Raw genomic sequence first — 230,686 nt, forward strand, 5'->3', positions numbered from 1 at the left:
CAGGGGCCGGTTACGATCAGCCTCGATGGTGAGATCGTTGCCACTGATGTCGCGCTTCCCTTTGTTCTGCCCGAGAGGTGGATGAAGGCGTCGTTGTTGAGCGCGGAGTGCGGCGGCAAGCTGCTTTATGGCGCTCCGATCGATTTGACGGCCATACGCCATATGCAGGGTTTTGTGTCAGTGCGTCGCCATGCGCTGGACGGTTGGATCTGGTATCCGGCAGATCCCGATTTCACGCCCCATGTCATCGTCGAGGCCGGCGACAGCCATTTCGATCTCACGGCGTCGCAGCTCGAGCAGGCGACATTGCTTGAAAAACCGCTCGCACGGCCACGCCATTTCGCACTTGCGCTCGACACCTTGCCTAAGGGGGTGGTTCACCTGCGCGATCGTTACGGTCAATCCCTGACGGGTAGTCCGCTCGCGCCTGCGGTGATGGCGCTTCTCGATCATGCTGGTACGACGCTAGCCTTTCAGGCGCCTGAGGATGAAGTCGTCGTTGCCAACCGGCCGCGCCATCCTCCAATGGGACGCCGTGTGCCGGGATGCCTCGCGGTCATACCCGCCTATCGCGATCATGATCTGACCCGACGCTGTATAGAGGCTGTGCTGACCGACAAGAGCGACGATCTGGAATGCCTGGTCGTCGATGATTGCTCTCCTGAGCCAGCTTTGCGCAGCATGCTCGCAGAATTTGCTGCAAAGGGCGCGATAACACTTATCATTCAGGAAGAGAATCGTGGCTTCACGGCCAGCGCCAATGCCGGGCTGGCCTGCGCACAAGGGCGCGACGTGATCCTGCTCAATAGTGACGCCCTGCTGCCCAAGGGGGGAGCTGCCCGTCTGCGGGCATGGCTTGATCGCGCAGATCGTGTTGGCACGGTTACCCCTTTCTCCAACGATGCGAGCATCCTGTCCTATCCCTGTGTAGCGCGGCCGAACCCTGTGCCGGATCGGCGTACAGCCCTGTCGCTGGACAAGGTGTTTGCCTCTCTTCCAAAAACTGCGCTTATCGATCTGCCGACCGGTAACGGATTCTGCATGGCAATACGCGGGGATTGTCTCGAGGAAACCGGGCTGCTGAATGTCGATATCTTCGCGCAGGGCTACGGTGAGGAGAATGATTTCTGTTGCCGTGCTTCAGCCCTCGGGTGGCGTCATGTGGCAGCAACGGATCTTTTTGTCAGGCATGTGGGCTCGGTCTCGTTCGGTCGGACACGCAGCCTGCTTCTGGAACGCAATCTGCGCATGCTCAACATGCTGCATCCTGGTTATGATGAGCAGGTCGCTGTGTTCATCGCTGAAGACCCCCTGCGTCTGATACGACGCAATGCCGGGCTTGTGCGGATGATCGCAAGGCGCAAATCGGCGACGTCCTGTCTGATCATGGTAACGCATGATTCCGGCGGAGGGGTTGAGCGGGTGATCAGTCACCGGCGTCAGCAGGCAGAGGCGAGGAAGGAGCAGGTTCTGATCCTGCGTCCCCACGAACGGGGGTGTCGCATTGAGGATTGCGGCGGGGATACGGTCAATCTCGTTTTTGATTTACCGCAGGAATGGCTGGATTTCGTCTCGATCCTGCGCCGCATGAAGGCTGATCGTATCGAATGGCACCATCTGCTCGGTCACGCGCCGGTCATGCATGATCTTGCGGGTGCGCTGGGCATGAAATGGGATGTCGTCCTGCACGATTATATCTGGTTCTGCCCGCGTATCTGCCTGGTTGGTCCGAATGACCATTATTGTGGAGAGCCTGCTCTGGCCGGATGCGAAGCGTGCGTAGCGCAGCAGGGCTCGCTGATTGACGAGCGCCTCTCAGTGGCGGAACTCGTGGCGCAATCCGAGCAGAGTCTGCGGCAGGCCAACAAGGTTGTGGCCGGATCGCTCGATCTGCAGAGACGCTTCAGGCGGCATTTTGCCGGGCTGGACGTTACGCTCGAACCACTGGAGGCCGGTAAATATCCGCCTTTAAAGCCCGCTCGCGCGCTGGATGGCGGGAGGCGGCGTATCTGCGTGCCTGGCGCGATCGGCCGGGAGAAGGGCTATGATATTGTGCTGCAACTGGCCGAGGATGCGGCAAAGCGTAATCTGCCTCTCGATTATATTATCGCGGGTTATACCATCGACGATGACCGTCTCATGGCAACGGGTCATGTCCAGATATCCGGTGAGTATCGCGAAGACGAGGCTGTCAGCGTTATCGAGTCGTTTGACTGCGATCTGGGCCTCATTCCCTCCATATGGCCGGAAACCTGGTGTTTCGCGCTCTCCAATCTTTGGAATGCCCGGCTACGCGCCGTAAGTTTCGACCTTGGCGCGCAATCGGAGCGAATACAGCGTGAGGGCAGGGGGTCTGTGGTGCCGCTCGGTATGCCTGTGTCCCTATTGAGTAATGTGTTGCTACACTTTTCACATCAAATGATATAGCTTTTACTGAGTAGTATGTAGTGCTATACATCCGATTATTCCTTTGGAGAGTTCTGTAGCCACATTGTGCAAAATTCCCAAATGCACACCTAAATCAAAGATGGGTCGATATAGATGTCTAATTCCGCGAGTTCTTCAGGGACGGAGCAGGTTGTTCAGCTCAAGGTTCACGCTTCTCTGATGACCTTTGACGCCGGTCTTTTTTGTGTGTTCCTGCCGCCGGAATACGCGGTCCAGAGCGTTAATGGCTATCCCGCGGTGACCGTCACGCAGGCGCCGAACATGCCCAACGGCATTGTGACGATCAAAACCTTCGAAGATGATGGTGTGATCAGCAGCAGCCACGGCGCAGGTGCCGGTGCGGCGCTTGTTCGTGTCGCGCGTGGTCCTGCTCAGGTTATGGTGACGACATACCAGGCGCCTGACAGCTCGCTGCCTGCCCCTGGCATCCAGGTGGCGCGTCTCTCGGGCGATCCGGCGGCCGCCGCGCCCGCTGCCCAGCCTGCACCTGCTGCTGCGAGCACCCCTGATTTCAAGCCTGAGCTTGCCGCCCATGTGCAGCGTCGTGGCGACGTACTGGCCCAGATCGGGGATTGGATGGGTGAGCCGGGCAGCCAGAACTGGATTGAGGGTTTCGGCATTGCGCCGCAATCTCTCGTTGCACCTGAAGATATCGAGTATCAGGCTGTTCTTGGTAAGGGTTGGCTCTCCCCCTGGGCCGAGGCCGGTCAATATTGCGGATCGCGTGGCATGGCCCTGCCGATTCTGGGTCTATGCGTACGTCTCAAGAACGGTGCCGAGGAAAAATTCGATATCGCGATCAGCGCGACCTTCACGGATGGCACGCGCATCGGGCCGGTCGCGGGTGGCGTAACGCTGGAAGCCGAGTCTCTTGCACCGCTCGAGGCATTCCATCTTGAAATCCTGCCCCGTAACGGTGCGGTGGCCCCTGCTGCCAAGGAAGAGCGAGCCGCCAAACCTGCTAAAAAGCCCGCCTCGCGTCGCAAGACGAGCGACGCCTGAGTTTGGGCCAGCCCCGGTACCGGTCGGTATCGGGGCTGTTTTTTTGCTGTGATTTCCTGTCACTCTCAGATCTGACGAATGGCTGAAACGGCGTCCCGCATCGATGCGCGCGAATGCTGCCCTGCTGTTCCCTGTGTCCCTGCCAGCCAGAAGGCTCTGTCGTCTTGCGTTTCCTGTTCGTGCACCAGAATTTCCCGGGTCAGTTTCTTCATCTGGTCAGGCATCTTCATGAGCGGGGAGGCCACGAGATCGTTTTCATCTCCGAGGCCAATGAAGGATATCTGCCGGGGGTCAGGCGCGTTCTCTATCGTCAGGAACGTGTGGTATCGCCTCATACCCATCCTTCGCTACGCGAACTTGAGATGGGGCTGAGCCGAGCGGAAGCCGTTGCAAGGGCAGCGCAGACACTCAAGGGTCTTGGATACACCCCTGATATCATTATCGGGCATCATGGCTGGGGCGAACTGCTCAACCTGGTCGATGTTTATCCCTCGACGCCCATTCTCGGCTATTTCGAGTTCTTCTATCATACTGACAAGAATGACGTTGATTTTGATCCGGAATTTCCACCCCGGCCCGATCTGGCGCCCAATGTCCGGGTCAAGAACGCCATCAATCTCCTTGCCCTGAACCTGAACCAGCATGGTCAGACCCCCACGCTGTTTCAGAAAGGAACGTATCCCGACTGGGCGCATAGCCGCATCAACCTGTTGCGCGAAGGGGTCAATCTCGATCTCTGTGCGCCAGATCAAGCGGTGTTCAAAAGCGATGTCGTTATCGGCGACCAGGTGATCCGCCCCGGGGACAAGTTTGTGACTTTTGTGGCGCGCAACCTTGAGCCCTATCGCGGGATCCATAGCTTCATGCGGGCTCTGCCGCGTATTCTCGATGAACGCCCCGACACACGGATCGTCCTGATCGGTGGCGACGGGACAAGCTATGGTGCGCCGCCTCCTTCAGATGCGGGAAGCTGGCGCGATATCTTCCTGAAGGAAGTGGCGGGACGCATCGACACCGATCGGGTGCATTTTCTGGGCAAGGTCGATTACGACACGTTCAGGCTTACGCTGCGACGCTCTGATGCGCATGTCTATCTGACCTATCCCTTCGTCGCCTCATGGTCCTTGCGTGAGGCCATGGCAACGGGGTGCGCCATCGTGGGAAGCCAGACGGCTCCGGTGGAAGAGTTCATTACGGATAGACGGACAGGGCTGCTGACCCCGTTTCTCGAACCCGATCGCATTGCGGAGTCTATCCTCGAAATTCTTGAGGACCGAAAGCTGGCGGCCCGCTTGCGCCGGGCAGCCCGTCGACATGCGGAAGCCGAGCTGTCGCTTCAGGGCTATCTCGAAAACTACGACGCCCTTATCGCCTCCATCGTGGGATGAAAAGGCAATAAGGGCGTGTATAGCGCAGGTTGATCGAGGCCCCTGCGAGGCAGGGGCGTGTGAGGATCAGAAGATTTCGATGTGCGACTTGAAGCCGAGTGTTGCTGCATCCTTCAGGCCCTGCTGGGCACCCGGACGGATGAAGTACTGGAAATCAGGAGCGAAGGTGATGCCGCGCCAGACGCGGATCTGATACATCGCTTCGATGACCATCCCGTTGGTCTGCGGGAAGAACGAGCCGTTAAGCAGGGTCTGATAACCCAGGCTCTGCTGGATTTCCTGAGCGGTTTTGACCTTCTTGGAGACCTGGATGTAGCTGAAGTTCACACCCCAGGCGTCCAGCGGACGGGACTTCCAGAAACCACGATCGAGCACGCCGATCGAGTATTGACGTTCACGCGTCTGGGTTACAGGCGAGTTGTTGTAGAACACGCCGAGCAGGGTGATGCCGGCATCGGGACCATTGCCCTTGTGACGCATGATCATCTGATCGGCCAGAGCATAGGCAGACCACGAGTTGTTGTGAACCTTGCGGGCCTGGCCCGTCACAGCCCAGTAATTGTCGTTGATATCGTACAATACGTCCGGGTGGGGTGCCGTATCGACAATACCACCAAGCTTGTAGTGACCAGGCAGCTTGTCCTTGCCGAAGATCGGCTCCCAGCCGAACTCGACCGGTGCGGCCTCGCCGTTGATATCCGCGCCGTTCCACTTGAAGCCCGTGCGCATCTGCTGCACGCCGTAGATGCCCATCGTGTTGAAGTAAACGCCGGCCTGCAGATAGGTGTACTGCGACGGACGAACACGGACACGCGCTGCCCAGTTCGAATCCGGGTAGGATGAATGGCTGGTATTGTCAGAAGAGGCCTTCGGGTTACCGCAGAAGGCATTATTCATGAAGTTGCAGTACAGCGGGTTCGACGAGAAGTCGGTCAGCAGCGGAATACGACCGGCGGCAATGTCGAGGTGACCATTGAACAGCGTTTCTTCACCGTAGATATAGACAAGGTGAACGACCACGTTGCCGCCACCACCATAGATTTCCTGGCTGGGGTTCAGGTTGTCACCAAACATGCGGCTGGCAGGAATACCGTAACGTCCGACGAACACGGCGTGGGTCGAGAAGCCGCGAATACCGGCAAGCTTTTCCCAGTCGATATCGTTTTCAAAGCCATACTGACCGGCATTGCTGCTGCCCTGTCTCAGGCCCAGGCCTTTGGTCGGGCTCGTGATGGCACCCGCGAATTCGTTGGTCGTATCCAGAAGGATCGCGACGCCATGCTGGCGCAGCCAGGTGTTCCATCCCCATGGATCATCGAAAATGGCTTCCGGATGGGGCAGGGGCGGGACGGATGAATTCTGGAAATTGACTGTGCCGATCGGGCTCGAGACACGCACCGAAGGTGCAAGGCCTGTGCCGTTGGGCGCACCCCCAGCCAGAGGCGACTGCGCCTGGGCCGACGGCATGGCAGCAAGGGTAGCGAGAGCTGTGGTGACGACACCCAGCGCCTTAGGGGAGATACGGGGAAGAGACATGAGGGCAATCCGCCAGTCGGATGAAAAACGCGAGGTTCCGTGACTTTCCGGGATGAGGTATTTCATTCCTTATCCCAACATGACCCTTTTATTACATCTAATTTAGATTTGGCAATGGGGCAGAAAGCCGGATTAGGCTCACAGCGCTGTGATATAAAAAACCGGAAAGACGCTGTGTCTTTCCGGTCACTGTCTATTGCAGCGTGGTGGTGTTACTTGACGGCTTCAAGAGCAGCGATAATCGCTTTCTTGGCCTCTTCTGGTCCTGCCCAGCCCGAGACTTTGACCCACTTGTTAGGCTCGAGGTCCTTATAACGCTCGAAGAAGTGACCGATTGCCTTCAGAGTGATTTCAGGCAGATCGTCAATCGTTTTTACATCGGTATACTGCGTGTGGATCTTGTCGTGAGGCACGCAGATGATCTTTTCATCCTGTCCGCTCTCATCTTCCATCTTCAGCATGCCAATGGGGCGCGCACGAATGACCGCACCCGGAACGATCGGCCCCGGTGCCAGAACCAGCGCATCGGCCGGGTCGCCATCAGCAGCCAGCGTATTCGGAATGAAACCATACGCGGCCGGATAGTACATCGGGGTGAAAAGGAAGCGATCGACGAAAACGGCGCCGCTTTCCTTGTCCACTTCATATTTGACCGAAGAGCCCTGCGGGATCTCGATCACGACATTGATGTCATCGGGAACGGATTTGCCGGGGGAGATCTTGCTGACGTCCATCACTACATGTCCTGGTGGGGGTGAATTGATCGCCTTATCTTAACCGCTCGTTTCCTCCCTGCACAGACGCCGTAACGTTATGTACCGTCCATGTTGTTCTATTGGTCACGGTTATGGGCAGATGTGATGTGGATCATGCTCTTTGCCCGTGATTTACCGATCAACATGGCCCAGATCACGCTCCGGGGCGATCACGTCGCGAACGCGCTGCTTGATGTCCTTGGGGCCGGGGAAACCCCCGTCGCGCTTGCGCTCCCAGATCAGATGATCACCCGCCATGATACTGAAGTGCCCCCCGGTATCGGGAATGAGGGCGACTTCTGCCAACTCAGTGCCGAAGGTCTGCAGCAATTCCTGGGCGATCCAGGCGGAGCGCAACATCCAGTTGCATTGGGTGCAGTAGCGTATCGCAATACGCATCCCGGCCGAGGGGAGCGGCATGGGGCTTTGTGCTGTCGTATTGTCTGGCATCGTTATTGTCCCTGTCATGACCGTCCGATCAGGTCGTCTTCTGATGTGTGGGCAGATTTAGGGATGGGTCAGGGTGGAAACCAGTCATATCTTGGTGCTCGTGCGATACCCTTGTCCTGAAGCACGACGATCGTGCGAGGTTGAGGAGATGCCTGTGATGCGGCGGGAGAGCTCTCGCAGGCAATGACAGACAAAATGACGAACAGACCTATTTCTTTGTCATGTCGTCTTGCAAATGGGGCCGAATTGCGCGATTTCCTGCACAACCTGTGCGCCTGTAGCTCAATTGGTTAGAGCAGGCCGCTCATAACGGCTTGGTTGCGGGTTCGAGTCCTGCCGGGCGCAGGGGTTTTTACGCTCCTATGCGGAGCGCACTCGAGCCGCGTTCTCGTCCTATTCCGTCCGACCATTCCATCAGGAGATCCGTCATGGCCGCCTATCAGTATGTCTATGTCATGAAGGACCTGACGAAGGCCTATCCCGGGGGCCGTGAGGTCTTCAAGGGTATCACCCTGTCCTTCCTTCCCGGCGTCAAGATCGGTGTGCTCGGTGTCAACGGCGCCGGTAAATCGACGCTGCTCAAGATCATGGCCGGTATCGAAAAGGAATATGGCGGTGAGGCCTGGGGCGCTGAAGGCGCGCGCATCGGTTATCTGGAGCAGGAGCCCAAGCTCGACGAGTCTCTGACCGTCGGTGAGAACGTGGCACTCGGCTTCGGTGACCTGAAGCACGCGGTGGATCGCTTCAACGAGATCTCGATGGCTTTTGCCGAGCCGATGACCGACGATGAAATGACTGCCCTTCTGGCCGAACAGGCAGAGTTGCAGGAAAAGATCGACGCTGGCGACGGCTGGGAGCTGGACCGCAAGCTCGAGATCGCTCTTGAAGCCCTGCGCTGCCCACCTGCTGATAGCCCTGTCACCATGCTTTCCGGTGGTGAGCGCCGTCGCGTGGCGCTGTGCCGCCTGCTGCTCGAAAAGCCCGACCTGCTGCTGCTTGACGAACCGACCAACCATCTCGATGCCGAGAGCGTGGCCTGGCTCGAAAAGACCCTGCGCGATTATCAGGGCACCGTCATGGTCATCACCCATGACCGCTACTTCCTCGACAATGTCACGAACTGGATTCTCGAAATCGAGCGCGGTCGTGGTTATCCGTTCGAAGGCAATTACTCCTCCTGGCTGACCCAGAAACGCAAGCGTCTTGCCCAGGAAGAGAAGGAAGAGAGCTCGCGCCAGCGCGCCCTTGCCGCCGAGCAGGAATGGATCAGCGCCTCGCCCAAGGCCCGTCAGGCCAAGAGCAAGGCCCGTATCACCAAGTACGAGGAAATGCTGGCCGCCAGTCAGGAGCGTGCCGGTGGCACGGCCGATATCGTCATCACCCCCGGCCCCCGTCTGGGTGGCACGGTCATCGAGGCCGAGAACCTTTCCAAGGGCTTTGGCGATCGCCTGCTGATCGACGGCTTGAACTTCAAGCTGCCGCCGGGCGGTATCGTGGGTGTGATCGGGCCGAACGGCGCGGGTAAATCCACGCTGTTCAAGATGATCACGGGTCAGGACCAGCCGGATGGCGGTGCACTCAAGATCGGTGACACGGTCAAGCTTGGCTATGTCGATCAGTCACGCGACTCGCTCGATGACAGCAAGACGGTGTGGGAAGAAATCTCGGGCGGTACGGATGTCATCCAGCTGGGCAAGCGCACGGTACCGTCGCGTGCCTATGTCGGAGCCTTCAACTTCAAGGGCTCCGATCAGCAAAAGCGCGTCGGCGTGCTGTCGGGTGGTGAGCGCAACCGCGTGCATCTGGCCAAGATGCTCAAGAAGGACAGCAATGTCATTCTGCTCGACGAACCGACCAACGATCTCGATGTCGACACGCTGCGTGCACTCGAAGACGCTCTTGCCGAATTCGCCGGTTGCGCCGTGGTCATCTCGCATGATCGCTGGTTTCTCGACCGTCTGGCCACGCATATCCTCGCCTTCGAGGGTGATAGCCATGTCGAATGGTTCGAGGGTAACTTTCAGGATTATGAAGAAGACAAGCGTCGTCGCCTTGGCCCGGATTCGACCGAACCGAGCCGTATCAAGTATCGCCCCATCGCACGCTAAGGGATGAAGATGTCGGAGCGGTTCATCTCTGACATCTCTCTTGCCGATGTCATGACCGGGTACGCATCGTGACGCTTGGCCGTCAGATACGGACCCAGCGGCTCGTGCTGCAGCCCGTAAGCTGGCACGATATGCAGGACATGATTCGCCTCAAGACCAATGGCGCCTCATTCGGGCGTATGCTGGGTGGTGTCCGCTCGCTCCGGCAGGTTGAGGACGAAATGGCCGATGACCTCGCTTTCTGGGCAAAGCGCGGCATCGGTATTTTTACCATTCGCGAAAATAATCGCTTCGTGGGTATCACGGGGTTGCATGAGCGTCCGGACGGGCGCGGCCTGGGCCTGCGCTTCGCCCTGGTACCCGAGGCCGCCGGACGTGGTATCGCGCGCGAGGCAGCGGGCGCTGCGCTGCGCTTTGCGCTGGATGCCGGCGTCGAACGCTTGGTGGGCGTCACCCGCGAGGACAATATGCCTTCCCGCATCGTGCTGGGCAGCATTGGTATGCACCATATGGAAAGCTTCGAGCGCGATGGCTATCTGATGCTCGTTTATGAAATCAGGCAGGACAAGCGAGCTGCTCTGGCCTAAAGGCGTCCCGTACGCAGTGCCTTGGCCCAGTCTGGCCGGTCATTTCTTTCCGCAGTTTGTGCCGCCTGCTCCCAGTCACAGGCAACTATATGGAAGCTGGCAGCCCAGTTGCCGTTTGCGTCGTCGAGCAGCGCGTAACGCGCGTGCGGAGAGGCATTGCTGATCTGCTGGGGGAACGGTTCGTTATTCTCATAGCCAGGCAGGCCCACGCTACCGGGATTGAGTACCAGTCTCCCTTTTCCGAAGGCCACCTCGCGCTGGATATGGATATGATCGCACAGGATGAGGCGAGCGTCCGTGTCCTCGGCGCGGGCGACGATTTCTGCCTGAGTAGCGGGACGCAGGCTCCTAGCCGAGACAGTTTCAAGGAAATAGGCGGTGTCGCAGGTGGGGGGGCATGATCGAGAAGAATATCGCTTTCCAGCCGAAGCGTTGCCGGAAGCCTTGTCATCCCGTCGCAATGATGGGGGCGAGGGCCCGGCAGGTAAAGCAGTCGGACGCCCCCATCTCATGAAATGATTGCGTGAGAAGCCGCCGCTCGTGATGGCCAGCTATGGCAGTCAGGGCGAGGGAGATCGGTCTTTAGGTTGTTTCGAAGGGCAGGAGCGGTCCAGGGAAATGATCGCCCAGAATGAGCAGCTGGTCGGTGCTCTGCGAGACGCAGTCAGTCAGGACAGCATCAAGTGCCGTGTATGTCCGCGAGGACGGCTATTTTCATGAAGCAGGTCTTTTCGTCGGGAGCGTCACAATTCCCGACGAAAAGGTTGTGTTGTCAGTGACGATGCGAGAGCTGACGCTCCAGCGCGCTGATCAGTGTAGCGACATTGCCGCCATTGCGGGCGAGATAGGAGCTGTAATCCTGACGCTGGGTCAGACGCAGGCTCGTTCCCTCACCGATCATGTCGACAATCTTCATGCCGCCATCATGGGCGATCAGAAGGCCCATATCGGCAACCGGCTGACCGGGGCGCATGATCTGGGCGCTGACGAGTTCACCGTTAGGGGTATTGGTCTCGCCGGTCACCTTGAAGCTTACGCCGCGATAGTCACCGATCTTGTCCGTAACGGCATTGACCAGAACCTGATGGAACAGCTTCAGATACTGGGCCTGCTGATCGGGGGTGGCCGTGCGCCAGTAACGTCCCAGGCAGAACTTGCCGATGGTGGCGATGTCCACATTGCTTTGCAGCAGGGGCAGAACTTCGGCCTTCTTCTCAGCCAGGCCCTTGTCGCTGTTGATGATCCCGACGAGCTTGCTACCGAAAGCCGTCACGAAGCCCTGTGCATCTTCAGCATGGGCCGGGGTGGACAGGGCTGCGACGGAAACGAGCGCTGTGGTCAGAGCGCCAAGAGCTGCGCGACGAGAGAAAGAGATGCAGGTTTTGAACATGTCGGGAGGTCCTTAATTGTACCAGTCCGGCACGGTCGCCCGGTGGTCGTTGCGGAGCGAGTCAACCTGGCTGGCGCGGTTCTGCTGCCAGGCGCTACGGATAAACGCGTACGGATCGAGTGAATCCTGCTCGACCTGATCGATCTCGTCAATATGAGACGAGAATCCACCCAGCACGCCAGCGACGTTATAGGCCCAGTTGAAGGTCAGCAGACCATAGCCGCGTGGCACGTAGTTGATGGGCGACAGGCCCTGAGCGATGGCGTAACCGCCAGCATCGCGCAGCGTGTTGGGGCCGAGGCCCGGCAGGAAGAGATAGGGGCCGCTCGGTACACCCCATGTCGCCAGTGTCAAACCCGGATCGCTGTCATGATGCGGATAGCCCAGCGATGTTGCAACGTCGATGAACCCGGCAGCGCCAAGCGTCATGTTGATGACATAACGCATGAAGTCATCACCCGCGCGGCGTGGCTTGCCGGCGCCGACATCACTGAAAAAGACCGTTGGCATGTACCATGTCTGGTTCAGATTATCGATCGAGTTGCGGATCGGCTTGGGCACGGCCCAGGCCCAGGCCTTGCCCACCGGACGCAGCGCGTGGTGATAGGCCCACATCTGGATGCCATACATCTTGCGGTTGACCGGCTCGTAGGGGTCGTTGGCTTCCTTGTAGTCCGCCAGCGCCTCGGGATCTTTCGGCGGCGGGTTGCGCCAGCTTGCGCAGGCACTCAGGGAGAGAAGGGCGCTCAGCCCGATGAGAACACGGCCGCCCTTGCGCTGCTCGCGCCGTCTCTTACGGCTTGAATCGGCAGTTCCGGCTGTTGGCCGGTTATCGGAATCACCTAGCGGTGCGGTCATCGCAATCCCCAAGTCGTGTCAGCGCGCTCGGTCGCGCCACATACTGCGCACCTGCTCACGATCGTTTATCCGGAGCCGTCACTCAACTCCGGTCCTGTTACCTCATCGCGTCACCCACAATTCAGCAGAAAACGTTCTCTCCGGCGGGGAGAGAATGTCCGTGCTGTCTCGCGAGAGACGCAGCATCGTGGTTTTCTAGCACGATGTCTGTCAGACGCCAGACCGTAGATGCCAACTCATGCCGTATGCGTAGCGTTTGAGGTGGGCTGCGGTTGAGGAAAATGAACTTTATATACTTTGACACAGATCATTTCTCCGACCAGTGTGGCGGCGAATCAACAGATGGAAGCACCTTGTCCATGAAAGCATTAGTGAAGAGCGCCGTATGTTTGATGGCGCTTGCGGGGATAATGGACGGTGCGGCGCAGGCTGCGCCAGCTGTTACGGTCCAGCCCTGGGGCAAGACTCCTGCCGGTGAGGATGTCAAAATCATCACGCTGACCAACGATCATGCGATGACGGTCCGTGTCATCACCTATGGCGGCATCATCCAGTCTGTGGAAGCACCGGATCGCGCAGGTCATGTGCAGGATCTGGTCCTGGGCTTCGGCACGCTTGAGGGCTACACGAAGGACTCGGCTGAGGGCGGCCTGTTTTTCGGGGCCATGATCGGCCGTTACGCCAATCGTCTGGCTCATGGCACCTTCACCATTGATGGCAAGAGCTATCATACGGATCTGACCGACCCGCCAAACGCCCTGCATGGTGGAAAAATCGGTTTCGACAAGCATGTCTGGACGCTGGTGGACACGAAAAAGAACGCCAAGGGTGCTTCGGTCACGCTGCGTCTTGTCAGCCCCAATGGCGATCAGGGTTTCCCCGGCACGCTCACGACCAGCGTGACGTACACGCTGGATGAAAACAACGCGCTCAGCCTGCACTATCAGGCGACAACCGATGCGCCGACCGTGCTGAACCTGACCAATCATTCCTACTGGAACCTGAATGGCGAGGGTTCGGGCTCGATCGAGAACGAGGTCATGCAGATCAACGCCGAGCGTTACACCCCGACCGACGGCACCTCGATCCCGACGGGCGAGCTGGCCACAGTGGCGGGAACGCCGCTTGATTTCCGCAAGCCCATGCGGATCGGTGATCATCTGCGCCGCGACTTTGCTCAGATGCTGATTGCTCGTGGCTATGACCATAACTGGATTGTCGATGGTGCCTACGGCAAAGCCCCGCGGCCTGCTGCGGTGATTTTCGATCCGGCCTCGGGTCGCACGCTCGAGGTCTCGACCAACCAGCCGGGATTGCAGGTCTACACCTCCAATTCGCTAACCGGAAAATATGCCGGGATCTCCCATCGGGCCTATCGTCAGACCGACGCGCTGGCCCTTGAAGCCGAGCATTATCCCGACAGCCCGAACCATCCGTCCTTCCCGACCACGGAACTCCGTCCGGGGCAGAAGTTCGACTACACGACCATCTTCAAGCTCGGTACGCGCTAGGCTTCCTGCGGCCCGACCCGAAAGAACCCTGCACGTCTCCGGGCGTGCGGGGTTTTTTTACGCCTGGTGCTACGGCCACAGGGCTTGGGAGGCACGGCGTTCACGGTCTCAGGAGCCCTGATTGGGTCCCGTCATGTCGTGGGTACGTCGCTATGCGTCCTGCCGGTGGCGCCCGTGGTGGAAGCCGTACTCATGATCACCGTGCAGGCCGCGCCGTGTGATGAACAGGCCACGATTGGCTGCGAGATGCAGCACCGTCAGACGCGCGCCTGAACGGCCTGTCTGCGGGTCGATCACGCTGGCCACCCGATGTTTGACCTCGAGTTCCAGGGGCCGCTCGAATTCCAGCGCCAGACGGTGGCTGCGCCATGTCATGGCCAGCTCCGTCTCGCCATGGGCGCGCCCGTAGCTGAGCGACATCGCATCCTTCTGAACAATCTGGCGGGCGGCACCGCTCAGCATGAGAACTCCTGCCACCGCAGCCGCGGCATGGCCGATCCGGCAGAATTGGGCGTGGGTCAGCAGAGGCAGGACCCACTGTGTCACCTTGATAGCGGCCAGCGCTGCTGCACCCACGCAAACCCCAGCCAGAAAGACCCCGCGATCAAACAGGCCAAACTGCGCGTAGAGCACCAGCTTGATGGCATGCAGCAGCACCTCATTGGCTGCGCGCGTGGCAATCAGTGCCTGCTTCTGAAGGCCCAGCTTCTGGTAGAACCGGTTGAAAAGGAGGCCTGTCGCACCGGTGAACCCGGAAACGAACCCTGCTGCGAACCCTATGGCAGGCAGGTAGCGCCACTGGCGCTGATCGGTCTCTGCGGGCGGGCTGCGGCGAAGGAGCAGAAAGACATTGCCGCTCAGAAACAGGCCAAGAATGAGCTCGAGATAAACCGGTGGCATGAGCCGCAGGCAGAACACGCCCAGCGCGGCAGCCGGCAGGGCGGCCGGGGTAAAAAACAGAACAACCCGCCAGTTGATGACTTGCCAGAAGGTGACGATGCGCCCGACCGTGCTGCACATGGTGCCGATGGAGAGCGCTGCCGGAATTTTGGGTGTGGCCAGCACAAGGCCCAGCACGGGCATGATCACGAGGCCAGCGCCCCCGCCTGCGACGGAGGAGATCGTAAAGGCAGCACAGGAGAGGCAGAAAAGGAGCAGAAAAACCATCATGGCCGGGAAACCGCTTCCGCAAGGCGCACCGGCAAGCAGCATATGCCGGGCTCATGAGGGTCTTTTATATATGAGAATTACTCTCAACAAATTATCAAATCATGTCGGGGAGGTCCGCTTGTGCCGTACCGCTCGCAACTCGACGTGACAGGAGCTGGGTACAGTGCAGGCAGGGGCTACAATTTGCGGTCGCGCTTGATCCGGTCCCACGCCGCGTTGATGCGGGCGACGCGATCGCCAGCCTTGGCCAGGGCATCGGGACTGAGGTTTTTCTGACCCAGAACATCGGGGTGATGTTCCCTGATCAGCACACGCCAGCGCGTCCTGACTTCCTGATCGGTGGCGCTACGGGTGAGGCCCAACTCCACATAGGCATCATTTTCGTTGCTGGCTGACCCGGAGCGACCCGTCTCGGCCCTGTCCCATGCCCCGGGCGGCAGGCCAAAAGCCGCATGGACCTTTTTCAGGAAAGCCGTTTCAGCAGGATGCAGATCGGCGCCGGGAGGAAGATCCGCCCGTGCGATGACGAAGAGCGCCATTAGCAGTTGCTCGAGCGGAGCGCGGTCCTTGGTAAAGCCCTTGCCCAGTTCGCGGGCATACATCTCGAAATCGTCCGTGCGGTCACGGGCCCGATCGAACAACATGCCCACTTCACGCAGGTTATCGGCCGGAAACTGGAAGAGCGAGCGAAAGGCCCTGATCTCGGCCTTGTTCACCGGACCATCGATTTTGGCCATCTTGGCGCAGAGGGCGACCAGACCGATGGCATAAAGCTGATCGGTCTTGCCAAGCAGGGTGGACATCTTGGCGGCGGCCATGAAAGCGGCCCCATTGGGATCAGGCTGTCCCTTGGTGCGCCAGTGCTCGTGCCATCCCCCGGTTGGTGTTTCAAGCAGCGAGCCGCGATCGGCCGCATGGCCCAGCGCCGCACCCATGAGCGCGCCCATCGGTCCGCCAACAGCGAAACCGGCCACGCCACCGAACATCTTTCCCCAGAATGCCATTCCCTACCGGTAGCATGAGCACAGGGGAGAGTTCAAACAGTGGCGGGGCGATCTTTGGCCGGAGCCGTGTCGTCAGCCGGTTGCGCCTGCGGCGGAAGGCGAGGAAGGCTGCGCGAGAGGGACGCAGTGAGCGTTGTGAGGTCATAGGGTTTGGACAGCACGACGACAGACGGATCGCCCTCGACGGCATGGACATCACCTGTGGCGAAAACGACCCCGATATCCGGCCTGAGGAGGCGCGCCTGCGCAGCCAGATCCTTCCCGGAGAGGCCCGGGAGGTTCACATCTGTCAGCAACACATCAACCGGCATGGTTTGCAGCACGATCAGGGCTTCGTCGTAATCGGCGGCCTCAACGGTCAGGAAGCCCGATTCCTTGAGCATTTCCGAGGTAGCCTGACGGATCAGACGGTCATCCTCAACCAGCAGTACCGTCACGCAAAGCGTGCGGGCCGGGGCGTTGCCCATTCCGACGGACTCTGCCCCGGAAATGAGGGCCGCCTGTCCGGCGCTGGCAGACGAGGCTTCCGATGGGTCCGGCTGGCGCGGCGCTGTTGCCTGCACGCGCTGCTGGCGATTGGCCAGAACATGGCGGAATTTGCGCGCCAGCGCGTCGCGCGTATAGGGCTTGGAAAGCAGCTCTACCCCGGCATCCAGACGGCCGCCATGCACGATTGAGTTCTCGGTATAGCCGGAAGTGAAAAGCACAGCGATGTCCGGCAGGCGCTCCTTGGCGCGACGGGCCAGTTCCGGGCTCTTGAGGGTTCCGGGCATGACCACATCGGTGAACAGGATATCAATGCGCATACCGCTTTCGATCACCACCAGCGCATTGGCGGCATCGGTGGCCTTGAGAACCTGATAGCCGAGGTCGGAAAGCATCTCGACCACAGTGGCCCGCACTTCATCGTCATCCTCCACTACCAGCACGGTCTCGCTGCCGCCGGTGACAGGGGCCATGTGATGTTCGATCTCGACATCCTCGGCGTCCATCGCACGGGGCAGATAGAGCTTGATGGTCGTGCCTTCGCCCGGTTCGGAGTAGATGTTGATGTGACCGCCGGACTGCTTGACGAAGCCATAGACCATCGAGAGGCCAAGCCCGGAGCCCTTGCCTTCTGCCTTCGTCGAGAAGAATGGCTCAAACACCTTGGCAAGAATGTCGGGTGTCATACCCGTGCCGGTATCGCTGACGGCCAGAAGCACATATTGCCCGGCCTTGACCTCGTCATGCTGACGCACATAGGCGTCATCGAGATGGGTGTTGCCGAGTTCGATCGTCAGCTTGCCCTGTCCATCCATCGCATCGCGGGCATTGATGGCAAGATTCAGAAGGGCATTTTCGATTTGTGCCGGATCGATGAACGTGTTCCACAGACCAGCCGAGACGATGGTCTCGATCTCGATCCCTTCACCAATTGCACGGCGCAGCATTTCATCCATGCCACGCACGAAGCGGGTCACATTCACGATCTTGGGTTCGAGTGCCTGACGGCGGCCGAAGGCAAGCAGCTGGCTGGCCAGACGTGAACCACGCTGCACGCCGCCCATTGCGCTGCTGACGTGACGTTCGGCCCGGCTGTTGCCCATCACATATTTGCCGAGCAGTTGCAGATTGCCGCTGATCACCTGAAGCAGGTTGTTGAAATCATGCGCCACGCCGCCAGTCAATTTACCGATGGATTCCATTTTCTGCGCCTGAGCCAACCGGGTCTCGGCCTGACGTCGCTCCGTGATTTCCTCGATCACGCGGTTTTCGAGCGTCTCGTTCAGCTTGCGCAGCTGTTCTTCGGCCCGCTGGCGATGGCGTACCTGACGGGACAGGTCTTCCGCGTGATCGCGCAATGCAGCTTCTGCGGCGCGTTGATGGGTGATGTCGGTATGAACCCCCACCCATTCGGTGATTTCGCCTGAGTCATCGAGGATGGGCAGGGCGCGTATGGCAAAATTGCGCCACTGCCCGTCGCGGTTGCGCACGCGATGCTCATGCACGAACATGCTGCGTGACGACACGGAGGCGTTCCATGCGACAACCGAGGCGGCGGTGTCGTCCGGATGAACGGCGTTGGCCCAGCCAAAACCCTGATATTCCTCGCTTGTCTGGCCTGTCAGTGCAGCCCAGCCCGGCTGCTCGCCCGTCATGCGGCCATCGGCGCTGTTGGTCCACAGCACACCATGAACGGCTTCCATCGCGGTGCGGAAACGTCTGTCGCTCGCGGCGACCTCGGCGATACGCCGTGCCCGGTCCTCGATATCGATGCCGAGGATATGCACGCCGTGTACGACCCCATCATCGTCGATATGCGGCACGTATCGGAACTCTGTATGACGCTCTGTGCCGTCCTGATGAGGCAGGAGAGTCTCTGCGGTGAGAGACCGGCAAGAGAGCGCAGCTTCCAGGTCGGGGCGCCTGTCTTCATAGACGCGCGCCCCCAAGACCTCGATGACGGGGCAGTTGACGATGCGCTCAAGCGGCAGGCCAAGCCAGGATTCATAAGCGGCATTGGCAAAGCGATAGACATGCGCCTGATCGACATAGGAAACGAGCATGGGCGTCGCATCGGTAACGCGCCGTAATTCCGCTTCGCTTGAGGCCAGACGCTTCTCGGCTTGAACGCGCTCGGTGTTGTTGACGATGGTGCACAAGACGCCGCCAGGCGCTTCGCCCATTTCGTAAACGGGGGTGAAATAGAAGTCTAGAATCAGCGTTTCGACCTGATCCTGTCGGTTGAGCCTGATCTTGCGATTCTGAAAACTTGCGGCTTCCCCGCGCAGTCCGGCTTCGAGAACGGGTCTTGTCCACTCATCGAGTTCGGGGAAGGCTTTTGTGAGCGGCGTTCCAAGTGCGCAGGGGTGGCGGTCGCCTGCGATGAGACTGAAGGCGTCGTTGTAGAACAGGATCTGCTCGGGCCCCCAAAGCAGCATCTTGGCCACGGGGGAATTGACGATATTGGTAATCGTTGCCCGTAGCGGATCAGACCATCGGCATGTTGGGCCAACGGCATGCTGTTTCCAGTCCAGCCCACGGATCAGCGCACCGCATTGACCACCAGCAGGCGGAAAGGCGACTCCCTCCCGCTTGGCGGAAGTGGCCATTTTCTCACGCAGCAGGGTCAGGCCAGCTTCGATCATGGCGCGCTCACTCGCGAAGCTGCCACGCGTGATCTCGGCTTCGATAAAGGCTTCGAGGCTGTCAGGAGAAATGGCAGTGCCAGATGGGCAAGACGTCATGGATCGATGAAGCCCCAGCATCACGAAGGTGAGCATTATGTTGTTGTCGTTAGATATCGACAACGATCATCATTGGCTAGAGGTTTGCTCACGGTCAGGTGAGAGGTGTTGCAATGATGGTGGGGGCGCCTGAAACCTCACTGGCAGCCGCCTATGCAGAGACCTGCAGCGATGGTCCTGCGTCCCGAAAAGTGTAAAAGAAATAATTACTCGAGCAGATCGCTCTGTGCCTGATATCGGAGACAAATCACTTGGCCGCGCATTGCGTATTCTACCTCAACGAGAGAGACGTTTCGGTACTTACCTGCGTGGGGTTCGGCTCTTTTCCTGCCTATTCCGGGTCCGGCGATTTCACCAACCGTCCGCGGCGGCCAGCAACCGGAATAATGGTCCTCTCCCACCGGGGCTTTACCATATCCTCGATCGGCAGTGCGGAGGTCGAGTGGGTGTCGTCAGGAATCATGTCGGTGATTTCTTCGCAGGTACCCATCGTCAGGACTGGTTCGCCCTCTACCGTGATGACGGCATCATAGACGATCAGACATCGATAGACGGCATCAGGCGCGGGGCTTTCCGGCTGCATCCCGTTGGGTTCTGGGGGATCAGCAAGGGATGCATTACATTGCCTGAAACCCATGATTTCTATCGCCTGCGTGAATTCCTGCTCGCTCAATCGCCGGCCTATATGAACGGGATGCGGTCTTACGGGACGCTGGACGTCAGATGAAAGCGCTTGTCACCCTGCCGGTCGCCGTTCTGGTCTATCTCGCTTTGGGTAATGCGACCTATCACTACTTTGCCTGGTCGGGTCGAAGCTGGAAGATCCTGTCGCCCGTCTTTTACGTCAATGACGCTCTCGCGCTGGGTCTGAGTCAGGCAAGCATCATCATGACTACCATGATGCTCGTCAGCCTTATCCTGGCCTATGTCATCGTGACAGGGCTGGGTGCGTTGATGAGCCGCCGCAAGGCCTGAATTCCGCAGGGTACAGCAGGCAGTGTTCGCAGCCGTGACAATTCGGGACGCCTTGAGCGTTACCGGATTGCGCTCAGGAACTGCGTAGAAAGGCCAGACAGGCGACGCGCAGTGCCGAGGCGAGCGGGCGTTCCGGCGGGCGGGATGCGTCGATACTGGCGATCAGGGAAGCCAGCGAATTGCCGGCACTCATTTCCTCCAGCACGGCCCAGAATTCCGGCTCCAGCGCGATGCTGGTGCGGTGGCGTGACAGCGTAAAGCTGCGTTTGACGAGATCACTCATTGTCTTCTTGACCTAGCAACTCGGCTCGTGCCCATTCTGCCGCTTCAGCCACCATCGGGTTCTCGTCCCCGGTCAGGGTTTCGATCAGGGCCAGATGGTCAGTGTTGTGCGAATTCCCGAGCGCGATCAGAACATTGCGCACAAAGCGGTTGCGGCCGATGCGCTTGATGGGCGAGCCGGAGAAAAAGCTGCGAAATCCGGCATCGTCCAGACGGGCCAGATCTTCCAGCCGGGGCGCCATCAGATCGGCACGGGGCTGGAGCTTCATATGGCGCGAGGTCGCGGCAAAACGGTTCCACGGGCAGGCATTGAGGCAATCGTCACAGCCATAGATGCGATTGCCCATGGCCTTGCGGAATTCGACTGGAATTGGCCCGTCATGCTCGATGGTGAGATAGGCAATGCAGCGTCGCGCATCGAGCGCATAAGGGCGCGGAAAAGCGTCGGTGGGGCAGGCGGTCAGGCAGCGCGTGCAGCTGCCGCATGACCCGGCGCGTGGTGGTGACGGGGTGAGGTCGAGCGTGGTGTAGATTTCACCCAGAAGCAGCCACGACCCATGATCGCGGGAGACGACATTGGTATGCTTGCCCTGCCAGCCAAGCTGAGCCTGCTCGGCCAGCGGCTTTTCCATGACCGGCGCCGTATCGACAAACACCTTCACCTGTGTGCCATCGCCACCGACCTCCTGACGCACCACGAATTGCGCCAGATGCTTGAGCATGCCCTTGAGCACATCATGATAATCGCGATGGCGGGCATAGACTGAAATCGTGCCTTTATCGGGTTGGTCGAGCGTTTCGGCGGGATCGGCTTCAGGTGCATAAGACAGGCCGAGTGAGATCACGCTGCGAACCTCGGGCCAAAGGGCCTTGGGGTCGCCGCGCTGGTCGATGCGCTGTTCCATCCAGCTCATGGTGCCGTGGCGCCCGTCTTCCACGAACTGCTTCAGGCGCGTGCGGGCTTCTTCGGGCAGGGTGGCGTCACAGAACCCGATCGCATCGAAGCCGAGATGCCGCGCATGGTCGGCGATGCGGTCTTCGATGCTCTTGCTCATGGGACAGAGGGCGTCATGGGACGGGTGGCCAGTCCGGCTGGGGGAATTCGTCCTGCGTCCAGTCTCCGGCAGCCCAGCCGGCACGCAGGGCGAGGGCTTTCTGCGGCAGAGTGCCGTCGACAATGGCAACCCGTATCTGGCGCATCAGCCGCTGGTAATAGGCCAGATTATGCCAGGTCAGCAGCATCGGGCCGAGAATTTCGTTGGCGCGGAAGAGATGATGCAGATAGGCGCGGCTATGACGCGAACAGGCCAGACAATCGCAGTTCGGGCTGATCGGGCGGTTGTCTTCCGCATGGCGGGCATTGCGCAGATTGAGCGTGCCGCGCTCGGTATAGGCGCGCGCCGTGCGGCCTGCACGTGTGGGCATGACGCAATCGAACATGTCGACACCGCGTTCCACACCGCCCAGCAGATCATCGGGGGTGCCCACGCCCATCAGATAGCGTGCATGGTCCTGCGGCAGGAGCGGGGTGGTGAAATCGAGCGTCGAGAACATGAGTTCCTGACCTTCACCCACCGCCAGACCGCCAATGGCATAACCCTCAAAACCAATATCGGTCAGCGCCTTGGCCGAGCGCGCGCGCAGATCGCGCTCCGTGCCGCCCTGCACGATGCCGAACTGTCCGTAGCCGGGGCGTTGCACGAAGGCCTCGCGCGAGCGCGCTGCCCAGCGCATGGACAATTCCATGGAGGATTCGAGGCGCTCCGGCGTGGCGGGCAGGGCGGGGCATTCATCGAAACACATGGTGATGGTGGCATCCAGCGCGTGCTGGATGTCGGTGCTGCTTTCCGGCGTCAGGCGATGCTTCGAGCCATCGATATGGGAATTGAACGTCACCCCGTCCCGATCGAGCTTGCGCAGCGCACCAAGCGACATGACCTGAAACCCGCCTGAATCGGTCAGGATCGGGCCGGACCAGTCCATCATGCGATGCAGCCCGCCCATCTTGCGCACGCGCTCGGCGCCGGGGCGCAGCATGAGGTGATAGGTATTGCCCAGAATGATACCCGCACCCGTCGAGCGCACGGCATCCATGGTCATGGCCTTGACCGTGCCCACCGTGCCGACCGGCATGAAGGTAGGCGTCGGGATCGTGCCATGGGCGGTATGCAGATGGCCTGCACGCGCCTGACCGCAACAGGCCTCGGCCTTCCACTGCATTTTCGTGGGGGATTCGGTCATGGGGCGCGGTCCAGCAAGCAGGCATCTCCGTAGGAATAAAAGCGAAAGCCTTCGGCAATCGCGTGACGATAGGCCTCGCGCATGGTCTCGGTTCCGGCCAGGGCGCAGACGAGCATGAACAGGGTCGAGCGCGGCAAATGGAAATTGGTCATCAGCCGATCGACCGCACGGAAACGATAGCCTGGCTTGATGAAAATGGAGGTTTCCCCCTCCCACGGATGCACGACGCCCCGCTCATCGGCGGCGCTCTCAAGCAGACGCAGGCTGGTCGTGCCCACGGCCACGATTTTCCGGCCACTGGCGCGGGTGTCATTGATGAGCTGTGCCGTCTGGGCGTCGATGCGGCCCCATTCGGCGTGCATCTTGTGGGTGGCAATCTCGTCACGCACGGGCAGGAAGGTGCCCGCTCCCACATGCAGGGTGAGGGTGTGGCGCTTTACGCCGCGCGCATCGAGGGCGGCCAGGACCTCGGGCGTGAAATGCAGCCCTGCCGTGGGTGCCGCAACGGCGCCCTTGTAGCGCTCGAAAATCGTGGCGTAGTCGCTGTCATCCTGCGCCGTCGGGCCGGTGGGGCGGTCGATATAAGGCGGCAGGGCAAGAACGCCAGCGCGTTTGAGGAAGTCGTCAAAGGCCTCGCCCTCGGCGGAGAAGCGCATGGAGATTGCCCCATCGCCTTCATTCTCGACCACTTCAGCAGTTACGGAATCCGAGCCGAAATGCAGTGTGTCGCCCGGCTTCAGCTTACGGGCGTTTTTCGCCAGTGCATGCCAGCTGCCATCGCTCAGGATACGATCGAGCGTGATCCCGATTTTGGCTTCACCGCGTCGTGCCGCGAGCTGGGCACGGATGACCGCCGTATCATTGGCAATCAGCAGATCGCCGGGTTCGAGCAGGCTGGGCAGATCGCTGATACGCGTCTCGGCCAGATTCTGACCGGCAGCAACGCGCAACAGGCGGGCGCTGTCACGCGGGCGGGCGGGTTCCAGAGCGATATTCTCGCGCGGAAGATCGAAATCGAAATCGGATATCTGCATGGGCGGCTTCGTTTAGGCCAGATCCGGCCTGAAATGCCAGTGCAAATAATCGCTTCCTCTTCCCCGCCGTCGCATGCGTCGTCACGGGAGAACCGGCTGCGTGGAGCGGCAGGCCCCGCTCGCGATTTGTGGTTGAAGCCGCTCGTCGGGGTGTGTGTGATCGCTCCGGAGCGAACCGGCACTCTCAGCCTTGGCCTGATGGCCCGGACAGAGCTTGAGGTGGTCGATCAGCCAGCGCCCCGCCGGGCCGGGCGGCTCGGCTGTTGGGTAGACAGCGGTCATGGGCATGGCCGAGCCGCCGGGGATGAAGCCGTCAATATTGAGTTCGACAAGCCTGCCGGAGTCCAGATCGGCCCTGATGCTGTGGACCGGCATGCCGCCCCAGCCAAGCCCGCCAAGCAGGAAGTGATGCTTGGCGTAGAGATCGGCCAGACGCCAGGTCGAGGGTGAGAAAATGCCACGCTCGCGCCCGGCGGAAAGGGAGGTACGATCCGTCAGCACAAGCTGCACATGCCGGGCGAGCTCCTCACGTGGAATGGGACCTTCGTGACGGGCCAGGGGGTGCTCGGCCGAGGCCACCATCATGAAACGGATATCGCCCAGAACTTCCGAGGAGAGCGCGTCGGGCAGATCGGGGAGGGGGCCTGCAATGCCGATACGGGCCCGTGAATCGAGGATCGGCTCGAACACGCCTCCAAGCGCCTCGACATAAAGGCGCAGCGGCGTGTGGGGAAAGGTCTCGCGAAAGCCACGTGCCACGCGCGTCATGCGATCCATGGGAAAGAACACATCGACCACGACCGATAATTCGGGCTCGATCCCCGAAGACATGCCGTAAGCGCGTGCCTTCATGTGGTCCACGCCCAGTACGATGCCGCGTGCGTCCGCCAGAAGGGTCTCGCCTGCCTTGGTGAGCTGCGGGTAGCGCCCCATACGGTCAAAAAGTGCGACACCCATCTGGGATTCCAGCGTGGCGATCATCTCGCTTATGGCGGGTTGCGACCGGCGGAAGCGTCTGGCTGCGGCGGAAAAGCTGCCATCATCGGCGGCGGCAATGAAAACGCGTAGCTGATCGAGCGAGATACGGTCCAGCATTGCGCGTCTTCCTAGCCTGATTACCCATAACCTGAAGCGATACTATCTATCGGAATATATCAAGTGTCCAGATGGATCAACATATGGGACGGTGCGCTCCTTGCGGCGGCAGGTGAGGCCCGATGCGGGCCGCCCGTCGCCTTATCGAATCTGTATTCAGGAGCGTAGCCCATGAAGATTCTTCATATCGATTCCAGCATTCTTGGTGACAATTCGGCCAGCCGGGTCCTGACGGCCGAGACGATCTCTCATCTGAAGGCGTCGCATCCTGGTGCTGAGATCACCTATCACGATCTGGCTGCGCATCCGATCCCGGTGCTCGGCGCCGATCATGTTGCAGCGCGGTTCGGCGCTGAGGTGACCGACGAGACGATCCAGGCCGATCTGGCGCGTGGCAATGCTCATGTGGATGAGCTGTTTGCCGCCGATATCATTGTCATTGCCGTGCCGATGTACAATTTCACCGTCCCGGCCCAGCTCAAGAACTGGATCGATCGTATCGTGGTGGCAGGCAAGACATTCAAATATGGCGAGAACGGTCTCGTCGGCCTAGTGCCGCAGGGCAAGAAGGTCGTGCTGATTTCGACGCGTGGCGGCAATTACACGCCGGGCAATCCGGCAGCCATTTTGGATCATCAGGAGCCCTATATGAGTGCGCTTCTGAGCTCTCTGGGTCTGAAGGACATCACCTGGATCCGCGCTGAAGGTCTGAGCCGCGGGCCGGAAGCCCGTGAGGCCGCCTTCAAGGCCGCCCGAGCCGAGATCGCCGCCCTCTCTTTCTGATCAGTCAACCCTCACGCAAGGATCATCGGTTGTGAACAAGTCTTTCCTCGCCGGTCTCACGCTCGTTACCTTTCTGGCGGCGTTGCCGCAGGCTCATGCCCAGAAGGGCGGGAACCCCGACCCCAAGGCCGTGCAGGCCGGCACCTATGCGATCGAGCCCTATCATACGCAGGTCGGCTTTACGCTCCTGCATATGGGGTTCACCAATTTCTCGGGGTTCTTTTCGCAGGCATCGGGGTCGCTCACGCTCGACCCGGCTCATATCGATGCCGCGAAGCTTGATGTGACCCTCCCGATCGCCTCGGTCCAGACCACGGTGGCCAAGCTGGATGGTGAACTCAAGGGCGCGGACTGGTTCGATGCCGACAAGTTCCCGACGGCGCATTTTGTTTCGACGCATATCGTACGCAATGGCGCAGGCATGGCGAGCATCAGTGGTGATCTCACCCTGCATGGTGTCACGCGTCCTGTCACCTTCAAGGCGAAGCTGATCGGTAGTGGCGTCAACCCGCTCGACAAGAAGGAGACGGTCGGGTTTGAAGGCAATGCGACAATCTCTCGTAGCGCCTTCGGTGTGTCGCGCTACGTCCCGCTGGTGGGCGATGCCGTAACCCTGCACATCGCTGCGGCTTTCGAGCGCCAGTCCTGAGCGGGGCATAACGCCCCTCGGTCAGGCCCGGTACCCATGCCGGATAACGCGCCTGACAAGGGCCCGGGATATCCGGGCTCTTGGGAGTGGATCGGTGCCGATCCCCGATCGGACGGCATGACGCCGGCATGGGTCAGGTCAGTTGGGTAAAAAGAAGATGACTCGTCGCGACGCATCGCAGAGCACAAGCCGCCCCGCAGACGGGGCGGGGCCCATGCGGCGCTATGACCCGGTTGCCATAACGCTTCACTGGGTCATGGCTCTTGGTATCCTCACGCTGATCGGCATCGGGCTGGTCATGGTCCACCTCACGCTTGGCCCATCCAGAGTGTTTGCCCTGTATCAGCTGCACAAATCGATTGGCATCACGATCCTGATCGCCGCCTGTCTGCGTCTGATGTGGCGGTTCGTTCGTCCGCCACCGCCTTTGCCCCCGGACATGGCGCCGGGCGAGAGGCGTCTGGCAGGGCTGGCCCATCTTGCCCTGTATGCCGAGATGATCGGGCTGCCGCTTACGGGCTGGGCTGTTGTGTCGAGTTCGGTGTTTGCCATTCCGACCGTATTGTTTGGCGTCATCCCCTGGCCTGATCTGCCATGGCTCTCATCATTGCCTGACAAGAAGCCGGTCGAGGCTGTTTTCTCGGCGATCCATGCCTATGGGGCCTATCTGCTGATTGCGCTCATTGTGCTGCATGGGTTTGCGGCCCTGCGCCACCATTTCGTGCTGCATGACGAGGTGCTTGCCCGCATGCTGCCGAATTTTCTGCGGAGATCCCGTCGATGAATGTTCAGTTTCGCCCCTTGCCTGTGCGGCAGATGATTGCCCTGTTTTCAGTTCTTGTGCCCATGGCAGGAGCGACCCTCGCCAGTGCGCAGAATGTCACCGGCCCCTCTGCGAAGGGGCTGTCCACAAGCTGGGTGGTGGACAAGGCGCATAGCCGGTTCGGTTTCACCGGAACCCAGACCGGGACGCCGTTTCGGGGAAGTTTCACGCAGTATGAGCCGCAGATAGCGCTCGACCCTGCCCACCCTGAGACAGGGCGGATCGACATGACAATCGATCTGGCCAGCGCACAAACCGGCGACAGGCAACGTGACACGGCCCTGCCCGGATCGGACTGGTTCGACACAGCGACGTTCCCGGAAGCCCATTTTGTTTCGAGCGCAATCCGCCGTGTTCAGGGCGATCAGTATCAGGCCAGCGGCACGCTCACTCTGCGTGGTGTCACGCAACCCGTGACGCTGGACTTCACCCTGGATGTCACAGGGGAGACCGCTCATGCGAAAGGCCATGCCGATCTGTTGCGCAGCCGCTTCGGCGTGGGACAGGGGCCTTGGTCAACAGGGCAGTGGGTAGCGCTCGAGGTGTCGGTGGTTTTCGATCTGACAGCGCATCGCGCGGGCTGAGGCCTGGGTACTCCTGGAACGGTTAATGCTTCCCGCGTCAGACGCCATCTCCTTCTCTTTATGTCAGCATGGAAAACCACCCCCGTATCGGGGGGTGGAGTGACGATTGTTTTCCGCTAGATTGGGGGAACGTTTCTTACGGAGGTAAACCATGTCCTATGCTGCTCTCGATGCCGCGCGTGTCGCCAAGGCGTCCAAATCCGCCCTCACTGCGCTGGGTCAGGTGAAGGAACAGTCCGAAACCCATGTCCGCAAGACGATCATGGTCGAACGTATCGAAGCGCTGGCCAGCGCCGCTGCCGAGACCAGCCTGCCGGGTGGTGGGCTTGTGACCCTTACCTCGGAAGAGTTCTGGCTGATCAGCAAGAACTGGTAAGGCACGCCTCACGGGTCAGGGCATGGTCGATAATGGCCAGTGCCCGAACGTGTGGTCGTGATCCGAGAGAAGGGTAACGCCTTACCTCTGATAGGAAGCGATTTCGATCAGGTTCCTGTCAGGATCATGAATATAGACCGACGTAATGGGCCCAAGGGCGCCGATACGGGTAACCGGTCCCTCGATGACCGCCACACCGCATTTATCCAGATGACGGATGATGTTTTCCGAGTCGATGGCGGTGGTAAAGCACAGATCGCTGACACCCGGAGCTGCGGATTCCGCGGTCGTCCAGCCTTCTGACTCCATAGGGCGCAGGTTGATCTTCTGGCCACCGAAGCTCAGGGAGACACGGTTGTTGCGACCGTATTCCTCGATTTCCATCCCAAGGACACGCTGATACCAGTTGGCGGAGAGTGCACGGTCACGAACCGTAAGAACGATATGGTCTAGACGATCAACAGTGAAGCGCATGAAGGATCGAACCTCGGCTGGCGGGGGCGTATGTCAAGCACTATCAGTGTTCCGGGCCGTCTGACTAGAGATAGCATCGGGCTCGGGGGGCAGAAACCGGGCCAGTGTTGTCGCAATGCGCGGCGCAATCACCAGCAGCGACAGAAAGCGCGCCACCTGCATGGCCATGACGAAGGGCATGTTGATGGGTGTCGAGGCTGCAATAATGGCAATCGAGTCAGCGCCGCCGGGGCTCGTCGCCAGATAGGCGCTCAGCACATCCACATGGGCAATATGGGCAAGGGGCCAGGATAGCAGGGCGCAACCGCCAATCAGGATGAGCGTCGAAAGCGTGACGGCGGGCAGGGTGCGCCAGACATGGTGCATGACATCGCGCGTGAAGCGTCGCCCGACCATCCAGCCAATCACCATATAGCTCGGGACGAGCAGGAAATGGGGCAGGGCGTAATGCACGCCGAAACCAGCCTGAAGGATAACCCCGCCCGCCATGCTCAGCAGCAAAGGCGCAGCACCATGACGCACGAAACGCGCCAGTAGAACCGCGCAGGCGATGACGGCGAGGCAGGGCCACAGCGTCGTAGCTTCATGGCCGATCAGGTGAAGGACTGTTTCCGGTATCCCGACCTGACTGGTCAGGCTCGAGGCAGAGGTGCTGGCATCATGCGGCACAGGGCGGTGCGCGTTGGTGATATGGGCAATGATTGATGTCGTGAGCGTTACCAGCAACACGCGCAGATACACCATGAAGGCCACAAGCCTTTGATCCGCGCCATAGGCCTCGCAAAGCAGCAGCATGGCCGTGGCAGCCCCCGGAGAGGCACCCCACAGGGCCGTACTGCCGGGCATGACGCGCAAGCGCGCCAGCACCCAGCCGAGGGCAAAGCTCATGACGATGACCGAGAACACCCCGCCCAGGAAGATACTCCATTGGGACAGGATCTCGCGCAGAACGCCAAGGGTCAGGCTATGCGCCATGAGCTGCCCGATGACTGCCTGAGCGACAACAGGCAGCGTGCGGTGCAGCGGTATGACACGGCCCGAAATGGCCACAGCAATGGCCGCGACCATCGCGCCGATCAGCAGGGCAGCAGGCAGGCCCAGCAGGGTGAGCCCGCCACCCAGCAAAGCGGAAAGGGCAATCAGCCCCAGCCAGAGCGACGCCCTACCTTTCATGCGTCGAACGCGATCTCGTCGCTGCGTGTGACACGGCACAGGCGCGGAAAGACATGGGTTACCGCCATGCTGTGCAGATCGGCATTGAGCGAGGTGCAGGCATCCTCGGGCACGACCACATCATAGCCGAGTTCCCAGGCGTGACGCAGGGTCGATTCCACGCCGAAATTCGTGGCGATACCGGCCAGGATGATCGTCCGGATGCCCCGGCGGCGGAGTTGCAGATCAAGATTGGTACCTGTGAAGGCGCCCCATTGCTTCTTGAGTACGACAAGATCACCGGGCTGCTGGAGGTCCGGGGCAAAGTCGCTCCAGTCGGCAGGCAGGGGGCTGGAGGAGGCGAGAGGCTTGTCCACGTTATGGGGCGGCGCATCGGCAAAATCCGGGGCAAAGCCGACATGCACCAGAATGACCAGGGCACCGGCCTGACGGGCCTGCTCCGCAAGTTTCATGTTGCGCGACAGAACCTCTTGGCCCGTATGGGGGGTGACGGGCATACTCAATATGCCTTTCTGAAGATCGATCAGCACGAGCGCCGTTGTCTTGGGATCGAGAGCAAGCATGGGAGAACCCTTCTCTGATGGAAACGTCACCCGCCACTTATGCGAGGGAACCCTCGCATAAGTCAAACGCAATTGCGCCCAAGAGGCAGCGCGGGCGCGAGAGAGTGGCGCGTATCCTCGATGCTGCGGGGGCGGTTTTTGCCGAAAAAGGGGTCGATGGGACGACCATGACCGAGATCGCCGCACGCTCGGGCACGGCTATCGGGTCGCTCTACCGGTTCTTTCCCACCAAGGAGAGCATTGCCGCCACGCTTCTCGAGCGGTTCATCCATGACCGCCTTGCCGTGCTCGATCAGCTTTGCGAGGCCGTCCAGCCCGGAGCGGGGGAAGAACTGGCTCGTGCGCTGCTCGATGTCTGGCTGGATAAGCGCGAGGAGCGCGATTACACGACGCTGCTCCTGGCGGCACGACCCGACGCCGAGCACCATACGGCGCAGTGGCGCGCCCAGTTTCAGGGCCGCGTGGTGCGTATTCTGGAGAAGGCAGAACCCAGAGCGCAAGCCAGTGCCGCTGCACGCGGTGTCGTGCTTCTGCATCTCCTCAAACTTGCCCCTCAACTGGTCAGGAGCGAGGCGGACAGGGATGTCAGAACGGAAATGGAAAAGCTCGTTCTGGGGCTTGTGAACGCGGCTTGAGGGACGAGGCCGGTGTACCGCCGTGCCGGCCAGAACAACCAAAAGACAAAAGGGCGCCGCGAGGGCGCCCTTTTGGGTGTGGTGTTGTCAGAGCGCGATAGCCGCGTTCAGTGAGGGCGCTTGCGGAAAGCGTCGAGACTGACAACCTGGCCATCCTCGCTGGCCGCCGGATGGGGGGCTTCTGCCTCCTCGGGTTCAGCTTCGGGCTCTTCGGTTTCAGCGGCCATTTCACCCGGTGCAACCGTGAAGCGCAGGGCCATACGGATATGCGGGTCAGCAAACGCCGTAATGGCGGCGAAGGGAATGACCAGAACGCTGCCGATCCCCCCGAAGGAGAGGCCGACGGATACCGTCATGGCGTCGCGGTCTACCTTGAGGTCCCAGAACTGGTGTTGCAGCACGATTGTCATGTCATGCGGGTATTGCGCACGCAGACGATCGGGAATGATGACGCCCGGATAATCGGTCAGAAAGGTGAGATAGAAATGATGCTCGCCCGGCAGCCCTTCGGCGCCCGCGTAATCGAGAGCACGCAGCATGACTTCGCGATAGGCGTCTTCAACCCACTCATCGTAAGGCAGCAGGCTTTCTGGCAGCTCGTGATCCATGCCGTCACCCTGATCATCATTCATTTTAGAAGATCCATCTTGCGAAAACTGATCACGCAGGGATGCGACGTTTCATGCGGGATGGCAAGGCCTTGCGGGGAGGCGCGGTATTTCACCCATGCGGAGCCTGAACCCGCCCCGACTGCATGGTGTGGCCCTGTCGCATCGTAGGACGCTTCCTGCGGGAGCGCGCGACACCCGAAAGCCCGAACGACGACTGCTCAGGCAAAGCTGGCCTCGGGATTTGCCGTGTGGAATTCATATTGATTTGAAAAGTGGGAGGGCTTCTGTTGCCCGGTGCCCTCCCGAACCGCGCTTATCGCTTATGCAGCGACAGCGAGCACCTTTGTGTTATCATTGGCACTTGTGATTTAGCCCGATAACGGCGGTACAATGCCGGGCAAAAGATAAGTCTTTACCACGCACGTCGAGCCTGTTTCGTCCCCTTACTTTCCGTTGGGCAGAGCCCTCGGGAAGGAATGGTGGAGACGCCGGGCACTGCCCCCGGGTCCGTAACGATTATTCCACTTACCGTTTATCGCCATAGCCAAGGGCAAGCCCTCCGGCACCGATGCATATAGGGTGTTGCTGTGCGCCCGGCAAGGGGTGGTTTGCCGCCGCGTTCCGTGCGTCACACCAAGCCGGTTGAATCGTGATGAACCATGAGTGCCCGTTTCCTTATGGCGCCTGATATGTAGGGGTGTCGGAAGCGGACAAATTGTCTCGCGAGGCGAAGTGCTGGTGTCTAAGCCGGTATTCCTGTGGTAAGCCTCGGCCTATGCCGCTGACACCAGAACAACGCGCCGAGATCGACGCCTCCCGCCTTACGCCCTCTCAGACGAGCCGGCCGACCGTGCCTGCCCTGGAGGCGATTCTTTTTAATCCGATCGAGCTGCTCGACCACGGTTTCGTTCGTGTGGTCGATTACATGGGCGATGATGGCGCGGTGGTACAGGCTGCGCGCGTGTCCTATGGGCGCGGCACCAAGAAGGTGTCCGAGGATACCGGGTTGATCCGGTATCTGATGCGTCATCGTCATTCGACGCCGTTCGAGATGTGCGAGATCAAGTTCCACGTGAAGCTGCCGGTATTCGTGGCGCGCCAGTGGATTCGCCATCGTATGGCGAACGTGAACGAGTATTCGGCGCGTTATTCGATTCTCGACCGCGAGTTCTATCTGCCCGATCCCGAGCAGGTTTCGGCTCAGAGCGTTTCCAACCGTCAGGGTCGTGCTGAGGCGCTCTCGCCCGACAAGGCCGCCGAGGTGCTGGACCTGCTGCGTCAGGACGCCTCGCGCTGCTACGACAATTACGAGACGATGCTCGACCCTGAGGGCTATGGTCTGGCGCGTGAGCTTGCGCGCATGAACCTGACGCTCAACACCTACACGCAGTGGTACTGGAAGATCGACCTCCACAATCTGCTGCACTTCCTGAGCCTGCGTGCTGACAGCCACGCGCAGTATGAGATCCGGGTCTATGCCGAGGCGATGCTCGATATCCTGCGTGCCTGGGTGCCCATCACGGCATCGGCCTTCGAGGACTATCGACTGGGTGCGTTCACCTTCTCGGCAGGCATGATTGCCGTGCTGCAGCGCCAGCTGGCCGGTGAGACTGTGAAACAGGCCGATTCAGGGCTGAGCAAGCGCGAATGGGACGAAATGCAGGCTGTTCTGGTGAAGGGCTGACCCGGTGAACGATCTGTACCGCATCATGAAGGACGGGGTGCCTGACCCCGATCCGCCGCGCAAACTCCCCTCGATCATGCCCTGGGCAATCGTTGCGCTTGTTCTGGTGCTGATCTCGCTTGGCATAAGGCTGTTCTGGCCCATTCCCGCCGCTGAGAAACTGCCGCGCTGCGATCCTTCTGCAAAGGCGCAGACGGCTTGTGTGCGTACCAATCCCGTACCGGCGCCAGCGGGTAGCCCGACGCACTGAGTTTGCTCCGGCCACCCGGCGGTGCGCCTGCTGATGGCCGGACAACCTCATTATCCCTGCGCGGAATGCATGCCCCACCCTGCCTGTGTCGGCAAGGCATCAATCAGGAATCGAGGCCCATCCAGTCGGGATGACGATGCTCGATCCAGGCGAGAAGTCTGCCGCTCCATCGACGCAGAAGAGGGATGTCTTCCGCCACCAGAAAAAAGCCCAGAGGCAGCATCCAGACGCCAAGGACGGGCAGGAAAGCCAGGCAGCCACCGACCATGAAGAGAAGCCCCGCCGGGATACGGATCCAGATCCGCGACGGTGCGAGCAGCCAGCGCACGGTTTTCGCGAGGCGTGCGGGTAGCCGGTCGATCAGCAGCCCGAGCCGACGTTGCCGCTCGGCTTCATCACGATCGGCCTTGCTCTTCTGGCCTTCAGAATGAACGGTGTCATGGGCGGAGGCCGGGTTCGTGGAAGCTGGGTCTCTGGTCATGGTTTTCATTACTGCTCAAGGGTGGCGTGCGACGATCCCCCTGTGTGACGCTGTCGGAAAAGTGAGGGATTCCGCAGTGGGTCTGACCGAAACCCCTAAGCCTGCTGCTGGTTCTGCATCCAGCCCGGAAAACAATACCGGGGATGAACAAGAAGGCTCGATAAGGAGGCAAAATCCCATGATGTATCCGACACTGGACAGCCTGTACGAGGCAATAAAGACTGGCGCAGTTGGCCTGACATCCTCGCTTCCCACCTATGGCGGCGAGGAGCCGCTAAACGCCCCTGAAATCTGGTCCTGGGACGCAGATCGCTACATGGTGGGCAGCTGCGCTGCTGATCTCTCGCTCGTCCCCCGTGATGAATGGCGCGGCGTCACGACGGAGCGCTGAACCGCGCAGTGAGCCTCCCGGCTTGTCGGCTCGGACTGATCGGGAGACAGTGGTTCGTTGTCGAGGCAGATGCGAAGGTCAGGCCTCATACTTCAGATCCCAGAACCCGAACCCCAGCGTAAGGAGGCGGATGGTTTCGCCGCGTCATGAACATGGACAGGGCGTTGAAGCTCCAGATGTCGTCGGTCAGGGCAGGGGCTTTGCTTAGGAGGCATCAAATCTCTCCGGGTTTATCCAGCCCTGGATGACGTCTTCCAGCTACTGTGGTTTTGCTCCGCTGCTTGCTGGGATAAGCCCCAGGAGATCAGACATTGCTGCACGCCTGTTCTTGAGCCCGGTCCAGTTCACGAGATCACGAGGGGGGCGCCGCCGCCGCCCCATTCGACCCGTTACCTGATACGATAGTAAGGGGCTTAAGTCTCTGCGTTGTATGAGGGAGTGTCAGGGCGATCGGGTTAGCATCTCTCCAAGGGCACTGCACGGCACCGGACGATTCCGCCGATGGTGCTGTGCCAGCCGATCAACCATAAGCCCGACATAATTTGTGCTATGAGAGAAGTACCCGGACGGCATGTCGGGGCGTGGTGTGGCAACAGGTTCCGAGGGGTGGTGTCGATCTTGTCGTCCAGAAAATCGGTGAGGCGTCTTGGCCTCGCAGGCGGCTGCCTCGTTCCCTTGAGCCTCGCTGCCTGTACGCCCGCGCCGCCTGCTCATCCTGATGATATCTGCTCGGTCTTTCACGAAAAGCGGGGCTGGTATCATGCGGCGCTGCGTCAGGAGAAGAAATGGAATGTGCCATTCTCCGTTCCGATGGCGATCATGTATCAGGAATCCGGGTACCATAGTAATCTGCATACGAAGCGCACCTACATTCTGTGGTTCATCCCCTGGGGCTACGTCACCACGGCTTACGGGTACCCGCAGGCCAAGACGGATATCTGGCAGGACTATCAGAAGGCGACCGATACCAGCGCCAGTCGTGAGAATTTCGCCGACTCGCTCGATTTCATCAACTGGTACGTAACCAACACCCGCAAGCAGAACCGAGTGCCCGTGACGGATGGGATGCGGCAATATCTGGCCTATCACGAGGGCTGGGGCGGGTACCGCAAGCGATCCTATGCCAGCAAGGGGTGGCTAATGACCGTCGCGCGCAAGGTAGGTGCACGGGCCAACGTCTATGCCGCGCAATATGCCAGCTGTGAGAACGACCTCAAGGACAAGGGATTCTGGAGCTGGCTTTTCTAGGCCGAGCCAAGGCCACCAAGAGTGACGACCTCATCGTGCTCGATACCTTGCCGCCGGAAAGGCGGCAGACTCGGTACTCGCTAAAACGGGTTGTGCCGTTCCACGGACCGTCTCAGGCAGCGCCAGCCTGACGGCAACCTTCGGGGATATGCTGGCTGAGGAAGGACGCAAATTCGCGAAAGGCCGGACCACGCGGGTCTGAACTGCGCCAGACCAGACCGATCTGACGGCTGGCCGAGGGAAGCGCGCGCGTGACCACAAGTTCGTCCCATTCGGCACGGTTGCGCAGGGCCAGTTGCGGAATGAGCGAATAGCCCTCGCCGGCACCGATCATGTGCCAGAGCATTTCCAGACTGGTGGCAAGGCGCTGCTGGTCGCGCATGGGCATCATGCCGCAGACAGCCAGCGCCTGGTCGCGCAGACAATGGCCGTCTTCGAGCAGTAGCAAGCCGTTCTCGCCATGATCACCCGCGAGATCCTGCATGGCGAGTGTTTCGCGCTCTGCCAATGGGTGCATGCGAGGGAAAACAGCCAGAAAGGGCTCCTCGAACAGTGGCGCGGTCTCGAAGCTCTCTCCCGAGACGGGCAAGGCTGCAAAGACGAGATCCAACTCGTTTTGGCGCAGGCGGGCCAGCATCGTGTTGGTCAGGCTCTCGGTCAGCTGCAATTTCAGTTCCGGATAGGACCGGCGCAACAGGGGCAGAAGGCTCGGCACATAATAAGGGCCCAGCGTTGCGATGACGCCAATGCGCAGCAATCCCTCCAGCGGACCCGTGCGGGCGCGGGCGGCCTCGATCATGGCGCGTGCAGACGCCAGAACTTCGCGGCCCATAGCGATGAGCCGGATACCATCGGGCGTAGGGGCTACATGGCGGCGTGAGCGCTCGAACAATGTGACATCGAGCAGCATTTCAAGCTTGCGGACCTGTTCCGACAATCCGGCCTGGCTGACACCGCATCGTTCGGCGGCACGCGAGAAATTGCGAAGATCATCGACAGCCACCACATACTCGATGTCACGCAGGGAAAGCCCGGAAAGAGGAATATAGGTCATATCCATAGATAGGACCAATGCGACCGGTTTGTGAAAGCGGTTTTGCCTATATCTGCCATTGACAGAAACGATTTCCGGGGCGTTCGTGTTCGTGGGACAACGAGCCCGTCATCAAACAGAGATGTGAAAAGGGAGCATATCGCATGCCACGCATCAATTCGACCGTGAAGCCTTTCGAGACCGACGCCTATCATGATGGCAAGTTCATCAAGGTGTCTGAAGCCGATGTGAAAGGGAAGTGGTCTGTCTTCTTCTTCTACCCCGCTGACTTCACCTTCGTCTGCCCGACCGAACTTGAAGACCTCGCCGAGAATTACGAGACCTTCAAGCAGCTTGGCGTCGAGATCTACTCGGTCTCCACCGACAAGCACTTCACACACAAGGCATGGCACGACACGTCGCCGGCCATCGGCAAGATCAAGTATGTGATGCTGGCCGACCCGACGGGCACGATCAGCCGCAACTTCGATGTCATGATCGAGGAAGCCGGGATGGCCGATCGCGGCACTTTCCTGATCGATCCGGAAGGCAAGATCCAGTACATCGAAGTCACTTCCGGTGGCGTCGGTCGCTCGGCTGCCGAGCTGATCGAGAAGATCCACGCAGCCCAGTATGTGGCGTCGCATCCGGGCGAAGTCTGCCCTGCGAAGTGGAAAGAGGGTGAAGCCACCCTGTCCCCGTCGCTCGACCTGATCGGCAAGATCTGAGGTCGCCTGGCCCGGCTTTCATGCCGGGCCAACCCCGCCGGAATCATCCGGCGCAGTTTTTCGGAAAGAGCAGGATCAGCCTGATGTTGCAGGACCCCATCAAGTCACAGCTTTCGACCTATCTCGCCAATCTGGGCCACCCGGTCGTGCTTGAAGCGTCCCTCGACGGGAGCGCGAAAGCGCGGGAGATGGGTGAACTCCTTCAGGAAGTTGCTGCCCTTTCCGATAAAGTGACCTATTCGGAAGACGGTGTCAGCGAGCGTCGTCCGTCCTTCCTGATCCGTCGTGGCGACAGCCGACATGGCGTGAATTTTGCGGCCATCCCGATGGGGCATGAATTCACTTCCTTCGTGCTGGCGTTGCTTCAGGCGGGTGGCCATCCGCCCAAGATCGAGCCGGCAATTGCCGAGCAGATCAAGGGGCTTGCAGGCGAGTTCCGGTTCGAGATCTTCGTCTCGCTGTCGTGCCAGAACTGCCCTGATGTGGTGCAGGCCCTGAACGCCATGAGCGTGCTCAACCCGGCTATCAATGTCACGACCATCGACGGTGCCCTGTTCCAGGAGGAAGTGGCATCGAAGAACATCATGACTGTGCCACAGGTCTATCTGAACGGCATGGCCTTCGGTTCTGGCCGCATGGATGTGAACCAGATCCTCGCCAAGCTGGATGACGACGCCCCGCGTCGTGCGGCAGAGCGTCTGAAGGACATGCCTGCCTTCGATGTGCTGATCATCGGCAGCGGCCCTGCTGGCGCGTCAGCTGCCATCTACGCAGCACGCAAGGGACTGCGGACGGGGCTTGTGGCTGATCGCTTCGGTGGTCAGGTCATGGACACGGCCGGGATCGAGAACTTCATCTCGATCAAGGAAACCGAGGGACCCAAGCTCTCCGCCCAGCTCGAAGCCCATGTGCGCAGCTATGATGTGGAGATCATCTCCGGTCAGCGTGCCAAGGAACTCTTCCCCGCCGCGCGACCGGGTGGGCTGCATGGCATAGCGCTTGAGAGCGGTGCGATCCTGCACAGCCGTACAGTCATTCTGGCCACAGGGGCTCATTGGCGTCAGCTGGGTGTGCCGGGTGAGGAGCAGTATCGCACCAAGGGTGTGGCCTATTGCCCGCATTGCGATGGCCCGTTCTACAAGGGCAAGCGTGTTGCCGTGGCTGGCGGCGGCAATAGTGGTGTCGAGGCGGCCATCGATCTGGCCGGTATCGTCGGGCATGTCACGTTGTTGCAGCGCAGCTCCAAGCTCAAGGCCGACAAGGTATTGCAGGACAAGCTGCGCAGCCTGCCCAATGTGACGGTTTTGACCGAGGCACTGACGAGCCGCATTGAAGGTGACGGTAACAAGGTCAACGGCCTGACCTATCGTGGTGGCGATGGCAAGGACCACAGGATCGAGCTCGAAGGCGTGTTCGTCCAGATCGGTCTGCTGCCCAACACCGAGTGGCTGCGCAATACTCTGGCACTGAACGATTTCGGCGAGATCAAGGTCGATGATCACGGCGCAACCTCTGTGCCGGGCGTCTTTGCCGCAGGCGATGCGACGACGACGCCCTACAAGCAGATCGTGATTGCCGTGGGCGAGGGAGCGAAGAGCGCCCTTTCCGCCTTCGACTATCTGATCCGTATGCCTGCCGAGTAACGCCTGCGGGGACAATCGGGCACGGGTCAGGCCGTGGACTTGCAGGGCGGGGGCAGGAGGGGGAACCCTCCTGCCCCTGTTGCGCTTTTCTCCACCCATGCACGGGGACCAACCCGCGCGAAGCGGGAGAATGGGTGCCATGCAAAGCCAGACAACAGCGAGTGCCGAGCAGGAGGCGCGCCAACATGCCCGGTCCGCTCGCCTGACCTATGTGGACCGCTCCGGCCCCGGTATCACCCGCCACCGCGCAGGTAAGGGGTTTTTCTATCGTGACCCTTCGGGAGATCGTATCACAGCCCCAGAGGAACTCACACGAATCAAGGGGCTCGCAATTCCTCCTGCCTATCGGGACGTATGGATTTGCGCCAACCCGAAGGGGCATCTGCAGGCGGTGGGCAAGGATAGCCGGAACCGGCTGCAATATCGCTACCACCCCAGATGGCGCCTGATCCGTGACGAGGACAAATTTGCGCGTATGCTGGTCTTTGGCGACAAGCTGCCTCTGATACGACAGCGCGTGGATGACGACCTCAGACATCCCAGCCTCAACCGGGCGCGCGTGCTGGCCGCTGTGGTGCGGCTTATGGAGCGCACAATGGCGCGTATCGGCAACGAGACCTACGCCCGGGATAATCGCAGCTTTGGCCTGACGACACTCAGGCATCGGCACGCGCATATCGAGGGAGGAAAGCTGGCGCTGGACTTCAGGGGCAAACACGGGATCGAGGCACATCTTGACGTGCGCGACCCCAAACTCGTCCGCGTGATTTCACGGCTGCAGGATCTGCCCGGACAGAAACTGTTCCAGTATCTCGATGATGAGGGCGAACCGCACGAGATCCACTCTCAGGACGTGAATGCCTATCTGCAGGAAATCAGCGGAGAGGATATCACTGCCAAGGATTTCCGAACCTGGGCGGCGACCCATCTGGCAGCGCTCACGCTGTCCAGCCTCGAGGCAAGCGACAGCCGTGCCAGGGCCAAGAAAAACATCCTGCGCACGATCGAGCATGTCGCGTCCCAACTGGGGAACACCCCGTCCGTGTGCCGCAAATGCTATATCCATCCGCAGATCCTGACCGGTTATCTAGACGGAAGCCTGCGCGAAGCCTTTGCTCGTCAGGCTGAGACCCTGTTGGAACAGGAGAGCGCACGCACCAGCCTGAGCGCCGATGAGGCGCTCATGGTGGGGTATCTGAGCCGCTTGCTCGATAAACCTGCCAAAAGACCATCGTCTCGCAAGAAACCCTGACCCGCGCCCCGCTTTGTTTCTGCCGGATTGAAAGTTTTGCAGGTAAAGGGGTCGGTCTATGGAATATCGCGTTCTTGGAGCATCAGGGCTGCGCGTCTCGGCTTTGGGGCTGGGCTGCATGGGGATGAGCCAGTCCTACGGTGCTGCCGATGAACGCGAGAGCCTGGCCACACTCGACCGCGCGATAGAGCGTGGCATTACCCTGTTCGATACGGCCGAGGTCTACGGGCCGTTTCTGAATGAGGAGTTGCTGGGCCGCGCTCTGGCAGGACGGCGCAGTGCCCTGAAGCTCGCCACAAAATTCGGCTTCAAAATCGACAATGGAAAATCCTGCGGCGTCGATAGTCGCCCCGATCATATCCGGGAAGTGGTCGAGGCGTCGCTGCGACGTCTGCAGACCGACCATATCGACCTGCTCTATCAGCATCGTGTGGACCCGGCCGTGCCCATGGCCGATGTGGCGGGCGCGGTAGCACGGCTTGTCGAGGAGGGGAAGGTTCTGCATTTCGGCCTGTCGGAAGCTGGTAAAGCGGCCATCAGGCAGGCTCACGCCGTGCATCCCGTCACAGCCGTACAGAGCGAATATTCGCTGTGGGAGCGTAATGTCGAGGCCGATATCCTGCCTACCCTGCGTGAACTGGGGATTGGTTTCGTGCCGTTCAGCCCGCTGGGCCGTGGCTTCCTGACCGGGACGGCGAAGCCCGCGGAATCCTATCCGGCGACCGATTTCCGGCATACTGACCCGCGCTTTCAGGGTGAAGCCTTTGCAGCGAACCAGAAGGCAGCCGAGATTGTGGGTGTGATTGCCAGCCAGCATGACGCGACACCGGCCCAGATTGCCCTGGCGTGGTTGCTGGCAAAGCGACAGGACATCGTGCCTATTCCAGGCACGAAGCGACAGAGCTATCTGGATGAGAATCTGGGTGCACTGGACGTGCGTCTTGGTGATGAGGATATGGTTGTGCTCGACAAGGCGCTTAGCGCCGGGACCGTTACAGGCCTGCGCTACAATGAGAGCAATATGGCTTTGGTCAATCGCTGAACAAACGCACGCCCACCCTGCGTGACGGACAGCGCAGGGTGGGTGATCGGTAATTGTTCACGCGTCCCGTCGTGGTTGGCAGGCGATGACGTGGGGCGGTCCTCCGGTCGTCAGCCGGGGTTGGATTAGCTGATATCGAAGCTGCTGGCCTTCAGATCGGTCACACCCATGAAGGTCACCTTCATGTTGTTATCGAGCATGATGGCGGTGTTGCCTCCTGACACTGTGGCCGTGGCCAGCAACTCCTTCGCAGCAGCCTCGGCATCCGCCGGCTTGTAGTTATACATAAAGAATTTGTTGCCACTGACAGCCGAAAAATCTGTGATGGTGACGTCGCCTGCCGTGTGACCAGCCAGCACGCCGAAGGTGTTTGCCGCCACATTGCCGCCTGTCACCGTGACGTAGGTCTCGCCCTCATTGCCGCTGTAACGGGTGCCGAACACGAAATGATCCGAGGCCTCGCTGCCAATGATCGTCTGTTGCCCTGCGCCGGTCCAGGCCTCGAACGATCCCTTCGATGACGAAGCGTTGATCATTTCGGCGCTGCTGCTGCCGGACTGGTTACCGGTCCAGAGAGAGGCCTTGTTCACGTCGATGTTGGCGCTCAGGCCATCGGCGCCCCACAGCGTGGCCTGATCGGCAGTGATCCGGGTTGCGCCAGTGCCTGCAATGAATTGAAGTGCGCCGTTCACGCTGAGGGTCTGCGCGCTACCGCTCAGGGCTGTGAGATTGCCGAGCGCCGAGACCGTATCGTTATGCACCCCGGAAATTGTGCCATTCTTGCCTGAAAAGACAATGGTCGAGCCCTGACCCGCCTGGACAGTGCTGTCATCACCTATCGTGATATGGCTGCCAATCGTCGCCTCGTCGCTCACGTAGCTGTTGCTGCCCAGAGTGACCAGGGCGTTGCCGCCAGTCAGCGTCAGAACGGTTCTGCCGCCTTCCTGACCTGTTATCGTGTCCTGCCCTTCCGAGGCGACATAGTTCGTGCCCTGCTGAAGCTGGATGACGTTGCGACCGGTTCCGGCATCGATGGTGTTGATGCCGTTGGTCGCGAGGATCGTATCGTTGCCGTCGCCGGTAAGGATGGTCCAGCTGGCGCTCTGGGTGTTCCCGTTAAAATAGTTGTCGCCGGAGAGGCCGAGGAAGCTACCGTTGCCGCTTCCAGCCTCATAGGTCAGACCTGCCGTGCTACCGCCCAGGACCGAGAGGGTCGTAGTCGGCGTCACACCGCTACCGTCGATGGTCACACGCTCATTCAGCAATGTCTCGCCTGACTGAATGCCGCTCCCGGCCCACCCACCCACACCGATGAAATCGTAGGTGCCGAGAGGCGCAAAGCTGCCACCGGTGGTGACAAAGCCTTCAAGCAGCGTATTACCCGTGGTGATTGTCCGGGCGGTAGAGTCGGTCACAAGAACTGTTTTGAGATCGTTCCGTTTATAGGCATCGGACATCTGTTGGGCATAAGTCTGGGCGAGGGTCTGTGCCTTGCCGCCCCCGACAGTGACCTGAATAGCTGTACCTGATGTGCCTACAATCGTGACAATGGTCAAAACGGTTCACCCTCTAAAAAAAAGCCCGGGGGCGCTAGGAGGATTGTGCCGTTAAAGATTGCTAGATAACTATACCAGTTACGTTATTTTAAGATATTTAATGGCAAGTAATCCGATGTAACCGTTAAATATCATAAAACGATAAAATAACGATTGGTCGGTGATCGATAATCGTTGCTTTTACAGAAGCATAGAGTAGATTCTGCCCCGAATCTGACTGCTAGGTCATGAAAAAGCCCCATCGTAGCGTTTACGATGGGGCTCTCATTATTTCTTCCTGTCAGAAAGGCCGGCAGGACTTATCGCGCGCCCTTATGGTCACCATCGCGCATCTCGCCCGTCGGCTCCTGCGTGTGTGCTTCGAGGAACCACAGATGCTTGTCGAGCGCACGCGACGCCTCGGTGAAAAGATCGGCCGTATCGGCATCGCCGGCTTCGTCCGTCACGTCGATAGACTCGCGCACATTGTTTGCAACCGTTGCGTAGCGGTCGATCAGGGCGGAGATATGATCGGCAATCTTGTACACGTCAGTGGGGTAGGGCGTGCAGGCTGAATTCTTCGAGACATCCTGCACTGTACCATAGGCGGTGCCACCGAGCTGCACGGCGCGTTCGGCAACCTTATCCACGAGATCGTCAACGCTGTCACGGAAACCATCGAGCATTTCGTGCACGCCGATGAACTGCGGCCCCTTGAGGTTCCAGTGTGCCTGCTTCGTGATCAGCGCCAGATCGATCAGATCGGCAAGGCGGGCATTGAGCGTTTCAATCGACACGGTCTTGGCGTTGGACTTCAGAGCATTCTGGGTCGTATGCATCGCGTGTTTCGTGGTCATTGATCTACCCTAACAAGTTTGATGTCGGACATTCGCGCAAAGCGATGATCTCCCAACGTGCCTGAGGGGAGCCGGTTGCGCTAGAGCCTCGTCAAACTGGGGCTCTTATTCATGTCGAATAGTTCATCATCGTGTGAAGGACGCGGTCGTCAGTCACGGTAATTCCTGATGCGTTCCGAACCAGGTCCCGTCTCTCATGCCTTCAATACTCAGCGCTCTGATGCAGGCAGATCACGTGAGAAACGAGACATGCGCGACAATGACCTTCCACGTCGCGTCCTGGCGGATCCAGGTCTGGCTTTGACGACCGATGCGCCCGGTACGCAGATTGCGGAACAGGATGGTGACACAACCGGCATCGGCACCAAGAGAAATGATGTCGCGGCGCAGGCGTTCACGGGGGGGAGCGCCACCTGTGCGTTCACGGCGGAACGCAGCGATTTCTTCCGGTCCGAAAAGGTTTTCAGTCGCGCCGAGGCGGATCACGTTCGGTTGATTGCTGAACAACGCATCAAGGGCGGTGACATCATTTTGCGCCAGAGCCTCTTCGTATTGGTCCGAAGCTAGGGTAAGGGCAGAAATCGTCTCGGGGTATGCGGTAAGGTCCATGGGCGCGCCCTTATTCACGGGAATCATTCTTCATACTGGCTGAGGGTGGCATGAGCAGCTTGGGATCTGGCGATCTGGCTCGGTCGATGCGCGACATTCGCATCATATTTTTTAGTCTTGGGCTCGGGGCCTTTGCAATCGGCACGGCAGAATTTGCCGCAATGAGCCTTGTGCCCATGATTGCCCACAGCTTTGGGGTGACCGATCCCGAAGCGGGTCATGCCATCGTGCTCTATGCGGCAGGCGTGTGCGTCGGGGCGCCGACCATTGCCCTTTTCAGCGCCGGGATCAGCCGACGCACCATGTTGATCAGCATGATGCTGCTTTACATGATCGGTAATGGTGTCAGTGCGATCGCACCGAACTATCTGCTGTTTCTGGCCTGCCGGTTCATCAGTGGTCTGCCGCATGGCGCCTATTTCGGCATTGCCGGCATTCTGGCTTCATCACTCGTGCCGCCTAACAAGCGCTCCCAGGCTGTGGGCCGTGTCATTCTGGGCCTGACCATTGCCACCATCGGTGGTGTGCCGCTGGCGAATGGTATCGGTCAGATTGTCGGCTGGCGCTGGGCTTTCGCCCTCATTGCCTTTCTGGCGCTGTGCACTGCCGTTCTACTGAGTATCTTTGCTCCCAAGGATGCGCCGCGCAAGGATGCCAGTATTCTCAACGAATTCACGGCGCTCAAGCTGCGACAGGTCTGGCTGACGCTTGCCATCGGTGCGGTGGGCTTCGGCAGCGTGTTCTGCGTCTATACCTATCTCGCCTCAATCATGATCAACGTCACGCAGGTGCCGGAATCCTATGTGCCGATCATGCTGGCGGTTTTCGGTGTGGGCATGACAATCGGCACGCTGGTCTGTGCCTGGCTTGCCGATCACAAGATGATGCCAACCCTTGCGGGTGTGCTGCTCATGGGGGCGGCATCGATGGCGGGCTTTCCTGAGGCTGCGCATAAATTCGTGCCTCTGGCCATCAACGTGTTCATGATCGGTGCCAGCGGCGGTCTTGCCACTGTGGTGCAGGCGCGCTTGCTGACTGTAGCGGTTGGCGCGGAAGGCCTCGCCGCCGCACTGAACCAGAGTGCTTTCAACATCGCCAATGCGGTCGGCCCCTGGCTGGGGGGGCTTGCCATCTCGGCAGGGCTTGGCTGGACGTCAGTTGGCTGGGTGGGGCTCGCGCTCTCGCTTGGCGGGTTCGGCATCTATGTGCTGAGCATTGCCGACGAATTCAGAACCAAGAAAAACAACTTACCCCGCGTGTGAGCCGGGGCGGGAGAGGGGAATACCCTCTCCCGCGGGCAAGCGCCTTGTCACGGACGCGAGTTCTTCATGTGGGTGATTCCGATCAGCTGCGCTGGGGATCGACCAGATCGAAGAAGGGCTGGAGATCGACGGTGAAGAAGCGCGGATAGGCCGGGTCGCGCTCATAGAGCGGGTGTCCGGCCCAGCGCTGCTGCATGACCTGCCCTTCCTCGAAGAAGCGCGCTTCCTGCTCCGGCACATCATCCGAGCCGCGTGAGACGCTCTCATGGTGCCAGGCCAGTGCCTCGGCACAATAGATGATGCGATGACCGGCCGACCGGATCCTGAGGCAAAGATCGACATCGTTATAGGCGATCTTCAGATGGGTCTCGTCGAACTGCCCGACCTCCTCGAAAACCGAGCGCTTCACGAGCATGCAGGCGGCGGTGACCGCCGTGACCTCATGGCTGAGCAGGATACGACCGATATAGCCGTAATCCTCGGGGCCGCAGCCGCGATGGGCATGGGCCCCCACGCCAGCAGGGCCAACCACGACACCGGCATGTTGTATGGTCTGGTTGGGATAGAGCAGGCGCGCCCCAACGGCGGCGACGCCCGTATCGGCCAGCGCTTCATTCATCATCAGGCGCAGCCAGTTGGGGTGTTCGACGAACACATCATTGTTCATGAACACAAGATAGTCGGACCGGCATCCGGCCGCGGCAAGGTTATTGAGCCTCGAATAGTTGAAAGGCTCTTCCACTGTCAGAAAGCGGATATTGGGTTGGTCACCGAACTCACGCATGAAGGCATGTGCCTCGGGCGTGACTGACCAGTTATCGATCAGCACAATCTCGAAATCCGGATAATCCGTGCGTTCCAGCAGGGTTTCCAGGCAGCGGCGCGTGATGTCGATCTGATCCTTGAACGGGATGATGATCGAGACACTGGGGGCGGCATCGAGCCGCCAGTCCACCCGGTAAAGGGTAAGGCCATTGATGGACGAGACATCGGCCGGAAAGCCCCGACGTGTCAGATGGTCCGAGACGGCCTTCACCCCGGCTGCGATGGCGTAATTCTTGTTGCCCACCGTCACCGCAGTCGAATTGGGCGTCATGCGCCAGTGATAGAGCAGTTCTGACACATGGGCGATGCGATCATGAGGAACGGTTTCACAGGCACGCAGCATGAAATCGTGATCCTGCGCACCATCATATTCGGCGCGCAATGGGCCGATGGCGCGCATTGTCGCGGTTTCAACCATCGTGAGATGGCAGATATAGTTGCAGCCCAGCAGGTAGCGGTAGTTGAAATCAGGCTTGAAATTGGGGGATTGCCAGTTATTGGCCAGATCAACCTTGTCCTCATCTGAATAGATGATGAGCGCATTGCTCTCCTGTGCCTTGCGCAGCATGACTTCAAGCGCGACATCGACCAGCATGTCGTCATGGTCGAAAAACACTGTGTAGGCGCCCCTGGCAGCTTCCATGCCAGCATTGGTAGCGCCGGAAATTCCCTGGTTTTCCGCAAGCGGGAGAACGCGGATACGGCTGTCCTTGGCGGCATATTCCTCCATCAGCGCTGTCGTCTGGGGGCAGACCATGCCGTCATCAATCAGGAGAAGTTCCCAGTTGCGATAGGTCTGGTTCAGGACCGAGTTGATGGCGGTGACATAGTCTGCCTTCAGAGGCTTGTAAGTGGGACAAAGGATGCTGATCAGCGGTTCATCTGCAAGCGGGGCCTTGACGCGCAGGAGCGCTGTGCGCTCGCGCAGGGCCGGATAATAGAGCGAGGCCCAGCGGTCGTAATTGCCAAGATTATATCCTGCCTGGGGGATGGCAGCGCGTATCTCGGTGCGCAGCTTGGTCAGTTCGCGGTGCAGGCGGTCGATTGTCTCGGCAATATCGAGAAGGCGCGTTTCAAGCGCGTCATCGGCAATCGAGCTTGTGAACGGGCTGCCCATGAGGTGTTCCCCCTCAGGCATGACTTTGACCGAAAAGCTTCTTGGCGAAGAGCCGCGAAAGCGCTGCGGGATGGGAATTTCGAACCCGCAATTCGGATTGCAGCCCACAGCGGCAGCAACGTCGCCACGATAGCGATCGGCACGCACCTGGGCGACCAGGACATTATTGGCTGTTACCGAAACAATGCAGTCACCGCGCCAGTCTGCGTCTGTCGGCATCTTCTGCAGGATCCAGCCCTTGAGAGAGCCTTGCTTGATGCCATCGACGCAGCTTGTGTATTCAGGTCTGGATTCCAGAGTAAATCTATAGACTAAATCCCTTCCTTCAGGTAAAGAATCGTTCTTTATCGGCAAAGAATTTCGGTCTTGGAGGCGAATGGACAAATCATGCTGCGCGCCGTCCATGAATTTTGCAGGAATGGAGAAGGTGAAACCCAGTCTGTCGTGAGGTGTCCGCAGAGCATTCTGAACGTCGCTGCGGGACTGGTCGGCCAGGATCTGCGCGATTTCCTGCCCGTCGATCAGGATATGAAGACGCACCGGCGTTGAAGGATCAAGCCGGTTGACGGCCCAACCAATCAGGGTCTCCTTCTGGAGCCCTTCGCAATAACCAATAAAGGGGCTGTTGGCTGGGGCAGTTTTCATGATCTGTTTCTCTTGCCAGTCGCATCGTTGACCTTATCCCGGTCGTTGGCGTCAGCAATGCCGCAGATACGGCGTTATGGCTAGGTAAATGCCCCGCTTTGTCCGTCCGGGAGATATTTCATTACATTCGCTCCAAGAATTCGCGTCCTGATGATGCAGCGTGACGAAGGCGCCATGCTTATGGCGTGGCTGTCCTATTACGGGCGGGTGTTTGGGTTTTCTAACCTCACGATCTTCGATAACGGGTCGCGTGACCCCTTGACCCTTCATCTGCTGACGCAGGCTGAACGATGTGGTGTCACGGTACGACGCGACTGCGATGACCCTGGTGATTTCCACGGCAAGGGTCTGCATTTCGCCGAACAGATACGCGAGTGGGACCGTGGCGCGCCTTATGACTTCGCGCTTCCCGTCGATTGCGACGAGTTTCTTGCCGTGGTGGGGGATGAGGGGCTCTCCACAGAACCTTCAGTCATCCAGCGTGAGTTTGCGTATCATCTCGGCGAGACGCGTGCCCTCCGTATTGCTACATCGCTGTTCAATGTGCCGGCGCGTAGCGGGTGGTTTGCTGTCGACACGGGATTCTACAAGGGGTTTTTGCCGTCACGCAGCGTTGGTGTCGTCGATAACGGCCAGCACAACCCGACATCGATGCGCGCACCGGGCTTTGCGCTCACACGCTTTACCTATCTGCACTGGCATAATCACGATTATGGAGAGATGCAGCGTCGCGCTCGTCTCAAGCTCTCTAATTCACTTCTCGATCCGGATGACCGGCCGGCCCTGATGCGCTACGCCGCGACCCCCAATTTGCCGGGGCGTCATCTTGTCGGTGTTCTTCTGGAGGACGAGCGCCATTTTCTGTCCCGGTATGACGGGTTGCTCCAGGCGTATGTTCCATGGGCGAAATCGGCGTCCTCGCTGCCAACGCATGTCGAAAATGGGCCGATCCTATTTCAGGATGCAAGCATGACCAGCCCCTGGTCAGCCGCTGCCTATGAAGACGCCCAGCCCGACGTGCGGGGCTGGGCACCCGGCCCGTTGATGCATTATCTGCTTCACGGCTGGGCCGAGGGGCGCAGTTTCTGACCCTGTCATGAAATATTCACAGGCCTGCCATGAACAGGCTTGTTGTCTCACAGGGGCTGGAAAGCTACACGACAGACTGGCAGAAGATGCCTTTGACCTCTGTCACCGCCTTGTTTGAGCCAGGACGCAACGACCGTATGACTAGTGCTGCCGCGCCGCGGACCCAGCCTGCACCGCTCCAGGAAGCCCGGAAAACCCCGTTCTGGAAGGGCGATCGTCTATTCCGGCTGCTGGTGGGGGCGTGCGCCCTGCTGGTGCTCGTATCGTTGGGCGGGCTTGTTCTGACCATGGCTATGGGAGGCAGCAAGGCCTTCAGCACCTTCGGTGCAGGCTTTGCCTTTCACGATGTATGGAACCCCGTCACCAATGAATACGGTGCCCTGGCTCCTGTATTCGGCACGATCGGCTCGACACTTATCGCCATCCTGATCGGTGTGCCGCTGGCCTTCGGGGCGGCGTTCTGGCTGACCAATATCGCACCGCCCATGGTGGCCGGTGTGGTCGGGACTGCCGTGCAGCTTCTCGCCGCGGTGCCCTCGATCATCTTCGGCATGTGGGGCTTCTTCATTGTCGTGCCCTTCATGGCGCAGCATGTGCAGCCTTTCTTCCGGCATCATTTCGGCCATGTGCCTGGCATACGCTGGCTCGTGCATGGCGCACCGTTCGGTTATGGCCTGCTGACGGGTGGGCTCGTTCTGGCTGTCATGATCACACCCTTCGTGACGGCCGTGATGCGTGACGTGTTTGCGGTCATGCCGCCCATGCTCAAGGAAAGCGCCTACGGGCTGGGCGCCACACGCTGGGAGGTCATGCGCCGGGTGATCGTGCCTTGGTCGCGCGCCGGTATGATTGGTGGTGTGGTGCTCGGCATGGGGCGAGCCCTCGGTGAGACTATGGCGGTCACCTTCGTCATCGGCAATGCCAATACGATTGGCTGGTCACTGTTTGCACCACGCAATACGGTGGCCTCTCTTGTCGCGCTCGAATTCCCTGAGAGTGCGGCAGGCAGCCTCAAGCTCTCCTCGCTGCTGGCTCTGGGTTTCATCCTGATGCTGCTGTCGTTCACCACGCTCGCCATTGCACGCTGGCTGCTGCGGGAGAAACGGGCATGAGCAAGACTATGGGAGCGGGATGGCGCAAGGACCCGCGCGCCACACAGCGGCTCGTGATGGACCGTCTGGCGACTGTCATGAGCCTTGCCGCAACGGGCATACTCGTGCTGGCGCTGGTTTCCATTCTCTGGACTTTGCTATGGAACGGTCTTGCAGGGCTGTCTCTGGCGGCATTGCTTCATCCCATGGGGCCGCCGGGCGGCAATGGCGGTCTGGCCAATGCCATTCTCGGCAGCCTGATCCAGACAGCCGTGGCGCTCATCATTGCGACACCGGTCGGTCTTGGCTGCGGGATCTATCTTTCAGAGTTCGGCAGCGGCTCGAAATTCGCGATGTCGGTGCGCTTCGTCTCCGACGTACTTCTCTCGGCTCCGTCCATTCTGATCGGGTTGTTCGTCTATCTCGTGCTTGTGGCCCCTTTCGGCCACTTTTCCGGGCTCGCTGGATCGGTGGCGCTGGCCATTCTGGCTGTGCCGATCATCGTGCGCACAACCGAGGATATGCTGCGCCTCGTGCCCGTGGCCATGCGTGAGGCTGGCTCGGCCCTTGGGGCGGCTCATTGGCGCGTCGTGCTGTTCCTGTGCCTGCGTTCGGCAGCGCCGGGCGTTCTCACGGGCATCCTGCTCGCGCTTGCCCGCGTGAGCGGTGAGACCGCGCCGCTTCTCTTCACTTCGCTTGGTAACCAGAACTGGTCGTTCAGTCTCAACAAACCCATGGCGAGCCTTCCCATCGCCATCTACCAATATGCTGGCGCGTCCTATGATGACTGGGTACGTCTGGCCTGGACGGGAGCGCTTCTGGTGACGCTTGGCGTTCTGGGTATCAATATCATCGTGCGGTTCGGCTTCCGCAGCAAACAGTCATAAGCAAGAGGACGACACGCTCATGAGCGAAGCCCTGCAGGATTTCCCCCATACATCGTCGGCTCCGACCACGCCGGAGGCGGCGCTGGCGGTGCGCGAACTCGACTTCTACTATGGCGAAAAACAGGCCCTGAAATCCATCACGATGGATTTTCGCAAGCAGAACGTGACGGCCATGATCGGCCCTTCCGGCTGCGGCAAGTCCACGCTGTTGCGCATCTTCAACCGGATGTACGATCTGTATCCGGGGCAGAAAGCAACAGGATCGGTCCTGTTCGACGGGGCGGATATCCTTGATCCGGCGCTCGACCTGAACATGCTGCGCTCGCGTATCGGCATGGTGTTCCAGAAGCCCACCCCGTTTCCGATGTCGATCTATGACAACATCGCTTTTGGTGTGCGCCTGCATGAGAAGCTCTCGCGCTCGGAAATGGATGCGCGTGTTGAGGATGTACTGACGCGCGTGGCCCTATGGAAGGAAGTGCGCGATCGTCTGAAGGAACCCGCAGCGGGCATGTCGGGTGGGCAGCAGCAGCGTCTTTGCATTGCCCGCAGCATTGCGACCAAGCCCGAAGTGCTGCTGCTCGATGAGCCGACTTCGGCGCTGGACCCGATTTCGACCGCGCGTATCGAGGAGCTTCTTGACGAGCTCAAGCAGGATTTCACGATTGCCATCGTGACGCATAACATGCAGCAGGCGGCACGCTGCGCGGATCAGGTCGCCTTTTTCTATCTGGGTTCCCTGATCGAGATGGACAGCGCTGACCGGATGTTCACCAATCCGCGTCAGAAGCAGACTCAGGATTATATCACCGGGCGTTTCGGTTAAGTTTTCCCCAAGCGGGTAGGGATACGCAATTATGCCAGCGGACAGCCTTCACACAGTCAAGAGCTACGAGCAGGAACTGGACCGGATGCGCGCCATGATGGCGCGTATGGGCGGTATTGTCGAAAGCCAGGTGGCGCAGGCCGTAGCGGCCGTGACCGAGCACGATGAGGATGCCGCTCAGGCGGCCCCTGCGCAGGACCCGCAGGTGGATATGCTCGAGCGCGATGTCGAGGCCCTGGCGATCCGCCTTCTGGCGCTGCGCAGCCCGATGGCGGGCGATCTGCGCGAGATCGTGGCCGCGCTCAAGATCACCGGCGACCTTGAGCGTATTGGCGATTATGCCGCCTCGATCGCCCGTCGCAGTCAGCGTTTCGATCTGGTTGATCGCCAGATCTCGCTTTCGGGTCTGCGCAGCATGGGACGACTGGTGCAGGAGAACCTGCGCCGCGTGATCGATGCCGTGACCCAGCAGGACGCCGATCGCGCAACCGAAGTCTGGCAGGCCGATCGTGAGGTGGACGAGTATTACACCGCCATGTTCCGTGAACTCGTTACCTACATGATGGAGGACCCGCGCAACATCAGCCCGTGCACTCATCTGCTGTTCATTGCCAAGAATTTTGAACGCATCGGTGATCACACCACCAATATTGCCGAGCGCGTCTATTACGCCGTGACGGGGGAGAACCTGCCTTCTGTGCGCCCGCGCGGTGGTCTGGCAGCCGGGGATGATCTGGTTTCGCGATGAGTGGCTCTCTGGTGAAAATCGTTGTGGTTGAGGATGATCCTTCCCTGCAACTCATGATCCGCTATAACCTCGACAAGCTCGGTTATGACGTATCGGCTTTCCCTGAGGCCGAGCAGGCCTGGGAGTTCATCTCTCGCTCGCGTCCGGATGCGATGGTGCTGGACTGGATGCTGCCGGGTATGTCGGGCATCGATCTTTGCCGTCGCATCAGGGGCACAGCCTCGCTGCACGATCTGCCTGTGCTCATGCTGACGGCGCGTGCCGACGAGCAGGACAGTATTCGCGGGCTCGACAGCGGTGCCGATGATTATATTGCCAAGCCCTGTAGCATCGAGGCGCTCGACGCCCGCCTGCGCGCCCTGCTGCGCCGTACGCAGCCCGTCAAGCAGAATGTCCTGAGCTTTGCCGATCTGACGCTCGATCTGCAGACGCATCGTGCCGAGCGCAATGGCCGTGCCCTGACCCTCGGCCCGACCGAATTCCGCCTGCTGGAATTTTTGATGCGTCATCCGCGCCGGGTTTTCTCACGCGAGGATCTGCTTCAGAAAGTCTGGGGCTCCAACGTGCATGTGGAACTGCGCACCATCGATGTGCATATCCGCAGATTGCGTCGGGCGCTCAATCTCGACACGGAACTCGATTACGTCAGGACCGTGCGTTCTGCCGGTTATGCCCTTGACGATCAGGCCTGAGAGACCACGACCCTGACGGCTCTGCTTGCAATCCTTCTTGGTTGCTCATGTCTTGGGTGGGGGCTTACATGGCGACAGTCACGTTTGCGCCTCGCCCGCCTGCCGACCCCTGTCGCGCTGGTGAACACCCAGCCGGGGGAGGCTCCCAAGGCCCCGGTCTTTTGCGAACTCCTGCCTATTCCCGCTGTGCTGCTAGGCGCAGGCGGGCGCATTTTTCATGCCAATCGTGTGGCACATGCTGTCTTTGGTGACGCGCTCGGGGCGGTCATCCGGCATCCTGCGGTGCAATCTGTTCTCGCAACGCTGACCCCCGAAACGGGTGTCGTCACGCGTGTCGAACTTGACGTGCCGGTGCGTCGGATCGTGCAGGTGACCTTCCGGAAATGGCCGGAGCGCTTTGCCAGCGCCATAGGCTGGGAAGAGGGCGTGCTCGCTGTTCTGGAAGACTGCTCGGAGTTCGAGGTCGTAGATCGGATGCCCGCCGATTTCGTGGCCTATGCGAGCCATGAATTGCGTACCCCTCTGGCATCACTCATCGGGTTCATCGAAACGCTTCAGGGGCCGGCGGCCGATGACCCTGCGGCACAGCAGCAGTTTCTGGCCATCATGGCGGCACAGGCTGCGCGTATGGAGCGGCTGATCGAGCGCCTGCTTTATCTGTCGCGTGTGCAGCGCCTCGAACATATGCGGCCTCATGACATGGTGTCCGCACAGGACCTTATGGATCGTCTGCTGGAAGACAGTCAGATCCTGATACGGTCATCCGATGCCAGACTGATCCTCCTGCCGACCGAGGATGACCTTTTCTTCCCGGCAGATGAGGACCAGATCGTTCAGGTGTTGCTCAATCTGGTCGAAAACGCCCTCAAATATGGCGGCCCCGCCATCGAGATACGGGTCGGGATCACCGCAGAGAACGGCAAGGGTATCGAGATAACCGTTGCGGATAATGGCCGTGGTGTGGATAGCCAGCATGTGCCCCGCCTGACCGAACGCTTCTATCGTGTCGAGGGGCGCGCCACCGCCTCGCAATCAGGCACAGGACTCGGACTGGCAATCGTCAAGCATATCGTGGATCGACATGGCGGCCGCCTGCGTATCGAAAGCGCACCGGGCAAGGGCATGACCTGCCGCATCTGGCTGCCCCGAACGAGCTGAGCGGCAAAGAGCTGGTTTAGGCCCGTTCAGGTTCACGGTGAAGGGCGGAAAATCTGGCGCAATGGCTGAGGCTGCTCGGTTCAGATACCGGAAAGCGCGTCGTTGGCAGGGGCGAGGGGAGGCGATCTCGAAACCTCACCGGGGCGCGGCACCGCGATACGGGTTCCTCATTGACTGATGCGGGCGAGCCAAGAGGTGAGGCCTGCCTTCCTCTAGGGTAGAAAGGCAGGAAGTATCTGCACCATCAGGACCGGCCTTGCGGCCGCGATCTCAGAACCAGCCGCGCGGATTGCGCATGGGTGATTCATCAACGAGTGCGACGATGGGGCGGATGACCCGGACCAGCCACCAGACAAAAAGCAGACCAAGCAAGACATAACCGATCATCACGAGGCAGAGTAGTCCTGCCACGATGGCCCCCAGGAGTCCGAGCCAGAATGTGCGGATGGCGTAGATGAAATGGCTCTCATAGATCGTCCCCACCGCGTCACCGCGTTTGAGATAGGCAACAATCACACCGGGTATGCTGGTGATGCCGAAAAAGAACGAGGCGATGAAAAGGATATGAACGATCCAGGCCCAGCGTCTTGCACGGTCGCTTCGGGGCGAAGCAGGCCAGGTTTGTGTAAAGCTCGGTTGCATGGAAGGAGTCGCTCCTGAAATCCTGTCGGGCCGATGCGGTATTAGGCCTGTTGGCGGGATATGGTATCGTATCATCAGCCCGCTCGTTCAGGCTATCCTGAAGAGCAACATTGTGGTTACAGAAAATCGATCGGTGTCATGAGTTCGCTTTCCCGCTCCCTTCTGCTTTTCGGTCTGGCAGCCGTCATTTCCGCTCCCGCCGCACACGCCCAGAGCGTGACCGGTGCCGGGTCGAGTTTTGCAGCGCCGCTTTATGAAAGCTGGGGCGAAATCGCCAAGGCAAAGGCGGGGCTTGGGGTGAACTATCAGAGCGTGGGTTCGGGCGCGGGGCTCAATCAGGTCGTGGCCGGTACGGTCGATTTCGGCGCGTCGGACAAGCCCGCAGCGACTGCCCTGCTCGATGCCCATCACCTCTACCAGTTCCCCACGGCGCTTGGGGCGATTGTGGTCATCGTGAATGTTCCCGGTATTCCGGCCGGGGCGCTGCAACTCGACGGACCGACCCTGGCGGCCCTTTATGACGGGCGCATCACCGAATGGAATGATCCGAAAATCCAGGCACAGAATCCCGGGCTGAATCTGCCAGATGCGGATGTGGCACCGATCCATCGTGCCGATGCCTCGGGAACGAGCTTTGTCTTTACCTCCTATCTCTCCCACGTCTCGCCTGAATGGAAAGCTCATATCGGCGCGGGGACCTCTGTGGCATGGCGCGATGGCGCAGGCGCACGGGGCAATGATGGTGTCGCGGCCAGCGTTAAGGAGACCGTGGGGGGGATTGGGTATGTGGAATATGCCTATGCCAGCCACAACCACATTCCGATGGCGCGTATGAAAAGCCATGACGGTGCCTACGTCACGGCCTCGCCTCAAAGCTTCATGGCCGCCGCTTCGCAGGCCGACTGGGCCCATGCCAGCCACCATGTGGTGGATCTGCTCGATAGTGCGGGCGACAATGCCTGGCCGATCATGAGCGCGACCTACGCCATCGTGCCGATTGGGGTGAAGCCGGAAACGAGGCGTTTCTTCGAGATCGGCTTGCGCGAGGGTGAGCAGGAAGCGCGAAAGCTCGACTACATCACTGTGCCCGATGCGGTGCGTGACGATATTCTGGCTGGCTGGCCGCACTGAACCCGGCTGCCAGAACGTTGCACGAACCGACACGACTGGCGCAGATTTCGTGAAAGGGTCTCTCTGACGCCTGATAGGGCCGGGGGCTGAAAGTTCCCTTGCCACACAGTAGCAAAGTCTTGATAGGCCATGGCATTTCCAAGCGTCACGGGCTGTCTATTCTGGTTCAGATCCTTCCAAGGCCGGTGAGTAACAGCCGGTTTGGGAACGGCACCAGAGATTCTGCGGGAATGATCCTATGCCTTTGCCTTCCTTTCTTTTTGTCTGCACGGGCAATATTTGCCGCTCTCCCCTTGCCGAGGCGGCCATGCGCGCCGAGGCGGCCCGTCGGGGTCTGACTCTGGATATCGACTCGGCGGCCACCGGTGTGTGGCATGTGGGCGAAGCCCCGGACAGCCGTGCGCGGCGCGTTGCCAAGAAGCACGGGCTCGATATCGATACCTATGTCGCAAGGCAGGTCCAGGAAGACGATTTCACGCGTTTCGATCATATCATCGCGCTCGATTCAGGGCATTTGCGTGCCCTGCGTCGTCTGGCCCCGGAGGCGGAACAGGAGCGTATCCGCCTGCTAATGGATTATGTGCCTGAGCGCGCTGGTGAGGAAATCTCTGATCCTTTCTATGGCAAGGACATCGATTTCGAGACGGCGTGGCAGGAAATTGCTCTAGGCTGCGTGCATCTGGCCAGTTTCACGCTGGATTCCTGAAAAGGGGCTCCCCTGATGACAACTCACCCCGCTCAACAGGCCGCGTCCCGGTTTGCTCAGATTGCGGCCCTGATCGGGGAGGAGGGCGCCTTCGAGGTGAGATCCCTTGGTGGAGGCGATCTGTCTGACATCTGGCAGCTCGATTTCGCGTCCAGGCGCCGTGTCGTTGTCAAGAATGGGCCTCATGTCGCCACTGAGGCGGCCATGCTCGATGCGCTGGCAGCAACAGGTGTCGCTGTTCCGCCCGTTCTGGCGGTGCAGGGTGATCTGCTCGCTCTGGGCTATGTGCCTCAGGGCGGTAAAGGCGACGAGGCGTGGTCGGCGCTGGGGCAGGCGATGCGCTGCCTGCATGAGGTGAAGCAGCCTCCACGTTATGGGTGGGACGAGGATTACGCTTTTGGCGCGGTGCCTATCATTAATGACTGGACGCTCGACTGGCGTGATTTCTGGCGGGATTGCCGGTTAAGGCCCTTCCTCGATAGCCTCCCCAGGGAAGTGGCGGCACGGGTCAATCACCTGTCGCAAACTCTCGATCGTTTTCTGCCCTCGGCCCCGCGCCCCACGCTTTTGCATGGTGATCTCTGGACCGGCAATTTCATCACCTCGCCCGCGCCTGAGGGCGGGATACGCGCCGTGTTGATCGATCCTGCCTGTTATATCGGCGATGCGAGTGCGGATTTCGCCATACTGACGCTTTTTGCGACGCCGCCAGAGGCGTTCTGGCGCAGTTACGGTCCGTTGCCGGAAGAGTATGAACGCAGCATCAATGTCTATCGTCTCTGGCCTGCACTCGTGCATTACCGTCTGTTCGGGGCCACCTATCTGGGTCTTGTGCAGAGCCTGCTCGATACATTGGAGCTTTGAGGCCGCTGACCCTGCGCAGGCTGTAAAGCCTGCGACCCTCGCCGATTCACAGGTGCTGTTCTTCGGGCATGAGCAGATCCATGACCGATGGTGTCCAGTCCAAGGCACGGGCTGCGAGGAGCGCAGCGCTTGCTGCAGTCAGTTCTGGCTCGCGTACGATCCTGAAAGGGTGTGATCCAAGCTGGCGCTTGATGGCCACCCAGCCGGGCGCACGCGACCATCCGCCCGAAAGATAGAGGTCGGGTTGCGTGGTCCCGACATCGGGCTGAGCAGGATTTGCCTGCCATGATGCGGCACGGAGCTGGTTGATTCTCTCAATTGCGGTTTCTCCGGCACGCGCCAGCGCGCCGACAACAGCAGAGGCTCGCGAGAGGGGGGCGAGCGGCGCATCGTCTGTAAAGGCGGGGGCATGTCCACCATGAGAGCCGGGAATGAAACAGCCGCTCTCCAGAAATGAATCCGGCTTGCTGACACCGGAGAACAATCCCGCAATCATTGCGCCGGTCGCGCTGTCCTGAGAGGCCCAGGCGAGGTTGCGGGCGAGCTCTTCCACGCAAAGAAGCGTTGCGCCCTGCGACAGGATGCCTGGTGCGACATCGATGCCTGCCGGGAAGGGCACAGGATACGGCGCGTTCTGCGTGACGACGACTTCCGCTGTCCCCATCGAGTCAAGAATGGCCGCAGGGCTCAGCTGTGTGATGCCCCATCCGCCTATCGGGTGATCGTGCCCCCCGGCTACCACGAGGGCGTCGGGGGCGAAAACCGAATTCTCCGGGCCCGTGCGGGTAACGGGGCCGACAATATGCCCCGTCCGGACGACAGGGGGCAGGAGACCGCGTTTACCAAGGGTGGCTGTCACGCGGGCGTCGTCCCATGCGCCGGATTGTGGGAGGTAGGCCGCTGTGCGGGCGGCCAGTGAGTCGCTCATGAAAGCGGACTGGCACCACTGGGCCGCCGCGTAATCCGACAAAGCCAGCCAGGCATAGGCGCGCTCATGTCCCTCCTGTCTGGCCGCCCAGTACCAGCCCGTCAGGGTGCGAAACGGATCAGGGTCGATTCCTGTCAGGGGTGAGGGCGCAAGCGACGGAGACAACATCTCGAATAGCGCCTGTCGCTCGGTGGCAAACCAGGGAAGAGCGGCAGAGAATGGCCGCAGCTGCGCGTCCACAAGCGTGCCATCCTCGCCAATGCCCGCCGTGCTTATGGCTCGTATCCGGTAGCGGCTGCCACACAGCCTGTTCAGCAGGCCACTCACCTCGCTGAACAGACATGTGGCATCGATCATCTGGTCGTCGGGGCGTCTGGGTGTGGGAACCTAGGCGCGGCCCACGACCATCCCCTCAGGGGTGATGATGATGGCTTTGAGATTGGTGCTGCCGATATCGATACCGGCAGCCACTTGATCGAAACCCATGACGATCTTTCCGTCGCTGGAAGGCCATCCACGCTACCGCGATACACTCAGTCGGCAAAGCGCACTGAGCGGCTCAGGGCATCGAGCCGCCCGAGCAGATCACCGGCAGTCTTTTCGTCGCGCTGCCAGATATTGCGCCCGACGATGACGCCGCGTGCGCCCGCACGTATCGTCTGACCGACGGCGTCGAGCGTATCAGCCGGGCTGCCAGCAAGGGGGCCACCGGCAATGACGAGGGGAACGCGCAGTTCCTCGACCATTCGCCTGGTACGGGCTTCGCCGGGGAAGGCGATCTTGATTACATGCGCACCGAGGTCATAGGCGATACGGGCGATCTTCTCTTCTTCGATGATGACCTCTTCCGTGCGGGGGGCACCGATCAGGACAGGTTCGAGCACCAGCGGGATATCCCAGCGATCGCAGGCAGAAATCACCTTGCCGATACGATGGCAGAGCGCCACGCGTTCCCTGTTCGACATATTCCACGGGAAGAGCATCTTTACGGCGTCCACGCCCATCCGGACGGCGTCCTCAACGGTGGTGATCAGGTCATGCGAGCCGGCGCCATCGAGTTGACGATAATCGTAATAGGTATCGATGGTCAGAACGCGCGTGAGCTCGGGATGTGCTGCAAAGAAGCTCTCGGTCTGGCGCACCTGCCCCGGCGTGAGCATGAAACCCGTTATCCCTTTGCCTGCCCAGCGAGCGAAAGGCGATGAGGGTGTTTCGAGGCCTTCGATGCGGTCGAAAATCAGACCATGATCGACAGGCATGATGATGGCAGCGCGATGGCTCGGCAAAGTGCGGCGCAGGCGATAGGTCATGGACATGAAAAAGGACTCCGTTGGGATCTCTCCGGAATGGGGAGAGATAGGATAGTCAGACGATGTACGGTCTGTACGTACAATAACTGACTATCTTGCAGAAAAGCCGTCAACCCTATCCTTTGGTCACGCAACCCTTGTCGCGGTGCGTAGGCTAAGAAAACAACAGAAAATCTGTGCTGAGCGCAGCTATCACAAAACGATGATAGAACGGACTGTACGTATAGACAGACTCGATGCGAACTTAGCGCTATGGTTTTTCTACCCTGCCGTCGATGCGGCATCGGGATTGCGTCTACCTAGAGGATTCTCCATGCGCGCACTTGTATTCGATGGACAGGGTGGAATGTCATTGCAGAGCAGGGCAGAGCCCTCTCTTGGCGATGATTCCGTGCTTATAGCGCCGTCACGTGTCGGTATTTGCGGCACCGATCTGCATCTTCTGACCGGAGATTATCCTCTCGCTCGTTTTCCACGCATAGCCGGCCATGAATTTGCGGGCCGCGTTGTAGCTGTCGGGGCCACGGTCTCGCGCTTTGCGCCGGGGGATCGGGTATGCATCGATCCCAATATCAGCTGCGGTCAATGCGCGATGTGCCGTGCCGGCGCGCCCAATCTGTGCAGCGATCTCGTGCCGGTGGGCGTCACGATTGACGGGGCCTTTGCCGAGCGTGTCGCCGTACCTGAAAAGATTGTGCATAGATTGCCGGCTCATCTCGATATGGCGTCGGGTGCGCTGATCGAGCCGCTTGCCTGCGTTGTCCACGCATTGGAGCGTGCGCCCGACCTGCGAGGTGGATCGGTCCTGATCTATGGCGCGGGGAGCATTGGATTGATGGCAATCGCCCTTGCCCGGCATCATGGGGCCGCGCGTGTCGAGGTGGTCGAGCCGAGTGCCACGCGCCGTGATGCGGCACTCGATCTGGGGGCGGATGGCGTGTTTGCGCCGGGCGCGCGGCGCATCGCGCGTGATATCGGTTTCGTCATCGAAGCGAGCGGCCATCCTCTGGCTGTAGCGGACGCTCTGGAGCAACTTGCACCGCGGGGCGTGCTGATCCAGATGGGCGTCTGTTCTCCCGAGGCGACCATTGCGCTTCATCCGTTCGACCTGTTCGATCGGGAACTGACAATCATCGGTTCACAATCCCTGTCAGGGGCCTATGAGCGGGCGATCGGGATTACGGCTGCGCTGCCTGATCTTGCAAAGAAGATCGTCAGTCATGTGTATGATCTGGAGGAGGCGCCGGAGGCTTTCGCGATGGCGCGTTCCGAAACAGCTAGGAAAGTGCAGATCCGTTGCGATGCTGCCGGGATCTGAGGGCACACGGGAAAGGCGGCGGCTGTCAGCAGGATAGCGGCGTGCTAGTAAGGTTGCGAGCCGTGTCACCGCTGAGGGAAGGAAGACGATCCGCGTATGAAGAAGCCTGTGATGCCTTCCCGTACAGCTGCCCCTGCGCCTGCCTCGGCGGGTGACGGGCAGGCCGGTTTCATCATCGATCGTCTCTCAACGACGCCTTACTACGCCCAGCTTGCCGACCATCTGGAGGCTGAAATCCGCAAGGGGGTGCGCAAACCCGGCGCCCGCCTCGCCAGCGAGAACGAGTTATGCACGCGTTACGATCTTTCGCGCGCAACCGTTCGGCAGACCCTGCAGACGCTCGAAAGCCGGGGGCTTGTCGAGCGCATTGCCGGACGCGGGGCCTTTGTCAGTGCCGGCGATGCCGTGCAGGGCTGGATGATCCAGGGACGCAAGGGCTTCCTAGAGACAGCGCTTGGTCATGGGCATCTCGATGTGACGACAGCGGTGCTGAGGGCAGGGGCTGTGACCCTGCCTGATACGATCTGTGCGCTGCTCGACATTCCTGCGGCGAGCGAAGGCTTCGAACTGGTGCGTCTCCGTTCCCTGCGGGGGCTGCCGGCGCTTTACAGCATCAATTACAGTCCGCCGGACCTGATGGACGTGATCGGACGGGGGCAGAATGTCCTCGAGGGGCGTTCGTCCCTCAGCGCCCTTCTGACAGAGGCAGGCTTTGCCCTTCAGGGGGCGCATCGTTCAATTGTCGCTATGGCCGCGCCGCGCGATATTGCGGCGCATCTGGACATACGGACGGGCTCACCCCTGTTGCGGGTGCGCTCGGTGTCCTGGCGCCGCGATAACATGCGTTTTGATGTGTATGAGGCCTGGGTACGCAGCGACCTCATACCGCTTGAGGTGGATGTCAGCGCCATCTGAGCGCGACTCATTGACCCACTTCTTCGCTTCTGCCCCCTATCCCGTTCACGGGGATGACCCGGGATGGAACAGGGGGGGTGAGTTTTCAGGCTGATGCCGCCACGGTTTCGAAGAGCACGGCGATGGCCTCGGCACCGGGGTCGGGGATATTGGCCAGCTGCTCGGGCGGGATATAGGAGGCGCGGCCGGCACGCGCTTTCATGCTCCGTGTCGCGTCGGCCCCCTTGCGCGCTGCGACCGCCGCCTGCGCGAGTGACTGACCGGATTGCAGCGCAGCGATGGCAGGCAGAAGCGCATCGAGCATGGTGCGGTCACCTGGCTTTGCCCCGCCATAGGCCTGCATGCGGGCGGCACCGTTATGCAAACCTTCGCGCCAGTTTTCATCATGCCCCGCCGTGGTCATGAGAATGGACAGCAGAACGCCGCTCGATCCACCGCTGTGACGGGCCAGAAGGCGGCCGATTGTGGCCATGAGCGCCTGGGGCGAGGCAAGGGGAAGGCGGTCGATGGCGCGCAGAACCTGTCGCGCGGCCTCGGCAAATGTCGAGCCTGCATCCCCATCGCCGCATTTGGCATCGAGCGTATTGAGGGCGGCTTCGTGCCCGATCAACGCATCCGCGCCGCTTGTGATGAGGTGCCTGAGCAACGGATTGTCAGAGGGCGCATCCGTAAAGGTTTCGGGCAGCGCGGGCACGGGCAGGGTCGCGACCGGGCCGAAAGCGGCCAGACCGGGCCATGCGTGAGGCTCGGCTGGTGCAGCAAGCGCCTCGATAAAGGCGGGTTCTGCAGGGAGCGTCGTCAGGGAGAAGCCGTTCATGTCGAGCGCCGTCATGACCGGGGATGGACCGGCAATCCATGCTGTCCGGGCGGCCAGTGACGTGCGGGAGAAACCGTCGAGAAGTGCCAGAGCCTCAAGGGGCGGTACACTGCCCAGCATGTTGAGAAGGACAATCTGCCTGGTCGTGCCGTTGGCATCGCTCTCTGGCAGGGATGACAGGAGCCGGTCCGCTGCGAGCGCAACCAGTTTGTCGAGAGGGGCCATCGGAATACGTTCGACGCCAGCTTCACCGTGAATGCCGAGCCCGAGTTCGGCCTCGTTTTCGCCAAGGCGGGGCGGCTGGTCGGGCGTATAGACATTGCAGTCGCTCAGGGCGAGGCCGATGGAACGAAGCGCATCCGCAGCATTCCGGGCCTGCGCGGCGACCTCTGCAAGCGGGCGGCCAGTCTCGGCGGCGTAGCCAGCGATCTTGTGAACCAGAACGGTGCCAGCAATGCCGCGTGCCTTAGCCGTGTGGCCAAGGGCAATGTCGTCGCCTACGATGACGAGTTCGACATCAAGCCCGAGCGCCTTTGCCTGTTCGGCTGCGATGCCGAAATTGAGCCGGTCTCCAGTATAGTTCTTGACGATAAGAAGGCATCCGGCCGGACCGGTCACAGCGCGTATGGCCGCAAGAATGGCATCGACACCCGGCGAGGCGAAAAGCTGACCGCAGACCGCCGCCGTAAGCATTCCTTCTCCCACAAAGCCAGCATGGGCGGGCTCATGTCCAGAACCACCGCCAGAAATGATGGCCACGCGATTTTTCGCCCAGTTTTTGCGCAGGACGACATGGATATCGTCGGCACCTTCTAGCCGACACAGATGGCTTCCCGCTGAGGAGCGCAGCAGCCCCTCAATGCCTTCGGCTACGATTTTGTCACGGGAATTGAAAAAGCGCTTCATGGACGAACTCCGCCTTGATCGCGGGGCTGTGGCGGCCCCTGTTATCGCTCAGTTGGGTCAGGCTAGAATCGTCAACGGTCGGAGGACATGACATTTCTATGTGAAAAGAGACACATTGATGTGACGTTGATCGCATTCCTGCGGGATCGGGCGTGATTTAACCGCATGCGGGTGGCAGGGATCGCGCCTCTGCGTTGGCGTTCAGGCCGTATGGGTCCATTGGCCGCGTCGGATCAGAGCCAACGAGCCCTCTGTTATCTTTTAGGCTCAACAGGTTGTGAAGAAGTGCTGATTGCCGCGCTCGGTCACCTGAATATGGGCAATGACTTGACACAACCGGTGCGCTGCCGTGCATTTCCGAATTGTTGCATCCGGTTCGGAGGCTGATCGAAACGATTGGCAGCGATCCGGGAATTCGTTACGATTAGACAAGAATTTTCGTCAACAGGGTCAGGATTACAGAGTTTTGGACATTCCATCCAAGTCGCATCTTCATCCCCCGCCGCAAGTCGATGAGGGCTATCACAAGGATCTCGGGCGCCGTCAGGTCCAGATGATCGCCATCGGCGGGGCTATCGGCACGGGGCTATTCCTTGGTGCTGGCTCGCGGTTACAGCAGGCGGGCCCGGCTCTCGCGCTCGATTACCTCGTTTGCGGTATGTTCTGCTTCCTCATCCTTCGCGCGCTTGGCGAACTGGTGATGTACCGCCCCAGCGCTGGCAGCTTCGTTTCCTATGCCCGTGAGTTTCTGGGCGAGAAGGCGGCCTATGCGGCCGGGTGGCTCTCTTTCCTGAACTGGGCCATGACCGGTATCGTCGATATTACGGCGGTTGCGCTTTACATGCATTTCTGGGGCACATTCGAACATGTGCCACAATGGGTGTTTGCGCTCGTGGCGCTGGGCATTGTCGGCACCATGAACATGATTGGCGTGCGCTATTTTGGTGAGCTGGAGTTCTGGTTCTCGCTTATCAAGGTCATTGCACTCGCCCTCTTCCTGATTTTCGGTTGCGTCGTTCTAGGCCTCAAGATGCCGGTGGCAGGCACTGTGCCCGGTTTTCATCTGATCTCCGAGAATGGTGGCATCTTCCCCCACGGCATCATGCCGGCCCTGTTCCTAATGCAGGGCGTCGTGTTCGCCTATTCGGCCATCGAACTGGTGGGAACGGCGGCAGGTGAGTGCGCCAACCCGCGTGAAATCATTCCGCGTGCCATCAACAGCGTGATCTGGCGTATCGGCCTGTTCTATGTCGGGTCGGTGATTCTGCTGGTCTGTCTGCTGCCCTGGAATGCCTACCACAAGGGCGTCAGCCCGTTCGTGACCTTCTTCCAGGCCCTTGGCGTGTCTCATGTCGATACGGTCATGAACATCGTGGTGCTCACCGCGGCCCTGTCGAGCCTGAATTCGGGCCTGTACTCGACCGGGCGTATTCTGCGTGCCCTTGCCATGGGGGGCTCGGCGCCGCGCGCCCTGGCGCGGATGAACAAGCAGTCGGTCCCTTATGTCGGGATTCTGACAACCGTTGCGGTCTATCTGGTTGGGGTGGGTCTCAACTATCTCATTCCATCCCGCGTGTTCGAGATTGTGCTCAATGTGGCAGCTCTGGGTATCATCAGCACCTGGAGCTTCATTCTGATCTGCCAGATACGCCTGCGCCAGCTGGTTAATCGTGGCGAGGTCGAAAGCGCCGGGTTCCGTATGCCGGGTGCGCCGTTCACTTCGTGGCTGACGCTGGGTTTTCTCGGCTTTGTGGTTGTCATGATGGGTCTGGATTATCCCGAGGGCACCTATACGGTGTTTGCCATTCCGTTCATTGCGGTGCTTCTCGCCGGTGGCTGGGGATTGATCCTCCTGAGCCGCAAGAAAGCCTGACCAAACAAGACGGCCTGCTCAGTCCAGTCGGGGCTGGGCAGGTTCTGCCGGCAACTGCCCTTCCCATTTGGCCACCACAGCCGTCGCCAGGGAGTTGCCGACGACATTCGTGGCCGAACGGCCCATATCCAGAAAAGTATCGACGCCAAGGATCAGCAGAACGCCCTCTTCAGGGAGTTTGAACTGGCTGAGCGTTGCCGCGATCACGACCAGTGACGCGCGGGGAATCCCTGCAACGCCCTTGCTGGTCAGCATCAGGGTAAGCAGCATGATGATCTGCGTGCTCCAGGGCAGGCTGATATCATAGGCCTGAGCAATGAAGATGCTGGCGAAGGTGCAGTACATCATCGTGCCGTCGAGATTGAACGAGTAGCCCAGCGGCAGGACGAATGAAGAGATGCGGCGTGAAATGGGAAACCGCGAAAGCTGGTCGAGCATCAGCGGATAGGCGGCTTCCGAGCTTGCTGTCGAAAAGGCCAGAAGGAACGGCTCGCGCATGAGTCGGATCAGACGGCGCGCCGGACGGCCGAGAATGGCGAAGGCCGCTGCAATCAGGGAGCACCAGAGCAGGAAGAGCGCGATATAGAACTCGCCCATGAACTTGCCGTAATTGATGAGCACGCTAAGGCCATTGGTCGTGATGGTCGCAGCCATGGCGCAGAACACGGCCAGCGGGGCCAGGAGCATCACATAGCCCGTTACCTTGAGGATGATCTGTGACAGGCTCTCTGTCCATTCCATGATCACCCTGGCCTTTTCAGGCATGGAGGCGCAGGCGACGCCGAAAAAGACCGAGAACACGACAATCTGCAGGATCTCGTTATCCGTCATGGCGCGGAAGACAGAATCCGGAACGATGTGTTTGACGAAGCTGTCGAGCGACATGCCATCGGTGGCGATGGGGGATGTTGTGATGCCGTGCAGGCGATGCATCCCGACACCGGGGCCAAAAAGATTGACCAGAATCATGCCGAGCGTCAGCGAAAACAGCGAGGCCAGCACGAACCAGATCATGGCCTTTGCGCCAACACGACCAACCGAAGCCGCGTCCGACATATGACCGATACCCACCACGAGGGTGGAGAAAACCAGCGGGGCGATGATCATCTTGATCAGGCGCAGAAAGACTGTCGAGCCGATGGAGATGTAATGGGCGAAATGCTGTTGCTGTACGGAATCAGCGATCCAGGCATGGGCGAGGCCACCCACCGTAATGCCAAGCAGCATCGCGATGATGATGAGTGTGGTCATGCTCATGCGCTTCATTGGGGCAGCTCCAAAACGGCGGGGGAAGCCCGGGTCTAGGCCATAACACCCTGTCATATCAAATCTGGAACAGTCACCCCGGGTCATGAGCGCCACGCAAGACCCTGTCGGCTGGTGTCGATGTTGCGGCGCAATGCGATCCTGCGTCGTCTTGCGGCGTTGTCGCGCGATATGATCTCGGTCATATGATTCGCATCGCATGCAGCGATGGCAGGGTCTGGTATGGGCAGCGTCGTGTGCCATGCCAGCTCGAGATGCCAGACCTTGCGGCGTTCCGGGGGAAAAGAAGCGTGATTCAGAGTGCTATTGCGGTGATACTTGGCCTGATTATCGGCCTGTTTTCCCTTATTGTGTCGATCATTGCCGTTATTGAGGAGGCCGCCCGCAGAGGGTTGCAGGCACTTGGTGTCCCGCATCAGGTGCAGACGTCGCTCCTGGCGCTGCTGCTCCTGCTGCTGGTTGTTGTCTCCTTCCGTTTGTTCGGGAAGCTGTTCGGTTTGCTGATTGCGATTGTGCTGCTGGCCCTGCTTTTGCACGCCCTGTTCGCGCCGGAAATGACAGGCGTCACGATCTAGGGCCTGAAGGCGAGGATTGGGCTCTCACATGTGCACGGGCTTACCTTGTGCCCGCTTGGGACGTGAGTAGCCGGAGAAGGAAAGCACGACGGGGGTTTGGCTTGGGAATACGGCCATAAGGAGAACCTGGCTCGTAGAGGAGGCATGGTTGGGACCCTGCAAGACCCGTCTTGTTGCGTGATTGCGATGGTGTCCGCGGCGGGATTCGAACCCACGGCCCCAGGATTCATACCACTTCGGCTTTCACCGCCGGCGCGCAGAACGCACCGTTCGTGGTCTGGACTGTCTCTTCACCATAGCCCGGACAACCGGACGACAGGCGCTGCCCGTACAGTCTCTACACCTCCATGCTACCTTTCGGACGCATGTTTGGCTCGGGATTGGCACGGCTAGACACCAGAGCGTTCCCCGAATTTGAGCAGATCCACCATGATGTTTCCAAGCATGGCGCCCAATTTTAGGAATCCTGTGCTCTATCCTGCTGAGCTACGCGGACCATCGTTTCTATTCTAGTTCTGCCCCGCGAAGCAGGCAAGAGGGCGGGTTTCAATTTTTTCTGTACCCTGTGATCGGTTGCAATACTCACAAGTCATTCTAAGATTGCTTTTGTTAGTAAGTCCGTATGTGTGCGCGCATGGAGAAGATTAAACTCTTTTATGCTGGCATGTTGAGAGATTTACTTTAGTTCTTTCCCTAAGGGCACCAGCGGCAGTCACGTTCTCGGCATATTCGTTTTCCTTCAACTACGCGCGATGCCGAGTGGAGAATACGTTTCGTAAAAAAAACCGAGATAGGGATGTGATATAAGGCTCTGAGAAAAGAAAGCGTGAAGTAATGTTCGATCTGGCCCTTCGTGGTGTTGCAAAAACCGATTCCACTCTGCTGCGTCTGCGACTGATTGGTCGTATGGAAGCAACGACGTTGACGGGTGAAAGCGTGCTTCCTGTAGGCGGGAAGACGAAGGGATTACTTGCCATTCTTGCGCTGTCCGATCGCAAGCCTGTTGCACGCTCTCATCTTGCTGAACTGTTGTGGAGCCGTCGTCCGGACGATCTCGCCCGCGCATCGCTGCGTCAGGAAATTCATCGTCTGCTTGACGCCCTTAGTCCGCTGGGTGTCGACGTCATCGATGTTCAGCGCCACACGCTCGCGCTCAAGCCTGCCCTGACGTCGGTCGATGTGGAGCGTATACTCAATGGTGGCAAATCCATCCTCCGTGAGTTGCCGCCCCCCAGTGAAGTGCTGCTTGGCGAGCTTAATGGCATCGACCCGGCGTTCAATGAATGGATCGAGGGGCAGCGTACGCGTCTTAACCGTCATATCTACCAGCTTTTTGAAAGCGCATTGCGCACACAGGTCGATCCTGACGCCATTCTCGACACGGCTGATCATCTACTGGTCCGTGACGGGCTGAATGAGGCGGCGTGGCGCGCACGCATCCAGGCCTGGGTGACCAAGGGCGAATATGCGCAGGCTGCGGCGCTTGGCGATCAGGTTGTGCAGCTTTTCCAGGACCAGCTGGGCACCGTTCCCGGCCCCGCGACAATGGGGCTTGTGCGTAGTCTCCAGGAGCGGATTGCCTTTGATTCCTATGCCAAAGCGCATCACGGTGGTTCAGCCGAGATGGACGCGGCGCTTGTCCATGCCGATATGCAGCCCGAAGGTGGGAAGATCTTCCCACCCGTGAGTGGCGATGTCGCCTACCTTGCCTCGCCGGTCTCGACCCGTACGCTGGGCTCCATTGCCGTAGCGCCACTTAAGGCGGCTGGCGGTGCCCATGCCGAGACGCTCGCAGCCGAGCTGACCGAGCGCCTGGAAGTCAAGCTGGTCGGGTTGCAGACCTTCACGGTCGTGCCTTTCCCTGAAACGGCGCAGGCTGACACGGGTCCGCTGTTGGGCAATACTCATAATCCCGGAACCGATTATGTAATTTCGGGTCTGGTGCGCGCCAATACGGAGCACGGCGAGAGCAGCGAAGGGTATGTGATCATTCGCCTTCTCAGTCTGCGGCAGGAAGGCAGTGTTGTGTGGGCCGATCGGTTCGAACTGCCCAAGGACACGCGAGCCCAGCGTGCATTGCTTTTCTATGTCATGAAGTCGCTGCAATGGTCGCTGTTTGTTTCGGAAGGGCAGCGCATGATGTCGCGCCCGATTGCCGAGCTTTCAGCGTTTCAGATGGCGGTGCGCGCCCTGACGCTTCTTCTGCGCTGCGATGTCACCTTGTCCACAGAGCTGCGTGATCTGGTCGAGCGCGCTTATCAGTCCGACCAGGAATCGGTCTTCGTGCTGTATGTGCGCTCGCTGATCCGCTTTTTCCTTTATCAGGAGAACTGGTCGTCTTCGTCGCAGGAAGAGATCGAGGATATTGCCTCTGCGGCGGGCTATGTTGCCATTCAGCTGCGGGCTAATCCGCTTGGCGTATGGTTGTCGATGATGACACGTACCTTCACGCCCGGACAGCTCGATGAAGCGAAGGCGCTCACGGCCGAATATACCGGCGCTACCGGTGTGTTCCCTGCCATTGCCATCTCGCCGTCCACTCATGCGCTCAAGGCTGCTCAGGCTTTGTTGTCCGAAGAGAAAGCGGTCGCGCTTGAGGAAATCCAGCAATTCCGGGCCTTGCGGGCCTCACAGCCTCTGGCCGTTCTGTCGGAGCCGTTCAGCATTTTCGTGCTGGAGGCGTCAGGCAATAACGAGGAAGCCCGCCAGGCTGGTGCAGCGTTCGTAAGCCTTTATCCCCGCAGTGCGACGGGAGTGCTTTACTATCTCGTGGCGCTGGCCTCACACGGCATGGGCGAGGAAACAGAGCGCGTCAAACGCCATCTCCTGCGCCTCGTCCCTGATGTCACCATCTCTGGCGTGCTCTCTCGCCATGATTTCCTGCCGGAATCGATGCAGCTCTGGCTGCGCGAAATGCTCACCCGTGTGAGCCTCCCGCAAGGATAAATTGTTGCCCCGCTTGGCGGGACCGGGCGGGCGCGATATGAACCGATGTTGAAGCCGGACGCGGGTACCGCGATCGGGGATTTCGACACGCGGCCAGTGCCAGTCTAATAGGGACAACATGACACCTCGTTTGCAGCCGATCGCCCCTCTCAACGCGCCCTTAAAGGCGTTGTCATTCAAGGGACGGTTCCTCCCCGTTCTGCCGCTCTGCGCCCTTATGGCGCTGAGCGCCTGTGGCGGTGGGCGTGATCCCGACAGCCTGACCCAGCCCCGCAACCATCTGCTTGGCGTCGACCGTGGCGCGACCGGTGGAGACGACCAGCTTCAGGGTGGGGTCAATGCCTATCTCTGGCGTGGTGCTATCGACACCCTGTCGTTCATGCCGTTCGCTTCTGCCGATGCCAATGGCGGCGTGATCCTGACGGACTGGTACCAGCCGCCTGCCAGCACCAATGAGCGCTTCAAAATCGCTGCCTATATCCTGGATCGTCGGCTGCGTTCGGATGCGCTGCGTGTTTCCGTGTTCCGCCAGGAAAAGCAGGGAAGCGAATGGGTCGATACTCCCGTTGCAGCCAATACCACGTCAGACATCACCACGCGTATTCTAGCCCGTGCGCGCCAGCTTCGTGCCGATAACGGCAACCGGGACTGACACCCCCGCTCTGAAGATCACGTGACACGAACAGACGACAGAAGATCATGACGGAACAAGAGACACTCGGCTACGATTTCGGCAAGGCTGAGCCTAAATGGCAGGCGAAATGGGACGGCGTGCGTGCCTTCGCCGCTGATGACCATCCTGCTGCCGACAAGCCGAAATATTACGTGCTCGAGATGTTTCCGTATCCGTCGGGTCAGCTCCATATGGGCCATGTGCGCAACTATGCGCTGGGCGATGTGGTGGCGCGCTACAAGCGCGCGCGTGGTTTCTCGGTTCTGCATCCCATGGGCTGGGATGCGTTCGGCCTCCCGGCAGAAAATGCAGCGCGTGAGCGCGGTGTGCATCCGGGGCAGTGGACGCTGGACAACATTGCGGCCATGCGCGGCACGCTGCAGCGCCTCGGTTTCTCGCTGGACTGGGAGCGTGAGATCGCCACCTGCCTGCCGGAATATTACGGGCATCAGCAGAAGCTGTTTCTGGATATGTGGCGCAAGGGTCTGGTCGAGCGTCGTGAATCCTCGGTCAACTGGGACCCTGTGGACAACACGGTGCTCGCCAATGAGCAGGTGGTTGACGGGCGTGGCTGGCGTTCGGGTGCGCTGATTGAGAAAAAGCGCCTGTCGCAGTGGTTCCTCAAGATTACGGATTTTGCAGCACCTCTGCTTGAAGGCCTCGACAAGCTTGATCGCTGGCCGGCACGTGTGCGCGTCATGCAGGAGCGCTGGATTGGCCGTTCGGAAGGCGCTCGTGTCCGCTTTGCGCTTCATGCACCCCCCGAAGGGTTCGACACAGACCTGGATTCGGTCGAGGTGTTTACCACCCGTCCGGATACGTTGTTCGGTATGAGCTTCGTCGCCATTGCCGCCGATCATCCGCTGGCTGCAAAGGTTGGTCAGGATAACGAAGCCGTACGCAGCTTCATCGAGGAATGTCAGCGTCTCGGTACGTCCGAGGAAGCAATCGAGGCAGCCGAAAAGCGCGGTATCGACACCGGGTTGCGTGTCAGCAACCCGTTTGCGCCTGACGAGACCGTGCCGGTCTGGATCGCCAATTTCGTTTTGATGGAATATGGCACAGGCGCTGTGTTCGGTTGCCCCTGTGGCGATCAGCGCGATCTTGATTTTGCCCGTAAATATGACCTTCCGGTGCGTCCGGTCATTCTGCCGACAGGCCAGCAGCAGGCTGGTTTTACGGTGGGCAAGACCGCCGTCACGGGTGAGGGCACGCTCATCAATTCCGGCTTCCTCGACGGACTGGATATTGTCGAAGGCAAGCGCAAGGCTATCGAGCGTCTCGAGGGTATGGGGATCGGCCGTGGCGTCGTGAACTGGCGTCTGCGTGACTGGGGTATCTCGCGCCAGCGTTACTGGGGCTGTCCGATACCGGTCATCCATTGCGACAGCTGTGGTGCAGTGCCTGTGCCGGACGACCAGTTGCCGCTGAAGCTGCCCGAGGATGTCACCTTCGACCGCCCCGGTAATCCGCTCGATCACCATCCGAGCTGGAAGCATGTGGACTGTCCGCAATGCGGCGCCAAGGCACGTCGTGAAACTGACACATTCGATACATTCGTCGATAGCTCATGGTATTTCGCGCGCTTTACGGCGCCCCATGCCAGCACCCCGACGGACCCGATTGCGGCGGATAGCTGGCTGCCGGTCGATCAGTATATCGGCGGTATCGAACACGCGATCCTGCATCTGCTTTATGCGCGCTTCTTCACGCGTGCCATGCACGAGACGGGTCATTTGAATGTCGATGAGCCGTTCGATGGTCTCTTCACCCAGGGCATGATCACCCATGAGAGCTACCGCGATGAGAGCGGCTGGCTCGCGCCTGAGGACGTGGTGCGTTCGGGCGAAGGCTATGTGCGTCGTGACAATGGCCAGCCCGTGCAGCTCGGTCGCCTGGAGAAGATGTCGAAATCCAAGCGCAATACGGTTTCGCCTACGGCGATTATCGAGCGCTTTGGTGCGGATACGGCGCGCTGGTTCGTTCTGTCCGACAGCCCGCCAGAGCGCGATATGGAATGGACCGAGTCCGGCGTTGCCGCTTCAGCCCGTTTTGGTCAGCGTCTCTATCGTCTGGTGCAGAATGTCGCGGCGCAGGTGCCGCAGGAAGCGCTCTTCACTGAGGGCGGTCGCGGCCTGCGTCAGGCCACGCATCGCACCATCAAGGCTGTGACCGAGGCGCTTGAGGGCTTCACACCTAATGTCGCCGTGGCGCGCCTGCACGAATTGAGTGCTGCCCTGTCGGAGGCCGAGAAATCGACCGAGGACGGTATTGGCGCAGCCCGTCGCGAGGCCGCTCTCTCACTTGCCTTGCTTGTCGCACCCATGATGCCGCATCTGGCGGAAGAGATGGTGGCTCTGCTTGAACCCGAGGGGGCTATGGTTGTCGAGCGCGCATGGCCAGGAGTGCTGGACGCGTTCCTCACGCGTGACAGCATCACGCTGGGCGTACAGATCATGGGAAAGCTGCGTGGCACGATCGAGGTGCCACCCGACGCGCCGTCTGACATGGTTCTTCCGCTGGCCGAGGCCGAGCCGAATGTGGCGCGGATACTGGAAGGCAAGCGTATCGTCAAGCGTATCCACGTGCCCAACCGTATCGTCAATTTCGTAGTGACAGGCTGAACCGATGCGTCGTCTTATCCTGCTTGCTTCTCTGGCTCTGAGCGGTTGCGGGTTTCAGCCGCTTTATGGAAGCAACGGAGATGGCGGCGTCCGCGTGATGCACGAGATGCAGCGTATCTATGTCTCCAACATCCCCGAGCGCCAGGGGCAGGAATTGCGGCTCGCACTTCAGGAGCAACTGGGCAGTGGCAGCACCAAGGCACCAGACGGCTACACGCTCAATGTGAGCTATGGCGTCAATGCGTCGGTTATTGATATCCATAGCGATAACACTGCCGGTCGTTATCGCGAACTGGGTACGGCGCACTGGCGCCTCTATACCGTAGAGCCCTCCCCGAGATTCCTGGCTGAAGGCGACGTGAACGAGCTTGATGGTTTCAATGCGACCTTCGAGCAGTATCTCGCACAGACCCTCAATGACGAAACTGTGCGGGCCCGTATTGCCCAGACCCTCGCGGGATCAATCCGTCAGCAGATTGCCATCTGGTTCAAGACCCAGATCAAGCCATCGCGTAATAATGCAGCGGATCTGCCTTCCTATTTCGATCCAAACGCCATGCCGACCCAGAATGGCCAGCCTTACGAGAAGGCAGGCCCTGATGGCTTCCCGGCTGCGGCAACGGGGCGTACGGATCTCAACAGTACGGATAACTGATCGCGCATGAAGATCGATGCCCGCTCGACCTCCCGCACACTGGCTGAAATTGGCCGGTGGCGCGGGGTCCTGCTCTATGGTGATGATCTTGGCCTGATACGCGAGCGGGCCGCCCAGTGCGTCAAGCTGGTGGCGGAGTCTCTGGATGACCCGTTCCGTGTGGCAGTGCTCGATCAGGACCAGCATGGTCGCCTCGAAGAGGAGATGGGCGCGCTTTCACTGATCGGGGGGCGTCGTGCCATATGGGTGCGCGATGCACAGGACGCGGTGTTGCCCAGAGTCATGGCGGCGCTTGCGATCGACAGCGATACGGTTCTGGTCATCGAAGCACCAGGGCTTGCCTCACGCGCGAAGCTGCGAACCTCGCTTGAAGCCCATGCCGCGATTGCCGCCATCGGTTGCTATCCGGAGGAGGGTAAGACCCTTATTGCCTCACTGGCGGATCTCTTTCGAGAAGCCTCGGTTACGATCGACCGCGACGCCCTGTTCTGGCTTTCTTCTGTCATGGGAGCCGACCGGGCAGCCATACGGAGCGAGGTCGAGAAGCTTGTTCTTTTTGCCGGGGAAGGTGGCCGCCTGACGCTCGACGACTGTCAGGAATGTATCGGTGATTCTGCCAGTGCCACGCTGGATGATGCGACAAGCGCTGCGATGGCTGGTGATCGAACCATTGCTGACATTGCGCTGGAGCGTGCGCTTGCCGATGGTTTGTCTCCCATTGCTCTGGCGCGCGCCTGTCTGTCGCTCATGAACCGGTTGCTGCGGGTGCTGGACTGGATGGATGAGGGCAAGTCGCGTCAGGAAGCCATGAAAATGCTTCGCCCCCCGGTGTTTTTCAAGAAAACCGAGAGCTTCACCAAAGCCCTTGAGCGCTGGGATCGCACAGGTCTCAGGAGAGCCTCCGATGCCGTGCAGGGTTTCGAGCTGGCTTGCAAGCAGACGGGCAGCCCCGATCTGGCGCTGTCACGTCGTCTGATTGCCCAGCTTTGTCTCGGGCCGCGATCATTCCAGCGTTGAAATCATCGCGTCGTTTTGCCACGATCGGTGCGATGAAGATTTTGACCTGCGACCCAGAAGCGATTACGGCGACCGGCACGCTGCCGGCTAGCCCGCTGATGTCAATCGCAGGGCAGCTCATTCCGCCGCCGCATGCGCGCTTGCACAGGCAATGAAAAACACGAGAGGCTCAGCCCTTTGGCACGGGAATATCGCGGTGTTGCTGGCGATGGGTGCCTTGCTTCTTCTGGTGCTTGGCGCGGTCGCCGCGCCGCTCTATGCGCGAGCCGTTGGGGTCGATGCAATGGCTTCCAATCTGGCCGGCACCGTCATGCGCAACGGGCATGCGCAGGACATCATGCAGGCCAATGACAACCCCCTCCACCTGGGCCTCTCGCCCATTGGTCCGTCATGGCGTTGGGGACCTTATGCCCTTGGGGCCGATTCACAAGGGCGCGACATTGCTGCGAGGTTGCTTTACGGGGCGCGATCTTCGCTGGTCATCGCTTTTTCAGCCGCTTGTCTGTGCCTGATCGCCGCAACGTTTTGCGGTCTGGCGGCCGGATATTGTGGGGGATGGGTCGATCTGATCCTGTCGCGCGCGCTCGATATTCTCTGGGCGGTGCCGGTTTATCTGTTCGCCATTAGCCTCAGCGTGGTGACAATCGGCCATGATCTCTCCTTTGGCCCGATCCACTTGCGGGCAGATTCACTTCTGCTGCCTGTTCTGATCATTGCACTCATTTACGTGCCCTATGCGGCGCGGCCCATCCGGGCCCGGACGAAAAGCCTGCAAAATGCCGGCTTCGTTCTGGCTGCGCGTGGGCTGGGGGCGTCGTCATTGCGCATCATTCTGCGCGAAATCCTGCCCCTGCTGGCGGAAACCGTCTTTGTGCTGGCACCGCTCATCATGGCGCTTTGCCTCCTTGCGGAGTCCGCGTTGTCTTTTCTCAGCCTCGGTGTGCAGGCTCCTGCCGCCTCGTGGGGGAGCCTTATTCATGATGGCGAAGGATTGATCTACAGCCGCCCGGTCGTCGCCATTGCGCCGGGATTGGCCATCATCGTGACTGTTCTGGCCCTGAACACGCTGGGTGACGCTGCGCAGACGGCGTTGCGCAGGCGGGGCGGCAGATGAGGGGCTTTCTCTCCCGCCTCGGGCAGATGCTACTCGTGCTGTTCGGCATTTCGATACTCGTGTTTGCCGTGTTTTTCGCAACACCGGGGTCGGACCCCTCAGCCCGCATTGCGGGGCGCGGCGCGAGCCCGGAGGTGATCGAACGTGTTCGCCATGCCTATGGCTTCGATCGCTCGCTACCTGTCCGTTATCTCACAATGATGGATCATCTGTTCATCTCGCGAAACCTGACCTCCTACGTCAATCACGGGCAGAATGTGGTTTCGGAGGTGTTTGCTGCTGCACCTGTCACGCTTTCGCTTGTGCTCTGGGCGGCGTTATTCTGGGTGAGTGGCGCGCTGGTGCTTGGTATCATTGGTGCGGCCTATCAGGGAGGTGCGCTGGACCGTCTCCTTTCTGTGCTGGCTATGGTTGGTTTGTCCGTCCCGGTTTTCTGGCTGGGCGAGATGGTCAATCTGGTGAGCCAGACCCGGTTGCATGACACCTGGCTGTTCCGTTGGGTGCCCCCACTGGGCTATGTGCCACTCTCCACAAGCGTTCTTGGCTGGACGAAATGTCTGATCCTCCCGGGTCTGACGCTCGCTGTTGCTTTCATCGGCCTTTACAGTCGGGTTCTGCGCTCGGACCTGCTTTCGGCCATGCAGGAAGACGCGCTGCGCACGGCACGTGCGAAAGGGGCAGGGCCGTGGCGCCTCTGGTTCTTCCACGCCTTGCGCCTTTCCGGTCTGAGCGCGCTTTCATTGTTCGGTCTCGATTTCGCCCAGTTGCTCGGGGGCGGTGCCCTGTTGACGGAAATCGTGTTTGCGCTGCCCGGTGTCGGGCATCTGACCTATCAGGGCCTGAGCACACTGGATCTGCCGCTTATTATGGCAACCGTGCTCTATGCGGCATTTTTCGTGGTGGTCGCCAATGCCCTGATCGACGGGCTGTATCGCCTGCTCGACCCGCGCATCGGGGGAGGGAAAAATGGGCACTGAGCCGCTTTTGTCCCTGCGCAACCTGCGCTTGAAACACCCCAGAGCCGGCTATCTGCTCGATGACGTGACCCTCTCGCTGCAGCGCGGTCAGATCCTCGGGGTCGTGGGAGAATCAGGCTCGGGCAAAAGCCTGACCGGGTTGAGTGTGCTCGGGTTGCAACCTCCCGGCATCCTGTCCGGTGAGGTGATTTTCGACGGGCAGGATCTGCGATCCCAGACCGAGAGAGCGTGGCAGCATTTTCGCGGCAGGCGGGCCGCTATGATCTTTCAGGATCCGATGACGGCTTTTCTGCCGGTTCGGCGTATTGGTGCCCAGATCGCCGAGCAGATCAGGCTGCACCAGCTTGTATCGAAACGCGAGGCGAATGAGCGTGTGGTGACACTGCTAGGGCGTATGGGCGTACCGTCTCCCGCACAAACCGCTTCGCGTTTCCCGCATGAACTGTCCGGCGGGCTGCGCCAGCGCGCCATGATTGCAATGGCGGTATCCTGTGAGCCGGATCTGCTGATTGCTGATGAACCGACAACCGCACTTGATGTCACGGTTCAGGCGCAGATTCTGGCGTTGCTGCGTGAGATTGGCGCGCGTGAGGCCAGTGTCATGCTGATCACCCATGATATGGGGGTGGTGGCGCAAAGCTGCACGCATGTTGCCGTTATTTACGCCGGGGTCGTCATCGAGACCGGCCCGGTGTCGGCTGTTCTCTCGGCCCCGCGCCATCCCTATACACGGGCCCTGTTGCAGGCCATACCACCGCTCGAAGGACCGCGCCCGGCCAGACTGCCCGTGATCGAGGGCGCTCCTCCCTCGCCACAGACACGACCCAGCGGGTGCGTTTTCGCGCCGCGCTGCCCCCATGTCATGCAGCCATGTGAGGTACGCCCGGCGATGCGTCCCGTCATCGATGACGGATACGGGACTACGCTTGCCACCTCAGCCGAGGCGCAGAAAGAGGAGCGCCATGAGGTGGCTTGCGTGCTCTACGAATGACGGAACTGCTTCAGGCGCGTGATGTCGCCCGGACGTATCAGTTGGGGCGCGGCAGGACACTGCGGGCCGTCGATGGCATCTCGCTCGCCCTGAAGCATGGAGAGAGCCTTGCCCTCGTCGGTGAGTCAGGTTGCGGCAAATCTACCCTGGGCCATCTCATGATGGGGTTTGATCGCCCCGACAAGGGAGAGATCCTGTTTGACGGGCAGGATATGGCGCAAATGGGGCGGCGCGCCCTGCGCGATCTGCGCAGCCATCTGCAGATGGTCTTTCAGGACTCTGGATCGTCCTTCAATCCGCGCTGGACAATCGGTAATACATTGGCGGAGCCGTTTCGCATCCATCGGCGTGAGTGGTCCACGGCCACATTGGCGGCGCTCCTCGAGCGCGTGGGCCTGTCGGCGGATTATCTGCCCCGTTATCCCGGTGCGCTCTCTGGCGGGCAGCGGCAGAGGCTGAACATTGCCCGCGCCATTGCGCTCTCACCGCAGGTCATCGTCGCGGACGAGCCTGTCTCGGCGCTGGACGTTTCCGTACAGGCACAGATTGTCAATCTGCTGCGCCAGCTTCAGGCCGAGATGGGTCTGGCCTGTCTGTTCATCTCGCATGATCTGGCGGTGGTGAGACAGATTTCGGACCGCGTGGCGGTGATGTATCTGGGCGCGATTGTCGAGGAAGGGGAGACGCTCGCCCTGCTTTCGCGACCGCTCCATCCCTATACAAGGGCGCTGGTAGAGGCTGTGCCTCAACCGGGCAAACCGCTGGCGGCGCCCTTGCAGGGCGATGTGCCAAGTCCTCTTTCCCCGCCACCGGGCTGTCGCTTCCACACACGCTGCCCGATTGCCCGCCCCCGTTGTGCGATCGAGAGGCCGATCCTTACGGATTACGGAGCAGGGCGCCGGGCGGCGTGCCATTACCCTTTGGTCTGACTGAGGCTCACGCGTAACCCCGTCAAACAGGCAGCATGACAACAACCGGCTATAGCTTATCAGGCCTGCAAAACTGTCCGAACGGGTGGGTCCACCTCTCAGGTCTCAAATGTATGTCTTAAGCTTCGAACAACTGCGGCTTCGCCTCGGCGCGTTTCGGGTGCTAGACGGTAGCATTCAGCGCACGAGAGCTACTGAACTTACGCAGACGCGGATCGGCGCGTTAATTGAACGAGACGGTGAAACAATGGATGACGCCAGTCCCATCGCTGAGGGAAATCTTGCGATTGTGGCCTCTCTAAGCCGCGAATTGCGCGACGCTCGGAGGCAGATAGATAATTTGACGCTCCGGAACGTTGCCGATGCATCAATGATTGATGCGCAACAGACGGCATTGTCTTCCCTGCAAGCCCGGCTCGATGAGATTGACAATTCACTCGCGTGGTTCCTGGCCAGGAAAGTCCCCGTGCCACTGGCGCGTTTTGTACGCCGATCGGCGAAGCTCACATGGTGGACCCTGTCGCTAAGGCTTATAAAAGAAATACGTCGTCGTTCTTCGTTGTCGCTGGACGGCAAAGGCTTCGATTCTGAGCTCTCCAACGCGGCGACGAGCTTCCCAAACTTTAATCCTCACACTCTAGCCTTGGCCGAACAGAAGCTCTCGAAATTCGACGCTTTTGACCCAGAGCAGTATTTCGTGATGCACGGCGATATAAGGGGGACCGGGGTCACCGCCGCTTGGCACGCCGTAAGGTACGGGGCACAAGAGGGGAGAGCGTTGTTCCGCGACGAAGCTGTGGCACGTGCGGTGGGTGCTATAGATCAGCTCGTACCCAAAGCGTCTTCCTCGCCACTTCGTTTTCTGAGCGAATCTGTATATCCTCTACAGGTATATTGCAGCAGCCTAGCAAGCGGCCCCGTAAGAATGATCGCCAGAGAACTTGTCGCAGATCTCGCGATCATGGGCATCGCCGCTCAGCTTTTGGACGAAACGACTCCACCAGAGGCCAGCGCATCAGATAAGCTTATCATCGCGCCACATGAGTTCTTTTTCCTCGGTTCAGGCGCATGTTGGTTGAGAGAAGATATCTTGGCGCAAGCGTATCTGTTAAACACTGAGCCAGTGCAGACTCCCGGCTTCTCACGAGCGCTGCCCTATTTGCTTATGGCTCGGGGCGTTGTCGGGCTGAGCAGCCAGACGACACGCCTCTTGCAGCGCGCTGGCGTCGATGCAACCAGCTATGAACCCAGCCTCGTGGTTAAACCGCAAAGTATTACCGATGAGGATAGGGAGCATCCACTTTTCAAAACTTTGCCCCGGCGTGTGAAGGAGATAGCAGATCTGCTTGCACCCTGGAAAGAACGGGCCTTGGAGGTAAGTTTCATAGGCGAGAGTAGTCCGGCGCGGGAGCGTTTTTTTGCACGGCATGCTGCCTGCTTCGCGGCTTATGCAGCATTCATCTATTGTCGTCACAGACGGGCGGCCTGGTCGTCGCTTGATGGGGATGAAGTGCTACGAAGACTGAGAACTCATATCTTCGCGCATTCAAAAGTGGTCCTGAACATTGGTGCTGACGAATTTGGTGATGGTTTCCCGAGCGATATTGCCAGAGCGACGCTGCACGGCAGAGCGGTGCTTATATCGGATAGAGAGATCGATGCCTACGGCGTCGAAGCTGGGAAAAACTACTTTTTGGAAAACAAGAGACATATGCCTGATTTGTGTGAATGGCTGCTCAAGACAAGGGAGGGAGAGGAAGCCGCCAATCAAATACTCCGAGCAAACGACGAGATCTGTCATCGAAAAATGTCAGGTATACGACAGGAAAAATACTGCGATTTCCTGGGGGGTAAGTTGTGACTCGTCGCGTAGAGGAAAAAGAGTTATTTGAGAAAACGCTTGCTGACGAATGCTCCCCTCGTGCAATCACGGTCGCAGTTAGCCTGTTCAACTATGAAAAATTTCTGCCTAGTTGTCTGGACTCCGTAAAAGCTCAGACTCATGGTCCAATCGAGCTAATCATTGTTGATGATCGCTCAGAAATAGACGATTCTGTGGGGACTGCCCGCAGATGGCTCGAAGAGAACTACGCCCGGTTTGAACGTGTTCTCCTGCTTCGTCATCTTCACAATCAAGGCCTTGCTCAAGCCAGAAACACGGCATTCTTACACGCCCGCACCGAGCGCGTTTTCGTTATTGACGCGGACAACGAAATCTATCCTCGCTGCCTAGGACGTCTTTCGGAGGCAATGGATGAATCGGGTTGCGAGGCGACTTATAGCCAGCTCGAACTCTTTGGTGATCAACGGCAACTGGGATACGGAGACATATGGTCGCCGGAAGGGTTTTATGAAGGCAACTACGTCGATGCCATGGCTCTTGTTTCCCGCAAAGCCTGGGCTGACGTAGGAGGCTACACCCATATCGAAGGGGGGTGGGAAGACTATGATTTCTGGTGCAAATTCGTTGAATGTGGCTTCACCGGAGGGTTTGTACCCGAGATCCTTGGCAGATATCGCGTACACGGCACCTCGATGCTGCGAAGCGAGACGGTATCACGCTACGCGAGCATCAATATTGAAATGAGTCTGCGGCACCCTTGGTTACGTTTGCCCCCGCTGGGCTAGGAATGTTCCGGATTAGCGAGGTTCTTCACCAATATTCAGAACCTCTGCGAGATGCCGGTCAGGATGGTGCGACGCAGGCCGTATTGGGGCGCCCCGACACCGATGCCTGATCCGTCGCGGATCTGGTAGCTCTTGTCGAACAGGTTCAACACGTCGAGACGCAGTTCGGTGCGCTTGAGGAATGGTACGCGGAACAGATCTTTAAAGGACTGGACGAGCGAGAGGTTGAACGTGGCATAGATCGGGACGGAGCGACCATTTGGCACCACACCATCGGCGCGCAGGCCGCTGCCATAGACCATCGAGGCCGATACGCGGGTGGGGTGGCCCGTGTGATAGAAGAAGGAATAGCTCCCCCCTGCGGACGCCGTCCAGCGCTGGTCATGATCGAGATGGATCCAGCGATTCTGGACATAGGCAAGATCATCCGGGTCCATCGTCCACTGGGCGGTGGTGATGTCCTTGCCGATTGCCCGTGACCAGGCCGCGTTGCCGTAGAGCGAGAGCGGACCATGCTCGTAATTGGTCGAAAGTTCATAACCATTTACCTGCCCGCGACGATAATTGAACGCCGAGAGGATGATCGGTGCGCCAAACTGACCTTCATCGATCATGTTCTTGGCAAGCTTCACATAGGCATCGAAAGAGGCGTGCCAGCCGGGCAGGATGGACTGCGTTACGCCCGCATCGAAGTAATGGTCGCGCTCCGCCTTGACCGTATTGTTCTGCAAGGTCTGAGGCTCGTTGGATGTGCCGACATATTTGCTGAGCGAGGTATTGGCGACGAGTTCGAAGGGCGGGGGGGTGAAATAACGCGAATATCCGGCATGAACCACGCCACCCCGCCATGCACGCCACACGATATTGATGCGCGGGCTGACCTGTTTCGAGTGCGTGTACTCATCGACACCGTCGAAGCGCAGGCCGTAATTGATCGTCAGATCACGCACCGGGCGCCACTCATCCTGAGCGTATAGGCCGTACATCCAGCCGGTGCGGCCGCTGCCGTCATGCACATTGGTGGTCGTGCCATCATAGATGGGTGTGCCGTCATCCTCGGCGCCCGTCTGCTGATAGACGATGGAATCCGTCTTGGAGCTGTTACGCTCGACATAGACCTGATAACCGAAGCGCACCGTATGCTGGCGGTTGGCGTGCCATGTGACATCGGTTTGCGAGCCGGTCGAGAAGACGGAACGCGCTGCGTGCTGGCTGATGCCGTTATAGACCAGATCGCCCAGCGGATCGGGCGAGTAGCCGAGCGACGAGTAGCGCGTGATGACCGAACTCTGCAGGCTGACCTTGCCCATATCCTTCTGAAGCGAGAGGATGCCGAAATCGGTGATCTCTTTCTGGCGCTCGTTCAGGCTGGCGCTGTCCACGCTGCCATAAACCTGTTGTGACAGGGCAGAATCGAGAAAGCTTGGATTGGCAAACTGGCGTTGCTGACCGGGGTTGTTGGGCAGCTGGTACTGAGCGTTCGACACACCTCCGGTGAGGCTGATACGGGTATTCTCATCAGCCGTGTAACGCAGATGACCGAGCGCATGATACTGGTTGCTCAGGTCGTGAATCGGGTTGAAGCTCGACGTCGGGTTTTCAACACCGACGCGGTTATGAACGAAGTCGCCGGTCGCAAAGAAATCCCATTTCCCGGCATGGCCACCATATTGCAGCGACGGGAAGAAATAATCGCGCGCACCACCATAGATCGAGGCATCGCCACCCGGATCGGCGCTGCCGTTCTTGGTGGTGATGTCGATCACACCGGCTTGCAGAAAACCATATTCGCTGGGCAGCGCGCCGGTGGTGAGCGAGGCGGAATGGGCAAAGCGTGTCATCAACGCCTGACCGAAAACGCTCAGCCCTTCAGGAAGCTGCACGCCATCGAGGCGGAACTGGACCTCGTTATGATCGCCGCGCACATGAATCTGACCAAAGCTGTCCTGCGCGACGCCGGGTGCCTGAAGAAGCAGTGTGTTGAGCGGTGCATTATCGCCGCCCGGGTTATTCTCGATATCACGGCGGGTGAAGCGATAGGTTGTCGCACCCGTGGAGGATTGCAGAGAGGAGCGGATTTCATCGAGGCGCGCATTGACGATGATATGCTCTTCCTTCTGGGCGTTCACGCCCTGCGAGGCCGTATCATCTGTATTGTCAAAGGAGGTTCTGGACGCTTGGTCGCTCGTTGGCGTGCCAGACTGGGTTGTCACGGGCGTCACAACCGGGGTCGTCGTGGTTGCGGATGGCACTGCAGTTTGCGCATGAACGGGCGTGGTAAGCGCCAGAACCGAGCATGACAGAAACAGGCTGGACGACCACAGGGATCGGGATGACATCATGACTACCCAACAGGTTGAAGGCGGAACAAATCGCCTTCGTTCCTATTCCGTATGATATAACATAACAACTCTTTCTTAATCTCTGTCCTCCGGCTCTGTTGCGAACTGTGACAAATTGGCGACAGGTGAGGGGGTAGCGGACGGAGGATCCAGCCCCCCTCATGAAAAGCAATTTAAGGACGAAGCCGCACCCGTCGCATAGCGTTTCAAGCAGGTCGTCCAGTCCTGATCGAGGTGAACCCCGCCATGAAACGCCGGTCCTTTCTTTCTGCTGCTTCCGTTGCGCCGCTGCTGGGGGTGGCTGGTCCGGCCTTCGCCTCAGGCAATGCTGATGACGGGACGAGTTCGAGCGGTGAGTTCGACATCGTCGCCAAGTTTGTCGGACCGGGGCCGTCTGGCGTTGCCGTGCTGCCCGATGGCCGCATGTTCGTCAGCTTTCCGCGTCACGCCGATAACCATGCCGGTGCCACACTGGGGGAGGTCAAGGGTGGCGTGGTGATGCCCTATCCGTCAGCCGAGCTCAGCCTTCCATCCGACAGGGCACCGGCAGATCGCCTGATGTCTGTCCATGGCATCGCCCATGACTCCGCCGGGCGGCTATGGGTGATCGATGATGGTAAGCTCGCGGGCCACGACATTCCTGAAGGGGCGGCCAAGATCGTCTGCATCGATCCGGTGAGCAACCGCGTCACGCACAAGATCCCGCTCAAATCCCCGGTCATGCTGCCGAACAGCCATATGAATGATTTGCGCGTTGCGCTGTCGGTCGGTGCCAAGGGAACCGTCTTCGTGACGGATTCCTCCTTTGGCGATGAGCCGGCCATGATTGTTGCCGATATTGCGACTGGTCAGACCAAGCGAGTTCTGGTGCATCATGTTTCGACCCAGGCCGTGCCGGGGTTCATGGCGATTGTGGAAGGAGAGCCCAGACGCTACGTGCCACATCATCCCCAGATGGTGTCAGGTGGGGCGGATGGTATTGCCCTTCTGCCTGACGAATCCCGCCTGTATTACGCACCGCTGACAAGCCGTCGCCTTTACAGCATACCAACGCGCACACTGGCCGATCAAAGCCTGTCGGATGAGGCCTTGGCTGCCCAGATACGGGATGAGGGCGAGAAAGGTACAGCCGATGGCCTATGTTTCGATCAGCATGGCAGGCTCTACACCACGAATTACGAGCATGATTGCATCCTGCGCCGTGATCCTGACGGGTCGTTTGCCATGGCTGTCAGGGATGCACGTATCCTGTCACCTGATGGCATCTGTGCCACGCGTGACTGGATCTATTGTACGCTTGGGCAGTGGAATCGCCTGCCGTCATTCAATGAGGGCCATAACCGGCGTGAGCCGCCTTATCTGCTGATCCGTTTTCCTGTCGAGCCGCTCACGCCCCTCGATGCGCTTCCGGCTTCTTCACAGCGACAAGGTTTCTCGAACGCTGCGGCGACTCCTGTGGTCAGGTAGCTCAGCAAAGTTGAAGATTGATACGGGACAGGCGAGGACGGAAGCGGGTAGAGCGGCGAGGAGCAGGTAAACATGACGCAGGAGATGCTGTGATGGCTTTGGCGGTTTTCCTCACACTCTGGTCCATGTTGGCCGTATCTCGCGGAACGCCCACGCCAGAATTTCTGGGTCATCTGATGGTCGTCCTGCCTGCCGCGTTGATAAGCCGGATCACACCCCTGTACGGGCTCGCCATGGTTATCGGTTTGTGTCTCGGGAGCATGATTATTTGGTATGGGCAGCGCGACATAATGCGTACTACCGCCAGTGCTCTCCCGGAGGTTGTTACCTGGCTAACGACGTTTGAGGTAAGCATCTGGCTCGATGCAATGATCATGCTGGCCACGGTTGCGAGCCTGGCACGGTTGCGACTTCTCAGTTCTCTCGCCAGGGCAGCCTCGATGCATTTCATGGCGCGATTGGGTATGTCCATGAGGCAGAGAAGTCCCCGGAGCGATTGACCAGGCGGCAGGTCAGGTCGGCTGCCGGTGGTCTGAAGCGCGGTGGATAAAGACCGTGAACGGCAAAACAGCCGGATCGATATCCGACCCGGCTGCTTATCAGACCATACTGTCTGGTGAAGTAATGGCGGGGCCTCAGCCTGCGGCTGGGGGCTGATCCTGCTCACTTGTGTGGTGATCCACCACGCCAGGCAGGAACTGTGCGAGCGCCGGGAGCAATGCACCGGCAGGGAGACCTGTCTTTGAAACGAGCATCTGAATCTGATCGTCGGTGAGCAGGGCGCGCAGTTCGTCCGCAGAGATCGGCAGGTTTTCACCGGAGCCAATCCACGACCTTACCTTGTCCTCAAGACCGGCCTTGCGGGCCTGCTCGACGAGGGTCTGGATACCCTGCTCGCTGGTGAGATACTCACCGATACTGCCGCCCAGCTTTTCCTTGAGCTTGTCACCCATGGACCCAAGCGCAGAGTTGATCATCGACCCAAAAAAACCGCTCAATCCCTGTCTCCAGTCTTGACGCTGGCCTGTAAATTCAGGCCGAGCGTCGTGTTTCCTTGTCGATTTGCGGCATCTCGATATCGATTTCAAGCACCGAACATCCGTCGAGGCCGCCATCGAGCTTGACCTGAACCTTGTCCTGATCGACCGCCACATGGCGCTTGATCACCTCAAGGATCTCGCGATGTAACTGGCTGATCAGTTCAGAGTTGCCATTACCGGAACGCTCATGCGCCAGAAGGATCTGAAGGCGGTCACGCGCCACAGCGCCTGTATTGCGCTTGGTGAAAAGTCCGAACAGGCTCATGCGACCCTCTTCTTAAACAGCCAGTCGAGTATGCCCTTGCGCTCGATCGGTATCTGGATTTCGAGCTTCTCGCCCTGGAGGCGACGAGCCGCATCGAAATAGGCGCGCGCCGGGGCCGATTCAGGGTTCGAAAGGGTGACAGGGGCACCGACATTCGAGGCGCGCAGGACCTCTTCGCTCTCGGGAATGATGCCAAGCAGCGGGATGGACAGGATTTCGAGCACGTCTTCGGTGTTGAGCATCTCGCCCTTGGCGGCACGCGACGGGTCGTAGCGCGTCATCAGAAGATGCTTCTCGACCTTCTCGCCATTCTTCGCCTTCTCGGTCGTGCTGTCGAGCATGCCGATGATACGGTCGCTGTCACGCACGGAACTGACTTCGGGATTGGTCACGACGACTGCGATATCCGCATGGTACATGGCCATCTGGGCTCCACGCTCGATACCGGCGGGACTGTCACAGATGATCCAGTCGAATTTCTCGCGCAGTTCGTCGATGACCTTGGCAACGCCCTCGGCGGTCAGTGCGTCCTTGTCGCGTGTCTGCGAGGCGGGAAGGATGGAAAGGGTCTCAACGCGTTTGTCGCGGATCAGTGCCTGTGAGAGCTTGGCGTCGCCCTGCACCACATTGATAAAGTCGAAAACAACGCGACGCTCGGCACCCATGACGAGATCGAGATTACGCAGCCCGACATCGAAATCGATCACCACCACGTTCTGACCCGACTGGGCAAGCGCGGCACCCAGTGCTGCTGTCGTGGTCGTTTTGCCGACCCCGCCCTTACCGGATGTGACTACCAGCACCTTAGCCATGTGCGCTCCACCAAACTTCCATGAAACGATCGCGCGTTCGTCAGGCGACCAGAGACAATACTACTGACGAATAGGTTCGTGCCGCAATCACCAGATCGCAAATAGTTTCATCAGCCCAGTCGGGTGACGGTCACGCGATCTTCGCTGAGGAGGGCCTGGGCCGACTGGTCATGAAGGTCGGGGGAAATCTCCTCGGCAATCATGTAAAAACCGTCGATAGCCAGCAACTCCGCCTGCATACGGCTGGCAAAGATGCGTGCGCCGGGCTGGCCGCCCACGCCGGCGATGGCTCTCCCCCGCAGCGCCCCGTAAATATGGATGGAGCCTCCGGCGATCAGTTCGGCCCCGGAGGCCACTGAGCCGATGATCACGATATCGCCATCCAGATGCATGATGCTCTGACCCGAGCGTATTGCCCGATCGATAATCAGGGTCTCGGCGCGTTGCGTCGGGGCCATAACGGGGGGAGGGGTATCGCCTTCGGCCTCGGGAAACTCGACGGCGCCGCTGGCTCTGCCGCCTTCAAGCGCGGCAGGCCAATTCCATTCCTCAAGCTGCACCCAGCTGCGATCGGCTCCCTCGATGCCGATCATATGTATCCCGCGCGCTTCCAGAGCCTGCTGCAGGCTGTCCAGCCCCTCGGCCTCTGGCGCAAGAAGGCCGAGATCAAGAATGACGGGGCGACCGGCAAAGAAACCGACCGAGCGGGCGATCTGGTTATCCAGCCCCAGCAGCCAGTCGGCCAGCGGGGCCTCGGGTGACAGGACAAGGGCGAGAAAAGAGCGGCCACGCGCCCGGATACGCATGGGTGCAGCAGCGGCGGCGAGGTCGGTTTCAGCGCGGGTCATCTGGTCTGTCATGATCGGGGGACGCTCTGGGGAGACCCTGAGAGATCAGGATCGAAAATGGGGCAGAAAATGGCGCAAAGTAACGCTGCAGCTCTCTTGCTTCACGGCATGGCAGATGCGTAAGAATACTGCATGCGCATTTTGTATCATCTGCCGCTCTCGCCGCAAAGCCGTCAGGTCAGGCTCGTTCTTGCCGAGAAACGGTTACCCTATGAACCCAAGACCGAAAAGGTCTGGGAAAACCGTCCTGAATATCTCGCCCTGAACCCGGCGGGCGATGTCCCGCTTCTGGTGGAGGAGAACGGCCTTTCCATCCCCAATGCATGGGTGATCTGCGAGTATCTGGAGGAGGCTTATCCCGACACGCCTCTCATGGGGCGCACCCTGGCAGAGCGTGTCGAGGTCCGTCGCCTCATGGCATGGTTCGAGGGCAAGTTCGGCCATGAAGTCTCGCGCAATCTTCTGGGTGAAAAGGTCGACAAGCGTCTGGCCGGGCGCGGCAATCCGGACGGAACGGCCCTGCGTGCGGGCTATGCCAATATGCGCTTTCATCTCGATTACATCGGGTGGCTGGCCGAAACACGCGCCTGGCTGGCAGGTAACATGCTCTCGATGGCCGATTTTGCGGCAGCAGCGCATCTGTCCTGCCTCGACTATATTGGAGATATCGACTGGTCGAAGGCACCTGCGGCCAAGGACTGGTATGCGCGCATGAAATCACGCCCAAGCTTCCGCTCCCTGCTTAATGACCGGGTCAACGGGTTCAATCCGCCCGCGCATTACGCCGATCTCGATTTCTGAGCGACGCAGGGTATCAGATGAACAATGCGTTTGATGCGGTCGTTCTCGGCGCCGGCGCTGCCGGGCTGATGGCGGCAGCAGCAGCCCGCAAGGGTGGGGCGTCGGTGGCTATTCTCGACCATGCGTCCGAGCCCGGCCGCAAGATCCTGATTTCAGGGGGTGGGCGCTGCAATTTCACCAATCTGGATGTGCGCGCCGAGAACTTTCTCTCTGCCAATCGTCATTTCATGCGCTCCGCACTGGCAGGCTACACGCCGCGAGATTTTCTGGCTCTTGTCGAGCGCCACGGGATTGGCTGGCAGGAGAAGGCGGAAGGCCAGCTATTCTGTGCCGAGTCGGCCCGTGACATCGTGACACTGCTCCTGCGCGAGGCCGAGGGCTGCGCGCTCTATCTCGACACGCGCATCCAGGCGGTCACCAAAGGCGAGACTTTTATCGTCAGGATAGACAGGGGTGAGATCGAAGGCCGCAATCTGGTGCTGGCGACAGGGGGGCTTTCCATCCCCAAGCTTGGTGCGACCGATCTTTCGCTGCGCCTTGCACGGCAGTTCGGGCTGGATGTGGTGCCGACCGTGCCCGGCCTCGTGCCCCTCACGCTGGAAACGCCGCTGCCCGATCTTGCCGGCGTGTCGCTGCCTGTGCGCGCAAGCCTTGGCAAAACCGGCTTCACGGATGGGATGGTGTTCACCCATCGAGGTCTTTCCGGCCCGGCGATATTGCAGATCTCCTCCTATCAGGACGGTCCGCTCGATGCGCCGCTAATCGACATGATGCCGGGCAAGGATGCCCGCGAGGCTTTGGGTGCCATTAAGAAGGCACGGCCTCGCGCCGAGCCTGCCTCGCTGCTGGCAGACCTGCCCCAACGTCTGGCGCGTCATATTGCGGGGATCAGCCTCGCGGATGTGACCTGCACCCTTGCAAACCTGCCAGACAAACGGATCGCCGAGCTCGCTGCCCGGATTGCGTCCTGGCGGCCCCGGTTGTCGGGTACTGAGGGTTACGCCAAGGCCGAGGTCATGAAAGGCGGGATCGACACGCGCGCGCTGTCGTCCAAGACCATGGAGGCGCGCGATGTGCCGGGTCTCTTCGCGATTGGCGAGGCAGTGGATGTGACCGGCTGGCTTGGCGGCTATAATTTCCAGTGGGCGTGGTCGAGTGGCGTGGCCGCCGGACGGGCGATTGCCGCAAGGCGCTGAATAGCGAACCCTCGAGCCTGTGCAGCGTCATGGCAGAACATCATGCGCTGACAGGGCTCAATGCCGGGCTGTGGGCGCGTCGTATCAGGAGATCATCTCATGAATTCGTGCATTGCCATCCTCGCCACACATGGCGTTGAGGAATGTGAGCTTGTCCAGCCACGCCAGGCTCTTGAGGCACATGGCTTCAGGACGCTGGTCGTTGCCCCGGAGAAAGGCACCATCCAGTCCATGAAGGGCGACGTGCACCCGGCCTCGACCGTCGAGGTTGGCGCGACCATCGGCGAGGCTGCCGATATGGAGTTCGCTGGCATCCTTCTCCCTGGCGGGACAACGAATCCTGACGCGCTGCGTATTAACGAGGCCGCAATTGCGTTCCTGCGCGGGTTCGTTGCTCAGGAAAAGCCAATCGCGAGCATCTGCCACGGTGCATGGACCCTGATTGAGGCGGGTGGCGTCAAAGGCCGCACCCTGACATCGTGGCCGTCACTCCAGACGGATCTGCTCAATGCTGGGGCAAACTGGGTTGATCGCGAGGTTGTGGTCGATGCCAATCTGGTCACATCGCGTAATCCCGACGATCTCCCGGCATTCTGCGAGGCGCTGGTGGCGCAATATCGTGACAAATCCGCCTGAAAACTGCCTTGTTTCTGCGTCGTTCTGGCCAACGAGAAAACCGGCGACTCTCAGAGCCGGGAGCAAACAAGAAAGGTGTAAACCATGACGAACCCGACAAACTTCAGACGTTCTGCCCGTGTTCTCGGCGGCCTTGCCGGATTGCTCATGCTTGCCGCCTGTGAGGGAACGGCGGCACCTGGCCCCACGCCGCCGGGTACGCAGGTCGTTGGATACGGCTATACCTGCAAGGCAGGTATCTATACCTGCAAGATGCCGACACAGGTGCCGTTGGGTAACCCATGTTCCTGCCCGGGTATTGGTGCCGCCTCCTACGGCAATATCCACTGATTCTGCCTGAAGGGCCTCCTTGCTGATTATCTGCATCAGGGGGGCTCTGTCCCTGCTGTGATCAATCTGGCCGCCGCGGGCTGAGGTAGAAAGGCTTGCAGCGAAACACCTTCCGCTATTCCTATTTTGTTCCTATACAGGGGAGGTAAAGCGGAGCCGGATTTGTCGCAGGATTTCTTCAGTTTTTTCCCCTGGCTGGTGGCTGTCATCGCCCTGGCTATCTCGGTGTTTCTGTGGTCACGGCTCTCGCGCCGTGGCACTGACAGGGACCTTCTCTCACGCATCTACGTGCTGCTTGAGCGTGACGCAGCCGAACGCGGCAGCGAGAGTGAGTTCCATCGTAGTGCCCTGATCGAGACCGAGCGGGTTTTGTCCTCGCGTCTCGAACAGCAGCGTAGCGATATGAGCGATCGTCTGGCCGGGTTGAGTCATCGCCTCGGTCAGGAGCTTGCCGAGACACGGCTGGCTCAGGCGCAGATGCTGCGCGACATGATGCGTGAAAATGCTGAGCAGCTTGCCCAGATCCGGGCCTCTGTGAGTGAGCAGCTGCACGTCACTGTTGAAAAACAGATGCAGACCTCGTTCCAGCGTGTAGTCGAGCAGTTTTCAGCCATGCAGAAGGCCATCGGCGAAGTCTCCGCCGTGACAGCCCAAATTGGCGATCTGAAAAGGCTGTTTGGCAACGTCAAGACGCGTGGCGGTTGGGGTGAAGCCCAGCTGCGCGCGATACTGGACGATATTCTGCCCGCAGAATCCTACGACAGTAACTACCGGATCGGCGATGGTGGTGAGGTTGTGGAGTTTGCCCTGCGCATGCCGGTGCGCAGCGCCACGCCGCCGCGCCTAGCTATCGACAGCAAATTCCCCACCGAAGCCTATGAGCGTCTGATCGATGCGGTGGATCGCGCCGATCAGGCAGCAGAGCGTATCGCGCGGCGCGCGCTCGACAATGCGGTGCGTCTGGAGGCGCGCAAGATTGCCGAGAAATATATCCATCCACCGCTTACCGTCGAGTTCGCCGTGCTCTACCTGCCAACGGATGGGCTCTACATGGAGGTTGCGCGCATACCGGGGCTGATCGATGAGGTTGGGCGTGTGCACCGCGTTATCATCATGGGGCCTTCCCTCATTCCCGCCCTGCTGCGTACAGTCCATCTCGGATATGTGACATTGGCGCTGGAGGAACGCACGGACGCCATCGCACGGCTTCTGGGGCTCACCAGGCAGGAAATGCTGCGCATGGACGGCGTGCTTGAAAAACTCTCCCGTGGCGCAGGTGCCATGAGCAATACGATCGATGAGGCGAGGCGGCGCACCCGTGTTCTGGGGCGCAAGCTTCGTGGGCTCGACGGGCAGGGGCCGGGTGACGACCTTGAAACACTGGATGAGCTTTAAGCTGAATTTTACTATCGAAGCGGGGCGGGATTAGGCAGAAATGACATCATGAAACCGGATCATAGTCTCTCTTCTGCTTCGCCAGAGCTGTCTGCAAAAACACGCATCCTGTTTGTTGAGGATGATGACACGCTTGCAAAAGAAGTTGTCGAGGAACTGGCCGCGCGCGGCTTTGCTGTCTCGCATGTTTCCACCGGTCAGGCCGGGCTCGAGGCAGCCACGAGCGACGCTTATGATCTGATGGTTCTTGATCGCATGTTGCCCCTGCTCGATGGGCTTTCAGTTATCGAGAAGCTTCGCAACCAGAACATCCACGCGCCCGTACTTGTTCTGTCGGCACTCTCTGCCGTGGATGATCGTGTGACCGGTCTCAAGGCCGGTGGCGATGATTATCTCACCAAGCCTTTCGCCATGGATGAATTGGTAGCGCGCATCGAGGCCCTGCTGAGGCGACCCAATGACACGCGCGCGACAATGCTGCGCGTCGGGCCGCTTGACATGGACCTCATCGACCGCACCGTGACCCGCGAGGGGCGGGAGATCGATTTGCTGCCGCGTGAGTTCCGCTTGCTCGAATATCTGATGCGCCGGCCGAACCAGGTGCTCACCCGCACCATGTTGCTGGAGGATGTCTGGAACTACCGGTTCATTCCCCAGACCAATCTGGTTGACGTGCATATCGGCAAGCTGCGTCGCAAGGTCGACGCCACCGGTGAAACGCCGCTGATCCACAGCATCAGGGGATCGGGGTTCATGCTGCGTGTCGCTCTCTGACAATCCGCGCTTTGGCGTTTTCCGTACCGCGACCTTCCGTCTGACGCTGGCTTTCGTGGCCGCCATCATTGGCGGCATGGTGCTGCAATTCGTTCTGCTTTTCGTGCAGATGACGCATTTCGAGGCTGAGAGATCGAGCGGTATCCTGCATCGGGAGGCCGATGTACTGGTGCAGGAAACGCCCGAGCGTCTGGAATATCAGGTACGCGAGCGAGCAAGCAACGAACTGCGCGTGGTGATCAACTGGGCTGGATTGTTCGATGGTCACTATCACCATATCGCGGGTGACCTCAAAGCCTGGCCCGAGGGGCTGGAGGTTGATGGCAAGGTTCACCGCCTGACGCTCTCACCCACAGATGACGCGCCCTACGAGATGCGTTTTCTGGCGGTCAAGGTGCCGGGCGGTCGCATACTGGTGCTGGCCCATTCGCTGCACCTGTTGTCCGAACTTCACTACATGATACGTCGTGGCGCGCTGCTGTCGGTCTTCCCGGTCGTCATGTTTGCGCTGCTGACAGGTGTCGTGCTCAGCCATCGGGCGCTGGCCCGCGTCAAGACCATGCACGAGGCCATTGATCGCATCATGCAGGGCGATGTGCATGAGCGTCTGCCCGCAGCGCGCGAGAGGGATGAGCTTGAACGTCTGGCCGGTTCGGTCAACAGGATGCTCGACCGCCTCGAATACCTGATGGATGAGATACGCGATGTCGGCAACGATATTGCTCATGATCTACGTACGCCTCTTACACGCGTGCGCGCCCGGCTGGAGCGTGCCACATCGAGCCCGCACGATGCCGATTATCTGAATTCGGTGATCGAGCGCGCCACGATGGACCTCGATCAGTGCTTTTCGGTCATTACGGCGCTGCTGCGTATTGGCGAGATCGAGAATGGCCGGCGTCGTGCCGGGTTTGGATACGTCAATCTTGCTGATCTGGTGGCGGACATTGTCGATCTTTACGAGCCGATTGCCGAGACCAATGGTCTCGTTCTGACCAATGCGGTCATGCCGGTTCTGCCATCTGCCGCATCGACCCGGCCGGGCGAGCGCGTGCCTGACCCGATGATCACATTCGGTGATCGCGATCTGTTGGTAGAGGTGCTGGCCAACCTGCTCGACAATGCGATGAAATTTACACCTTCGGGCGGGCGTGTCACGATTTCAGCCGTTCCCGGGCCGGGGATTATCCAGTTGCGCGTGGCCGATACCGGCATTGGTATTCCGGCAGCGGAACGAGAGGCGGTTCTCGGGCGTTTTTACCGTTCGGACAAGAGTCGCCATGTCCCGGGAAGCGGCCTCGGACTCAGCCTCGTCATGGCCATATTGAGGTTGCATGGGGTTGATCTGGCAATCGCGGATGGTGATGGAGCGGCCGAACGTCCGGGCTGTGCCTTTGAAATGGTGTTTCCAGTTTCGGAGTCGCCTGAAACAGCCTGCTGATATCGATGCCTGTCTTATGCCAGTCGAGAAAAACCTCGTGACATAGGCGTTTTCGGGATGACAGGGCTTCTTTCTTATGGCGTCGCCCTTTCTCTACCGAGGGGTTTGGGGGGCACAGGAGCTTAAGGGACGATGACTGGCCGCGCTATGTGACAGTCAGGTGAAAGGTCGTTCCAAACCGGAACTTAAAAGGAATTTTCCTTGTCGGCATCCGACGTATTTGTATTTCTGGCCGTAACAGGAAAAGGAATGTCCTTGATGATATCGGGAAACGGATGGGGACTCCTCACGCCGGGCAATCAGCACAGGCGAAGGGCGGTTTCCATACTGCGTGATGGGTCGACTGCATGAATCAGGTTGTTATTACCGCGCTTAAGCGGCCCTACACTTTCGTTGTCCTGTCCATCTTCATCGTCATTTTCGGTGTGCGTTCGGTTCTCAAGACGCCGACAGACGTTTTCCCGAACATCAATATTCCGGTTGTGGCGATCGTCTGGTCCTATCTGGGTCTGATGCCCGAGGACATGTCAGGGCGTGTCGTCTATTACTACGAGCGAACCCTGACCACGACGGTCAATAATATCGAGCACATCGAAAGTGGCTCCTATTACGGCCGCGGTATCGTCAAGGTCTATTTCCAGCCCGGTACCGATACCTCGGTGGCGCAGACCCAGATCACCTCGGTCTCGCAGACGGTTATCAAGCAATTACCCACCGGGGCGACGCCACCGCTGATTCTGGCCTATAACGCCTCCTCGGTGCCGGTGCTGACGTTGCAGATCAATTCGGACAAGCTCAATGGCTCCGAATTGTACAACATGGCATCCAACCTGATCCGGCCCCAGCTCGTTTCCGTACCCGGCGTATCGATACCGAATCCCTATGGTGGTCTGGCGCCTTACATCACCGTCGATATCGATCCCTCCAAGCTGATGGCGCATAACCTGTCCGCGGTGGATGTCAGTACGGCGCTGAACAAGCAGAACATCGTGCTGCCAGCGGGCGATCAGCGTATCGGGCCGTTCGACTACATGGTGCGGACCAATGCGCAGCCCCGCGAGGTGGAGACCTTCAACAACCTGCCGCTGAAGCAGGTTGGCAATTCAGTCGTCTATCTGCGTGATGTGGCATATGTGCATCGCGGTGGCCCGCCACAGGCCAACATGGTGCTGGTGAAGGGCCGTCAGGCCGTCATGATGGTCATCATGAAAAGCGGCGATGCCTCGACACTCGATGTGGTGGCAGGCGTTAAAAAGCTGCTGCCTCAGGTTATCGATACGCTGCCCAAGGGAACGAGCATCAAGATCCTGACCGACGCCTCCGGCTTCGTGAAGGATTCGGTCGAGGACGTGGTGCGCGAGATGATCATCGCCGCGCTTCTGACCTCTCTTGCAGTGTTGCTCTTCCTTGGGTCATGGCGTTCCACCCTGATAGTCGCAACTTCCATTCCTCTCGCCATTCTCTGCTCGGTCATCGGGCTGAGTCTTGCGGGTCAGTCCATCAATGTGATGACGCTTGGCGGTCTTGCATTGGCGGTGGGTATTCTCGTCGATGACGCGACCGTCATGATCGAGAATATCGATGCCCATCTCGAGATGGGCAAAGATCTGGAAATGGCCATCATTGATGCGGCCAATCAGATCGTGGTCCCGACTTTCGTTTCGACAACCTGTATCTGCATTGTGTGGCTCCCGCTTTTCGAACTGACAGGCGTTGCGGGCTGGCTGTTCATGCCGATGGCCGAGGCCATCATCTTCGCCATGATCGCCTCGTTCATTCTGTCGCGAACGCTGGTGCCGACCATGGCCAACTGGATGCTGGCGGCGCAGGTCGCTGCGCATGAGCATGGTGATGATGGCAGGGAGCCGGGATTTTTCGGCCGCTTCCAACGCGGCTTCGAGAGCGGGTTCTTTCGCTTTCGCGAGCGCTACAAGATCGTGCTGGCCGGTCTGATCGAGGAGCGTGTGAAGTTCGTCCCGTTCTTCATGGGCGTGTCGATCCTGTCTACGGGGCTCTACTACTTCGTGGGTGAGGATTTCTTCCCTGAAATCAAGTCCGGCACGTTGCAGCTCCATATGCGTGCCCCCATCGGGACGCGTCTGGAGGAATCCGGCAAGATTTCCGTGCTGATCGAGAAGAAGATGCACGAGATCCTGCCCGGGCAGATCGACGCCGTACTGAACAATTGCGGCCTGCCGTTCTCGCAGCTGAACCAGGCCTTTATCCCGACCCCCACCGTAGGGACCGAAGACTGCGATATCACTGTCTCGCTCAAGAATGACGAGAGCCCGACCGCCGAGTACCGTCGCAAGATTCGCGCGGGCCTGATCGAGGCCTTTCCCGGCACACAGATCACGTTCCAGCCTGCCGACCTCACGGCCAAGATCCTGAACTTCGGGCTACCTGCACCGCTCGATGTGCAGGTTGTGGGCCGCGACCTTTACGGCAATTTCGCCTTTGCCAAAAAGCTCCGCCGCAAGCTTGCCGCCATACCGGGCATCACCGATGTCTCGATCCAGCAGCCTATGACGCAGCCTACGCTCAGCATCAACGCGAAGCGGAGCTTTGCTCTGGGCACTGGCATTACCGAGCAGGATATCGCCCAGAACGCGCTTGTCGTGCTCTCGGGCTCGGCGCAGGTCGGGCAGGTGTACTTCCTGAACAGTTCAGGCGTCGCCCAGCTGATCGACGTGCAGACGCCTGCGAATTATCTGCAGACGCTCAATGATCTCAAGACCGTGCCGATTGACCGTGGTGACGGTAACCCGACCAATGCCCAGCCCCAGCTTCTGGGCGCCCTGTCCGAGATCGAGCAGACGGGGACCCCGGCGGAGGTCGCGCACTACAACATCATGCCGGTGTTCGATATTTATGCATCGAATGAGGATATCGATCTGGGCACAGTCGCGAAGTCGGTGCAGCGCGTCGCGGACTCCATGAGGTCCGAATTGCCGCGCGGCTCGCATCTGGTGGTTCGTGGTCAGGCTGTGACGATGACGGATGCGTATTCGCAGCTGATCGTCGGCCTCGCGATGTCGATCACGCTCGTCTATCTGATTATCGTTGTGAACTTTCAGTCCTGGCTGGATCCGTTCGTGATCATCACAGCGCTTCCCGGAGCGCTGGGTGGTATCGCCTGGAGCCTGTTCCTGACCCATACCTCGCTTTCGGTACCCGCTTTGACAGGCGCCATCATGTGCATGGGTACAGCCACGGCCAACGCCATTCTTGTCATCTCCTTCGCGCGTGAGCGGATGGAGATCCATGGTGACGCGCTCAAGGCGGCGCTTGAAGCGGGTTATGAGCGTATCCGCCCTGTGCTGATGACAGCGTTGGCCATGATTATCGGCATGGTGCCGATGTCCATAAGCAATTCCGACAACGCCCCGATCGGCAAGGCCGTGATCGGTGGCCTGCTGGTGGCGACGGCGGCGACACTCCTGTTCGTCCCCTGTGTTTTTGCCATTGTCCATTACAGAAAGCCGCGTGAACGCGGAGATGAGGGAGCCCACGCATGACCCAGCACCCAAAACAAGGTGCCGAGCCGAACCGCAAGCGGGGCCGCCTGATCATTCTCATCGTTCTGGGTGTTGCCGTTCTTCTGGCCGTCTGGGGGATCGTCGAGCGTTCGATGCATTACGGCACCCTGCGCGAGGAGGCAGACGACAATGCCCGGGCGCGTGTCAGCCTGATCAACCCACAGCCCAGCCCTGCCGAGCGTCATCTGGATCTACCAGCCAATCTGGCCGCCTGGTATCAGGCGCCGATCTATGCGCAGGTCTCGGGCTACGTGAAGATGTGGTACAAGGACTACGGCGCGCATGTGAAATCGGGCGACCTGCTGGCCGAGATCAGCACGCCGAGCCTTGATGCCCAGTACGAGGCCGCCAAGGCAAATTACAACGTGGTTCTGGCCCGTTACAAGCTGGCCGTGATTACCGCCAAGCGCTGGGCTGATCTGCGTGACACACAGGCCGTGTCGCGTCAGGAAGTGGATGTGCAGGCTGCCAACGCTGCGGCACAGAAGGCGCAGGTCGATCAGGCACAGCATGAGGTCGAGCGCTTTGAAGCTCTGGAAAACTTCAAGCGCATCGTGGCACCGTTCGACGGTATCGTGACGTCGCGTCTGGTGAATGTGGGCGACTACGTGAATGCGGGTGGGGGTGATCTGAACTCCCGCGGGAGTGCGTCCGAGCTTTTCACGGTGGCGGATACGCATCGCATGCGTGTTTTCGTGTCGGTGCCGCAGGATTATGCGGCTGTGATTTCCGACAAGCTCGCGGCCAAGCTCACCCTGCCGCAATTCCCCGGTCGCGTTTACAATGCAAGCTTTCTGGCCACCGCGCAGGCATTCAATGCCTCGACGCGAACGGTCACTACCGAGCTTGAGCTGGATAACAAGGATGGGTCGCTCTGGCCGGATTCCTACGCTACCGCCCATTTCACCGCTCCCGGCGAACCTGGTGTCCTGATCGTGCCGGTCAATGCGCTGATCTTTCGCGCCCAAGGCACACAGCTCGCCACGGTGGTCGATAACCGTATTCATCTGATCGACGTGAAAACGGGCATCAACTATGGCATGACGATCCAGATCCTTGGCGGCATTGCGGCCAAGGACCAGATCGTGGCCAATCCCACGGCAGATATGCTCGAAGGTGACGAGGTGAAGGTGGTGCCTGCAACGCGCGGCTATAACGATGCGACAGCCGCACCGCGCAAGAATGTGGCTCCTGCGCCGCATCAGCCGGTTCCGGAAGATGACGATGGTGGCACCAACGAGAATGGGGCGCGTCGATGAGGGCAGGATCTAGGCGCCGCGCCTTGCGTGGCAGTGCCGCTGGCGCGGTTTTCAGCCTCGCCCTGCTTTCCGGCTGCGATCTCGCGCCGCACTACCGGGCCCCGAAATTCATCTATCCCGATGGATGGAAAGGGAAGGGGGTTCTGGTGGACGCCAGGCCGGCCGACGATGTGCCCAAGGGTAAATGGTGGGAGGTCTTTCATGACCCTCAGCTGAACGCCCTTGAGGAAAAGATGCTGGCCTCCAATCCTGACCTGCAGGCTCAGGCGGAGGTGTTCACACAGTCACGCGACATCGCACGGGAGACTGAGGCGCAACTGGCGCCACAGCTCAATGGCTCGGCGGGGATGTCGAACAACAAGACGTCGCTTACCCGTTTGTGGCGCGGGGCCAATGCCAATTCGCCAACAACCGAATCCAGCGTGTTCTATAGTGGTGCCGCGACATGGGAGCCTGATTTCTTCAGCCGCATCCGCAATTCCACACGTATGCAGAAGAACATGGCGCAGGCCAGCGCGGCCGACTACGCGAATTTGCGCCTGATGCTCGAGGCGGAGCTGGCTTCGAACTATCTCGGATTGCGCGGGCTGGATGCCCAGTACGCTGTGTATGCGGATTCGATTCGCTATTACCAGACTGCGGTGAAGATCACCCGGCTCCGTCAGGCCGGGGCGATCGCGGCGGGGCTCGATGTTTCACGAGCCGAGAACCAGCTTTTCGCCACGATGGCGGCACAGAGCAATGTCCGAGCCCAGCGTCAGGTGCTGGAACATGCGATAGCGGTCATGGTGAATACCGTTCCGGGCAGCTTCCAGATCGAGCCGACCAACAAGCAGGTTCTGCCGTATTCCATCCTGCGTATCCCGAGCGGCTTACCCTCGCAGCTTCTGGAGCGCCGCCCCGATATCGCCTCCGCCGAGCGCAATCTGGCGGCGTACAGCCGCGCCATTGGCGTTGCGCGGGCTGCGTTCTACCCGGATGTTACCTTCAGCCTGAATGGTGGCTTCATGAATAACGGTTTCGACCTCGCAAGCCTCGGTAACTCGATGTGGAGTTACGGCGTGCAGGCCGTGGAGCCGTTGTTTACCGGGGGCTTGCGTCGTGCGGCCTTGCAGCGTGCCTGGGCCCAGTATCGCGAAAGTGCCGATCATTATCGCTCTACCGTTCTGTCCGCTTTTCAGGATGTGGAAGACGGCCTCTCGCAGACAAGCGCCTTTGCTGACCAGCAGAAGCAGCAATATGCGGCGGTGGACGCTGCGTTGCGGACGCAGCGCATGACCATGGCGCTCTACACGGGTGGGCTGACCAATTACCTCGACGTGGTTGTGGCTCAGCAGGCAGCCCTTGTAGCGCGTATTGATGCGGTTCAGGCCCAGACCATCCAGCTACAGGCCAGTGTCCGCCTCATCAAGGCGCTTGGCGGTGGTTGGGATCGTTCGGCCCTGCCTTCGGTCAAGTCCATCGATCCGTTCGGTGTGTTGCAATATGACGGGCTGCATCATCCGCGACCCGCAGGCGATGTGGATACGCGCAACAGCGCCAGCGATGTGAACCTGACCGGTGCGACACCTGCCGTTCCGGCGGTGACTACCCTGTCGGCAACAGGCACTGCGCGATGACGAAAGACTTGACAGCCCCGACCGCGGGGCGTTAAGGGGCCGCTCCCATTCGGAACGCGGGAGAGGCATGAGCGATCGCAAGATCGCAAACGCCTCACTGGAACCGCGGTTCGGGCAAACCATCAAGGAGTCCCGGATATGGCCAAAAAAGTCGTTGGCTACATCAAGTTGCAGATCCCGGCAGGCAAGGCGAATCCGTCGCCGCCAGTCGGTCCGGCCCTGGGTCAGCGCGGCCTGAACATCATGCAGTTCTGCAAGGAGTTCAACGCCAAGACGCAGACCCTCGAGCCTGGCATGCCGATCCCGGTCGTTATCACGGCCTATGCGGATCGTACGTTCAGCTTCGTCACCAAGACCCCGCCGAACACCTACTTCCTGCTCAAGGCCGCCAAGGTCTCCAAGGGCAGCCAGACAGTCGGCAAGGCTGCCGCTGTTGGTTCTGTCACGACCGCGCAGCTGCGCGAGATCGCTGCAGAGAAGTTCAAGGACATGAACGCGAATGACATCGACGGCGCTGTGCGCATGCTGGCCGGTTCGGCCAAGTCGATGGGTCTGAACGTGGTGGAGGGCTGATCCTATGGCCAAGAACAAGAGGCTGAACGCCGCCCGCGCGACGGTTGACACCGACAAGCAGTACGACCTGTCCGCAGCTGTTGCCCTGGTCAAGGGTAACGCCAAGGCCAAGTTCGACGAGACCATCGAAATCTCGTTGAACCTCGGCATCGATCCTCGCCACGCTGACCAGATGGTTCGTGGTCTGATCTCGCTGCCGAACGGCACGGGCAAGACCCTGCGCGTTGGCGTGTTCGCCCGCGGCCCGAAGGCTGAAGAAGCCACGGCAGCCGGTGCGGAAGTTGTCGGCGCAGAAGATCTGGCCGAGAAGATCCAGAACGGTGAAATCGAGTTCGATCGCTGCATTGCGACCCCGGACATGATGGCACTGGTCGGTCGTCTGGGTAAGATCCTCGGCCCGCGTGGCCTGATGCCGAACCCCCGTCTGGGCACGGTGACCATGGACGTGAAGGGTGCCGTTCAGGCAGCTAAGTCCGGCCAGGTCGAGTACCGCGCCGAGAAGGCCGGTATCATCCATGCCGGTATCGGCAAGGCTTCCTTCGGTGAAGACAAGCTGGTCGAGAACATCAAGGCTCTGGTCGATGCCGTCCAGAAGGCTCGTCCGACTGGCGCCAAGGGCACCTATCTGAAGAAGGCAGCCCTGTCTTCCACGATGGGTCCGGGCGTACGCGTCGACGTGGCGTCGTTCACGGCCTGATTTGAGAGATGACGCCGCGCGGTCTGACCGTGCGGCGGCGCAGGGGCGGGGGAAACTCCCTCGCTTCCGAACCTGTCCGAGACCGGGCGTGCTGTTCCAAGGAGCAGTCTAAGGGATCTTGAGAGAGATCCGCGAGCGGGAGACGGGGCGCCAGCAGACAAGGGTGGGGCAACCTGCCGGAATGCTGGGTTCCGATTGAATGGACAGGCGAGCGGTACTTTTCCAATTGCGGGGAAGTGCCATGGGTAACCCGGTCTGGAAGCCAAGGTTTCCGGACTGACGAGGAGAATGGATTTGGACCGTCAGGAAAAACGGGCCTTCGTCGAATTCCTCGCCAACGTGTTCAACAGCACGTCCATGGTTGTCGTGACCGAAAACAAAGGTCTCACGGTAGCTGATGTGACGGAGCTGCGTCGACGCGTTCGTGCGGCGGGTGCGACGTACAAGGTTGCGAAAAACCGGCTGGCCAGCCTCGCTCTGCATGGGACCCAATTCGACGGGATTCTTCCGCTGCTGAAGGGCCCGACCGCGCTTGCGTGGTCTGAGGATCCGGTTGCAGTCGCGAAGGCGATCGTCGAGTTCGCCAAGACGAATGAGAAGCTTGTGGTGCTCGGTGGCGCCCTTGGTAGCCAGACGCTTGATGCGAATGGTGTCAAGGCTCTTGCCGCACTGCCGTCGCTGGACGAACTGCGTGCGCAGCTGGTGGGTATGATTTCTACCCCCGCTACGCGTATCGCAGGCGTTGTCCAGGCTCCGGCCGGCCAGCTTGCTCGCGTTTTCGGCGCCTATGCCAAGACCGGCGAAGCCGCCTGAATTGTCTTACGCAGCACCGCTCCTCTTCCGGAGCGCGGGTTGTGAATCGAAAACCAGTTACCATATTAGGACCATCATCATGGCCGATCTGAACAAAATCGTTGACGAACTGTCCGCTCTGACCGTTCTCGAAGCTGCTGAACTCTCGAAGCTGCTCGAAGAGAAGTGGGGCGTTTCCGCTGCTGCTCCGGTTGCCGTTGCTGCTGCTGGCCCGGCTGCTGCCGCTGCTCCTGCTGAAGAGCAGACCGAGTTCACCGTGATCCTCGCCGAAGCCGGCGACAAGAAGATCAATGTGATCAAGGAAATCCGTGGCATCACGGGCCTGGGTCTGAAGGAAGCCAAGGACCTGGTCGAAGGTGCACCGAAGACCGTCAAGGAAGGCGTTTCCAAGGACGAGGCAGCCAAGATCAAGAAGCTGCTCGAAGACAACGGCGCCAAGGTCGAAGTCAAGTAATCAAGCCCACGGACCGCGCTTCGCCTTTGGGCGGGGCCGGTTGTGGATTGAGACAGGTCAGGGCGGAAATCCTTTCGGGTTTCCGCCCGATTTGCCGTTGCGGACAAACCCTGTATAAGGGCCGGTTGTCACACAACAACAATTTGAATTCACGGTACCGGTCGTTCCGGTCGCCCGCCATGACAGGTCTCCTGGCATGTGGACGACCCGAAGGTCTGGTGCGAGAGGGCAGGGATAGATGAACGCAATCACCAAATCGTTCACAGGACGCAAGCGGATTCGCAAGAGCTTCGGGCGGATCCCCGAAGTGGCGCCGATGCCCAACCTGATTGACGTGCAGCGCGCAAGCTATGAGACGTTCCTTCAGATGAACGTGGCGCCTGACAGCCGTCAGCAGACGGGTCTTCAGGAAGTGTTCCGGTCGGTTTTCCCGATCAACGATTTTGCGGGACGTGGCCGTCTCGAGTTCGTTTCCTATGAACTCGAAGAGCCGAAATATGATGTCGAGGAATGCATCCAGCGCGGGCTGACCTTTGCCGCGCCGCTGAAGGTTATTCTGCGTCTGATCGTCTGGGATGTGGATGAGGATACGGGCTCGCGCTCGATCCGCGACATCAAGGAGCAGCCGGTTTACATGGGCGACATGCCGCTCATGACCGATAACGGCACGTTCATCATCAATGGCACCGAGCGCGTCATTGTCAGCCAGATGCATCGCAGCCCCGGCGTGTTCTTCGATCACGACAAGGGCAAGACACATTCTTCCGGCAAGTATCTCTTCGCTGCCCGCGTCATTCCGTACCGTGGTTCGTGGCTCGATTTCGAATTCGACGCCAAGGATCTGATCTATGTGCGTATCGACCGCAAGCGCAAGCTGCCGGTCACGACCCTGCTCTATGCCCTTGAGGGCGAGCACTCCATAGCTGCCCGCGCCGCCAAGGCTGCCGAGGGTGGTGATGTCGAGGCGCTTGGCATCCGTGGCATGGATCAGGATGAAATCCTGGCCTATTTCTATGGCACCGTGCCGTTCACGCGCATGCCGAAGGGCTGGGCCCGTCCGTTCGACCCCGAAGCCTTCCGTGGCATGAAGCTGCTTGAGCCGCTGTACGACGCCGATACCGGTGAAGTCGTGGCCGAGGCTGACGCCAAGCTGACCGCGCGCATGTGCCGCAAGATCGCGGAAACCACCAAGGACGTGCTCGTTGGTCGCGCCGATCTGCTGGGCCGCTTCATCGCGCAGGATCTCGTCAACGAGAACACCGGCGAGATCTACGCCGAGGCCGGCGAAGAGCTGACCGAAGCGCGCCTCGAAGCGCTCGAGGAATCGGGCGTCACCGAGCTGCCGATGCTTGCCGTCGACTCCTCGCATGGCCCCTGGATTCGCAACACGCTGGCCGTGGACAAGAACAACCGCCGCGACGAAGCGCTAATCGATATCTATCGCATCATGCGCCCCGGTGAGCCGCCGACCCCGGAAACGGCAGAAGCCATGTTCCAGGGCCTGTTCTTCGATGCCGATCGCTACGACCTCTCGGCTGTGGGTCGCGTCAAGATGAACATGCGTCTTGAAGTCGATGCGCCGGACACCATGCGCGTGCTGCGTAAGGAAGACATCCTGCGCACCGTCAAGATCATGTGCGAGCTCAAGGATGGCCGCGGCCAGATCGACGATATCGACAATCTCGGTAACCGTCGCGTCCGCTCCGTTGGCGAGCTGATGGAAAATCAGTACCGCGTCGGTCTGCTCCGCATGGAGCGCGCCATTCGCGAACGTATGGGTTCGGTCGATGTCGATACGGTCATGCCGCATGACCTGATCAACGCGAAGCCTGCTGCTGCTGCCGTGCGTGAGTTCTTTGGCTCGTCGCAGCTCAGCCAGTTCATGGACCAGACCAACCCGCTCTCTGAGGTTACGCATAAGCGTCGTCTTTCGGCGCTTGGCCCGGGCGGCCTGACCCGTGAGCGTGCAGGCTTCGAAGTCCGCGACGTTCATCCGACGCATTACGGCCGTATCTGCCCGATTGAGACGCCTGAAGGACCGAATATCGGTCTGATCAACTCGCTCTCGACTTATGCGAAGGTAAATAAATACGGCTTCATCGAAACACCGTACCGCCTTGTTCAGGACGGTGTGCTGCAGGCCGGCTGGAAGTACCTCTCCGCCATGGAAGAGGACAAGCTGATCGTCGCCCAGGCTGATGCCGCGCAGGACAAGAGCACGGGCCGTCTGACCGACGAACTCGTTTCTGTCCGTCGTTCGGGTGACTTCCGCCTTGTGCCGCCCGAGCAGGTCACGGCCTGTGACGTGTCGCCCAAGCAGCTTGTTTCGGTCGCCGCCGCGCTCATTCCGTTCCTTGAGAACGATGACGCCAACCGCGCGCTGATGGGCTCGAACATGCAGCGTCAGGCCGTGCCGCTGGTGCGCGCCGATGCGCCGCTGGTAGGTACGGGCATGGAAGCCGCTGTGGCCCATGACTCGGGTGCGACCATCGTTGCCAAGCGCAATGGTGTGATCGACCAGATCGACGGTGCACGTATCGTTGTGCGTGCTACCGACGAAGCGGGTTCGACCCAGGGCGTCGATATCTATCGTCTGCGCAAGTACATGCGTTCGAACCAGTCCACCTGCATCAACCAGCGTCCGCTGGTGCGCGTGGGTGATACGGTTCATGCCGGTGACATCATTGCTGACGGTCCGTCCACCGAGCTGGGTGAACTGGCTCTGGGCCGCAACGTGCTCGTCGCGTTCATGCCCTGGAACGGTTACAACTTCGAAGACTCGATCCTCATCTCCGAGCGTATCGCCCGTGATGACGTGTTCACCTCGATCCATATCGAGGAATTCGAGGTCATGGCGCGTGACACCAAGCTGGGTCAGGAAGAAATCACCCGCGACATTCCGAATGTCGGCGAGGAAGCCCTGCGCAACCTCGACGAAGCCGGTATTGTCTATGTCGGCGCCGAAGTTAACCCGGGCGATATCCTGATCGGCAAGGTCACACCGAAGGGCGAAAGCCCGATGACGCCGGAAGAAAAGCTTCTGCGCGCCATCTTCGGTGAAAAGGCTTCTGACGTTCGTGACACCTCGCTCAAGCTGCCCCCTGGCACGAGCGGTACGATCGTTGATGTGCGCGTCTTCTCACGCCGTGGCGTGGACAAGGACGAGCGCGCCATGGCGATCGAACGCGCCGAGATCGAGCGTCTGACCAAGGATCGTGACGACGAGCGCGCCATTCAGGAGCGCAGCTTCGTAGCCCGTCTGCGTGAGCGTCTGCTCAACCAGACAGCGGCTGCCGGCTTCAAGGGTATCCGTGCAGGCACCGTCATCACCGACGAGGTTCTGGACGAGCATCCGCGTGGCGCCTGGCGTAACATCACGGTCAGCGATGACAGCGTGATGTCCGAGCTGGAAACGCTGCGCCGCGAATACGACGCTGCCGTTGGCAAGATTCAGGCCCGTTTCGACAGCAAGGTCGAGAAGCTGCAGCGCGGTGACGAGCTGCCGCCGGGCGTGATGAAGATGGTCAAGGTCTTCGTGGCTGTGAAGCGCAAGCTGCAGCCGGGTGACAAGATGGCCGGTCGTCACGGTAACAAGGGTGTCGTCTCACGCGTCGTGCCAGTTGAGGACATGCCGTTCCTTGAAGATGGTACGCCGGTCGATCTCGTGCTGAACCCGCTGGGCGTGCCGTCGCGCATGAATGTCGGTCAGATTCTCGAGACCCATCTGGGCTGGGCCTGCGCCAATATCGGCCAGAACATCGGCAGGATTGCCGATGATTACCAGCGCACGGGTGAGCGCAAGCTCGAACTGCTTGAGAGCCTGCGCGAGGTCTATGGCGATGCCGTGTTCGAAAGCGATATCGCGACCCTGCCGAACGAGCAGCTCCTCGAGCTGACCGGTAACCTCCGCAAGGGCGTACCGATCGCAACGCCGGTGTTCGACGGTGCGTCGATCCCGGATATCGAGGACATGCTGGTGAAGGCCGGTGTGGACAAGTCGGGTCAGTCGCAGCTGATCGACGGCCGTACGGGTGAGGCTTTCGAGCGTCGCACCACGGTCGGCTACATCTACATGCTGAAGCTGCATCACCTTGTCGACGACAAGATCCATGCCCGTTCGATCGGTCCGTACTCGCTCGTCACGCAGCAGCCGCTGGGTGGTAAGGCGCAGTTTGGTGGCCAGCGCTTCGGTGAAATGGAAGTCTGGGCTCTTGAAGCTTACGGTGCCGCCTACACCCTGCAGGAAATGCTCACGGTCAAGTCCGATGACGTTTCCGGCCGTACGAAGGTCTATGAGGCCATTGTGCGTGAGCAGGACGATTTCGAAGCCGGTATCCCCGAGAGCTTCAACGTTCTGATCAAGGAACTGAAGTCGCTCGGACTGAATGTCGATCTGGAGCAGAGCGCAATCTGATGCGCTTTGTCTCTACCTCCTCTGTGTTTGTTGCTAACGCGGGCGCGGCCGGTCTTCCGGCCCGCTCCGTGAAATGGGATTTCGGCGCATGAACGAACTCATGAAGATCCTTGGTCAGACGGGCCAGACCCAGTCTTTCGACCAGATCAAAATCCAGCTCGCTTCATCCGAGCAGATCCGCTCCTGGTCTTACGGCGAGATCAAGAAGCCGGAGACCATCAACTACCGTACGTTCAAGCCCGAGCGCGACGGCCTGTTCTGTGCGCGTATCTTTGGCCCGATCAAGGACTATGAGTGCCTGTGCGGCAAGTACAAGCGCATGAAGTTCCGCGGCATCGTATGCGAAAAGTGCGGCGTGGAAGTCACGCTCGCCAAGGTTCGCCGCGAGCGTATGGGCCATATCGAACTGGCATCGCCGGTTGCGCATATCTGGTTCCTGAAGTCGCTGCCGAGCCGCATCGCGACGATGATCGACATCACGCTGAAGGACCTCGAAAAGGTTCTGTATTTCGAGAGCTATATCGTTCTCGAATCCGGCACGAGCCCGTTCAAGCGCTATTCGCTGCTGTCGGAAGACCAGTATTTCGACGCGATGGACGACTATGCTGATGAAGGCCTGGAAGTCGGTATCGGCGCCGAAGCGGTCAAGAAGATCCTGTGGAAGGCGCGTCTGCTTTCCACCGAAACCGATCGCCCGGGCCTGATCGACCGTGACGGTCGTGATCAGGACAAGTCTGACGGCGATCTCCTGCGTGAAGACCTGCGTGAAGCCACGTCGGAAGCCAAGCGCAAGAAGCTCGTCAAGCGTCTGAAGCTGTTCGAAGCCTTCGCCGAGAGCGGTTCACGCCCGGAATGGATGATTCTCGACCTCGTCCCGGTCATTCCGCCCGAGTTGCGCCCGCTTGTGCCGCTGGACGGCGGTCGTTTCGCGACGTCCGATCTGAACGATCTCTATCGCCGCGTGATCAACCGTAACAACCGACTCAAGCGCCTGATCGAGCTGCGTGCACCGGACATCATCGTCCGCAACGAAAAGCGCATGCTTCAGGAAGCCGTTGACGCGCTGTTCGATAACGGCCGTCGTGGTCGCGCCATCACGGGTGCCAACAAGCGCCCGCTGAAGTCGCTTTCCGACATGCTGAAAGGCAAGCAGGGCCGCTTCCGTCAGAACCTTCTCGGCAAGCGCGTTGACTATTCGGGCCGTTCGGTCATCGTGGTCGGACCCGAGCTGAAGCTGCATCAGTGCGGCCTGCCGAAGAAGATGGCGCTCGAGCTGTTCAAGCCCTTCATCTACAGCAAGCTCGAAAAATACGGTCACGCCACCACCATCAAGGCTGCAAAGCGCATGGTGGAGAAGGAGCGTCCGGAGGTCTGGGACATCCTTGAAGAGGTCATCCGCGAGCATCCCGTGATGCTGAACCGCGCCCCGACCCTTCACCGTCTCGGCATCCAGGCTTTCGAGCCCGTGCTGATCGAAGGCAAGGCGATCCAGCTGCACCCGCTGGTCTGTACTGCGTTCAACGCCGACTTCGACGGCGACCAGATGGCTGTTCACGTGCCGCTGTCGCTCGAAGCCCAGCTTGAAGCCCGCGTGCTGATGATGTCGACCAACAACATCCTCAGCCCTGCGAACGGCAAGCCGATCATCGTGCCGTCGCAGGACATCGTGCTTGGCCTGTACTATCTGAGCCTCGAGGTTCCCGAGTATCACACGACGCCGGATCAGGCCGAGTATGATGCACAAGGGCGTCTCGTTAAGGCTGGTCCGTCTGCCTATGCATCGGTGGCCGAGATCGAGCTCGCCATGAACGAGGGCACGCTCAAGCTGCACGACAAGATCCGTCTGCGCATGGATACGCTGGATGCCGACGGCAAGCCCGTTCGTCAGACCATGCTGACCACGCCGGGCCGTGCGCTGATCGCGCAGATCCTGCCGCGCAATGCCGCCATCCCGTTCTCGCTGGTCAACAAGCAGCTGACCAAGAAGAACGTGTCGGACGTGATTGACGCCGTGTACCGTCACTGCGGCCAGAAGGAAGCGGTCATTTTCTGTGACCGTCTCATGGGCCTCGGTTTCCGCCACGCCGCGCGCGCCGGTATCTCCTTCGGCAAGGATGACATGATCATCCCGGTTGAGAAGCAGGAGCTGGTCGAGCGTACGCAGGCCGAGATCAAGGAATTCGAGCAGCAGTATCAGGACGGTCTGATCACGGCTGGCGAGCGCTATAACAAGGTGGTTGATGCCTGGTCGCGTTGCACGGACGAAGTCCAGGCAGCGATGATGAAGGAAATTTCCCGCCAGGTTATCGGCAAGCCGACGAACTCGGTCTGGATGATGAGCCACTCCGGTGCGCGTGGGTCGCCAGCCCAGATGAAGCAGCTTGCCGGTATGCGTGGTCTGATGGCCAAGCCGTCGGGCGAGATCATCGAGCAGCCGATCATCGCGAACTTCAAGGAAGGCCTTTCGGTTCTCGATTACTTCACCTCCACCCACGGTGCCCGTAAGGGTCTCGCGGATACGGCTCTGAAGACGGCGAACTCCGGTTACCTCACGCGTCGCCTTGTCGACGTGGCGCAGGATTGCATCATCGTCGAGAACGATTGCGGCACCGAGCGTGGTCTGACGATCCGTGCGGTCATGGATAGCGGTGAGGTGATCTCCTCGCTTTCCGAGCGTATCCTGGGTCGTACTCTCACGGCTGACGTCACCGATCCGGTGAGCGGTGCGGTTCTCTTCCCGCGCAACACGCTGATCGAGGAAGCCGAGGCAGAGATCATCGAGAAGGCAGGCGTTGAAAGCGTCCTGATCCGCTCGGTGCTCACCTGTGACAGCCGTGTTGGTGTGTGTGGTCACTGCTATGGCCGCGACCTTGCACGCGGTACGCCGGTCAATATCGGTGAGGCCGTGGGCGTTATCGCTGCACAGTCCATCGGTGAGCCCGGCACGCAGCTGACGATGCGCACCTTCCATATCGGTGGTGCGGCTACGCGTGGTGCAGAGCAGTCGATGGTCGAGGCGTCGCGTGACGGCAAGGTGACCATCCGCAACCGCAACGTGGTCCAGAACAGCCAGAACGTCACCATCGTGATGTCGCGCAACTGCGAAATCCTGCTGACGGACGAGAAGGGTGTCGAGCGCGCACGTTACCGCGTGCCTTATGGTGCCCGCCTAATGGTCAATGAGGGCCAGGAAGTCACGCGCGGTCTGAAAATGGCCGAGTGGGACCCCTACACCCTGCCGATCATCACCGAGCAGGCCGGTACGGTCGAATATCTCGACCTGATCGACTCCATCACGCTCGTCGAACGTATGGACGAAGTGACGGGCCTGACCTCCAAGGTGGTCGTTGACTACAAGCAGGGCAGCAAGGGTGTGGACCTGCGTCCGCGCCTGCAGCTCAAGGATGCGGCGGGCAATGTGGTCCGACTCGCGAACGGCAACGAGGCACGGTACTTCCTGTCGCCCGACTCGCTGCTGTCGATCGAGAATGGCGCCACGGTCCATGCCGGTGACGTGCTGGCCCGTATCCCGCGTGAAGGTTCGAAGACCCGTGACATTACGGGTGGTCTGCCGCGCGTGGCCGAACTGTTTGAAGCCCGTCGCCCGAAGGATCACGCGATCATCGCGGAAACCGAAGGCCGGATCGAGATCGGCAAGGACTATAAGTCCAAGCGCTGCATCATCGTGAAGAACGACGAGACCGGGGAAGAGACCAACTACCTCATTCCCAAGGGCAAGCATGTGTCGGTGCAGGAAGGCGACTTCGTGCAGAAGGGCGATCCGCTGGTCGACGGTCCGCGCGTGCCGCATGACATTCTCAAGGTCATGGGCGTCGAGGCACTGTCCGATTATCTCGTCAACGAGATCCAGGACGTCTATCGACTGCAGGGCGTGAAGATCAATGACAAGCACATCGAAGTCATTGTTCGTCAGATGCTGCAGAAGGTGGAAATCCTCGAGCCGGGCGATACGACGTATCTGATCGGCGAGACAGTGGACCGCATCGAGTTCGAGGTCGAGAACGAGAAGCGCGTCAAGATGGGTGAGGAGCCTGCGCGCGGCATGCCCATCCTGCAGGGCATCACGAAGGCCTCTTTGCAGACACAGTCGTTCATCTCTGCGGCTTCCTTCCAGGAGACCACACGTGTGCTGACCGAAGCGGCAACAGCCGGCAAGGTCGACACACTGAACGGCCTGAAGGAGAACGTGATTGTCGGGCGTCTGATCCCCGCAGGTACGGGCAGCGTGATGAACAAGCTGCGCGCTATGGCGGCCTCTCAGGATCGTCAGCGTGTCAGCCGGGCAACTCCCGAGGTAACGGACGACGCAGCGGAGTAAGACCCCGCTGTAGCCTGGGAAAAACTAGTTTACGTTTGAGATCGGGCGGGGTAATACCCGCCCGATTTCGTATCCGGCGATTCGAGACGGGAATCGGACGAGAATCGGGCAGAACGCTAGAGTATGCTTGACTTTCATTCAGAACGGTCATAGGGTCCGCGCCCTCGGCTACCCCCGTCTCCTAAGGCGTCTGAGCCGTTGATAGACAGCATCAAACGCTAACGGTGCCGCCGCCTTCGGGTGAGGCTCAGGCCGGTAGTGAAAGAGTCAAAAGCGGGCGGCATTCTGCCGCGCGCTGAATTTTGTTGGAAGCAAGCAGATCGGGCGTCGCTCGGTCTAGCAGTGAGCAAGGATCGGGAAGGGCGTATGCCGACCATCAACCAGTTGATCGCCAAGGGCCGTGAGCCTGCCGCCAAGCGGAATAAAGTGCCGGCCCTCCAGGGTTGCCCCCAGAAGCGCGGCGTCTGCACGCGCGTCTATACGGTTACCCCGAAAAAGCCGAACTCGGCCCTGCGTAAGGTGGCAAAGGTGCGCCTGACCAACGGGTATGAGGTCGTTAGCTACATTCCGGGTGAAGGCCATAACCTGCAGGAACACAGCGTCGTGCTGATCCGCGGCGGCCGTGTAAAAGATTTGCCGGGTGTGCGTTATCACATCCTGCGCGGCGTGCTTGACACGCAGGGCATCGCCAAGCGTCGTCAGCGCCGTTCGCTGTATGGCGCGAAGCGTCCGAAGTAAGAGGAAATTCAGGCATGAGTCGCCGTCATCGCGCTGTAAAGCGTGAGATCCTTCCCGATCCGAAATTCGGAGATGTCGTCATCACGCGTTTTATGAACGCCCTGATGTACGATGGTAAGAAGTCCACAGCCGAGGGTATCGTTTACGGTGCGCTTGAGTCCGTGCGTCGTCGTGGTGGTGCCACGGCCGACCCGGTCGCCATGTTTCATGCGGCTCTGGACAACGTGAAGCCGGCCGTAGAGGTTCGCTCCCGCCGCGTCGGCGGTGCGACCTATCAGGTCCCCGTCGAAGTCCGTGCCGAGCGCCGTCAGGCCCTCGCCATCCGCTGGCTGATCGACGCCTCGCGCAAGCGCGGTGAGAACACGATGCAGGAACGCCTTTCCAACGAGCTGATGGACGCGATCAACAATCGCGGCTCCGCCGTCAAGAAGCGCGAAGACACGCATCGCATGGCTGAAGCAAATAAAGCATTCAGCCACTATCGTTGGTAAGCTTAAAAGGCTAACCGATTTTCCCGGGTGCCTCCTTCGGGGGTGCCTGGTACGAATTAGCAATCTTCCCCGCCGCACCTTCGGCGGTGGGTTATGGAGAGAATGATGGCTAAGGCTAAATTTGAGCGGACGAAGCCGCACTGCAACATCGGCACCATCGGTCACGTTGACCATGGCAAGACTTCACTGACGGCTGCAATCACGAAGACGCTCGCCAAGTCCGGCGGCGCGACCTTCCGTGCGTATGACCAGATCGACGCTGCTCCTGAAGAGCGCGCTCGCGGCATTACGATCTCCACCGCTCACGTTGAGTACGAGACCAAGAACCGTCACTACGCCCACGTCGACTGCCCGGGCCATGCTGACTACGTCAAGAACATGATCACGGGTGCCGCCCAGATGGACGGCGCGATTCTGGTTGTGTCCGCTGCTGACGGCCCGATGCCCCAGACGCGTGAGCACATCCTGCTTGCTCGCCAGGTTGGCGTTCCGGCGCTGGTCGTGTTCCTGAACAAGGTTGACCAGGTTGACGACGCCGAGCTCCTCGAGCTCGTCGAAATGGAAGTCCGTGAGCTTCTGTCGTCCTACCAGTTCCCCGGCGACGATATCCCCATCGTCAAGGGTTCGGCTCTGGTGACGCTTGAAGACGGCGACGCAGCAATCGGTGAAGACCGCGTGCTCGAGCTGATGGAAGCCGTTGACACCTACATCCCGCAGCCGGAGCGTCCGGTTGACCGTCCGTTCCTGATGCCGATCGAAGACGTGTTCTCGATCTCGGGTCGTGGTACGGTTGTCACGGGTCGCGTCGAGCGTGGCGTTGTGAACGTGGGTGACGAAGTCGAAATCGTCGGCCTCAAGGACACCGTCAAGACGACCGTTACGGGCGTCGAGATGTTCCGCAAGCTGCTCGATCGCGGTGAAGCCGGTGACAACATCGGTGCGCTGGTTCGTGGCACGAAGCGTGAAGACGTTGAGCGCGGTCAGGTTCTTGCAAAGCCGGGTTCGATCACCCCGCACAAGAAGTTCAAGGCTGAGGCTTACATCCTCACGAAGGAAGAAGGCGGACGTCACACTCCGTTCTTTACAAACTACCGTCCGCAGTTCTATTTCCGCACGACCGACGTCACGGGCGTCGTTCAGCTGCCGGAAGGCACGGAAATGGTCATGCCGGGCGATAACGTTGCCATGGACGTCGAGCTGATTGCTCCGATCGCCATGGACGAAGGTCTCCGCTTCGCTATCCGTGAAGGCGGCCGCACCGTCGGCGCAGGCGTGGTCTCCTCGATCAGCGCCTGATTGTAAGCACGGGCCCTGATTTGGCTGGCCCCGGTCGGAGTAATCCGGCCGGGGTCGGCTTTAGGAGGGGCCAGGAGGGAGCAGGGTAAGACCCGAACCCCAACGAGTTGGATTATTGGTAAGATGGACAACCAGAACATCCGCATTCGCCTAAAGGCGTACGATCACCGCGTGCTCGACAACAGCACGAAGGAAATCGTAAACACGGCGAAGCGTACGGGTGCGCGGGTTCGGGGTCCTATCCCGCTACCGACGCATATCGAGCGGTTCACCGTGAACCGTTCCCCACATGTGGACAAGAAAAGCCGCGAGCAGTTCGAGATTCGGACTCATCGCCGCCTGCTCGACATTGTTGAGCCGACACCGCAGACCGTGGACGCCCTCATGAAGCTCGACCTCGCCGCTGGCGTTGATGTCGAGATCAAACTTTAAGGTCCAGACGATGCGTACCGGATTGATCGCAAAAAAGCTGGGTATGACCCGGCTGTTCAAGGAAGATGGCACACATGTGCCGGTCACAGTGCTGCATCTCGACGAGGTCGAGGTTGTGGACGCCCGCACGCAGGAGCGTGATGGCTACACGGCAGTGCAGATCGGCATGAGCAAGGCAAAGGTGAAGAACGTCACCAAGCCCATGCGTGGCCATTATGCTCGCACCAAGGTGGAGCCGAAGAAGAATCTTGTCGAGTTTCGCGTGGCAGAAGATGCCGTGCTTGAGGCTGGCACGAAGCTCTCTGCGGCCCATTTCGTCGTTGGCCAGAAGGTCGACGTCACCGGCACCAGCAAGGGCAAAGGCTTCGCCGGCGTCATGAAGCGCTGGAACTTCGCTGGTCTTGAAGCCTCCCACGGCGTGTCCATCAGCCATCGTTCGCATGGTTCGACGGGTCAGCGCCAGGATCCGGGCAAGGTCTTCAAGGGCAAGAAAATGGCCGGTCACATGGGTGACGAGCGCATCACAACGCTTAATCTCGAAGTGGCAGCCGTCGACGCCGAACGCAACCTGATCATGGTTCGTGGTTCGATTCCGGGTGCCAAGAATGGCCTGGTGATGATCCGCGATGCGATCAAGAAGGCCCGCCATGCAGATGCGCCGTACCCGGCAGCGACTGCGGCGGCCGCCGGTTAAGGACTGAGGGCGATGGAATACGATATCAAAACCCTCGATAATGGCAGCGCCGGAACGGTGACCCTGCCAGAGGAACTGTTCGGCGCGACCCCGCGCGCGGACATCATGGCACGCGTTGTTCACTGGCAGCTGGCCAAGCGCCGCGCCGGTACGCACCGCACCAAGGGCATGGGCGAGATTTCTGGCACGACCAAGAAGCCGTACCGCCAGAAGGGCACAGGCTCGGCACGTCAGGGCTCGCTGCGCGCACCGCAGTTCCGCACTGGTGGCGTTGTTCATGGTCCGGTCGTTCGCGACCACGGCTATGACCTGCCCAAGAAGGTGCGTCGCCTCGGCCTGATTTCTGCGCTGTCGCAGAAGGCTGCCGCTGGCAAGCTGATCGTCATCGACCAGGCTGCTGGTGTGACCAAGACCCGTGAAGCCGCTGCAAAGCTGGCTGCCCTCGGCTGGTCCTCCGCTCTGATCGTCGACGGTGCCGTTGATGTGGCTTTCGGTCGCGCTGTGCGCAACCTGCCCAAGATCGACGTGCTGCCCACGATCGGCGCCAACGTCTATGACATTCTGAACCACGATGTTCTCGTGCTGACGCGCGCAGGGCTCGAGGGTCTCAAGGAGCGCCTGGCATGACCACGGGCATCGTTCTTGCGCGCCGCACAAAGGCGCAGCGCATGACGCGTGAAGCGATGTTTGACATCGTTCGCGCGCCGCTCATCACCGAGAAGGCGACGGCCCTCTCCGAGCGTAACCAGGTTGTTTTCCGCGTGGCGATGACCGCCGCGAAGCCGGAAATCAAGGTTGCGGTCGAGACGCTTTTCGGCGTCAAGGTCGTCTCCGTGAACACGCTGGTGCAGAAGGGCAAGACCAAGATGGTCAAGGGCCGTCCTGGTCGCCGTTCGGACATCAAGAAGGCGTATGTTCAGCTTGCGGAAGGTCAGTCCATTGACCTCACCGCGAAGCTGGGCTGACGCGGGATAGGATACCATGGCACTCAAGCACTTTAATCCCACGACGCCGAGCACACGTGGCACGGTACTGATCGACCGCAGCGAGCTCTTCAAGGGCAAGCCGGTCAAGCAGCTGACCGAAGGCAAGAACAAGACGGGCGGCCGTAACAACCACGGCCGTACCACGTCGCGTTTCCGTGGCGGCGGGCACAAGCAGTCCTACCGCTATGTCGACTTCAAGCGTCGCAAGTTCGATGTGGCCGGTACGGTCGAGCGTCTGGAATATGACCCGAACCGCACCGCCTTCATCGCGCTAATCAAGTACGAAGACGGCGAGCTGGCATACATCCTGGCACCGCAGCGCGTTAAGGTTGGCGATCAGGTTATCGCTGGCGAACGCACCGACGTGAAGCCGGGCAATGCCATGCCGCTGGGTTCGATGCCTGTCGGTACGATCGTGCACAACATCGAGCTGAAGCCTGGTGCTGGCGGCAAGATCGCCCGTTCGGCTGGCACGTATTGCCAGCTGGTCGGCAAGGATGCTGGCTACGCCCAGATCAAGCTGCAGTCCGGTGAGCTCCGTCTCGTCCGTGGCGAATGCATGGCCACGGTTGGCGCGGTGTCGAACCCCGACAACATGAACCAGCATCTCGGCAAGGCCGGTCGTAACCGTTGGCTCGGCCGTCGTCCGCATAACCGTGGCGTCGTCATGAACCCGGTCGACCATCCGCATGGTGGTGGTGAAGGTCGTACCTCTGGTGGCCGTCATCCGGTTACGCCGTGGGGCAAGCCGACCAAGGGCTACAAGACTCGTGTTAACAAGAAGACGGACAGCCTGATCATCCGTCGCCGCAAGACCGGCAAGTAAGAAGGGGGCAAACAGAGATGGCACGTTCCGTCTGGAAGGGCCCGTTCGTTGACGGGTACTTGTTCGGCAAGGCTGAAGCGTCGCGCGCTTCGGGTCGTAATGAGGTGATCAAGATCTGGTCGCGTCGTTCCACCATCCTGCCGCAGTTCGTCGGACTCACGTTCGGCGTTTATAATGGCCACAAGTTCCTGCCGGTGCAGGTGACGGAAAACATGGTCGGGCACAAGTTCGGTGAGTTCTCGCCGACACGCACGTTCCCCGGTCATGCTTCCGACAAGAAGTCGAAGCGGGGCTGATCATGAGCAAGCCGAAGCACATTCGCACACTCGCTGATACGGAAGCGCAGGCTGTTGCCCGCAACATCCGCGTCAGCCCGCGCAAGCTGAACCTGGTTGCGGCGATGATCCGCAACCAGCCGGCTGACAAGGCAATCGCAGCGCTGACATTCTCGCGTCGCCGTATCGCTCAGCAGGTTCGCAAGACCCTTGAGAGCGCCGTGGCCAATGCAGAGAACAATCATCAGCTCGATGTCGATCAGCTCGTGGTCAAGACCGCAGAAGTTGGCAAATCGATCGTCATGAAGCGTTTCCACGCTCGTGGCCGTGGTCGTTCCTCGCGCATCGAGAAGTTCTTCAGCCACCTGAAGATCGTCGTTGCCGAGCGCGCTGCAGACGAAGCGCCTGCGCCGAAGGGCAAGGGCAAGGACGCAGCAGAGCAGAAGGCAGCCTGATATGGGACACAAAGTCAATCCGATCGGGCTCCGGCTCGGCGTAAACCGCACCTGGGATAGCCGCTGGTACGCCGGCAATGACTATTCCCGTCTGCTGCATGAAGACCTGATGCTGCGCGCTTACCTGCGTCGCAAGCTTTCGGGTGCAGGCGTTTCCCGCGTTGTGATCGAGCGCCCGGCCAAGAAGCCGCGCGTCACGATCTATGCAGCGCGTCCGGGCGTCGTCATCGGCAAGAAGGGTCAGGACATCGACGCTCTGCGCAAGGATCTGAGCCGCCTGGCAAAGAGCGACGTTGCGCTGAACATCGTCGAGATCCGCAAGCCCGAAATCGACGCAACCCTGGTTGCCGAGAACATTGCACAGCAGCTGGAGCGCCGCGTGGCGTTCCGTCGTGCGATGAAGCGTGCGGTTCAGTCTGCCATGCGTCTTGGCGCGCAGGGTATCCGAATCAACTGCTCCGGCCGTCTCGGTGGTGCGGAAATCGCTCGTATCGAGTGGTATCGCGAAGGTCGCGTGCCACTTCACACGTTGCGCGCCGACATCGATTACGGTATCGCCACTGCCAAGACGACCTATGGTACGTGCGGTGTGAAAGTCTGGATCTTCAAGGGTGAAATCCTTGCCCATGATCCGATGGCTCAGGACCGTCGTGCAGCGGAACAAGCGCCGCAGCGCTGAGCAGTAGATTATGACAAGCGCCGCGAGGCGCATGAGGATACGACACCATGCTTTCCCCGAAGCGGACTAAGTTTCGCAAGGCCCACAAGGGCCGCATTCATGGGTTGGCCAAGGGCGGAACGACGTTGAATTTCGGCGCGTTCGGCCTTAAGGCTCTTGAACCCGAACGTATCACCGCACGCCAGATCGAGGCGTCGCGTCGTGCGATCACTCGTGCGATGAAGCGTGCCGGTCGCGTGTGGATCCGGATTTTCCCGGATCTACCGGTTTCCACGAAGCCTGCCGAAGTCCGAATGGGCTCCGGCAAGGGCTCGCCCGAGTTCTGGGTGGCTCGCGTGAAGCCCGGCCGCGTGCTGTTTGAAATCGAAGGCGTGCCGCCTGAAGTGGCACGTGAGGCCCTGGCTCTTGGCGCAGCGAAGCTGCCGATCAAGACCAAGTTCATCACCCGTATCGGGGAGGCATAAGAATGGCTGACGCTTACAAGGTAGCCGATCTTCGCGCCAAATCCCCTGATGAACTGCAGGCCCTTCTTCTGGACCTGAAGCGTGAGCAGCTGAACCTCCGGTTCCAGGCTGCCACGGGCCAGTCAGAGGGAGTCGGACGCGTTCGCGTTCTCCGTCGTGCGATTGCTCGCATCAAGACGGTGGCGCATCAATCGAAGAACAAGGCGGGCGCAAAAACGTCCGCCGCAGAGTCCTGAGAGGAGACGGACGATGCCAAGGCGCGTCCTGACAGGGCGAGTGACGAGCGACAAGATGGACAAGACGGTTACCGTTCTTGTTGATCGTCGTATCATGCACCCGCTCTATAAGAAGTTCATTCGTCGTTCCAAGAAGTACGCGGCGCATGACGAGCTGAACGAGTGCAAGATCGGAGACACGGTGCGCATCGAAGAATGCGCTCCGATTTCCAAGCGCAAGACCTGGACGGTGATTACCCGCAACGGTGCGGCCCTTGAGGCAGCAGCTGCGGCACCGGCTCAGGCGTCAGCGTAAGAGGGGACTGAGAAATGATCCATCCCGAGACCAATCTGGACGTCGCCGATAATTCCGGCGCACGTCAGGTGCAGTGCATCAAGGTGCTGGGCGGCTCCAAGCGGAAAACCGCCTCGGTCGGCGACGTGATCGTCGTGTCCGTCAAGGAAGCGATTCCCCGCGGCAAGGTGAAGAAGGGTGACGTGCATCAGGCCGTCATCGTTCGCACGTCCTACCCCGTTCGTCGTGCTGACGGCAGCGCCATCCGCTTCGACAAGAATGCGGCTGTGCTGATCAACAAGTCGATGGAACCGATCGGCACGCGTATCTTTGGCCCGGTGGTTCGTGAGCTGCGTGCGCGCAAGTTCATGAAGATCATCTCCCTGGCTCCGGAGGTGCTATAATGGCTGCTCGTATCAAGAAGGGTGACCAGGTTCTGGTCCTCTCCGGCTCGTCGCGCGGCACGCGTGGCGAAGTCCTGGCCGTCCTGCCGAAGGTCGAAAAGGCCATCGTGCGTGGCGTTGCCGTGGCTAAGCGTCACCAGAAGCCGACCCGCATGAACCAGGAAGGCGGTATCATCGCCAAGGAAATGCCGGTTCATCTGTCCAACCTGAAGCTCGTTGATCCGAAGAGCGGCAAGCCGACTCGCGTCGGTTTCCGCCAGCTTGAGGATGGACGCAAGGTCCGTGTCGCCAAGGTGACCGGCGAAGTGATCGAAGGCTAAGGGGGCGACAATGAGCGAGACCATTACCCGCATCCAGCCGCGCCTGCAGCAGCGTTACAACGACGTTCTCCGTGACAAGCTGCGTGAGCAGTTTGGCTACAAGAACGCCATGCAGGTTCCCAAGCTGGAAAAGATCGTGCTGAACATGGGCGTGGGCGAAGCCGCCGGCGACCAGAAGAAGCTCGATGCCGCCGTTGCCGAAATGGCAGCCATCTCCGGTCAGAAGCCCGTCAAGACGGTTGCTCGCAAGGCAATTGCAGGGTTCAAGATCCGTGAAGGCCTGCCGATCGGCTGTAAGGTGACCCTGCGTCGCGCACGCATGTACGAATTCCTCGATCGTCTCGTGACGATCGCGATGCCGCGCATTCGTGACTTCCGCGGTCTGCCCCCCAACAAGGGCTTTGACGGTCGTGGCAACTTCGCCATGGGCATCAAGGAGCAGATCGTGTTCCCGGAAATCGACTACGATAAGATCGACTCCGTACGCGGCATGGACATCATCTTCGTCACCACGGCGAAGAGCGATGAAGAGGCAAAAGCGCTGCTCAAGGCGTTCGATCTGCCCTTCACTGCCTGATTTATCGGGTTGAGCCGGGTTTTTTCCTTTTCAAAGGAAGCCCGGCTCCCTATATACACACGCTGTTTGGAAAACCGTTGGGATTGGCCCGACAGGTTCCGGGAGAAGATTTAGCATGGCAAAAATCTCCGCCGTGAACCGCAACGCCAAGCGCGCCTACATGGCGACGCGCGATAAGGCGAAGCGGACCGCGTTGAAAGATATCATCAAGGACCGGAGCCTTCCGGTAGAGGAGCGTTTCGACGCAACCCTGAAGCTGGCAGAAATGCCGCGCAACGGGTCGCGCGTTCGTTTCCGTCTGCGCTGCAAGGTTTCGGGACGTCCCCGCGCGAACTATCGCAAGTTCGAGCTGAGCCGTATCGCCCTGCGCGACCTGGCCTCCACCGGCCAGATCCCCGGTATGGTCAAGTCGAGCTGGTAAGGTAGAAGCGAATGTCCCTGTCCGATCCGTTGGGTGATATGCTCACCCGCATTCGCAATGCCCAGCGTGCACGTCACGCGGCTTGCATCGCGCCGGCTTCCAAGCTGCGTGCGAACGTTCTGGAAGCGCTGCGTCGCGAAGGTTACATCCGTGGCTACACCACGGAAGAACTGCGCGCCGGCGTCTCCCAGCTGCGCATCGAGCTGAAATATGCAGACGGCCAGCCCGTGATCAAGGAAATCCACCGCGTGTCCAAGCCGGGCCGTCGCGTGTATTCCAAGATCAAGGAACTGCCGCGCGTGTATGCCGGTCTCGGCGTGTCGATCCTGTCCACCCCGCGCGGTATCCTTTCGGATATCGAGGCTCGCGCCGCGAATGTCGGTGGCGAAGTCCTCTGCCGCGTCTTCTGAGGAGGATCACATGTCACGAGTAGGCAAGTATCCGGTCGTCATCCCTGTTGGCGTGGACGTTTCCATTGCTGATGGGTCCCTGACTGCCAAGGGCAAGCGCGGTTCGCTAAGCATGCCTCTGACCCGCTTCGTTCAGGCGAAGGTGGAAGACGGCAAGGTTTCGATCCTTCCGGTGGGTAACCGTTCGCGTGAGACCTGGACGATGTGGGGCACAACCCGCGCAATCGTCGCCAACCTGGTCAAGGGCGTTTCCGAAGGTTTCAGCAAGACGCTCGAAATCACCGGTACGGGTTTCCGCGCCAGCGTGCAGGGTTCGAACCTGGTGATGAACCTGGGTTATTCCCACGACGTCGTCTATCCGATCCCCGCCGACGTGAAGATCACCACGCCTCGTCCCACGGCCATCACGGTCGAAGGGAACGACAAGCAGCGTGTTGGTCAGGTTGCGCTCGACATCCGTAACTTCCGCAAGCCGGAACCCTATAAGGGCAAGGGCGTGCGTTACGAGACCGAAGTTCTCCGTCGTAAGGAAGGCAAGAAGAAATAATGGCTACGCAGCATGGATTGCAGGAACGTCGCCGTCAGCGGCTTCGCTTCCAGCTTCGCCGCAAGAGCGGTGGCCGGCCGCGTCTGTCGGTCTTCCGTTCTGGCAAGAACATCTACGCACAGGTGATCGACGACGCCCAGGGCGTTACCCTCGCCAGCGCTTCCACCCTCGAGAAGACTCTTCGCGAGTCCGGCAAGACGGGTGCAAATGTCGATGCGGCTTCGGTTGTCGGCAAGCTGGTTGCAGAGCGCGCTCTGGCCGCTGGCGTGACGGCGGTCGTGTTCGATCGCGGTGCGTATCTCTATCATGGTCGCGTCAAGGCGCTGGCCGAAGCTGCCCGCGAGGGCGGCCTTTCGTTCTAAGGAAGGATCACACATGGCACGTGAGCCAAGAGAAGGCGGCCGTGGTGGTCGCGAGCGGGAACGCGAAGGCGACGATCTGGTCGACAAGCTGGTAACGATCAACCGCGTGGCCAAGGTGGTCAAGGGTGGACGTCGCTTCGCTTTTGCTGCCCTGGTTGTCGTTGGTGACCAGAAGGGTCGCGTCGGGTACGGTGCGGGCAAGGCCCGTGAAGTGCCGGAAGCAATCCGCAAGGCCACCGAGCGCGCCAAGCGCACGATGATCCGCGTTCCGATGAAGGAAGGCCGCACACTGCATCACGATTCCTACGGGCATTTCGGTGCTGGCAAGGTCGTGGTTCGTGCAGCTGAAGCCGGTACCGGCATCATCGCAGGCGGCCCGATGCGCGCCGTTTTCGAATCGCTGGGCGTGAATGACGTTGTTGCGAAGTCCCTCGGGACCCGTAACCCGCATAACATGGTCAAGGCGACCTTCGCCGCTCTCGAGCGTTGCAGCAGCCCCCGCGCTGTCGCAAGCCGCCGTGGCAAGAAGGCCTCTGAGCTGTTTGCAAAGCGTGATGCATCGTCTGACGAGGCAGTGGAGGCGACCAATGGCTGAGAACAAGACTGTTCGCGTCAAGCAGATCGCTTCGGCTATCGGGCGCAAGCCCGGCCAGGCTGAGACCCTCGTGGGTCTGGGCCTGCGCGGCATCGGCAGTGTTCGTGAACTGGAGGATACGCCTTCGGTTCGCGGCATGATCCGCAAGGTTGCCCACCTCATCCAGGTGGAGGGTTGATATGAACCTTAATGAACTGCGCGATAACGCCGGTGCGCGTTACCGCAAGAAGCGTCTGGGCCGTGGTATCGGCTCGGGCAAAGGCAAGACCTCCGGTCGTGGCGTCAAGGGTCAGAAGGCCCGTGAAGGCGTCTCGCTGAACGGCTTCGAGGGTGGTCAGCTTCCGCTGTATCGTCGTATGCCGAAGCGCGGGTTCAAGAACATCTTCCGCAAGGAATTTGCTCCTGTGAACCTGGGCGCGATCGACCGTGCACTGGCTGATGGCAAGCTTCAGGCAGACGCGACGATCACGGAAGAGGCTTTGCGCGCCGCTGGTCTGGTGGGCACTGGCAAGTATGCCGGTATCCGCCTGCTGGCAAAGGGCGAGCTGACCCGCGCCGTGACCGTTGAAGTTTCCGGCGCTTCGGCAACCGCGATTGCGGCTGTCGAGAAGGCTGGTGGCTCTGTCAAGGTTGCCGCCAAGGCTGAAGCTCCGGCAGAAGCCTGATCGCCCGAAACGCTCATCGCGCACCTTTTCGTGCGCGACGAACGACGGTAATCCTGAACAGCGTCCCGCGCCTGCGGCGACGCTGTTTTTGTTGAAAGGACCGGTGGATGGCCTCCGCAGCCGAGCAGCTTGCCGCCAATCTCAATCTGAGTTCGTTCTCCAAGGCGACCGAGCTCAAAAAGCGCATCTGGTTCACCCTGGGCGCGCTCATCATCTATCGTCTGGGAACCTACATCCCGGTTCCCGGCGTCGATGCGACCGTGATGGGTCAGCTCCTGAACCAGAATCAGGGCGGCATCATCGGCATGTTCGATATGTTCACCGGTGGTGCGCTTGGGCGTATGACTGTGTTCGCCCTGAACATCATGCCTTACATCAGCGCATCGATCATCGTGCAGTTGCTTTCAACGGCGCTGCCTTCGCTTGAGGCACTCAAGAAAGAGGGTGATCAGGGCCGTAAGAAGCTCAACGCCTACACGCGTTACCTGACTGTGCTGATCGCCCTGTTCCAGGCTTATGGCATCGCCATGGGGCTTGAGCACATGACCAGCAAGACCGGTGCTCTGGCTGTCGTGGCGCCCGGCCCGTTCTTCATCCTGTCCTGCGTGGTGACCCTTGTGGGCGGAACCATGTTCCTGATGTGGCTGGGTGAGCAGATCACGTCGCGTGGTGTGGGTAACGGCATCTCGCTGATCATCTTTGCTGGCATCGTGGCTAACCTGCCTCACGCGCTCGCCAGCTTGTTCCAGCTTGGCTACACGGGCGCTCTCTCGCCGTTCTTCGTATTGCTGTTCCTGGTCCTCGCAGGGGCGACCATTGCGTTCATCGTGTTCATGGAGCAGGCGCAGCGCCGGGTGGTGATTCAGTATCCCAAGCGCCAGGTCGGCAGCCGCATGTTTGGTGGCGATTCGTCGCATATGCCGCTCAAGGTCAATACGGCTGGCGTCATTCCACCCATCTTCGCTTCCTCCGTCCTGCTGATTCCTGTGACGATTGCGGGCTTCATGAACGGCAAGGGGCTTCCGGGCTGGCTCAACACGCTAGGTCAGGAACTGGGGCAGGGGCAGCCGCTCTACATGCTGTTCTATGCAGCAATGATCCTGTTCTTCTCGTATTTCTATGCTGCGGTGACCTTCAACCCTGAAGAGACTGCCGAGAATCTGCGTAAGCAGGGTGGCTTCGTGCCGGGTATTCGACCCGGCTCGAACACGGCGCGTTATTTCGACCGTATCCTCTCACGCCTGACGACCATCGGTGCGCTCTACCTCGTTGCGGTCTGCTTGCTGCCTCAGATTCTGATCAGCCGCTACAACGTGCCTTTCTACTTCGGTGGAACGAGTCTGATCATTATCGTGTCGGTCACGATCGACACCATGACGCAGGTACAGTCGCATCTGGTGGCTCATCGCTATCAGGGCCTTATTCGCAAGCAGCGTGGTCGTGGGAACGGCAAGGCTGAGGCTGGCAGGGGAGTGCGCCGTCGATGAACATCATCCTTCTTGGCCCGCCTGGCGCGGGCAAGGGAACGCAGGCCCAGCGTCTCGAGCAGGAATACGGCCTGAAGCAGATCTCGACGGGCGATATGCTGCGCGCCGAGATGGCCGCAGGAACGCCGTTGGGTCTCAATGTGAAGTCGATCGTCGAGTCCGGACAGTTTGTGCCGGACCCGGTGATGATCGACCTGATCAAAAGTCGCACCCTGCAGGCCGATTGCGCGAACGGGTTCATCCTCGATGGATTCCCGCGCACCGAGAGCCAGGCAGAGGCGCTGGACGCGATGCTGGCCTCGCGCGACATGAAAATCGATGCGGTGCTGCTGCTCGAAGTCGATGCCGAGCAGATCGTGGCCCGGCTGGCTGAGCGACGTGCGCCGGATGGCTCACGACGTGCCGATGATGAACCTGACACGGTCCGTCGTCGTATACAGGTCTATCGTGACCAGACGGCGCCTATTCTGCCCTATTATGAGAATGCGGGGCGTCTGCGTCGCATTGATGGTATGCAGAATGTCGAGACGGTGCATCAGGCTATCGTCGCGGCTCTTGGGCTTACAAAATAAGTCGGATAGGGTCGATCACGCAAAAGTGAACGGTTTTATTTGACTCAAGGGGGGTGCTCGATATATTGCGCGCCCTCGACACAGGTGCTGTCAGTCGCGTTAATCGTCGCCCGTGAGGCGTTCGATTCTTTGGCGGATTGAACAGTTTCGATTGAACTGGCCCATGACATGGGTCGAAGCAGAAAGAGAGCCTGACCTTCCGGTCAGGCAGGGAGTGAGTGGCGTGGCGCGTATTGCCGGCGTAAATATTCCGACGAACAAGCGGGTAGTCATTGCCCTGAGCTACATCTACGGCATTGGTCCGTCGACGGCGAAGGCAATCTGCTCGAAGCTCGAAGTACCTGAAGCGAAGCGCGTCAACGAGCTGAGCGACGATGAGATCGTGAAGATCCGCGAACTGATTGATGGCGATTACCGCGTCGAGGGTGACCTCCGCCGCGAAACCGCGATGAACATCAAGCGTCTGATGGACCTTGGTTGCTATCGTGGTCTGCGTCACCGTCGTGGTCTGCCGGTGCGCGGCCAGCGTACGCACACGAATGCCCGTACCCGTAAGGGTAAGGCCGTGGCGATTGCCGGTAAGAAGAAAGCGACGCGCTAATTCGCGCATCTTAGGCGGATCGTGGCGAGTGGCGGCCTTCAGGCTGTCCTCTGCCCTTCGCTCATTGCCAAGTTTGACAGGACGACCTCATCATGGCCAAGGCCGCAACTCCGCGTATCCGTAAGAAGGAGCGCAAGAACATCATCTCCGGTGTCGCGCACGTTCTTTCGACGTTCAACAACACCATGATCACCATTTCCGACGCCCAGGGCAACTCGATTGCATGGTCTTCGGCTGGCGCGCAGGGCTTCAAGGGCTCGCGTAAGTCCACGCCGTATGCCGCACAGGTTGCCGCCGAAGACGCAGGCCGCAAGGCACGCGACCACGGCATGGAGACGCTGGAAATCGAAGTTTCGGGTCCGGGTTCGGGCCGTGAGAGCGCCCTGCGTGCCCTTCAGGCCGTCGGGTTCTCCATCACGTCGATCCGCGACATGACCCCGGTGCCGCATAACGGCTGCCGTCCGCGCAAGCGTCGTCGCGTCTGATTGGCTCCGGCCCCTTCGGGGGCCGGTTGTCTGTCACCACCCGTCCGTAGGTGGTTTCTCTCTCGGGGGAGGCCACCGGCACGTTCTGACCGCGCTCCGGCGCGGTTGATGTTCCGTTGGTCCCCAGCGGGACAAGTTGTTTGAAAGGCCACGACATTGGTCCTCCAGAAGAACTGGCAGTCCCTTATCAAGCCGGAAAAGCTGGAAGTCGCGCCCGGCTCCGTGCCCACGCAGACAGCCACGGTGATTGCCGAGCCGCTGGAGCGTGGTTTTGGCATGACGCTCGGCAACGCGATCCGTCGCGTGCTGCTCTCCTCGCTGCAGGGCGCTGCCGTCACCGCGATCCAGATCGACGGCGTGCTGCATGAGTTCTCGTCCGTGCCGGGCGTCCGTGAGGACGTGACGGACATCGTGCTGAACATCAAGCAGCTTGCCCTGCGCATGCATGGCGAAGGCCCCAAGCGCATGGTGCTGACGGCTACGGGCCCCGGCGAGGTGCGTGCAGGCCAGATCCAGGCCGGTCATGACATCGAAATCATGAACCCCGACCTGGTCATCTGCACGCTCGATGACGGCGTGAAGCTGGGCATGGAATTCACCGTGAACATGGGCAAGGGCTATGTTCCGGCCGCTGCCAACCGTCCGGAAGACGCGCCGATCGGGCTCATCCCCATCGATGCGATCTACTCCCCGGTGCGCAAGGTGTCGTACAAGGTTGAGCCGACCCGCGTGGGTCAGGTCACCGACTATGACAAGCTGCTGCTCACGGTCGAGACGAATGGCGCGGTTACCCCGGAAGACAGCCTGGCTCTGGCCGCCCGCATCCTGCAGGACCAGCTCCAGCTCTTCATCAACTTTGACGAGCCGCGTCCGGTGCGTCAGGAAGAGCCGCGTGACGATCTGCCGTTCAACCGCAACCTGCTTCGCAAGGTTGATGAGCTCGAGCTGTCGGTGCGTAGCGCCAACTGCCTGAAGAACGACAACATCGTCTATATCGGCGATCTGGTTCAGAAGTCTGAGCAGGAAATGCTGCGTACGCCGAATTTCGGTCGTAAGTCGCTGAATGAAATCAAGGAAGTCCTGACTTCCATGGGTCTGTCGCTGGGCATGAATGTTCCGGCCTGGCCTCCCGAGAACATTGAGGATCTGGCAAAGCGTCTCGACGAGACGTTCTGAGCCTTATCCGGTAGAAAGCAGAGTAAGGAAACCCTATCATGCGTCATGGTGTTGCTGGGCGTAAGCTCAACGTAACCTCGACCCACCGCGCAGCCATGTTCCGCAACATGGCCGTGGCTATCATCAAGCACGAGCAGATCACGACGACGCTGCCCAAGGCGAAGGAAATTCGCCCGATCGTCGAGAAGCTGATCACCCTCGGCAAGCGTGGCACGCTGCACGCTCGTCGTCAGGCTTTCGCACAGCTGCGCGACGAAACCATCGTCACCAAGCTGTTCTCGACCATTGCAGAGCGCTATCAGGGCCGCTCGGGTGGTTACACCCGCGTCCTGAAGGCCGGCGTCCGCTACGGCGACAACGCTGACATGGCCGTTGTCGAGATGGTCGACCGTGACGCTGATGCCAAGGGCAAGGATAGCGGCCCGGTGTTCAACCAGTCCGGTGAAGAGCCGATGGCTGCCTGATCCCGAAGGATCGGAACGCCAATGGAGAGGCCGGGCAGGAAACTGCCCGGCCTTTTTCATTTGGACTTACAAAATTCTGTCCAATCGTTTAAACAATCCTCCAATACGCAAACACATCAATCCTACCTTTCAAAGCAGGATTTTTGATCAGTTTCGATACCGATCCTTCCTATCATGGGGTCGGGGGGCCAGTTTCGATATTCTGCATGGATATCCGGACGTTTTCCTGCGTTGGCGGGATCTGGCTTTTTCAACGGTCCGAGCACTCTCGTAGGACCAGTCACCGCGCATCCCATGCCGATCCGGGCAATGAGGCCCGGTACGCTCGCGCTGCGTGTAGATACAGGAGAGCTTCTTTGTCTGAGGCAAGCACCACCCAGAGACGCGGGATCGCAGAGATCCTCGGTATTCCACGCCCTCTCTTTTTCGGCTTCGTCGGTCTACTTTTGTTCATGATCGGTGACGGTGTCGAGGCGGGATACCTTGATACATTCATGCTCCATAACGGGCACACCCAGGGCGACGTGAATCTTCTCTTCACGACCTATGGTATCACGGTCATGATTTCGGCCTGGTTTTCCGGGCCGCTGTCGGACCTCTACGGCCCAAAGCGTGTGATGTGGATTGGATTGATCCTTTGGTCCGTGCTTGAGGTTGGGCTTCTTGCTCTGGGTCTTGGCCCGAACAACTTCACAATGACGCTCCTCTTCTACACGCTGCGCGGCTTCGCCTATCCGCTCTTCGCCTACGGGTTCCTCGTCTGGATCGCGGCTGCGACACCGGCTACGATGCTGGGCTCGGCGGCTGGCTGGTTCTGGTTCTCCTTCTCCGCCGGTCTGCCCACACTAGGTTCGCAGTTCGCCCGTTATGCCATCCCCGCAATTGGCGAGTTGGCAACGTTCTGGTGCTCGCTTGGTCTCGTAATCCTTGGCGGTCTGGTGGCGTTGCTCTTTACCCATGAACCAACCGGGAAGAAGCGTCTGCTGCCCGATCATGTGAGCACACGCGACATTTTCTTCGGGTCGATCAGCATCATGTGGCGCGAGCCCAAGACACTGATCGCCGGTATCGTGCGCACCATCGACACGTCGTCGGAATACGCGTTCCTCGCGATCATGCCGGCGTTCTTCATCGATCACCTTGGTTTTACACAGGGCCAGTGGTTGAACCTGTTGTCGCTGATCTTCCTCAGCAACATCCTGTTCAATCTCGTCTCGGGTATGCTGGCCGATGCGCTTGGACACCGCTTCATCGTCTCGGTGTTCGGTGGTATCGGTGGCTTCGTTTCGATCCCGCTCTTCTATTATATCCCGGTCTGGTATCCCGGTAACTTCGCGGCTGCTGCGGCTGTTGGCATTTTCTACGGCGCGACCGTCGCTGCCTTCGTTCCGCTCTCCGGCCTGATGCCGCAGATTTGCCCCAAGGAGAAGGCGGCTGCGCTTTCGATCCTTGGTTTGGGTGCCGGTGCGAGCACCTGGGTTGGCCCGGCCATTGCCGGCATCTGCGAGAGTGTGTTCGGTTTTGGCATGGAAGGGATCATCTGGGCCTTTGCCCTGATCTATCTGGCAGCCGCCGGTATGACGATCACGCTCCGTATCTCGGATGAGGCGCGTCGTTATACGCAGGAAGCGCTCGCCCGTGGTGAGAACATGACGGCCGTCGGACACTAAGGGTTCAATTCCTCCTGTACCGACATGGCGAGGCGCCGTTGACATCTGTCGACGGCGCCTTTTCTTTGTCTGGATGACTGACCCTGTCTCTTCACCGCCGTCAGGATGGGAAAGCTTCGATCGCTTTTCCTTCGGCGACAGTCCGGCTCTTGCCGATGAACTTCTTGGCCTCGTTATCCGCGGGATCAAGACCGGTACATGCTGGGCCGCCTGCGACGGGCAGCAAACCCATATCGGGAAGTTGAGCGTCGTCTGTGACGGCAGGGACCAGCCCCGTGTCATCACCCGCACGGTGGCTCTCGAGAAACGACGCTATTGTGACGTGGATGAAGTTTTTGCGGCCAAGGAAGGCGAGGGCGACCGGAGCCTCGCCTATTGGCGGGGCGAGCATGAGCGTTATTTCCGTCGTCTAAACCAATTCAGCGAGACGATGGAGCTATGGTGCGAGGAATTTGCTGTCGTGTTTGTGTTTCCTCACACGCACTGACCGGGCGTCTGTCACCAGTACGGCGTCAGGGTGAACTTTCGTTGCGACTTCGCGTTGACCCCGGACAGAACTAAAAAGGGTTTCGCTATGCTAAAGCTCGCCATCTTCTTCCTGATCATCTCCCTGATTGCAGGGCTCTTCGGATTCACCGGTATCTCGGCAGCTTCGGCGGGGATCGCGAAAATCCTGTTCTTCCTCTTCATCGCCCTGTTTGTGCTTTTCCTGGTCATTGCCGTCTTTGTCGGCAAGGCCGTGACTTGAGCCTATCAGTGATCCCACAGCAAAAAGGGGAGAGCCGAGAGGCTCTCCCCTTTCTTATTTGCTCGTAGTGCCGAGCCGAAAACGCGGGATGGGGCTTACTGCTTCGTCTTGGACAGGAATTCCGGCAGTAGCGGATTATTGGTCTGCAGTGAGGCCTTGCTGGGGAGCTGCGAGACATCCCAGCCGCCGCCGAGGGCCACAATCAGATCAACATGGGCGATCGCCTGGCTTTGGTGAATACCAAGAGCCTGAACTTCGTAATTCAGGGCATTCTGCTGGCTGGTCAGGACGGTCGTGTACGTCTGGGTACCGGCCATGTATTCATTGAGAGAGACACGGACGGCTTCCTGAGCGGACTTGACGGCGACATCCTGCTGAGCCAGCTGCTCGTCAAGGATACGCAGGTTCGACAGATTATCCTCAACACCCTGCAGCGCGCTCAGCACGGTCTGGCGATAGGTCGCCACCGAGGCATCGTAATCGGCCCGGGCGCTGAGCACGGCCGCGCTGCGTGCGCCGCCATTGAACAGGGTCTCGGTCGATGACGCGCCGAGCGACCAGAAGCGCGTGGCTGCCTGGATCAGCGTTTGAAGCGGGTTGCCGCTATACCCATAGGTCGCGCTGACCGAGATCTCTGGATAGAAGGCGGCGATATAATAGCCGATCTCGGCATTATACCCTTCCATATTGCGTTCGGCGGCTGCGATATCGGGGCGGCGCTGCAGAAGCACCGACGGCACGGCACTGGGCGCTGTGGGCAGGGTAAGGGGCAGAGCCCCGACGGGAATGGTCAGATCGGCAGGGGCGCGACCAATCAGAACGGCTATGGCATGTTCGTATTGGGCCCGTGTGATCCCGGCCTGAGTGGCCTGCGCCTCGGTCTGTTGCAACTGATACCGTGCCTGCCAGAGCGCACTCGGGTCCGTTACGCCGGCATCGACCTGATTTTGCACGATGCTGAGCGCCTGACGGAAATAGCCCACATTATCGAGGTAGAGCTTCTTCAGGCTGTCCTGATAACGCAGGTTGAAATACGCATTGGCCAGCTGGGACTGATAGGACAGCTGCGCATTGGCGAGATCAGCCGCGCTCGCCTGGGTGGCCGTCACCTGCTGCTGGATCTGGCGACGGATACGGCCCCAGACATCGAGCGTCCAGGAGGCAGAAGGCCCGGTATTCCATGTATTGACTGTGGTCGTGGTGGAGTAATTGACCACAGACCCGGAACTGGCGCTTCGTGAGCCGCTACCCTGGGCGTTACGGCTGAAACTGAATGAGCCGGAAAGCGTGGGGAAGAGCTGGGCGCGAATGGAATCGATGGTCGCCTCGGCCTTGCGATACTGCGCCTCATATTGCTTCACGTTCTGGTTGGAGATCGCGACCTGCGACTCAAGCCAGTTCAGCTGGGGATCGTGATAGACTTCCCACCACGCACCTTTTGGCGCCTCGGCCAACTGGGGCTGGGCGACACCCCAGCCTGCAGGCGGCTTGGGGGCTTCCTTGAACTTGGCCGAAATCACCGCATGGGGACGATGGTAGTCAGGCCCCACCATGAAGCAGCCTGAAAGCAGGGGCGTGCAACATGCAGCAAGGAGGGACAGGCGTCGGGCTGAGCGAGACGGGGAGAAAGTCATCCTTGGGTCTGATCCTGATGGTGCCGGCGGAAAAGCATGGAGGTGGAGTGGAAGAACCGTGAGATCCTGCGTCCCATCGCATCGAGCGTCAGGAAAACGGCAGGCGTGCTGTAAAGGGTGAGGGCCTGACTGACGACCAGACCGCCGAGAATGGAAATACCCAGAGGGCGGCGCAATTCTGCACCATAGCCATTGGCAATGATCAACGGAACTGCACCCAGCGCTGCGGCGAGCGAGGTCATGATGATGGGGCGAAAGCGCAGGGCGCTGGCCTGACGAATGGCTTCTTCGGGGGTGGCGCCGTCGCGCTGGGCTTGCATGGCGAAATCGATCAGCATGATGGCGTTTTTCTTGACGATGCCAATCAGCAGGATCACGCCGATCATCGCGATCAGCGAGAACTCTTCACCAAAGATCTGGAGCGCCAGAATGGCCCCGACCCCGGCGGAAGGCAGCGTGGAGAGAATGGTGAGCGGGTGCACGAGGCTCTCATAGAGCACGCCCAGCACAATATAGACCGCGGCCAGGGCCGCGAGGATGAGCAGGGGCTCGTCATTGACCGATTTCTGGAACAGGGCGGCATTACCGGCAAAGCCACCCTGAATATCTGAGGGCACATGCAGCTTGATCAGTGCAGCATTGATGGCCGTCACCGCATCACCCAGTGACACGCCCTGCTTGAGGTTGAACGAAATGGTGGTGGCCACCGATTGTCCCTGATGGTTCACGCTCAGGGCCGTGGTGCCCGGAATGATATGCGAGGTCAGGCTGAGCGGCACCATAGTCTCTGCGCTGGTCGCAACTGCCGAGCCCGAAGAGGCATTGCTACCGCCGGCCAGACTGTTGGCCATCTGGTTCTGGTAGTTGGAATCGGCGGTCGAGACGCTGCTTGAGGCCGTGCTGGTCGTGACAACGCGGATGCGGTTCGACGCGACGCTGCCTGAGGCCGTACCGCCCGAGGTGCTGATCCAGACCTGCTGTAGCGTGTTGGGGTCCCGCCAGAAGCGTGGCGCGGCTTCCATGATCACACGATACTGGTTGATCGGCTTGTAGATGACTGAGGCAGCACGCTGCCCATAGGCATCGAACAGGATATTCGAGACAAGTTGTGGGGTAATCTGGAAACGTGACGACAGGTCGCGGTTGATCTTCACATCAAGTGCCGAGCCGCCTTCGCTCAGATCGGAGGAGACATCCATAAGCCCCGGAATTTTCTGGAAGGCTTCCACCACCTTGGGGGTGAGGGTGAAAAGCTCATCGGCATCGGGGCCTTGCAGGGCATACTGGTAAGAGGCATTGCCGCCACGGGCACCCGCTCTTACGGCACCGGGTGCCATGAAGAAAATCTCGGCGCCGACCATATGGCTGAACTTGCGGCCCAGGCGTTCGATGGTCTGGGTGACCGTGTCGCTACGAGCGGATTTGTCCTTGAGCGAGGCAAAGAGATTGGCCTGATTGGCCTGACGACCGCCCAGAAAACCGACGATGGCGGCGACATCGCGATCTTTCGAGACGGTCCTGGCTACCTCATAGGTCTTGCCGCTCATCTGGCTGAATGACGATGACTGATCGCCGATGATATGGCCCATCATCATGCCGGTATCTTCATCCGGGAAGAAGCCCTTGGGCATCTTCACGAAAAGCGCACCTGCGATGAACAGGGTGGCTGGCAGGGTCAGAAGCATCAACCAGCGATGGCGCAGAGACCAGTCGAGCGAGGCGACATAGCCATCGGTAACACGGGTGATCTGCCGATCAAGGAAGATGGCGATACGTGCGCGCTGATGCCCTTCTTTTGCAGGGCGCAGCAGCAGGGCGCAGATCATGGGGGTGAGTGACAGCGACAGGATCATCGAGATCACAAGGGTGATCGAGATGGTCATGGCGAATTCGTGGAACAGTCGCCCGGCAATCCCGCCCAGAAGGATGATCGGCACAAACACCGCAATAAGCGAGAGGGTGATGGAGACGACCGTAAAGGCCACTTCACCCGCGCCGATCAGCGCCGCCTTGAGTGGCGAGAGACCCTGCTCCAGATAACGGGTGATGTTCTCGAGCACCACGATGGCATCATCAACCACGAAGCCGGTGGAGATGGTGAGCGCCATGAGTGACATGTTGTCGAGCTGGTAGCCCAGCAGCTTCATGACAGCGAAGGTCGCGATGATGGAGGTGGGCACCACAATCGCCGGGACCAGAATGGCCGGGGCCGATTGCAGGAACACCAGCACGACCAGCACCACCAGCACCACGGCAAGGATGAGCGTCAGCTTGGTGTCATCCAGCGCGGCGCGAATGGTCTTGGAGCGATCAACGGCAATATGCAGGTCGATATCGGGGGGTAGGGCCGCCCGGATAAGGGGCAGACGCGCCTTGATCTCGTCGGTGGTCTTGACCACGTTCGCCCCTGCCTGAGCAAAGACCAGCCCCACCACGGCACGCTGTCCGTTATAGACGCCGAGCGTACGCAGGTTTTCCACGCTGTCATTGACCTCGGCCACACTCGACAGGCGGACAGGGCGGGCATTGCGATAGGCGATGATCAGGTCGCGATAGGCCTGGGCCTTCTCAGCCTGGTCGTTGGTGTCCAGCGTAAAGCGATAGCCGCCCTGATCGATGAAGCCTTTGGGCGTATGGGCATTGGCCGAGGCCAGCGATGCGCGCACATCCTCGAAGCTGATCCCGAATTTGTAGAGCAGGAGCGGATTGACCTCGACGCGCACGGCAGGGAGGGCACCGCCACCGACTTCCACCTCGCCGACACCCTGAACCTGACTAAGCTGCTGCTGCAGAACGTTCGTGGCCTGATCGTACAGCATGGCCGGGGTCTTGGTGGGGGAGGTGAGCGCCATCACGAGGATGGGCGCGCCGTTCGGATTGGCCTTCTGATAGCTGGGGTTGGTGCGCAGCGTGGTAGGCAGGTCGGCACGGGCGGCCTGCAAGGCAGCCTCGACATCGCGCGCTGCCCCGTTGATGTCGCGTGACAGATCGAATTGCAGGATGATCCGGGCCTGATTGACCATGGATTGCGAGGTCATCTCGCTCAGCCCGGCAATAGCACCCAGATGACGCTCAAGCGGCGCTGCGATCGTGCTTGCGATCTCGGTAGGCGAGCCACCCGATTGCTGCGCCTGCACCATGATGACCGGCATGTCCACATTGGGCAGATCGGCCACCGGAAGCATGGTGTAGGCCAGCATTCCGGCAATGAGCATGGCGGCCGTCAGGAGCGAGGTCGCAACGGGCCGCAGAATGAAGGGGCGGGTGATATTCACTCGCCACCCTGTTCCGCAAGGCGCTCAGACATGGAGCGGAGCCCGAAACGACGACGCGTTGCGGCGGCGATGCGATCCATCATCAGGTAGATGACCGGTGTGGTGAAGAGGGTGAGAAGCTGCGACAGCAGCAACCCGCCCACAATCGACACACCGAGCGGGCGACGCAGCTCGGATCCTACGCCATGGCCGAGCATCAAGGGCAGGGCACCGAAGAAGGCGGCCAGCGTGGTCATCAGGATCGGGCGAAAGCGCAGCAGCGCCGCACGACGGATGGCATCGAAAGGTGCCAGCCCGTCCAGTCGCTCGGCCTCTAGCGCGAAGTCGATCATCATGATGGCGTTTTTCTTCACGATGCCGATCAGCAGCACAATGCCGATAATCCCCATGACATCCAGATCCATGCCGCAAAGCGAGAGCGCCAGCAGTGCGCCGATGGCGGCAGAGGGCAGGGTGGAGAGGATGGTGATCGGATGAATGAAGCTCTCATAGAGCACGCCCAGCACGATATAGACCGCCACAAGCGCCGCAATCACCAGATAAAGCTCGTTGCTCAGCGAGGAGCGGAACGCAGCCGCCGTGCCCTGGAACGCCGTCTGGAAAGCGGGAGGCAGACCGATGCTCGACGCTGCATGGTCGATGGCATTCGTTGCTGCACCCAGCGAATAGCCCTCGGCCACATTGAAGGACACGGTGGTGGCCGGGAACTGGCCGAAATGCGTGATGAGTAGCGGGGCGAGGCCCTTGGTGATGGTGGTTACCTGATGCAGCGGCACCAGACCTGAGGTGGGCAGACGGGTCGGGCCGGATGAGCTCTGGCCAGCCTCACTGGAGATGCCAGGCAGGTAAAGCTGGCCGAGGCTGGCTAGGTCATGCTGGAAACGCGGCTCAGTTTCGAGGATCACGCGATACTGGTTGGACTGGGTATAGATGGTCGAGATCTGGCGCTGGCCGTAGCTGTCATAGAGCAGATTATCGATGGTCTGCGGCGTAATGGAGTAGCGTGCGCCATTGGTACGATCGAGGTCGACATGCGCGACCAGCCCCTCGGCCTGCAGGTCGGAGGTGACATCGGCCAGAGCGGGTTCCTGCTGCAAGGCGGTAAGGAGCTTGGGCACCCAGGTCTTGAAGGTATCGTAATCCGGGTTCTCGAGCAGGAACTGATACTGCGTGGCGGACACCGTGGAATCGAGAGACAGATCCTGCACGGGCTGAAGGAACAGCCGCGCACCGGGTGTCGAGCTTCCCCGCTCGGCCAGACGCTTGAGGATGGCAGAAAGCCCACTGCTGCGCTGGTCCAGCGGCTTGAGGTTGATCAGCATACGCCCGACATTGAGCGTCATGTTCTGCCCGTCGATACCGACGAAGCTCGACACGCTGGCAACGTCAGGATCTTCAAGCACGGCGGCGATCACCGCCTCCTGATGCTTCTTCATGCTGTCGAATGAGATGGCCTGCGCCATCTGGGTAATACCCTGCACCACGCCTGTATCCTGACGGGGGAAGAACCCCTTAGGGATGATCACGGCAAGGAACACGGTCAGCACAAAGGTGCCCAGCGCCACGAGCAGGGTCGCTGTCTGGTGACGCAGCACGAAATCGAGCCAGCGCGCATAGGTGGCGATCAGGCGCTCGATGGCATTGCCAACCCGTGCGGCGACGCGCTGGAAGCGGGTGGTGGCATGCTCGTCATGGGCGCGCTCGCTGAGCAAACGGGCGCACATCATGGGCACGAGCGTAATGGAAACGATGGCCGAGATCACGATGGTGATCGCCAGCGTCATGGCAAATTCATGGAACAGGCGACCGACCACATCGCTCATGAAAAGCAGCGGGATAAGCACGGCAATGAGCGAGACCGTCAGCGAGATGATGGTAAACCCGATCTCCTGCGAGCCCTTGACGGCCGCGGTATAGCGGTCTTCTCCCATCTCGATGTAGCGCGCGATGTTTTCGATCACCACGATGGCGTCATCCACCACGAAGCCCGTCGCAATGGTCAGAGCCATAAGTGAGAGGTTATCGAGCGAGAAATCGAGCAGATACATCACCGCCAACGTGCCGATAAGCGAGAGCGGTACGCTTAGGCTTGGAATGATGGTGGCGGGCACGTTGAACAGAAACACGAAGATCACGGCCACCACGAGCAGCATGGCCATGCCGAGCTCGAATTCCACATCTGCCACCGAGGCGCGAATGGTGGTGGTGCGGTCGGTGAGCGGGGTGATCTCGATACCGGGCGGCAGAGTCTTGCGCAGCTGCGGCAGGACCGCCAGCACGTTGTCGACCACTGAAATCACATTGGCGCCGGGCTGGCGCTGGACGTTCAGGATCAGTGCGGGCGTCTTGTCCGACCAGGCGGCAAGCTGGTCATTCTCGGGTCCCTGCACCACGGTGCCCACATCGCGCAGGCGGATCGGGCCGTTATCCTGATAGGCGATGATCTGGTTCATCAACTGGTCGACAGATGAAATCTGTCCGTCGATGCGCAGCGTGGTCGAGCGATGTGGGCCGTCGAACGTGCCGGTTGGTGAGTTGATGTTGACCGTGCCGATGGTGGTGCGCACCGTATCGATGGCGATACCGTAGGAGGTCAGCTTGGGAATGTTGATCCGAACGCGTATGGCCTTGCGATTGCCACCCGAAAGCGTGACAAGGCCCACACCCGAAATCTGGCTGACACGCTGCTGAAGCCGCGTATTCACATAATCCTGCACCTCGGTCAGGGGCATGGTGCGCGAGGTGATGCCCAGCGTGAGGACGGGGGTGTCAGCCGGGTTGACCTTGGCATAGATCGGCGGGGCCGGAAGGTCGGTCGGCAGAAGAGAGTTGGACTGGTTGATGGCCGCCTGGACTTCCTGCTCGGCAATATCCATCGACATGTCGAGCCCGAAGCGCAGCGTGATGACCGAAGCGCCGCCCGATGACTGCGAGGTCATCTGGTCGAGGCCAGGCATCTGACCGAGCTGCGTTTCGAGCGGAGCCGTGACCGATGTCGCCATCACATCCGGGCCTGCGCCCGGATAGAAGGTCGAGACCGTGATGGTCGGATATTCCACCTGGGGCAGGGCCGAGATCGGCAGGAAGTGATAGCCGAGCAGGCCGGTCAGCATGATCGCCAGCATCAGGAGCGATGTGGCGACCGGGCGATCGATGAAGAGACGAGAAGGATTCATGGGCGGGCTTACTGCGCGGGCTTGGCGGCAGGAGCGGGAGTGGCGCTGGTGTCGCCCTTGTTCCCGTTATCCGACGCATTGGCATTGGCATTGTCAGCAGGGATGCTCACCTTGGCACCGGGGCGCAGATGATTGGTGCCATCGGTCACTACGCGCTCGCCCAGCTTGAGCCCCGTCTTGATGACCGTCACGTCATTGCTGGCAATGCCGGTCGTGACGTTGCGGACCTCAACCGTGTTGTCGTCTTTCACGACATAGACGAACTGGCCATCCGGGCCAGTCTGAAGCGCGTTGGACGACAGCAGGATGACGTTATGCAGCGTGTCGACCAGCAGACGGGCATTGACGAACTGGTTCGGGAACAGGTGCTCGTCTTCATTGGTGAAGATGGCGCGCATACGCACTGTGCCTGTAGCCGTGTCGATCTGGCTGTCCAGCGCCTTGACGGTGCCGGAGGCGATCTTGCTCAGGTTCGCGCTATCCCACGCATCGACAGGAAGCTGGCCCACAGCGCGCAGCCTGTCCATGACCTGCGGCAACTGGTCCTGCGGCAGGGTGAAGATCACGGAGATCGGCTGCATCTGCGTGAGGATGGTCAGACCGCCTGACTGTCCCGCCGTAAAGTAATTGCCCATATCGACAGCGCGGATGCCGACACGACCATCAACAGGCGCAATGATGTGACAGTAATACAGGTTCAGGCGAGCATTATCGACATTGGCCTGGTCGAGCTTGACGGTGCCCTCAAGCTGCTGGACCTTGTACTGTGCATCGATGGCCGTCATGGCGGCAATCGAGTTCTGCTTGATCAGCTTGTCGTAACGCCCGGCATTGATGCGGGCATCGGCCAGCTGGGCCTGATCCTGCTTCAGTGTGCCAAGCTGCTGTTCCAGCGCTACCTGATAGGGGCGCGGATCGATCAGCACCAGCTCGTCACCGGCCTTGACGTGTTGCCCTTCCTTGAAGGCCACATTCATGATGTAACCGCTTACGCGGGCCTGCACGGTCACGTTGGTGATCGGCACGACGGTACCGAGCTCTGTCAGGACCTCGGGCATGTCACCCGTCTTGACCACAGCCACGGCGACAGGTGTTGCCTCGCTGTTGCCCTGTGCGGTGGCACCGGTGCGATGGCCACCGCGACCGGCATGATGCGTGCGTGAATGGGGGCGCAGGAAGGCGACGGCAAGAAGCAGGACAATCAGACCGCCGATAATGAAAAGCAGGCGCCGCTTGCGCCGGGGTCTTGCCGGCGCGGGCGAGGCGGAAGGGTGGGGCGCAGCATGGCGCGCAGGCTGGGTCCGGTCAGGGCCCGTCTGATCAGTCATCTCTTCTCGTCTTCCATCACCCAAACCAAAGGCGGACACATGCGCCTACTGGTGTTTGAGACATACGTTATTTGAGGCCGCCGTAACATGACGTCAGCTAAATTCTAGTTCAAACACGAAACAATTCACAATATCCCACGTTACATGCGGTCGCTCGGGAAGGCGGAATTTGGCGAAGATGTCGAGGAAACCGTTTTGCTCATGCGCCGTTCGTCCTAACGTCACGGATGTTTAGAGCACCGTTAAGTGAAAGGATTATGACAATGGCTGATGCAGTAGAGAAAAAGGGCGAAGGTCTGCTTGATGAAGCCAAGGGCCGTCTGAAGGACGCTGCCGGCGGTCTGACAGGCGATACCAAGCTTCAGGCTGAAGGCAAGATCGATCAGCTTTCCGGCATGGCCCAGCAGGAATTCGCCGATCTTTACGACGATGCCGAGACCACTCTGGAAAAGGCGACTGCCTTCGTGCAGGACCGCCCGCTGATTTCACTCAGCGTTGCCATTCTGGTCGGCACCATTCTTGGCGCAATTTTCTTCGGACGCTCCAAGAAGAAGTAAGACCTAAGGGCAGACCTGATGGAGGAAGGGAGATCGCAGCGATGTGGTCTCCCTTTTGTCATTTTGCGGGCAAAAATGATTCACTCACGCATTACAGGGGTTTACAGCGCGATTCGGGTGATTCAAAAGCGATTCGCAGGACTGTGCGACTCGGGCAGTCTGTCTTGTTTCAAGCTGCCAGGGATCATGTAACTGCACCATGCCGGACTACACTCTCGAACTTGCCAATGGGGCACCGGAGAAGAGGGTCGCCGGCCTGGACGAGGTGGGCCGTGGCCCGCTTGCTGGACCTGTCATCGCGGCAGCACTCATGTTTCTCGAGCCGCCCGATGCGGCGCTCTCTGTGCTGATCGATGATTCAAAGAAGCTGAGCGCCCGTCGTCGCGAGGCAGCTTATGCGGTGCTGATCGATCACCCTTCAGTCCGGATCGGGCTTGGAGCGGCATCGGTGGCTGAAATCGAGCAGATCAATATCGGCAAAGCCTGCCACCTTGCCATGCAGCGCGCCCTAACGCATCTCGGTGCCGTTCCAGACCTCGCCCTTGTCGATGGCAATCGCCTGCCTGCATTGGGTTGCCCGGCCATCGCTGTCATTGGCGGCGACCGCAAGAGCCTTTCCATTGCCGGGGCATCGATCATCGCCAAGGTCAAGCGAGATCGCCTCATGGCTCGCCTCTCGGAACGCCATAACGCTTATGGCTGGGAGAAAAATGCGGGCTATGGCACGGCTGTCCATATGGCCGGTCTGCGCGAAGCCGGTGTCACGCCGCATCACCGACGCGATTTTGCCCCTATACGTGCCCATATTGCGGGTGCCACCCATTCGGCCGGAGCCATCTAATGCAGGATTTTCCTCTCGATCAGATCCTGTGTGGCGAGTGCATCGACACGATGCGTGGCCTGCCTGATGCCAGCATTGACTGCATCTTTGCCGATCCGCCGTATAACCTGCAGTTGCGCGGCGAACTGCGCCGCCCGGATGAAAGCGTGGTCGATGGTGTGGACGATGCTTGGGACAAATTTGCCGATTACGCGACCTACGATAATTTCACGCGTGAATGGCTGACCGAGGCCCGTCGCCTGCTGACCAAGGATGGGACGATCTGGGTAATCGGGTCCTATCACAACGTGTTCCGGCTGGGCGCGATCATGCAGGATCTGGGGTTCTGGATCCTGAACGACATCGTCTGGCGCAAGGCCAATCCTATGCCCAATTTCAGGGGGCGTCGTTTCACCAATGCCCACGAGACCCTGATCTGGGCCGCGCGCGGGCCTGAAAGCAAATATCGCTTCAATTATCAGGCCATGAAGGCGCTGAATGATGACATGCAGATGCGAAGCGACTGGTATCTGCCGCTCTGCACCGGCAACGAGCGCCTGCGCAACGCGCACGGTCTGAAGCTGCATCCGACCCAGAAGCCGGAAAGCCTGCTTCATCGCGTCCTGATTGCGTCCACCATCGTGGACGATATTGTTCTTGATCCGTTCTCGGGTAGCGGGACGACAGCGGCGATGGCAAAGCGCCTCGGGCGCCGGTTTATCGGTATCGAGCGGCACCCCGACTATATCGAGGCGGCACGTGCCCGCGTCGAAGCCGAGGTGCGTCTTTCCGACGAGCAACTGGCGATCACTCCGGCCAAGCGCGAGATGCCCCGCGTGCCGTTTGGCAGCTTCGTCGAGCAGGGGGCCTTGCCTGCCGGGACCGAGCTGTTCGACCGCCAGCGTCGTATCAGCGCGATTGTCATGCCCGATGGCAGCCTCGTTTCCGGCTCGCATCGCGGCTCCATTCACAAGATGGGCGCCTTGCTGACCAACGCCCCATCGTGCAACGGCTGGACGTTCTGGTATTTTGAACGCCAGGGCGAAGTGCTTCAGATTGATATCCTGCGCACTGAAATGGCGCAGACGCCCCTGCGTAACGTCGGCTAGGTTCCCCCGTCCCGCCGCACGGCTCTGCGTTCGTGGGGTCTGATTTGTAAAACTGGACAAGATCACGCTACCCGGCACGCTGTTTGTGCTGATGTCATTGCGGCCCGTCCAAGGGCTTGGGAAAGTGTCGCACCCTGATTGTGCAGACAGAACCGGCATCAGGCCGGTGCAAGCCGGCGCTTGTGTATTAGTTGGTTTTATTGACAAATTATGTCGGGTTACTGTGACTTTGCATCTGTAACATGCTGGAGCGTTTATAGATCAGGCTCGCGGGCAAGCGTGTTTGGAGCGCTATGCCGATCCATCAGGGAGGGTGTGTGCGTTTTCCGCCCTGCGAGTATCCGCTGAAGATGATGAGGCTGATATCGATCATGGATACGACGACATCCCGCGCAGATACCCAGGGCACTGGCACTTGCACAGGGCCAAGAGAGGGCACGCCATTGTGGCTCGACCCGACGCTGGACCCCGATACGCGTGCCCGCGCGGCCACCGAAGCCATGAGCCATGCGCAGAAGATGTCATGGATGGCCGGCCCGATGGCAATCCCGATTGGCGATGGGAGCAAACCCGAAGGCGCTATCGGTTCCGCCGGTTATTTTCCGGCGATGCCAGAGCTGGGTATTCCGGCGCAGCAGCAAAGCGATGCAAGCCTGGGCATAGGCAACCTCAATAATGTCCGCCCTAATGACAACGCCACGGCGCTGCCATCGTCCCTTATGCTTGGTGCCTCTTTTGACCCTGAGCTTGCCCGCGAGACAGGCCGCGTGGTTGGGTGCGAAGGACGTGCGAAAGGATTTAATGTCGTACTCGGTGGGGGTGCCAATCTCGTGCGCGAACCACGCGGGGGGCGCATTTTCGAATATATATCTGAAGATCCCCTGCTAACCGGTCAGATCGCTGGTGCGTCCATTGAGGGAATTCAGTCACAGAAGGTGGTCTCGACCATCAAGCATTATGCGATCAACCCCGAGGAAACCGGTCGGGTGATGATCAGCTCGGATATCGATGGGGCAGCCTTGCGGGAGAGCGACCTTCTGGCGTTCGAGATTGCCATCGAGATCGGCAGCCCGGGTGCCGTGATGCCTGGCTATAATCTCGTCAACGGTCATTGGGCGTCAGAAAATACCTTTTTGCTCAGCGAGGTGCTCCGTCGGGACTGGGGCTATCGTGGCTGGGTCATGTCGGACTGGGGAGCGACCCACACCACCGTCAAGGCCATTACGGCAGGGCTCGATGTGCAATCCGGCGCCAATATCGACCCCAAGCCGTTCTTTGGAGCGCTGCTGGATGAGGCAATAGCCGCTGGTGAGGTGCCGCGGGCGCGTCTTGATCAGTCGGTTCAGAGACAGCTGCGCAGTCTCTTCGCCGTGGGAGCCATTGACGATCCTGCCGAGCCGGGTGGGAGCATTGATTTTGAGGCGCATAAGCGGATCGCCCAGCGTGCCGCTGAAGGCGGTATTGTCCTGCTGCGCAATGAAAACGCGCTCTTGCCGCTCAAGGCGGCGGCTCAGAATATTCTGCTGATCGGTGCCCGCGCTGATCTGGGTGTTCTTTCAGGAGGTGGTTCGTCCTCGGTTACACCCAAGGGCAGCCTGCAGATGGAGGGCGCGACTTTTGCCGGTGTGCCGCTGGAAAAAGTCTATCATCCTTCCTCTCCCATGCGGGCCATCGCCGCAGCAGCGCCGCAGGCGCATCTGAATTATGATGACGGCCAGGATATCGACCGTGCTGCCGGTCTGGCGGCGACAGCGGATATCGTGGTCATTTTCGCGGAGTTGTGGCGCACCGAAGGGCAGGATGTGCAGGGGCTTTCGCTGCCCGGTGAGCAGGAACGCCTGATCGAGCGTGTGGCGGCAGCCAATGCCAACACGGTCGTGGTGCTTGAAACCGGCGGCCCGGTTCTCATGCCCTGGCTTGACAAGGTGCCTGCTATCCTGCACGCATTCTACGCAGGGTCTGGCGGGGGAGAGGCAATGGCGTCCATCCTGTTCGGGCGCGTCAATCCTTCGGGACGTCTGCCCTTCACCATTCCCCTGAGTAAGAGCGATCTGCCGCGCCCCGGACAGATCGATCCGGAGACGGTCATCTCCAATCCCGGTGAGCCCGTAGACAAACCCGTTGTGCATCGCGACTACGCGATTGAGGGTGCCGATACAGGATATCGCTGGTTCTCACGGACCGGGAAGCCTGTCGCATATCCCTTCGGGTTTGGCCTGAGCTATACGCATTTCGACCACGGTGATCTGACGATCGACCCCCAGGCACTCGTGGCGCGCTTGCCCGTTACCAATACCGGGCCCGTCTCCGGGGCAGAAGTCGTGCAGATCTATGCCGCCTTCGAAAATAATTCCTCGTTCCAGCCCCGTCTCGTGGGATTTGCCAAAGTCGTGCTCGCACCAGGCGAGACGGAGGAAGTGCAGGTGTCGCTGGAGCCGCGCCTGCTGGCGCGGGTCGAGGGAGAAAACTGGGTGCGCAAGGCGGGGCGCTATCGTTTCGATCTGCGTCGTGACGCGATGACGCCTATTACCGGACAAAGCCTGACGCTCGATGAATGGATCCGTCCCTTGCGTCATGAAGCGGCGATCGATTGATGCTCAGGCGCGAGTGAGGGGGGGAGCCGGATGAGACATCCGTCTTCGTCTCTCTGCTGGCATGAGGTCAGTCGCAAAAAAAAAGCGTATCGGGAGGCCGATACGCTTTTAGCAGTTCGTGCGCCCGACCAGAGGATCGTCTGGAGCAGAGGCTCGTCGAGGCGGGGGCAGGAAGCTTTCAGCGACCGCCGAAGCCGAGGAACCCGATATCCGGCTGGGCCTGGCCTCCGGAAACATCGAAACGCGGCTTGGTGGATGCGGCCACAGCCGAGGTCCCCTTGCGACCCTTGCCCTTGATGGTCAGGTGCCCGTTCCCCTTGGCATCGGTTTCGATCTGCGAGTGGGTCGTTTCTGCAGCGAATCGGCTGTCATCGCCATAGGTCCGCATCGACAGCAGCAGGAACATGATATCCTTGCGGTTGAGGTCGATCGCCATGTCCAGCGGTGTCTGGAACAGGACGTTCTTGGCATTCATGTCCGCGCCGCGGTTGAGAGCTTCCTTCGCCGCATTGAGCGAGCCACGGTTGATGGCATCGAACAGTGCGTCGGTCGGGTTCAGGTCCACATTGGCGTGGCCCGCATCGGATTCCTGAGAGTCAGCGCCAGGCAGGGCGGAAGGCGGCGCTGCCGCCTTGGCGGCCCGACGGGCCTCAGCCTTCTTCTGCGCCTCTTCGGCCTCCTGTTCCGCTTCTGCATCGTCGGCAGACTGCGCATGCGCAGCATGCCAGGGAACGAAGAGGACTGGCGTTGCCGCAAGGGCAGCCGTCAGCATCAGGGGAAAGAATCGTGGGACATTCATGTGAAGTCTCGAGTGGCGCATGGGTTGACTATAAATGATCGTTAACGAGCTGGCGACTCCCTATCAGCGGCGAAGCCGCCCTTCGCGCCACCAGCCCAGGAAGAGAAGCGCCAGAACCCCGCACAGCGCGAGCCAGGACGGGACAATCTCTGTCAGGCGGCTCGACGAGGCAACAGGCACCATCTGACGTGGAAAACCGATCCACCCCGCGCCAGACATGGCTGTACCGCGGCCAGCATCGGCAATTTGCCTGATCGCAGGGGGGGCGGTATCAGGGCCAAGCCAGAGAACAGCTCCATGTGACTGTTTCGCCAGAGGCGAGAGGCGCAGGGCAGTCGCGCGCAGATCGGCATCCTCAATCGGGTTGCGGCTGGCCTGCGCTGCAAAGGCGGTAAGACCATCCTGCCGGATGGTCCAGAGCCCATCCTGACCCGTGACGGGATGACGGGCCTCGAATACGCCATTGCCCGACGGCTTGAGCATCAGGGGGAAGGTGCGCCCATCGGGTGCCGTGATCATGGCAGGCCCCGACAGATGCTCGCTGTTACTGTGACGCTCGACGTGCAGGCTCTCCTCGCCAATTGTCGCACGTAGCTGGTTTTCTTCCAGGTCCGGCTCTTTCATGAGCCAGTGCGACAGACGCTTGAGCAATTCCGCTTGCGGGCCGCCGCCGCCCTCGCCGCGTGACCAGAGCCAGAGCTGATCGGAAAGCAACAGAGCCACGCGCCCTTTCTGTACCGTATCGAGCACCAGAAGTGGCTGCTGCTCCGGCCCGGTCAGCAGGGGGGTGCCCTTGACGCGGTCGGAGGCGAGCGCCCGATACCAGGGTCCCCAATTGGTCGGCAGCCCCGCTGTCACCGGATGACGTTTGCCCGATGGCGTAAGCTGCGGAACGAAACGCTCCCTGATCACACCATCGCCAGGCACATGGGCAGGCAGGATATCGGCAAGAGGCGTGTCCTGGAGTGTGCCGTCCTCGGTGAATTCCGGTCCGGCAGTCAGCAGCAATCCACCGCCTTCGCGCACGTAATCCGCAATATTGGCAAGATAATCCTGTGGCAGGATTCCGGCATTGTGGAACCCGTCCAGAATGATCAGGTCGAACTGCTTGATACGGTCCTGAAACAGCTCCTTGATAGGGAACGGAATCAGGGCAAGATCGGAAAGCGGGGTGCCATCATCCTTGTCGGGCGGACGCAGAATGGTGAAGTGCACCAGATCGACCGAGGGGTCGGCCTTCAGCAGCCTGCGCCAGACGCGCTCACCCTGGTTGGGTGTACCCGAGACCAGAAGCACCTTCAGCCTGTCGCGCACGCCATTGATGCGCACGATGGTGTTGTTGTTGCGTGTACTGACCTCCCCGGCCAGTGGCGAGGCATCGAGGGTGACCAGTGTCTCGCCGGGGTGCCGCACGGGCACGGTAATATCGATGGGCTCGCCCGACAGGGCGTCGATGTGGCGGGGCGGCCCGTCGCCCTGATGCACGGTAAGGGTGACAGGCTGTCTGCCCTTTACACCAAGATCACCGACAACGACGCGCAGCTGGGCTTCCTTGCCGACAAGGGCATAGGGGGGGGCCTGCAATACGCGCAGGCGCCGATCTGTTTCCTCGCCCTTGCCCGTAAGCAGGACATGGAGCGGCAGGGTCTTGCCATCGCGCGTGAAAACCGGAGGCAGGGCTGACGGGATGTCATGCACCATGCCATCAGTGACCATAATGGCACCGCTGAACCGTCCCGGCGGAAGATCGGCCTGGGCGATGGCATCGAACAGGCGTGTGCCATGGCCTGAACCGCCCGGAACATCGACAACATGCAGCGTCAGGCCGGGAATGTCGTGGGCTGCCTGTTGCAGTGTGCGGGCGGCCTTGTCCGCGCTGTCAATGCGGCCACGAAGGGCCATGGACGGCGAATGATCCACCACCAGCAGCACATCCTGCGGGGCTGCCTCGAAAAATGGCCGGCTCAGCCGTGGGCCGCTCAGCCAGAACAGCACAAGGAGAAGCGCAAGCAGGCGTGGCACACTGCCCGGTGCGCCACGAAAAAGCGCATAGGCACCGACCACCACAACCAGCGCGGCAGAACCTGTCAGCAGCCAGAAAGGCAGGAGCGGCATGAAGGTGAGATGGATCATTGCTCCATCCTCTTCAGGAGTTCGGGCACGCGCATCTGGTCGGCCTTGTAATTGCCGGTCAGGGCATAGAGCAGCAGATTGACGCCAAAGCGATAGGCCTGTGTGCGCTGCTCGTCACCACCGGGGATCACGGCGTAGGGGGTGTTGCCCTGGGCATCCATCGCCCAGGCATGAGCCCAGTCACCGGCACCGATAATGATGGGGCTGACATCGTCATTGCTGTCATCGCCGCTGCGGGCCACCCAAACAGGCAGGCCCTGAACACGGCCGGGGAAATCGTGCAGCAGGTAAAAGCTGTGGGCAAGAACGTGATGATCATCGAGCTTTGACAGTGGGGGTACCACCAGACCTGCCGTGGCGCGCCGCAGGGCCGAGCGCATCTGCCCTTCATCCTGCGTGGAGAGATCGGAGCCCGTGCCCTGTGTGTCGAGCATGAGAATACCGCCATGCGCCATGAAGCTGTTGAGGGCCGCCGAGCGTCTGGAATCTTCCTGCACATCGTCGGTGATCGGCCAGTAGATCAGGGGATAATAGGCAAGGTCATCCTTGCCGGGGACCAGCCCGTCCGGATGGCCCATCACGGCGGAGGAGCGATCGGACGCGTAGTTGGACAGGCCTTGCAGACCCTCACGGGAGGCCTCGTCGATATCGTCATGACCCGTCAGTACATAGCCAAGTCGTGTTTCAAGCGCGGCACCGGGAACGATGCCGTGGGTCACCCCGGCATGTTTCGGGCTCTCGTCATCTTCCTGCGCGGTCGCCGGAGAGGCAGACACAGCGCCGAGCAGGATCAGGGCTGACAGGGTAATCCCTGCGCCTTTCGCGCCAGTGCGGTTTCTGCTTCCGGCATGACCCTGACCCTGACCCTGACCCTGACCGCCACCCAACAGCCCACGCAGCCACTGAGCCACAAGGCAGTCAGCCAACAGCATCAGCAGCGCCATGCCCAGAAGCCACGGCGCAAGAGGCCGGTCGGGCGAAACATGGTCGGGGGTGAGGCTGCGCCCCATCAGAGGCGCTGCAGCGATCGGGGGCAGATGATCGCCCAGATTGAAGGCCCGGCGCGACAGATGCGGACCATAATAACCCGGCGGGTGCTGGGCGTCAGGGCGCGTCGTAGCGAGTGTGCCCACATCGAGAGGGCGGGCAGCTTCGGGGGGTGGAACAAGCTGGCCATTGGCATCGAGCATGGTGAAAGGAACAAGCTGGCGCGGAACGATCTCGTTCTGCTGGCCGAGCGAGCGCTCAACCAGACGTTCGAGCATGGCAGGAAACAGACCGGAAAGCGGCAGGCTCGACCAGTCTGCGGTGCCGGTAACATGGAAAAGGACCAGTTCTCCCTGCCCAAACGGGCTGGCCGTCACCAGAGGCGTGCCGTCGCTCAGCCGGGCCCAGACATGCGCGCCGAGATCGGCGGTGGGTTCAGCCAGAACCTGTCGCGTCACTGTCACCTCATGCGGCAGGGGCATGCCCTCGAAGGGGGAATGTTCGGCAAAGGCGGCAAGGACCTGTGGCTTGCCCCATGACATCGGGCCGCCAAGCTGGCGCATGCCGCTCATGAGCGGCACTGGCAGCAGGGTACGCGCCATGTCATGTGCACTGGCCTGCGTATCGGCCGCCAGAACGGGCCCGGCGAAACGGATCAGCACCCCACCGTGACGCACCCATTCTGCCACATGCTGGCGTGTCTGCTCATCGGCAAGAGTGCCATCTGTCGCGATCAGTACCGAGAGCTTCCCTCGTAGCAGGTCATCAGCAGCGCCACGGTGCAATTCACCTACCTGACTGATGGCCTGAGACAGAAAGAAACCCTGTCCCGTCAGCGGGGTATCCTGCGTGCCAGGAGTGAGCAGACCGACCGGATGCCGGTGCTCACCAGCATCGAGCAGGGCAATGGCGGCGGGACCGGGAAGAGGGGTGGCATCGCGTTCGAGCACGAAGCGGGCGGCGCGATTACGCAAAAGCGGGGGCAGCGGCAAGTCCAGCGGTGTGGTCTGACCGGTGGGCAGCGGAAAAATACCGAGCGTGCCACCATTTTCCGACCGTGCCCTGATTTGCAGTCCGCCCGAGGCTGTGGCGGGGCAGGACAACCCGCTTGTGGTCGCGGTGAAATTATTATCGGCATCGCGATGAATGCTCAGCATCATCATGTCGCAGCCCGGCCAGCGCATGTCACTCACCGTGCCGTTAAAGGCGGCGAGCGCCTTAGCAAAACTCGTATCGCCGCCTGTCGCCACGCCATCCGAGATGAAGACGAGATCGGACTGCGTCAGCGCGGCACTGTGGCTCAGGGTGTCGATCTGGCTGGCCGTATGGGCACGATCCGTGGGCCATGAATGCGGGGCGAGGGCAAGAAGGCGCTCTTCGAAACGCGGGCGATCACGTGTGGTGAAGGGAGCAGGGGACGACCCATCGGGGTCAGGGGCAGTCAGAACCAGCGTGACGGCGTGTCCTGCGCGAAAGCTGCGCTCGGCCAGACTGCGCGCTGCGCGGATGCGCTCCTGCCAGTGCGGCACGGCGGCCCAGCCATTATCGAGCACCAGAACCAGATCATGCCCGCCGCCTGCGCTGATTTCGCGCCCCAGCCAGACGGGCTGCGCAAGACCGAGGATCAGCAGGGCAACAGCGAGCAGGCGCAGCAGGAGCAACCAGAGCGGTGAACGCGCCGTATCGGTGTTTCTGGCTTGCAGGCGGCGCAGGATCTGGAGCGAGGGATAAGCCAGATCCTTCGGCGGCGGTGGGGTCGCCTTCACCAGCCAGTAAAGCAGGGGCAGAGCGATCAGCCCCGCCAGGGCAAGGGGGGTCAGGAAGATCATGGACGCAGGCTTCCCCCGCTCGTATGGCCCCCGCTCAACCTTGCATGCAGGCCCAGAAGGGCGGGCATGAGCGGCTGGTCCGTATGATGAAGGGTAAAGCCGGCGCGATGCGCCTCTGCCAGGGTCGCCAGCTGATCGAGATGGGTCTGCATGGCACGTTCATAGGGCTCCGCCAGAGTTTCGACTGCTGGCAGGACAAGCTTTCCCTCATCCTCAAGGCTGTCAAAGCTGATCCGTCCCGCATAAGGCAGGCTCCGCTCAGCGGGATCGAGGATGCAGAGAAGCTCCGTACGGGCTGGTCGGGCTGCGATATCGCGCAGGATCCGGTCCAGGGTCTCGGGGGGCATCAGGAAATCACTGACCAGAACGAGCTGCCCGTAGGCGCGCAGCGTGTCGAGCTGGGGCAGGGGCGTCGAGGCGGCAAACGCCAGATTCTGCCCGAGGCGTGAGAGGGAGTGAGGCCCACTGACGGAGCGTCCCTGCTCTGGCCCATTGAGCAGCGTCACGCGCTCGCCGCCATGCAGCGCGGCGGAGGCCAGCGCCAGAGTGGCAAGCTGGGCCTGCGTGGTCTTGAGCGGCAATTCGGGGCGTGAGCGCCAGTTCATCGAGGGCGATGGGTCACACCAGAGGGAGAGGATCTGCGCTCCTTCGGCCTCACGCTCACGGACCCAGAGCTGATCGCTGCGGGCGGACTGACGCCAGTCGATACGATGCGCCGGTTCGTGGTCATGGGCCGGGCGGTATTGCCAGAAATCCTCCCCTGCGCCAGCGCGGTGCTGGTGATGCACGCCAGCACGCAACTGACGCCCGATGCGCTCTGCCTCGATGACCAGGGACGGGAGGAGGGCTTCCGCCTCCGGGTATGACCCGGCCTGCGCAGCGGGAGATGGCTTTGCCTCGCTACGCCGCCATTTGCCGAAAAAACCGCTCACGATCAGAGAAGCGCCTCGACAGCCGAGGCAATCAGCGCTTCCACCTTCTGTCCAGCGGCGCGCGCGGGGAAGCTCAGCGCCATACGATGAGCAAGAACCGGCTCTGCCAGTTCCGCCACATCATTGAGGCTGGGCGCCAGACGCCCATCGAGAAGCGCTTGGGCACGGCAGGTCAGCATGAGCGCCTGCGCCGCGCGCGGGCCCGGCCCGTAGAGCAGCGACGTGCCGATTTCGGGCTTGTAGGCCGTCTCGGGGCGCAGACCGCGCACAAGGGTCAGGATGGCTTCGAGGACTTTTTCCCCTACCGGCAGACGTCGTACCAGGGACTGCGCCTCGATCAGATCGGCCGGGGTGAGAAGGGTCGGGGCGCTCGCTGTTACGGCACCTGTTGTCTGGAGCAGCATGTCGCGCTCGGCATCGCGCTCAGGGAAGGTGAGTGCAATACGCAGCATGAAGCGGTCGAGCTGGGCCTCAGGCAGGGGGTAGGTGCCTTCCTGCTCGATGGGGTTCTGTGTTGCGAGAACGTGGAAAGGGCGAGGCAGAGGGTGATTTGTGCCTGCCTGGGCCACTTCATATTCCTGCATGGCCTGAAGCAGGGCGGATTGCGTCCGCGGGCTGGCACGGTTGATTTCATCGGCCAGGAGAAGCTGCGTGAAGATCGGCCCGCGGACGAAGCGGAAGAAACGACGGCCGTTTTCGTCCTCGTCGAGAATATCACTGCCCGTGATGTCCGATGGCATCAGATCCGGCGTGAACTGCACGCGGCGTGTATCGAGGCCCAGAACGCGGGCTGCGGTACTGACAAGAAGCGTCTTGCCGAGGCCCGGTGCGCCGATCAAAAGCGCGTGACCTCCGGAGAGGATCGTGACCAGCAGACGGTCGATGACATCGCGCTGACCCAGAACAACCTGGCCTATGGCCTGCCTGACAGCTCCCAGCTGGGCGGTCAGTTGCTCGACATAAGCGAGATCGGCCGGGTTTTCATCCGGGCGGTATCCGGCGGGGAAGGAAGAGAGATCGTTCTGGCTCATATTTGCCAATCTGACAGTTCCGGGGGTTTCATCAAGCCATAAGACGACCCAACTTGCAGCAGGAGACCAGATTTTTTGGACCGTGAGCGGAGAGAACCTTGAAGGACGGCGTGGTTAAACAGGCGACAGACGGCGCAGAGCATTCTGCGACTCATGAAGCCGGGTTCCCGACCCGTGCTGGTTGCGAGGGCCGGTCATCCGCTGGTTCAGTTCCTTTCGGCGTGGATCGTGCCGGCGCGATGCGAGCGGAAGGGATCGCAGATCAGGGCGCGTCCGATATCGGGCTTGCCCCGCTGGAAATGACAAGGGGCGAGCAGACACCCCGTGCCCTGCCTTTTGTCATCCGACGCGACGGGACGTGGCTGTATCGGGGCTCGCCCATACGCCGCAAGGAAATGCTGTGTCTGTTTGGCTCCATGCTGACACGAGATGCTCAAGGGCAGTTCTGGCTGAGGACGCCGACTGAGTCTGGTATCATACAAGTGGAAGATGCCCCGTTCATCGTGCGGGAACTCGATTTTCGTGGTGGCTGCGGCCGTCAGCAAAATCTGTGCCTGCGCACCAATATGGATGAGCTGCTTTGCGTTGGGCCCGCCCATCCCCTGATTGTCGATTGGGACCATCCGCCATCGGAAGATTGCGCGGCCATACCCTATGTTCAGGTCCGTCGCGGCGAGGGCGACCAGCCCGTGCTCGCCCGGCTGTCGCGCCCGATCTATTACGAACTCGTGGCCCTTGCTGTGCCCGGTCATGTTGGCTGTCGCCCATGCATGGGCGTATGGAGCCATAATCGCTTTTTCCCGCTGGCCCCCATGCCCTGATCGGGCTTGGCGTGGGGCAGCGGGCACGCCAGCCGTTTTTTCTTCTGTTTCGGGATCTGATCAACAGCCGTGCCTCCTCTGAGCCTTCTCGACAAACTGCCTGATCGTTCGGGCCTCGATCGCCTCTGGCATATCTTGCCGCAGGCGCGTCTCGTTGGTGGATCGGTGCGCGATATGCTCATCGGGCGTGACGCGGTGCATGATCTCGATCTGGCAACCCCGGAGCCCCCCGAGACGGTTCAGGCCCTGTTTGAAGCGGCGGGGATCAAGACGATACCGACCGGGCTGGCTCATGGCACCGTTACAGCGCTGATCGATCATGTGCCCTATGAAATCACGACATTGCGGCGTGACGTGCAAACGAACGGACGTCATGCCGAGGTTGCCTGGACGACAGACTGGCAGGAGGACGCAGCGCGGCGCGATTTCACGATCAATGCGCTCTTCTGTGACCGTCATGGCGATATTCATGACTATTTCGGGGGGCTTGAGGACCTCGCGGCGCGTCATGTGCGCTTTGTGGGCGATGCCGCCCGCCGCATAGAGGAAGATGCGCTGCGTATCCTGCGGTTTTTTCGCTTTCAGGCGCGTTTCGGGGGCACCGGCCCGCAGGATCGACCCGATGCGGAAGCGATACGGGCAATCACCAGCCATGCTGCCCTGATCGATGGGCTCTCCGCCGAGCGTGTGGCCAGCGAGATACTGCGTATTCTCACAGGACCCAATCTCATGCGCAGCCTGCACATGATGGCCGATACCGGTATCCTGCCTCGCCTCCTGCCTTCGGCAGACTTGCCGCGTCTGGCCCGTGCACTCGATGCCGATGTCCCGCCCGATGACATCCTGCGTCTTGGGCTGCTTGCTGACACGCCGGATCTGGCCGAGCGGCTTCGGCTGTCGGGCAAACAGGCGCAGCGCCTTGCCCGTATGAGCCCATCTACCCCGCTGCATGGTTTCGATGCGCAAGGGTATGAAACGCAGAACCCGTTGATCCTCGCCCCCTCACTGGGCGACCACGCGCTTCGCATGCTGCTGTCCTGCCATGACCGGCAGACATTGACCGACCGTAGCTGGTTTGCACAGGCCGAGAGGATAGCCGATGTCTCGTCCAAGGCATGGAACACATTGAGAGACAGGCTCGCACAGCTTGAGCGCCCGGTTTTTCCGTTGGCCGGGCGTGATGTCATGGCCGCTGGTGTGCGACCGGGGCCGGCCATAGGAGAGACTCTTGCCCATCTGGCTGCCTGGTGGCGCAGCCAGGGCTGTCTGCCCGACCGGATGGCCTGCCTTGCCGAACTGAAAACGCGCCTGCCTCTTTCGTCACAGGGCGCAGGGGGGTAAACCGCAGGAATGAAAACAGCGCAGCCTGCAGCCCAGACCCCTTTGCGACGCATCGACCCGCAGGGGGTGCAGGGACGCCAGATGATTTTTCGCATCTGGCGTGAGGAAGTCCGTCACCATGTCGGACGGCTGGCTGCCGTCGTGGTGCTTACGGTTCTGACCGCCGGGCTGACGGCTCTGTATCCGCTCGTCATCAAGCGCGCGGTGGATATGTTTGCGGTGCATGACCCGCGTATTCTCTATCAGGTGCCTGCTCTGGTGGTGCTGGTGACCGGGCTCAAGGCCGCCACACAGTATGGCCAGACCCTGTCCGTACAGGGGCTCGTTCTCGTGGTCATACGCGGCTTGCAGTCACGCATGTTCGCCCATGCTCTCACAGCCGATATCGCGCGTATCGAAAAGGAAGCACCCGCGCAGTGGGCTGCGCGCTTTACCACCGATGCGGTCTCGATCCGTGAGGCCATGATCCGCGCCGTCAATGCGCTGGGAGATGTCGTGACCGTGGTCGGGCTTGTTGCCTCCATGATCTATACCGACTGGGAGTTGAGCCTGATCGCACTCGTGCTTTATCCGGTCGCCGCGGTGCCGATACAGAAACTTGGCAAGCGTGTCCGTCGTGCCTCGGGAGGTATGCAGGAGCAGATCGGTGAGACGGCGACATTGCTCAATGAGAGCTTTGCGCTGGCCCGTCAGGTGCGCGTGTATCGTATGGAGGATAGCGAAGCACGACGTGTGGATGGGTCGCTGGACCTGCTGCACAACGCTTTCTGGCGGATTTCACGCGGGCGGGCGCGTGTCGATCCTGTGCTTGAGGTGCTGGGTGGCACGGCTATTGCTGCGGTGCTCGGTTTCGCTGGCTGGCGTGCCGCGATGGGTGGCGCGACGCTGGGCGATTTCACGGCTTTCATCGCCGCTCTTTTTGCCGCTTCGCGCCCCTTGCGCGCCCTTGGGTCGCTCAATGCGGCCCTGCAGGAAGGTCTCGGTGGGCTGGAGCGTGTTTTTTCGGTCATCGACGAACCGCCAGCCGTGGCCGAACGCACGGATGCGCGTCTCCTGCCGCCGGGGCATGGACGCCTGGTGTTCGATCAGGCCGGGTTTGTCTATCCCGATGGCCGCACGGGGTTGCGTGGCCTGAGCTTTGATGTGCGACCGGGCTGGACCGTGGCGCTGGTCGGGCCGTCAGGGGCCGGTAAATCCACGGCATTGTCGCTCATCCCGAGACTTCACGATGTCAGCGCGGGGCAGATTTTGCTCGACGGGGTGGATCTGCGTGATCTGAAGCTGTCCGAGTTGCGCGACGCCATTGCCTATGTCAGCCAGGACACCACGCTTTTCGACATGTCCGTGCTTGAGAACATTCGCATCGGTCGCCCCACGGCCAGCCGTGCAGAAGTCGAGGCGGCTGCCCTTGCGGCGGCAGTCGATTTTGCCGACACCCTGCCGCAGGGGCTCGATACACGGGTTGGCCCGGGTGGTCAGCGTCTTTCGGGTGGGCAAAGGCAACGTGTGGCGTTGGCGCGCGCCCTGCTGCGTGATCCGCGTCTGCTGCTGCTGGATGAGGCGACAAGCGCACTGGATTCAGAGAGCGAGGCCAAGGTTCAGGCCACATTGGCCGATCTGCGCCGTGACCGTACCACCATCATTGTGGCGCATCGTCTGTCGACGGTTAAAAGTGCAGACCTGATTATCGTCATGAGCGAAGGCGCGGCCGTTGAAATGGGTACCCATGCCGAGTTGCAGGCGCAGGGGGGACTCTATGCCCGCCTCGTGCGTAACCAGTCGCTCGATCTGGTTGAGGCCGCACCGGAGGTTGTGCTGGAAGCCGCCACGCTCGAGATCATCGACGCCCCTTGAGACACCGGGAGCGCGCCGGGGTTCGCCAGCACGCCCCCTGCTGAATGCCTGAGGCATGCATGATCAGGATTGATGGTCTTGAGGGGAGAGGTGGCCCAGACTCAGGGCTTACGGCGAGAAGCTTCTGCTGAGGATGATCAGATTTCCTGAACCACAGGAGGGGCCAATGCCGCCAGGGCGGGCAGGATCTGCTCGTAAAGCGGACGCTTGAAGCCAAGATTATAGGTCGTCACGTCCTGAGGGCGGACCCACTCCCAGCGATCGAATTCGGCAGGTTCCGTGCCATCTCCTGCCAGATTGATGGCGCTGTCGGGCTCGGCCATGCGCATGGCAAACCAGCGTTGCGTCTGACCGCGATATCGTCCCCCAAGTGCCTTGCCGATCAGATGGGGGGGCAGGTCATAGGGCAGCCAGCCGGGATAGCTGCCCAGCAGGGTGGCGTGACGAAGCCCGGTCTCCTCACGCAACTCACGATGGGCCGCTTCTTCCGGAGATTCGTTCTCGTCAATCCCGCCCTGAGGGCATTGCCAGACATCACGCAGATCGGTCCGTCTGGCGAGGAAGAGGGCCCCCTCGCGGTTGAACAGCATGATGCCCACATTGGGGCGATAGGGAAGCGTGGCCGGATCGATCATGGCGTAGGGCTCGGATGGAGTTGAAGCGTCAAGCGGAAGATATGAAACCGGCCCCTCGAAAGGGGCCGGTGCCAGAAAGGATCAGTGCTGCGTGGAAGAAGAAGCCGGAGCAGGGGGCTTCTGATCCTTGCCCGCCGCTTTTTCCCCGGCGGCCTTGTCGTCAGTCGCCTTTTCCGGGGGCTTCGCATCGGCGGTTTTTGCTGCAGCCTTGTCAGCGGCCGGTTGCCCCAGCGGAAGCGCTTCATCAGGCAGGGATGCCATGGCGCGGACCACACGCAGCCCCTGTTGCAGCTGGAAGTCCGTCGCCGGCTTGGCCGGGTCGAAACGGGGCCAGTTATCCGCAGGCGCGTGGGGGATGCTGGCCGAGATGGAAGGCAGGTCGGTCCGTGTCGGGGCTTTGTTCTTGTTACCGCCCGTATTGGTAATGATGTGGGCCAGATCGGCTTCACGATAGCCGTAGCCATCGTCGTCCTTGCTTTCCTTGACCACGATATCGGGCGCGATGCCCAAAGCCTGGATGGAGCGGCCCGATGGCGTGTAGTAACGCGCCGTTGTCAGACGCACGGCGCCATGGCCCGGCACGGGGATGAGCGACTGCACGGAACCCTTGCCGAAAGATTTCTCGCCCACCAGCACGGCGCGGCGATGGTCCTGAAGCGCACCGGCTACGATCTCGGAGGCCGAGGCCGATCCGCCATCGATCAGCACGACAATCGGCAGCTTGCCTGTGATATCGGTGCCTTTGGCATCCCAGCGACGGTTGTTTTCGGCGTGACGCCCGCGGATCGAGACAATCTCGCCTTCGGGGATAAAATCATCGCTGACAGCAATGGCCTGATCGAGCTTGCCGCCGGGGTTCAGGCGCAGATCGAGCACAAGACCCTGCAGCTTGTTGCCCGACTTTGCCTTCAGCTTGTCATAGGCCTCATGCAGTGCGGTCTCGGTGTCGTCGTCGAATTCGGAAATGCGGATATAGCCGATATTGCCATAAAGCGACGAGCGCACGACCTGCACATGCACGACCTCGCGGGTCATGGTGACCTTGAGCGGCTTGGGCTCTTTCGCGCGAATGATGGTCAGGGTGATCTTGGTGCCCGGATCGCCGCGCATCTTGGTCACGGCCTGATCGAGGGTCAGACCCTCAAGCGACTTGCCATCGACTTCGGTAATGTAATCGCCCGGCTTGAGCCCTGCGCGCGAGGCAGGGGTGCCATCGATGGGCGAGACCACGCGGATATGGCCGTTCTGCTGCTGAACCTGTACGCCGAGACCGCCGAACTTGCCGCTGATCTGGATCTGCATCTCCTTGAACTGCTTCTCGTTCATGTAGGAGCTGTGGGGATCGAGACCGCCCACCATGCCATCGAGGGCGTTGTTGATCAGATCCTTGTCGCTGACAGGCTCGACATATTCGGCCCGAACGAGGTCGAGCACGGTTCCGAACAAGGTGAGCAGACGCAGGGTTTCGCTGTGGTTGTCGGGGTCGGCCGCGACTTCCTTGGCGAAGGCCTTGCTGCTGATCATCTGCCCAAGGCTCGGGGCCATGGCGGCTTCCAACGCCGGACCGGCGGTGATTCCGGCCAGGAATGCCGTTCCGAGCAGCAGACCAGTGCGGAGCTTCATGCAATTCATCCCTTGAATCCGGTACGGAGCCTGAGGTCCGGTGCCGATCCTGTTAGCGTCTGTCTTTCAGCGGAGCCTGAACACCAGAGCCTCCACCGCACTAAGATCTGAAATCTATAGCGATATTAACGCAGTCTGTCGAAACAACACAGAATCGCCAAGAGGGGTTATGGCGTCCTGTAAGGTTGCCCTTCAGAGATAGGGGCCGGGATCAATGATTTTACTTCCCGAGCGCAGTTGCACGAAGAGTGCCCCGCCGCCACCGCCCATGGTGCCGAGCGCAGCATGGCGGCTGATAGTCTGCCCCGTCGAGACGGAAAGCCCTCCCAATCCTGAGAGCACGAAACGGAAATGATGCCCGCAATCGAGAATGATCATGTTGCCGAATGACCGGAACGGGCCGGCAAAGTCGATCTGTCCTGCACAGGGCGCGCTGACCGAACTCCCGGCGCTTGCCTGATAGGTGATGCCACTGGCCGGGCCGCTCTCGGTGGTCTGGTGCCACGCAGTCAGCACACGACCGGATACGGGGCCATGTCCGCCACCCCGTGTCACGCCATTGCCCGAACTGCTCAGGGCGCGGGCCTGTGTGCTGAGCGCACGCGCCTTTGCCTGCTGGTTCTGCCTTTCCAGTTCTCTGGCCTCGGCTTCCATTCGTGCCTTGATGCTGGCCTGCGCCTTGTCGATGGCTGTCAGCGCATCCTCGAGCGTCGCGGCCTTTGCCGTTGCGGCGGCGATTTCATCATGAGCCTGACGGGCTCGTGCTTCGGCCTCGGCCTGCTGGTGGGTGGCGGTTTCCATCCGGCTGGCGTTGAGATCGCGTAGAGCGGCCAGTTTGCGTCTCGCATTTCCGAGCGCCGTGTTGCGGTCTGCAAGTTCGTGAGCTGTCTGATCGAGGAGTGTTTTCTGGCTGCGCAAATCCTCCGCCTGCCGGGTGGTCAGTCGTGTCAGCCCCGCAATCACGCTCAGGCCCTGAACCGCATCATCGGCCTGCCCCGAGAGGGCAACGACAGACGTGCCGGGATAGCGGGCAAGGCGCAGGGCGACAGGCAGAATGGTCTGGAGGGCGGCGCGGCGTCGGGCAAGCGCCAGGCGCTGCTCGTTCTGTCTTGCCGTGAGTGACGCGATATCGGCTGTCAGGGCGTCAATCTGCTTTTGCGTTGCGTCCAGTTCGTTCTCGGCCTGGTTGGTCAGGGCAGAGTAACGTCGGGCCTTCTGGGCCTGCAACGCCGCTTCCTGAGCGGCACGCGCCTGATCCTTGCGGCGGGTCTCGATAAGGGCCGCCTCATTGGCCTGACGGGCCATCAGGGCCTTCTTGTCTGCAATGGCCTTGTCGAGCGCCTTCTGGTTGGCGTTGCCCTGTTTCGTATGGGGTGTCGCCCCCGATGCTGGCGATAACGCGGCCAGCGCGAACCCAAAGCCCAGCGTTACACTGCCAAGGCGAAACGCCCTTGTGAAACATGTTGCGCCGAATGGCGCAGCTTCAGGCACGGCAGCGACATGACGGGTATTGGTAGAAAGAGACGCGTCATCTGGTGACGTATCACGCCATATGGGGTGCAGAGGCGCGAGGAGGGCGATGGTGCAGCGCCAGCAGGAGGAAATCGGAACGTACGGCGAATAAAGGGCGTCCTGAGGGGAGCTCCCGCTTTGCCTTGTTTTTTCGCGGGGTTTTTCTCCCCGACGTACTCTCAGACGGGCAGGTTGAGCCCGCCCGCCCGTGAAGCGCATTTTAACGAAGGCTGAACAGCCGGTCAGGAAGAGGCTCGCGACCGGCATGGTGGATTCAGCCGTTGATCAGGCACTTGCCGGTCATCTCGGCAGGCTTGGTCAGGTTCATCAGGGTGAGCAGCGTGGGAGCCAGATCAGCCAGACGTCCGTCATGGATGGCAGTGACGCCCTTCGCACCGTGAAGCAGCACCGGCACCCGGTTGAGGGTGTGGGCCGTATGAGCGCCACCGGTAACCGGGTCGCGCATGGTCTCGCAATTGCCGTGATCGGCTGTGACGATCAGCGCGCCGCCCATCTTGTCGATGGCATCGACAATACGGCCGAGCCCGGTATCCACGGTTTCGCACGCCTTGATGGCGGCTGCCAGCACGCCGGTATGGCCCACCATGTCGGGATTGGCGAAGTTCAGAACGATAAGGTCGAACTTGCCGCTTTCGATGGCAGCCACGGCCTTGTCGGTCAGCTCCGGGGCAGACATTTCCGGTTGCAGGTCATAGGTGGCCACTTTGGGGGAGGGGACCAGAATACGTTCTTCACCGGGCAGAACAGCCTCGCGGCCACCATTGAGGAAGTAGGTGACGTGCGGATATTTCTCGGTCTCGGCCATGCGCAGCTGTGTGCGTCCAGCCTGTGAAACGACATCGCCCAGCAGGTGCTCCATCGATTCCTTGGGGAACATGACGCTCATGAACGGTGCCAGAGCCGAGCTATAGGCGGTCATGCCGCATACAGCGGCAAATTTGATGGTTTTCGAGCGCGCAAAGCCATCGAAATCGGGGAAAACCATCGCATCGAGCAATTCGCGGATGCGGTCGGCACGGAAATTCGCGGACAGGATGCCATCGCCATCCTTCATACTGGCGTAGGACCCGATCACGGTCGGCTCGACGAACTCGTCTGTCACGCCCTGGGCCTGGCTGGCGGGCAGAACGCTCAGCGCGTCATCCGCGTGATTGCCGGTTGCGGAGACGATCGCATCATAGACGCGGCTGACGCGTTCCCAGCGATTGTCGCGATCCATGGCATAATAGCGCCCGCTGATCGTGGCGATGCTTGCGCCAGCCGGGAGGGCAGCAGCAAGAGTGCGGATGAAGCCGTCGCCGGAATCGGGTGCAGTGTCGCGCCCATCGGAGAACACATGCACGGCCACGGGAATACCGGCCTGCGCCACGATTTGGGCGAGCGCAATGACGTGGTCCATATGGGCATGGACGCCGCCCGTGGAAACCAGCCCCATCAGATGGCAGGTGCCTTTGCTGACCTTGAGCGCGTCGATCAAGGCACACAGGGCAGGGTTGCTGGCCAGCGACCCATCGCGCGCGGCGCGGCTGATGCGTGGCAGGTTCTGCATGACGACGCGACCAGCACCGATATTGAGGTGACCGACTTCCGAATTGCCCATCTGCCCTTCTGGCAGACCGACATCCTCGCCGCACGCCTTCAGATAGGCATGAGGGGAGCCTGCCCAGAGACGGTCGAAATTCGGCGTATTGGCCAGAGCTACGGCGTTGTCCTCGCGGGTGGCGCTATCGCCGAAACCGTCGAGGATGACGAGCATGACCGGGCGCGGCACGCTGGATGGGGATGCGGACATGAGTAGTCTCCTGCAATTTTGCGCCCATGATGCCGCATTTTGCGTGCTCTGCGAACTCTCCCCCGGCGGGTTCACGCCATTTTCTGGCTAAGAATGCTGTGAGTAGCGAATGGTGGCCACCCTGTCGGTATTCGCATGCTGATGCATCAGGGCAGGGTGGCTCGTCATGAGGCGCGTTCCGTCAGCGCCGGGGAACCAGAAAGACACCGGTTGTGGGGGATTGATGGCGCAGGATCACCGCTTCCCCGCTCGCGATGTCAATACGACGTATGTTGCCGCCCAGATCACTGACAAAAGCCGTTTTCTCCTGCGGATCGATGTCCAGTCCGATTCCTTCATCCAGCCCACGGAAGATGACCCTGTGATTGCACAGGCCATCGGCAGTCACCTCGGCCACGTTGAGACTGTTCCCGTCTGGGGGCGCGCCACGATCCGTCCAGTAGAGATGGTTCGAAGCCGGGCAGAAATGCAGGTCGATAGGTTCAGGCAGGTGATCGGTCAGAAGGGTCACATCGTCACGTGAAGCAGGATCGGCCCCTTCGGGCAGGGTGAGTGCCATGCGGAAGATACGGCCCTTGCCTCCCTTGGGTGGCCCCTTCTGGGTCCAGTAGAGGTGTTGGCGCTCAGGGTCGAGCGTAATGCCCACGCAGTGGCGTGTGATATCGCGTGTATCTCTGGGGTAGGTCCCGTTCTGAAGCAGAACCTGCAAATCGGCACCATCGAAACGGCTGCGCATGATGCGCATGCCCTCGCGATCGCACCAGTAGAGCCAACCTGCCTGCGGATCTGCCGCGAGCTGTTTGGGCGTGACGACAAGCCCGTGTCCGACCAGAACTTCATGAGCGCTGCCATCATGACGGGCGCGTTCTATGGTGCCATCGGCGACATTGTAATCGGCGCCCATATTGGTCCAGTAGATATGTGTCCGGTCGAGCCAGATACCATCAGGTGTGCCCCAGCGCGCATCGCACCGTGAGACGACAACACCCGTCTCCGTGAGAAGCGCCGTGATCTGGGGCGGATCGGTTTCCAGCGTGTAGAGCACGTCGTAGGCATCGAGCGGGTCAGCCCCGGTTTCCTCGGCGTTGCCCGTGAGAGAGTGCGGATTGTTGCGGCTCATGATGCCTGCTCCTTGCTGATGGCACCATTGAAACCCTGCATGCCGTGCCCGCCAAGACGCGTTTGCGCGATCACCGTTTGTGTCCCCCGCTTCTTAGCCAATGGACAGGGACAGATTTCTGTATCGTCGCCGAGACGCGCATGTGTGGGCCCGGAGGATGGTGAATGAGGATCCCGTTCCACGGCGGCATCAAGACATGCTGGCAAATGACCCGCGCATCCTCCAGCGCACCCGCCCTGCAGCCTTGAGCCGGGAGGGCGGTCATTGAAGCAACTGGCAGGATGGATGAAACACTCTGGAAGCGGCGCGTTGAGACGCCATATCCTGTGGGCCCGAGCGGGATTTCTCCCGCATGGCCGATGATTTGCGAAGGAAGCGTTCCCATGACCGACGACACCCGAGAGAGCGGCGCAATGCCCAGCTGTGGCCTGCCCCTGACCGCCGAGCAACATCGCGTCCTGCGTGAGCATGGCACCGAACGCCCGGGCTCAAGCCCGCTGAATGATGAGAAGCGTGAGGGTGTCTATTACTGTGCAGGCTGCGGCGAGGCGCTGTTCGACTCAGATACCAAATATGAGAGCGGCAGCGGGTGGCCGTCCTTTTTCAAACCGCGCGATGGCATGACTGAAACGACGGTCGACAAAACGCACGGCATGACGCGCATCGAGGTGCATTGCGCCAAGTGCAAGGGGCATCTTGGCCACGTGTTTCCAGACGGGCCAAAGCCGACGGGGCTGCGCTTTTGCATGAATGGTGTGGCGTTGCGCTTTGAACCAAGCTGACAGCGCAACGAATTCACGCTAAGGAACGCCTCATGACTGCCCTTCCTTCTTCCCTGGTCGTGCTTGACCACCCGCTCGTTCAACACAAGCTGACGCGCCTGCGTCAGGCGTCGACCTCGACTGCAGGCTTCAGGCGGCTGACGCGCGAGCTCAGCCTTCTGATGTGCTACGAGGCGACGCGCGACCTCAGCACCGAACCGGTCGAGATCGAGACGCCCTTGGAGCGCATGGAAGGCCGTCAGCTTTCCGGCAAGAAGCTTTGCTTCGTGTCCATCCTGCGCGCAGGCAATGGCATCCTCGACGGTATGCTTGACCTGATCCCGGCAGCCCGCGTTGGCCATGTCGGGCTTTATCGCGACCACGACACGCTCGAAGCCGTCGAATATTACATGAAGCTGCCCGAGGACGTGGCCGATCGTGAATGTATCGTGGTCGATCCGATGCTGGCGACGGGCCATAGCGCCGCAGCAGCCATCGATCGCATCAAGGCCAGCGGTGTGCGCAAGATCATCTTCGTCTGCCTTCTGGCTGCACCCGAGGGGGTGATCTGCCTGAATGAACGCCACCCCGATGTGCGTATCGTGACCTGCGCTGTCGATCGTGGGCTGGATGAAAAAGGGTATATCCGCCCGGGGCTCGGTGATGCAGGCGATCGTCTTTTCGGAACACGCTGAGCATGACGGGCGAAGATATCGATGAATGGCTCGATAGCTGGATCGAAGCCCACCACCAAAACTGGGGGGAGCCCTCGCAGGCCGTCGCGGCCTGTCTGGCCGATGCCGAAAAAAGCGGCATCAGCCCGCGTGATCTGAACGACGCGGCCGATGGTGATCTGGAGACCTATCTTCAGGAAGAAGCCGAAGCGATTGCCGAAGCATCAGATGAAGCGCCCGAAGGCTTTTGACAGCACCTTTGTGGTGAGTTCCTGAACCTGCCCGATCCGGGCAGGTTTTTTTTGTCTTCTGCCCCGCCGTACACAGGTAGAGCGAACTTGATGGTCCTCTCCCACCGGTGAAGAGCGGAGGGAGAGGGTAAGAGAAACTGGATGTTATTTCCCTGTGCTCTTTATCGGTGCGGGGCCACGGATCATTTGCACCATATCCTGCGGTCTGGCCCAACGATGGAAGGCGTCCTGAACCTGTGCGGGCTTCATGCCATAAACGGCCTGAGCGCGCTTATCGGGCTCGTCCAGCGACAGATCCAGACCGATCAGTGAGAGATACTGCCCGGCAATGCCCCCGAAGCTGGCCCGTTCCATCGGAATGGCCCGCAGGATCGAGGCCTTGGCGTTCAGCAACTCATCATCGGTCACGGGATGGGTCTGCATATCGCGGACGTTACGCAGGGCAGCATCGCGTGCCCTGAGGGTCTTGTCAGGATCGGAACCGTAGGTGATCACGAACGCGCCGCGATTGACCGACCAGCCGAAATCACTCCCGGTTGTATAGACCATACCGGTGCGCACACGCAGATCCTGCATGAGACGCGAGGAGAAGCCGGAGCCGAGAATCTCGTTGCCGACCTCAAGCGCGTAGCGGTCCGGGTTGTGGATGCCGCCGGGAACGGTCTGGGCGAGATAGACAGAATCCTGCACACGGCCCGGATCATCAATGACGGCCTGAGACGGCTTGTTCAGCGGGCGGTCGGGCAGTTCTACGGCGGGTTTGGGGCCGGTTGCCTTCCATCCTGCAAAGGCCTTCTCGACCGCATCGCGCGCCTTTTCGGGGGTGATGTCACCAATGACGAAGATACTCGTCAGATCGGGACGATAGGCCGCCTTGTAGAAACTTTGCACGTCAGCAAGCGTGATGGAGGACAGCGTCTGTGGGGTGGTTTCGCGCAATGACGGATCGTTTGCCGGTGCAAGGGCTCTGGTCAGGGCGCGCTGGAAGCGATAGCCGGGCGATTGAATCACCCCGGCCTGCGACGCTACCGCCTGCTGCTTGAGAATGGCAAAGGCCTGCGCCGGAAAAGCCGGATGAAGTTCCATCTCGGCAAGAAGCGACAGTGTCTTCTCGAAATTGGGTGTGAGCGTGCTGAGAGAGAAGGAGGTGCCCCCATCGGCATCGGAAGCCAGATCGTCCAGCGCCGCTGCCATGGCAAGGCGATCATGGGTCTTGCTGCCATAAAGGAACAGATCGCCCGTCAAACCGGCCACACCGTCCTTACCTTTGGGCTGTTGCAGGTCGTTGTTATGGCGGATGCTGCCATAGAGCACGATGGTATGGCTGACATGCTCGGGCTGGACCAGCAGGGTGATGCCGTTGCTGAGCGTGTATCGTGTAGGCTGGGCAAGCGGCTTAGGGGCTGGCAGATCGGCCAGTGCTGTCGCGGCCCAGTCGGGCAGGGCAATGTTCTTGCCCGGTGGCGGCAGGAGGGATTCGGGCCCCTTGTTGCTGCTGATATTCGGCGATCTCCCTCCCGACGGGGTCAGGATACCAGTTACGGCATGGTCGGGATCGAGGATGGTTGCCCCAAGCGCATTTACCATCTGGGGTGTTACGGCGTTATAGGCTTTCACCAGCTCGGCAGGGGATTCCAGGCCATTATAGGCAAGAGCGCTGGCCCAGCTCTGGGTCAGATCGGTGACGCTGTTGGCGTTGTATTCGAGCGCGGCGATTTCCTTGCGCTTGGCGGCCTCGACGAGTTCGGCAGGCACACCCTTGCTGCGCAGGGTTGAGAGGATCGCGCGTATCTCGCCCAGAAGGGCCTCGGGGTTCTGCCCCTTGGGGAAAGCGGCAAGCGCATTGCCGACCCCTGCCTGCTTGCGGGCATTATAGGAGAATTCGGTCGCCAGCGCCTTGCCCTGCGGCACAAGCGCAAAAAGCGCGCCGCGCTGGCTGCCAAGCACATCGGCCAGGATCTGGGCCGTCGCCGCATCGGGGCTGCCGGCACCGGGCATACGAAAGCCGATGCTCAATATGCCCGTGGCATAATCGCTATCGAGCGTGATGGTACGGGGCTTGACCGGGGCCGGGGTGATGACCGGACGTGCAGGCAGCTCGCCTGCTGGAATGGCACCGAACTGGGCTTTTACCTTCTCGAGCGTGGTTTTTGGATCGACATCCCCCACGATCAGCAGGATCGCGTTATTGGGCTGGTACCAGCTGTCATAGAAGCCGCGCAGCAGTTTGGCATCGGTCTTGTCGAAAGACTCGCGTGTGCCAAGGGCGTCATGCTCGTAGGGCGTGCCAGCAAACAGGGCGAGGTTTTGCTGAATGGTAAAGCGCTCGAACGGCATCGATACATCACGCGCGACTTCCTGCTCGATGGCACCGCGCTCATGCGACCAGTCAGCGTCGCTCAGCAGGACGTTGCGCATACGATCGGCTTCGATCTTGAGCAGCACATCCAGATAATGAGACGGGGCCTGGAAGTAATACTGAGTTGTATCCTCGGTGGTGAAGGCGTTGCTCACATTGCCGATACGGGCGCTGACCGTTGAAAGCTGGTCACGACTCAGCCCTTTTGATCCGTTGAACATCATGTGCTCAAGCGCATGAGCGGTACCGGGGAAGCCTGCCGGGGCAGAAGCGGAGCCCGCGAGATAGATCACCTGTGTCTGAACGACAGGGGCCAGACGGTCGGGCACGATGACAACCCGCAGCCCATTGGAGAGGGTCTCGCGCACTGCGCTGTCCATTGCCGTCGCGCCATGCGGGGTTGGTGTCCCCCCGGTGTGGCTCGCAGATGTCCCGCTCGGGGAGGTGCCGGTAGCAGCGCCCTGCTGGACCGTCGCTTCGGCAGCCTTCGAGGGTGCTGAAACCGGGACAAACAGCGTTGGTGCAACGAGCAGGCTGGACGCCAGTAGCGCCTTACGCAGTGGGGGCAGCACGGACATTCATAACTCCCTTGGGGTCTCGTTCAGTCAGGCGGGTCGACATGGAATGATACTATGTAACGGACGCAGCGTAACAGCTTGGCATGATCTGTCCATGCCGTGTGCCTGTGTGGTGCCGCCCAGTGATGGGCGTCTGGCGGGCTGCCCGGTCAGCGCGGCGGTTCCAGTGGCCAGTCCTGTCGAGCCAGTGCATGCGGCGTTATGATGTAGAGCAGGGCCACGACAACGATGGCGCCCAGGGGCAGCAACCCACGCCACCAGAAAGCACTCTCGATCATTAGAGCTGTGCAGGCCTGAAGCACGATGACAACGCCGCTGATCGTGAGAACCATATTGACGGCAGGCCGGTTAAGGCGGGCGGAGAGCAGGCCAAGACATGGCACGCATACGGTCCCAACCAGAAGAATACCCGCGGCAAGTCCCCATGTCAGGCAATGGAAGAGGGGAAGGTTTTTGCCATACCAGCTCACCAGCCCAAGCCACAGGCCGGACACGCCTCCGGCAAAGACGGCCGTCATGAGGTGAAGCTGAAGCAGCTTGCGGGTAAAGGCTGCCTTGTCGCCAAAGGGGCAAAGCGCAACGAGAAAGGGCCAGTCCGTGCGCTTCTGGAATTTCTGGCAAAGACCAAGGGCCACGAGGAGCGTGGCCTGTCGGGCATAGCCGGGCAGGCTGTGGCGGAACGCATCAATTGTCGGAAGATGGCCGTCCATGACTAAAAGCATAATGGCGCTCAGCGCGGCGAAAATCAGGGTGCCGCCAATCTGGACAAGGGCGACGATCACAGGTCGTGTTGTCAGGAACTGATCCTGCAGCGGAATATGCGGCAGAAAGCTTGGCCGCCACATGAGGCAGGAAATGACAGGTTGCAGCAGCCTTGGGAAATGATCTCTGCCGACTAAGACGGTTTCCGGCAGTGGGTCCAGGCGGTAATCGCGAAACCGGTATTCGTACAGGGCAATGCCCAGACCAGCCAGGAGCAACCCGAGCGCTACGGGCCAGGGGGCCGTAAAGACCAGAAGCTGGATTTTTGGGACCAGTAGCAGAATGAACCCGATACGCGAGACGATACGCCGCATGATGCGCGTGGCGCGCCGCATCGATTTGGGGCCTGTTTGATCCGCGCCCGACCACAGGGCCAGAGCCAATGCCTCAACGGAAAGCGTGTTGAGAAGAGGGGCCCCCATCAAAAGGGGCGGGGCGCAGAGAACGGTGAAGGCGATGGCGATAATCGCGTGGACTGCGCAGTATTCACCGTGTTGCAGGCGAGGCAGCATGAACGTGACGGGTGAGCGTATCTGACGCCAGTAATGGGTGTTGACGGAACTGAACGCACTCAGCAGCAAGACCCACCATGCGGACATGACAAGGTTGACTAGCATGGGCAGGCCATCGACATGCGGTGGTGCCAGACGGAGCCAAACCGCTATACCATAGCATATGACGGCATAAAGCAGTCCGAGCAGAACCATGGGATTTTCGCGCAGGAAAATCGGTGAGGCGTAGAGCCTCATGGCGCGCAAGGTATCCCTCATCGCGTCAGCGCCAGAAAGAAGGCTTCCAGATCGCCGGGTAGCATGGGCAGGCCAAGGGCCTCATGGGCGGGTGTCCAGCCTTCAACCCAGACACTTCCGTCAGGAAGATCGACAAGAACGCGAAGTCCGTGATGCGCGTCGGGCCATTGGGCGAGATGGCGGATATGGCTGTTGAATTGGCTGGCATCGACCGTACTGATGATCTGGCCCTTGTTGAGCGTCACAAAGCGATCGCAGATCCGCTCGAGATCGGAGATGATATGCGATGAGAGCAGCACTGTCGCGCCGCGCTGCTTCACGGTTTCTGCCAGCAGGGCGATGAAATCGTGACGGGCGAGAGGATCGAGGCTGGCAACGGGTTCATCCAGCACGATAAGATCGGGTGAAAAGCGCAAGGCCAGCACGATGGCCAGACGCTGTCTCTCGCCCCCTGAGAGAGCCGAGATACGCGATTTCGGATCAAGGCTGGCCCATTGCGACCAGCTTTTATCTTCGCGTGACCGGGTGGCGCTACCTGCGTCCTTTCGTTCTTGGCTGTCATGGAAGGCCGCGAGATAATCGAGCAGTTCCTGAACGCGAAACCAGGTGAGCCCGGTCATCGTCTGCGGAACAAAACCAATTCGCTCACGGAGTGATGAAGTAAGGGAATCCGCTGACTGGCTCCAGACCTTGATCGAACCGGAATCCGGTTGCAGCAAGCCAAGCAGGCAACCAATCAGGGTGGTCTTGCCTGCTCCGTTGGGGCCAAGCAGAGCTGTAATACTTCCCGGTTCCAGATTGAGAGAGACCTGATCCAGCACGCGCTTTGTGCCGTAGTTTTTGGAAAGGCTCTCTATCCCAACTGGAAACATGACTATCTGGCCACCCTGTATAGCGTCGATTGACTGCGATCATGTTCCATATTGTTCCGTTAGAAAACCGATAAACGGAGTCTGTCGGGCCGATTTATTGGAAATCATGCTTCCTGTGCACGGGCTGAACCTCTCGACTTTCGGGCAGAGGCTCATTTCTTGTGCGCTTATATCCAGGCGGGCCACGCCCTCAACTTGTTGTCTGGCTGATGATCTGTACCGGACGAATGAGCGCATTCTACTCAATTGCGATCACAACGCGCACCGGCGTGAGCCTCTGTCTGCGCGGGTCTGCTTTGCGGCCCGGGCTGTTCCAGGCTGCGACACGGGGCGCTTGTGGAGCGTGGAAGGGGGCTTTTCTTCTTTGGGGGGTAGCCCTCGCACGGTGAGGCGCAGAAAACAGATGCGTCCGCCGGAGCGGCGCGGTAAGTCAGCGTCATGTCCTTCGTCGAACGCGTCAATCAGGCCGATCTCTGGCTGCTCGATAAGATCTTCCAGCCTGTATCGGACAGGTTGCCTGAGCGGCTTTCTGCTGCCGAACTGGGGATGAGCCTCCAGCTTGGTGCGATCCTGTTCTTTCTGGCAGCCATTGCCATACTCATCTTCACGGGTGCCACATCTCTAAGCGGGTCGATGTTCAACATCCTCAACTGGGTGCTGTTCGTCTGCTTCTACATGGCGATCCAGCGTATGCGCCCGCTGGTGCGCGCCGGTCAGGCCAACCCGCTGCGCAGCTTCCTGCTGGGCATGAGGCCGCTCGGTATCGTCTGGCTTGGGGTATCCCTGTGGAATGGCGTGTCGGGCAGCGGCCTGATCATGCTGGTCGATCTGTTCATCAACATCACCAACCTGATTTTTGTAATCGGGCTCTATTTCGTCTCCTGCCAGCCACGCCCTCCGGTGCGCCGCACGAGCAAGAGCCGCGCCCATCTGACCCCCATCATGGGCGGTTTGCAGGATTAGGGGCAGGATTAAGCAAATTCGTGCCTGCACAGTGCGGTTGAGTCACTGACGCACCGCATTTGATGTACTGGATCCTGGGATTTGATCGCGATCAAGAGTGATGCTTGGACGCGTTGCGATCAGTATGCAGTCAGCGTCAACTGAGCGGATGAACTGTTCAGGTAAATCAAGACAACGAAATGTTGATCTCACTTGCTATGAAAATATGACTCAGTATAAGGTAGAGTTTCTCCATTAATAAGTCTGGAGATCCGAATAATGAAAATGGCTAAGCTAGACGGGAAGCCGATAAGCGCTGCGGATGCCATCGCTTATCGAGAGAGGACCGGGAAAAAGGGCTATATCTATGCCTGCCTGGAATGTGGAACGCCCGCGAGAATTCACAAGGATGCCGATCAGGAGGGTCATTTCGAGCACGAGATGCGAGTGGCAGAGTGTTCCCTCTCGCATGTGTGCCGCTGAAGGCTGAGGCCGGCGCTCCATAACATGCACAAATCTGGTGAGGCGCGTAGCAGCTATGCGTGCACTGGACCGAGACGCCCCGCAACGCGCGGCTCTCTTGCTTCCGATTACGCCGCGTGAAGAGCCTAGCGCAGGAAGACCGAGCGATCGACGCGGGGGACATCCACTATGGAATGGATGAACTGCGTGCTGGCGATCCCGATAAGGATGCCGACAGCGAAGCCACACCAGATCAAGGTACTGGAGAAAGGCTTGCGCGCATCGCGGGCCAGTAGTTTGGACTGGATTTCAGCGCGCGATTGCTGGGTTTGATACAGTTCTGACCGCACGGATTCGAGACGGGCACGTGAATTGCGTAACTCAAGGTCCATCTGACGCAGATTGTTGGTGAGCGTCACAATCTGCTGTCTGGCCGCCAGCACGTCAGGGCCGCTCTCCGACTTGGTGGTCCGTGGTCTGGGCTTGGCGCGTGGTGGCGGGTTGGGGGCAATGGCGACAAAGAGGTTCTTGAGGGCACCGCCTGTCGTGCCGCTCTTGCGCGCACGCGAGCGCAGCGCATTGAGCGCGGCGATGGACTGCCCTTCCTGTTCTTCAAGAACCAGAGCGAGGATATCCGAGAGAACCTTGAGTTCCTTAGGGTCGAACGAGCCGGACATCAGCCGATCATGCTCTCCAGATCATCATCGTCATCACCCGACGCTGTCGGCCGTGGGCTGGCTGCGCGGCGCAACCGGTCCATGATAGCGAGGCCAAGGCCCTGGCGGGGCACCGGCATGGCGGCGATGGTCTTGAGGCCACGCCTTTGCCCCTCGCCATCCAGAAAGCGCAACCCGGCAAAGAGGCGCGAAGCGGCCTCCTCAAGGTCGCTGCGCTCGCTGAGGTTGTAAACCAGTCCCGCGCCGCTCAGGGCCGGGCCAAAGGCCAGAAGCGCCTCGTGCTCATCCACGCTTTCGGCGCTCAGACGGACCGGAAGGCCGGGCGCGTAGTGCGAGGCAAGCATGCCGGGGGAGGAGGGAAGCTTGGTGGCGTAATCGTCCGGATTGCGGATCGTGCCGCATACGGCTTCAAGCTGTTCCAGCGTGATGCCGCCCGGACGCAGCAGGAAAGGCACCTCGCGAGAGAGGTCGATGACGGTGCTTTCAAGCCCGACCGAGCAGGGGCCGGAATCGAGAATGGCGTCGATGCGACCATGCATGTTGCGCAGCACATGAAAGGCATCGGAGGGGCTGACACGCCCCGACGGGTTGGCCGAGGGCGCTGCTACCGGCTGGCCAACAGCCTGAAGCAGCGCCAGAGCGGTCTTGCCGCGTGGAACGCGCACCGCGATGGTTGGCAGGCCGGCCGTCGCCAGATCGCAGATGGTTGAGCCGCTCTTGCGCGGCAGGATCATGGTGAGGGGGCCCGGCCAGAAGATCTCGGCCAGACGGCGGGCCATGTCATTGGCCTCGACATGCTCGAATGCGGCTTCCGCGCTGGCGAAATGACTGATGAGCGGGTTGAACCGCGGCCGGTTCTTGGCGGCAAAGATATGAGCAACGGCAGCGTTGGACGTGGCCAGCGCGCCCAGGCCGTAAACCGTCTCGGTCCCGAAAGCCACGAGCTTGCCCTCAAGCAAAAGTGTCGCGGCGCGCTGGATGGCGTCAGGATCGGCCTTGAGAATTTCTGTCATGCGTCCTGCCCTTCTGTGGCGTGGCGTCCGGTGCAGAGAAAGGGCGGATTGAACCAGCCCGGCTTGCCGTAGCGCAGGGGGGCGCCTTTTTCATCGAGCACATGGCCGCCTGCGGCTTCGACAATGGCCTGCGGGGCGGCCGTGTCCCATTCCATGGTCGGGCCAAGGCGGGGATAAAAATCGGCTTCACCCTCTGCGACACGCGCGAATTTGGCGGCCGAGCCGATATTGCCTAGCGTTCCGATTTTTCGCCCGGCAAGCCATTCCTTGAGGCGCGGGTCATCGGCGTAGTGACGCGAAGCCAGGATACGCAGCCCGTTCTCGGGCGGCACGACCGTAGCAATGGGGGTCGTCCCGTTGCTGTCACGACGCCAGGCACCCTGGCCCACGAGGCCGGTATAGAGTTGCCCGTAAGCGGGAAGGGCCATCGCGCCGAGAACAGCCCGGTTACGATAGATCAGCCCGATATTGACCGTGAAGTCGTCACGTCCTGCGGCGAATTCGCGCGTGCCATCAAGCGGGTCGACAAGCCAGTAGATTTCACCTGGCTCCGCAAAGGCACCACTGGCGATTTCCTCCTCGCCAATAGCCGGTATATCAGGGCGAGCGGCACGCAGCCCTGCCAGAATATGACGCTCAGCCGCCTGATCCGCTTCGGTTACCGGCGATTTATCCGCCTTGATGATCGTCTCGAAGCCCCGGTCGCGAATTTCGTTGATAAGTGTGGCGGCCTCATCGGCCAGGCGAGCGGCTAGGGCAAGCAGGGCTTCAGCATCAGGGGGAAGGGCTTCGGTCTGGGTCATGGATCCGGCTTACCCGAAGTTCAGGATATCGTCATGAGCAAAAAGAGGCACTGACGCGTTGTTTTGCACGTCGCTATTATCCGGCCTGGATTTTGCCTGACCATGTCCTTGGTGGCTCTGCGTCAGTCACGCGTGCGGGCGCCATAAAGGTGGAAGGCCAGAAGAAGCTTGGCGTCCTGCTGCGGAAGGGTCGGTATGGCAGCAAGGGGCAACACGCGAAGTCTGATATGCTCGTGCTCGCTCTCCAGCCCCGTTGCGCGATTGTCGAGACTGGCCAGCACCGACGGATCCAGATCGATTTCCAGCGCATACAGCGTGAGATGTTCGTCGCAACCACCGGGTGAAAGCGTGACGGTGCCGAGCGAGATCAGGTCTTGTTCCGCAAGCGCCAGTGAGATGCCCGTCTCCTCGGCAAATTCGCGCAGCGCGGTGCTCTGTACTGTGCCGTCATCGACCATTCCGGCGGGCAGGGAGAGGGACTCTGCGGTGGCTATCGGGAGGCGCGGCTCGCAGGTAAGCACGGTTCTTGGCGGGTGATCGGGATGACGCAGCACCACGAGGATCCCGACGGAGTTTCCGCGCAGGAAGGCATAGCGGGGTACGGAAACCCCCTCATGACGGGCCTGCGCCTCGGCGAAGACAAAGCCGATCCGGCTTCCGAACTTCACGGCATCACGGATCGTGAGAGAGGAAACCTCGAATTCGCATTCCACGCCTTCAATCCAGCGACGCACATGGGGTGCGTTGGCAATGGCGTCATGCCAGTCTTGTGGAATATGAGACGCAAAGGCCAGAACCATGCGGGGTTTTTCCTTGAGCCGGTTTATGGTTTTACTCACAACGAACCAGATGACCGGAACTGTCCATGATTTTTCTGCGCGCCCTGCTGGACGCCAATAGATGGCGGCCCCGTGATTCCCTGCCACCCGCGCCGCGGCCACTCACGCTTCATATCGTGGCAGGTGGTGGCTGCGATGGCTGTCGTATCGAGGCACAGGCCCTTCAGGGCGCGGCCTATGATCTGACCCGTCACGACATCCGTTTTGTCGAGACACCCCATGATGCCGAGCTTTTGTTTGTCACCGGCGTTGTGACGCGCGCCATGCTGCCCGGGCTTCAGGCCCGCTGGGAGGCCATGCCGGGGCCAAAGGGCATTGTGGCGATCGGTGATTGTGCGCTCGGTATGGGGCCGTTCGGGGTGAATTACGCCGTGCTGGGCGGTATCATGGAGGCGGGTCTGGCCGGTGTGCGGCAATGCGATGTGGCCCTGCGTGGCTGCCCACCCAGCCCGGCAGAAATCCTGCGCGCCCTGCTTTTGCTGACGACCGGACGGGTCGTGAATGCATGAGTAATATCGAGACCGAACTGGTGGCGGTGCTGCTTGCGGTGCAGGATGAGCAGCCTCTCGTGCTGACACTCGACCAGGGGCGCAACCTGCCTTCTGGGCCGCTTGAAACGGCGCATCGCTCCTTGCAGCGTGGCATGCGCCTTTGGGTCGAGCAGCAGACGCAATGTCACCTCGGCCATATCGAGCAGCTTTATACCTTTGCTGAGGCGTCGGGCGGTGAAGCAGGATCGGCGGATGCAGGGCAGGCCAGCGCAGACGCGCCGCGTCTCATACGCATTTCCTATATGGGGCTGACACGTCTGGAGGATGCACAGGAAGGCTGGCGCGGGCTGTACGAATATTTCCCGTGGGAGAATTTGCGGGGCAGCGGCGCGGAACTGATCGAGAGCGAAATCGGCCGGGCGCTGCAAAACTGGGCCGGGCGCGATCCGGCACGGCAATGGCGCTGCGCCGAGACGTTCGGGCTTGAAGGGCAGCCCTGGAATGACGAGCTGGTCCTGCACCGCTATGAACTGCTGTGGGAGGCCGATCTTCTGCCTGAATCGCGCAGGCCCGGCGCCTGGGTGGTACCTGGCCGTGCCATGCCGTCGGACCGTCGGCGCATCCTCGCGACTGCTCTGGCGCGTCTGCGGGCCAAGATACGCTATCGCCCCGTGGTGTTCGAACTCATGCCCGAGACCTTCACCCTCTGGCAGTTGCAGCGCACGGTCGAGGCCATTGCGGGAAGACCGCTGCACAAGCAGAATTTCAGGCGGCTGATCCTGGCCCAGGACCTCGTGGAAGAGACGGGCGAGGCGGAAAACCAGCCCCAGGGACGCCCCGCACGGCTCTATCGCTTCAGGCGCGAGGTGATCGGTGCGCGACAGCTCATGGGTTCCAAATTACCGATTGCCCGGTCAGTGTGATCTTGAATGGTTCCTGGCCGTGCTTTTTCGACAATCACGGCTTTGTGGCTTTGAAAACATCAGGGAGGCACCCAATGTATGGGTCTCAACAGTTTTGTCCCTATTATGCTCATATAGAGCATAACTAAGCGGAGAGGATCCGATGGATCAGATGACCCTCGTCAGAGATCGTGGCGATGCCCTGTACGAACCCGTTTCACGTCTGATGACGCGCGAGGACTGGGAGCGCAATTTCGAGGATGATATCCGGGCGATCCTGCGGCTGAAGCGCGAACGCAATGCGGTCATTCTTGCGCATAATTATCAGACCCCGGAAATCTTCCACTGCATCTCCGATATCCGCGGTGACAGTCTTGCGCTCGCCCGCGAGGCCCAGCGCTGTGAGGAGCAGGTGATCGTGATGGCCGGCGTTCACTTCATGGCTGAAACAGCCAAGCTGATGAATCCGGAGAAAACGGTGCTCATACCGGACTCGATGGCAGGTTGCTCGCTCGCGGAATCCATCACGGCTGAGAATGTCCGGGCTCTCAAGGCGGCTTATCCCGGTGTTCCGGTCGTGACCTATGTGAACAGTTCGGTTGCCGTCAAAGCGGAGACCGATATCTGCTGCACGTCCGGCAATGCCAAAAAAGTGGTTGAGAGCCTGGGTGTGCCGCGCGTCATCATGATTCCTGACGAGTTTCTGGCGAAGAACATCCAGAACGAGACCGGCATCGAGATGCTCACCTGGCCTGGCCATTGCGAGGTTCATGAGCGGTTCACGCCCCTCGAGATCAGGCAGTACCGGCGTATGCATCCCGGTGTCGTGGTGCTGGCCCATCCGGAGTGTCCGCCCGAAGTTGTAGCGGAAGCCGATTATGCAGGCTCGACGGCGGGGATGATGGAATTTGTGGCGGTCAAGCAGCCCGCCAAGGTGCTGCTGGTCACGGAATGTTCCATGAGCGACAACCTTGCCGCGCTCAACCCTGCGGTCGAGTTCGTTCGCCCGTGCAATCTCTGCCCACATATGAAACGCATCACGCTGCCCGCCATTCGTCGTGCGCTGGAGACCATGCAGGAGGAAGTGACCATTCCCGATGCGCTCTTCCCGCAGGCCAGGCGCGCGGTCGAGCGGATGCTTGCGGTCTGAGGGCCTGAGCCATGATGACACTCACCCGTTTCGCAGGCTGGCCCGTCATTGCGGGTGCGGGTCTTGCAGGGCTCTCGGCGGCCCTGCATCTCGATCGGCCCTGTGTGGTGCTCAGCCCGTCACCTCTGGGGACGGAAGCGGCCAGCATGCTGGCGCAGGGCGGCCTCGCAGCGGCTATCGGTCATGATGATGACGTGGCGCTTCATATGCGCGACACGCTCGATGCCGGTGACGGGCTGTGTGACCCCCGTGCGGTCGAGGCCATTATCGGGGCTGGTCCCTCAGCGATAGCGACACTGCTTGACTGGGGGGTGGCGTTCACCCGTACCGGCGGCAGCGATCTGGACCTGCATCTGGAGGCGGCCCATTCACGCGCGCGCATTGCGCATGTGAGTGGTGATGGCAGCGGTGCGGGAATTATGGAGGCGCTCATAGCGCGGGTAAAAGCCTCCCAGCGCATTGTGGTGCTCGATGGGGTGACACTGGACCACCTCCATGTGCTGGACGGACGTGTGCGCGGCGTGTGGCTCAACACGGGTCAGTTCATTCCAACCAATCACTGTATTTTGGCCTGTGGCGGGGCAGGGGCGCTCTATGTCGGTGCAACGAGCCCCGCCAGCAATACGGGGCGGGGTCTGGCAGCCGCCGCCCGGGCCGGGGCCCGGCTGGCCGATATGGAATTCGTTCAGTTTCATCCAACTGCCCTCGATGTCGAGACAGGGGGAGGACGTTCGCCTCTGATCAGCGAAGCTGTGCGGGGGGCGGGAGCGGTGCTCGTGGATCAAACCGGCAACCGCTTTACGGACGAGCTGCAGTCCCGTGATCGTGTATCACGCGCGATTGCGCGCCATCGGGCACTGGGGCATCGCGTGTTTCTCGATGCGCGCTACAATGGGCCTCATGCGCGAGGCAACCGGCAGGGTGCCGGGCAGGCGACAGGCTTGCGGCAGGTCTTTTCACGCCAGTTTCCGGGTATTGCGCGCATCTGTGCCCAGCACGGTATCGATCCCGATCGTGAGCCCATTCCGGTAAGGCCAGCGGTTCATTACCACATGGGCGGTGTGGCGACAGATCTGCATGGCCGGGCCAGCCTCGCGGGGCTGTGGGCATGCGGCGAGGTCGCCTGCACCGGGTTGCACGGCGCGAACAGACTGGCCAGCAACTCACTGCTTGAGGCGTTCGTGATGGGGCGGGCCGTGGCGTGGGATGTGAACAATGCCACGCGCGAGCGCCATTCCTGCCAGAATCCCACAGAGCCTGTGCGCTTTGGTGCGGCGAGTTTTGGGCCGCGCATGGACAAGGGGGCAGGGATCCTGCGGGATCATGACGGGCTGGAGGGTCTGTCGGCCTTTCTTGCCCCGCTTGCCGCGCGCGATGACCATGCTCTGGTTGGTGCTGCCATCGCCAAAGCTGCCCTGCGCCGCAAGGAGAGCCGTGGAAGCCACTGGCGTCTCGATGGAGACGAAGCGCCTCAGACCGGGCGTTTCCAGTTTACCCTTGCCGAAATCGGCCTTGGACAGGGCGATATCGCCGCGTCGGGTTCAGCCCCCATGATCCATGCGCAGAGGAGCTACGTGCACGCATGACAATTTTCATTCCTCCCTTGCCCGATCTGTTGTGGGAACCTGTCATACGGGCCGGTCTGGCCGAGGATTTTGGCACCGGGGGTGACGCCACGTCACAGGCCATTGTCCGGCCCGGCCAACGCCTGCGCGCGGTGTTCCGTGCCCGTCATGAGGGCGTTGTGGCTGGAATGGCGGGTGTCAGGCTGGCATTTTCCCTGCTTGACCCGAATGCGAATTTCACAGCGCTCAAGGAGGATGGATGCCGCATTCTGCCGCGTGACATTCTTGCCGAGATCGAGGGGCCTGCGGAGATCGTTCTGGGGGGAGAACGCACAGCGCTCAATCTGCTCTCCCATCTGAGCGGCATCGCAACCGCAACGCGTCAGGTTGTGGACGCCATACACGGTACGAAAGCCCGTGTATGCTGCACGCGCAAGACCTTGCCGGGGCTGAGAGCCATTCAGAAATATGCCGTCAAGGCGGGAGGCGGGAGCAATCACCGCTATCGTCTCGATGATGCGATCCTGATCAAGGATAATCATATTGCCTTGTGCGGAGGGGTGGCTTCGGCGCTCAAATCGGCAAGGCAGCGCGCAGGGCATCTGATGGCGATCGCGCTTGAGGTGGATACGCTCGATCAGCTTGAAACGGCCCTCTCGACGGGCGGGGCAAATGTCTATCTGCTCGACAATATGGGTCCCGACATGCTTCGGCGCGCCGTGGAGATGGTGAAGGGCCGCGCCCTGACAGAAGCCTCCGGTGGCATCACGCCTGATACCGCGCCAGCCATCGCGGCTTCAGGGGTGGATGTGCTCTCCCTCGGCTGGTTGACCCACAGCGTCAAGGCTCTGGATATCGGGCTTGATATCGATCTGTAACGATCTCGCCTTCTCCTGCTTCCACCCTCATTCCGGGCAGGGGGGAAGCAGGACCGCACCCCAGTGATTCATCGGTGCTGCACATGAGCGAGCGCTATCCGGCATAGAACGGTTTGCGTTCTGGTCTGTTCGGCCTGCGCATGCCAGCACGGTCGATTGAAGGCGAGAGATCGTCGGCCTTCCGGGAGGGAGGGCCTTCTCAGCGCGTTCTGAGTGGGCGCAGGTCAGACAAGCCAAGTCTTGGAACGCATAAATTCATCAAGCTTCCAGGCAGGGCCGGGTGGCCCCTATGCATCAGACCCGAACAGAAACGTTCCATATACGACACATTACGACTTGATTTCGACTTGTATACCTGCTTGTGTGCACGAAGATATAAAACTGCAAGCGGGACTTGTGAGATGTAACTTTATGTCTCACAAGTAATAAACTCGAAAACTTTCGGAAATTGGGAAGAGGGTCTCGATGGCGTATGTGTTTGGTCGTGCGAAACTGAAAATCGGGCTGGCAATCTGTCTAGCCTCGGCCACCTGTCTGTCGCAGAATTTCGCCCATGCGGCCTCCAGTGCGCCGGCTTCAGCCGGGACCGCGCGTCATGGTAGCCCGAAACATACGGTGGCCCGGCCTGGCCAGACAGCAACGGCACCTGTGCAGCACGCGGGTCGCAAGAAGGCTGTCGAGGCCAAGGGCGAGGAGCAGATATCGGTCACGACTTCACGTCAGGCCCTCAATGGCGGTGGTGGCATGATGCGCATCGAGCACGCGCCGCGCAATGTGCAGACCGTCGATCATGAATATATCTCCATGCGCAACCCATCGAGCACGGCGCTCGATCTGATCCAGAACCTTCCCAGCGTCAGCATCAGCACGCCCGACCCCTACGGTATGCAGGGCGGTCAGATCCAGACACGCGGCCTGACCGATCTCGACATGGCGCTTCTGGTCGATGGCGCGCCCGCTGCGGCCGCCAAATACATCACGGAGAATGTGGATACCGAGAACGTCGAATCCGTCTCGCTGACGCCCGGCAGTTCCGAGACCGCGTTGCCCGTCATGTCGGCGGCCAGCGGAACGATGAATGAGACCACCCATACGCCTGACAGGAAGTTTGGCGGTCTGGTCGATTTTTCCTATGGCACGAACAACCTGTCGCGCGAATTCATCCGGCTGGAAACCGGCGAAATCGGCCATAGTGGCGTGCGCGGCTATGTCTCGTTTTCAAACACCCACACACGCAGCTGGATGGGGGCGGGTATCAATGACCGCCGTCATGTTGATTTCGGCCTGAACAAGCAGTGGAAGAATGGATCGTTCGCCAAGGCCTTTGTCTCGTGGAACTGGGAAGACTTCACGATCGACAATTATCCGACCCAGCAGGAATTCTATAAATACAAGCATACGGGTGAAGGATACGGCCGCTCGGCAAATTCGAACAACATAAATTACTGGAAAAACAATACGGATTACTGGAATCAGGTCTATCTTTCCGCTCCGATCCATATTGTCCTGACGCGCCGCATCGCCTTCGATCTTCAGCCTTATTACAACCTTGGACGGGGCTGGGATGCGTCACCGGGTGGCACCGTGACACAGAATGACGGCACCACCCGTAACGTGACCAATTACTTCCTGCAGGGAGCGACCGAGCGCCGCGGGGCGACTGCAAAGCTTGGTATCGATGTGGATCGCCACAACCATGTGTCTTTCGGCTACTGGTACGAAAACAACTATACCCAGCAATCCTACCCGACCAGCTACACGCAGGATAACGGTGCTGCCCCCAGCCCCAACTGGGCAGCCTATCGGATCGATGCGGGCGATCAGCAGAATGCCGGTACGGAAATCCACAGCCTGTTTGTCGAGGATCATGCCAAATATCTGAACGACAAGCTCGATATCCAGGCCGGGTTCAAATTCGTCATGTCCAATACCTGGAACAAGGATCTGTACGGGCGCATGTCCAATAACCGGACCGCCCCTTTGCCGCAGCTTTCTGTCGGCTATACCATCGACGAGCACAGCCAGATCTACCTGAATGCAGAAGGAGATTACCGTCAGCCGAGCGCCGTGGATCTGGGATGGCTCTATACCAGCGTACCGATCCCGAAAAACCAGTATTCCATCAAGGAAGAGCTGGGCTATCGCTATCATGATCAGCACATCATCGTTGATGCGTCATTCTTCAACTACAATGTCACCAACCGTATCGTGAACCAGTATCTGGGCATGAACCAGTTCAAGCCATTCTCGATCGGTAACCAGCATATGCGTGGTTTTGATTTCATGATCTCGGGCCGCCCGATACATGGATTCAGCCCCTATGCCTCGGTCGAATATCTCCATGCTGTTCAGGACAGCAATGTGTTCGACCCCTATACAAATGTCATGCTGAACTCGAAGGGTACGCAGGCCATCATGGCGCCGCGTGTGCTCGCGAATTTCGGTCTGACCTACAAATATGCCGGGTTCTTCGGCAATGCGAGCCTCCATTACACGGGCCCGCAATCGGTCAGTGTCGCAGGCGATCAGCGCATGCCCGGCTTCGTCACGAACACGATTTCACTGGGCTATCGCTTCAAGCCAGTCGGCATCGCCCAGTCGCCAACCATCAAGCTGAACTTCGCCAATGTGACGGGCTCGATTGTGCGAACGGGGGCCATGGGTGCGATCTATAGCGCGAAGGATCCGAGCACAGTCTATAGCGGCAGCCTTGCGCCCTATACCGGCTACGGCAATTCCTTCATGACGGCCGCGCGCTTCACCATGACGGGAACGGTCTCCACCAGCTTCTGAATGAAGCTTGCTCAAGACAAAACCATCAAAAACGCCCCGGCTGAAGCGCGGGGCGTTTTTTGCAGGTCAGCCGAAGGTGAAGGAGAATGCCTCGACACCGGGTGACAGGAACTCGATGCGAAACAGATGGTCGCCTACATTGTTCTCACTCTGGCGAATGAGCTGATAGAGACGCTGGCCGCTCACTGTTCCCATGCCGTCAGCATCGCAATCTGTTCCGTGCACGGCACCCGGAGGCTGGCCATCAAGGGTGACACGAAACCTGACGGGTTTGCCGTCTTTCGCTGGACCAAGCACGAGGTGCAGGTCACGCGCATGGAAGCGAAAGGTAATTGAACCACCCGGCTTGTTAAGGTGGGCGGCTTCAGGCCCGATCGTCCAGTTCCCGCTCAGACCCCATTCATTGAGGGCGGGGCTGTTTTCGATGACATAATCATTAGGAGAGTCTTGGACGGCCCCTCCGGTCGAGATGAAATGACTGGCCCGTTCATAGCCGATATAGGTTTCGGGAGAGCCGATAGCAGAGAGATCGGCTTCGGATTGCTCGCCCGTTCCCACAGGATGAACGAGGTCATCTGGCACGTTCTTCGCGCCATTATCGCGCAGCATGGCCTGAATCTGATGTTCGGAGCGGTCGTAATCACCTTCTCCGAAATGATGGGCCTGTATCTTGCCATCTCCTTCAACGAAATAGGCGGCAGGCCAGTATTCGTTGTTGAAGCCGTTCCAGATGGCGCGGTCGTTGTCGACGGCTACCGGGAAGGTGATGTGGAAGCGCGCGACCGCTTTCTCGATGTTTTCGAGGTTTTTCTCGAAGGCAAATTCGGGCGCATGGACGCCAATCACGACAAGCCCGTAAGGTTTGTACTTATTGGCCCAGGCCTCGACATAAGGCATTTCACGCAGGCAGTTGATGCAGGAATAGGTCCAGAAATCGACCAGAACCACCTTGCCCTTGAGCGCCTGCGCCGTGAGCGGCGCAGAGTTCAGCCAGTTGCTGGCGCCACTCAGTGAGTCGAGCGGGGCCGCTTTTGCCCCTGTAATACCCCACCCAAACGCCAGGGCGAGGCACAGGCCACCCAGGGCGAGACGCATTTCTCCAAGGTGGGGAATCGTTGGTAGGCCCGACCCGAACCGGAACCCGGCTGTGCTGGGCCGCGAAATGGCAGGCTGGGTTGAGAGAGGCTGGAAAGAACCGGAAGCGCGCTGAGCCATGAACGGGCCTTTTCGGGCAGGGGCAACGTGCTTCCGGGGCCTGTCATGTCAGTCGCCGGAACCCGTCGCTGCGAGAAGTTCAGCGAGAACGGCGGGGGTTCCTTTCTGTTCCATTCTCTCTGCCATTTCACGTATCAGGCTGCGATGCGCTTCGCTCAGGGTGAAGCTTTCGAACACTGTCATGCTGAAAACGCTCTCCCATGACAGGGCCCGCTCGCGCTGGGTGTCGCTCATGGCGGGTTCGAACGGCTCAAAGCGTGCGCCGGCATCGGTGCGGCCGTGCAGGTAGCGAATAAAGCAGGCCAGCACGAAGGCGATGCGCTGTATGTCAGCCCCTTTTTCAATCAGTACGTTCCATGTGGGCGCGAGAAAGACGGGCAATTTGCTGCCGCCGTCACCCGTGATACGGGCCAGCCTGTCGCCCACGGCCGGATTGCTGAAACGGGCCACGATCAGGTCGCGATAATCGGGCAGGGACATACCGGCGGGCGCGGTAAGATGCGGGATGACGTCCAGCGTCATGAAGCGATCGACAAGAGCATGGATGCCCGGATCGGTGATCGCATCGCGCACGGTGTCGAGCCCGGCAAGCTGGCCGGGATAGGCCAGCATGGAGTGGGAGGCATTGAGCATACGCACCTTGGCAAGCTCGTAGGGATGCACGTCAGGGACGAGCTGCGCGCCGACCTTTTCGAGTTCGGGGCGCCCGTTGACGAAATGATCCTCAATGACCCATTGCGCGAATTCTTCCGAGATTACGGGCAACTGGTCGATCACCCCACATTCCGCATTGACCCGCTCGGCGTCTTCCTTGAGCACGGCTGGCGTGATGCGATCGACCATCGAACTCGGAAATGAGACCTCCTGGGCGATCCAGGCTGCCAGATCGGGATCGAGCGCTTCGGCGTGGGCCAGAACGGAACGGCGCGTCACCACGCCATTATCGCGCAGGTTGTCGCAGGACAGCACGGTGAAGGGCGCAATGCCCGCCTCACGGCGACGGCGCAGCCCTTCGACAATGAAGCCAAAAGCCGATTCCGGTCGGGCCGGATCGGCCAGCTCACGCTGGGTCAGAGGGGCTTCCAGACGGTAGGCACCTGTGGCGTGATCCTGATTATAGCCGCCTTCCGTGATGGTCATGGAGACGATGCGCGTCGCGGGAGCAGCAATGCGGGTCAGAACGGCCTCAGGGTCGGCCGGGGCGAAAAGATAGGCGATCATGCTGCCGATCACCTGATGGCGGGTCTTTCCGTCAGGGGCGTAGCGGGTCAGCGTGTACAGGTCGTTCTGCGCCGGAAAGGCCTCCAGCTTGAGGCGTTCGGTAGCGTCATCAATCAGCCCGACGCCGCAGAAGGCCCAATGGCTGTTACCCGGTTCGTGCAGAAGCTTGTCCATGTACCAAAGCTGATGAGCGCGGTGGAAATTGCCCACGCTCAGATGCACGATCCCGGCTGTCAGGGCGTCGCGGTCATAGGAGAATGTCTCGACACTGGAGGGGAGGGCCGGGAGAGTTGCTGTGGAAAGAGCAATCATGAGCTATCCTGAGTGTGATCTTTCGCGATCACAACAATGGCGTTGGGGTCGTCCTGCCCCGGATGGGAAAATGCCGGAACAGTCCGGGCATGGCCTCGTTCAGCCACGCAATCTGTAGTGCAGCGCGCCGGATGATGTGGCGGTTCCCTGATATCCCTCAAGCGATAAAACGGACTGTCTATGGCACTATTTGGTGAGGAGGATTACACCGCCCCGATGACGAACAGGAAAACGATTGCCGTAATTGGCGCGGGCCCGGCCGGACTTGCCGCCGCCGAGCGGATTTCGGCGGCCGGGCACGATGTAGTGGTCTATGACCATATGCCAAGCCCGGCCCGTAAATTCCTGATGGCCGGGCGCAGCGGGCTGAACCTCACTCATGCCGAAGATCTCTCCCTGTTCCGGACGCGCTATGGTGCAGCAGAGGCATGGCTGACGCCGTTCATCGAGCGTTTTCCTCCGCAGGCGCTGCGTGACTGGGCCGACGGGCTGGGGCAGAGCTGTTTTACGGGCAGCAGCGGTCGCGTCTTTCCTCATGCCATGAAGGCCTCACCGCTTTTGCGGGCGTGGCTCGGGCGTCTGGCAGCGCAAAACGTGCGGCTTGCTTTGCGCCACCGCTGGACCGGATGGGACGCACAGGGACGGTTGCAATTTTCCACGCCAGAGGGCGTGGCCAGCGCTTGCCCGGACGCTGTCGTTCTGGCCCTGGGTGGTGCATCATGGTCTCGTCTGGGGAGTGATGGCGGATGGGTTGAGTATCTGCCCCCCGAGAGCGTCGCCCCGCTCCAGCCAGCCAATTGCGGCTTTCAGACGTGCTGTCCTGCGGCCTTTCACGAGCGCTTCCACGGTGAGGTGCTCCATTCGGTCGTCATCAGCGGGGCAGGCGTGCAGGCACGGGGTGACGTGACCATCACGCAGCGCGGCATCGAAGGGGCACCCGTCTATCGCGTGTCGGCGGCATGGCGCGACGTGCTGGCGGAGAGGGCGCTGCTCGACATCAGGATCGATTTCCGCCCCGGCTTGACCCGCGACGCACTCACCCAGCGTCTGGACAAATTCCGCGCGCGGGAGAGTCAGGCGAACAGGCTGCGTCGCCTTGGCCTTTCCGCACCCGCCCGGTGGCTGCTGCGCGAGGCGTTTGAGGGGAGGGTGCAACCCGCAGGGTCCTGCGTCGAAAATCTTGGCCAAGGAACGTCTGACGGGCTAGCCGCGCTCATCAAATCCTGCCCGCTAGGGCTGAGCGGCACAGATGCCCTTGACCGGGCCATTTCCACATCGGGCGGTGTGCGGCGCGATGCCGTGAACCAGGCGCTGATGCTCAAGGCGCGGCCTGGCGTGTTCGTGGCGGGTGAAATGCTGGACTGGGAAGCGCCAACCGGCGGCTATCTGCTCCAGGCCTGTTTCGCCACCGGTCGGGCGGCAGGTGAAGGGGTGCTGTCGTGGCTGGAGGCGGGGCCTAAGAGGTAAGACTCATTGATCCGCATCGGAAAATGACGGCGGCGACAAGACAAGACTCGTTTTTGGATATGTTCTTTTGTGTTGCGCGCACGCAACATGACGGTTTTTTTTTACTGCGCGATGGCAGTGCAATTCCATCTAATACTTGAATTTACAGAGTTTGAAATATTTTGTCATCGATTGACGGCTTTATAACGACAAAGTTTTGCTTTCCGTTACATCAGTAACAAACGAGCAAAAGGCTACCCATGTCGGACATACAAACGCTGCTGCTTCCCCCCGAACACGGGATGGATGCTCTGGTTCAACCGGCGGGCAGTATGGCCGGCACGGCGCCCACTATGCTCGTCACAACAGCGATGACATCGCCTATCGGCCAGCCACACGACATAACTGTCAGCGCGGGCGGAGCCTCAGGCAGTGTCAGTGATCAACTTGCCGCCTTGCAGGCAAAGAGCATTTCTCTGGACTTGAATCGCTCAGGCCAGAGCACACAGGACCTCGCGCCTGAGATTTCTTCTTCCACACGTTTAGGCAATAACTTAGGTGAAGTTGCGAGCGCCGCCGGAAACGCGGCGTCTGATCTACTGTCATCAAGTAACAAGGCGCTGTCCCAGCCAACAGACCCTTCTACGGGTTTGCCCAAATTACAATTCTTGAGCGATACAACCGCAATCAAAACGCCTGCCGTCGTCGATGACGGGAAAACGGCTAATACATCCAGCGATAAAACGGCGTTTGTAGCGGCTGCCCCTTCCGTTACGTCGGTAGTAGAGCCAAAAACAGTAACCGGCGCAGTTGGGCAAGCCTCTTTTTTATCGCCAACTGAAACAGTTCAGGATCGGATGTCTTCAGGTATAATCCAAGACAGTCAAATCAACACTATAGCAGTCAATACGAAATCCTCGAGTGTAAACACGGCAGCCGCCCAACCGAGCATGATGTTACGCAGCAATGCTGTTGTATTATCATCCTATGGAGACGCACCATCTTACAGTTACGAGGCAAGTGGTGTTGTCGTTGTTAATGGCGTAATCAATAGCTGGGCAAACCAGCTAAGCCTGGCCGATAATTTCAATCGCGCCTATCCAGGCGTCGTCGTTAATACCTCTTATGATGACATTGGCGACCGGCGCGATGCGGCTTGGGTTCAACCCTCTATGCACGCTTACGCGACAAGTGACTCTGGCGCGCGCGCTGATACCGTGCAGACGTGGTTTGAGGGTAATGCGGATACGATCGGCTACAACGTTATTGGAACTCCGATACCACACGATCGCTATATCGCGCTGCGTGACTGGTTGCACGGTGAAATCAAACAGCATCATATGGGGAATCAGGAGACGATCTCGAACGTCCTGCATATGCTGGCAACGCAAGACAATCAGACCACGACCCAGCTCAATAATATCTGGCATACGGTTCTCGGGGTCGCAATCACGTCATCTGAACTATCTGATGCCGTCACGCAAATCTCGATAGGGCATGCGACGCTTTCCACCGAGCGCCAGAGTCTTGCTCATTCTTCACGGGCAGCGGCGCTTTACGCCCAAAAATACCAGGATGTTCACGGTCATCCGCCCTCCGAAGCAGATATCCGCTTTGCACAGGACAAGATCGGTAATGGCACATCCCTGCAGCAATATATATGGGATGAAGCCCATAACGGGCAGACATCGCAGGAGTTTGGCAACGTCTTTCGCCAGGTTCACGGGCGCGAACCATCATCCGCAGATATCCAGTATGCCCAGCAGAAAATTGGCAATGGCGCTTCCCTGCAGCAATACCGCTGGGACGAGGCCCATAACGGGCAGACATCGCAGGAGTTTGGCAACGTCTTTCGCCAGGTTCACGGGCGCGAACCATCATCCGCAGATATCCAGTATGCCCAGCAGAAGATTGGCAATGGCGCTTCCCTGCAGCAATATCGCTGGGACGAGGCCCATAGTGATGCCGTAGCCAACCAGTTGAGAGAGATCGTCTCGACAACGCAGGGCAGGTCCTATCAGGACGGTGATGCAGCATGGGTAAGAGCCCGGCAGGATGAACTCGGCAATGGAAACCAGACCCCGGCGCAGATTCGTCAGTCTATAGCGCGTTGGACTGCTGATAACGGGGGGTACGATGCCACCTTCCAAGCCGTTCATGGCAGAGCCCCCGGAGCAGGAGACCGCAATTACGCAGCAACACAAATCGGTAACGGCTGGTCTGTAGCCGACTATCGCTGGAACGAGGCTCATAGCGTTTCCGCAGCGCAGGACTATCGGGTCATGTTCCGCAACGTCGCGGGCAAAGACCCTGGTGACGGAGATGTGCAGTGGCTCCAGAATGCTGTCGCCAACGGCAGCAATTACGTCACCTTGCGTCAGAATCTGGCGTGGTCCGACTGGGGACATGATGCTGTCCGCAACGTCTATGCCCAGACGGCCGGTATTCAGAACCCCACGCAAGTCCAGTATGATGTTTATCAGCGAGAACTCGCAAACGGCGCGAGCGTCGCGGATATTACGCGCAAGCTAGCATATTCCTGGGAAGGACATGACGCTGTCCGCAACGTCTATGCCCGAACGGCCGGTATCCAGAACCCCACGCAAGTCCAGTATGATGTTTATCAGCGAGAACTCGCAAACGGCGCGAGCGTCGCGGATATTACGCGTAAGCTAGCTTATTCCTGGGAAGGACATGACGCTGTCCGCAACGTCTATGCCCGAACGGCCGGTATCCAGAACCCCACGCAAGTCCAGTATGATGTTTATCAGCGAGAACTCGCAAACGGCGCGAGCGTCGCGGATATTACGCGTAAGCTAGCCTATTCCTGGGAAGGACATGACGCTGTACAAAAAGCCTTCGCACGCACTGCAGGCATCCAGAATCCTACGCAAAGTCAGTATGATTGGTATCAACGTGCTCTAGCGACGGGCTCTTCCACCTCAGATATCACGGGTGGCATCGCTCGCGCCTGGGAGGGAGAGAGCGCCGTCAGAAAGGCCTATACCGAGGCAGGAGGCATCACACCGAACGACGAACAGATACGGTCATGGGTGAACGGGCTCGCACAGGGCACCAGCTACACCGACATGCGCGGAACCATCGCGCATAATGAAGGCAGCGTTGCGCTGAAAGATATCGCCCTCAAGGTGCTGGGGCGGACGCTTAGTTCTGAGGAACTCGCCAACCAACAGACGGAGCTTACGAACGGCAAGACCCTTGCCGATTTCCGCTACACTCTGGTTCACTCGACCGAAGGCGTTGCCCGGCTGACGCAACTCTGTGTCGATTGCACCGCCCAGCAGCCTTCCGCGCAGGATCTCAGCGACCATCAGGCACGACAGGTCGCAGGCGCAAGTCTGACCGATCTCCGTTACGCAATTGCCCATAGCGCTGCCGAGGCGGACAGCCTCAAAAATGCCGGGATTTTCTTGTTCGGGGAAGGCCAGACGATCACCACATCGGCATGGCTCGCGACGCAGCAAGATGCCATTGGTTCGGGTCAGGCAACCTATGAAAGCACCCTTGTCAGCGCGCAGCTTACTCCTGCGGGCGTGCAAACGCTTCAGTCAATCTATCAGGACTGGGGGCAGGGTTTGCCGACCGATATCCAGTTAAAGAGCATGGCAACCGCCATGTATCATCTGAATATCGCGTGGAACCAGGTTCAGAATCAGAGCGCTGACCAGCTTGCTGCAGAAGCCGCCACCTATCACGCGATCGACGGCACGGCCTCATATGCCCAGCTGGTCGAGAACGTGTCTTATTCGCCCGATCAGGCTTCGGCACTTCTGGCAAGTGCCCTGACCACCCCCATGATGAACGAGGCAGCGTCCGCCGCGGAGTTCAGACGCGTGATCTCGATGGGGGGTACTCTGCTTTTTGAAACCGTGATCGATCAGATGGATGTGCTGAACAATATCGACACGATCCAGAAGCAGAAGGAGCCCGATCCTTGCGATCCGGTGATTTTCAAACCTGCGCATGCCATCCTCGGGGAGAATGGCAGTTTGACGGTCAGTAACAGCGAGATCGGCGCGGCCAATGCAGTACCGGGACGCCAGATGGCTGGAGTGTCGACCGCGCAATGGTCGAGTGGCGTGCAATGGACATCACAAGGCAATGGTATCAAGGCGCAGGGCAATCCGTTCGAGGTCTGGGACGCTCAGCGGCTCAAGAAAGAAGGCTATGAATGGCTGGCGGATTACCAAACGAACCGCAGCAACTGGAAAGCCTTCGATGAGTGGAATAAGAAAACAGCAACCGCAGTCAGTGACAAGACCATGGATCTGAACGGCAAGACCTATCAGAACATGACCCGGCTTCAGGGGCGAATTATGGCCAATGTCGAGGCCATGATCCGCTATAAAAACGATGGAGGAATCTATCGTTATCCAAACCCTCCCGCTAACCCAAACTTGGATTTCAACAAGGCTGATATCCAGAATTATGTGCTGGATATCGGGGTGCCTTCCGAGCCAACTGACAATCAGTGGAGGGCGATATGTCAGGCCCTGAAACGCGCGAAGATCCGCGTTGCCGCTGACTCTGTGGGCAGTAGAACCATCGACTTCAGGATTGCTGACATCGCATGAGCACCATCATTCCCTCCTGGCAGATCCCCACCCGTCGTGCCCGGCTCATCCGCACCAGAAAATATGTAGCCGTAATCTGCATGGAACGCTGGGGGGGGAGTTACTTCTCACGCTCTGGCTGGTCCACCTTCATTCCCCGCAAACAGGTCACGACGGAATGGATCGGGGCCAATCTCAAGAAGGCGCTGTATAGCAGTGAAGATTTCGGGGCTCGCTTACCTAGGCCTATCCCGGATGAACCCTTTGATTCCATGGAGCCGGAATCGGGAGCCCAATTTAATGAGTTCTGGCTACGTATCCAGCAGGAGTTCGGCTTCAAGGACCTTCTGAGTGCCATGTCAAAATCGGCAATGGTTTTTGTAGACTGGCCTGAGGATAAGGATGATGAGGTCGAAATGCTTTCTTCCCGCGGCAGTGGCGCGCATCATTCCGCCTGGGGGACCAATGAGAATTTCGGCAAGGTCTTTCACGCCTCGATCAATCTGAACGATCTCGAATTCGGCGAAGTGGCCGTGCAGGCTCTGGATCGTTGCCAGCCGAATTACGCCTGAACGGTACAGGCTTTACGCAAGGACCACTATAGCTGATGGAGGTCTTGCTTCCGGCCGGCACATGACGGGCGCGATGTGGCAGATGGTGAAGGAAGACGGTCGGGCATGTGCTTGAGCGGGCTGGCTTCGCCATTAGCTCCTGAGCCGAGCGAACACGATTCTGATACGATTGCGCCGCCGTGGCGCAGGGCTTGATCTTTTCTCCCTCTAGCCCGTTCCCTGCTCAGTCAGTGAGGCGTTGCGTGGCCATAAGCCATTTTGCTGCACGCCAGATCATCTGGCAGAGTCGCAGCGCATGCACGACGGCTGATCTTGCCTGCCATCGTGCAGAACCTGATCAGACGGCTGTTTCGATCCGTTACTGCGTGTTGACCGGTATGCACGCCCTTTCTGATCTGCCCGATCAGGCGTCCCGAACCCGCCTGATCGGCAGGCACGATGCCGCACTCCATAGCTTGAAACACCCTTCCTCGAGCATGATCATCTGATGATCCAACCCCAGAGTGGACAGGCCGCTTCTTATCCGGGCAAAGAACCTCGTAGCACCGTAACGCTTCCAGCGCTTGTCGGGCGCCTTGGTCGGCCCATAAGCCTGCGGAAAAGCGTTATCGCAGCGCGTGTTGCGATCGATAAGAGTCATCCTGCTCAGCGTGTACCGATCATTGATGTGCAGCACTCGGTGGCTTCTTGGCACAAGCGGTTCAAGGCGCACGCTCCACTCATCTGTCAGCCATGCCAGTTCATCCAACTCGCGCCTCTTCGCAGAGCGTGAGTCAGATCCTCTTCCCTCGATCGTTGAGTCCCGAACCCGGGTCAGTGCGAATTCGTGGTACCGCGGCGCTCTCTAAAACCCGCTCTCATGCCTTGGCGAATGGCTGACTTTAGAGGCGAGTTGCGCTAGGGAGACCCCCATGAGCGTATCGATTACCATGGGTCGTGGCCGCGACGGTGCGGATGTCCAGCTGGACCTGACAGAACTTCTCGCAACCCGCCTGCTGGTGCAGGGCAATTCGGGTTCGGGAAAGTCGCATCTGCTGCGTCGTCTGCTTGAACAGACGGCAACGCTTGTCCAGCAGGTTATCGTCGATCCCGAGGGTGATTTCGTGACACTGGCCGATAAATACGGCCACCTCGTGATTGATGCATCGGAACAGACAGAGGCCACACTCCGCGCTGCCGGTGAGCGCGCGCGTGCCCATAGGGCATCGGTGGTGCTCAATCTGGAATCGGTTGAGGCAGAAATGCAGCTTCGGGCGGCAGGGTCGTTCCTCAACGGCATGTTCGAGGCACCGCGCGCGCACTGGTTTCCGGTGCTGGTGGTCGTGGATGAGGCGCAGCTTTTCGCCCCTGTCGCGAGTGGTGATACCTCCGATGAGGCGCGGCGTCTGTCCCTTGGGGCAATGACCAACCTCATGTGTCGTGGGCGAAAGCGTGGTCTGGCCGGGGTGATCGCGACGCAGCGTCTGGCGAAGCTCGCCAAGAACGTGGCGGCCGAGGCCTCCAATTTCCTGATGGGCCGTACCTTCCTCGATATCGACATGCTTCGCGCGGCCGATCTCCTGGGGATGGAGCGCCGCACGGCAGAGGGGTTTCGTGATCTGGCGCGCGGCCAGTTCATGGCGCTCGGCCCCGCGCTGAGCCGCAGGCCGCTCATGGTCACGATCGGCACGGTCGAGACGGCCAGCCACGCGACGGGGCCGGTCCTGACCCCGTTCGAGGCACGTCCCGCCGAGGATAATTACAGCCTCATTCTCGAACCTGTTGTGGAAGCGACGCCCCGCCCGCGTGAGCGGCGTACGCCCGCGCCCGATCTGCTGGCGCAGCTCGACGCTTATTCGGCCGCAGCGCCGGTCGAGGAGGTCGCGCCGGAAATCGATGCTGCGCCGGAACTGCTCTGGCGTCTGGTCGAGGCGGTGATTGCCGAGACGGATTCGGCCTATCGCCCGCTGGCCACGCTCTATCAGGATTTCCAGCTGCGCGCCCGCATCGAGCGGCTCAACCGCAATGTGCTGGATCTCGGCGCGTTCCGCCTGCTGCTTGCGAGTGTGCGCTCGGGGGCGAGCTTCGAGCAGGCGCAGGAGGAGAGTTGGCAGCAGGCGCTCGATATAGCCCGGGCCGTGCCTGAAGATGTGCAGGGTGTCGTGCTGCTTCTGGCACGTGCCGCCCTGGACGGAGCGCCGTGCCCCGGTGATGAGGCCATAGCCGAGGCCTATGGCACGCATTCGCTCGGCAGGGCGCGTCGGCAGCTTGCCTATCTGGAGGAACGCCAGATCATCGTGGTGCAGGACATGCCAGTGGGCCGGCGCGTCGCTTTCATCGGGCATGGCTGGCAGACCGGCTGAAGGCGTAACAGCCGGACACCGCCCCACCGGGTGCGGGATGCCAATGTTACGAGACGAGCGGAGCGTCCCGCGTCGGATGACAAAATCGTATTCCACCTCAGCAGCCGCGGGCTGCAACCGTGCGGTGGACGGTATCGTTTGATCAGGGAACCCGATTTGTAACTGGCCTTGAAAGGTTCTGGATAAAATTATGACAAACGATGAACTGATCGCCCTCGTAGCCCTTAATGGTGCGGATGCAACCTACGATGCCCGTCTCTCCGGCTACGACATCACCGTGCCGGTGCATATCCAGGGGGGCGACGGGCACTACATCATCAAGCATCTCGTCAAGCCCATGTATTTCTCGGGTGCGATGATCATCGACGTCAAACTTCTGGACTCCGACGCGCCTCGCCACGAGTGATCGCGGGGTCTCTTGCACGGGGAGCCGTATGGCCGAAGAACACAGAAAGGTGCTGCCAGGCGCACTGGCAGCCCTTGGCATCGTTTTTGGTGATATCGGCACCAGTCCACTCTACACCCTCCAGACCGTCCTAAACGACACAGGCTCGACCGACCGGGTGACCTTGCTTGGTGGGTTCTCTCTGCTTGTCTGGACGATGATCATGGTGGTTGCGGTGAAATACGCGACCGTGGTCATGCGGGCAGATAACCGGGGGGAGGGCGGTATCCTTGCCCTGTTCTCCCTTGTTGGCGGCTCGTTCGGCAAACACTGGTATGCACGCGGCACGTTGCTCGCCGCAGCCGGGCTGTTCGGCGCGGCGCTGCTTTACGGTGACGGCGCCATTACCCCGGCCATTTCGGTGCTCAGCGCCATAGAGGGCATTGGCATTGTCACGAAGTCGCTCCAGCCTTACATCCTGCCCATCGCCACCGTCATCCTTTTTGGCATCTTCGCCATACAGCCACTGGGTACGGCGCGTATCAGTGCCGTGTTTGGCCCGATCATGCTGGTCTGGTTTCTGGCCCTTGGTGGGATTGGTCTCTTCTCCCTGCTGCATGATCCTTACGTGCTGGTGGGCCTCAATCCCCTTTACGGTTTGCGGTTCCTTTATGAGCACGGCGCGAACAGCCTGATCATCCTGGGGGCGGTTTTTCTCTCGGTAACGGGTGCTGAAGCGCTCTATGCCGATATGAGCCATGTGGGCCGGCCCAGCGTACGCCTTGCCCTTGCGGTGATCGTGCTGCCTATGTTGGTGCTGAGCTATGCCGGGCAGACGGCTTTTCTGGTCAGCCATCCGCAGGTGAAGGATAATCCGTTCTTTGCTTCCATGCCGCATGGTCTTGTGCTGCCCATGGTCATTCTGGCGACCTTCGCCACGATCATTGCCAGCCAGGCCATCATCACCGGCGCCTTCACGCTCACGCGTCAGGCCATGCAGCTTGGCTGGTTCCCGAGCCTCAACATCCGCCAGACCTCGGATGAGGAATACGGGCAGATCTACGTGTCTGTAGTGAACTGGGCGCTGATGATCGTCACACTGCTCATCGCGCTCAGCTTCAAGAGTTCAGATGCCCTGTCCGGTGCCTATGGCACGGCGGTGTCCACCACCATGCTCATGACGACCCTGCTCATTTTCGATGTCATGCGTGAACGCTGGTCATGGCCACTCTGGAAGGCCCTGCCGATCGCGCTTTGCTTCTCGGTGGTCGACGTTGCGTTCTTCGTTGCCAATCTGATCAAGATCGACAAGGGCGGCTATGTGCCTCTGCTGATCGGCCTGTTCATCTATGTGATCATGACCACCTGGCGTCGCGGTATCACCCTGCTGCGCGCTGGCCTTGCTCCCTTGGGTGAGCGTTCGGACAAGGTGCTGCAGAAGCTGCGCGACGGAGAACTGATCCGCACACCCGGCGCTGCGGTGTTCCTCTCGCGCTATGAGACGGCTCTGCCACCCATCGTAATGCGCCACGTTGCCGATTTCCATTGCCTGCCCGAACACGTCGTCATCCTGAATGTGAAATTCGATACGGTGCCCCGTGTGCCAGCCGATGAGCGCATGTCGGTCAAGGAGGTCGGCCACGGTATCTGGACCGTGAATGTCAGCTTTGGTTTTGTGGAGATACCGAACCTCTATTATGTGCTGGGTCAGGCGAAGGAGGCGGGCTGTGATCTCGATCTCGAAACGGTCGTTTTCTTTGCGGGCGATGATGATGTGGTGCCTGACCTCAAGACACCCAAAATGGTCTCGCCGCGTCGTATCCTTTTTGGCTTTCTCTATCGCAACGCTGTGCGGGCCTCTGATCGCTTCACCCTGCCGCGCGAACGACTGATCGAGATTGGCCATCAGGTCGAGATCTGACCTGACATGTTTGCGACCCTTCAGTGATGAAGGGCGTTACGCTCACCTCGCCCCGATGTCAGTAATGCGACGGGGCCAGACTGGAAGGAATCATACCATGCGTCATCTCTTCGGCTGCACGCTCATGGCGGCAAGCCTCATCATCACGCTCCCGCAGGCCATGGCTGAGCCGGGTGGCTGCCTGAAATATGGCGCGGCGGGTGCTGTAGGCGGCCATCTGGTCAATCACGGCGTGCTGGGTGCTGTGGGCGGATGCGCAACGGGAATGTATCGCCGTCATGAATACCGTAAGGAGGCCAAGGAAAAGGCAGCGGCTTATGACAAGGAGCATCCGGGCGCCAAGGGCAGCTACGAGGAAAAGGCCACGGCTTACGATGTCGAACACTCGACACAGCCGGGAAAATCTGCCCCGTCTGACGCCCCGCCGCCGAAGAACTGAAGCCGCCTCCAGCGAACCCGGTCGATGAGAGTCTCCCTGCCATCAAGGTCGTCCTTTCATCGATTGCGCGTCATCAATCGATGCGTCGACCGGTACGCGAAGGCTCGTCCCGCTGAGGAGTATGACGTCCCGGACGGAGAGCCTGAACACCACTGAATCCGAGACCCCGGCAAGGCATCATCTCCTGATGCGCTGCCGGGGTTTTTTGTGGGCACATCTCGAACATCAGGCGACAAACGCTAATTAATCGGTAACTTTAAAGTAACGCATTGTATCTTGTGTCAAACTATGACAATCAGGCCTCAATATCCCAGTTTCGCGGATCAGCACGCCCGTCATGTCTGTCACACTGCCTATTCGCCCCCCTGCGGCACAGCAGCCTCTTTCGCGCATCGGCATTGTCCTGCGTGACTTCCGTCTCGGCGGTAGTGAGCGCGTGGCCATCGGCCTTGCCAATTTCTGGGCCTCCTGCGGCCTGGAGGTTATCATCATGGCCGGGCGGGGGACCGGACCGTTGCGCGCACTCGTTGCGAGGGGCGTGGCGATCGTGGATTTCGCCATTACCGCACGGCTGAGTGATACGGCTCTGGTCTGGATGCTCGCATGGCGGGCCCGGCATCGTGCGGCCGGCTTTGCCTTCGACGCTGTCTACATACCGGGGAACAGCCATTGGCCGGTCGTGCCCCTTTTGGCCACACTGACGCGCGAAAAGCGTCCGTTCATTCTTGCGCAGGTCAGTTCACCTGTCTGTCGCGAAGGCCGCTCTCCTGCGGCGCAGTCGCGCTACGACCGTCGCATGCGTACTCTGTTACGCCACGCTGATCGGGTCACAACGCTCAGTCATGATCTGGCGCAGCAGACGCGTGAAATCCTGAGAGGAACACCGGTCGATGTGGTCCCGCTTCCGGCGCTGTGGGATGAGGCCCCCCCGTCACCGGTACCGACGGACAGCAAGACCATTCTGGCCGCCGGGCGTCTTACTGCCATCAAGGGATTTGACGGCCTGATACGGGCTTTTCGCCTCGTGCTGGTGCGCCACCCCCAGGCAAATCTCGTGATCTGCGGCGAGGGTGAAGCGCGCGCCGAGCTGGAAACCCTCATTGAGCAACTTGACCTGTCAGGCCGGGTGTCGCTTTGCGGCTATGTGCCCTCCATACGGGAAGTCCTTACGGAATCGCGGGTTTTCGCCCTGACGTCTCATTGCGAGAGCTTTGGCGCGGTGCTGATCGAGGCTCTGGCTGCCGGACGTCAGGTTGTCGCGACAGACTGCTCACCCGCGGTGGGCACATTCATCACGAGCCGTTCTGCGGGGCGGATCGTACCCACGCGTGACGAAGTGGCGCTGGCCAATGCTCTGGCCGATGTGCTGGACGAGGCACCGACCCTGCCCGCGGACCTGACCCCTCTGGTGGATCGCTTTCATGTCTCGCATGGGGGGCGGCTTTTCCTCACGCTCATGCAGCCGCGACAGACGATCACTCCGGGGCTGGCAGGGCAGGGCTTTGACAAAACGGCCCGCGCGTAATCTGTTGCCTGATCATGGGTTCTGAACAACGCTCGGCGCTGCACCGCATCTTCAGCAATACTGGCTTTCTGGTTTCCAGTCGCATCATCAATGCGCTGTGTAGTTTTGCCTATGTGGCATGGGCTGCGCACACGCTGGGTCTGAAAACCTTTGGTGTGCTGCTTCTGATCACCACCTTCGTCATGCTCGTTTCAGACATGACGCATCTCCAGTCATGGCAAACGCTGCTGCATTATGGCGCTGCGTCATATGAGGCACGGGATCGCAGGCGTTTCATGCCCATACTGGGCTATTGCATGCGCTCGGACATGCTTAGCGGTCTGGCGGGGCTGGTTGGCGGTCTGATTGTGATTGCCGTCGCGGGCACGCATTTTCTGGGCTGGTCGGACGCGGTCAAGCGTGATGCCTCATGGATGATGCTCACGGTCGCCTTCATGAATACGGGGTGGTCCACGGGGCTGATCCGGCTGAGCAACCGTTTCGGGCTGGCAGCCCTGTTCGATTTCGTTTCGACCTGTGTTCGTACGATCGGTTATCTGATCGGCTATCTGCTTCATGCCTCGCTGGAGTTCTTCCTGTTCGTCTGGTTCCTGCATCAGGCAGCTTTGTTCGCCGTGACGAGCCTTGGTGGGTTTATCCTTCTGCGCCGTCATATGGGGCGGGATATCGGGTTCTTCTCCTGCCTTTTCTGTGCCGCCGATATTGTCGGTATCTGGGGGTTCACCATCAGGGTCAGCGTCAATCAGATCCTGGATGCTGTCTTCAGACAGGGTGGGACGCTTATCATCGGTGCCGTGCTCGGTGCGCGTGATGTCGCGATTTATCGCGTGACCAAGCAGATATGCGATGGTCTTGCCAAGCCGGCCCAGATGATGATCCCGAGCCTGTATCCGGAATTCGTGCGGTTTCGCGACAGCCAGAACTGGCAGGCCTTGCGCCATGTCACACGACGCCTGGCACTGGTAATTATCGGGTTTTCGATACTGGCAGTGCTTGTGGCGCTGTTCGGGGGCAAGGCGATCCTGCATCTGATGCTGCATGACAATTTTGCCCATGAGCGCCTCATCATTCTTCTCATGGTATGCAGCGCCCTGCTTGAGGTGTGCATCATCCCGCTTGAGACATTGCTGACCGTTATGGGGCGGCTTGCGATTATCCTGAAATATCGGCTCGCCGTCATGGTGCTCTATTTTGTCGTGCTGGCGGGCCTCATGTCAGTCATCGGTGTGACAGGGGCTGCTCTGGCCAGCGTGGCATGCTCGGTGATGATTTTCGCCCTCTGCCTGTTCCTTGCCGCGCGCTGGATCTCTCCGCGCTGGGCTGAACGTTACGGCGTGGTCTGAGGGAGCCGTTACCTGAGCGCTCGGCAGATCCGTGACGGGTTTACCGAGGGGCTTTGGAACGCTGGAGCGCGTCTACAGTTGAGTGTCTTATACCCCCCAACCGCTATCGACAGTATTTCCCCGACCGGTCCAGTGCCAGAAACAGCAGAGCAGCGATGCCAAGGCACACAGGGGTGACCGACGCGCCGCCATATTCGTGTCCCCCTGCGATATCGCGCACGATGCCGAATGCCCAGTGATGATCGGGGAAGACGAATAATCCGACATGCGAGGGCCAGAAGCAGCGCATCAGCCCAACCGACATAAAGGCAAGGCACATCAACCAGGAGAGCAGCCGTGTTGCGTGCAGATCGGGGCGCGATCTCGCGATGGTAGATTGCACGATTTTCTCCTCCCTTCATGCGTTCTATCCGGGGTGTCAGCAGCGGTCGGGAAACTTGCCAGCGGATGTTCGGAACATCTCGCAGGGGCGACCGTTCACGCAAGATGTTTCTTCATCGCGATAATCTGGCAGCCATGAAGAGATCACCCGGTACTGCCGATCAAACCGCTGGAGAAAGGCAATGTCGCGTGAACGACCATGACTGTTTTTCTCAAGCACTTGGCAGGTCAAGGGCGATAATCTAATGGCCGGCAACAATAATTGATCGATCAATTCATTTATTAATATAATTATGGTGGTAGTGAAGACGTGAAAGAGGCACAGGCGGACAGGGCGCCGGCAGAGACCGGGTCGATGCGGGGTCCTTCGGCCAGCAGCCGGGCCGGGCTGGATGCAACCAATTTTTTCCTGGCCGACGTTCAGGACGGCGTCGGTCCGTACCTGACCGTCTATCTCGCCAGTGCGCGACACTGGCAGGCGGGGCCGATTGGCGTTGCCATGGCCATGACAGGGCTCGCCACGGCGCTTTGCCAGATCCCTGCGGGGTTGATGGTGGACTCGATCCGCTACAAACGTGCCCTTGTGGCAATTTCTGCGGTGATCACGGCCCTGAGCTGCATCCTGATCATCGCGGTACCCGGCATGGCCCCTGTTCTGGCAGCGCAGATCATGATGGGAGCGGCTGCCGCGGTCATACCGCCAGCGCTTGCTGCCATTTCACTGGGGCTTGTGGGGCGTCGCCGCTTGCCCGGTCGTATCAGTCGCAACCAGGGTATCAACCATTTCGGTTCCTTCGCCTCAGCGGCGCTGGCCGGGCTCTGCGGGCAATACTGGGGACTTAACTGGATTTTCTATCTGGTTTGCGGCTCTGCTCTGGCCAGTGCTCTGGCGCTCTTACTCATACGACCGGGTGAGATTGACCAGAAGGTTGCGCGTGGCAGTGAGGATGACTCGAATGAACCGCCTGTCTCCATCGGCTCTCTCGTAAGCCAACGTCCCGTCTGGGTGTTTCTTTGCTCCATCGTGCTGTTTCACCTGGGCAATGCCGCCATGCTGCCTTTTGCCGGTCAGGTCATGGCCAAAAGCCATCCGGGTTCCGAAACCGTTACGTTGAGCGCCTGCGTGATCGTCGCTCAGTTCGTGATGATGCTCGTGGCCTGGGGGGTCGGGCGCGCAATGGCGCGAGGCATCGGGCGTAAGCCCATCTTCCTGCTCGCTTATGCCATCCTGCCGATACGCGGCTTGCTGTTCACGTGGTTCGACGCGCCGGGGGCCATCATTGCCATTCAGGTGCTGGATGGTATCGCGGCCGGTATCTTCGGCGTGATCGCCATCATCATCGCGGCTGATCTGACGCATGGAACGGGGCGGTTCAACTTCCTCCAGGGCATGGTGGCGCTGAGCGTCGGCATCGGTGGTGGGCTGAGCAATCTGATTGGCGGATACATCGTGCAGCTCGAAGGTTATCACGCCGGCTTTCTCTCCCTCACGGTCATTGCTGTAATGGCGCTGGTATTTTTCCTGACGCTCATGCCCGAAACACGTGACCCGGATGAGCAGGGCGTCCCTGCTGCCGTGGCAGCCTGAGGAACAACCGCCATGGAGGCGCTTATCCTGTGGGGGGCCTGTCTTTTCGCTGTAGCGGGATTACTGCTGCGGCCGTGGCAATTGCCCGAGGCGCTCTGGACGTCACTCGCCGCCATAACCCTGCCGCTTGCAGGGGTTATTGCCTGGCCAGATGTTGGCCGGGCAATCGCCTCGGGCAAGGAAGTGTATCTGTTCCTGCTGGGCATGATGCTGCTGAGCGAAGTGGCACGGCAGGAAAAGCTGTTCGACTGGCTGGCGGCCTTTGCGCTGAGCCGGGCGCGCAGTTCCGGGCAAAGGCTGTTCCTGATCATTTTTGCTGTCGCAATCGTCACAACGGCCTTTCTCTCCAATGATGCCACGATCATCCTGCTGACACCGCCCGTCATTGCGGTCGCCAGCAAGGCCAGGATCGATCCTTATCCCTCGCTCTTGGCCTGCGCCGTTGTCGCCAATGCGGCGAGCTTTCTGCTGCCGATCAGCAATCCGGCCAATCTCGTGCTTTACGGAGGAGCACCCCCCGGCCTCGTGCCCTGGCTGGGGCGTTTCCTCGTGCCATCCTGTATGGCGATCGGGATCAGCTTTGTGATGCTTTTCTGGATGATGCGACAAAGGATCAAGGTGGAGTTCGACCAGTCGGAGCCGTTGCCGGAGCTGGATGCGACGGCGCGTTTCAGTGCGCTGGCCCTGTTTGTCATCACGCTGCTGCTGACCCTCGTTTCGTTCATGCATGGTTCGCTGGGCTGGGCAACAGCTGCGGGAGGGGTGGCGCTGTATGCCGTGATAACGCTGCGCCGACGCCAGTCTCCTCTGCCCGGGCTCAGCGAAATCTCCTGGTCGGTTTTTCCGCTGGTTGCCAGTCTCTTCGTGCTCGTTGCAGCCGTTGAGCAGAGTGGTGTTATCGCCTTGCTCGTCCGGCTTATTCTCGCCTGTGGTCACGGGACCGAGGCCGTCATGGTGACGGGCTTTGGCATGGCCATTCTGAGCAATATCATCAACAACCTGCCCTCGGGCCTGATGGCCGCCCAGCTTGCCCCGATGCTCTCATCCCATGGGAGCGCCTTTCAGGATGCGTTGTTGATTGGTGTGGATCTAGGGCCGAACATGACGCTGAGCGGCTCTCTGGCAACGGTGCTCTGGTTGATTATCCTGCGCAAGCACGATCTTGAAATGAGCTATGGGCGCTTCATGCGCTTTGGCATGGCGCTGACCGTACCCGCCCTGATTGCCGCTTTGCTTGTTCTGATGATCTGAGCGCGAATGTTTCGCCCCCGATAGCGTGAGAGGCGGATTGTATCATTGGATGTCATCTGGAAGACTGGGGGCTTCCTGACCGATACGAGGCTGCTTTTCGCATGGCTGAACTTCCGCAACCGCCCGCTTCCATCGCCACATCCGTTTTCGAGACACGCGATGCCCGCCATGAGGCGGGGCAGGGCCTGCGAAAAACCGTGCCCCGCAGCGCCCACGCCGCATGGGAGCCGCCTTCGGATCGGGTCGACCCGGTCGATCTGCTTGTCAGGCAGGGTGAGAGCCGTATCCAGAACCTGCTGCCGATCCGTTATGAGCGTATGCGTGCGTCTCCGTTTGCCTTCATGCGAGGGAGCGCCATCGTCATGGCCGCCGATCTGGCCCATACCGTCGCCAGCGGGCCGTATGTGCAAAGCTGTGGTGACTGCCATATGGCCAATTTCGGAGCCTATGCCTCGGCTGATGGTATAGCCGTTTTTGACATCAACGATTTTGACGAGACCTGTCCTGCCCCGTTCGAATGGGACATCAAGCGTCTTGCAACGTCGCTGGTTCTTGCAAGCGGCGAGGCAGGGGCGGCTGACAGACAGGCGCGGCATAACGCCTTTCTGGCGGTGCGGACCTATCAGGATGAGATGACCCGTCTTGCGCCAATGAGCCCGCTGGAAATCTGGTCCGACCGGATCGATCTTGCAGCCGCCATAGCCGATTTCTCCGACAAGCATACACGCAAGGGCGTGCGTGAGCGTCTGAAGGCACGGCTGGAAAGCGCGCGTAACCATTTCGGTCTGGTCTCATTCGACAAGAACACACCCAGCCTGCGTGTCAAACCGCCGCTGGTGGTGCGTCTGCCCGACGAGGACGAGACCATCCACCAGGCCTTCGTACGTTACATCGCCACCCAGCCCCCCGAACGCGCGGTGCTGCTGTCGCGCTACCGGCTGAAGGATGTGCTGTTCAAGGTTGTTGGGGTGGGGAGTGTCGGCACTTATTGCGCGATCGGGTTGTTTGCCACGGCCGATGGCGAAACCCTGCTGCTGCAGATCAAGGAGGCGCAGGAATCAGTGCTCGCAGCTTATTGCGGAGGGCCTCACTACGATAATCACGGGCAACGCGTGGTGGAGGGCCAGCGCCTGATGCAGGCTTCTTCAGACAGGTTTCTTGGCTGGACCCATACAACGAACACCAAGCGCTTGAATCATGCGCCTGATGGCTCGAACAGGCAGTTCTATGTCCGGCGCCTCAAGGATAGTCGTCTTGCCGCTATCGGTGCAGATGTGGCGCAGGAAGGGCTGGATGATTATGCCGCCCTGTGCGGCAGGGCGCTGGCACGTGCTCATGCGCGTTCTGGCGATGTGGCGAAGATTGCGGGTTATCTGGGCAGCAGCGACAGCTTTGCAGGCGCGATAGCCGATTTCGCCGAGGCTTACGCCGGTCAGACGCGCAAGGACTGGGAAGACTTCAACGCGGCGATCGATGCAGGCAGGCTTAGCGTAACTGGTGAAACGAAAGACCGGAAAAAGAGCCGGGGTGCGGGGCAGGGCACTAAGCGACGTACGGGACGAGGCAGAAGCGCATAGGAGCCCGTCAACCGTCGGCCAGAGGCAGATTGAGAGGGGCGGAAACACCGCCCCGCCCCGTTGGCTGGCCTGGTAACAAGGTTCGGATAATTCATGAATTATTGACATATTGGCATTTTGCCATTATTTATGTTTTGTCCCTGATCGAAAAGGGGCTGTTTTCATAAATAATCTTCAACAAGATCTTGGAAAAACATGACTGACCGGAAAACCGAATGTTCCGTCGCTCTGGCGGGCAAGCTGTATCGACCCTCAGTTCATTTCACGCCTCCCACGGGCTTCATGAACGATCCGAACGGACTCGTTTTCGATGGCACGCAATATCATCTTTATTACCAGCATAACCCTGACGCCGCGTATTCAGCCAATATCTGCTGGGGCCATGCCACAAGCACGGATCTGCTGAGCTGGAAAGATCAGCCAATCGCCGTGCCTGATACGGTTGACGGCCAAGCCTATACGGGTTGTGCCGTGCTCGATCGTGACAATCGGTCGGGCCTGTTCGCCAATGCCCATGGCACCAACATCGCAGCGCTCTACACGCGCTCCCTGTCGACGCGACAGAGCCAGTATCTCGCAATCAGTGACAATAACGGCCAGAGCTTTGAGGAATATGCGGGTAATCCCGTTCTCGACATCGGCAGTCCAAATTTTCGCGACCCCCAGGTGATCTTTCACGAGCCCACGCAGAAATGGGTGATGGTCATTGCCGAGGTCGATCATCATCGCATCGGCTTCTATGCCTCGAATGATCTGATCCACTGGACGCATCTCAGCCATTTTGGCCCTGCGGGACTGCCGACCGTCAATTATGAATGTCCCAACCTCATCCAGGTGAGGGACGAGACCGGCGCCATGCGCTGGGTGCTGTTTGTCTCGATCAATCCGGGCAGCCCGATGGGGGGCAGTGTCACGCAGTACTTTATCGGTGATTTCGATGGTGCGGTGTTTACACCCTGCGATGCGATCCTCCGCCTGACCGATTTCGCCAAGGATGCCTATGCCCTGCAGGTGTGGAGCGACATGCCGGATTCCGAGGCGGTCAATATCGCCTGGATGGGGAACTGGCAGTACTGTCAGGAACTCCCGACGCAGGATTGGCGTGGCGCGATGTCATTGCCGCGCAGCATGACCATCATACAGGACACCAACGGCTATCCGCGCCTTGTGCAGAAACCACGCGGCGTGGAAAAACTTCGTCTTCCGCTTCTGAGCGAGGCGAACCGTTATCTTGCCGTGTCAACGCGTCGGGAAATTCCTCTCCCGGTGGGCAAGGCCATCGAGATTGTCATTCGCCTGACTGCCGATGAATATCGCCAGACTGAACCGGGTCAGAATGGCCCTGTGATCAATCGCTTCGAACTGGCTTTCGCCAATGAAGACGGCGAAAAGCTGTCGATTGGTTATGACGTGCCATCAACGCAGATCTGGCTGGATCGCAGCAAGCTGCGCGGGTTCGATCATCCGTTCTTCACGGGGCGTTTCGCCGCGCCAGTCAATACGGCCTATTACCCCGATGCCCGCAGTGTTGACCTGCATCTGTTTCTCGATGGCTGCGCCTTTGAACTCTACGCCAATGAGTATCTGGAAACGGCGACGGCGCTCGTTTACCCGGCCAGACCGCTTGACCGCCTGCGTCTTGTAACCGAGGGGACAGGGTTCACGATCGAGACGCTCGAGATTCACACACTCGACAAGACGATGTGCCGAGCGACGCTCTGAAGTCCCGCAGGGGGTAGTCTTGCCACCCCCTGCTTCCACAGAACGCCCCTGAGCGGTCAGTAAGCTGCCTTCTCCTCCTCCGTCAGGGGGAGGGGAACAGCCCGTTTCTCCCGAGCCGACTGGGCTGCTGCCTCGATCACCGCCATGACGGCGAGCGCTTCGACTGGCCTGATCGGGTTTGCGCCCTCGCCTGACAGGGCCTTTGCAAGGCGGCGATATAATTCGCGCTGGTCACCCGCCAGGGCGTCGGTTTCATGAAAGCTCGTTTCATCGGTATGGATCTGCAGGCGATCCGGGTCCTGTCCCCAGTCTTTCTCGCCCGGCGTCATCCCCGCACGAAGCTGCCCTTCCTGTGGGTCGCCAAGTGTCTTGATCAGGGTGCCGCCCGTCCCATGCACACGAAAGCGGACGGCCCCGCCGGCCGCCAGTGAACCCGTATGGAGGATGACCCGCGTCGGGCCATATTCCAGAATGATATGAGCCCAGTCATCACTGAGTGCGCCGTCACGCTGGAGGGCAATGGAGGCCTGAACCTGCTCGGGCAGACCGAAAATCTGAAGTGCCTGGTCAACAAGATGCGGACCGATATCGAACAGGACACCCGCACCAGCGCCTTTCCCCTCGCGCCAGCGATCCCTCACTTGAGGGCGGTACCGATCGATGGTCGATTCAAAATGACGGACCTGCCCAATGACACCCTGCGCCAATGCGGCACGGATTGTCAGGAAATCACTGTCCCACCGGCGGTTGTGAAAGACGCAGAGTTCGCGCCCATGATGTTCTGCCGTTGCGATGATCTGACGCGCCTCATCGAGCGACAGGGCGAAGGGCTTTTCCAGCAGGACGTGTTTGCCCGCAGCCAAGGCAGCACAGGCAAGCGGGAAATGCGTGTCATTGGGGGTGGCGATCACCACCAGATCAATCGCCGGATCGGCAAAAGCGGCCTGCGGATCATCATAGACGCGGCAATCAGGGTGGTCCGTCCGGACCTCATCGGCCCGGCTCGACACGATGCCATGCAGGTTCCATTCGGGCAGGGAGTCGATGAAAGGCGCATGGAAAACACGGCTCACGTAACCATATCCGACCAGTGCCGCCTGCGTGATGCGTGCTGCCATGAGAATTTCCTCCCGTTAGGTGTTCGATCTGTTTTCCGGTTCCGGCATACGGCGAAGCGTCCGAAGTCTCGATAGGCCGCCGATTGTCTCGGTGAGTTTATCGCCATGGCACGACGCGAGTTGTCCCGTCGTGCCGATTTGAACTCTGTCTCCAGCCAGATTATGATGACCTCAGCAGCGACGACGTTCCTGCCTCCATGCGAGCTTCAAGACCGGGACGGCCCGGCGAAACCCGTTTCAGGAGGTCCGTCATGGCGTGGATCGCGCTCTTTCTTGCTGGTATGTGCGAAATTTTCTGGGCTGCGGCCATGAAGCAGTCCGAGGGCTTCACGCGTCTCTGGCCAAGCCTTGCTGCAATCATTGGCATGGTGGTGAGTGTCGGGCTCCTCGGCTGGGCGATGAAGAGCCTGCCTTTGGGTACTGCCTATATGATCTGGACCGGTATTGGTGCGATCGGGGCATTCATCATCGGGATCATGCTTTTCGGAGAGGCTGGCAGTCCTCTGCGCTGCGTTGCGGCCCTTCTCATTCTCGCTGGCCTGCTTCTGATGAAATGGGCCACGTAAGAAGCGGCTCCTGACGCCTTAGCCTTTTGACCGGGTCGTGAGTAGCGAAGGGTGGTGCTGGTCAGGGTTAATCGCGTTCCACCCGTGCAAGCTCGCAAAGATCGTTCAGGTCATCGCGCATCCCGTCCCCTGATGGACTGCGAGCAAACGTGGGGCGGTTACATTCCCTTTCGCTTCGTTCCTCGTCCGGTATGAAGCACCCTGCCATAGAATGAGCAGGACAATCGCCAGACGGATCACGCCCTTTCATGATACTCCGGATCACGACATCCGCATTGCTTGTGCTCGTTTCAGCCGGGTCGGTTTCTGCGGCGCTTGCGCAGAGCAATACGGTCTATAACGGGCAGGTCTATACGGCCTCGCCCGGTTATGGCTCCACCTCATCCGCCGGGCCGGAGGACGGGCAGGAACAGCGTTGCAAACGTCCCCCGCCCCCACCACGGGACGGAAGGGGACCTCCGGGGGGAGATGACGGACATCCGCCTCCGCCGCCGGATGATGATCGTGGGCCGCCACCAGGAGACGGGCAGCGCTGGCACCATCCCCCGCATGGATGTCCGCCCCCGCCGCCCCCTCCCGATGGGGAAGGATATGGGCGATGATCCCGCCTATCCTGTGTGACGTGCTGATCGCCCCTGAAGACAACGGCGCGAGGAGGCATGCCGGGGGGCGATCTCGTGATGGCGAGCAGGCGCCCGGACGCTCCATAGCGTTGGCATATAAAGCCCGGACACTTGGTTTCTGCCTTGTTCTAAGCCTTACCGGGTGTGCATCGCATACGCAGCCAGACATGGATGACAGCGAGGGTGCTGATGATCAGGCGCAACGGAGCGATGGCGCGCATGGATCACATGGAGGGGGATCCCATATGGGTGGTCTATGGACTGAAATGACCCGCACGGCCCTGCAGACCGGCATGGGTTTCATCCATCACTGAACGCTTCATGTGCAGCAGCATTTTCAGGGGGCAGGCCGAGCCTCTTCCGAACTTGCCACTGTCACACGACATGGCGCGGGGCGTCGGGGCTGTCCTGCGCCTGGGGGCAGGCGAGCGAATCGCTGTCGTAACAATCTTCGCCGTTGCGTGATCGGACGTCCGGATTTTTTGTCCCTATAGTCGGATTTCAGACCTACTTAGAAAGAGAATTCCGATGCAGCTCGCTACCGCCCTGGACTATATCGACCGTGCCTTGCAGATTGCCCGCGAGCGCGGCGTGAAGGTTGCGGTTGCCGTCGTGGATGCCGGTGGCCATCTGGTGGCTTTCAAGAAGGATGACGGGACGCAGCTGGGAAGCATCGAACTCGCCCTGTCCAAGGCACGTACCTCAGCCCTTTTCCTGCGTCCGACCGAGGATATGGAAAAGGCCCTGCATGCGGGCAAGACCATGATTGCTGCTCTGCCCAATGTTCTGCCTGCAGGCGGCGGTGCACCCATCATGGTCAATGGAGCGGTCATCGGGGCGCTGGGACTGAGCGGCGGGGAGGGTGAGACCGATGCCCGTCTGGCCGAGGTGACAATCAAGGCCTTCGGCATAAGCTGAGTTGGTCTTCTGCGGCCCCCAGCCAGCGCGTCGCATCGTTGGGGGCTGGCCTGTAGGGGCACTCTGCCTCGGCTGAAAAGCGCGTAGAGAACATGGCGCGCTACAGGGCCGTTGAAGCTGATGTAATTTTCAGAGAAATGGCGGACCCGAAAGGATTCGAACCTTCGACCTTCGCCTTCGGAGGGCGACGCTCTATCCAGCTGAGCTACGGGTCCCGCTGGCTCGCTTCATAACCAGATTTTCCAGAGCACGCCAGTCCCAATTTTCGGGTGTCGATCAGACGTGTGATCGCTGTTTTACGAGCAGGCGCTCTCTCAACACCTCTTGCGTTGGGCGTCTTGCAGGGCAAGACTCAGGGAGCAAAATGGCCCGGATCACCCGCCATCCATGCTGCCGCGGCGGCATCGCCACCAGAGGGGAGAGGCTGGTCCGGGTGCAAAATCCATGAAGCGATGTCGCCCGTCGCATTGCGCCCATTGCGGTCGCGCAGCAGCAGATGGTGCCCCCCGGGAATGAGGTCCTTGCGCACGCTCGCAGGCAGGTGGTGCCAAAACGAGGCCATGGGCGGGGCCGGGATCATCTGGTCATGATCGCCGTACAGGACGAGCATGGGAAGTTGGACATTACGTGCCTGGCCCTGGCCATCGGCCATCAGTTCGACCAGCCCGTGCAATGTGTCCAGACGATATTCATGCAGGGTGAGAGGATCGAAATAGAGTCGGCGAAGGGCAGCAATGTTGTTGGTGGCGATATGCTCCCCCGGCACATGCGCGCCGGTAAAGACCCAGTCCGGGGCGATTGCGTCGAGCCCTTGCAGAACAAGGCGTGAGAAGGGGTCGAAGCGCCATATGGCGGGAGAGACGAGAATGACGCCGCTCAACCCCGCGCCTTCGCGGGCTGCCTGCGGATCGGCCGCCAGAATGGTCGCAACCGCGCCCCCCATGCTCTCCCCCATGATGAAAAGCGGCAGGGTCGGGTTGCGGGCATGGATGAAGCGGGCCTCTTCGCGCGCATCCTGAACCAGCCTTGCGGTGCTGCTCCAGCGGCCGCGACTGGCTGTTTCGCCAAAGCCGCGGGCATCGGGCGCTATGGTTTCGATGCCTGAGGCGGCGAGCTGTGGTGCAGAGAACTCCCAGGCGTCGCGACTGTCACCAAAGCCGTGAAGCGCCAGAATGATGGCACGCATCGGCGCTTTGGCAGGCCATACACGCAGCGGCGCAACGGCACCGTCAGACAGGGTGATATGCATTGAGGCAGGAACAAGCGCGGCTTCCTGCCCGCGTAGTTGCGGAGCACGGCGGGGTGGGGCGGGGGTGCACCCCGACAGGATCAGGCCGCAGATCACAACAGGAACGAGGCGCGCGAGCCATGCCCGTGGCGAAACGGGCGCGCCCTTGCCTCTCTCGGGGCGGGCATCGATCGCCCTTGTCCTGCGACGGTAGTTTGAATGTGGGCGGAACTCTCGTATCATCGGGAGAGTATTGCGTCCTCGGGGCGCGCTGGCCAGTAGGGGCGCAAATCCGCCCCGCCGGGACGCCGTACGATGGTGTACCCGCAGTAGGAGATGCGCAGCTTGTCTTTCTCGATCATACAGGTTGCCGCATGAGCGCCGGGAAACATCTGGTTCTGGTTGATGGTTCGGGCTTCATTTTCCGTGCCTTTCATGCGCTGCCGCCCATGAGCAGCCCCGAAGGGGTGCCGGTCAATGCGGTGTATGGCTTTACCAATATGCTGCAACGTCTGTTGCGCGATCATGTCGGCACGCATCTGGCCGTTGTTTTCGATGCCGGGCGCCAGACCTTTCGCAACGACATCTACCCCCAGTACAAGGCGCATCGTCCCGAAGCGCCAGAAGATCTGCGCCCGCAATTCCCGCTCATTCGCGATGCGACGCGGGCCTTCAATGCGCCCATGATCGAGCTGGCCGGGTTCGAGGCGGATGACATCATCGCGTCCTACGCCGAAATCATCGAGCGAGAGGGCGGTCAGTGCACGATCGTCTCGTCAGACAAGGATCTGATGCAGCTTGTAAGCGATCGCGTGGCCCTGCTCGATCCGATCAAGCAAAAGCCGATCAAACTGGCCGAGGTCGAGGCCAAGTTTGGCGTACCACCCGAGCGCGTGATTGATGTGCAGGCCCTGATGGGTGATCCGACCGATAACGTGCCGGGTGTGCCGGGGATCGGGCCCAAGGGCGCAGCTCAGCTGGTGCAGGAATTCGGCACGCTGGAGGCGATCCTTGCGGCCGCTCCCGACATGAAGAAGTCCAAACGGCAGCAATCGCTGATCGACCATGCCGAGGCTGCCCGGATCTCGCTACGGCTGGTGACGCTGGCACGCGATGTACCCTTGCCTGAACCCGTCGAGGCCCTTGGCTGCCGTGAGCCCGACGCGCCCGTCCTGCGTGATTTTCTGGAAAAGATGGGGTTCCACTCGGTCATCCAGCGCATGGGGCTGGGGGCGCTGGCGGGCAAACGCGGCGCCGGCAAGGTTGAGCCGACGACTGATGAAACTACCGAGGAGACGACCAGGGGCGACAAGCCCTTTGGCCCGTATGAAACCATCCAGTCCATCGACACACTCAAGGACTGGATTGCCCGCGCACAGCGCCGTGGGTATTTCGCCTTCGATACCGAGACGGATTCGCTCAATGCCCGTCAGGCGACGCTGATTGGCCTGTCATTGGCCGTGGCACCGGGCGAGGCGGCCTATGTGCCGCTGCGTCATGAGGGCACGCTGGAGCACCCCGCGGGCGGCCAGCTGGATGTGGCAGAGGTGCTCGAAACCCTGCGCCCGCTTCTGGCGGATGAGTCGGTGCTGAAGATTTTCCAGAACGCCAAATACGACCTGCTCGTGCTCTCTCACGCGGGTATCGATAATGTGGCACCGATTGACGACACGATGCTCATTTCCTACGCCCAGTCGGCGGGTGAGCATGGTCAGGGCATGGATGAACTGTCGCGCCTGCATCTGGGCCATGAGCCAATTTCCTATGATTCCGTTACGGGAACAGGGCGCAGCAGGGTGCCTTTCGCGCAGGTCCCTATAGCCCGCGCAACGGAGTATGCGGCCGAGGATGCCGATGTGACGCTGCGTCTGTGGCTCGCTCTCAAGCCTGCCCTGCGCGAGCGTCATGCGCTGGCGCTCTATGAGGAGATGGAACGCCCTCTGGTTGCCATCCTCAGGGATATGGAGCAGGCGGGGGTCAAGCTCGATGCAGCGGAACTGCGCCGCATGTCGGCCGATTTCGGCTCGCGCATGGCGGAGATGGAAATCGAGATCCATGCTCTGGCGGGGCGCAGTTTCAACCTGGGGTCGCCCAAGCAGCTTGGCGAAATCCTGTTCGATGAAATGAACCTGCCCGGTGGGAAACGCACCAAGGCTGGCGCGTGGGGCACGGATTCATCGGTGTTGCAGGAACTGGCCGATGCCGGGCACGAACTCCCCTCGCGTATTCTGGCGTGGCGTCAGCTCGCCAAGCTGAAATCGACCTATGCGGATGCTCTGGTACAGCAGATGGATGCGCGCACCCATCGCGTACACACCTCGTTCCAGATGGCCATCACCACCACAGGCCGCCTGTCATCCAACGATCCCAACCTGCAGAATATACCCATCCGCACCGAGGAAGGCGGGCGCATCCGCCGTGCCTTCATTGCCGAAGAGGGTTATGTGCTGGTTTCGGCGGATTATTCCCAGATCGAACTGCGCCTTCTGGCCGAGGTGGCCGATATCGGCCCATTGAAGGAAGCCTTCACGCTGGGGCAGGATATCCATGCCCGCACGGCTGCCGAGGTGTTCAATCTGCCGCTCGAGAATATGGACCCGCTGACGCGTCGGCGGGCCAAGGCCATCAATTTCGGCATCATCTACGGGATTTCGGCTTTCGGTCTGGCGCGTCAGCTTGGCATAGCTGCGGGTGAGGCGCGTCGTTATATCGATGCGTATTTTGCCCGCTATCCAGGTATTCGCGATTACATGGATCGTACCAAAGATGATGCCAAGCGTGATGGTTACGTCACCACGCCGCTGGGGCGTCGGTGCTACGTGCCGGGAATTGGCGAAAAGAACGGGGCCAGACGCGCTTATGCCGAGCGTCAGGCGATCAACGCCCCCCTGCAGGGAGGAGCTGCCGATATCATCAAGCGCGCCATGGTGCGTCTGGGGCGGCGCTTGCCACAAAGCGGGCTGGACGCCAGAATGTTGCTTCAGGTGCATGACGAACTGCTGTTCGAGGTCCGGGCTGACCAAGCCGAGGCTCTGGCAGAATTCGTTCGTATCGAGATGGAGCAGGCCGCGACACTGAGTGTGCCGCTGGTTGTCGAGACAGGTATTGGCAAGAACTGGGCGGAAGCACATTAAGCAATGAACAAGAACCGTACACCCCGCAAGACCTGGACCGCTCCGCGTCTTTCCATTGTCGTCCTCATTCTCGCTCTGGCGCTCAGCTGGAGCGCGTATCGCCTTTCCGAGAAATACGGCAGCACGGTTTCGACCCAGGGTAACGAGATTGGCGGGAGTTATCGTTTGGTCGCACTGGGCGAGGGCAATGTCACCGAGGGTGATTTCAAGGGGAACTGGGTACTGGTCTGGTTCTTCGACACGCATTGTCCCAAGGGACTCTGTGGTCCGGTGCTGAAAACCATGAGCGATACCAAGCTGGCTCTTGCGCGCGAGGGGGTGAAGGTTGCCCCGCTGGCCATCACGCTCGACCCGCTTCATGATGAATCAGACGACCTCAAGAAATATGCCCTGCCTCTGGGCGATCACGTCGTGCCGCTTACGGGCTCACCCAGCATGATCGACCGGGTGGCGAAGGAATTTCACGCACCCAACGAGATGGTCCATGCCGAAGATGGTACAGCCTATCATCTCCCGGCCCCGCGCATTGTGATCATGGACCCGCAAGGGCGTTATGCCGGCACGGTCGATTCAACAGCAGGGACCGAGGCGCTGGTGACACGCATCCATCAGCTTGCTCATCGCGGCTGAAGAGTAGCGCAGCGTGAGAGGGCGTTACGGTCTCATCCTTGCCGGGCTGGGCGCTGTTCTTCTGGCGCCCTCCCTTCACGGCCAGGGAGCACAGGCGGCGCCCCCCGGGGCAGAGGAAGCATCGCCCGCGATGTCAGATGGCATCACGCGAGGCAGTCCTCATCGCGGTGGTGGGTTGCGCCTGACCGCCGATGCGCCGGGCGGTACACTGGACCCGCAAATCAATTACACCAGCGAATATATCCAGCTTTTCGTGAACATGTATGACGGGCTCGTGACCTATCGTCAGGCTGATGGGACACGCGGGCTCGAGGTCGTGCCGGATCTGGCGGAGGCGCTGCCCGAGGTGAGCGCGGATGGTCTGGTGTGGGCGTTTCGTCTGCGTGAGGGGATACGCTTTTCCAATGGCGCGCCGGTAACGGTCGAGGATGTAGCGGCATCGCTGCGCCGCATCTACAAGGTGGGTAGCCCCACCGCCTTGTCCTTCTATGGCAATATTACCGGAGCCAAGGCCTGCCTTGCCGATCCCGCCCATTGCCGCCTCGAGGGGGTGACGACCGATCCGGCGACGCGACGTATTACCATCCGGCTCGATGCCCCTGACGGCGAATTTCTTCAGAAGCTCGCTTTTCCTCATGCTGTGATCCTGCCCAGGGATACCCCGGCGACGGAATCGGCGCTGACGCCCCTGCCGGGCACAGGGCCGTATCGGATCACGCATTATGATCCGTCGCGCCGGATGGAGATCGGGCGTAATCCCTATTTTCGGGTCTGGAATCCGGCCGCGCAGAGCGAAGGCTATGTTGATCGGATCGATTATGATTTCGGCCTGTCGGATGAGGCCGAGGTGACCGCCATCGAGCAGGGGCAGTATGACTCGATGCTCGATGCCAAGCCGCAGGACCGGCTGGGTGAGCTGGGCAGCCGGTTTACCGATCAGGTGCATCTGCAGCCGCTTCTTGGCCTATATTATCTGGCCCTGAATGTGCATGAGCCGCCTTTTGACTCGCTTGCCGTTAGGCAGGCCATCAATCATGCGATCGACCGCCATGCGATGACCATTCTCTACGGCGGTTCGGCCATTGCCGAGCCGCTCTGCCAGATTGTGCCGCATGGTATTGCCGGGGCCGATATTCCATGCCGGTTCGGGCGGCTATCCGAGGCTGGGCAATGGCGGGGGCCCGATATCGATCGCGCCCGGGCACTTATCCGCCAGAGTGGCCATGCGGGGCAAAGCGTGACGCTTGTCGTGCCTAATCAGGCTGTTGGTCTGGCGATGGGGGTCTATCTGCGGAACATGCTGCAATCCCTAGGATTTCAGGCCAGTGTGCGCCCCATGACACCCGCCACGGCGGAAGGCTATGCCCGCAATTCAGACAATCACGTGCAGATCAGCCTAGCTTACTGGTATGCGGATTACCCGTCACCTTCGACTTTTCTCGATTCCTTGCTGGGGTGCGACAACGCACGCCCTCACTCTGACAGCGCAACAAATGCGAGCGGGTTTTGTCATCCCGGGCTTCAGACGCTCATGACGCAGGCCGAGCACAGCCTCGATGCAGGACAGGCTCGCGCATTGTGGGAACAGGCAGGCACATTGGCAATGGAGCAGAGCGCCGTCATACCGCTTATTCAGATGCGCTATGTGGATTTCGTCTCGAAACGTCTGGGGAATTATCACTACTCATTGCTCAACCACATGCTGATTTCGCAGGTCTGGGTGCAATAGACTCGCGCATCCCGCACTCCGGTTCCTCAAAGGGCGTGGTCGTTCAAGCACCGTCTGAAGAGAGCGCTCAGATGCTGTCATGCTCTCGTCCAAACGATCGCTGCTTTCATGGAGTGGCGCTTAGCCAGCCACGCAACCGCTTGTCGAGCGGCTGTGAAAAACCGAGGCTGATCACGCGGCCAAGGCCGAATACAGCAAGCAGGGCCGGGGGGTAGATCAGCCATGCCCAGCCGGTATCGAGACCTGATAACCGGGTGAGCCCGACGACAGGCATGACGATGAACATATGGCTGAGATAGATTTCATAGCTGTCTTGTCCCCAGCGACGCAGCCAGAGTGTATGTCGCCCCGTGTATGCGGCCCCCCATCCCCGGGCGAAAGCCCAGACACACAGGCCTATGGCCGTATTGAAAAACAATGGTGTCGCGAGCCCGAAAAGGGACCAGCACCAGCCCCCCTGCAAAAGATAAAGCGCCATACTGGCAAGGCCTGCTGAACCGGCCATCGTGACAGCCAGTCGATAACGCCGATGCAGAGCCAGCCTTGCGACCAGAGCCGCGAACACGCCCGTGGCGATGGCGCTCATACCGGGGCCATAGGCCTTTTCCTGCCATATCTCAGTGGCATCACGCAGTTGCCACTCGAAATACGGCGCGGCGAGCGCGAGGAGTGCTGCACAGATCAGCAGGGTTGTGCTCGAACGACCGAGGCTCAGGCAGATCAGCGGGAAGGCAAGGTAGAAAACTTCCTCGACCGAGAGTGACCAGAGCACATCCCAATAAGCCGGCAGATATCCTGTGCGGCCCTCATAGACATTCAGATGCATGAAAAGGGCGGAAAAGGCTGCCCCACCGAGGCTTTGTCCCGGATGGTCCGGCACGAAGCTTGGCACATGCAGCGCACCAAGTGTGCAGCAGATGGCGATGAGGGCAAGAAGGCAGGGCAGGATACGTGCAGCACGTCGGCCCGAGAAGGCACGCCAGTCGAGCGCGGCAGGACGGCCGTAGCGTCTGATCATGTGATCCGTGATCAGGAAGCCGGAAATGACGAAGAACATCGTCACCCCCTTGATGCCGCCCCAGTTTAGCATCCTCAGCACGCGATAAGGCATGACGCTCGCAAGACCGGTTTCCGTAAGGGGAAAGCGCAGCGCCAGATGATGAATGACCACCAGCAGAATGGCTATCCCGCGCAGGCAATCGATCCCTGCATTGCGACGCGGGTTGATCCCGTCCTGCGCTTCTTGGGCGGCGCAAGAGAGAGGCATGGCGGAAGGGGACAGGGGACGCGGAGGCGCGCTCATGATGTGGCAAAGCTCCGCAGGGATGATGACGCTGGGACCTGACATCCCATCATGGCACCATGATGGCTGATGCGACGCGAGCCCGGCCCATCCTCGTCGCGTCAGCAAATTCTCTGGCGCGGCGACAAAGGAGAACTGTTATCTATAACTTCAACATAACGCGAGATATGGGACTCATAACGTTATTTTCGCTATCGTGAAGATGTCGTCGTGTTGTCACGGCGTCATGGAGAACACGATGATGCAGCATACGATCATGGCGGTATTCGATACCGCCCGTCATGCCCAGATCGCTGTTGATGACCTTCTGGTTTGTGACATTCCATCAGAGACAATCCACCAATATCCCCTACATGCAGGCGATGCCCCTGCGGAGGCCATGCGAACGGGCAACGAGCTTCATCGTCCACCGGGCGTGTGGACGTGGCTGATCAATGATCATCCATCCCCGGCTTCAGACAAGGCGCATCAGGTGGCGCTCTATCATGAGAGCCGCGCGCGGAACGAGCCTGTGCTGGTTGCCGTCGCGTCATCTACGCTGAACGAAGCCAAGATCAAAAAAATCCTCAATGACCATGCCCCGCTGGATGTAAAGGGCTCGGAAGAAGGACAACATCATGAGACCACGTCGCTTACGCAGGAAAGCCAAATGGACCCGTCGTTCCTTGAGCCCACGGCCCCTGTCGAAATGACAGAATACCACTAGGGCCTCAAAGCCCTCCCGGTCCGGTCTGATTGCCGGGCCGGGGAGAGGCTCACTTCAAGGCGGCTACCATCCCGGCGAAGGGTATGAGTACGCCTGCCGCTACGCGTTGTGCCCTATGGCTCAAATTTACATGCGGTCCGTCAGGCAGATGCGGCCACGGTTCAGATCCGAGTCTGACGCGGCCAGTATGATCTGACGCTGATTAGGGCTCTCGCGCGTTCGAGGCGAGATTACCTCGCCTGGACCGGCGCCAAGACCAAGTCGATGCCTTGCGAATGGACCCGACGCATTCGCAGAAGGGACAGGCTGGATTCAGAGACCGATATCGCGACGGTAGATCCCGTCATCCCAGTTTACAGCCGAGACACCCTGATAGGCCCGTGCCCTTGCCTCGTCCGGCGTTGCACCTGTAGCGCACACGGTCAGGACGCGGCCGCCGGAAGCGACGAGCTTGCCGTCCTGCATGGCTGTGCCGGCCTGAAACACCTGTACGCCCGGCACAGCATCGGCCCGTTCGATGCCTCGTATCACCCCGCCTTTGGCAGGAGTGCCCGGATAGCCACGCGCCGCCAGCACGACCGAAATCGAGGCCTCATCCGTGAAGCTGATGGCGGCGTCATCAAGCCGTCCCTCAGCCAGGGCCTTGAGCACGGGCAGCAGATCCGATTGCAGGCGGATCAGCAGGGCCTGTGCCTCTGGGTCGCCGAAACGCACATTGTATTCGATCAGCTTGGGGCCTTCCTCGGTCAGCATCAGCCCTGCAAAGATGATCCCCCTGAAGGGCGTCCCACGCCGGACCATCTCGGCCAGCATCGGGCGCACCATGATATCGAGCGCCTTTTCCTGCGCATCACGATCGAAATGGGGCGGCGGCGACACGGCACCCATGCCTCCGGTATTGGGCCCTGTATCCCCTTCACCAATGCGCTTGTGGTCGCGCGCGGCACCAATCAGCACAGCCTCGCCGTCAGAGCAGAAGGCGAACAGCGAGACTTCCTGCCCGACAAGACATTCCTCGATCACGATGCTGGCGCCGGCGGCACCGAAACTGCGATCGGTCAGGATGTCGATGATGGCGGCCTCGGCCTCTTCGAGCGTCAGGGCCACGATCACGCCCTTGCCGGCGGCCAGACCATCGGCCTTAATGACAATGGGGGCACCGCGGCGACGCACGAAGGCGAGGGCAGGTTCTGCTTCCTCAAAACGTTCCCATCGCGCAGTGGGAATACCGGCAGCGTCGGCCACATCCTTGGTAAAGCTCTTGCTGCCCTCAAGCGCACTGGCGGCCTGGCTCGGCCCAGCGCAGGCAATGCCGGCTTCGGCGCAGAGATCGGCGAGACCGGCGACAAGCGGCGCTTCCGGGCCGGGAACGACGAGATCGATTCGCTGTTCACGGGCGAAATTCACGAGGGCCGTGACATCGTCGGCGGCAAGAGGGACCAGCGTACCAAGCGTCTGCATGCCCGGATTTCCCGGTGCAATGAAGAGCGTTTCCAGCTCCGGAGAGCGGGAGAGGCAGGCTGCTAGAGCATGTTCGCGTCCGCCTGATCCGACAAGTAACACCCGCATTGTCATTCTTCCTGTTCTGACTGGTCGTAGCCCGCGTTCCGTAGCATAGACTGTGCTCATGAGCGAAAACGATCACAGCGCGAGCGGGAATGTCCCCGAATATTCGGTCAGTGAAATTTCCGGCGCCATCAAGCGTACGCTCGAAGGCAGCTTCGGCCGCGTGCGTGTGCGCGGCGAGATTACCGAACTCAAGCGCTATCCCTCGGGCCACATCTATCTCTCCCTGAAAGACCAGGGAGGCAAGATATCGGGCGTGATCTGGCGCGGCTCGGTCTCACGCCTTGGCATGGTGCCCGAGAACGGGGTCGAGGTGATCGCAATCGGCCGCGTTTCGGCCTATGGCGACAGGTCGAGCTATCAGCTTGTCATCGACCAGATGAGTTTTGCGGGTGAGGGCGCGCTTCTCGCCAAGATCGAGAAGCTGCGCCAGAAGCTTCTGGCTGAAGGGTTGTTCGACAGCGAGCGCAAGAAGCCGCTGCCCTTCCTGCCACGGCTGATCGGGCTCGTGACTTCGAGCCGCGGGGCAGTGCTGCACGATATTCTCACCACATTGTCACGCCGCTTTCCACGCCCGGTTCTGGTCTGGCCCGTGGCTGTGCAGGGTGAGGGCGCTGCGGCCCAGATAGCGGCGGCCATCGAAGGGTTTTCGAGCCCGACCCTGCCTGAAGCGTTCCGACCCGATCTGATGATCGTGGCGCGCGGTGGCGGTTCGCTGGAGGACCTCATGGCCTTCAATGATGAGTCGGTTCTCCGCGCCGTGGCGGCCTGTCCCATTCCGCTGATCTCTGCGGTCGGGCACGAAACCGATACCACCCTGATCGATTTCGTGTCGGATCAGCGCGCCCCCACCCCCACGGCGGCGGCTGAAATGGCCGTTCCCCTTCGTTCGGAGATGGTGGCCGATCTGGCTCATCGCGGCGCACGCCTTGCTGGTGCCCTGTCGCGGCAGCTGCAAATGGCCCGGGCGCGATATGACCAGATCGTTGCGCGCCTGCCCGATCTGCCGGGATTGCTGGAAACAGCGCGTTTCAGGCTAGACGAGCGCGGACAGCGTCTTGAGCTTGCCCTGCCCATGGTGGCGTCAAAAGCCCGGCAACGTCTGATGACGCTTGAGGGGCGCATGCCCTCGGCCGCTCATTTCATGGGCCAGAAGCAGGCGCGTCTTGGCCTGGCCAGCGCCGCTCTGGCTTCGGGCATCCGTTTTCGCATGCAGCAGGAGCGCGCGTCATTTACGCATGCGCGTCTTGGAACCGAAACGGTCAGCGCTCGTCTTGGTCTCGATCGGGCGAAATTGTCCGGTATGGTGGGCAGGCTTGAGGCCGTGTCGCCCGAGGCGGTTCTGGCCCGCGGTTACGCACTGGTGCAGGATGCACAGGGCAAGCCGGTAACAACCGCTTCCGAGCGGCCACGCGGCGGTGCCATTACGCTTCGTTTTGCAGATGGCACGCGCCAGGGACGGCTCGACCCTCTGGGAACGCAAAAGAAAGAACAGGGGGATTTAGGACTATGAAAACGCGCTTTGCACTCACACTGGCGCATGCCGGTCTGCTTGGGGTTTCGCTTCTGGCCGGGTGTGCCGACACGCCTGCGCCCCAGCCAGCTCAAGCCCAGACCCAGGCGCGTATCCCGCCGCAGGACTTCGCACCGGGCCTGACCGGCGAAACACCGCTGCCCGCCAATGAGGCGCAACTGACCAATGATCCTTCGGCCCCGGTCAACACCCCCCTTTGCGGCGCCGTGCAGCAGGAGACCAACCGTATGGGTGGGCAGGTGTTCAGCGACGGTCTGGCCTCAGGCAGCACCTGCCCGCAAAACGCCTGCTTTAACCCGCTGACAGGCACGTATATCGCAGCGACCGGGGCACCGAGCGTTTGCCGCTGAGTTGAGGCGGGTATCTTCCCCGGTTTCCCGACTGGAGGCTGTATTCAGTTGATAGTGCGATACGGTCAGGGAGCGAGCTCCCTTCGTTGAGACGGGGTGGCACTCGCTTGATGCGCGTATAACCCACGGGCGACTGTCGAGCGTGCTCGATTGGCGCACTGTTTCGCACGGTATGGGGTCGAGGCCGAGGCGAGCGCAGCCCTTGACTGCCAAGGTGAATACAGTTCTGCCTGCGCGTCACTGTGGCCGTTGGGCGTATCAACCTAGATTTATAGCGGAGATTGCGCGGTCACTCCGTGCCTATTCCGGCTTCAGGAAACTGCCTCTCTCGGGATGTCTTTTCGCGGCTGCTTGCGATACCGGGCCTCGCCATCCGTTCTCCCAAACCAAAAAAAACGGGGCGGTGTGAGCCGCCCCGTTTTCCTGCTTCAACAATGAAGTCTGATGCGGTTACCGCTTCCACCAGCCCGTACGGGGCTTGGCGGGTGCAACCTCATCGACATTGATGGGCTGCACGACCGGTGCTGCATCGTCGGCCTTGGCCTTGCCACGGCGGGCCGAGGTCTTGGCGGGCGCCTTCGCAGCCTGTTCCTCTGCCTTCACCGCGCTGTCAGTCTCAACGTCGCTCGCGGCTGCCTTGCGCGGCGTGCGGCCACGGCGTGGCTTGGGTGCATCGGCGGTTGCTGCTGCGGGTTCCGCGTCAACAGCATCACCTTCAGGCAGGGCAGCTGCAGCAGGTGCCTTGCGAGGGCGGCCGCGACGACGGGCTGCGGGCTTGTCCTGATCGGCCTCTGCCACAGCGACCGGCTCAGCCACGGAGGCTGAGTCCGATTCCACCGGCGCAGTCGGCGCGGGTTCGGCCTGCTCAGCAGCCACCGGACGACGACGCGGACGGCCACGCCCCTTGCGGGCACCAGCCTCATCACCCTCGCGAACGCGGCTTGCAGCCGTTTCGGCGGGCGCTTCCGCCGAGAGGTTGACGGCCGAAGCAGCGCTTTCAGCCCTTGCAGATTCCGCGCCAATGTCGGCCGCGCTACCTGCCAGAGTGGGCTTCGGCTCGTCATTGCGCGCAGATGGTGCGCCCAGACGGGATTCTGCCTGTTCGATCATATCGAAGATGTCGAACGAGGCCCCACCGAAGGGATCGGCCGGGGTGGGGCCATTCCAGCGGTTTTCCGGCTGGTTGCGACGACGATCCTCGTTGCCACGCTTGGCGCCATTGCGCTCACCGTTGCGATCCGCGTTATCACGCGTCTCAGCCTTGCGGGGCTCTTGGGCACGGGCTTCGCGCGGTGCTTCGGTCTGGCCGCGTTCCTCACGGGAGACACGACGCGTCCGCATGCGACGACGACCGGGAACGATCAGGGCTTTGCTGTCGCCAGTTGCCTGATCGTCGTGCGATGCCGCAACGTCCTGCTCAGGTGCCGTGCCTTCTTCGTCCTCTGCTTCATCAGAGACATCGGCCCCGGCTGCCTGCGGCATGTCGCGCGACTCATCCGAGCGTCGGCCATTGCGACGACGACGGCGACGGCGACGGCGACCGCCATCTTCACGGCTGCTTTCCTCGCGCGGTGCTTCGTCACGGCTTTCTTCGGCCGAAACCGCGCCCAGATCGGACTCCTCTTCCACAACGATGGAGGCAGGTGCGGCAGAAGTCGCTTCAGGCTCATGACGCTCGGGCTGCGGCGCGCGCTGCTCGGCAGGAACCTGCGGGCGCAGGCGTTCGATACGCAGATCGGCCGGTGTCAGGCTGTCATCCGGCTGGAACGACACGCGCATACGGTGGCGCTGTTCGATCTCGCCCAGCCAGTCGCGCTTGTTGTTGAGGATGTAGAGCGCGATGCCCGACGTGATGTGGACACTGATCTCGGCGGCTTTCTGCTTCAGCCCTTCCTCGTCCAGGGCGCGCAGCACATGCAGGGCGGCGCTTTCAATGCCACGCACATGGCCTGTGCCCTGACAATGGGGGCAGGGAACCAGAACGGCTTCCGAGATCGACGGGCGCAGTCGCTGGCGGGACATTTCCAGCAGGCCGAAATGCGAGATCTGGCCAATCTGGATGCGTGCGCGGTCAGAACGCAGGGCATCCTTCAGGCGCTTCTCGACCATCGCATTATGCTTGCGGCTTTCCATGTCGATGAAGTCGATCACGACAAGCCCGGCAAGGTCGCGCAAACGAAGCTGACGGGCGACTTCCTCAGCGGCTTCGAGGTTCGTGCGGACTGCCGTATCCTCGATATTGCGCTGACCGGTTGAACGGCCGGAGTTCACGTCGATCGAGACGAGGGCTTCGGTCTGGTTGATCACCAGATAGCCACCCGATTTCAGCTGGGCCGTGGGCGAGAAGATCGCGTCCAGATGGCCTTCAACGTGGTAGCGGCCGAACAGGCTCTGGCTCTGGTCACGCCAGAGTTTCACCTTGTTGGCGTTATGCGGCATCAGAAGACGCATGAACTCACGCGCATTCTTCCAGGCCGGCTCACCATCGATGATGATTTCTTCGATGTCCTTGCTGAACAGGTCGCGAATGGCGCGCTTGATCAGATTGGCTTCTTCATAAATCAGTGTCGGGGCGACCGATGACAGCGTATGGTTACGGATATCGTCCCAGAGCTGAAGCAGATATTCGCAGTCACGCGTGATTTCGGGCCCCGGACGCTGCGCACCAGCCGTGCGCACGATCATGGCCATGCCGCGCGGCAGGTCGAGCTCGGCAATGATGTCGCGCAGGCGCTTGCGATCGCTGTCGGATGTGATCTTGCGCGATACGCCGCCGCCGCGCAGGGCATTGGGCATCAGCACGCAATAACGTCCCGCCAGAGACACATAGGTAGTCAGAGCCGCACCCTTGTTGCCGCGCTCTTCCTTGACGACCTGAACGAGCAGGATCTGGCGACGGCGAATGACTTCCTGGATCTTGTAGTTACGCAGGAAGCGTGCCGTGCGACGGGCGGCTGCACCCTCGTCACCCGTGTCATGCTCACCACCAACGGTCTCGGGGCGGGCTTCGAAATCGGGCTGCTCTGCAGGCTCGGCCTGTTCCGCATCCGCAGTGGTCTCGGCGCCTTCGTTCTCGGTCTCGACGCGCTCATCGGCGCGGAGATCTTCGTCCTGAAGGGCGAGAAGCTTTTCGCGGTCGGCAACCGGGATCTGGAAATAATCCGGATGGATTTCGCTGAAGGCAAGGAAGCCGTGACGGTTGCCGCCGTAATCGACAAAAGCAGCCTGAAGGCTGGGCTCTACGCGAATGACCTTGGCGAGGTAGATGTTGCCCTTGATCTGCTTTTTTGATGATGTTTCGATATCATAATCTTCGAGACGATCACCATCCATGACCACAACGCGGGTTTCTTCCGCGTGTGTGGTGTCGATCAGCATACGCTTGTTCATAAATAAGGAGACTCCGGTCAGCCCTTGTCACGGCCGGTATCGAACCCTGTGCAGACACAGTGGCGTTTCCGGCGCGCGCGGCAGAATGTCGAGGCGTGGTTTGTGAGAAAGAGCCATCAGACCAGCGCTCGCGGAACAGCGTCGGACACAGGTCGATGCCTGCTCCGGTAGTTTTCCACATAACGAGACTGGCAGATTTCATGCGGCCCCTGCGAGTTGTCATCTGCGCCCAGGCTTGGAAGACTGACCTCTCTTGTCGTCCCGCGGCTGTGCCTGCGGGAGGGAGGGGGCTCTTGCAAACCATGATGACGCGCGAAGCATGCCAGAAAACGGGAGCGGCGCGTGGAGAATGCCCCTCTAGACGGGGCTCTGTCCTAGCGCCGGATCGACCGTATCGTGATCCTTCTCCCACAGGATGACGGAAAATGCCGTGCTATGCAAGATGGCGGCCATCGCCTTGTTGACACCTTATTTTTTGATCAGAAGATGCGCTGTCATCTCTCTTCACCGGGGCCGCCTATGCCTGTTTTCGATCCGACCCGCCGCAAGGTGACGCGACTTCTGGGGGGCTCGCTGGCCACAGGTACGCTGCTCGGTGTGCGCGCTGCGCGTGCGGAAGGCCACCGGGCAGCCCATCACGCAGCGCAGGGGGCGGGCAGCCATCATCTGACGCCGCACGCCAGCGGCAAGGCGCCTGCGCTGGTAGGCAAGGCCGCACCACCGCGCCCTGTGATCATGCTCGACCCCGGTCATGGAGGCAAAGACCCAGGGGCGATCGGTGTGAGCGGCACCTATGAGAAACACATTGCCGCGGCCGCAGCGCAGGAACTCTATCATCAGATTAGAAGTGCCGGACGCTATGATGTCGTGATGACGCGAGCGGACGATCATTTCATTCCGCTCGAGGGGCGCGTGGATCTTGCGCACCGCCACAAGGCGCAGCTTTTCATTTCCATGCATGCTGATGCCCTTCATGACCCGGAGGTGAGGGGCGCCAGCGTTTATACGCTTTCCAACGGTGCATCAGACGCGCAGACTGCCTCACTCGCCCAGACCGAGAACAGCGCCGACCGGTTTGCTGGCCCGGCGTTTCACGGCATGTCCTCCGAGGTGCAGGCCATCCTCGCCAGTCTGGTGAACGAGGAGACGAGGCGGGGGTCGGCGCATATGGCCGCCAGTGTCGTATCAGCTTTCCAGCCGCGTATCGGCCTGCTGCGCCATCCCGCGCGCCATGCAGCCTTTGTCGTGCTCAAATCGGCGGATATTCCCTCTGTGCTGGTCGAAATGGGTTTCATGTCCAACCGGCATGACGAGGCGGCCCTGAGGCAGGGAGGCTATCGCAAGCAGGTGGCGATCGCCATGAGCGCGGCAATCGATCGCTATTTCGCCGGATCTGGCATGAATATTGCGCATTCGGGCTAGAAAATGATGCGACTGCGCTAGGCAAGAGCTGGTCTTTTACAGTAGGAAGGGCGTCATGAACATTCTGGCGCCCCTTTCGAGCATAGGATCCCGTGCAGCAGCACGCGCCGATCTGTGCCCGGGCCTCCTTCTTCGTACGCTTCGACTTATCTGCCCCTGAGCGCATTTTGCGGCCGGTTCGACCGGCGCGTTCAGGGGTTACGATCCTGTTGTTCAAAGCCACGAAAAGACAAAGCCATGACCATCATCCATCCTTCTTTTGGCACGGTTGCTGACGACCGCGTCATCATTTTTGACACCACCCTGCGTGATGGCGAGCAATCGCCCGGCTTCTCGATGAATCTGGAAGAGAAGATCCGTATGGCGAAGGCTCTTGAAGAGCTGGGTGTCGATGTGATCGAGGCCGGGTTCCCGGTTGCGTCGCCCGGCGATTTTGAGAGCGTGCAGAAGATTGCCGAGACGGTCCGCGAGGCCGTGGTGTGTGGTCTGGCCCGAAGCGGTGGCAAGCGGGACATCGAGGCCGCAGGCGAGGCTATCGCCAGGGCGCCGCGTCGTCGAATTCACAACTTCATCTCCACCTCCCCGCTGCACATGAAGTACAAGCTGCGCATGGAGCCTGAGACGGTTCTGGAGCTGATTGCCGAGGGCAACAAGGCATCGCGCCACTTCACGGATGACGTGCAGTGGTCGGCTGAGGATGGTTCACGCACCGAGCCGGATTTCCTGTGCCGTTGCGTGGAAATGGCGATCCGTCATGGCGCGACGACCATCAATATTCCTGATACGGTTGGCTTCACCACGCCGGATGAATTGCAGGCTATCTTCACCATGCTGCGTGAGCGCGTGCCGGGTGCGGAAAAGGTCATCTTCTCGACCCATAACCACAACGATCTGGGTCTGGGTGTTGCCAATACGCTGGCAGCAGTCGCCGGTGGTGCCCGCCAGATCGAGTGCACGATCAACGGTATTGGTGAGCGTGCTGGCAACGCGGCGCTCGAAGAAATCGTCATGGCGATCCGCACGCGCCGTGACAAGATTCCCTTCCAGAACCGCATCGAAACGCCACGTCTGCTGGGTATCTCGCGCCTGCTGGCCAATATCACCGGCTTTGACGTGCAGCCCAACAAGGCGATTGTCGGGCGCAATGCCTTTGCTCATGAGAGCGGGATCCATC

203 protein-coding genes, 2 tRNA genes and 1 other RNA gene (2 of these 206 only partly in view) are annotated in these 230,686 nt (G+C 60.3%); 140 read left to right on the top strand and 66 right to left on the bottom strand.

From position 1 onward, the window contains the following. The 3 genes from P5689_RS10905 to P5689_RS10915 all read left to right on the top strand — a co-directional run. Positions 1–2,427, top strand: the 3' portion of a protein-coding gene (locus tag P5689_RS10905; RefSeq protein WP_285533169.1) for a glycosyltransferase. It extends 513 nt beyond the left edge of the window; 2,427 of the gene's 2,940 nt are visible here — the last part of the coding sequence; its start codon lies off the left edge, out of view; it ends in the stop codon at positions 2,425–2,427. A gap of 114 nt (positions 2,428–2,541) precedes the next feature. Beyond that, a complete protein-coding gene (locus tag P5689_RS10910; protein ID WP_285533170.1) occupies positions 2,542–3,450 on the top strand; it encodes a hypothetical protein in 909 nt (302 codons plus the stop codon). A 164-nt stretch (positions 3,451–3,614) separates the two neighbouring features. Further along, complete coding sequence (locus P5689_RS10915) at positions 3,615–4,838, top strand: glycosyltransferase (protein WP_031241028.1); 1,224 nt, start codon at positions 3,615–3,617, stop codon at positions 4,836–4,838. 66 nt (positions 4,839–4,904) lie between these two features. On the opposite strand, the gene P5689_RS10920 is transcribed toward P5689_RS10915, so the two are convergent. The 3 genes from P5689_RS10920 to P5689_RS10930 form a co-directional block, all read right to left on the bottom strand. Next, complete coding sequence (locus P5689_RS10920; protein ID WP_081866847.1) at positions 4,905–6,374, bottom strand: carbohydrate porin; 1,470 nt, start codon at positions 6,372–6,374, stop codon at positions 4,905–4,907. 212 nt (positions 6,375–6,586) lie between these two features. After that, positions 6,587–7,108 (bottom strand): inorganic diphosphatase, encoded by a 522-nt coding sequence (gene ppa / locus P5689_RS10925; RefSeq protein ID WP_023979105.1) that lies wholly within the window; start codon positions 7,106–7,108, stop codon positions 6,587–6,589. A 153-nt stretch (positions 7,109–7,261) separates the two neighbouring features. Further along, positions 7,262–7,579, bottom strand: a complete 318-nt coding sequence (locus tag P5689_RS10930; protein WP_235075476.1) for a SelT/SelW/SelH family protein — start codon at positions 7,577–7,579, stop codon at positions 7,262–7,264. Between the two features lie 271 nt (positions 7,580–7,850). Here P5689_RS10930 and P5689_RS10935 point away from each other — a divergent pair. The 3 genes from P5689_RS10935 to P5689_RS10945 all read left to right on the top strand — a co-directional run bounded on the left by P5689_RS10935 (position 7,851) and on the right by P5689_RS10945 (position 10,274). Next, positions 7,851–7,924 (top strand) — tRNA-Ile (locus P5689_RS10935). Between the two features lie 83 nt (positions 7,925–8,007). Then, a complete protein-coding gene (gene ettA / locus P5689_RS10940; RefSeq protein WP_023979103.1) occupies positions 8,008–9,687 on the top strand; it encodes an energy-dependent translational throttle protein EttA in 1,680 nt (559 codons plus the stop codon). 68 nt (positions 9,688–9,755) lie between these two features. Then, a complete protein-coding gene (locus tag P5689_RS10945) occupies positions 9,756–10,274 on the top strand; it encodes a GNAT family N-acetyltransferase (protein ID WP_285533171.1) in 519 nt (172 codons plus the stop codon). Here P5689_RS10945 and P5689_RS10950 read toward each other — a convergent pair. The 3 genes from P5689_RS10950 to P5689_RS10960 form a co-directional block, all read right to left on the bottom strand. Further along, complete coding sequence (locus P5689_RS10950; protein ID WP_285533172.1) at positions 10,271–10,786, bottom strand: hypothetical protein; 516 nt, start codon at positions 10,784–10,786, stop codon at positions 10,271–10,273. The genes P5689_RS10945 and P5689_RS10950 overlap by 4 nt on opposite strands. 260 nt (positions 10,787–11,046) lie before the next feature. Further along, positions 11,047–11,664, bottom strand: coding sequence for a phospholipid-binding protein MlaC (locus P5689_RS10955; protein ID WP_166929650.1), 618 nt, complete (start codon positions 11,662–11,664; stop codon positions 11,047–11,049). A gap of 12 nt (positions 11,665–11,676) precedes the next feature. Further along, complete coding sequence (locus P5689_RS10960; RefSeq protein ID WP_023979098.1) at positions 11,677–12,522, bottom strand: VacJ family lipoprotein; 846 nt, start codon at positions 12,520–12,522, stop codon at positions 11,677–11,679. Between the two features lie 359 nt (positions 12,523–12,881). Between P5689_RS10960 and P5689_RS10965 the strand changes: the two genes are divergently transcribed. Then, complete coding sequence (locus tag P5689_RS10965; protein ID WP_285533173.1) at positions 12,882–14,033, top strand: aldose epimerase family protein; 1,152 nt, start codon at positions 12,882–12,884, stop codon at positions 14,031–14,033. Between the two features lie 150 nt (positions 14,034–14,183). Here P5689_RS10965 and P5689_RS10970 read toward each other — a convergent pair whose 3' ends face one another. From P5689_RS10970 to P5689_RS10980, 3 genes are all read right to left on the bottom strand, one after another. Then, positions 14,184–15,245, bottom strand: a complete 1,062-nt coding sequence (locus P5689_RS10970; RefSeq protein WP_285533174.1) for a sulfite exporter TauE/SafE family protein — start codon at positions 15,243–15,245, stop codon at positions 14,184–14,186. Between the two features lie 134 nt (positions 15,246–15,379). Beyond that, on the bottom strand, positions 15,380–16,207 hold the full coding sequence (locus P5689_RS10975) for a TerB family tellurite resistance protein (protein ID WP_285533175.1): 828 nt from the start codon (positions 16,205–16,207) through the stop codon (positions 15,380–15,382). Between the two features lie 32 nt (positions 16,208–16,239). Then, positions 16,240–19,437 (bottom strand): response regulator, encoded by a 3,198-nt coding sequence (locus P5689_RS10980; protein ID WP_285533176.1) that lies wholly within the window; start codon positions 19,435–19,437, stop codon positions 16,240–16,242. 226 nt (positions 19,438–19,663) lie between these two features. On the opposite strand from P5689_RS10980, the gene P5689_RS15570 reads away from it, so the two are divergent. Both P5689_RS15570 and P5689_RS10990 read left to right on the top strand, forming a co-directional pair. Then, on the top strand, positions 19,664–20,164 hold the full coding sequence (locus P5689_RS15570) for a DUF2778 domain-containing protein (protein WP_200863478.1): 501 nt from the start codon (positions 19,664–19,666) through the stop codon (positions 20,162–20,164). Continuing rightward, complete coding sequence (locus tag P5689_RS10990; RefSeq protein WP_023979093.1) at positions 20,161–20,412, top strand: hypothetical protein; 252 nt, start codon at positions 20,161–20,163, stop codon at positions 20,410–20,412. Before P5689_RS15570 ends, P5689_RS10990 begins: the two co-directional genes overlap by 4 nt. A 73-nt stretch (positions 20,413–20,485) precedes the next feature. Here the strand turns inward: P5689_RS10990 and P5689_RS10995 are convergent, their stop codons facing one another. The 5 genes from P5689_RS10995 to P5689_RS11015 form a co-directional block, all read right to left on the bottom strand. Then, complete coding sequence (locus P5689_RS10995; RefSeq protein WP_023979092.1) at positions 20,486–20,695, bottom strand: ribbon-helix-helix domain-containing protein; 210 nt, start codon at positions 20,693–20,695, stop codon at positions 20,486–20,488. Next, the gene (queG, locus tag P5689_RS11000) at positions 20,688–21,749 is read right to left on the bottom strand and encodes a tRNA epoxyqueuosine(34) reductase QueG (protein WP_023979091.1); all 1,062 of its coding nucleotides are present in this window, start codon (positions 21,747–21,749) and stop codon (positions 20,688–20,690) included. The genes P5689_RS10995 and queG overlap by 8 nt, the downstream gene beginning before the upstream one ends. A 13-nt stretch (positions 21,750–21,762) precedes the next feature. Then, a complete protein-coding gene (tgt, locus tag P5689_RS11005) occupies positions 21,763–22,935 on the bottom strand; it encodes a tRNA guanosine(34) transglycosylase Tgt (RefSeq protein WP_285533177.1) in 1,173 nt (390 codons plus the stop codon). Continuing rightward, positions 22,932–23,969, bottom strand: coding sequence for a tRNA preQ1(34) S-adenosylmethionine ribosyltransferase-isomerase QueA (gene queA / locus P5689_RS11010; protein ID WP_031241022.1), 1,038 nt, complete (start codon positions 23,967–23,969; stop codon positions 22,932–22,934). Before queA ends, tgt begins: the two co-directional genes overlap by 4 nt. 81 nt (positions 23,970–24,050) lie before the next feature. Then, a complete protein-coding gene (locus P5689_RS11015) occupies positions 24,051–25,064 on the bottom strand; it encodes a LysR family transcriptional regulator (RefSeq protein WP_023979088.1) in 1,014 nt (337 codons plus the stop codon). Between the two features lie 171 nt (positions 25,065–25,235). Here P5689_RS11015 and P5689_RS11020 point away from each other — a divergent pair, with 171 nt between their 5' ends. From P5689_RS11020 to P5689_RS11040, 5 genes are all read left to right on the top strand, one after another. Then, complete coding sequence (locus tag P5689_RS11020) at positions 25,236–25,847, top strand: FMN-dependent NADH-azoreductase (protein WP_023979087.1); 612 nt, start codon at positions 25,236–25,238, stop codon at positions 25,845–25,847. A 31-nt stretch (positions 25,848–25,878) separates the two neighbouring features. Then, positions 25,879–26,496 carry a YceI family protein gene (locus P5689_RS11025; protein WP_023979086.1) on the top strand — a complete coding sequence of 206 codons (618 nt, stop codon included), beginning with the start codon at positions 25,879–25,881 and terminating at the stop codon, positions 26,494–26,496. Positions 26,497–26,653: 157 nt separating this feature from the next. Continuing rightward, positions 26,654–27,280 carry a cytochrome b gene (locus tag P5689_RS11030; protein WP_023979085.1) on the top strand — a complete coding sequence of 209 codons (627 nt, stop codon included), beginning with the start codon at positions 26,654–26,656 and terminating at the stop codon, positions 27,278–27,280. After that, positions 27,277–27,903 carry a YceI family protein gene (locus tag P5689_RS11035; protein ID WP_285533178.1) on the top strand — a complete coding sequence of 209 codons (627 nt, stop codon included), beginning with the start codon at positions 27,277–27,279 and terminating at the stop codon, positions 27,901–27,903. Before P5689_RS11030 ends, P5689_RS11035 begins: the two co-directional genes overlap by 4 nt. Before the next feature lie 151 nt (positions 27,904–28,054). Beyond that, a complete protein-coding gene (locus tag P5689_RS11040) occupies positions 28,055–28,279 on the top strand; it encodes a hypothetical protein (protein ID WP_023979083.1) in 225 nt (74 codons plus the stop codon). 81 nt (positions 28,280–28,360) lie between these two features. On the opposite strand, the gene P5689_RS11045 is transcribed toward P5689_RS11040, so the two are convergent. Genes P5689_RS11045 through P5689_RS11055 form a run of 3 tightly spaced genes read right to left on the bottom strand, consistent with a single transcriptional unit; the run spans position 28,361 to position 30,489 of the window. Then, positions 28,361–28,753, bottom strand: coding sequence for a VOC family protein (locus P5689_RS11045; protein WP_285533179.1), 393 nt, complete (start codon positions 28,751–28,753; stop codon positions 28,361–28,363). A gap of 33 nt (positions 28,754–28,786) precedes the next feature. Further along, positions 28,787–29,926 carry an AbrB family transcriptional regulator gene (locus tag P5689_RS11050; RefSeq protein ID WP_285533180.1) on the bottom strand — a complete coding sequence of 380 codons (1,140 nt, stop codon included), beginning with the start codon at positions 29,924–29,926 and terminating at the stop codon, positions 28,787–28,789. Further along, entirely contained in the window at positions 29,923–30,489 is a 567-nt protein-coding gene (locus tag P5689_RS11055) for a hydrolase (RefSeq protein ID WP_285533181.1), read from the bottom strand. Before P5689_RS11055 ends, P5689_RS11050 begins: the two co-directional genes overlap by 4 nt. A gap of 104 nt (positions 30,490–30,593) precedes the next feature. On the opposite strand from P5689_RS11055, the gene P5689_RS11060 reads away from it, so the two are divergent. After that, positions 30,594–31,124, top strand: coding sequence for a helix-turn-helix domain-containing protein (locus P5689_RS11060; protein WP_285533182.1), 531 nt, complete (start codon positions 30,594–30,596; stop codon positions 31,122–31,124). A gap of 107 nt (positions 31,125–31,231) precedes the next feature. On the opposite strand, the gene P5689_RS11065 is transcribed toward P5689_RS11060, so the two are convergent. Beyond that, positions 31,232–31,756, bottom strand: coding sequence for a ClpXP protease specificity-enhancing factor SspB (locus P5689_RS11065; RefSeq protein WP_285533183.1), 525 nt, complete (start codon positions 31,754–31,756; stop codon positions 31,232–31,234). Positions 31,757–32,006: 250 nt separating this feature from the next. After that, positions 32,007–32,339, bottom strand: a transfer-messenger RNA (tmRNA) gene (gene ssrA / locus P5689_RS11070). A gap of 171 nt (positions 32,340–32,510) precedes the next feature. On the opposite strand from ssrA, the gene thyX reads away from it, so the two are divergent. Beyond that, complete coding sequence (gene thyX / locus P5689_RS11075) at positions 32,511–33,419, top strand: FAD-dependent thymidylate synthase (RefSeq protein ID WP_023979076.1); 909 nt, start codon at positions 32,511–32,513, stop codon at positions 33,417–33,419. Between the two features lie 4 nt (positions 33,420–33,423). After that, entirely contained in the window at positions 33,424–33,669 is a 246-nt protein-coding gene (locus P5689_RS11080; protein ID WP_023979075.1) for a hypothetical protein, read from the top strand. Between the two features lie 103 nt (positions 33,670–33,772). On the opposite strand, the gene P5689_RS11085 is transcribed toward P5689_RS11080, so the two are convergent. Beyond that, complete coding sequence (locus tag P5689_RS11085) at positions 33,773–34,150, bottom strand: hypothetical protein (RefSeq protein ID WP_031241016.1); 378 nt, start codon at positions 34,148–34,150, stop codon at positions 33,773–33,775. 178 nt (positions 34,151–34,328) lie between these two features. Between P5689_RS11085 and P5689_RS11090 the strand changes: the two genes are divergently transcribed. Both P5689_RS11090 and P5689_RS11095 read left to right on the top strand, forming a co-directional pair. Beyond that, positions 34,329–34,541 (top strand): hypothetical protein, encoded by a 213-nt coding sequence (locus tag P5689_RS11090; protein ID WP_023979073.1) that lies wholly within the window; start codon positions 34,329–34,331, stop codon positions 34,539–34,541. Between the two features lie 618 nt (positions 34,542–35,159). After that, entirely contained in the window at positions 35,160–35,789 is a 630-nt protein-coding gene (locus P5689_RS11095; RefSeq protein ID WP_023979072.1) for a hypothetical protein, read from the top strand. Positions 35,790–35,901: 112 nt separating this feature from the next. Here the strand turns inward: P5689_RS11095 and P5689_RS11100 are convergent, their stop codons facing one another. After that, on the bottom strand, positions 35,902–36,843 hold the full coding sequence (locus P5689_RS11100) for a hydrogen peroxide-inducible genes activator (protein WP_023979071.1): 942 nt from the start codon (positions 36,841–36,843) through the stop codon (positions 35,902–35,904). 143 nt (positions 36,844–36,986) lie between these two features. Between P5689_RS11100 and ahpC the strand changes: the two genes are divergently transcribed. The 4 genes from ahpC to P5689_RS11120 all read left to right on the top strand — a co-directional run bounded on the left by ahpC (position 36,987) and on the right by P5689_RS11120 (position 41,487). Continuing rightward, entirely contained in the window at positions 36,987–37,550 is a 564-nt protein-coding gene (ahpC, locus tag P5689_RS11105; protein WP_285533184.1) for an alkyl hydroperoxide reductase subunit C, read from the top strand. A gap of 83 nt (positions 37,551–37,633) precedes the next feature. Beyond that, positions 37,634–39,193 carry an alkyl hydroperoxide reductase subunit F gene (gene ahpF, locus P5689_RS11110; protein WP_023979069.1) on the top strand — a complete coding sequence of 520 codons (1,560 nt, stop codon included), beginning with the start codon at positions 37,634–37,636 and terminating at the stop codon, positions 39,191–39,193. Positions 39,194–39,332: 139 nt separating this feature from the next. Next, a complete protein-coding gene (locus tag P5689_RS11115; protein WP_023979068.1) occupies positions 39,333–40,445 on the top strand; it encodes a DNA topoisomerase IB in 1,113 nt (370 codons plus the stop codon). 58 nt (positions 40,446–40,503) lie between these two features. Beyond that, positions 40,504–41,487 (top strand): aldo/keto reductase, encoded by a 984-nt coding sequence (locus P5689_RS11120; protein WP_023979067.1) that lies wholly within the window; start codon positions 40,504–40,506, stop codon positions 41,485–41,487. A gap of 125 nt (positions 41,488–41,612) precedes the next feature. On the opposite strand, the gene P5689_RS11125 is transcribed toward P5689_RS11120, so the two are convergent. The 3 genes from P5689_RS11125 to P5689_RS11135 all read right to left on the bottom strand — a co-directional run bounded on the left by P5689_RS11125 (position 41,613) and on the right by P5689_RS11135 (position 44,488). Next, a complete protein-coding gene (locus P5689_RS11125) occupies positions 41,613–43,043 on the bottom strand; it encodes a hypothetical protein (protein ID WP_023979066.1) in 1,431 nt (476 codons plus the stop codon). A gap of 299 nt (positions 43,044–43,342) precedes the next feature. Then, positions 43,343–43,879, bottom strand: a complete 537-nt coding sequence (gene dps, locus P5689_RS11130) for a DNA starvation/stationary phase protection protein Dps (RefSeq protein ID WP_023979065.1) — start codon at positions 43,877–43,879, stop codon at positions 43,343–43,345. A gap of 231 nt (positions 43,880–44,110) precedes the next feature. Beyond that, positions 44,111–44,488 (bottom strand): AtzH-like domain-containing protein, encoded by a 378-nt coding sequence (locus P5689_RS11135; RefSeq protein WP_023979064.1) that lies wholly within the window; start codon positions 44,486–44,488, stop codon positions 44,111–44,113. A gap of 86 nt (positions 44,489–44,574) precedes the next feature. On the opposite strand from P5689_RS11135, the gene P5689_RS11140 reads away from it, so the two are divergent. After that, entirely contained in the window at positions 44,575–45,750 is a 1,176-nt protein-coding gene (locus P5689_RS11140; protein ID WP_285533186.1) for an MFS transporter, read from the top strand. Positions 45,751–45,832: 82 nt separating this feature from the next. Here P5689_RS11140 and P5689_RS11145 read toward each other — a convergent pair whose 3' ends face one another. Next, the gene (locus tag P5689_RS11145) at positions 45,833–48,337 is read right to left on the bottom strand and encodes a glycosyltransferase family 2 protein (RefSeq protein WP_285533187.1); all 2,505 of its coding nucleotides are present in this window, start codon (positions 48,335–48,337) and stop codon (positions 45,833–45,835) included. 150 nt (positions 48,338–48,487) lie between these two features. Here P5689_RS11145 and P5689_RS11150 point away from each other — a divergent pair, with 150 nt between their 5' ends. From P5689_RS11150 to P5689_RS11180, 7 genes are all read left to right on the top strand, one after another. Continuing rightward, on the top strand, positions 48,488–49,426 hold the full coding sequence (locus P5689_RS11150) for a glycosyltransferase family 2 protein (protein ID WP_285533188.1): 939 nt from the start codon (positions 48,488–48,490) through the stop codon (positions 49,424–49,426). Between the two features lie 137 nt (positions 49,427–49,563). Continuing rightward, positions 49,564–50,538, top strand: a complete 975-nt coding sequence (gene pstC / locus P5689_RS11155; RefSeq protein WP_023979060.1) for a phosphate ABC transporter permease subunit PstC — start codon at positions 49,564–49,566, stop codon at positions 50,536–50,538. Next, positions 50,535–51,404 carry a phosphate ABC transporter permease PstA gene (gene pstA / locus P5689_RS11160; protein WP_408868545.1) on the top strand — a complete coding sequence of 290 codons (870 nt, stop codon included), beginning with the start codon at positions 50,535–50,537 and terminating at the stop codon, positions 51,402–51,404. The genes pstC and pstA overlap by 4 nt, the downstream gene beginning before the upstream one ends. Positions 51,405–51,423: 19 nt before the next feature. Further along, positions 51,424–52,230, top strand: coding sequence for a phosphate ABC transporter ATP-binding protein PstB (gene pstB, locus P5689_RS11165; RefSeq protein ID WP_285533190.1), 807 nt, complete (start codon positions 51,424–51,426; stop codon positions 52,228–52,230). Between the two features lie 31 nt (positions 52,231–52,261). Beyond that, positions 52,262–52,978 carry a phosphate signaling complex protein PhoU gene (phoU, locus tag P5689_RS11170; RefSeq protein ID WP_023979057.1) on the top strand — a complete coding sequence of 239 codons (717 nt, stop codon included), beginning with the start codon at positions 52,262–52,264 and terminating at the stop codon, positions 52,976–52,978. Beyond that, entirely contained in the window at positions 52,975–53,670 is a 696-nt protein-coding gene (gene phoB, locus P5689_RS11175) for a phosphate regulon transcriptional regulator PhoB (RefSeq protein WP_023979056.1), read from the top strand. Before phoU ends, phoB begins: the two co-directional genes overlap by 4 nt. A gap of 84 nt (positions 53,671–53,754) precedes the next feature. Beyond that, a complete protein-coding gene (locus tag P5689_RS11180) occupies positions 53,755–54,828 on the top strand; it encodes an ATP-binding protein (RefSeq protein WP_285533192.1) in 1,074 nt (357 codons plus the stop codon). Between the two features lie 270 nt (positions 54,829–55,098). Here P5689_RS11180 and P5689_RS11185 read toward each other — a convergent pair whose 3' ends face one another. Next, positions 55,099–55,470: a DUF4870 domain-containing protein gene (locus tag P5689_RS11185; protein WP_023979054.1), complete on the bottom strand. Its 372-nt coding sequence runs from the start codon at positions 55,468–55,470 to the stop codon at positions 55,099–55,101. Between the two features lie 138 nt (positions 55,471–55,608). On the opposite strand from P5689_RS11185, the gene pstS reads away from it, so the two are divergent. The 3 genes from pstS to P5689_RS11200 all read left to right on the top strand — a co-directional run bounded on the left by pstS (position 55,609) and on the right by P5689_RS11200 (position 58,171). Beyond that, the gene (pstS, locus tag P5689_RS11190; protein WP_285533193.1) at positions 55,609–56,601 is read left to right on the top strand and encodes a phosphate ABC transporter substrate-binding protein PstS; all 993 of its coding nucleotides are present in this window, start codon (positions 55,609–55,611) and stop codon (positions 56,599–56,601) included. Between the two features lie 238 nt (positions 56,602–56,839). Continuing rightward, a complete protein-coding gene (locus P5689_RS11195) occupies positions 56,840–57,307 on the top strand; it encodes a low molecular weight protein-tyrosine-phosphatase (protein ID WP_031241004.1) in 468 nt (155 codons plus the stop codon). A 15-nt stretch (positions 57,308–57,322) separates the two neighbouring features. Further along, on the top strand, positions 57,323–58,171 hold the full coding sequence (locus tag P5689_RS11200; protein WP_285533194.1) for a fructosamine kinase family protein: 849 nt from the start codon (positions 57,323–57,325) through the stop codon (positions 58,169–58,171). Positions 58,172–58,217: 46 nt separating this feature from the next. Here P5689_RS11200 and P5689_RS11205 read toward each other — a convergent pair whose 3' ends face one another. Beyond that, positions 58,218–59,456: an FGGY family carbohydrate kinase gene (locus P5689_RS11205; protein ID WP_285533195.1), complete on the bottom strand. Its 1,239-nt coding sequence runs from the start codon at positions 59,454–59,456 to the stop codon at positions 58,218–58,220. 176 nt (positions 59,457–59,632) lie between these two features. Further along, positions 59,633–60,415, bottom strand: coding sequence for a class I fructose-bisphosphate aldolase (locus P5689_RS11210; RefSeq protein WP_023979049.1), 783 nt, complete (start codon positions 60,413–60,415; stop codon positions 59,633–59,635). A gap of 307 nt (positions 60,416–60,722) precedes the next feature. Between P5689_RS11210 and P5689_RS11215 the strand changes: the two genes are divergently transcribed. Both P5689_RS11215 and P5689_RS11220 read left to right on the top strand, forming a co-directional pair. After that, positions 60,723–61,727: an alcohol dehydrogenase catalytic domain-containing protein gene (locus tag P5689_RS11215; protein ID WP_023979048.1), complete on the top strand. Its 1,005-nt coding sequence runs from the start codon at positions 60,723–60,725 to the stop codon at positions 61,725–61,727. A gap of 111 nt (positions 61,728–61,838) precedes the next feature. Then, complete coding sequence (locus tag P5689_RS11220; RefSeq protein WP_161630845.1) at positions 61,839–62,642, top strand: GntR family transcriptional regulator; 804 nt, start codon at positions 61,839–61,841, stop codon at positions 62,640–62,642. An 85-nt stretch (positions 62,643–62,727) separates the two neighbouring features. Here the strand turns inward: P5689_RS11220 and P5689_RS11225 are convergent, their stop codons facing one another. Then, positions 62,728–64,365 (bottom strand): dihydroxyacetone kinase subunit DhaK, encoded by a 1,638-nt coding sequence (locus P5689_RS11225; protein WP_285533200.1) that lies wholly within the window; start codon positions 64,363–64,365, stop codon positions 62,728–62,730. A 466-nt stretch (positions 64,366–64,831) separates the two neighbouring features. Between P5689_RS11225 and P5689_RS11230 the strand changes: the two genes are divergently transcribed. Beyond that, positions 64,832–66,238, top strand: a complete 1,407-nt coding sequence (locus P5689_RS11230) for an amino acid permease (RefSeq protein WP_023979045.1) — start codon at positions 64,832–64,834, stop codon at positions 66,236–66,238. Between the two features lie 18 nt (positions 66,239–66,256). Here P5689_RS11230 and P5689_RS11235 read toward each other — a convergent pair whose 3' ends face one another. Continuing rightward, the gene (locus tag P5689_RS11235) at positions 66,257–67,489 is read right to left on the bottom strand and encodes a dicarboxylate/amino acid:cation symporter (RefSeq protein WP_235075472.1); all 1,233 of its coding nucleotides are present in this window, start codon (positions 67,487–67,489) and stop codon (positions 66,257–66,259) included. Between the two features lie 305 nt (positions 67,490–67,794). On the opposite strand from P5689_RS11235, the gene P5689_RS11240 reads away from it, so the two are divergent. The 12 genes from P5689_RS11240 (at position 67,795) to P5689_RS11295 (ending at position 82,633) form a co-directional block, all read left to right on the top strand. Continuing rightward, positions 67,795–68,079: a hypothetical protein gene (locus P5689_RS11240; protein ID WP_146926470.1), complete on the top strand. Its 285-nt coding sequence runs from the start codon at positions 67,795–67,797 to the stop codon at positions 68,077–68,079. Positions 68,080–68,913: 834 nt separating this feature from the next. Continuing rightward, on the top strand, positions 68,914–71,025 hold the full coding sequence (locus P5689_RS11245) for a BTAD domain-containing putative transcriptional regulator (RefSeq protein ID WP_023979042.1): 2,112 nt from the start codon (positions 68,914–68,916) through the stop codon (positions 71,023–71,025). A 217-nt stretch (positions 71,026–71,242) separates the two neighbouring features. Then, entirely contained in the window at positions 71,243–71,677 is a 435-nt protein-coding gene (locus tag P5689_RS11250; protein ID WP_369794246.1) for a DUF3576 domain-containing protein, read from the top strand. Between the two features lie 47 nt (positions 71,678–71,724). After that, a complete protein-coding gene (leuS, locus tag P5689_RS11255; RefSeq protein ID WP_285533201.1) occupies positions 71,725–74,322 on the top strand; it encodes a leucine--tRNA ligase in 2,598 nt (865 codons plus the stop codon). Positions 74,323–74,326: 4 nt separating this feature from the next. Next, a complete protein-coding gene (locus tag P5689_RS11260) occupies positions 74,327–74,977 on the top strand; it encodes an LPS assembly lipoprotein LptE (RefSeq protein ID WP_031240995.1) in 651 nt (216 codons plus the stop codon). 6 nt (positions 74,978–74,983) lie between these two features. Then, the gene (holA, locus tag P5689_RS11265; RefSeq protein ID WP_023979038.1) at positions 74,984–75,994 is read left to right on the top strand and encodes a DNA polymerase III subunit delta; all 1,011 of its coding nucleotides are present in this window, start codon (positions 74,984–74,986) and stop codon (positions 75,992–75,994) included. Positions 75,995–76,145: 151 nt separating this feature from the next. Continuing rightward, positions 76,146–77,108 (top strand): ABC transporter permease, encoded by a 963-nt coding sequence (locus P5689_RS11270; protein ID WP_031240993.1) that lies wholly within the window; start codon positions 76,146–76,148, stop codon positions 77,106–77,108. Then, positions 77,105–78,085, top strand: a complete 981-nt coding sequence (locus P5689_RS11275) for an ABC transporter permease (protein WP_285533202.1) — start codon at positions 77,105–77,107, stop codon at positions 78,083–78,085. Before P5689_RS11270 ends, P5689_RS11275 begins: the two co-directional genes overlap by 4 nt. Further along, positions 78,075–79,076 carry an ABC transporter ATP-binding protein gene (locus P5689_RS11280; protein WP_023979035.1) on the top strand — a complete coding sequence of 334 codons (1,002 nt, stop codon included), beginning with the start codon at positions 78,075–78,077 and terminating at the stop codon, positions 79,074–79,076. The genes P5689_RS11275 and P5689_RS11280 overlap by 11 nt, the downstream gene beginning before the upstream one ends. Further along, positions 79,073–80,005, top strand: coding sequence for an ABC transporter ATP-binding protein (locus P5689_RS11285; RefSeq protein ID WP_023979034.1), 933 nt, complete (start codon positions 79,073–79,075; stop codon positions 80,003–80,005). Before P5689_RS11280 ends, P5689_RS11285 begins: the two co-directional genes overlap by 4 nt. A gap of 247 nt (positions 80,006–80,252) precedes the next feature. Continuing rightward, entirely contained in the window at positions 80,253–81,866 is a 1,614-nt protein-coding gene (locus tag P5689_RS11290; protein WP_285533203.1) for a hypothetical protein, read from the top strand. Continuing rightward, on the top strand, positions 81,863–82,633 hold the full coding sequence (locus P5689_RS11295) for a glycosyltransferase family A protein (protein ID WP_285533204.1): 771 nt from the start codon (positions 81,863–81,865) through the stop codon (positions 82,631–82,633). Before P5689_RS11290 ends, P5689_RS11295 begins: the two co-directional genes overlap by 4 nt. A gap of 35 nt (positions 82,634–82,668) precedes the next feature. Here P5689_RS11295 and P5689_RS11300 read toward each other — a convergent pair whose 3' ends face one another. Beyond that, positions 82,669–84,975, bottom strand: coding sequence for a TonB-dependent receptor domain-containing protein (locus tag P5689_RS11300; RefSeq protein WP_285533205.1), 2,307 nt, complete (start codon positions 84,973–84,975; stop codon positions 82,669–82,671). Positions 84,976–85,221: 246 nt separating this feature from the next. Here P5689_RS11300 and P5689_RS11305 point away from each other — a divergent pair, with 246 nt between their 5' ends. Beyond that, the gene (locus P5689_RS11305; RefSeq protein ID WP_285533206.1) at positions 85,222–86,442 is read left to right on the top strand and encodes an L-dopachrome tautomerase-related protein; all 1,221 of its coding nucleotides are present in this window, start codon (positions 85,222–85,224) and stop codon (positions 86,440–86,442) included. Between the two features lie 635 nt (positions 86,443–87,077). Here the strand turns inward: P5689_RS11305 and P5689_RS11310 are convergent. From P5689_RS11310 to minC, 4 genes are all read right to left on the bottom strand, one after another. Beyond that, the gene (locus P5689_RS11310) at positions 87,078–87,557 is read right to left on the bottom strand and encodes a YidB family protein (RefSeq protein ID WP_408734841.1); all 480 of its coding nucleotides are present in this window, start codon (positions 87,555–87,557) and stop codon (positions 87,078–87,080) included. After that, positions 87,475–87,747, bottom strand: a complete 273-nt coding sequence (gene minE, locus P5689_RS11315) for a cell division topological specificity factor MinE (protein WP_023979027.1) — start codon at positions 87,745–87,747, stop codon at positions 87,475–87,477. The genes P5689_RS11310 and minE overlap by 83 nt, the downstream gene beginning before the upstream one ends. After that, positions 87,744–88,559: a septum site-determining protein MinD gene (gene minD, locus P5689_RS11320; protein ID WP_023979026.1), complete on the bottom strand. Its 816-nt coding sequence runs from the start codon at positions 88,557–88,559 to the stop codon at positions 87,744–87,746. Before minD ends, minE begins: the two co-directional genes overlap by 4 nt. Positions 88,560–88,669: 110 nt before the next feature. After that, a complete protein-coding gene (minC, locus tag P5689_RS11325) occupies positions 88,670–89,407 on the bottom strand; it encodes a septum site-determining protein MinC (RefSeq protein ID WP_062164111.1) in 738 nt (245 codons plus the stop codon). Positions 89,408–89,539: 132 nt separating this feature from the next. On the opposite strand from minC, the gene P5689_RS11330 reads away from it, so the two are divergent. The 49 genes from P5689_RS11330 to P5689_RS11570 all read left to right on the top strand — a co-directional run bounded on the left by P5689_RS11330 (position 89,540) and on the right by P5689_RS11570 (position 133,037). After that, positions 89,540–90,208 carry a glutathione S-transferase family protein gene (locus P5689_RS11330; protein WP_023979024.1) on the top strand — a complete coding sequence of 223 codons (669 nt, stop codon included), beginning with the start codon at positions 89,540–89,542 and terminating at the stop codon, positions 90,206–90,208. 17 nt (positions 90,209–90,225) lie between these two features. Then, positions 90,226–91,404 carry an aminoacetone oxidase family FAD-binding enzyme gene (locus tag P5689_RS11335; protein WP_285533209.1) on the top strand — a complete coding sequence of 393 codons (1,179 nt, stop codon included), beginning with the start codon at positions 90,226–90,228 and terminating at the stop codon, positions 91,402–91,404. A 99-nt stretch (positions 91,405–91,503) separates the two neighbouring features. After that, entirely contained in the window at positions 91,504–92,040 is a 537-nt protein-coding gene (locus tag P5689_RS11340; RefSeq protein WP_285533210.1) for a type 1 glutamine amidotransferase domain-containing protein, read from the top strand. A gap of 84 nt (positions 92,041–92,124) precedes the next feature. Then, complete coding sequence (locus P5689_RS11345; protein WP_062164114.1) at positions 92,125–92,370, top strand: hypothetical protein; 246 nt, start codon at positions 92,125–92,127, stop codon at positions 92,368–92,370. Between the two features lie 162 nt (positions 92,371–92,532). Continuing rightward, positions 92,533–93,765 carry a DNA recombination protein RmuC gene (locus P5689_RS11350; RefSeq protein WP_031240985.1) on the top strand — a complete coding sequence of 411 codons (1,233 nt, stop codon included), beginning with the start codon at positions 92,533–92,535 and terminating at the stop codon, positions 93,763–93,765. Between the two features lie 48 nt (positions 93,766–93,813). Beyond that, positions 93,814–94,539, top strand: a complete 726-nt coding sequence (locus P5689_RS11355; RefSeq protein WP_285533211.1) for a response regulator transcription factor — start codon at positions 93,814–93,816, stop codon at positions 94,537–94,539. Further along, positions 94,526–95,980 carry a HAMP domain-containing sensor histidine kinase gene (locus P5689_RS11360; RefSeq protein WP_023979018.1) on the top strand — a complete coding sequence of 485 codons (1,455 nt, stop codon included), beginning with the start codon at positions 94,526–94,528 and terminating at the stop codon, positions 95,978–95,980. The genes P5689_RS11355 and P5689_RS11360 overlap by 14 nt, the downstream gene beginning before the upstream one ends. A gap of 347 nt (positions 95,981–96,327) precedes the next feature. Further along, entirely contained in the window at positions 96,328–99,498 is a 3,171-nt protein-coding gene (locus P5689_RS11365; protein WP_285533212.1) for an efflux RND transporter permease subunit, read from the top strand. Next, positions 99,495–100,778 carry an efflux RND transporter periplasmic adaptor subunit gene (locus P5689_RS11370; protein ID WP_285533213.1) on the top strand — a complete coding sequence of 428 codons (1,284 nt, stop codon included), beginning with the start codon at positions 99,495–99,497 and terminating at the stop codon, positions 100,776–100,778. The genes P5689_RS11365 and P5689_RS11370 overlap by 4 nt, the downstream gene beginning before the upstream one ends. Further along, entirely contained in the window at positions 100,775–102,397 is a 1,623-nt protein-coding gene (locus P5689_RS11375; RefSeq protein WP_285533214.1) for an efflux transporter outer membrane subunit, read from the top strand. The genes P5689_RS11370 and P5689_RS11375 overlap by 4 nt, the downstream gene beginning before the upstream one ends. Before the next feature lie 138 nt (positions 102,398–102,535). Then, positions 102,536–102,970: a 50S ribosomal protein L11 gene (rplK, locus tag P5689_RS11380; RefSeq protein WP_023979014.1), complete on the top strand. Its 435-nt coding sequence runs from the start codon at positions 102,536–102,538 to the stop codon at positions 102,968–102,970. A 4-nt stretch (positions 102,971–102,974) separates the two neighbouring features. Continuing rightward, a complete protein-coding gene (gene rplA, locus P5689_RS11385) occupies positions 102,975–103,667 on the top strand; it encodes a 50S ribosomal protein L1 (RefSeq protein WP_023979013.1) in 693 nt (230 codons plus the stop codon). A gap of 294 nt (positions 103,668–103,961) precedes the next feature. Beyond that, complete coding sequence (gene rplJ / locus P5689_RS11390) at positions 103,962–104,480, top strand: 50S ribosomal protein L10 (RefSeq protein ID WP_062165691.1); 519 nt, start codon at positions 103,962–103,964, stop codon at positions 104,478–104,480. 79 nt (positions 104,481–104,559) lie between these two features. Continuing rightward, positions 104,560–104,934 (top strand): 50S ribosomal protein L7/L12, encoded by a 375-nt coding sequence (rplL, locus tag P5689_RS11395; RefSeq protein ID WP_023979011.1) that lies wholly within the window; start codon positions 104,560–104,562, stop codon positions 104,932–104,934. Between the two features lie 238 nt (positions 104,935–105,172). Further along, on the top strand, positions 105,173–109,348 hold the full coding sequence (rpoB, locus tag P5689_RS11400; protein WP_285533216.1) for a DNA-directed RNA polymerase subunit beta: 4,176 nt from the start codon (positions 105,173–105,175) through the stop codon (positions 109,346–109,348). 88 nt (positions 109,349–109,436) lie between these two features. After that, on the top strand, positions 109,437–113,687 hold the full coding sequence (gene rpoC / locus P5689_RS11405) for a DNA-directed RNA polymerase subunit beta' (protein ID WP_023979008.1): 4,251 nt from the start codon (positions 109,437–109,439) through the stop codon (positions 113,685–113,687). A 366-nt stretch (positions 113,688–114,053) separates the two neighbouring features. Continuing rightward, positions 114,054–114,425 (top strand): 30S ribosomal protein S12, encoded by a 372-nt coding sequence (gene rpsL / locus P5689_RS11410; RefSeq protein WP_023979007.1) that lies wholly within the window; start codon positions 114,054–114,056, stop codon positions 114,423–114,425. Between the two features lie 14 nt (positions 114,426–114,439). After that, entirely contained in the window at positions 114,440–114,916 is a 477-nt protein-coding gene (rpsG, locus tag P5689_RS11415) for a 30S ribosomal protein S7 (protein ID WP_023979006.1), read from the top strand. 105 nt (positions 114,917–115,021) lie between these two features. Next, positions 115,022–116,212: an elongation factor Tu gene (tuf, locus tag P5689_RS11420; protein WP_023979005.1), complete on the top strand. Its 1,191-nt coding sequence runs from the start codon at positions 115,022–115,024 to the stop codon at positions 116,210–116,212. Positions 116,213–116,335: 123 nt separating this feature from the next. After that, positions 116,336–116,644, top strand: a complete 309-nt coding sequence (rpsJ, locus tag P5689_RS11425; protein ID WP_007282720.1) for a 30S ribosomal protein S10 — start codon at positions 116,336–116,338, stop codon at positions 116,642–116,644. A gap of 10 nt (positions 116,645–116,654) precedes the next feature. Next, positions 116,655–117,338: a 50S ribosomal protein L3 gene (rplC, locus tag P5689_RS11430; protein ID WP_285533258.1), complete on the top strand. Its 684-nt coding sequence runs from the start codon at positions 116,655–116,657 to the stop codon at positions 117,336–117,338. A 12-nt stretch (positions 117,339–117,350) separates the two neighbouring features. Further along, positions 117,351–117,965: a 50S ribosomal protein L4 gene (gene rplD / locus P5689_RS11435; protein WP_023979003.1), complete on the top strand. Its 615-nt coding sequence runs from the start codon at positions 117,351–117,353 to the stop codon at positions 117,963–117,965. Between the two features lie 41 nt (positions 117,966–118,006). Next, complete coding sequence (locus P5689_RS11440) at positions 118,007–118,303, top strand: 50S ribosomal protein L23 (protein ID WP_171840724.1); 297 nt, start codon at positions 118,007–118,009, stop codon at positions 118,301–118,303. Positions 118,304–118,319: 16 nt separating this feature from the next. Then, entirely contained in the window at positions 118,320–119,150 is an 831-nt protein-coding gene (rplB, locus tag P5689_RS11445) for a 50S ribosomal protein L2 (protein WP_023979001.1), read from the top strand. A 17-nt stretch (positions 119,151–119,167) separates the two neighbouring features. Further along, positions 119,168–119,446, top strand: coding sequence for a 30S ribosomal protein S19 (gene rpsS / locus P5689_RS11450; RefSeq protein ID WP_023979000.1), 279 nt, complete (start codon positions 119,168–119,170; stop codon positions 119,444–119,446). Positions 119,447–119,448: 2 nt separating this feature from the next. After that, positions 119,449–119,880, top strand: coding sequence for a 50S ribosomal protein L22 (gene rplV / locus P5689_RS11455; RefSeq protein WP_023978999.1), 432 nt, complete (start codon positions 119,449–119,451; stop codon positions 119,878–119,880). 1 nt (position 119,881) lies between these two features. Further along, positions 119,882–120,559: a 30S ribosomal protein S3 gene (gene rpsC, locus P5689_RS11460; RefSeq protein ID WP_285533259.1), complete on the top strand. Its 678-nt coding sequence runs from the start codon at positions 119,882–119,884 to the stop codon at positions 120,557–120,559. A gap of 47 nt (positions 120,560–120,606) precedes the next feature. After that, complete coding sequence (rplP, locus tag P5689_RS11465; protein ID WP_023978997.1) at positions 120,607–121,023, top strand: 50S ribosomal protein L16; 417 nt, start codon at positions 120,607–120,609, stop codon at positions 121,021–121,023. 2 nt (positions 121,024–121,025) lie between these two features. Beyond that, positions 121,026–121,259, top strand: coding sequence for a 50S ribosomal protein L29 (gene rpmC, locus P5689_RS11470; RefSeq protein ID WP_023978996.1), 234 nt, complete (start codon positions 121,026–121,028; stop codon positions 121,257–121,259). Between the two features lie 13 nt (positions 121,260–121,272). After that, a complete protein-coding gene (gene rpsQ / locus P5689_RS11475; RefSeq protein ID WP_023978995.1) occupies positions 121,273–121,554 on the top strand; it encodes a 30S ribosomal protein S17 in 282 nt (93 codons plus the stop codon). A gap of 14 nt (positions 121,555–121,568) precedes the next feature. Continuing rightward, the gene (gene rplN, locus P5689_RS11480) at positions 121,569–121,937 is read left to right on the top strand and encodes a 50S ribosomal protein L14 (protein ID WP_023978994.1); all 369 of its coding nucleotides are present in this window, start codon (positions 121,569–121,571) and stop codon (positions 121,935–121,937) included. Next, positions 121,937–122,257 (top strand): 50S ribosomal protein L24, encoded by a 321-nt coding sequence (gene rplX, locus P5689_RS11485; protein WP_025840917.1) that lies wholly within the window; start codon positions 121,937–121,939, stop codon positions 122,255–122,257. The genes rplN and rplX overlap by 1 nt, the downstream gene beginning before the upstream one ends. A 10-nt stretch (positions 122,258–122,267) precedes the next feature. Next, positions 122,268–122,834: a 50S ribosomal protein L5 gene (gene rplE, locus P5689_RS11490; protein ID WP_023978992.1), complete on the top strand. Its 567-nt coding sequence runs from the start codon at positions 122,268–122,270 to the stop codon at positions 122,832–122,834. Between the two features lie 115 nt (positions 122,835–122,949). Further along, positions 122,950–123,255 (top strand): 30S ribosomal protein S14, encoded by a 306-nt coding sequence (gene rpsN, locus P5689_RS11495; RefSeq protein ID WP_023978991.1) that lies wholly within the window; start codon positions 122,950–122,952, stop codon positions 123,253–123,255. 11 nt (positions 123,256–123,266) lie between these two features. After that, the gene (gene rpsH / locus P5689_RS11500; protein ID WP_023978990.1) at positions 123,267–123,665 is read left to right on the top strand and encodes a 30S ribosomal protein S8; all 399 of its coding nucleotides are present in this window, start codon (positions 123,267–123,269) and stop codon (positions 123,663–123,665) included. Positions 123,666–123,675: 10 nt separating this feature from the next. After that, positions 123,676–124,212: a 50S ribosomal protein L6 gene (gene rplF, locus P5689_RS11505; protein ID WP_285533260.1), complete on the top strand. Its 537-nt coding sequence runs from the start codon at positions 123,676–123,678 to the stop codon at positions 124,210–124,212. Beyond that, positions 124,212–124,574, top strand: a complete 363-nt coding sequence (rplR, locus tag P5689_RS11510) for a 50S ribosomal protein L18 (RefSeq protein ID WP_023978988.1) — start codon at positions 124,212–124,214, stop codon at positions 124,572–124,574. The genes rplF and rplR overlap by 1 nt, the downstream gene beginning before the upstream one ends. A gap of 13 nt (positions 124,575–124,587) precedes the next feature. Continuing rightward, positions 124,588–125,169 (top strand): 30S ribosomal protein S5, encoded by a 582-nt coding sequence (rpsE, locus tag P5689_RS11515; protein WP_023978987.1) that lies wholly within the window; start codon positions 124,588–124,590, stop codon positions 125,167–125,169. Next, entirely contained in the window at positions 125,162–125,347 is a 186-nt protein-coding gene (gene rpmD / locus P5689_RS11520) for a 50S ribosomal protein L30 (protein ID WP_023978986.1), read from the top strand. Before rpsE ends, rpmD begins: the two co-directional genes overlap by 8 nt. A gap of 1 nt (position 125,348) precedes the next feature. Then, the gene (gene rplO, locus P5689_RS11525; RefSeq protein WP_023978985.1) at positions 125,349–125,834 is read left to right on the top strand and encodes a 50S ribosomal protein L15; all 486 of its coding nucleotides are present in this window, start codon (positions 125,349–125,351) and stop codon (positions 125,832–125,834) included. Between the two features lie 107 nt (positions 125,835–125,941). After that, positions 125,942–127,321, top strand: coding sequence for a preprotein translocase subunit SecY (gene secY / locus P5689_RS11530; RefSeq protein WP_023978984.1), 1,380 nt, complete (start codon positions 125,942–125,944; stop codon positions 127,319–127,321). Then, positions 127,318–127,893 carry an adenylate kinase gene (locus P5689_RS11535; RefSeq protein ID WP_023978983.1) on the top strand — a complete coding sequence of 192 codons (576 nt, stop codon included), beginning with the start codon at positions 127,318–127,320 and terminating at the stop codon, positions 127,891–127,893. Before secY ends, P5689_RS11535 begins: the two co-directional genes overlap by 4 nt. Positions 127,894–128,116: 223 nt before the next feature. Then, positions 128,117–128,494, top strand: coding sequence for a 30S ribosomal protein S13 (gene rpsM, locus P5689_RS11540; RefSeq protein ID WP_023978982.1), 378 nt, complete (start codon positions 128,117–128,119; stop codon positions 128,492–128,494). Between the two features lie 92 nt (positions 128,495–128,586). Continuing rightward, positions 128,587–128,979, top strand: a complete 393-nt coding sequence (rpsK, locus tag P5689_RS11545; protein WP_023978981.1) for a 30S ribosomal protein S11 — start codon at positions 128,587–128,589, stop codon at positions 128,977–128,979. Between the two features lie 156 nt (positions 128,980–129,135). Then, positions 129,136–130,155: a DNA-directed RNA polymerase subunit alpha gene (locus P5689_RS11550; protein WP_023978980.1), complete on the top strand. Its 1,020-nt coding sequence runs from the start codon at positions 129,136–129,138 to the stop codon at positions 130,153–130,155. Between the two features lie 38 nt (positions 130,156–130,193). Continuing rightward, complete coding sequence (gene rplQ, locus P5689_RS11555; RefSeq protein WP_023978979.1) at positions 130,194–130,619, top strand: 50S ribosomal protein L17; 426 nt, start codon at positions 130,194–130,196, stop codon at positions 130,617–130,619. Between the two features lie 356 nt (positions 130,620–130,975). Next, positions 130,976–132,289 (top strand): MFS transporter, encoded by a 1,314-nt coding sequence (locus P5689_RS11560; RefSeq protein ID WP_023978978.1) that lies wholly within the window; start codon positions 130,976–130,978, stop codon positions 132,287–132,289. 73 nt (positions 132,290–132,362) lie between these two features. Next, on the top strand, positions 132,363–132,776 hold the full coding sequence (locus P5689_RS11565; protein WP_023978977.1) for an ASCH domain-containing protein: 414 nt from the start codon (positions 132,363–132,365) through the stop codon (positions 132,774–132,776). A gap of 87 nt (positions 132,777–132,863) precedes the next feature. Next, on the top strand, positions 132,864–133,037 hold the full coding sequence (locus P5689_RS11570; protein WP_023978976.1) for a DUF1328 domain-containing protein: 174 nt from the start codon (positions 132,864–132,866) through the stop codon (positions 133,035–133,037). A 95-nt stretch (positions 133,038–133,132) separates the two neighbouring features. On the opposite strand, the gene P5689_RS11575 is transcribed toward P5689_RS11570, so the two are convergent. From P5689_RS11575 to P5689_RS11590, 4 genes are read right to left on the bottom strand one after another with little or no spacing between them, the layout of a single operon-like run. Beyond that, positions 133,133–134,671, bottom strand: a complete 1,539-nt coding sequence (locus P5689_RS11575; protein WP_023978975.1) for an efflux transporter outer membrane subunit — start codon at positions 134,669–134,671, stop codon at positions 133,133–133,135. Beyond that, positions 134,668–137,946: an efflux RND transporter permease subunit gene (locus tag P5689_RS11580; protein ID WP_285533262.1), complete on the bottom strand. Its 3,279-nt coding sequence runs from the start codon at positions 137,944–137,946 to the stop codon at positions 134,668–134,670. Before P5689_RS11580 ends, P5689_RS11575 begins: the two co-directional genes overlap by 4 nt. Further along, on the bottom strand, positions 137,943–141,122 hold the full coding sequence (locus P5689_RS11585; protein WP_023978973.1) for an efflux RND transporter permease subunit: 3,180 nt from the start codon (positions 141,120–141,122) through the stop codon (positions 137,943–137,945). Before P5689_RS11585 ends, P5689_RS11580 begins: the two co-directional genes overlap by 4 nt. 8 nt (positions 141,123–141,130) lie before the next feature. Then, positions 141,131–142,450 carry an efflux RND transporter periplasmic adaptor subunit gene (locus P5689_RS11590; protein ID WP_285533264.1) on the bottom strand — a complete coding sequence of 440 codons (1,320 nt, stop codon included), beginning with the start codon at positions 142,448–142,450 and terminating at the stop codon, positions 141,131–141,133. 263 nt (positions 142,451–142,713) lie between these two features. Between P5689_RS11590 and P5689_RS11595 the strand changes: the two genes are divergently transcribed. The 4 genes from P5689_RS11595 to P5689_RS11610 all read left to right on the top strand — a co-directional run bounded on the left by P5689_RS11595 (position 142,714) and on the right by P5689_RS11610 (position 147,530). After that, positions 142,714–143,007, top strand: coding sequence for a CsbD family protein (locus tag P5689_RS11595; RefSeq protein WP_023978971.1), 294 nt, complete (start codon positions 142,714–142,716; stop codon positions 143,005–143,007). Between the two features lie 199 nt (positions 143,008–143,206). Continuing rightward, entirely contained in the window at positions 143,207–143,848 is a 642-nt protein-coding gene (locus P5689_RS11600) for a ribonuclease HII (protein WP_285533266.1), read from the top strand. Continuing rightward, the gene (locus tag P5689_RS11605) at positions 143,848–144,936 is read left to right on the top strand and encodes a DNA methyltransferase (RefSeq protein ID WP_122049176.1); all 1,089 of its coding nucleotides are present in this window, start codon (positions 143,848–143,850) and stop codon (positions 144,934–144,936) included. The genes P5689_RS11600 and P5689_RS11605 overlap by 1 nt, the downstream gene beginning before the upstream one ends. Positions 144,937–145,307: 371 nt before the next feature. Then, the gene (locus P5689_RS11610; protein WP_285533268.1) at positions 145,308–147,530 is read left to right on the top strand and encodes a glycoside hydrolase family 3 C-terminal domain-containing protein; all 2,223 of its coding nucleotides are present in this window, start codon (positions 145,308–145,310) and stop codon (positions 147,528–147,530) included. A 178-nt stretch (positions 147,531–147,708) separates the two neighbouring features. Here P5689_RS11610 and P5689_RS11615 read toward each other — a convergent pair whose 3' ends face one another. From P5689_RS11615 to P5689_RS11635, 5 genes are all read right to left on the bottom strand, one after another. Then, positions 147,709–148,302, bottom strand: coding sequence for an ankyrin repeat domain-containing protein (locus P5689_RS11615; protein ID WP_369794245.1), 594 nt, complete (start codon positions 148,300–148,302; stop codon positions 147,709–147,711). 90 nt (positions 148,303–148,392) lie between these two features. After that, a complete protein-coding gene (locus P5689_RS11620) occupies positions 148,393–150,462 on the bottom strand; it encodes a glutamine amidotransferase (protein WP_285533269.1) in 2,070 nt (689 codons plus the stop codon). Beyond that, positions 150,459–153,278 (bottom strand): DUF4159 domain-containing protein, encoded by a 2,820-nt coding sequence (locus tag P5689_RS11625; RefSeq protein WP_285533270.1) that lies wholly within the window; start codon positions 153,276–153,278, stop codon positions 150,459–150,461. The genes P5689_RS11620 and P5689_RS11625 overlap by 4 nt, the downstream gene beginning before the upstream one ends. Further along, positions 153,275–154,210 carry a DUF58 domain-containing protein gene (locus P5689_RS11630; protein ID WP_285533271.1) on the bottom strand — a complete coding sequence of 312 codons (936 nt, stop codon included), beginning with the start codon at positions 154,208–154,210 and terminating at the stop codon, positions 153,275–153,277. The genes P5689_RS11625 and P5689_RS11630 overlap by 4 nt, the downstream gene beginning before the upstream one ends. 2 nt (positions 154,211–154,212) lie before the next feature. Then, positions 154,213–155,241 (bottom strand): MoxR family ATPase, encoded by a 1,029-nt coding sequence (locus tag P5689_RS11635; RefSeq protein WP_285533272.1) that lies wholly within the window; start codon positions 155,239–155,241, stop codon positions 154,213–154,215. 299 nt (positions 155,242–155,540) lie between these two features. Between P5689_RS11635 and P5689_RS11640 the strand changes: the two genes are divergently transcribed. From P5689_RS11640 to P5689_RS11650, 3 genes are all read left to right on the top strand, one after another. Beyond that, on the top strand, positions 155,541–156,062 hold the full coding sequence (locus P5689_RS11640) for a DUF1285 domain-containing protein (protein WP_285533884.1): 522 nt from the start codon (positions 155,541–155,543) through the stop codon (positions 156,060–156,062). A gap of 69 nt (positions 156,063–156,131) precedes the next feature. Then, the gene (locus tag P5689_RS11645) at positions 156,132–157,403 is read left to right on the top strand and encodes a CCA tRNA nucleotidyltransferase (protein WP_285533273.1); all 1,272 of its coding nucleotides are present in this window, start codon (positions 156,132–156,134) and stop codon (positions 157,401–157,403) included. A gap of 81 nt (positions 157,404–157,484) precedes the next feature. Beyond that, positions 157,485–159,257, top strand: coding sequence for an ABC transporter ATP-binding protein (locus P5689_RS11650; protein ID WP_231944689.1), 1,773 nt, complete (start codon positions 157,485–157,487; stop codon positions 159,255–159,257). A 137-nt stretch (positions 159,258–159,394) separates the two neighbouring features. Here the strand turns inward: P5689_RS11650 and P5689_RS11655 are convergent, their stop codons facing one another. From P5689_RS11655 to P5689_RS11675, 5 genes are all read right to left on the bottom strand, one after another. Next, the gene (locus tag P5689_RS11655; RefSeq protein WP_285533275.1) at positions 159,395–159,892 is read right to left on the bottom strand and encodes an RNA pyrophosphohydrolase; all 498 of its coding nucleotides are present in this window, start codon (positions 159,890–159,892) and stop codon (positions 159,395–159,397) included. An 81-nt stretch (positions 159,893–159,973) separates the two neighbouring features. Further along, on the bottom strand, positions 159,974–161,515 hold the full coding sequence (locus P5689_RS11660) for a S41 family peptidase (RefSeq protein WP_023978958.1): 1,542 nt from the start codon (positions 161,513–161,515) through the stop codon (positions 159,974–159,976). Between the two features lie 192 nt (positions 161,516–161,707). Further along, positions 161,708–163,006, bottom strand: a complete 1,299-nt coding sequence (locus P5689_RS11665; protein ID WP_285533276.1) for a peptidoglycan DD-metalloendopeptidase family protein — start codon at positions 163,004–163,006, stop codon at positions 161,708–161,710. 295 nt (positions 163,007–163,301) lie between these two features. Next, positions 163,302–164,840: a 2,3-bisphosphoglycerate-independent phosphoglycerate mutase gene (gpmI, locus tag P5689_RS11670; protein WP_285533277.1), complete on the bottom strand. Its 1,539-nt coding sequence runs from the start codon at positions 164,838–164,840 to the stop codon at positions 163,302–163,304. A 181-nt stretch (positions 164,841–165,021) separates the two neighbouring features. Next, the gene (locus P5689_RS11675) at positions 165,022–165,960 is read right to left on the bottom strand and encodes a hypothetical protein (RefSeq protein ID WP_285533278.1); all 939 of its coding nucleotides are present in this window, start codon (positions 165,958–165,960) and stop codon (positions 165,022–165,024) included. Positions 165,961–166,343: 383 nt separating this feature from the next. Here P5689_RS11675 and msrB point away from each other — a divergent pair, with 383 nt between their 5' ends. Genes msrB through P5689_RS11690 form a run of 3 tightly spaced genes read left to right on the top strand, consistent with a single transcriptional unit; the run spans position 166,344 to position 167,646 of the window. Further along, a complete protein-coding gene (gene msrB / locus P5689_RS11680; RefSeq protein ID WP_023978954.1) occupies positions 166,344–166,742 on the top strand; it encodes a peptide-methionine (R)-S-oxide reductase MsrB in 399 nt (132 codons plus the stop codon). Positions 166,743–166,774: 32 nt separating this feature from the next. Next, positions 166,775–167,416 carry a uracil phosphoribosyltransferase gene (gene upp / locus P5689_RS11685; protein WP_023978953.1) on the top strand — a complete coding sequence of 214 codons (642 nt, stop codon included), beginning with the start codon at positions 166,775–166,777 and terminating at the stop codon, positions 167,414–167,416. Between the two features lie 2 nt (positions 167,417–167,418). After that, positions 167,419–167,646: a hypothetical protein gene (locus P5689_RS11690; protein ID WP_023978952.1), complete on the top strand. Its 228-nt coding sequence runs from the start codon at positions 167,419–167,421 to the stop codon at positions 167,644–167,646. A 144-nt stretch (positions 167,647–167,790) separates the two neighbouring features. On the opposite strand, the gene P5689_RS11695 is transcribed toward P5689_RS11690, so the two are convergent. The 3 genes from P5689_RS11695 to P5689_RS11705 all read right to left on the bottom strand — a co-directional run bounded on the left by P5689_RS11695 (position 167,791) and on the right by P5689_RS11705 (position 172,966). Beyond that, positions 167,791–170,583, bottom strand: a complete 2,793-nt coding sequence (locus P5689_RS11695; RefSeq protein ID WP_285533279.1) for a pitrilysin family protein — start codon at positions 170,581–170,583, stop codon at positions 167,791–167,793. Positions 170,584–170,732: 149 nt separating this feature from the next. Then, positions 170,733–172,115 (bottom strand): hypothetical protein, encoded by a 1,383-nt coding sequence (locus P5689_RS11700; RefSeq protein ID WP_285533280.1) that lies wholly within the window; start codon positions 172,113–172,115, stop codon positions 170,733–170,735. Beyond that, a complete protein-coding gene (locus tag P5689_RS11705; RefSeq protein ID WP_023978949.1) occupies positions 172,112–172,966 on the bottom strand; it encodes an ABC transporter ATP-binding protein in 855 nt (284 codons plus the stop codon). The genes P5689_RS11700 and P5689_RS11705 overlap by 4 nt, the downstream gene beginning before the upstream one ends. Before the next feature lie 438 nt (positions 172,967–173,404). Here P5689_RS11705 and P5689_RS11710 point away from each other — a divergent pair, with 438 nt between their 5' ends. Further along, a complete protein-coding gene (locus P5689_RS11710; protein WP_023978948.1) occupies positions 173,405–173,929 on the top strand; it encodes a hypothetical protein in 525 nt (174 codons plus the stop codon). Positions 173,930–174,516: 587 nt separating this feature from the next. Here P5689_RS11710 and P5689_RS11715 read toward each other — a convergent pair. From P5689_RS11715 to P5689_RS11730, 4 genes are all read right to left on the bottom strand, one after another. Beyond that, entirely contained in the window at positions 174,517–175,047 is a 531-nt protein-coding gene (locus P5689_RS11715) for a hypothetical protein (RefSeq protein ID WP_285533281.1), read from the bottom strand. Next, positions 175,047–176,060: an L-threonylcarbamoyladenylate synthase gene (locus P5689_RS11720; protein WP_122038827.1), complete on the bottom strand. Its 1,014-nt coding sequence runs from the start codon at positions 176,058–176,060 to the stop codon at positions 175,047–175,049. Before P5689_RS11720 ends, P5689_RS11715 begins: the two co-directional genes overlap by 1 nt. After that, a complete protein-coding gene (locus tag P5689_RS11725) occupies positions 176,057–176,863 on the bottom strand; it encodes a 3'(2'),5'-bisphosphate nucleotidase CysQ (RefSeq protein ID WP_285533284.1) in 807 nt (268 codons plus the stop codon). Before P5689_RS11725 ends, P5689_RS11720 begins: the two co-directional genes overlap by 4 nt. A gap of 122 nt (positions 176,864–176,985) precedes the next feature. Beyond that, positions 176,986–177,663, bottom strand: a complete 678-nt coding sequence (locus P5689_RS11730; RefSeq protein WP_023978943.1) for an NUDIX domain-containing protein — start codon at positions 177,661–177,663, stop codon at positions 176,986–176,988. Between the two features lie 65 nt (positions 177,664–177,728). Between P5689_RS11730 and P5689_RS11735 the strand changes: the two genes are divergently transcribed. From P5689_RS11735 to P5689_RS11760, 6 genes are all read left to right on the top strand, one after another. Beyond that, entirely contained in the window at positions 177,729–178,211 is a 483-nt protein-coding gene (locus P5689_RS11735) for an NADH-quinone oxidoreductase subunit B family protein (RefSeq protein ID WP_023978942.1), read from the top strand. Beyond that, positions 178,208–179,116, top strand: a complete 909-nt coding sequence (locus tag P5689_RS11740) for an NrtR DNA-binding winged helix domain-containing protein (RefSeq protein ID WP_031240959.1) — start codon at positions 178,208–178,210, stop codon at positions 179,114–179,116. The genes P5689_RS11735 and P5689_RS11740 overlap by 4 nt, the downstream gene beginning before the upstream one ends. A 151-nt stretch (positions 179,117–179,267) precedes the next feature. Further along, the gene (gene nadA / locus P5689_RS11745) at positions 179,268–180,245 is read left to right on the top strand and encodes a quinolinate synthase NadA (protein WP_369794239.1); all 978 of its coding nucleotides are present in this window, start codon (positions 179,268–179,270) and stop codon (positions 180,243–180,245) included. 11 nt (positions 180,246–180,256) lie between these two features. Continuing rightward, positions 180,257–181,831 (top strand): L-aspartate oxidase, encoded by a 1,575-nt coding sequence (locus P5689_RS11750; RefSeq protein ID WP_285533285.1) that lies wholly within the window; start codon positions 180,257–180,259, stop codon positions 181,829–181,831. After that, the gene (nadC, locus tag P5689_RS11755) at positions 181,828–182,688 is read left to right on the top strand and encodes a carboxylating nicotinate-nucleotide diphosphorylase (RefSeq protein WP_062164149.1); all 861 of its coding nucleotides are present in this window, start codon (positions 181,828–181,830) and stop codon (positions 182,686–182,688) included. Before P5689_RS11750 ends, nadC begins: the two co-directional genes overlap by 4 nt. A gap of 465 nt (positions 182,689–183,153) precedes the next feature. Beyond that, a complete protein-coding gene (locus tag P5689_RS11760) occupies positions 183,154–185,481 on the top strand; it encodes a TonB-dependent receptor plug domain-containing protein (protein ID WP_285533286.1) in 2,328 nt (775 codons plus the stop codon). Positions 185,482–185,547: 66 nt separating this feature from the next. Here P5689_RS11760 and P5689_RS11765 read toward each other — a convergent pair whose 3' ends face one another. After that, positions 185,548–186,696, bottom strand: a complete 1,149-nt coding sequence (locus P5689_RS11765) for a redoxin family protein (protein ID WP_285533287.1) — start codon at positions 186,694–186,696, stop codon at positions 185,548–185,550. Positions 186,697–186,744: 48 nt separating this feature from the next. Further along, the gene (locus tag P5689_RS11770; protein ID WP_285533288.1) at positions 186,745–188,229 is read right to left on the bottom strand and encodes a mannitol dehydrogenase family protein; all 1,485 of its coding nucleotides are present in this window, start codon (positions 188,227–188,229) and stop codon (positions 186,745–186,747) included. A 180-nt stretch (positions 188,230–188,409) separates the two neighbouring features. On the opposite strand from P5689_RS11770, the gene P5689_RS11775 reads away from it, so the two are divergent. The 3 genes from P5689_RS11775 (at position 188,410) to P5689_RS11785 (ending at position 194,821) form a co-directional block, all read left to right on the top strand. After that, the gene (locus P5689_RS11775) at positions 188,410–189,696 is read left to right on the top strand and encodes a TIGR03862 family flavoprotein (RefSeq protein ID WP_285533289.1); all 1,287 of its coding nucleotides are present in this window, start codon (positions 188,410–188,412) and stop codon (positions 189,694–189,696) included. 239 nt (positions 189,697–189,935) lie between these two features. Beyond that, on the top strand, positions 189,936–194,270 hold the full coding sequence (locus P5689_RS11780; protein WP_285533290.1) for a hypothetical protein: 4,335 nt from the start codon (positions 189,936–189,938) through the stop codon (positions 194,268–194,270). Continuing rightward, a complete protein-coding gene (locus P5689_RS11785; protein ID WP_285533291.1) occupies positions 194,267–194,821 on the top strand; it encodes a hypothetical protein in 555 nt (184 codons plus the stop codon). The genes P5689_RS11780 and P5689_RS11785 overlap by 4 nt, the downstream gene beginning before the upstream one ends. 403 nt (positions 194,822–195,224) lie before the next feature. On the opposite strand, the gene P5689_RS11790 is transcribed toward P5689_RS11785, so the two are convergent. Continuing rightward, the gene (locus tag P5689_RS11790; RefSeq protein WP_285533292.1) at positions 195,225–195,569 is read right to left on the bottom strand and encodes a hypothetical protein; all 345 of its coding nucleotides are present in this window, start codon (positions 195,567–195,569) and stop codon (positions 195,225–195,227) included. 163 nt (positions 195,570–195,732) lie between these two features. Between P5689_RS11790 and P5689_RS11795 the strand changes: the two genes are divergently transcribed. The 6 genes from P5689_RS11795 (at position 195,733) to P5689_RS11820 (ending at position 202,776) form a co-directional block, all read left to right on the top strand. After that, positions 195,733–197,163 (top strand): ATP-binding protein, encoded by a 1,431-nt coding sequence (locus tag P5689_RS11795; protein WP_285533293.1) that lies wholly within the window; start codon positions 195,733–195,735, stop codon positions 197,161–197,163. 190 nt (positions 197,164–197,353) lie between these two features. Continuing rightward, positions 197,354–197,569: a hypothetical protein gene (locus P5689_RS11800; RefSeq protein WP_062164157.1), complete on the top strand. Its 216-nt coding sequence runs from the start codon at positions 197,354–197,356 to the stop codon at positions 197,567–197,569. A 28-nt stretch (positions 197,570–197,597) separates the two neighbouring features. Next, positions 197,598–199,469 (top strand): potassium transporter Kup, encoded by a 1,872-nt coding sequence (locus P5689_RS11805; protein ID WP_285533294.1) that lies wholly within the window; start codon positions 197,598–197,600, stop codon positions 199,467–199,469. 97 nt (positions 199,470–199,566) lie between these two features. Then, positions 199,567–199,908, top strand: coding sequence for a hypothetical protein (locus tag P5689_RS11810; protein ID WP_336718339.1), 342 nt, complete (start codon positions 199,567–199,569; stop codon positions 199,906–199,908). A gap of 337 nt (positions 199,909–200,245) precedes the next feature. Next, positions 200,246–201,433 (top strand): glycosyltransferase, encoded by a 1,188-nt coding sequence (locus P5689_RS11815; RefSeq protein ID WP_285533295.1) that lies wholly within the window; start codon positions 200,246–200,248, stop codon positions 201,431–201,433. Positions 201,434–201,447: 14 nt separating this feature from the next. Then, positions 201,448–202,776 (top strand): lipopolysaccharide biosynthesis protein, encoded by a 1,329-nt coding sequence (locus P5689_RS11820; RefSeq protein ID WP_285533296.1) that lies wholly within the window; start codon positions 201,448–201,450, stop codon positions 202,774–202,776. 103 nt (positions 202,777–202,879) lie between these two features. On the opposite strand, the gene P5689_RS11825 is transcribed toward P5689_RS11820, so the two are convergent. Further along, positions 202,880–203,158, bottom strand: a complete 279-nt coding sequence (locus tag P5689_RS11825) for a hypothetical protein (protein ID WP_285533297.1) — start codon at positions 203,156–203,158, stop codon at positions 202,880–202,882. Positions 203,159–203,512: 354 nt separating this feature from the next. On the opposite strand from P5689_RS11825, the gene P5689_RS11830 reads away from it, so the two are divergent. From P5689_RS11830 to P5689_RS11845, 4 genes are all read left to right on the top strand, one after another. Next, complete coding sequence (locus P5689_RS11830; protein WP_023978928.1) at positions 203,513–204,745, top strand: MFS transporter; 1,233 nt, start codon at positions 203,513–203,515, stop codon at positions 204,743–204,745. A gap of 12 nt (positions 204,746–204,757) precedes the next feature. Beyond that, entirely contained in the window at positions 204,758–205,996 is a 1,239-nt protein-coding gene (locus P5689_RS11835) for an SLC13 family permease (RefSeq protein WP_285533298.1), read from the top strand. Positions 205,997–206,097: 101 nt separating this feature from the next. After that, positions 206,098–207,573 (top strand): DUF2252 domain-containing protein, encoded by a 1,476-nt coding sequence (locus P5689_RS11840; RefSeq protein WP_285533299.1) that lies wholly within the window; start codon positions 206,098–206,100, stop codon positions 207,571–207,573. Between the two features lie 195 nt (positions 207,574–207,768). After that, positions 207,769–209,295, top strand: a complete 1,527-nt coding sequence (locus tag P5689_RS11845; RefSeq protein WP_285533301.1) for a glycoside hydrolase family 32 protein — start codon at positions 207,769–207,771, stop codon at positions 209,293–209,295. 56 nt (positions 209,296–209,351) lie between these two features. Here the strand turns inward: P5689_RS11845 and P5689_RS11850 are convergent, their stop codons facing one another. Then, a complete protein-coding gene (locus P5689_RS11850) occupies positions 209,352–210,413 on the bottom strand; it encodes an oxidoreductase (RefSeq protein WP_285533302.1) in 1,062 nt (353 codons plus the stop codon). A 251-nt stretch (positions 210,414–210,664) separates the two neighbouring features. Here P5689_RS11850 and P5689_RS11855 point away from each other — a divergent pair, with 251 nt between their 5' ends. From P5689_RS11855 to P5689_RS11865, 3 genes are all read left to right on the top strand, one after another. Next, positions 210,665–210,979 (top strand): multidrug efflux SMR transporter, encoded by a 315-nt coding sequence (locus tag P5689_RS11855; protein ID WP_285533303.1) that lies wholly within the window; start codon positions 210,665–210,667, stop codon positions 210,977–210,979. A gap of 468 nt (positions 210,980–211,447) precedes the next feature. Then, on the top strand, positions 211,448–211,600 hold the full coding sequence (locus P5689_RS11860) for a hypothetical protein (RefSeq protein ID WP_285533304.1): 153 nt from the start codon (positions 211,448–211,450) through the stop codon (positions 211,598–211,600). 530 nt (positions 211,601–212,130) lie between these two features. Beyond that, entirely contained in the window at positions 212,131–212,520 is a 390-nt protein-coding gene (locus P5689_RS11865) for a heme-binding protein (RefSeq protein ID WP_023978688.1), read from the top strand. Positions 212,521–212,658: 138 nt separating this feature from the next. On the opposite strand, the gene P5689_RS11870 is transcribed toward P5689_RS11865, so the two are convergent. Continuing rightward, a tRNA-Arg gene (locus tag P5689_RS11870) sits at positions 212,659–212,735 on the bottom strand. Positions 212,736–212,872: 137 nt separating this feature from the next. Continuing rightward, complete coding sequence (locus tag P5689_RS11875; RefSeq protein WP_285533306.1) at positions 212,873–213,991, bottom strand: alpha/beta fold hydrolase; 1,119 nt, start codon at positions 213,989–213,991, stop codon at positions 212,873–212,875. A gap of 131 nt (positions 213,992–214,122) precedes the next feature. Between P5689_RS11875 and polA the strand changes: the two genes are divergently transcribed. From polA to P5689_RS11890, 3 genes are read left to right on the top strand one after another with little or no spacing between them, the layout of a single operon-like run. Next, positions 214,123–216,882, top strand: coding sequence for a DNA polymerase I (gene polA, locus P5689_RS11880; protein ID WP_285533307.1), 2,760 nt, complete (start codon positions 214,123–214,125; stop codon positions 216,880–216,882). Between the two features lie 3 nt (positions 216,883–216,885). Further along, a complete protein-coding gene (locus P5689_RS11885) occupies positions 216,886–217,512 on the top strand; it encodes an SCO family protein (RefSeq protein WP_122049253.1) in 627 nt (208 codons plus the stop codon). A gap of 13 nt (positions 217,513–217,525) precedes the next feature. After that, positions 217,526–219,241 carry an ABC transporter substrate-binding protein gene (locus tag P5689_RS11890; protein WP_285533308.1) on the top strand — a complete coding sequence of 572 codons (1,716 nt, stop codon included), beginning with the start codon at positions 217,526–217,528 and terminating at the stop codon, positions 219,239–219,241. Positions 219,242–219,347: 106 nt separating this feature from the next. Here P5689_RS11890 and P5689_RS11895 read toward each other — a convergent pair whose 3' ends face one another. Continuing rightward, the gene (locus tag P5689_RS11895; protein ID WP_285533309.1) at positions 219,348–220,544 is read right to left on the bottom strand and encodes an acyltransferase; all 1,197 of its coding nucleotides are present in this window, start codon (positions 220,542–220,544) and stop codon (positions 219,348–219,350) included. A 238-nt stretch (positions 220,545–220,782) separates the two neighbouring features. Here P5689_RS11895 and P5689_RS11900 point away from each other — a divergent pair, with 238 nt between their 5' ends. Continuing rightward, on the top strand, positions 220,783–221,250 hold the full coding sequence (locus tag P5689_RS11900) for a hypothetical protein (RefSeq protein WP_285533310.1): 468 nt from the start codon (positions 220,783–220,785) through the stop codon (positions 221,248–221,250). 312 nt (positions 221,251–221,562) lie between these two features. Here P5689_RS11900 and purD read toward each other — a convergent pair whose 3' ends face one another. Then, positions 221,563–222,819, bottom strand: coding sequence for a phosphoribosylamine--glycine ligase (gene purD / locus P5689_RS11905; protein WP_285533311.1), 1,257 nt, complete (start codon positions 222,817–222,819; stop codon positions 221,563–221,565). 58 nt (positions 222,820–222,877) lie between these two features. On the opposite strand from purD, the gene xseA reads away from it, so the two are divergent. Then, on the top strand, positions 222,878–224,329 hold the full coding sequence (gene xseA / locus P5689_RS11910; protein ID WP_285533312.1) for an exodeoxyribonuclease VII large subunit: 1,452 nt from the start codon (positions 222,878–222,880) through the stop codon (positions 224,327–224,329). Continuing rightward, complete coding sequence (locus tag P5689_RS11915) at positions 224,326–224,700, top strand: hypothetical protein (RefSeq protein ID WP_062164180.1); 375 nt, start codon at positions 224,326–224,328, stop codon at positions 224,698–224,700. The genes xseA and P5689_RS11915 overlap by 4 nt, the downstream gene beginning before the upstream one ends. A 450-nt stretch (positions 224,701–225,150) precedes the next feature. Here P5689_RS11915 and P5689_RS11920 read toward each other — a convergent pair whose 3' ends face one another. Then, the gene (locus tag P5689_RS11920) at positions 225,151–228,090 is read right to left on the bottom strand and encodes an Rne/Rng family ribonuclease (protein ID WP_285533313.1); all 2,940 of its coding nucleotides are present in this window, start codon (positions 228,088–228,090) and stop codon (positions 225,151–225,153) included. Positions 228,091–228,609: 519 nt separating this feature from the next. Here P5689_RS11920 and P5689_RS11925 point away from each other — a divergent pair. Both P5689_RS11925 and P5689_RS11930 read left to right on the top strand, forming a co-directional pair. After that, positions 228,610–229,512 carry an N-acetylmuramoyl-L-alanine amidase gene (locus P5689_RS11925; RefSeq protein ID WP_285533314.1) on the top strand — a complete coding sequence of 301 codons (903 nt, stop codon included), beginning with the start codon at positions 228,610–228,612 and terminating at the stop codon, positions 229,510–229,512. A 237-nt stretch (positions 229,513–229,749) separates the two neighbouring features. Next, a protein-coding gene (locus tag P5689_RS11930; protein ID WP_285533315.1) for a 2-isopropylmalate synthase crosses the window boundary here: on the top strand, positions 229,750–230,686 show its 5' portion. It continues 635 nt past the right edge of the window; only the first 937 of its 1,572 coding nucleotides appear in the window; the start codon lies at positions 229,750–229,752; the stop codon falls past the right edge of the window.

The organism is Asaia sp. HumB (assembly GCF_030263835.1).
Taxonomy (GTDB): Bacteria; Pseudomonadota; Alphaproteobacteria; order Acetobacterales; family Acetobacteraceae; genus Asaia; species Asaia bogorensis.

What these genes read in the sequence shown, in the direction of transcription:
- P5689_RS10910 (WP_285533170.1), top strand. Translation starts at nt 2,542, where the DNA reads ATGTCTAATTCCGCGAGTTCTTCAGGGACGGAGCAGGTTGTTCAGCTC.
- P5689_RS10920 (WP_081866847.1), bottom strand. Translation starts at nt 6,374, where the DNA reads ATGTCTCTTCCCCGTATCTCCCCTAAGGCGCTGGGTGTCGTCACCACA.
- ppa (WP_023979105.1), bottom strand. Translation starts at nt 7,108, where the DNA reads ATGGACGTCAGCAAGATCTCCCCCGGCAAATCCGTTCCCGATGACATC.
- P5689_RS10930 (WP_235075476.1), bottom strand. Translation starts at nt 7,579, where the DNA reads ATGCCAGACAATACGACAGCACAAAGCCCCATGCCGCTCCCCTCGGCC.
- ettA (WP_023979103.1), top strand. Translation starts at nt 8,008, where the DNA reads ATGGCCGCCTATCAGTATGTCTATGTCATGAAGGACCTGACGAAGGCC.
- P5689_RS10950 (WP_285533172.1), bottom strand. Translation starts at nt 10,786, where the DNA reads ATGAGATGGGGGCGTCCGACTGCTTTACCTGCCGGGCCCTCGCCCCCA.
- P5689_RS10955 (WP_166929650.1), bottom strand. Translation starts at nt 11,664, where the DNA reads ATGTTCAAAACCTGCATCTCTTTCTCTCGTCGCGCAGCTCTTGGCGCT.
- P5689_RS10960 (WP_023979098.1), bottom strand. Translation starts at nt 12,522, where the DNA reads ATGACCGCACCGCTAGGTGATTCCGATAACCGGCCAACAGCCGGAACT.
- P5689_RS10965 (WP_285533173.1), top strand. Translation starts at nt 12,882, where the DNA reads ATGAAAGCATTAGTGAAGAGCGCCGTATGTTTGATGGCGCTTGCGGGG.
- P5689_RS10970 (WP_285533174.1), bottom strand. Translation starts at nt 15,245, where the DNA reads ATGCTGCTTGCCGGTGCGCCTTGCGGAAGCGGTTTCCCGGCCATGATG.
- P5689_RS10975 (WP_285533175.1), bottom strand. Translation starts at nt 16,207, where the DNA reads ATGGCATTCTGGGGAAAGATGTTCGGTGGCGTGGCCGGTTTCGCTGTT.
- P5689_RS10980 (WP_285533176.1), bottom strand. Translation starts at nt 19,437, where the DNA reads ATGACGTCTTGCCCATCTGGCACTGCCATTTCTCCTGACAGCCTCGAA.
- P5689_RS10990 (WP_023979093.1), top strand. Translation starts at nt 20,161, where the DNA reads ATGAAAGCGCTTGTCACCCTGCCGGTCGCCGTTCTGGTCTATCTCGCT.
- P5689_RS10995 (WP_023979092.1), bottom strand. Translation starts at nt 20,695, where the DNA reads ATGAGTGATCTCGTCAAACGCAGCTTTACGCTGTCACGCCACCGCACC.
- queG (WP_023979091.1), bottom strand. Translation starts at nt 21,749, where the DNA reads ATGAGCAAGAGCATCGAAGACCGCATCGCCGACCATGCGCGGCATCTC.
- tgt (WP_285533177.1), bottom strand. Translation starts at nt 22,935, where the DNA reads ATGACCGAATCCCCCACGAAAATGCAGTGGAAGGCCGAGGCCTGTTGC.
- queA (WP_031241022.1), bottom strand. Translation starts at nt 23,969, where the DNA reads ATGCAGATATCCGATTTCGATTTCGATCTTCCGCGCGAGAATATCGCT.
- P5689_RS11015 (WP_023979088.1), bottom strand. Translation starts at nt 25,064, where the DNA reads ATGCTGGACCGTATCTCGCTCGATCAGCTACGCGTTTTCATTGCCGCC.
- P5689_RS11020 (WP_023979087.1), top strand. Translation starts at nt 25,236, where the DNA reads ATGAAGATTCTTCATATCGATTCCAGCATTCTTGGTGACAATTCGGCC.
- P5689_RS11030 (WP_023979085.1), top strand. Translation starts at nt 26,654, where the DNA reads ATGACTCGTCGCGACGCATCGCAGAGCACAAGCCGCCCCGCAGACGGG.
- P5689_RS11035 (WP_285533178.1), top strand. Translation starts at nt 27,277, where the DNA reads ATGAATGTTCAGTTTCGCCCCTTGCCTGTGCGGCAGATGATTGCCCTG.
- P5689_RS11040 (WP_023979083.1), top strand. Translation starts at nt 28,055, where the DNA reads ATGTCCTATGCTGCTCTCGATGCCGCGCGTGTCGCCAAGGCGTCCAAA.
- P5689_RS11045 (WP_285533179.1), bottom strand. Translation starts at nt 28,753, where the DNA reads ATGCGCTTCACTGTTGATCGTCTAGACCATATCGTTCTTACGGTTCGT.
- P5689_RS11050 (WP_285533180.1), bottom strand. Translation starts at nt 29,926, where the DNA reads ATGAAAGGTAGGGCGTCGCTCTGGCTGGGGCTGATTGCCCTTTCCGCT.
- P5689_RS11055 (WP_285533181.1), bottom strand. Translation starts at nt 30,489, where the DNA reads ATGCTTGCTCTCGATCCCAAGACAACGGCGCTCGTGCTGATCGATCTT.
- P5689_RS11065 (WP_285533183.1), bottom strand. Translation starts at nt 31,756, where the DNA reads ATGAATGATGATCAGGGTGACGGCATGGATCACGAGCTGCCAGAAAGC.
- thyX (WP_023979076.1), top strand. Translation starts at nt 32,511, where the DNA reads ATGCCGCTGACACCAGAACAACGCGCCGAGATCGACGCCTCCCGCCTT.
- P5689_RS11085 (WP_031241016.1), bottom strand. Translation starts at nt 34,150, where the DNA reads ATGACCAGAGACCCAGCTTCCACGAACCCGGCCTCCGCCCATGACACC.
- P5689_RS11090 (WP_023979073.1), top strand. Translation starts at nt 34,329, where the DNA reads ATGATGTATCCGACACTGGACAGCCTGTACGAGGCAATAAAGACTGGC.
- P5689_RS11100 (WP_023979071.1), bottom strand. Translation starts at nt 36,843, where the DNA reads ATGACCTATATTCCTCTTTCCGGGCTTTCCCTGCGTGACATCGAGTAT.
- ahpC (WP_285533184.1), top strand. Translation starts at nt 36,987, where the DNA reads ATGCCACGCATCAATTCGACCGTGAAGCCTTTCGAGACCGACGCCTAT.
- ahpF (WP_023979069.1), top strand. Translation starts at nt 37,634, where the DNA reads ATGTTGCAGGACCCCATCAAGTCACAGCTTTCGACCTATCTCGCCAAT.
- P5689_RS11115 (WP_023979068.1), top strand. Translation starts at nt 39,333, where the DNA reads ATGCAAAGCCAGACAACAGCGAGTGCCGAGCAGGAGGCGCGCCAACAT.
- P5689_RS11120 (WP_023979067.1), top strand. Translation starts at nt 40,504, where the DNA reads ATGGAATATCGCGTTCTTGGAGCATCAGGGCTGCGCGTCTCGGCTTTG.
- dps (WP_023979065.1), bottom strand. Translation starts at nt 43,879, where the DNA reads ATGACCACGAAACACGCGATGCATACGACCCAGAATGCTCTGAAGTCC.
- P5689_RS11135 (WP_023979064.1), bottom strand. Translation starts at nt 44,488, where the DNA reads ATGGACCTTACCGCATACCCCGAGACGATTTCTGCCCTTACCCTAGCT.
- P5689_RS11140 (WP_285533186.1), top strand. Translation starts at nt 44,575, where the DNA reads ATGCGCGACATTCGCATCATATTTTTTAGTCTTGGGCTCGGGGCCTTT.
- P5689_RS11145 (WP_285533187.1), bottom strand. Translation starts at nt 48,337, where the DNA reads ATGAAAACTGCCCCAGCCAACAGCCCCTTTATTGGTTATTGCGAAGGG.
- P5689_RS11150 (WP_285533188.1), top strand. Translation starts at nt 48,488, where the DNA reads ATGATGCAGCGTGACGAAGGCGCCATGCTTATGGCGTGGCTGTCCTAT.
- pstC (WP_023979060.1), top strand. Translation starts at nt 49,564, where the DNA reads ATGACTAGTGCTGCCGCGCCGCGGACCCAGCCTGCACCGCTCCAGGAA.
- pstA (WP_408868545.1), top strand. Translation starts at nt 50,535, where the DNA reads ATGAGCAAGACTATGGGAGCGGGATGGCGCAAGGACCCGCGCGCCACA.
- pstB (WP_285533190.1), top strand. Translation starts at nt 51,424, where the DNA reads ATGAGCGAAGCCCTGCAGGATTTCCCCCATACATCGTCGGCTCCGACC.
- phoU (WP_023979057.1), top strand. Translation starts at nt 52,262, where the DNA reads ATGCCAGCGGACAGCCTTCACACAGTCAAGAGCTACGAGCAGGAACTG.
- phoB (WP_023979056.1), top strand. Translation starts at nt 52,975, where the DNA reads ATGAGTGGCTCTCTGGTGAAAATCGTTGTGGTTGAGGATGATCCTTCC.
- P5689_RS11185 (WP_023979054.1), bottom strand. Translation starts at nt 55,470, where the DNA reads ATGCAACCGAGCTTTACACAAACCTGGCCTGCTTCGCCCCGAAGCGAC.
- pstS (WP_285533193.1), top strand. Translation starts at nt 55,609, where the DNA reads ATGAGTTCGCTTTCCCGCTCCCTTCTGCTTTTCGGTCTGGCAGCCGTC.
- P5689_RS11195 (WP_031241004.1), top strand. Translation starts at nt 56,840, where the DNA reads ATGCCTTTGCCTTCCTTTCTTTTTGTCTGCACGGGCAATATTTGCCGC.
- P5689_RS11200 (WP_285533194.1), top strand. Translation starts at nt 57,323, where the DNA reads ATGACAACTCACCCCGCTCAACAGGCCGCGTCCCGGTTTGCTCAGATT.
- P5689_RS11205 (WP_285533195.1), bottom strand. Translation starts at nt 59,456, where the DNA reads ATGATCGATGCCACATGTCTGTTCAGCGAGGTGAGTGGCCTGCTGAAC.
- P5689_RS11210 (WP_023979049.1), bottom strand. Translation starts at nt 60,415, where the DNA reads ATGTCCATGACCTATCGCCTGCGCCGCACTTTGCCGAGCCATCGCGCT.
- P5689_RS11215 (WP_023979048.1), top strand. Translation starts at nt 60,723, where the DNA reads ATGCGCGCACTTGTATTCGATGGACAGGGTGGAATGTCATTGCAGAGC.
- P5689_RS11220 (WP_161630845.1), top strand. Translation starts at nt 61,839, where the DNA reads ATGCCTTCCCGTACAGCTGCCCCTGCGCCTGCCTCGGCGGGTGACGGG.
- P5689_RS11225 (WP_285533200.1), bottom strand. Translation starts at nt 64,365, where the DNA reads ATGAAGCGCTTTTTCAATTCCCGTGACAAAATCGTAGCCGAAGGCATT.
- P5689_RS11235 (WP_235075472.1), bottom strand. Translation starts at nt 67,489, where the DNA reads ATGACCACACTCATCATCATCGCGATGCTGCTTGGCATTACGGTGGGT.
- P5689_RS11245 (WP_023979042.1), top strand. Translation starts at nt 68,914, where the DNA reads ATGTTCGATCTGGCCCTTCGTGGTGTTGCAAAAACCGATTCCACTCTG.
- P5689_RS11250 (WP_369794246.1), top strand. Translation starts at nt 71,243, where the DNA reads ATGGCGCTGAGCGCCTGTGGCGGTGGGCGTGATCCCGACAGCCTGACC.
- leuS (WP_285533201.1), top strand. Translation starts at nt 71,725, where the DNA reads ATGACGGAACAAGAGACACTCGGCTACGATTTCGGCAAGGCTGAGCCT.
- P5689_RS11260 (WP_031240995.1), top strand. Translation starts at nt 74,327, where the DNA reads ATGCGTCGTCTTATCCTGCTTGCTTCTCTGGCTCTGAGCGGTTGCGGG.
- holA (WP_023979038.1), top strand. Translation starts at nt 74,984, where the DNA reads ATGAAGATCGATGCCCGCTCGACCTCCCGCACACTGGCTGAAATTGGC.
- P5689_RS11270 (WP_031240993.1), top strand. Translation starts at nt 76,146, where the DNA reads ATGAAAAACACGAGAGGCTCAGCCCTTTGGCACGGGAATATCGCGGTG.
- P5689_RS11275 (WP_285533202.1), top strand. Translation starts at nt 77,105, where the DNA reads ATGAGGGGCTTTCTCTCCCGCCTCGGGCAGATGCTACTCGTGCTGTTC.
- P5689_RS11280 (WP_023979035.1), top strand. Translation starts at nt 78,075, where the DNA reads ATGGGCACTGAGCCGCTTTTGTCCCTGCGCAACCTGCGCTTGAAACAC.
- P5689_RS11285 (WP_023979034.1), top strand. Translation starts at nt 79,073, where the DNA reads ATGACGGAACTGCTTCAGGCGCGTGATGTCGCCCGGACGTATCAGTTG.
- P5689_RS11290 (WP_285533203.1), top strand. Translation starts at nt 80,253, where the DNA reads ATGGATGACGCCAGTCCCATCGCTGAGGGAAATCTTGCGATTGTGGCC.
- P5689_RS11300 (WP_285533205.1), bottom strand. Translation starts at nt 84,975, where the DNA reads ATGATGTCATCCCGATCCCTGTGGTCGTCCAGCCTGTTTCTGTCATGC.
- P5689_RS11305 (WP_285533206.1), top strand. Translation starts at nt 85,222, where the DNA reads ATGAAACGCCGGTCCTTTCTTTCTGCTGCTTCCGTTGCGCCGCTGCTG.
- P5689_RS11310 (WP_408734841.1), bottom strand. Translation starts at nt 87,557, where the DNA reads ATGGCGGCCTCGACGGATGTTCGGTGCTTGAAATCGATATCGAGATGC.
- minE (WP_023979027.1), bottom strand. Translation starts at nt 87,747, where the DNA reads ATGAGCCTGTTCGGACTTTTCACCAAGCGCAATACAGGCGCTGTGGCG.
- minD (WP_023979026.1), bottom strand. Translation starts at nt 88,559, where the DNA reads ATGGCTAAGGTGCTGGTAGTCACATCCGGTAAGGGCGGGGTCGGCAAA.
- minC (WP_062164111.1), bottom strand. Translation starts at nt 89,407, where the DNA reads ATGACCCGCGCTGAAACCGACCTCGCCGCCGCTGCTGCACCCATGCGT.
- P5689_RS11330 (WP_023979024.1), top strand. Translation starts at nt 89,540, where the DNA reads ATGCGCATTTTGTATCATCTGCCGCTCTCGCCGCAAAGCCGTCAGGTC.
- P5689_RS11335 (WP_285533209.1), top strand. Translation starts at nt 90,226, where the DNA reads ATGAACAATGCGTTTGATGCGGTCGTTCTCGGCGCCGGCGCTGCCGGG.
- P5689_RS11340 (WP_285533210.1), top strand. Translation starts at nt 91,504, where the DNA reads ATGAATTCGTGCATTGCCATCCTCGCCACACATGGCGTTGAGGAATGT.
- P5689_RS11345 (WP_062164114.1), top strand. Translation starts at nt 92,125, where the DNA reads ATGACGAACCCGACAAACTTCAGACGTTCTGCCCGTGTTCTCGGCGGC.
- P5689_RS11355 (WP_285533211.1), top strand. Translation starts at nt 93,814, where the DNA reads ATGAAACCGGATCATAGTCTCTCTTCTGCTTCGCCAGAGCTGTCTGCA.
- P5689_RS11365 (WP_285533212.1), top strand. Translation starts at nt 96,328, where the DNA reads ATGAATCAGGTTGTTATTACCGCGCTTAAGCGGCCCTACACTTTCGTT.
- P5689_RS11370 (WP_285533213.1), top strand. Translation starts at nt 99,495, where the DNA reads ATGACCCAGCACCCAAAACAAGGTGCCGAGCCGAACCGCAAGCGGGGC.
- P5689_RS11375 (WP_285533214.1), top strand. Translation starts at nt 100,775, where the DNA reads ATGAGGGCAGGATCTAGGCGCCGCGCCTTGCGTGGCAGTGCCGCTGGC.
- rplK (WP_023979014.1), top strand. Translation starts at nt 102,536, where the DNA reads ATGGCCAAAAAAGTCGTTGGCTACATCAAGTTGCAGATCCCGGCAGGC.
- rplA (WP_023979013.1), top strand. Translation starts at nt 102,975, where the DNA reads ATGGCCAAGAACAAGAGGCTGAACGCCGCCCGCGCGACGGTTGACACC.
- rplL (WP_023979011.1), top strand. Translation starts at nt 104,560, where the DNA reads ATGGCCGATCTGAACAAAATCGTTGACGAACTGTCCGCTCTGACCGTT.
- rpoB (WP_285533216.1), top strand. Translation starts at nt 105,173, where the DNA reads ATGAACGCAATCACCAAATCGTTCACAGGACGCAAGCGGATTCGCAAG.
- rpoC (WP_023979008.1), top strand. Translation starts at nt 109,437, where the DNA reads ATGAACGAACTCATGAAGATCCTTGGTCAGACGGGCCAGACCCAGTCT.
- rpsL (WP_023979007.1), top strand. Translation starts at nt 114,054, where the DNA reads ATGCCGACCATCAACCAGTTGATCGCCAAGGGCCGTGAGCCTGCCGCC.
- rpsG (WP_023979006.1), top strand. Translation starts at nt 114,440, where the DNA reads ATGAGTCGCCGTCATCGCGCTGTAAAGCGTGAGATCCTTCCCGATCCG.
- tuf (WP_023979005.1), top strand. Translation starts at nt 115,022, where the DNA reads ATGGCTAAGGCTAAATTTGAGCGGACGAAGCCGCACTGCAACATCGGC.
- rpsJ (WP_007282720.1), top strand. Translation starts at nt 116,336, where the DNA reads ATGGACAACCAGAACATCCGCATTCGCCTAAAGGCGTACGATCACCGC.
- rplC (WP_285533258.1), top strand. Translation starts at nt 116,655, where the DNA reads ATGCGTACCGGATTGATCGCAAAAAAGCTGGGTATGACCCGGCTGTTC.
- rplD (WP_023979003.1), top strand. Translation starts at nt 117,351, where the DNA reads ATGGAATACGATATCAAAACCCTCGATAATGGCAGCGCCGGAACGGTG.
- P5689_RS11440 (WP_171840724.1), top strand. Translation starts at nt 118,007, where the DNA reads ATGACGCGTGAAGCGATGTTTGACATCGTTCGCGCGCCGCTCATCACC.
- rplB (WP_023979001.1), top strand. Translation starts at nt 118,320, where the DNA reads ATGGCACTCAAGCACTTTAATCCCACGACGCCGAGCACACGTGGCACG.
- rpsS (WP_023979000.1), top strand. Translation starts at nt 119,168, where the DNA reads ATGGCACGTTCCGTCTGGAAGGGCCCGTTCGTTGACGGGTACTTGTTC.
- rplV (WP_023978999.1), top strand. Translation starts at nt 119,449, where the DNA reads ATGAGCAAGCCGAAGCACATTCGCACACTCGCTGATACGGAAGCGCAG.
- rpsC (WP_285533259.1), top strand. Translation starts at nt 119,882, where the DNA reads ATGGGACACAAAGTCAATCCGATCGGGCTCCGGCTCGGCGTAAACCGC.
- rplP (WP_023978997.1), top strand. Translation starts at nt 120,607, where the DNA reads ATGCTTTCCCCGAAGCGGACTAAGTTTCGCAAGGCCCACAAGGGCCGC.
- rpmC (WP_023978996.1), top strand. Translation starts at nt 121,026, where the DNA reads ATGGCTGACGCTTACAAGGTAGCCGATCTTCGCGCCAAATCCCCTGAT.
- rpsQ (WP_023978995.1), top strand. Translation starts at nt 121,273, where the DNA reads ATGCCAAGGCGCGTCCTGACAGGGCGAGTGACGAGCGACAAGATGGAC.
- rplN (WP_023978994.1), top strand. Translation starts at nt 121,569, where the DNA reads ATGATCCATCCCGAGACCAATCTGGACGTCGCCGATAATTCCGGCGCA.
- rplX (WP_025840917.1), top strand. Translation starts at nt 121,937, where the DNA reads ATGGCTGCTCGTATCAAGAAGGGTGACCAGGTTCTGGTCCTCTCCGGC.
- rplE (WP_023978992.1), top strand. Translation starts at nt 122,268, where the DNA reads ATGAGCGAGACCATTACCCGCATCCAGCCGCGCCTGCAGCAGCGTTAC.
- rpsN (WP_023978991.1), top strand. Translation starts at nt 122,950, where the DNA reads ATGGCAAAAATCTCCGCCGTGAACCGCAACGCCAAGCGCGCCTACATG.
- rpsH (WP_023978990.1), top strand. Translation starts at nt 123,267, where the DNA reads ATGTCCCTGTCCGATCCGTTGGGTGATATGCTCACCCGCATTCGCAAT.
- rplF (WP_285533260.1), top strand. Translation starts at nt 123,676, where the DNA reads ATGTCACGAGTAGGCAAGTATCCGGTCGTCATCCCTGTTGGCGTGGAC.
- rplR (WP_023978988.1), top strand. Translation starts at nt 124,212, where the DNA reads ATGGCTACGCAGCATGGATTGCAGGAACGTCGCCGTCAGCGGCTTCGC.
- rpsE (WP_023978987.1), top strand. Translation starts at nt 124,588, where the DNA reads ATGGCACGTGAGCCAAGAGAAGGCGGCCGTGGTGGTCGCGAGCGGGAA.
- rpmD (WP_023978986.1), top strand. Translation starts at nt 125,162, where the DNA reads ATGGCTGAGAACAAGACTGTTCGCGTCAAGCAGATCGCTTCGGCTATC.
- rplO (WP_023978985.1), top strand. Translation starts at nt 125,349, where the DNA reads ATGAACCTTAATGAACTGCGCGATAACGCCGGTGCGCGTTACCGCAAG.
- secY (WP_023978984.1), top strand. Translation starts at nt 125,942, where the DNA reads ATGGCCTCCGCAGCCGAGCAGCTTGCCGCCAATCTCAATCTGAGTTCG.
- P5689_RS11535 (WP_023978983.1), top strand. Translation starts at nt 127,318, where the DNA reads ATGAACATCATCCTTCTTGGCCCGCCTGGCGCGGGCAAGGGAACGCAG.
- rpsK (WP_023978981.1), top strand. Translation starts at nt 128,587, where the DNA reads ATGGCCAAGGCCGCAACTCCGCGTATCCGTAAGAAGGAGCGCAAGAAC.
- rplQ (WP_023978979.1), top strand. Translation starts at nt 130,194, where the DNA reads ATGCGTCATGGTGTTGCTGGGCGTAAGCTCAACGTAACCTCGACCCAC.
- P5689_RS11565 (WP_023978977.1), top strand. Translation starts at nt 132,363, where the DNA reads ATGACTGACCCTGTCTCTTCACCGCCGTCAGGATGGGAAAGCTTCGAT.
- P5689_RS11570 (WP_023978976.1), top strand. Translation starts at nt 132,864, where the DNA reads ATGCTAAAGCTCGCCATCTTCTTCCTGATCATCTCCCTGATTGCAGGG.
- P5689_RS11575 (WP_023978975.1), bottom strand. Translation starts at nt 134,671, where the DNA reads ATGACTTTCTCCCCGTCTCGCTCAGCCCGACGCCTGTCCCTCCTTGCT.
- P5689_RS11585 (WP_023978973.1), bottom strand. Translation starts at nt 141,122, where the DNA reads ATGAATCCTTCTCGTCTCTTCATCGATCGCCCGGTCGCCACATCGCTC.
- P5689_RS11590 (WP_285533264.1), bottom strand. Translation starts at nt 142,450, where the DNA reads ATGACTGATCAGACGGGCCCTGACCGGACCCAGCCTGCGCGCCATGCT.
- P5689_RS11595 (WP_023978971.1), top strand. Translation starts at nt 142,714, where the DNA reads ATGGCTGATGCAGTAGAGAAAAAGGGCGAAGGTCTGCTTGATGAAGCC.
- P5689_RS11600 (WP_285533266.1), top strand. Translation starts at nt 143,207, where the DNA reads ATGCCGGACTACACTCTCGAACTTGCCAATGGGGCACCGGAGAAGAGG.
- P5689_RS11605 (WP_122049176.1), top strand. Translation starts at nt 143,848, where the DNA reads ATGCAGGATTTTCCTCTCGATCAGATCCTGTGTGGCGAGTGCATCGAC.
- P5689_RS11610 (WP_285533268.1), top strand. Translation starts at nt 145,308, where the DNA reads ATGGATACGACGACATCCCGCGCAGATACCCAGGGCACTGGCACTTGC.
- P5689_RS11615 (WP_369794245.1), bottom strand. Translation starts at nt 148,302, where the DNA reads ATGCTGACGGCTGCCCTTGCGGCAACGCCAGTCCTCTTCGTTCCCTGG.
- P5689_RS11620 (WP_285533269.1), bottom strand. Translation starts at nt 150,462, where the DNA reads ATGATCCATCTCACCTTCATGCCGCTCCTGCCTTTCTGGCTGCTGACA.
- P5689_RS11625 (WP_285533270.1), bottom strand. Translation starts at nt 153,278, where the DNA reads ATGATCTTCCTGACCCCCCTTGCCCTGGCGGGGCTGATCGCTCTGCCC.
- P5689_RS11635 (WP_285533272.1), bottom strand. Translation starts at nt 155,241, where the DNA reads ATGAGCCAGAACGATCTCTCTTCCTTCCCCGCCGGATACCGCCCGGAT.
- P5689_RS11640 (WP_285533884.1), top strand. Translation starts at nt 155,541, where the DNA reads ATGACAAGGGGCGAGCAGACACCCCGTGCCCTGCCTTTTGTCATCCGA.
- P5689_RS11650 (WP_231944689.1), top strand. Translation starts at nt 157,485, where the DNA reads ATGATTTTTCGCATCTGGCGTGAGGAAGTCCGTCACCATGTCGGACGG.
- P5689_RS11655 (WP_285533275.1), bottom strand. Translation starts at nt 159,892, where the DNA reads ATGATCGATCCGGCCACGCTTCCCTATCGCCCCAATGTGGGCATCATG.
- P5689_RS11660 (WP_023978958.1), bottom strand. Translation starts at nt 161,515, where the DNA reads ATGAAGCTCCGCACTGGTCTGCTGCTCGGAACGGCATTCCTGGCCGGA.
- gpmI (WP_285533277.1), bottom strand. Translation starts at nt 164,840, where the DNA reads ATGTCCGCATCCCCATCCAGCGTGCCGCGCCCGGTCATGCTCGTCATC.
- P5689_RS11675 (WP_285533278.1), bottom strand. Translation starts at nt 165,960, where the DNA reads ATGAGCCGCAACAATCCGCACTCTCTCACGGGCAACGCCGAGGAAACC.
- msrB (WP_023978954.1), top strand. Translation starts at nt 166,344, where the DNA reads ATGACCGACGACACCCGAGAGAGCGGCGCAATGCCCAGCTGTGGCCTG.
- upp (WP_023978953.1), top strand. Translation starts at nt 166,775, where the DNA reads ATGACTGCCCTTCCTTCTTCCCTGGTCGTGCTTGACCACCCGCTCGTT.
- P5689_RS11690 (WP_023978952.1), top strand. Translation starts at nt 167,419, where the DNA reads ATGACGGGCGAAGATATCGATGAATGGCTCGATAGCTGGATCGAAGCC.
- P5689_RS11695 (WP_285533279.1), bottom strand. Translation starts at nt 170,583, where the DNA reads ATGTCCGTGCTGCCCCCACTGCGTAAGGCGCTACTGGCGTCCAGCCTG.
- P5689_RS11700 (WP_285533280.1), bottom strand. Translation starts at nt 172,115, where the DNA reads ATGAGGGATACCTTGCGCGCCATGAGGCTCTACGCCTCACCGATTTTC.
- P5689_RS11705 (WP_023978949.1), bottom strand. Translation starts at nt 172,966, where the DNA reads ATGTTTCCAGTTGGGATAGAGAGCCTTTCCAAAAACTACGGCACAAAG.
- P5689_RS11710 (WP_023978948.1), top strand. Translation starts at nt 173,405, where the DNA reads ATGTCCTTCGTCGAACGCGTCAATCAGGCCGATCTCTGGCTGCTCGAT.
- P5689_RS11715 (WP_285533281.1), bottom strand. Translation starts at nt 175,047, where the DNA reads ATGTCCGGCTCGTTCGACCCTAAGGAACTCAAGGTTCTCTCGGATATC.
- P5689_RS11720 (WP_122038827.1), bottom strand. Translation starts at nt 176,060, where the DNA reads ATGACAGAAATTCTCAAGGCCGATCCTGACGCCATCCAGCGCGCCGCG.
- P5689_RS11725 (WP_285533284.1), bottom strand. Translation starts at nt 176,863, where the DNA reads ATGACCCAGACCGAAGCCCTTCCCCCTGATGCTGAAGCCCTGCTTGCC.
- P5689_RS11730 (WP_023978943.1), bottom strand. Translation starts at nt 177,663, where the DNA reads ATGGTTCTGGCCTTTGCGTCTCATATTCCACAAGACTGGCATGACGCC.
- P5689_RS11735 (WP_023978942.1), top strand. Translation starts at nt 177,729, where the DNA reads ATGATTTTTCTGCGCGCCCTGCTGGACGCCAATAGATGGCGGCCCCGT.
- P5689_RS11740 (WP_031240959.1), top strand. Translation starts at nt 178,208, where the DNA reads ATGAGTAATATCGAGACCGAACTGGTGGCGGTGCTGCTTGCGGTGCAG.
- nadA (WP_369794239.1), top strand. Translation starts at nt 179,268, where the DNA reads ATGACCCTCGTCAGAGATCGTGGCGATGCCCTGTACGAACCCGTTTCA.
- P5689_RS11750 (WP_285533285.1), top strand. Translation starts at nt 180,257, where the DNA reads ATGATGACACTCACCCGTTTCGCAGGCTGGCCCGTCATTGCGGGTGCG.
- nadC (WP_062164149.1), top strand. Translation starts at nt 181,828, where the DNA reads ATGACAATTTTCATTCCTCCCTTGCCCGATCTGTTGTGGGAACCTGTC.
- P5689_RS11760 (WP_285533286.1), top strand. Translation starts at nt 183,154, where the DNA reads ATGGCGTATGTGTTTGGTCGTGCGAAACTGAAAATCGGGCTGGCAATC.
- P5689_RS11765 (WP_285533287.1), bottom strand. Translation starts at nt 186,696, where the DNA reads ATGGCTCAGCGCGCTTCCGGTTCTTTCCAGCCTCTCTCAACCCAGCCT.
- P5689_RS11770 (WP_285533288.1), bottom strand. Translation starts at nt 188,229, where the DNA reads ATGATTGCTCTTTCCACAGCAACTCTCCCGGCCCTCCCCTCCAGTGTC.
- P5689_RS11775 (WP_285533289.1), top strand. Translation starts at nt 188,410, where the DNA reads ATGGCACTATTTGGTGAGGAGGATTACACCGCCCCGATGACGAACAGG.
- P5689_RS11780 (WP_285533290.1), top strand. Translation starts at nt 189,936, where the DNA reads ATGTCGGACATACAAACGCTGCTGCTTCCCCCCGAACACGGGATGGAT.
- P5689_RS11785 (WP_285533291.1), top strand. Translation starts at nt 194,267, where the DNA reads ATGAGCACCATCATTCCCTCCTGGCAGATCCCCACCCGTCGTGCCCGG.
- P5689_RS11795 (WP_285533293.1), top strand. Translation starts at nt 195,733, where the DNA reads ATGAGCGTATCGATTACCATGGGTCGTGGCCGCGACGGTGCGGATGTC.
- P5689_RS11800 (WP_062164157.1), top strand. Translation starts at nt 197,354, where the DNA reads ATGACAAACGATGAACTGATCGCCCTCGTAGCCCTTAATGGTGCGGAT.
- P5689_RS11805 (WP_285533294.1), top strand. Translation starts at nt 197,598, where the DNA reads ATGGCCGAAGAACACAGAAAGGTGCTGCCAGGCGCACTGGCAGCCCTT.
- P5689_RS11810 (WP_336718339.1), top strand. Translation starts at nt 199,567, where the DNA reads ATGCGTCATCTCTTCGGCTGCACGCTCATGGCGGCAAGCCTCATCATC.
- P5689_RS11815 (WP_285533295.1), top strand. Translation starts at nt 200,246, where the DNA reads ATGTCTGTCACACTGCCTATTCGCCCCCCTGCGGCACAGCAGCCTCTT.
- P5689_RS11820 (WP_285533296.1), top strand. Translation starts at nt 201,448, where the DNA reads ATGGGTTCTGAACAACGCTCGGCGCTGCACCGCATCTTCAGCAATACT.
- P5689_RS11830 (WP_023978928.1), top strand. Translation starts at nt 203,513, where the DNA reads ATGCGGGGTCCTTCGGCCAGCAGCCGGGCCGGGCTGGATGCAACCAAT.
- P5689_RS11835 (WP_285533298.1), top strand. Translation starts at nt 204,758, where the DNA reads ATGGAGGCGCTTATCCTGTGGGGGGCCTGTCTTTTCGCTGTAGCGGGA.
- P5689_RS11840 (WP_285533299.1), top strand. Translation starts at nt 206,098, where the DNA reads ATGGCTGAACTTCCGCAACCGCCCGCTTCCATCGCCACATCCGTTTTC.
- P5689_RS11845 (WP_285533301.1), top strand. Translation starts at nt 207,769, where the DNA reads ATGACTGACCGGAAAACCGAATGTTCCGTCGCTCTGGCGGGCAAGCTG.
- P5689_RS11850 (WP_285533302.1), bottom strand. Translation starts at nt 210,413, where the DNA reads ATGGCAGCACGCATCACGCAGGCGGCACTGGTCGGATATGGTTACGTG.
- P5689_RS11855 (WP_285533303.1), top strand. Translation starts at nt 210,665, where the DNA reads ATGGCGTGGATCGCGCTCTTTCTTGCTGGTATGTGCGAAATTTTCTGG.
- P5689_RS11860 (WP_285533304.1), top strand. Translation starts at nt 211,448, where the DNA reads ATGACGGACATCCGCCTCCGCCGCCGGATGATGATCGTGGGCCGCCAC.
- P5689_RS11865 (WP_023978688.1), top strand. Translation starts at nt 212,131, where the DNA reads ATGCAGCTCGCTACCGCCCTGGACTATATCGACCGTGCCTTGCAGATT.
- P5689_RS11875 (WP_285533306.1), bottom strand. Translation starts at nt 213,991, where the DNA reads ATGATACGAGAGTTCCGCCCACATTCAAACTACCGTCGCAGGACAAGG.
- polA (WP_285533307.1), top strand. Translation starts at nt 214,123, where the DNA reads ATGAGCGCCGGGAAACATCTGGTTCTGGTTGATGGTTCGGGCTTCATT.
- P5689_RS11885 (WP_122049253.1), top strand. Translation starts at nt 216,886, where the DNA reads ATGAACAAGAACCGTACACCCCGCAAGACCTGGACCGCTCCGCGTCTT.
- P5689_RS11895 (WP_285533309.1), bottom strand. Translation starts at nt 220,544, where the DNA reads ATGAGCGCGCCTCCGCGTCCCCTGTCCCCTTCCGCCATGCCTCTCTCT.
- P5689_RS11900 (WP_285533310.1), top strand. Translation starts at nt 220,783, where the DNA reads ATGATGCAGCATACGATCATGGCGGTATTCGATACCGCCCGTCATGCC.
- purD (WP_285533311.1), bottom strand. Translation starts at nt 222,819, where the DNA reads ATGCGGGTGTTACTTGTCGGATCAGGCGGACGCGAACATGCTCTAGCA.
- xseA (WP_285533312.1), top strand. Translation starts at nt 222,878, where the DNA reads ATGAGCGAAAACGATCACAGCGCGAGCGGGAATGTCCCCGAATATTCG.
- P5689_RS11915 (WP_062164180.1), top strand. Translation starts at nt 224,326, where the DNA reads ATGAAAACGCGCTTTGCACTCACACTGGCGCATGCCGGTCTGCTTGGG.
- P5689_RS11920 (WP_285533313.1), bottom strand. Translation starts at nt 228,090, where the DNA reads ATGAACAAGCGTATGCTGATCGACACCACACACGCGGAAGAAACCCGC.
- P5689_RS11925 (WP_285533314.1), top strand. Translation starts at nt 228,610, where the DNA reads ATGCCTGTTTTCGATCCGACCCGCCGCAAGGTGACGCGACTTCTGGGG.